The following is a 199718-nucleotide window of genomic DNA, read 5'->3' on the forward strand; positions in this document are numbered from 1 at the left end:
ACGACTGAAGGTTTCTTCAATGTAAGACTGGCTAAATGTTGCATCAATTTGACGCATATATTTAGCATAGGCACGTAAAATAGATACTTCACGACCATTTAATCCAGTTGAAAGTACCATACGGTTAAAGCCATCGTCTTCCAACTTTTTCTGCCATACAAGTGATAATGCAGTTTGGAAACGTTCTTGGCTATCAGCTAAGTTTTCAATTGCAGCGCCTTGGACTGTCATTAAGAAGTCAAGGATCCAGAAAGTACTACCGTCATTGGTTTTAACTTCGTAAGGACGTTCATTGATCACACGTAAACCAAAGTTTTCAAGCATTGGTAATACATCTGATAAATGAATTGGCTCATCTTTATGGAACAGTTTCAAACGTACTTTATTGTCATTCAACGCAGTTTCTTGCGGTTGATAGAACAACATTCCCAATTTATGTTCGTCGTCTAATGCCTCAAGGTGCTGAAGATCAACTACTGCAGAACTGGGTAATACATCATCTTTATAACTTTGAGGGAAGGCATTCGAGTAACGTTTAGTTAAACCTGTACCAGCTTGCTCACCTAGGGCATTGTTTAATGCCGAATGTAATTTATCATCCCATGAGCGAGCAGCTTCGATAAGATTGTGTTCAATAGCGGCCACATCTACATCCATATTATTGTTGTCGACTTTAATAATGTAATGCGTGCGAGCCAAAGTAGACTCAGAGAAATATGTTGTAAATTCAACATCTTCATTACTATTAAAGTGCTGGGCAAGAATTCTTTGCGTATCTTGACGGAACTTAGTGTTGTAGCGGTCTTTCGACACATACACTAAACACGATAAGAAACGGCCAAAACCATCTTTACGTACAAACAACTTCAACTTATCTCGGTCTTGCATCTGCAAAACGCCGTGAGCCATATGCGAAAGCTCTTCAACTTTTGCTTGAATTAGTTCATCACGAGGTAAATTTTCAAGGATGTTGAGTAACGCTTTATAATCGTGCGAACGTGGTGCTAGCGCAGAGCGGTCAAGTACTCGTTGTACCTTCTCGGCAAGCAATGGTATTTCACGTGGGCTACGGTTATACAGATTTGATGCATATAAACCGATGAAACGATCTTCACCAATCACATTGCCTTTCTTATCGAAACGCTTGATGCCGATATAATCAACATAAGCTGGGCGGTGAACGCGGCTTTTAGCAGAGCTTTTGGTCAGTACCAGTAAACTTGAATCTAATGCTTCTTTACGTGCACTGTCTGATAATGACGATAGCAATAACCCACGATCGCTTGATGCGTTTTTAGAGCGGCTCATTAGGCCTAGGCTAGTGTCTAAGTCTGGTACTAATTCGACGTCACCTTCAACACGTTTTAAGTCATAGTATCTATAACCTAACAGAGTGAAGTGATGGTTGTTCAAGTAAGTCAAATAGTTAACCGCTTCAGTTAACTCAGCTTTATCACCTGGAAAAGGTCGCTTAGGTAATTGCTGGATAGTGTCTGTTAATTTAGCAGACATTTTTTCCCAATCGACAACGGAAGCAACAACATCAGCAAGGACTGACTGAATTTCTTTTTCAATTGCTTTTATGTCAGCATCACTACTTTGCTTATCAATTTCAATCAAGAATACAGCGATATTGTCGCTATTTTTCGGTGCGTTATTAACAAAACTCACTTCTGTAACTGATTTATTATCACGCACAACCGCTAATGGTGTATGCAGCATCACGTGTGCTGTAATGCCCATTCTGTTTAATGCCATAGCCAAAGAGTCGACTAAGAACGGCATATCAGGTTGGATCACTTCAATCACACTGTGGCTTGATTGCCAACCGTGCTTTGATTGTGTCGGATTAAAAACTCGAATATGAGTGTCGCTAGGTGCTGTTTTGTTTAAAGCATTCCAAAGACTGACTACCGCTCCATATAAATCACTGTCATTTCGGACATTGAGGTCGTCACGTGACATATGGGTGTACAGGCATTGGGCAAACTGCTCAACTTGTTTTGCTTGTGAATTAGGGATTTTTGAATGAATCAAATTGACTACATTTTCTAGTAGTACAGAAGGCATTGCATCTTTAAAGGCCATGTTGCAGATTCCTTAAGCGTCTATGGCAGCGCTTTTATCATTTTATGGATGCTTCGGCTTGTTTGACTCAGTAATTTTGTTACTGAGATCTGCGGCAAAGTTTATTACTAAATTGCTGCTATATCGAGGAAAATTTTAGTGGTAGATCCTCTATATATCCAGTTTCAAGGGTGATATTTTGTTTAATATGCAATTTAACGCGCCGATTTAGATTAACTATGCAAAAAAAAATGGAGAGCTACGCTCTCCATTTAAACTAAACCATTGTTTTTAGCTAGCTTTACGCCAAAACAGTGCTGAAAGTGCTGGCAGAATAATAATCGCACCTAACATATTCACTAAAAACATAAATGTTAACAAAATTCCCATATCCATTTGGAATTTAAGTGCAGAAAAGAACCAAGTACTCACACCAATGGCTAAAGTTAACCCAGTAAATATTACTGCACTGCCACGCTCAACTAAAGCTTCAAAATAAGCTTGTTGAACAGCCATACCATTACTGAGCTTGTTAGACATTGTGGATAAAATATAAATACCATAGTCAACACCAATACCCACGCCCAAAGCAATAACCGGTAAAGTACTTACGGCAAGGCCAATATCAAGCATGGTCATTAAGGCTTGGGCTAATGTAGATACCACATACAAAGGGATAATTACCGCAATTGTGGCTTTCAGTGATTTAAAGCTAATTAAACACAGAATGAATACTGCACCATAGACATAAATCATCATAGGTAATTGCGCTTCACTGACCGCTTCGTTTGTCGCCGCCATTACCCCAACTGGACCAGATGCCAACTTAAACTGTAATTTATCGCTATTAAGTTCTGCTGCCACTTGCTTCACTTTATTAACAACAACCTCAATGGTTTCTGCTTTGTGATCTTTTAAGAAAAGATACACTGGCATCACTGAACAGTTACCATTTAATAAACCTGAGGTGGTGGGTACTTGACCCACGGCTTGCACCAAACTGGCCGTAGTACGAGGCAAGATTTGCCATTTAGGATTGCCTTCGTTAAAGCCAGCATTCACCGCTTTTGCAATTGAAGCTAAGCTAGCAGTTGATTCTACACCGGGTGTATTGCCCACCATCCATTCAAATTGGTCAATTTGACTGAGCATTGAATGGTAAGTACAGGCTTCGGGCTCAGCTTCAACAATGACTGTCATCACGTCGGTCGTAATAGAAAAATGATCAGTGATGAAAAAAGTATCAAGGTTATAGCGTGAATCTTGATGCAGCGCAGGCGCGCCACCTTTCAAATCACCAATCTTCATTTCTGTGGCTTTCATAAAGCCAACGACATATAAGACGGCTGTACAGGTTAGTACAATCACTGCATATTTAGGTGTGGCAAACTTAGATAAGCTACGCCAAATATTTTCTATTTTTTGCTTTTGAACAGGGTTTTGTTCAGCATTAGATAAATTAGTATAAGAAATCACTAAAGGAAGCAAAATAAGATTAGTCAGAATAATTACCCCGACCCCTAAAGATGCTGAAATGGCTAATTCACGAATAATCCCAATATCAATTGCAAGTAAGGTTAAAAAGCCAACGGTATCAGAAAGTAGCGCAACCCCACCAGGCACTAATAAACTGCGAAACGCTGAAGCGGCTGCCGCTTTTGTTGCTTGACCATCAATGACTCGACGACGTACCGCATTAATCATTTGCACGCCATGGCTTACGCCAATAGCAAACACCAAAAACGGCACTAAAATGGACATGGGATCAAGACCAAAGCCGACTACAGTTAATAAACCTAATTGCCAAATAACCGCCATTAGACTGCACATCAGTGGCAATACCGTCAGCATTATTGACTTGGAAAATAGGTAAACCATCACGGCAGTGATCACGATTGCAATCAGAAAGAACAGCAATACCCCTTTAGCACCATCAGCAACATCGCCAGCCATTTTAGCAAAGCCAATGATGTGGATTTTGATATTGTCGTTTTCAAACTGGCCACGAAGTTTTTGCTCAAGTTCATTAGCAAATTCGATAGTGTTTAATGCTTCACCGGTATCAGGATCAAAATCCATCAACTGTGCAGATAACATAGCCGCAGAGTAATCATTAGCAATTAAGCGCCCCACAATACCCGCTTTCTCAATATTATCGCGTACTACAGCTAAGCCATATTCATCTGTTCTAAAATCAGCTGGAATTACAGGGCCGCCAGCAAACCCATCTTCAACAACTTCGGTAAACCGAGTTGAAGGTGAATAAAGTGATTTAACCTGTGAACGCTCAACACCATCAATAAAAAACAGCTCATCGTGTACTTTTTTCAACGTATCAAAAAATACCGGATTGAAAATATTACCACTGGTATCTTCAACCGCGACCATAATGCCATTCGCGCCACCAAAATCTTTTTGATGCTTAGTGTAGGTTTGCATGTAAGTGTGATTTAGGGGGATATTTTTACTAAAAGCGGCATCCATTTTAAGCTGGCTGGCTTGGTATCCTAAAAATACCGTAATAAAAATAAATGAAATGATCACCCACATGCGATTGCGGAATAAGTGAGTTTCGAAACTATTGACCAGTTTTTCTAACATCTTGTCGGCCCTATTATTGTTGTTTTAATCTTAATAGTGTCTACTAAAAAAACAGTAGCTTTAACGATGAATGAATCATCTTTTGTGTTATCAAAGTAACTTTAATAACAGCTTTGTATTGTCTTGATAAGGTAGCGTAAAGTGATTTGGACTTGTCATGTATTAGCAACAACAACCAACACTTACCCCTGTACACGGTTACTTTGGCAACTGAAAAAGGCCTTTGGTACCCGCAAACCAAATCTCACCTTTATTATTTTTGGCTACAGAAACAATATTCTCACCTTGACGTCGAGCAACTAGCTCTGCTTTGTCTCCATCAATTTTCAAAATAATTCCAGCATTACCAACCAGATATAAATCATCGCCATCAACTAATGCCCCATTAATTGACGATTCAACCGGTAATTCAATTTGTTGCCAGTCATTTAATGCATTCGATGCCTTAAATACATGGCCACGCAATCCCATAACATATACATCCTCACCATGGGTAATCGCATTAAACATTGAACCATCGTAATCAAAATCTACGCGCTCAAATGTACGTCCCATATCATTAGAGACGGCAACTAATCCAAGTTCACCAACCAGAAGTAAACGATCAGCATCTAGATTAATAATTCGATTAAAATGAGGGAGTAATGCTGCACGTTCAGACAAATACAACTCTTCGTCTTCTTGCTTTAATTCATTGAGATACGCTACATCTTCTTCAAATAGTAATTCTTGATGAAACTCATCATGCCAGGTTTTACCGCCATCTTCCGTTCGATAAAATAAGCCGTAAGCGCCAATAGCAACACCCTGTTGTTCGGAGAAAAAACGGACATCCAAAAAGGGCTTTTCTAATACGGTTGACTCCATCTGTAAAGACCAAGTTAATCCGCCATCATTGGTGTGGATAATCGTTGCATCATGTCCGACGGCCCAACCTAATTTTTCATTCAAAAAAAACACATTAGTCAATTGAGTTACCACAGGGCTAGCAACTTGTTGCCATTGTTGGTCTAAGACTAATACATGGCCGCGTTGGCCAACTGCCACTAATTTATCACCCGCTTTAGCAATATCGACTAATAAAGACGATTGCGCTTGGGGTTGAATTTGTACAGTTAAAGGATCAAGTTGTGCGTTAACCGAAGCAGTATATAAACATGCACTTAATCCTATCGCGACAGCACTGCGAAGCATGCTAACCTTCATACAAACTTCCTTAGATTTAAGGGCGCTAAGCGCCCTTTATTTAACAGATTTGACTTAAACAAATGAATTAACGAATACCAGCACGACGCAATGCATCTGGGGTAAAGTTAGATTCAGATAAGTTTGCATCAAAGTTATACATACGACCTTCGTTGTCTAATCCCATGGCCAAATAACGGCGAGATTGAAGGTCGTGGAATACTTCTAACGTACTCCATAATGTTGGCACTTCATAATAGTTAATACTATGTGCTGTGCCCACACGATATAACTCATCACGGTTATCGTACATATCTGTTAAAGACACCTGCCAAGAATCTTCATCAATGTAGAATACACGAGTCTTATAAATATGACGCATGCCATCTTTTAATGTCGCTTTGACTTCCCAAACACGGTGTTTTTCCCAACGAGCAAATTCAGGATTGATGTGACCAGGTTTTAGGATTTGATCATATTTAAGTTCATTAGAGTGCAACTTGTAATCATTGTAAGGAATAAAGATTTCTTTCTTACCTACAAGTTCCCAGTTATATCGTACTGGAGAACCGTTGAACATGTCGAAATCATCGGTTGTTCTTAAACCATCAGACACTGTACCTGGTGTATCAAAAGCCACGTTTGGTGCTTTACGAACACGACGCTGACCTGTGTTATAAGTCCATGCTTGACGAGGTAAAGCCTCTTGATCCATGGTTTCTTTCACCAGTAGCGCAGTACCCGCTAAACGAGCAGGCTGTGTTACAACTTGCTTAAAGTAGAATAACGTGTTGGTTTCTTTTAACTTGTCCAAGGTAATTTCAGGACGAGTATACTCAAAACGAATTTCTTCAGCGTTTTCGACTAATGTGTATGAACCACTTGCTGTTGGCGCTGCTTGGCTGCGATAAGTTTCAACATCAACACCACGATAACGTAAAATGTGGTTCCAAATAACTTCTAAACCGTCTTTCGGTATCGGGAATGGCACACCAATTGTCGCGCCAGAAATACCATTACCTTGAGCAACAAGTTCAGCAGAAGTTGCATTAGCTTTAACAGCGTCGTAAACGTATTGAGGTACAGATGCGGTGCGGCGTGTTTCATAAACATTCATTTGATATGTATCAGGATACAATTCAAAGAGTTTATTTTGGCCAGGCGTTAAATACTCAGCGTATTGTGCTTTATTGGCATTAGTAATGCTGAATAAAATTTTGTCGTTTGGAAAAGGATTTAAGTGATGCATGCCTTTTTCATAACCGGCAACAGGCTTGGTAATACCACCGTCCCATGCAGGAATTGAACCATCGGCATTTGCCGCTTTTTCAGCACCCATGGGTGTTAAGCTTGTGCCTAATTTAGCAGCATCAGCTTCTGATACTTTCGCCATCGCAACAGGTGCGCCTAGCGCCATAACCACTGCTGCCGATAATATCGTCAGTTTTTTCATTATTATTATCCTTTTAAATCGAATACTTGACGTTAAACGAGACATAATCTCGATCTTCCATCGCGTTCGTTGTTCCCACGCCACCAAAGAAGCTGTTATAAGAGAAATCAACACCCCAACGGTTTTGGTAATCAAAATTCACACCTAATGCAACTGATTTCTTACCTTCAGTGAATAAGAACATCGGGTCTGGTGTAATACCGTCTACATCGTGAGAGAAAATAATTCGTGGTGCCATGTTCACACCCGCAAATACGTTATTGAAATCCGCTTTAGCAACTAAACGATATCCCCAGGCAAAATCGGTTGGGAATGGATTAGTTTCTGGACCATTATGTAGCGCCTGAATAATACCTGTCATTTCAGGGTTACCACCAGAGCGACCAGTACCAGGACCATTTAAGCGTAGTTCATCAAAACCAGGCATATCATGGATCCACACACCACCGACTTCCGCTAACATCGTTAGGTTATCAGTACCCAATGTTGGACCGAACAAATGGGTAAACGTCATTTGCGCTTGAGTGGTGTCTAATTGAATAAAGCCGTCAACCGTAGCGCCAGGTGCAGGATTATCCATTTGTGAAATGCCATCTAAATCTGGACGTAATCCAGCATTAGCTAATTGTTGTGGCATTGCGGCAAACAGTAATTCAACATCATCAATTTGAAGTGGCTCATCGACACGGTGTGCGATTTCACCCGCTACTGACGTATCACCCACTAAAGTGTTAAAACTAAAACCATATAATTGGATATCTTCAGGGTAAACAATTTGTGCTTTAGTAAAGGTTTCCATGCTTAGCAGTAATTCACGGTCAATTTGACCTTGGCTTGCTGCCAACTTAGCATAATCACCACCGATAGCTGCGGCAGTAAAGTTAGACGCTGTACCACTGATCAATGGACGACGACTATGGTAATTCATGTAGTACAAACCAAATTCAGTTTCATTTAGCTCAGGAGAATAAAAACCTAATTTGACACCATACTGACCGTCATCACTTGGTTTGGCTTCATCTTGAATTAAAGCAGCTTTGGTTGAATAAGCTGTCATTGCCGAAGCCATTGCCGGATTGAACCCCGTGGCAGCAGCATTTTTATAAAGTGCTTCATATTCAGAAATTAAGAAGTCTAAATTGATATCAGGATTTGAGTTGAAGCCTAACTGAGCATTTTGGTTGTAACCACCAAAGCCTGCAAAATCATTGCTCGCAAAGTTAGAACCTGGTGTAGGTACCCAAATTGGTTCCCATTGATACTGATAAAATGCTTCAACATTAAGGTTTTCAGTTAACCCTAAAGATGCCCAAACCATACCTTGCGGACGGAAAGCTTCTTTAAGCTCAGCACCTGGTGCATTAAGAATGTTTAAATCTACAGGGTTAATAATACCAATACCATGGGGAATTAAGGTACTTTCGCCCCATGAAACCACCTGATTACCCACGCGAACTGACAATGGGTTTTGGCCATCGTTTAAATCCCAGTTAGCGTAAACAAATGCATCTAATAAGCGGACATCTTTACACTGAACTTCAGACGCACGGTTATCTGCACACGGATCAAATTCTTGTCCGGTTAGTGGATCATTAAAATCATAGTTGCCATCGTTTAATTTACGGTCGTAAAAGTACATTCCACGAACGAATAAACCATAGTTTTCATATTTTAATGATAACTCATGAAGCCCTTTTACGATTTCAGAGGTGGTGTCACCTTGAGAGTAAAGTAAGTTACTTAAATCGTTGTTGCTTGAATAGGAACCAGGCTGCTCCCAAATTTCGGCTGAGGTGTATTTAGTGTTCGAAAACGCCGAATAACCAGACCAGTCAAACTGTGGTTGGTTAACCTTACCAATTTGGCCTTCCCAATCACGTTCACCGACGCGCCAGCTAGCACCAACGGTCCAGGTAGAGTCAAATGCGCCATCTACATCGCCCCAATTAAATGAGAAAGCGGATACATTTGGACTCATTCCTAAACACAAAGCCGACATCACCCCCAAAGTGATCGCCGACTTGTTAAATTTTTTCTTAACAATATTCATTTTAGCTCATCTCCGTAACCTGCTGGAATCGTTGTTATAGGAATTTAAACCAACATCTTGTTAGCCCACAGGCAACACCATTGTTACAGCATTTAACCTTGTTGAGCAAGGCCAAAACAGAGAAAATATACAATAAAATTAACGTGGTTAACGATATAGTTACAACTAAAATAGACGTGATATTTGAATTAACTAACAAGGAGAGGAAACAGACGCAAAGCAACTCATTAAAAACATTTTATTTCAGTGGTTTATTTGAAAACACGCCTCTAGACGTAGAACAAATATAATAAATCAAACGTTTGAAGTAATTACTCTAACCTGATTAATGATTTATATGCCCCCTTACTGTCTAACTCCAATTTGAACTGACCTTGAATCCCGTTTAAAGTTAAAAATGGTCTAAAGTACTTTGCATTTATTTGCAAATGGCGTCCGTTTACATCAGTTAACGCAACTGAATCACTATAACCCTGATAATATGAAGAAAACTTTCTATAGCTAATATAAATATTAAAATAAAACTCCATAATACCCTCTTCAAGCAAATCAATAAAATCCTATCCAAAGGGAGAGTTGCCAGTCCCTTTGGATGGGGTATTTACTCATTAATTAAGCGCTTTATTAACCTTCTCAAATAGATCTTTTGATAGATCTGGCAGGCTTTGCAAGCTAACAAGGGCCTGTTTCATCAAGTCTTGTCGAGTTTGGTCAAATTTTGCAAATTGGATTAATGGCGTAATCATCCGAGATGCCACTTGCGGATTAGATTTATTAAGCTTAACCAAAATCTGAGTTAAATACGCATACCCCGCGCCATCTTTACGGTGAAATTGGTATGTATTGCCTGCTGCAAATGCACCTATTAACGAGCGTACACGGTTGGGATTACTAAAGCTAAAGCTACTATGGTGAGTAAGATGTTTTATCGAATCTATAACATCATCAGTATTTGATAAAGCCTGTAATGTAAACCACTTATCCATTACCAAAGGCGTGGTATGCCAAGTCGCCTCAAAGTCAGCTAACAGAGTACTAAGACAATCAAACTGCCCTGTCATAGCGGCTTTTAGCGCTGCCAAGCTGTCGGTCATATTGGATGAGTGATTAAATTGCTCAACAACCAATGCTTCATATTCATCTGAAACACTCGAAAGCAACAATAAAGCGACGTTTTTAAATGCCCTAGCCGATGCGACATCAACAACAGATAATTCACGGTATCTTGCTAATAACTCGTCTTGTGTTGCCACTGCAATTTCTTCAATGACAAATTCGCGGGCAATTTGCAAGCCATCTAGATCAACCGATGAAACTTGTTCAATGAGCGCCGAGGCTGATGGAAAACTCAAAATTTCTGACACTAAAGCGGGATCTAAGTCTGCATCCAGAATGACGCCTCTAAATGCCTCAATGACTCGCGAGTCAACCGACATACCTTCTTTGGCAGAAAGCTGTGCAACGTTATCCCAAACAGACTGACTGAATAATTGCACCGATGCTTCCCAGCAAGCCACTTCACTGCTGGCAAATCGCATAATATGGACAAGCTGTTCAAAGGTAAAATCGTATTCAAGTTTCACTGGCGCAGAGAAATCCTGCAGCAATGATGCCACAGGTTTGGCTTCGAAACCGTCAAAAGTAAATTCTTGTGTCGCTTTATTTACATCTAAAACTTGATTAATTACCGAAACACCATTGGCATTTAATAACTCAATGCTAAATGGAATATGCAGAGTTTGTCCTTTAACACCTTGACTCTCCACTGATTGCTTCACCGTTAACGTATATTGACCTGACTCAGCGTTAAATTCATCTGCAACTGTGACGACAGGCGTTCCAGCTTGTGAATACCATCGACGAAATTGCTGTAAATCTTTACCACTAGCTTGTTCCATTGCATTTACAAAATCGTCACAGGTTACGGCTTGTCCATCGTGGCGTTCAAAGTAACACTTCATTCCCGCCTGGAAACCCGATTCACCCAATATGGTGTGCATCATTCTAATCACTTCGGCGCCCTTGTTATAAACGGTCACGGTATAGAAGTTATTCATCTCGATGACTGATTCAGGACGAATTGGATGAGACATCGGGCCAGAATCTTCAGCAAATTGTTGGTTTTTCATTACCTTAATCGCATGAATACGATTAACGGCACGAGAACCTAGATCAGAGCTAAATTCTTGATCACGGAAAACAGTGAGGCCTTCTTTTAAACTAAGCTGAAACCAATCTCGACAGGTAACACGATTTCCAGTCCAGTTATGGAAGTATTCATGGCCAACGACAGATTCGATGCCGTGATAGTCTTCATCAGTTGCACTGGCTTTATCGGCCAAAACATATTTGGTGTTGAATACATTTAAGCCTTTATTTTCCATTGCTCCCATATTGAAAAAATCAACGGCAACAATCATATAAATATCAAGATCGTATTCAAGCCCGAATCGTTCTTCATCCCATTTCATCGATTTTTTAAGCGAAGTCATAGCATGTTCTGCTTTATGTAAATTACCTTTATCGACAAATACCTGCAGTTTTACATTGCGACCTGACATGGTAATAAAATGATCTTCAAGCAAATCAAAATCACCCGCGACAATGGCGAATAGATAACTTGGTTTTGGAAAAGGGTCTTGCCAGCGAACAAAGTGACGTCCAGAACGCGGCATTTCGCCTTGTTCTATTAAATTTCCGTTACTTAATAAAAAAGGAAACTCAGCTTTATCTGCTTCAATTCTTACCGTGTAGGTTGCTAATACATCAGGTCGGTCTAAAAAGTATGTGATTCTTCTAAAACCTTCAGCTTCACATTGAGTACAATATGCACCATCAGACATATACAAGCCTTCTAAGCTAGTATTCGCCTCTGGGTTCAATGCGGTGATAATTTCTAATTCAAAATCAGATTCAGTAGTTGAAATGATTAGCTGGCTATCTGTCTGGCGGTAATCACACCCTTTACCATTTAACTTTACGGAAACTAAATTAAGCTGTTCTCCATCGAGGATCAGATCTAATTGATGTGAATGACAACGAGTTACCTTACTTAAAGCAACCACTTTAGTATTTTCACCATCTAAAATGACATTTAAATCAATGTGATTGATAGTAAATATTGGAGCTGTGTAATCTTTCAAATGTTTGGCTTGAGCTTCAGACATTATCATCCCTTACAAATTTTATTTTTTATAACAAAAAACGCGCTAATGCGCGTTTTTAATTGATTGTTTTTAACTATTGAGTAGGCGCTTTAGCTAACTTTTCTGCATCAACCATATCCAACATGATAAGTGCCGTCTCATCTAAGAATGGATCCGGGATTTTTGCATCCTTATCATCTTCAATATCATCTAATGTTTTAACCACCTCAAGACCATCGGCCACTCGGCGTTCATTCGTTCTATCCAGTGCACGTTTATCATCATCTTCACGAGACTTAATCCGTTCACTTTCCACTAGCGAAATGGTTTTATCATCATGGTGCTTTTTAAATTCAGCGATATCAGCATTAATATAACCAAACTCAACATCAGCACTAATACGTTGTTGATGTTTAGTTGTTAGCTGGTTGACTAACTCAGGAGCGATATTGCCTAAGGTGCTGTATTGCGCAACAGGAACCTTATCCCAAGGTAAGGCATTTTTCTCTTCAGATTCGCCATACTCTCCAGGCTCTAACGCACTTGGATACAGAATATCAGGTGTCACGCCTTTAAGTTGTGTGCTGCCACCATTGATTCGATAGAACTTAGCTATGGTATATTGAACATGTCCAATGGGTTTGTCGTACATATCATAGATACGACCTAAGCTCTTATGCTGCTGCACCGTTCCCTTACCAAAGGTAGGTTCGCCAACAATCAAAGCACGTTCGTAATCTTGTAGTGCCGCAGCAAAAATCTCAGAAGCTGAAGCACTGTAGCGGTCAACCATCACAGATAACGGACCATCATAAGCACTCTTACCGTCGTTATCTCTATTTTGGTTCACTCTACCATTGGCATCACGAATTTGAACAACAGGTCCCATGTCGATAAACAATCCGGTAAGTAATGTCGCTTCGGTCAACGCACCGCCACCATTACCACGCAAATCGATGATTACGCCTTCAACTTGTTGCTCTTTTAATTTGGTCAGTTCTTTGGCGACATCTTCAGATAGGTTCATGTAAAACCCAGGGATCTGAATAACGCCCACTTTTCGATTGGCAAATTCGCCTTCTTTAGGCTCAACCACTTTAGAGGTTGCGGCGCGGTCTTCTAGACGAATTTTATCTCGCACTATTGTGACATTAAATGGTTGAGCGTTAGCGCCACCTTTCTTAGGCAATATTTGTAGGACAACTTCACTGCCCTTAGGCCCTTTGATCAGTTCAACTACATCATCTAATCGCCAGCCAATCACATCGACAATTTCTTTATCTTTTTGGCCTACACCGACAATTTTATCTTCTGGAGATAGTTTTTCGCTTAACGCAGCCGGACCACCGGCAACCAAACTTTTTATGACTGTGTAGTCATCATCCATTTGTAATACCGCACCGATACCTTCAAGGCTGAGGTTCATCTCCATTTGGAAACGTTCTGCATTACGAGGCGATAAATAGCTAGTGTGGGGCTCAACCGTTCTGGCAAACGAGTTCATCACTGTCTGGAAAACATCTTCGCTATGGGTTTGACTTAAACGTTTGATTGCATTGTTATAACGTTTATTCAGGATATCGACAATCTCATCCCACTTCTTGCCCGTAAGCTTTAAATTTAGTGCATCATACTTTACACGTTGACGCCACAATTCATTCAGCTCAGCCTCATCTTTTGGCCATGCTGCGTCTTTACGATCAAATTCGTAGGCATCACCCTGCTGAGTAAAGTCAAACTCTTTATCTAGTAAGGTTAGTGCGTAGGCAAAGCGTTCGTAACGACGAGCCTGCAAGACATCAAACATTTTATAAGCAGGAGAAATATCTCCCGCTTTGACCATATCATCAAACTGATCTTTATATTGGTCAAAACCATTGATATCGGCTTGAGTTAGCACGTTACGACGATAATCAAGCTGCTCTAAAAAGCGAGCATAGATCTGCTCAGAAAAAGCATCATCTAAATCAAAGCGATGGTAATGCGCACGAGTAAATAAATTAGTTACACGCTTACTGGCGACTTGATGTTGTGGCTCTTGGGCTAGTTTGGGTAACTCGCTGATTTGAATCGTTGGTGAAATTGCCCATGCAGAGAATCCTGCTAATGCACAAGCAATTGAAGCGGCCAATGTGAGTTTTCGCATCAACAAGTTACTCCTTTAAAATTTATAATAGTATGTGATCTACACGTACTTTGATGCTCAAACCAGAATCTAACTGGACATGTACATCTTCTTTTTTGATGTCGGTAATCGTGCCAGCTACAGGCGATGCGCCTAATTTAACGTTCACACGTTGATTAGTGGTTAACTCTGCCAATTTTGCAGGAACGAGATTAACTACAGGTGCAGCTACCACAGCAGGCTTGTCTTTCTTGACCGCCGGACGAGGCTTAGCAGCCACTTTTTTAGCTGGTTTCTTAGCCGCTGCTTTTGGCGCTTGCGCTTGGCGCTTAGCTTTTGCTTTATCTTGGCTTTCTTTCAACGTGGATTGAGCATGATCAATATGCTCTTGTTCTAACTCACCACAATCGTTGCCATCTAAATCGACACGTTGTACACCAGCTTTGACGCCTTTAAGGTATCTCCAGCTGCTAGTGTAACGACGTAGAGCTACACGAAGTTGTGTTTTACTGACCTTAGAATCATCAGCTAACCGTTCAGCCAAGTCTTGAAATAAACCAATTTTTAATGGCTTTGTGTCGCCTTCCGCAATAAAGCATAAAGGAAAAGTTTCATATAAATACGCTAAAATTGCGTTGGTGTCGGTCAACTTGTCTGTTGATTCCATTTTTACTTCCACGTTAAATAAGGGGACTAAGTTGGCAAATAATTATTTCGCCGATAGTCGTTCATCTTTTGCTAAGTATTTCAGTATTACTGACACTTAACCTATAAATTAGCACTAACAACTGCATTGCTAAAGCCTTGGAAACAAAGCTTAACAAATTTGCAGCGGTTTAGACTAGTCTCTCTTTGGGACTATTGTAAAAATAGCACGCCATTGTGTCGGCTATTATAAAGCTCGTTGCGGCGATTGCGACAATCATTTGCCTCATATTGCTGGCATTTTAACCAAATAAGCAATTTTCAAACTGTTTTACTAGCAATTCAATCCCAACTTGATCATCTTCATCGAAACGATTTAGCAGTGGACTATCAATATCGAGCACGGCAATCACTTGCCCATTCTGTCTTACTGGAACAACAATTTCAGAGTTACTCGCAGCATCACAGGCAATATGACCGTCAAATTGATGCACGTCGGCTACTCTTTGAGTGATATTTAATACTGCTGCAGTGCCACAAACACCTTTGCCAAATTCAATTCGGGTACAAGCGACTTTACCTTGAAATGGCCCAAGAACGAGTTGGCCATTTTTGACAATATAAAATCCAGCCCAATTCAAATCCTGCAAATTATCATTAATCAATGCAGAGAAATTGGCCATAGCTGCAATTAAATCATCTTCATCGGCCAAAAGGGCTTCCGCTTGACGAATGAGTGTTTCGTAAAATGCTGCTTTCATTTTTAATCCTCGAACCTAAAACGATGTCATACTCTAATGTGCACAGACTACCAGTAGTTGCTGTTAATGAAAATTAATCTTGTTTAACAGTCTTCTTTTTAGGTTTTGGCTCAGCTGCTTTTGTTTTTACAACACCTTTAAGTAAATTCCCAAGCTCATCTTTGTTATTGGCAAGGTAAAATGCCAATTGTTCGCAAGTGTTCTCATCTAAATTGACATCAGAAGCTGACAGGAAAGGGACTAAACTGTCTACAACATCAAGCATTTTATCGTAGGCATCAGCTTCTTTCTTCGATGTAAATGTCATCTTCTCAACCCCTTCTCTTACCACGACAAACTGGGTAATCACTGCCATGAACGTATCTCCACTGTTTTTATATACAGTGCAAAGATTGACATAGATAAAGGGTTGAGCGCAATAGAAAATTGATTTGTTTCAACAATTGCTTCGATATTATTAATATAAGTTGGCATTATCGTATAATATAAACGACTTATTGATGACGGATAGCCTTAATAACAACCATAATGTCTGAACCCAAATCATTTAAAGCGGTAATACTTTGTCGCTCCTGTGACTTCGTCATTAGAAAGCGCGCTTTGCCTTCTAATGTAAGAGCCTTGTGTCCAAGGTGCGATACAGCCTTGTATGACACCCCCTATTGTTCCTTAAATGGTCTGCTTGCATTATGCATTACCGCTCTTATCGTGTTTTTTCCTGCTAACTTATTACCCGTACTCGAAATCAATTTCCTTGGAAGCGTTCGCACAACAACGGTTTACCAAACTGCTGTCGAAGTTTGGGGACAAGGATATTGGGTCGTGGGTTTGGCAGTGCTCGCTTCTGCGGTTATTGCTCCTGCATTACTGATTTTGTCAATTTTGATGCAAGTGTTAATCATCAAATTGAATTTACGCTCTCTATTTTGGCAAAGTGTCTATCGACGTTTACTTAAAAATCATGGGCTGTTATCACAAATGACCATGTTAGAAATCTATGTGATAAGTTTTCTTGTGTCAGCGTTTCAATTATCAGATTTTTCTGATGTCTATTTTGGCATGGGCACCTTAAGTTTTACCTTGCTTTTTCTCGCTATTCTTTTTTTACAACGCGAGTACAACCTTGAACATATGTGGAGCTATGTCCATGTCGAAAAATGATAATGGCTTGCCAGAGCTTATTCCTCAGTATGCGATTGCTGCTGATGAACAAGCTAATGAAACTCCTCAGGGGCTCAAAATGGGGCTTTGTCTTTGTGCAACCTGTAAAAAAGTTAATGCACTCACAGAGCAATACTGTAGCCGTTGCCACTCTCCATTAAGCGCACGAAATTATGCTAGTATCCAGCAAAGCTGGGCCTTACTGATTACTGCGACAATTTTATTAATATTGGCAAATATTTATCCCATCACCTTATTAACTAATCGTGGTGTGGTGACTAATGACACTATTTTTAGTGGTATTGCTCATTTGGTTAAATCAGGCATGTTTCCTATTGCCATTATTGTCTTCACCGCCAGTATCCTTGTCCCCTGGCTAAAGATATTGGGTTTGGGACTGTATTTAAGTGCGATTAGTTTTAATATCCCAATATCAAAACGCAAAATGATGGTGGGTTTTCACATTATTGAGTGGATTGGACGCTGGTCAATGTTAGATTTATTTGTCATCTCATTGACAGTGGCGTTGGTCAATATGGGGCAATTATTAGATGCAAAACCCGCACCGGCAGCAACGGCTTTCGCCTTAGTCATTTTACTTACACAACTCGCAGCAAAAGTGTTAGACACTCGCTTACTATGGGACCGTTTGGAAACGCATGATGACACAAATTGAATCACCAAAAGTTGTAAAGAAAAAACTTTTCTCGCCTATATGGTTATTACCGATTGTAGCTTTGATGCTAGGTGCTTGGCTGGGGATAAAAAGCATTAAGGAATCCGGTGTAGAAATCAATATCCATTTTCCAAGTGCTGCCGGCATTGATGTAGGTAAAACCTTAATTAAATACCAAGGGTTAACGGTCGGTAAAGTGACTGATGTCAGCCTCGATAAAGATTTAAGTGGGGTCAATGTTAAAGTCATTATGGACTATCGCGCAGATCCTTTCTTAAATGACAACACCCAATTTTGGCTGGTGAAACCCAAAGCCAGTATTACTGGTGTAGAAGGCTTGGAAACGCTTTTTTCTGGTAATTATATTGCCTTACAACCTGGTGACGGCAAGTCACGTTCTAATTTTGAAGCCCAAAGAGAAGCTCCCGCTATTACCCCTGGTAGTGAAGGCATGGTGATTGAATTACATGCCGAAAAATTAGGTTCAATAGATGTCGGCTCATCGATTTTCTACCGTCAAATTCCGGTAGGCAGTGTTGTAGGTTATCGATTATCAGGCAGTAATAACGTTATCATAAGTGCCTTTATACAAGAGCAATACGCCCATCTAGTGCATACAGATTCACATTTTTGGAATGCTTCAGGTTTAAAAATTGATGCATCGCTATCGGGTGTAAAAGTTAACACCGAAAGTTTGGCATCCATTCTTGCTGGCGGGATCAGTTTTAATACCGGCACAGAAGTTGAAGCCGCGGAAAACGGTGATATATTCACCCTGTATGCCGATGAAGAACAAGCAAATGGTGGGTTAATTTTTAATTTGCATCTCGATCAAGCTGAAGATATTAGTGTAAACGCGAGTTTAATTTACCGAGGAATAAACGTAGGCAAAGTTGAAAAAGTATCATTAACTGATTCAGGCGTATCATTACAGGCTTCACTCGAACACCAATATCATTCACTCCTGGCATCGGATAGTCGCTTTTGGATTTCTGGCGCAGAAGTCTCACTGTCTGAGATGAAGCACTTATCACGTTTAGTTACCGGTAATGTCATCAATATTCTACCTGGAACGGCTACCGAAAAATTACCAAGCAGTTTCTTATTAGAACAATCCCCGCCCGATTTATTAACTCAACAAAAACTGTTATTAACCGTATTATCTGACTCACACACAGGTATGTCTATCGGGGCTCAAGTAAGATATAAGCAGTTACCTATTGGTTCAGTAGTATCAAGCCGCTTAACAGATGACTTTTCTGCGGTGCAATATCAAGTCGAAATATTTCCAGAATTTAAATCACTTGTCACTCAAGGCAGTTATTTCATCAGCGAACAGGCCATTAAATTAGATGCATCACTAGACAGTATCAAGTTTGAAACCCGTGATGTAACAACGCTATTAGAAGGCGCGATATCATTGGTGCCGAGCAAGTCTAAAACTTTAGCCAAAACGGGTAGTCAGTTTAAAATTTATGACAGTATTGAAACAGCACAAAAACTCTTTGGCGAACAACAAAAAATTAAATTAACACTAACCAGTCAAGATGGTGCAGGCCTAAGTGAAGGTGCGCCGATTTACTACAAGAAAATGCAAATCGGTCTTATCGAGAAAATTGAGTGGCAAGCAAAGACAGATCTATTTTCACTCAATCTAGCCATCGATAAACCATTCAAACAATTGCTGCAAGCCAAAACCGTTTTTTGGCGCAATGATGCCATGTCAGTTAACGCCAGTTTATCAGGCGTAAAAATTGATGTTGCGCCACTTGCTGGTGCAATTAAAGGCAGCATATCGCTTGGTTTTATCGATGATGAAATTTTCAAATCCGTTAATATTACCAGCTTAACATCACAAGCGGGTATCACGATTAATGATCAGCTTTATGATAACCAGCATTTAGCATTAACTCAGGCAAAACCGATTACAATCACCTTGCCAGCTGCCGCTAAAATTGAAGCTAACTCAGCTATTCGCTTCCGTGGTCATAAAATAGGCGAAGTAAAACAGGTAAAACTTGCTAAGGATTTATCAAAGCAAATCGCAAGTGCCTATTTATACGGTGAATATGTTTTGCATTTTAGTAAGCAGAATGCGGAATACTTTGTGGTTGAAGCTCAAGTTTCATTAGCCGGAATTCGAGATGTAGATACCCTCATTACCGGCGCATATATTGGTGTCTTACCAGGTGACGCCGAATCTACGACTAACCAGTTTGAAGCAAAACTAGCTGCTCGCTGGGATGCTAATATCCCTAAAGATGCACTCACTTTCACCCTAATTGATAAACAATTAGGATCGATAAAAGTGGGTACTCCAATCTTTTTTAGAGGCATAGCCATTGGCCAAATTGATGGATACAACCTCTCAAAAACAGGCCAACAAGTATTAATGTTTGCTCATATTCGCACTGAATATACACATTTGGTCAATACCAGCAGCCAATTCTGGGACGCATCAGGAATTAAACTTGAAGTGGGTATTTTCTCTGGAGCACAGATTGAAACGGGCTCATTAGAAACCTTGTTATCTGGTGGTATATCTGTGATCACAAAAGACATCACTAGCAATATCAACACCATCACTCCATCAAGTGAATTTATGTTACAAAACCGTATGAAGCCTGAATGGGAAGAGTGGCAACCCGCTCAACAGTAATCGATAAATTGGTTTGTTATCAGATAAAAGCGAAGTAATTATTTTACTTCGCTTTTTAATTGAAATTTATTTACTATCAGTAGCGTAAAACTCGACATTGGATAGACCAGATCAGCCAACTTTGCTGATATACTCGTTAGAAAATTACAATAGGCACTTGATCTAATAGTGCTAATGCTGTGTGAGTGACTATGAAACTGCTTAAACCGCTTTTCGAAAATAATCGTCGTTGGGCGCAACGCATCAATCAAGAAGACCCAACATTCTTTGAAAAGCTCGCCAAACAGCAAAATCCCGAATATCTTTGGATTGGATGCTCAGATAGCCGTGTACCGTCAAATCAAATTATTGATTTAATGCCTGGTGAGGTTTTCGTTCACCGTAATATTGCCAATATGGTTATCCATACCGATTTAAACTGTTTATCTGTTTTGCAATATGCCATCGATGTTTTAAAAGTAAAACATATTATGGTTGTTGGACATTATGGTTGCGGTGGTGTCAAAGCGGCTATGCAAAATCAGCGCCTTGGGTTGATTGATAACTGGTTAGGCCATCTGCGCGACATTTACCGTATCCATCAAGCAGAATTAGTTAGCCTAGATGAGAAAAAAAGATTTGATCGTTTATGTGAATTAAACGTCATTGAGCAAGTTGCCAATGTTACCTCGTCAACTATAGTGCAAGAGGCGTGGGAAAGAGGCCAGAATGTCTCGGTACACGGCTGGATCTATGGCATTAATAATGGATTACTGACCGATTTAGATGTCACCGTTGATCGTGAAACCGCATTCATTATTCCTAAATAACAAACTAAAGTAATGAAAAAGCAATTAACCCTACTCTCTAATTAGGGGTTAAATGCTTTTGCCGTAAATTGCAAAATAGCATTATAAATCGACAATTGACCACTTACCTGTATAATCCGCGCCCTAAATACTCTTTCATATCAGTCTTATTCTCACAACGCTAAACCTAGTCGCTTGTCGATAAATATGCTGTACCACCTATTTGGAAACTTGCTTTGATTTCTACCGCAAATATTACTATGCAATTTGGTCCTGAACCATTGTTTGAAAACATTTCCGCTCAGTTTGGGCATGGCAACCGTTATGGTTTAATCGGTGCTAATGGATGTGGTAAATCTACCTTCATGAAAATCCTCAGTGGTGACCTTGCCCCAACCTCTGGCAATGTTTCAATTTCACCGGGTTTAAAAGTCGGTACACTCAGTCAAGACCAGTTTGCGTTTGAACAATATAGTGTTGTTGATGCTGTGATCATGGGCGATGTTAAACTTTGGAAAGTAAAGCAAGAACGCGACTTCATCTACAGCAAAGCTGAAATGACAGATGAAGACGGCATGCGTGTGGGCGATCTTGAAAGTGAGTTTGCCGAAATGGATGGATACACAGCAGAAAGCCGTGCAGGTGAGATTTTATTAGAAGCAGGCATTGAAGAGTCATTTCACTTTGGTTTAATGCAACAGGTTGCACCTGGTTGGAAATTACGTGTGCTACTCGCGCAAGCTTTATTTGCTAACCCAGATATATTATTACTGGATGAGCCGACCAACAACTTGGACATCCATACGATTAGCTGGCTAGCAACTGAGCTTAATAAACGTAAATGCACCATGATCATTATTTCGCATGACCGCCACTTCTTAAACTCGGTCTGTACTCATATGGCTGATATCGATTATGGTGAGCTGCGGATTTATCCAGGAAACTATGAATACTTTTTGGCGCAATCAAGTTTATTACGTGAACAACTTCTAGCGGGTAACGCTAAAAAAAGTGCCGAGATAGATGAACTACAAGACTTCGTTAATCGTTTTGGCGCAAATGCATCAAAAGCTAAGCAAGCCAGTTCACGCGCTAAGAAAATGGATAAAATTAAGCTAGATGAAGTGAAATCATCAAGCCGTATCACACCATCTATTCGTTTTACTGAAAGCAAAAAATTACATCGCCAAGCGCTTGTTTTAGAAGAATTGGGCCATGGCTTTGATGAAGTATTATTTGAACACGGTAACCTTATTTTAGAAGCGGGATCAAAGCTTGCTATTATCGGTGAAAACGGCGTAGGCAAAACTACCCTACTTCGTTGTTTAGTTAATGAAATCCCCCATAATCATGGTCGTATTAAGTGGTCAGAGAATGCCGCCATTGGTTATTGCCCGCAAGACAGTAGCGCGGATTTCGATAATGACATGAGCCTATTTGATTGGATGTCTTTATGGCGCACACCAAAGCATAACGATCTAATGGTACGCGGTATGCTTGGACGTTTGTTGTTTACTGAAGATGATGCTAACAAAAAAGTCCGTAACTGTTCTGGTGGTGAAAAAAACCGTCTATTATTTGGCAAGTTAATGATGATGGACATTAACGTGTTAGTTATGGATGAGCCGACAAACCATATGGATATGGAAGCAATTGAAGCCCTTAATCAAGCGTTAAAACTGTTTGAAGGCACGCTAATATTTGTAAGCCACGATAGAGAGTTTGTGTCGTCACTTGCCACCCGTATTATTGATGTCAAAGATAATAAATTGATCAACTTCCAAGGTACGTTTGACGAATACTTAGCCAGCCAAGCACAGCTTACAAATTAAGTCGTCATCTTTCACTGTTAGTAGCCAATTTTGACTTATGAGTCTAATCAATAGGCCTGATGAATGTATTGCATCAGGCCTTTTTATTAATATGCCTAGTAGCCCCATCAAACAGCAATCATTGTCCATTTCAAAGCTTATGAAACCATAAAATTAAAACTTTTACATGGCATTCGCTGTAACAGAAAAATCAAACTGCGCCGTTAATACCCTTGCAGCCTAAAACGCCACACTCAGCTTTTTTTTAAAGCTGCTGGGGGCTATATAGAAGCTTCAACATGTTACTTGAGATACGATCAAATGCCGATTACTATCACTTCGAATCACTTAATAATGAAATATGAGATAGTAAGATAATAACGAGGTTCTAGTAGGGTGATAATGAATGGCTAGCAGTGACTCATTCAAATTTTAGGCATAAAAAAGCCCCAACATTGTTGAGGCTTTTTTATCCATCACTCATTAACTTAACGTCAAATGAGTTTAATAATGGTACCCGAGGCCAGACTTGAACTGGCACGCTTATTCAGCGAGGGATTTTAAATCCCTTGTGTCTACCGATTCCACCACTCGGGCAAACTGTTGTTCAAACTGTAAATGACAATTCAAACTCAATTTGGAGCGACATATCGGGTTCGAACCGATGACCTATACCTTGGCAAGGTATCGCTCTACCAACTGAGCTAATGTCGCTGAATCTTTATCGCATTCTGAGCGCTTTACATAACTGCAAAGTTCCCCTGAGTGCGGGTTCGCATTCTACCTTTTCTAAATTAAGAGTCAATCAATAAAATTACAATTTTCTCAAATATCGGTTTAACTGCTGCATAAATGCTCATGAGGGTTTAAATCATGATTGATATACCTTTAAAACAATAAAAGCACCCTCAGGTGCTTTTATTGACTGGTCAAGTTAATGACTTATTTGGGTAATGATAGTGTCGTTAGACCAAGCATCTTTTGCATAACACCAACAACCTGGCAGCTATAACCAAACTCGTTGTCATACCAAACGTACAAAATAGCGCGTTTACCATCAGCAATAGTGGCTTGAGAATCAATAACACCGGCATAACGCGACCCTACTAAATCACTCGATACAATTTCAGTCGACTCTGTAAAGTCGATTTGATTTTGCAACTCAGATAATAAAGCGACGTCTTTCAAATACTCATTAAGCTCATCACGGTTTGTTTCAGCATTTAAATTTACGCTGATAATTGCCATTGACACATTTGGCGTTGGCACGCGTATAGCGTTACCCGTTAGCTTACCCGCAAGAACTGGTAGTGCTTTAGCAACAGCCTTAGCGGCACCTGTTTCAGTGATAACCATATTCAATGGCGCACTTCTACCACGACGGTCTGCACTATGGTAGTTATCGATTAAGTTTTGATCATTGGTATAAGAATGGATAGTTTCAACATGACCATTCTCGATACCATACTTATCATTAACCGCTTTCAGTACAGGGGTAATCGCATTAGTGGTACAACTGGCTGCTGAAACAATCATATCTTCAGCAAGAATGTCGTTTTCGTTAACGCCATATACCACATTCTTGATAGCGCCTTTAGCGGGTGCGGTTAGCAACACTTTCGATGCACCAGGGCTTTTTAAGTGCAAACCTAAACCGTCTTCATCTTTCCAAATCCCTGTATTATCGACGATTAAAGCATCTTTAATACCGTATTTGGTGTAATCCACTTGATCAGGTGAATTAGCATAAATCACTTGAATATAAGTCCCGTTGGCAATGATTGCGTTGTTTTCTTCATCAACTTCAACTGAACCATTAAATGGACCATGAACAGAGTCGCGACGTAATAAACTAGCACGTTTCTCTAAATCACCTTTCTTACCGCCGCGTAACACGATAGCACGCAAACATAATTTATTACTTTTGCCTGTTCTTTCTATTAACAAACGTGCAAGTAAACGTCCAATACGGCCAAAGCCATATAAAACCACATCACGGGCAGGCATATCATCGCCATGGTTGATACCTTGCGCTAATTGATTCGCCATGTATGCTTCAATTTGGCTTGCATCGGTATGTTCACGCCAGTAATTTACGGCTAATTTACCTATATCGACTTTACAATGCTTTACAGCAAGCTTGCTAAGTGCCTGAATAAATGGGAAGCTTTCACGTAATCGTAATTTATCACCCACATGACGACGAACCAAACGGTGCGACTTAATAATTTCAATAGTCGAAGCGTTTAATAATGGCTTACCGTATACCACAACTTCAACACCTTGGTTACGATATAACTTACCAAGTAAAGGTTGCATTGCCTCTGCCATTTCAAAACGTTCTTGCCAACTTTGTAGATGTTTATCTGCGCTCATGTAGGGTTCCTTTATCTCACTTTTCTTTAATATATTTTTAGAAAGGTTTGAGTAACAAAAAGAAAAGACCAATAATTAGTGTATTGTGGGGTATATCCCCACTAGGTCGGCGACATTGTAATGAAATTGGCAACATTTCGCCAGTAACAAATTTTCGCTAAATATGTAATTTTATTAGACAATTATCCAAAAGGAGCTAGTTTTGAAGCGAAATCTAGTAATAATTACATCATTTAGTTTTATAAGTGGTTTTTTAGGGCTTTTAGGCTGCGAAAATGACCGAAATAGTGATGTGATTTGTAAAAATAATCCTGAACTTTGTGCTGATTTACATCGAGATAGTTGGTGTAGATTTGAAAAAGGTGATCTTGTCCGCCATAGATTAGTCCTCAAAGAAGCTGATACACCGTCAGGCAAACAACTTTTCCAACAACTTATCTATCTTGAAAAATACAGTAACTGCATTGAACTCGCAGCAGGCGTACAACACATACTCAATCCAGAACGGACACAAGATAGGCAACGCGCTTATGCCGTAAGCACGCAAACATTAAGTGAACTTCAAGAATACACCAAAGACAATCCTGATATATATTTGGCATATTACCGATGGCTCCGCTTTAACGACAAACCCTCGCAAAATCTCGTGATAGAAGCTTATCAGCAAGGAAATGTCAGTGATCCGCAAATTTTAAATCAGCTGGTAAGCTATTATGTGAGAGTGTCCCCTGACGAAGCTAAACGTATTTATCTGGGATTATTTAGCACAACCAGTTTTGACAACTTCAACTCTGACTGGTTACTCGGTGTTGCAAGTGTCTTTCAGCAACAACAACATTTTGAAAACGTTTACTTATTTACTAAAGCTAATACCCTGTTAACGGAAAATCAGGTGAATGAAGAGCAACTTCTCAGTTTAATTGGTGGCAATCACGCTTTAGCCAAACAATTAGATCAACAAGCGCACACTTTTATAAACGATTTAAAAAGTGGTAATTTTGCCAATTCAGCCGGCGCAGCATTGCTTTTAACACCAGAGAATATCAAAGATTAACTTTCATTTTTTGACTATAAAAACGACAAAACAGACAAAATGGAAAAAAATTACGAACTTTTTGTGTCTAAAAGCGCTTTTGCTGTCGATTTAGCTTGACGAACCCCACCAATTTGGTAATTTTACTACCAGGCGATTTATGTGCCACCAAATTTATTTTTAACTGAGGGATATGAGATGACTATCCGTGTTGCTATTAACGGCTATGGCCGTATCGGTCGTAATGTATTACGTGCTTTATATGAAAGCGAGAAAAACTACCCAATCGAAATCGTTGCTTTAAACGATTTGGGTGATGCATCAATTAATGCACATTTAACTAAGTATGACTCTGTTCATGGTCGATTTAACGCAAAAGTAGATCACGATAATGAAGCCATCTATGTTAACGGTGATAAAATTTTAACTTTCCAAGAGCGTGATCCATCTAAGTTACCTTGGGCTGAGTTAAACGTTGATGTCGTTTTTGAATGTACTGGTATTTTCACATCAAAAGAATCTGTACAGCCGCATCTTAATGCTGGCGCTAAAAAAGTCATTATCTCTGCACCTGGTAAGAATGTTGATGCGACTGTGGTTTATGGCGTTAACAACGACGTATTAACGGCAGACATGACAGTGATTTCAAATGCATCATGTACAACTAATTGTTTAGCACCATTTGCTAAACCTTTAAACGATGAAATTGGTATTGAATCAGGTCTAATGACAACCATTCACGCTTATACCAACGACCAACGTTTATCTGACGTGTATCATACTGACTTACGCCGCGCTCGTGCTGCGGCAATGTCAATGATCCCAACTAAAACAGGTGCTGCTGCAGCCGTTGGTTTAGTGGTTCCTGAGTTACAAGGTAAATTCGACGGCTTAGCTGTTCGTGTACCAACGGTAAACGTTTCTTTAGTTGATTTAACTTTCTTAGCATCTCGTGACACCACTGTTGAAGAGATCAATGAAATTGTTACCCGCGCCTCTAAACAAGCGCCTATGTCAGAAGTACTGGCCATTAATGAAGAACCATTAGTGTCTATCGACTTTAACCACAATGCATTCTCTTCAAACTTCGATGCAACACAAACACGTGTTAATGGTCGTCTTGTAAAAGTAATGTCATGGTATGACAACGAATGGGGTTTCAGTAACCGCATGCTAGATAACGCTGTCGCGTTAATGAACGCTAAGTAATCATCTAGCCGATTACATCATCCTCTAAAGGCCTCGCATTACGCGGGGCTTTTTGTTTTCTCAATGTTGCAGTATAAAATTCAAATGAGTAAAACCATTGGTTCATCAAAATGCGGATATGATTAAGCTGATATTGGTATTAATATCTATCAAGGATTTTACAATCTATCCACTTGCTGGCCTCGCTAGGAGCGGCTGTTTTTGAAGCAAATTATTATTGATCATTTGTACAAAGCAGAGAGTTTGTGGTGTGTTTTTCTGCATAAAAAGTCGATGATGCAAAAATCGTAGCCCAAAGGGCTCGGCTAATATCGTTGTTAGCTTTGTTATTTGCATCTTTGTAAATAAATAGTCCTTAGATACTAGGCATACAACGATTAGCTTCGTCATATTTTACTGATTTAAAAATGAGGCCCTCTCATGATTTCAAAGTTACCTCGCTGGGTAGAATTTGGCTCATTCATTCTTGCATTAGTTGCTGGGTTAGTTAATGCCGTCGGCTTATTAGGATTTCAGCATCAATCAATTTCACACTTATCCGGTATTGCTACCATGCTAGGCACTAGCATATTCGATATCAATGTTGTTGATTTTATTCATTTAGGCCTTGTGCTAATTAGCTTTGTGCTAGGCTCTGCTATCTCTGGATACTGCTTGCGTGGTGGCTCGTTAATTTTAGGGCGAAACTATAGTGGATTATTACTACTTGAATCAATTTTTCTATTCGGTGCCATCTATTTCCTATCAGCTGATTCAGTGCAAGGCCACTATTTAGCCTCTGCGGCTTGTGGGCTACAAAATGCACTTGTAACCACATACAGCGGAGCTGTTGTTAGAACAACACATGTTACTGGGATATTCACTGATTTAGGCATAATGTTAGGCGCTAAATTGAGAGGCGAACCTTTCGATAAAAGAAAAGCACTGCTATTTATATTAATTATTACGGGGTTTATCTCTGGTGGCGTGTTAGGAGCCTGGTTATTTAATATCTTTGAGTTTAATGCCCTTTTTGTGCCAGCAAGCATCTGTATGTTGTTAGCTTTGAGCTATTCACTATTTCTAGCGAAAATGACAAGCTAACCACTTAAACGACATTAGACTTTGCATAAAAAAACCGACATGAAGTCGGTTTTTTGTTTGGTATATATTAACGTCTAAGCACTAGGCATTGCCCTTCACTTTCATGTTCAATTCTTTTGCAAAATCCAGCATGCGAGTTAGCGGAATTAACGCTTTTAAACGTAGCTCATCATCAACGAAAATTTCGTGATCAGCTTTATCTGTATCCGATAAAGAAGCTTCAATGGCTTGTAAACCGTTCATCGCCATCCAAGGGCAATGGGCACAACTTTTACAGGTTGCGCCATTTCCGCCGGTTGGGGCTTCGATTAAGGTTTTACCTGGTGCCGCTTGCTGCATTTTGTAGAAAATACCGCGATCGGTGGCAACGATGAAAGTTTGGTTATCCATCGTTTGCGCCGCTTTAATTAATTGGCTGGTTGAGCCAACCGCATCCGCCATCTCAACGACGCTTGCAGGTGATTCTGGATGTACTAAAACCGCCGCATCTGGGTATAACTTTTTCAACTCCAGTAATGCCTTAGATTTAAACTCATCATGCACAATACAATCGCCCTGCCACATCAGCATTTCGGCTCCTGTTTGCTTAGCGATGTACGAGCCTAAGTGACGATCCGGACCCCAAATGATTTTTTTACCCTCAGCATCCAGATGCTCAACAATTTCAAGGGCAATACTTGATGTCACAACCCAATCAGCACGAGCTTTAACCGCAGCAGAGGTATTGGCATACACCACAACTGTGTGATCGGGGTGGGCATCACAAAACTCACTGAACTGCTCAATAGGACAACCTATGTCTAGTGAACAAGTAGCTTCTAACGTCGGCATCAAAATGGTTTTCTCAGGGCTGAGAATTTTTGCCGTTTCGCCCATAAACTTTACCCCTGCCACAATTAAAGTTTTCGCAGGGTGATCACGACCAAAACGCGCCATTTCTAATGAGTCTGAAACACAGCCTCCCGTTTCTTCAGCTAAGACTTGAATTTCAGGATCAGTATAATAATGCGCGACTAGCACAGCATTGTGATCAATCAATAATTGTTTAATACGGGCCTTATAATCCTGCTTTTGCGCATCAGACAAAACAGCCGGTTTAGGCGGAAAAGGATAATCAATCGTTTTAATTTGGGGGGCCGACAAGCTCATAACGGTTCCAATGATGTGGATCTTGGGCGAATTATACGAAAACTCACTCAAAAACAAAAGGACGCATTCAGCGTCCTTTATAATTAAACATATTTACTGTGTTAACTAGCTTAACGCATCGCCATCATCATTTCTTGTGGTTGCTCTAAATAGTGTTTCCACAGATTACAGAAACGTGCAATGGTACCGCCGTCAATCACCCGATGGTCACCAGACCAACTCACTTGCATGATCTTACGCGCTTCAACTTCACCTTTGTGGTTAAATCGAGGTAAGGTTTGTAACTTACCTAACGCCACAATAGCCACTTCGGGTTTATTAATAATTGGCGTTGCGACAGTGCCACCTAATGCACCTATGTTTGAAATTGAAATTGTGCCTTCTTTCAAATCTGCTGGTGATACGCGGCCGCTTCTTGCATCTGAAGTCAAACGAGTGATTTCAGCTGCAACATCTAAAATCGATTTTAAATGCACATCTTTCACATTAGGAACTAATAAACCCACTTTTGAATCTACGGCCATGCCTATATTATGGCGTGACTTGTAGGTGATCTCAGTGCAGTCAGCATTCACTTGGCTATTGAGTATTGGAAACTCATTCAATGCCAGTGACATGGCCTTCATAAAGAAAGGCATCATGGTGAGTTTAACTTCATCTGTTGAATAACGCTGTTTCATGCTTTCACGTAAAGCAACCAGTTCTGTTAAATCAAACTCTTCGCAATAGGTAAAATGAGGAATAGTCGAAACAGACTCAACCATCATTCTTGCCATAACCGCTTTAACACCTTTTATCGGTTCAACGCGATCTACACCTATTGCAACAGGCGATGCCACATTTGTTGAAGTCACAGCAGTGCTTACGGCAGGTGCTGTTGCGGCAACCTTGACCGCTGCGCCTTTCAGGTGACGTTCTACATCTTCCTTGTAGACACGACCGTGTTTACCAGAACCTTGCACATCGGCAATGTTGATGTCTAACGTTCTAGCTAAACGGCGCACAGCTGGGCTTGCTAACGCTTTACCTTGAACGACAGGCTCAGTAGTAACGGCTGAGCTAGCCACCTGATTAACAACTTGTTGTGTAGATTGAGAAACAGGATTAGTTGCAATGACATCACTTTCTACTTCAATTGCAAACAATGGCGAATGAACTTTAGCCAGCTGGCCTTTGCGATAATAATGTTTGACGATTTTACCGGCTTTCATTGCAGGTATTTGAACTAACGCTTTATCTGTCATCACGTCGGCGATGGGTTGGTCTTCAACAACCATTTCGCCTTCGGCAACGAGCCAATCTACAAGCTCACATTCAACGATGCCTTCACCAATATCCGGTAAAAGAAAATCTTCAACCAGCATACCTGAAACAACCGCTGTCGGTGTCACTTCAGCAGCCACAGCATTCACGGCGGTATCACTGGTATCTGAAGCGGTATCATCAGCCACTTTAACCGCGTACAAAGGCGCATGAACGATTGCGATTTCGCCTTTGGCGTAATAAAGCTTAGTGATCACACCAGCATAAGGCGCAGGAATTTGCACTAATGCTTTATCTGTCATCACATCTGCAATAGGCTGATCTTCGACTACTGTGTCGCCTTCAGCAACTAACCAGTCTACCAACTCGCATTCAACAACGCCTTCGCCGATATCGGGTAAAATAAAATCTTTAATCATGACCACTCCTAAAATGCCATTGTTGCTTTGATGGCTTCAAATGTTTTCAGCTCATCTGGCATATATTCTTTTTCATGAATGAGTGGGTATGGTGTATCTAAACCACAAACTCGATTGATGGGTGACTCTAGATGCAAGAAACACTCTTGTTGAATCGTGGCTGCAATCTCCCCCGCAAAGCCACCTGTTAATGGCGCTTCATGGTTGATGACCAGACGACCCGTTTTCTTAACTGACTTAGCAACGGTATCTATATCCCAAGGAGATAGAGTACGTAAGTCAATTATTTCACAAGAAATGCCTTCTTTCTCAGCCATCACACAGGCTTTTTCAACAATTTCCATCTGTGCGCCCCAAGCAAGCACTGTAATATCAGTCCCATGCTTGACAACATCTGCTTTACCTAACTCAATTTGATAATCGCCTTCAGGCACTTCGCCCACAGACGCACGATATAATCGTTTAGGCTCAAAGAAAATAACCGGATTAGGATCACGGATTGCCGCCAATAATAATCCTTTTGCTTGTTCAGGATTACGTGGCACTACCACCTTTAAACCCGGTGTTTGGGTAAAATAAGCTTCTGGAGATTGCGAATGATAATGTCCACCAGCAATACCGCCGCCATAAGGGGTGCGGAACGTTAATCCGCCGACATTAAATTCATTACCACTACGGTAGCGAAATTTGGCAGCTTCATTGACGATTTGATCAAACGCAGGAAAGATATAATCTGCAAATTGAATTTCAGCAACGGGCGTCATCCCATGTGATGCTAAACCATTGGCAAATCCGGCAATACCTTGTTCAGTAAGCGGCGTATTAAAACAGCGGTCGCGACCAAACTGCTCTTGTAAGCCTGAAGTTGCACGGAAAACACCGCCAAAATGGCCAACATCTTCCCCAAAAACTACCATGCGTTCGTCCGCTTTCATGGCAATTGATAACGCCTCATTGATGGCGTGTAACATATTCATTTGAGCCACGGCTTATAATCTCCCTGCACTTTTCGGATAGGCTTTAGGATATTTGTTGATGTGTTCTTTTAAGTCTTTCAGCTGTTTTTTAAGTACGGCTGTTGGCTTGTCTAAAACATCTTCAATGATTTCATCCAATCGAGGTACAGGTAACTTTTCAGCTACTTTAACCGCGGCAAGTACTTCTTCACGATATTGTTCATGGGTTTTAACGTCATCAGCTTCGTTTAACCAACCTTTGTTGATTAACCATAATTTGAAACGTTTAACCGGATCATGTTGCTGCCATTTAGCTTCTTCATCTTTAGAGCGGTAACCGGAAGGATCATCAGACGATGAATGTGCACCTAAACGGTATGTCATTGCTTCAATCAACACAGGAGCATTATTCTCTAAAGCATAAGCTCTGGCTTGTTGCGTAGCGGCTAACACGGCCAGCATATCATTACCGTCAACACGAATAGTATGCATGCCATAACCCACTCCACGACTAGCAATACCGTTACCCGCATATTGCTCTTCAGTAGGGGTTGAAATGGCATAGCCATTATTACGACAAAAGAAAATAACCGGTGCTTTAAGTACAGAGGCCATATTTAGACCAGCATGAAAATCACCTTCAGAAGCTGCGCCCTCACCAAAATAACAAATGGTCACATTGCGCTCACCCTTGAGCTTTTGTCCATAAGCAACACCAGTAGCTTGAGGAATTTGCGTCGCTAAAGGAGATGAAATTGTATGGTAATTTAGTGCTTTGCTACCGTAATGAATAGGCATTTGGCGGCCTTTACCAAGATCTTTTTCATTACTGAACATCTGGTTCATAAACTGTTCAGTGGTAAAGCCTCGGTAACGTAAAGCTGCATGTTCACGATATTGCGCTAAAATCACATCACCTTTATCTAATGCTGCTGTACTACCAATAATCGCGGCTTCTTCACCGGTACAGGTCATATAAAAACTAATACGGCCCTGACGCTGTGCCCCTAACATCCGCTCATCTAATACTCGGGTAAATACGCAAGTGTCATAAATTTTTGCGGCTAGGTCTTGGTCAATAACCGGTAACACAGCATTTTCATATGTTGTGCCGTCTGCCTGTAAAACGCGCAGAATAGGAATGTGCAATGACGCCTTGTCAAGAAAGCTGACACGATGCACTGTTTCGTTGCTCAGTGTTGCGTTGCTCATAATGTGCTCTTGTTCTTGTGAAGTGCTACCTCAAGGGTAGCAGTCTAATTATAATTCGCCGACAAACATTACGTTAACGTAAACTTCCATACAATAGTTTACTGGACCGCGTTATCAAATCTTAGTCGACAAGCTTGTATATTTTGCTTTACGCCTATCAAAACTGTCTACTGTACATCTTCATTAGGTGCAGGAACCAAGCATAATACAGTGCGCTGTCCTACTGGAACTTTAGCATTAGGGAACACAATCGCTTCGACTTGATGCTCAACCTTAATCTCTTGACCAGCCTCAGTCGCTAATGATTCGCCTTGCTTGAATTGACTGAAATTAGGTGCATCATTGGCAAAGGTAAATGCAAAGTCTTCGGCATTTTTATTAATAGAGCGTGATACTTTATATAAATTCAATTGCGCAGGCTGATATTCCGCTACCGCCATTGCATCTTGGGTGATTAAACTCATGAGCATACGTTTTGTATCTTCAAAACGACTCATATCATTTTCACCAAATGGCATCACTTTGCCTAACTCAACCGTAAAGGCATCGGCTTTGAATTGTTCAGAAGAATAATAACTGAATGTAGTTGTCGGTTCATGGTGGAATAAAATGGTATCTACGCCACATGCGGCCAAAAACATCATTTGTTCGCCACTATAACTTCTACCGGGACGATAAGGATAAATTGCAAACTTTTCATGTTTGGATGCGCGGATAGCGGTATGCAAATCATAATGAATTCGCTGGGCACCTGCCTGACCTTGATTGAAAAAATCTGCCACATACAGTTCTAACGCTTTTGCTCTTACTCGTTCAGTATTGACTAAACCTTGTCCTTTAGAGTGAGCACCACTGAATAAACGGTTCATGTTTTCTTCAAGAAAGCGGGTTTTATTCAATATGGCAGGCGGATTACCAATCAGAAACAACACGCGGTGTTGGGTAATCATGGTTTCACTGAGCAACGATTTAATTAATTGGTTACAAATTTCGATTGGAGCTGTTTCATTGCCGTGAATAGCGCAGGAAAGAACTATGTCTTTTGGTGATAGCGCGGTTGAATTTAGTGGCGTGAAAACAATCACTCCAGTATCAAGTATGTCAACTTGAGTATGATTACCTAAATGAAAATGGTATTGCTGCGGCAGAGAAAGCGGGCTTTCTAGGGTGAAAGCTAAAAAATCTCGGGTTTCCATAAGCGGTGAAGTCAATTTAAGCTCCTTGCTGTTGTTATTATTTTGGTATTTGCTTGTTTTTCCTAGAGCGAATTCTACCACATGCGTGAGCAAATTAAATTGTTAGCCTAAAAACTCCTGTTTATCAAAAACAGTACTTGCATATAGTGACAAACCTTATCACAATTACAGCCATCTAGACTTCTAAAACCTAAAGGGGTGTGTCATGGCGTTAGCAACATTTGGTGCCGGTTGTTTCTGGGGTGTTGAATATTTTTTCCGCGAAATAAAAGGCGTAAGTAACGCGACATGCGGTTATATGGGTGGTAAAGATAGTGCGACAACCTATAAAGAAGTCAAAACGGGTACCACTGGTCATGCCGAAGTCGTACAGGTTGAGTATGATGAAAACGTTGTCAGCTATGATCAACTGTTAGATGTTTTTTGGAAAAATCATAATCCAACTCAACTTAATATGCAGGGGGGAGATATAGGCACACAATACCGTAGTACTATTTTCTTCCATGATAAGCAGCAAAAAGCACAAGCTGAGGCTTCTAAGCTTGCATTTGCTAGAAGCGGCCGCTGGGGTATGCGCCATATTGTCACTGAAATAGTGCCTTTACAGACTTTTCATATCGCTGAAGATTATCATCAAAATTATCTTGAAAAAAATAATCTACCCTCTTGCCATATTGCATATTAAATTTGTTGGTGTCAGATGAGTTTTCGCACTGACACCATTTATTGACACACTAGATTAGCCCAATCGACTATCAATCTAGCTTGTGCCCTTTACCCGCTTTGGTAAATTCCCTACAATCTTAGCCAATTGCATCATGCATCAAATCGGAGAATTAAAATGAGTGAAGCTCGTCATAGTAACCTATTAATTTTAGGTTCTGGCCCAGCTGGCTATACTGCAGCGGTATATGCTGCGCGTGCAAACCTAAAACCTGTGATGATTACGGGTATGCAGCAAGGTGGTCAATTAACTACCACAACTGAAGTTGAAAACTGGCCAGGCGATGCTGAAGACTTAACCGGTCCAGCTTTAATGGAACGTATGCAAAAGCATGCAGAGAAATTTGATACTGAAATTCTTTTTGATCACATCAATGAAGTCACTTTAACAGAGCGCCCTTTTCGTTTAAAAGGTGATAATGGTGAATACACATGTGATGCATTAATTATTGCAACGGGGGCATCAGCTAAGTATTTAGGTTTACCCTCAGAAGAAGCTTTTATGGGTCGTGGTGTTTCAGCCTGTGCTACTTGTGACGGTTTTTTCTATCGTAACCAAAAAGTTGCCGTGATCGGTGGTGGTAACACAGCCGTTGAAGAAGCGCTTTATTTAAGCAATATTGCTTCAGAAGTTCACCTAATTCACCGTCGTGACTCGTTCCGCTCTGAGAAAATCCTGATCAACCGTTTGATGGACAAAGTGGCCAATGGCAACATTATTCTTCATTTAGACCAAACGCTTGAAGAAGTCGTTGGTAACCAAATGGGCGTAACTGGTCTGAAAAAGAAAAGCACCAAAGATGGCTCAATTACTGATTTAGAAGTCGCTGGCGTGTTCGTTGCTATTGGTCATAGCCCAAATACAGGTATTTTTGAAGGCCAACTAGAAATGAACCACGGTTACTTAAAAGTAAATAGCGGATTACAAGGCAATGCGACTCAAACCAGTATTGAAGGTATTTATGCTTGTGGCGATGTAATGGATCAACATTATCGTCAAGCGATTACCTCTGCGGGTACCGGCTGTATGGCTGCGCTGGATGCTGAACGTTATCTTGATGCAAAAAAGTAAGTTAGACTAAATTTATATTAAAAAATGCCAATCAATTGATTGGCATTTTTTTACACTAGGTTGAAAACATCACTCATTTTCTATCCGCTTATTGATGTTAATAAACCCAGATGACAAAATTTGCATAATCAAAAAACTTTAGACTGTCTGAATATCAAACTTTAAGTTGGTAAAACACCACCTGCTGGTTGTCTGGTACATCAGGATGTGGTGCTTTTTTGATAAATTCCATGCCTAACTTGGTCATAATGTTAATTGAACCAATATTGTCTTCATCTGCAATGGCACTTATTGCACTCACTTCTGGGTGGGTAACAACAAAATCTGCAATCGCTTTCGCAGCCTCAGAGCCAATACCCAGCCCCCACGCAATCTGCTTAAAACGCCAACCTAATTCAATATCATCAAAATGAGGGGTATCGGTAAAAAAAAACATAGGTCTGACTAAGATCCAGCCAAGATATTGTCCCCATAAACACTCAGGTAACTCTTGTGCCGTTTTAGCATATACCTTCCATAAACCATATCCCTTCAGCGGATTATGGTAACGCTTTAATCGCGGCATGAAGTATTGCTCAATTTGTTCCATGGTGGTTTTATGACCGCCATTGATGTAACGCATCACAGCTTCATCCTGATCAAGCTCAAACAGTAAACCTTGTTCATCAAGGTTCATTTGTGTCAGCTCTAGCCGACTTGTTTCAATGATACGACGCTCGGTCATGGCAGTTAATCCTGGTAAATGATGAACTTTTACTTTTTTAAAACAGTATCAATAATGATGATGAGTGGCTTTGTAAATTTCTGACACACAAGTTTACACATTCAAATAACACCAAAACAACATATAGATTAATATAACCTTAAATTTTGCCATCGATGAAAAATTACATGGCAACAAAACATGGCTTACACAAAAGTAAACAAGAGGACGTGTCGTGGCGACGAGAAAACAAATCATATTACCCATCGTAGTGTTAGGGCTTGGTGTGGGGGCATTAGTCGGTATTTCTGCATTAAAGAAACCGCCTGAAGAAAAACCTGCTTTGGATACCACGCCATTAGTGTCGGTTGAAGCGATTCAATACCAACCTATGATGTTCAGTGTATCCTCTTATGGTGTTGTTCAGCCTAAATATAATACCGATCTTGTATCGCAAGTGAATGGTGAAATTACCTACTTATCTGATAGCTTTGTCAAAGGCGGTTTTGTTAAAGCTGGTGAAGTATTGGCAAAAATTGATGCAAGTGATTATGAATCAGATTTACTCGATGCCCAAGCCAGTATAGCTTCTGCCCAAGCATCACTGGTGCAAGAGCGTGCCAATGCCAAGGTCGCTGAAAAAGAATGGGCTCAAATCAGTAACGGAACCCCTACTGATTTAAGCTTACGTAAACCACAGCTAGCACAAGAGATTGCTAGACTCAAAAGTGCCGAGGCAGGACTGCACCGTGCAGAAAGAAACTTAGAAAGAACCATCATCCGTGCACCTTATGACTCATTAGTGTCAAGTAGAGAAGTCGGTTTAGGCTCTTATGTCAGCAAAGGCTCACCTATTGGCGGATTACTCAGTACTGATGTAGCAGAAGTGCGTTTACCTCTAGCCGATAAAGAAATTCAATATCTAGACGCCAAAGGCTTAAATGCAACAGTTGCATTAGTCGGAAGTTTTGCCGGCAACAAACAAGCATGGCAAGGTAAAATTGTTCGCAGCGAAGGCGTTGTTGATAGTAAAAGTCGCATGACCTATCTTGTCGCCGAAGTAATAGATCCCTACGGTTTGACATCAGATAAACGTGAATTGCGCTTTGGTACTTATGTCACCGCAAACATTAACGGAGCCAATGCTGGTGAAGTTGCCATAATACCCCGTCATCTTATTGTTAATGGCCAAGTGGCTATCATGGATGATGAGCAAAAATTGCGTTACAAAGACGTGACCATGTTACGCCAAGAAGGCGCTAAAGTAGTGATATCTGAAGGCCTTGAAAACGGTATGAATCTCATCACCTCAGCACTAGATTATCCGGTAGAAGGCATGAAACTTGCGCTTCCTGCGGATAAATTACTGCAAAAAGAGCCGCAAACTGACAGCGAACCGCAGACGGAACTGGCAATGGGATCTGAGGAATAATCATGGCAGATACAAACAAGGGATTGATCGCCTGGTTTGCACGTAATTCGGTTGCTGCAAACTTGTTGATGATCATCATTTTACTTGGCGGGCTGTTAACCGCTAACTCAATACGAAAGCAGTTTTTTCCAGCCGTCGAGATAAACTGGATAGAATTCAGTGCTGTATATTCAGGCACAGCACCGCAAGAAGTAGAAGAAGGCATTACGGTTAAAATTGAACAAGCACTTGAGCGTGTACAAGGGCTAAAACGGATTATTACCTACTCTAACCGCAATATGGCCAATGGTTATTTTCAGATTGAAGATGAATATGATCCGCAAGTGGTGTTAGAGGAAGTGAAATCTGAAATTGATTCTATTTCAACTTTCCCTGCGGGTATGGAACCACCCAAGGTAGAGCGCATTAAAATTCGACAAGAAGTCATGTATTTAAGTTTATATGGTGACTTGTCTCAGCGTCAGTTAAAAGACTTAGGTGAACGTATTCATGATGAAATGATGCAGCTCCCGGGTGTTAACATCACTGAATATTATGGTGGTTTAGCTTATGAAATTAGCGTCGAAGTCAGTAAAGATCGATTACGCGAATTTGGCTTAACCTTCAACGATGTCGCTGAAGCGGTTCGCGGGTATTCTCGCAACATGTCAGCTGGTCAGATCAAAGCTGAGAATGGTTACATTAACCTAAGGGTCGAAAACCAAGCCTATGTCGGTTATGAGTTTGAAGATTTGCCTTTATTAACCCTTGAAGACGGTACGACTGTGCTAGTAGGTGATATTGCCACCGTCAGCGACGGCTTTGAAGACGGTATTCAATACTCAAAATTTAATGGCAAAAATTCAGTAACCTTCTTTATCGGCGCTGCACGTAATCAAAGTATCACAGACGTGGCTAAGACAATTCGTGACTATGTAGATAAAAAGCAAAAAGTATTACCTCAAGGCGTGCAACTTGAACCTTGGGTTGATATGACCTATTACCTTGAAGGTCGTTTAGATTTAATGCTTGATAGCATGAAGTCGGGTGCCGTATTGGTATTTTTAATGCTTGCGCTGTTTCTTCGCGTTCGCTTAGCGTTTTGGGTAATGATGGGCTTACCAGTGTGTTTTCTCGGAACCTTACTGTTCATGCCCCTCTCCTTTATCGATGTCACCATCAACGTGATCAGTTTATTCGCCTTTATTTTGGTGTTAGGTATTGTGGTCGATGACGCCATTGTTATGGGGGAAAGCGCGCATACAGAATGCCAAGAGCACGGTCAAAATGTTGAAAGTGTTATCCGAGGTGTTCAACGAGTGGCCATGCCAGCCACATTTGGGGTATTAACCACCATTGCCGCTTTCTTACCCATCACCTTAGACGACGGCCCATCGAGTGCATTCGGCCAAGCAATCGGCTTTGTGGTTATTTTATGCCTACTGTTTTCACTGATCGAATCTAAACTGATCCTGCCATCACATTTAGCCCATATGAAACGTCCTAAAGTGGTACAGCCAGGTTCTAAAAACCCACTCGATTGGCTACGTAATGGCGTTAACTTTATTCAAGCTCGCGTTGAAAAAGGCTTAAGTTGGTTTATCGAAAATGTATACCGCCCAAGTTTAAAACTTGCGGTTAAATATCGCTATACCGTGATTATGATGTTTATTAGTTTTATTTTAATTTGCGCTGGATTATATGCCGGTGGCTTGGTGAGATTTATTGGCCAACCCAAAATTCCGCATGATTTTCCGCGGGTCAAAATTGAAATGAACGTTGATGCATCTGAAAAAGCCACTCTTGAGGCCGCATTGGCCATCGAGTCAACCTTATATAGTGTTGACAAAGAACTGATTGAAAAATACGGCCAAGGCATGATTGCCGAAATGCAAGTTGACCTTAGAGGCCGCACCAGCGCTGAGGTCATGACTAAACTAGTTGACCCAGAGTTACGTCCAATGAATACCTTTGAGGTGGCGGAATTATGGCGTCAAAAGATGCCGCAAATTCCAGGAGTTAAATCCTTCACTATTCAAGACAGTTTATTTGGTGGTGGCCTAGAAGATGGTGACATCAGTTTCCGTTTAGAAGGAAAAGATGAAACACAACTTGTCGCAGCGTCCTTAGCGTTAAAAGAAAAACTTAATTCACTCAAGGGCGTGAGTGATGTCAACGACAGCCGCCAATCGAGTGCTAAAGAGGTACAGTTCCAACTGAAGCCATTAGCACACAGTTTAGGCCTCACCTTAGCTAACATTGCTGGACAAGTTGGCAATAGTTTTTACGGTTTGGAAGCACAGCGGATTATCCGTAACGGCGAAGAAATTAAGGTCATGTTACGTTACCCAGAAGAGCAACGTAATTCGATAGCCTTAGTGCAAGAGGTGTTGATTAAAACCAGCCAAGGTGCTGAGCTACCTTTGTCTGAAGTGGCTGAGATATCTGTGGTGCAAGGCGTCAACAGTATTCGCCGCGAAAATGGTAATCGCACTATCAATGTTTGGGCAAACGTGGATGCTGATCAAGCTGAGCCATTTAAGCTTGCTAAAGATATCCGTGATAACTTTATCCCTGAACTTTTGGCTAAATACCCAAGGGTACATAGTGAAGTATCTGGTAGTATCCAAGAGCAGCTAGACAGTGCTGACACACAATTACGAGATTTTATCATCTCGTTATTAGTGATATACAGCTTGTTGGCTATTCCTTTGAGATCTTACTTACAGCCAATCATGATCATGTCGGTGATCCCTTTCGGTGTCATTGGTTCGGTTTTAGGTCATATTCTGTTGGGGATTGATTTAAGTGCATTATCTATGTTCGGTATCATTGCCGCCGCTGGTGTGGTGGTAAACGATAGCCTAGTGATGGTGGACTATGTCAATAAATCTCGCTTACAAGGTGTGGCAATAAAAGAGGCGGTGTTAAATGCTGGTTGCCGTCGTTTTAGAGCGATTATGTTGACATCGTTAACCACCTTTATTGGCTTGGTACCCATTATGGCGGAAACCAGCATGCAGGCTCAAATGGTTATTCCAATGGCCGTTTCTCTTGCTTTTGGTGTGTTGTTTGCAACCGTTGTGACCTTATGTTTGATCCCTTGTTTGTATATTGCCATTGAGGACAGCAAAGCCATGATGCGTAAAATGATAGCGATATACATGCCAGAAAAAGCACATCCTGCTACCTAATAGGTGAAGTAATCCAAGCATAAATTGGTGATAAAAATGCCAGCATTAGCTGGCATTTTTTATGTTTGAACTCAATGGTCGCCAGTTTTATAGTGCACTAAAGTAAGCTTTAATCGCTTTTAATCGCACCGTTGCCCCACCAATAATGTCCATGAAGCCTAAAATTGGATGCGGTTTTTCTGCTGATATCCAAGCAGAACCTGTCGCCCCGATTGGTACGTTGTAACCTTCAGGTTCAATAAACTCAATCACCACAGTACGACCATGCGAGCCCATGTTATTGCCCACATGTTGTCTAACATGCTGAGTACCGCTCATAGGGTTAATTAACGCTTCACCAGTACCTGATGTAATACTGTGAACCCTGCCCCTGAAAATTTCACCAGGATAAGCATCAACATAAAACTCAGCAAATTGTCCTTTTTTAATATAACGGTAAGCTTGATCTGCAATCCGCATTTCCAAGAATTTTTTACTGGTATCGTATAAATGCATGTTACCTAGACGCGTGCCTTCTGTAACATTAGTAATCGATAACTGGCCATCATATTGAGCACGAATTTCACGACGATTATCTTGCCACTTCGCAGAGTCAATTTGAGCATCATAGGACTGCATTTGTGCGTCATGGGATTGCATTTGTGCATCAAGTGCCAACAACTCAGCTTGCATAGCCGATATTTGCGCTGTGTTAGCATCAATATGCGACATAAGATTATCTTTATCTTGCTGACTTGAAAAATCATTCAACTTAGTCAAACGCTCTAAATTTCGCTTGTCGTTATCAACACTAAAGACTAAAGCATTTATCTTTTCATTACCGGCATTGCGTTGAGCAATAACCGCATTTTTTTGGCCGATTACTGCATCTTTCTGAGCTTGAAGCGCTTTAATTTGCTCGGTGCTGTCCACTGACACTAAGGTGTAAATGAGATCGCCCTTTTTGACCATCTGATTGTGTGTAACATAAATATTTTCAACTTCTTGGCCAATTAATGGGCTTAACACCGCATGGGGAGCTTTTACGGTAGAGCTATCGGTTAAATCCGCAGGTGACCAGAATCTATGTCCCGTGAATAATGCAAATGCGATAAACATTCCGACACCAATTGAGCGCACCGCATTTTTTAAATTCCATTCAATCACGCCTAGCTTGACTAATAACCAGATAACTAATACATAAGGCAGCATAATTTCTTTCATGACTGATTACCTTTTATTCCATCATTGATGATTTTTGAAATACGGTTTGATACCAGATCCCAGCGAGCAAACGCGATAATGATCGCCAAAACCCACCAGGTTTTATCGATGAACAAACCGCATAACGACAAGGCAAAAACAATTTGTGTATGTGCGCTAGACATAGCTTCTGCTTTATGGACAGCAACCTCATGTAATTGCCAAAACAGATATAAAACGTAAACCACTAATGCAAGGGTAATAACAAAAATAATACCCATAAAGAACTCAGAATCGAGAAGAGCAAGAATAGAGGGATATCCTCCTGAAAAATAAGACTCTGGGATCTCTTTTCCATGAACAGCCGCTAATAATGAAAATCCTTTGCTGATCAAAATTACTCCGCCCAAGGTGATTAATCCCTTTATGAATTTCATAAAGAGTTGGCCCTTGGTCGGTTTTACAACCGTGACTTGCTGCATAATATTCTCCACTATGCCTATTGATTACCAGTGGAATACTAAATGAAAATTGAAGTACAAATGGAATATGGGTTATTCCTGTTATAAGATGTGTCTTTAGATTAAGTGAATCATGCGTATTGAGTATCAACACGCTACGAGTGATTGAATAGCATCATAATTTTAATAACCTCTAGACTCACTTTTTACTACAGCTAAATGAGTTTCTAGCCTAAATAACTAAAATGGATGTGTATGGATCTCAATGCATTAAATGTATTTGTCACTTTATTTAAAACGGGTTCAACATTGCGAGCGGCTGCAAAGCTTAATCGTTCACAATCTTTTGTATCTAAAATACTGGCACAATTAAGAGAAGACTTAGGCGATCCATTATTTATCCGCACAGCCAATGGCTTACAACCTACTTCCTATGCCATCCAAATTGCCCCCAAATTACAAAATGCCATAGAACAAATTTCGGTAGCATTAGAGCCGGAATCTTTTAGTCCAGCTAAATTAGAATTTATCTCTATCCATATCTCTGAGCCCTTATTAGTTATGATAGCCAAGCCGCTAATCAATAAAATTCGGGCGGAAACCAATGCGATAGTGGAGCTTAGACAATGGCGCAAAGAAAGTAACAACCAGCTTATAGACGGTAACGTTGATATTGGCATACAAGCCTTAAAAGAACGCCCACAAGAGCTCTATCAGAAAAAAATTGCCTGTGGCGCGGCAAAGTTGATTGGCAATCAATCTGGTGAGTACGTCAAGTTGATGATCGACGATTACAACGAAAACCTGAATTTATTTCGAACTGTGATTGATGAAAAATTAAATGCCACAATTTTAGTGGATAATTATGCGGTACTCAGTCAACTCATGGATCAACATTTTACCTATAGTTTTCAATTACCCAATAAACAGCATACTGACAATAAAATTGGAGTCGACATTGCCATGATATGTCACTCAGCAAAACGCTATAACCCCAAAACCGTTTGGCTATCAGATATTTGTGAGTCGGTAATCAAGGATGCGATTAACCAATAACGCATAGTTTAATCATTGCATTATAAATTTTAGAGGTGAAGTCAATGAGTCAGCGTAGTATTGTTTCATTATTTAAACCCACCTCAGTAGCGGTGATCGGCGCTTCAGATAATCCAACGCGAGCTGGCCGAGCCATCATGCGAAACCTACTTTCAGGTGGTTTTTCTGGGCCAATTATGCCCGTCACCCCTAAATATACTGCGGTGATGGGCGTATTAGCTTATCCCAATATTGAAGCATTACCCGTCAAACCAGATTTAGCCATAATCTGTACCGCTGACCATCGAGTCCCCTCTATCATTGAGCGCTTAGCACAATTTGGCTGCAAAGCCGCAATCATCATGGCCAGTGGCATGGCCGATACCTTTGATGATAACGGAGTCAGTTTACTTGCCCTAACCCAACAACATGCAAAACGCTACGGCATGCGGATTTTAGGCCCAAACAGTTTAGGCATGATATTGCCGACAATCGGTTTAAATGCCAGTCTGGCTCATGCCAGCGCAAAAGCAGGTAAAGTGGCATTTGTCTCTCAATCTGCGGCCATTTGCACCACAGTTCTCGACTGGGCCAATAATAAAGATATTGGTTTCTCTTCGTTTATTTCACTTGGCGATGCATCAGATATCGATTTTGATGAACTACTAGACTACTTAGGTCGAGACAGTAAAACCTCAGCCATCATGTTGTATATTGATTCCATTAACGACAAGCGCCGATTTCTGTCAGCAGCAAGGGCGGCATCACGCAATAAGCCGATATTTGTGATCAAATCAGGCCGAAGTCATGAAGGTGCTAGAGCCGCCATGATCCACACAGGTGGAGTGCGAGGTAACGATGCCGTATTTGAAGCAGCATTTCGTCGTGCTGGTATGCTGCGGGTAAATGACCTGATTGAATTATTTGCCGCAGTAGAAAGCCTTGCCCATGCGAGTGCCTTGAAAGGTGAACGCTTGGCCATTATGAGTAATGGCGGCGGGCCTGCGGTATTAGCCGCCGATGAGTTAATTATCAAAGGCGGTAAACTGGCGCAATTGTCACCCGCTTTGTTGAATGATTTAAATCAGCATTTACCCAATACTTGGTCAAAACAAAACCCGATAGATATGGTGGGTGATGCCAATGCGCAGCGCTATGGTGACACGTTAAAACGCCTGATGGATGAAGATAATATTGATGCTATTTTAATCCTACACTCACCATCAATATTGCAACAAAGCGAGCAAATTGCCCAAAGTATTATTGATACATACTCCCAGCACCCTCGTAAAAACAGGCTCAATATTCTAACCAATTGGAGCGGTGAAGATTCCGCTTACATGGCGCGTAAAAAATTCAACCAGGCCAGTATTCCCACTTATCGAACTCCAGAAGGAGCCGTGCGTGCATTTATGCACATGGTTGAATATCGCCGTAATCAAAAGCTACTGCAAGAAGTGCCACAATCTATTCCGGATAACATTCCAACAGACAGTGCTACAGCAAGGCAATTACTGCAAGCCTACCAGAACGAAAATCAATTGGTTTTAGGCACTTATCAAGTTAGCAACATCTTAAAGGCTTATGGCTTAAACACCATTAATACCTGGTTTGTCACTGACGTTGCCGATGCCGTCACTGTAGCAGATAAAGCCGGTTATCCAGTGGCGTTAAAAGTACAATCTCCTGACTTACAATATAAATCCGATGTCCACGGCGTAATGCTTAACCTAACCAGCTCTGATGAGGTAAACCAAGCCGCACACTCAATTATTGATAGAGTGCATCAGGCTAATCCCAATGCACGCATTGAAGGCTTAGTGATCCAAAAAATGGCATTAACTGCTGGCACCCAAGAAATTCGTGTATCGGTGATCAACGATCCGGTATTTGGCCCCGCAATTTGTTTAGGTGAAAGTGGCACCCAATGGGACCCAACACAAGATGCATCGGTTGCTCTGCCCCCACTGAATATGACCTTGGCACGTTACATGGTTATTCAAGCACTAAAAACCAACAAACTGCGTGACCGTCATCTGCCGCTTGGGCTAAATATGAACGCCCTATGTGTGATGCTCACGCAAATTTCGCACCTGATTATTGATTGCCCTGAAATTGCCGAAATCGACTTCAATCCCGTGCTGGCTGCCGGTGAGAATATTACCCTACTTGATGTTGACGTACGCTTACATCCTTTGGGACATGACAGCAGTAATCGCCTAGCGATTTTGCCCTACCCTAAAGAATTGGAAGAAACCTTAATTCTTAAAAATGGCTTAGCAGTAATGTTAAGACCGATCCTGCCAGAAGATGAGCCCAAACACATGGACTTTGATAATGCATTATCCGAAGAAGACAGATACAAACGCTACTTTGGTGTGCGCTCAAAAATGACCCATGAAGAAATGGCAGTATTAACCCAGATTGATTACTCACGTGAAATGGCATTTATTGCCACCACAAAACTGGCGGATGGACAAGAGCTAACCTTAGGAGCCGTAAGGGCATCGACTGACCCTGATAATACCGAAGCCGAATTTGCCATGGCTGTGCGAACCGATTATCAAGGCATAGGTTTAGGTAAACGATTGCTAGAAAAACTTATCCATTATTATCGTGGCAACAACACCCCTGTTCTTACTGGCTTTACCATGTTTGAAAACCGTAACATGGCTAATCTAGCCAAGTCATTAGGATTTGAAGTCACATTTGATATGGAAGAACACTTGATAAAAATGCACATGGCGTTTGACCATAAAAATACCCCGACAGAGTAAACTGACAATTGAATATGCTTCAAAATAACGCACAATATTACGATCAATTATTTACTGAGTTATCCTTAAGTGAAACAAGGCTAGAATCAATTGAGTTTGAACAGTGCGATTTTAATGGGTGTGACTTCTTCGCAGCAACATTCAGTCACTGTAAGTTTATTAACTGTCGCTTCACCCAATGTAATTTAAGCTTACTGAAAAGTAACTATTCAGCGTTTGTCGAAGTGCACTTCGTTGATTGTAAAATGCTCGGTATTGATTGGACTCTGGCACATTGGCCCAAATATACCGTTAATCCTGAGCTGTCGTTCACCCGCTGTATATTGAACGATAGCTCATTTTTTGGTTTAACCTTACATGAACTGGCGTTAGCTGAGTGTAAAGTACAAGAAGTCGATTTTAGAAGTGGTGATTTTAGTCACTCATCAATGACCGAGTGTGATTTTCATAACAGTCTGTTTATGCGAACAAATCTGCAAAAAACTGATTTTAGTGGATCCATCAATTTCAACATCAATATCAATGAAAACAATCTCCATAAAGCCAAGTTTTCCCGCTACGAAGCACTCAGCTTATTAGAAAGTTTATCGATAGAACTTGTGGACTAACTTAAAAAGTGGGTCATATTTAATCTCAGTTCGATAATAAATTTATATCAAACAACACCCTACACCGCTAACTGGTTAAATTTACTTGCAATTGAAGCATGATACCAATAGGTAGAACCCAACTATAAATAAAATTCGGCTCCAATTTTTTCGCAAGAGCCCCCCCCCTAGTTAAAGCTAACCAACCACCAATTAATAAAGATAATGAAAAGCCTTGGAATAATGACGGGACAAATAATAACATCCCATAAACAAAATTCCCCAGACCAAATACTTTAACTCCAGTTGGCACTCGAACGCTCCTTGCTCACTAACGCTAAGCTAACGGGCAGTGACGTAGCAGCATAATCGCGAAGCGCCGCTGGGTTAATGTCCCAGTGACCGAAGGGAACGAGTTAAGCGCCTTGTATGTGACCTGCCGATACTACAAGTAATCTTCTTTTTGATATTTCCCATAACCGGCTTGTGTTAATTCCTTGAGTTCTTGAAAGAGTTTTGCATCTGTTGCTTTAAAGTTGAAGCATGATTTGCCTTGCATTCGCTTTTGAAGTTCTGGCGATATGCCTTCCAATAGTTCTGGGAACACATAGACAGGCATAAGATGAAAACTAACATAACTCTTATTGATTTTGACCGAACCAAAATACATTGGCTTTTTATTTTTCATGACATAGAGGGTATTTAAGTAAAAGTTATCGGCTTTGTCAGTGACCACGACCATGCCACTTGCATAGGGAAGCAGAATGTCTTTGAGGTAATGAAATATTTCTTCTGAGTTATCCACTTTTTAACACCTTCCAGACTAAAACATTACGAGGTCACATAACGCCCTGTTAAGCTGTAAAAAAGGTTGGCTATAATCGCGAAGCGATGGACAACTGTTAATTTTCCATTTAAATGACTTGTTATACATTTTCTATTTCCACGTTACTTTTCTTAATTCTTCAGCCATTAATTTCAGATCATTGTAATCACTAAGAGTTAAGTAATCTCTAAGATCTTTATATCTGTAACCTTGAATTCCTCCGTGAGATGCTTTTTTAAAATCAGTTTCATAAGTACTGTTTTCTGGAAGGAGATAGTATTTTAATCCAGAATGATCTTCGCCTAATTCAGACAATCCCTTTTGAAGACGTTCTTTTTGCTCATTTGTATGCCCTTTACTATGAGTATACAATGAGCCTGTATTAGAATCATAATCTGCAATTATTATCGTCTCGATTTCAGATATTGTTCTTACAGACTTGCTGTTATATAAGCCGAAGTATTTAAACTTCTGACTGTGCCAATTAGTTGGACAATAGTATATTTTGTGTTTTTTGTTCCAAGCATATGAAAAACCAGTAGGTGCGAATAATAATTTATATTCTTCATTAGAAATCAAATCACTTCCAATACAGTAACCACTAAAATCATCAAGAAGTAAGCGCAGTTCCATATCATGTGTATTTTCTTCGTAAATACCTGCTAAATTCTCAATCAAATCATTAAACAATAAATTAATAAATTGAATGTTTAAGTTCGGATATGATTTTTTTAGCTCTCTATTTATTTTAATAACTTCATCTTCATCGAATTTTAATGAACTTAAATGCCATAGTTGATTGTGGCTATTTTCATTAAATACTTCTCCATATTTAATTAACTTTCCGATCAATTCCTTGCTATTCAATTTAGTTTCAATGACTATCTTTGATGGTTTTACTTCAATATGACCATCAATTATTCCTTTTCCCATACCAACCTGTTGTGTGAAAATAGGTTGAGGATAATAATCCTGCCGAATGTTTCCTTCGTTTGAACGCTCAATTATTGATTTGTAATAACTAACATTTAGGTCATTCAACCTAGAGAGCATCAATAACACATTGTTCGTAACAGTATTTTCTTTTTGTGAGTATTTTTGAAATTGGCTTATTCTCATTTTCTTCTCATATTTACAATGAAACTCATAAATTACAACTTTATGTATAACGCCCACTTAAGCGGACAAAAATAGTTGGCTATAATGTGTAGCGAAGCGGAACGTAGCCAACTGTTTTTGTTCCGTTTGAAGTGCTTGTTATACGTTTTTTATGAGCGAAAATAGTTTATTAGTGCTTTCCAGTCAATTTCAATTCCTGCTTTTTTCATAACACCAAGTTTAACACCACCACCTAAAAAGCTATCTATGTCTTGTTTGTTCTCATCAACATATATATATGACAAACCATCAATAGGTTCTTTCTGATGAGTATTAGTTAAAGGCTTAGGTGTTGTAATTATTTGATCACTGATTAAAGTATCTTGATATCTAAGTAAAGCTTCATTAATGCGTAAACTTGATTTCAGCCGGTCAATTTCTGACTTTAGTTTTTCCAACTTAAGCTCTGCAATCGGATCATAATTATTTTCAGGTATATCATTAAAGTTTGAACGAGGTAATTTCATATAAAATGAAAGTGCCTCTGATATTTGTAATAAAGCTGTATTTTTATCTTTTGGAATAATTGAAAATATAACGTCGCCGTTATCCTTTTTAAAACTACTTTCTGCATCAATTCCTAGATCTCTCAAAAACTCAATAAAATACATTAAGTAAGTAGAACATGCTTGTTCAGTATTTTTGTCGAAAGAAAATTTTGCGACGACTTTATCAGCAAAACCTCCGATAAGAACTTTTTCTTCTGCTAGCTTTACGGACTCATCTAGGAAAGCAGCGAACCCTTCCTTATTGTTCCATAATTCACCGACTACATTAGAGTTTATTTCAAAATAAAGAGTGGCACATCCAAAATCATTTGAAATTGAAGAAGGGGAAATATCAATAGAGTATTTAGTATCATTTTTTAAGATTTGATACATTTCACTTCTTAATAGATAAGGATTTAAATGTCCTTTCCATTTTTCTGGATCAATCTCCCATGTATAGCCCAAATATGGCTTGTCAGTTGAGTTATTTAGAAGAACGGATAATATAAAAACGCCCAATTTGTCATATTCATTTCTTATATCTAGTTGTAATTCATTGGGAAAGCTACTAAAAGCTATGTTTTCAATATCACAGATACTAAGTTTTACTTCATCATTAACAGGAAAGCTATATTTACCATCTCCCCATACAGAACCAGTTTCACCTAATAAATATTGGTGTTCATTTACTTCTACAATCCATTTTTTCCAATCCGAATTATCTTTATTTAAATTTATCATGTATCCCTACTTGCTAAGCTAAATGCAAAACCTAGAAACGTATAACGCCCCATTAAGAGGCTTTTAATTGTTGGTTAAAATGTGAAGCGAAGCGGAACCTAACCAACTGTTAAAAGTCCTGCTTGAATGGCTTGTTATAAATACTATTCCCCAACTTGCTCGGAAACGCCCTTAAATACAATCGTTACACCTTTAAAATATGAATTAATCCATAAGCCTAAGATGCCAATTAACCACATAAAACAAGTAAAAATTAAACCCATAAACAAGCCAAGCGGCAATGAAACCAATAGCCCTTTAATACCTGTGTAATATTGATCATTAAAAGCGACTGTTTCAAAGCCAAATAGAGAAAATATGCCCATAAGAAAACAGAAAGCGATCAAACCGTAGCCGACACTTTGAAATAAAAGTTTAAACAGGGAGTTTTTAGAGATGTTTTTTGCCGAGATTTCCATTTACGCAAGTCCTTGAAGTATTTATAACAGCTTATTGAACGGCGCATCATTCAATGTCGGCCGTTTAAGTTATTGATTAATAACATCCTACATTTGCTATCTAATTGATGTAAAGCACTTTTAATTTCAATAATCGCAAAACAAAGCGTGCAAAATGTTTTTCAATATGATTTTTCTACTTGCTTTCTGATAAAACTCTAACAAAATAAACACCTTATAAACCCCTCACTTCAATAACACCTACTACTTATGGATGATTTTTGACCCGATAAATCGTCAATCAGCCGAAAACCATTATAACTGTATAAATATACAGTTATAAACAAAAGCAGGCAAACTTATGAAAAACACCGGTTATTTAGGCTCGATTAGAGAACGAAAAGAGTGCGTCATTACAACCGATACATGTCGCGGCTTTGGCTTCCTGCGCCGCTCTACCCTAAATTTATTGAGACATAGTGCACTGACATTTCAAGAAATGAAGCGCGTCAGGCAGCATTCTTATTGTTGTTAAAGATTTCGCACTAACATCCGCTATTTGTGTTTGTATGCTGCTATTTCTAAAACACGACGATTTGACAGCTAAATGACAGACGAAGTAGATGAATTTGTTGATTGATTTTTATTTGACTGCAAAGCAGTCTAATTAGTGAGGCTCGCCTATTGACTGGCGGAAGGCTCATATATGTTATACGTCAATTACGCTGAAAATAAAAAGTTGCACTATTAACAACTTTTACGTTATTCCCATCAATAGTTGCAGGTGTAAACAGCCACAGTTGAATAGCCTTTAGCGTTTCTTCTTGTAACTCTTTGGGGTAGGCATCAACTATTGTTGCACCCTCCACTTTACCTGATTTGTTTACGGTAAACTCTACCGTAGCAAAGCCATCAAGGTTATTTTTGTTTTTAGGCCATATTTTTAACTCTAAAACTTCATTGAACTTGGGAACGAAAACAATATTACCTTCATTTGGTATTGAATCAGTCGCATTTGCTAAAGAGGAAAAAGCAAAAATAAATGCAAATACAAACTTCATTGAATCCTCCATAACCTATAACGTTTTAGTCGATATGCACTGCGCTGTTTATAAGGCATAAATCGCTTGTTGGACTAGGCCGATGCCACATCCATATTAATCGGTAGATTTTATGCTATCGGAATTTGCTTTTTGGCGGTAGTGGTATTTTGTACAGTTTTACAGCTAGTTGCTTGTGCTGATTACAGATTTTAAGGTTTTTACTGTCATTCGACATCTATTTTCATGAGCGTATTTTCTGATGTGTTCGCTTGGGAATATGTGGCTAAGAAGAGGTATTGGCAATGAATCGAACACTTGACTGTGATGCCAAATCCGTTTCATTTAGGTTAATAACGCTAACCAAATGCTGAAACTCAATACCGATAAAATAGTAGATAACACCACGGTTGTGCCAAGCGTTGACTCATGCTGTTTAAGTTCAGTGGCAATTAAATAGGCATTCACGCCAAGGGGAGAGGCACTCAGTAATACCAGCATAGTTAAGGTTTGTGCAGGCAGTACCAATAGCCATTTCCCCGTAATAAACACACATGCAGGCAAGAGTATTATTTTCAAAAAACTGGCGCATAATGCTAATGGCCAATCTTGGCTAATTTTATAAAAACTTAAATTTGCACCCAAAACAAATAAGGCACAGGCAAGTGCTGGTTTGGCAAGTAATATTAATCCGCCTTCTAAGGCAGCAAATAAACTAAGGCCAACGGCATTGGCAATCATTCCCAAGCTGATACTTAGCACCACAGGGTTAAGCACCATATTGCGTGTAAAAGTACCCCATGAAAAACCCTGTTCCCCTGCCCGCGCGGCCAAAATAAACGTGATGGCAAATAATAAGGCACTGTGAAATGTGATGATCATAAACACTTGCCCTATCATTGCCTCACCAATTGCTGCCATGATAATAGGTAAGCCCACCAAAACGGTATTTGAATAACTTGAGCCTAAGGCAAATACCGCACTGGCATCTCGGCTTTTAAGGTGCGTTTGGGCAAATTGACGATTAAAACGATACCCCAGTGTATATACCGCTAACACGGGTAGATAAAACACCAGTAATGATTTTACATCAAAGCTTTGAGATAGCGGCGCGGCTAACATATTGATAAACAAAAATGCAGGAATACTGACATAAAAAGTGAATTTACTGATGCCGCTTATCTGCTCTTTATTAAAAAAGGTCAGTCGTGTGAGTAGATAACCCAAGGACACCATAAAAATGAGCGGGAAAATAATACTAAAAATGGCCATAATCACTCAACAATCAAACTAAATATCAATATCTTGCCAATAAAAAAGGCGCCTAAGCGCCTTTTCATCAGGAGGGTAAAATTACCAACCAGTACGAGTACGTAATGCTTTACCGATGTCAGCTAAAGAGCGAACAGTCGTTACGCCAGCCGCTTCTAAAGCAGCAAATTTATCAGCAGCAGTACCTTTACCACCTGCGATAATTGCGCCAGCATGGCCCATACGCTTACCTTCTGGTGCAGTCACACCAGCAATGTAAGATACAACAGGCTTAGTGACGTGTGCTTTGATATATTCAGCCGCTTCTTCTTCAGCATTACCACCAATTTCACCGATCATAACAATCGCTTCGGTTTGTGGATCGTTTTGGAACATTTCCAATACGTCGATGAAGTTAGTACCAGGAATTGGGTCACCACCAATACCTACACAAGTAGATTGGCCGAAACCTTCGTCAGTCGTTTGCTTAACCGCTTCGTACGTTAATGTACCGCTGCGAGAAACAATACCGACTTTACCAGGCTTGTGGATGTGACCAGGCATGATACCAATCTTACATTCGCCAGGAGTGATCACACCTGGACAGTTAGGACCGATCATACGTGTGCCAGTTTCTTCTAGCTTCACTTTCACTTGAAGCATATCAAGTGTTGGAATACCTTCAGTGATACAAACGATTAGCTCTAGACCAGCATCGATTGCTTCAAGAATAGCATCTTTACAAAATGGTGCAGGTACGTAGATAACAGTTGCCGTTGCACCTGTTGCCGCTACTGCATCTTTAACAGTGTTAAATACTGGCAAACCTAGGTGAGTTTGACCACCTTTTCCAGGAGAAACACCGCCAACCATTTGCGTGCCATAAGCAATCGCCTGCTCAGAGTGGAAAGTACCCTGACCACCAGTGAAACCTTGACAGATTACCTTGGTATCTTTGTTAATTAAAACAGACATTATTTGCCCTCCGCAGCTTTAACAACTTGCTCAGCCGCGTCAGTTAGACTTGTTGCCGCGATGATATCAAGACCAGACTTAGCCAATACTTCACGACCTAATTCGGCGTTAGTACCTTCAAGACGCACAACTACTGGCACTTTAACGCCAACTTCTTTCACTGCACCGATAATACCTTCAGCGATCATATCGCAACGTACGATACCACCGAAGATGTTAACCAATACTGCTTTAACATTGCTGTCAGAAAGAATGATCTTAAATGCTTCAGCAACACGTTCTTTAGTTGCTCCGCCGCCAACGTCTAAGAAGTTAGCTGGCTTGCCGCCGTGTAGGTTTACGATGTCCATAGTACCCATTGCTAGGCCTGCACCGTTAACCATACAACCTACGTTGCCATCTAATGCAACATAGTTTAATTCAAACTTTGCAGCGTGCGCTTCACGAGCGTCATCTTGAGATGGATCGTGCATCGCTTTGATTTTAGGCTGACGGAATAATGCGTTGCCATCAATACCAATTTTGCCATCTAAACAGTGAAGGTTGCCTTCAGTGGTGATAACAAGTGGGTTGATTTCTAATAACGCAAAATCATGGTCGTTGAACATGTTAGCTAGACCCATAAAGATCTTAGTGAACTGCTTCATTTGAGTTGGGTTTAAACCTAACTTGAAGCCAAGATCACGTGCTTGGTATGCTTGAGGACCTGTTAACGGGTCGATGATCGCTGTGTGAATAAGCTCTGGAGATTCTTCAGCCACTTTTTCAATTTCAACGCCACCTTCAGTCGATGCCATAAAGACAACGCGACGAGTGCTACGGTCAACAACTGCACCTAAGTACAATTCATTGGCGATATCAGTACAGCTTTCAACTAGGATTTTAGCAACTGGCTGACCTTTAGCATCAGTCTGATATGTCACTAAGTTTTTACCTAACCAGTTTTCAGCAAATGCTCTGATTTCGTCTTTATTGCCGGTAACTTTAACGCCACCTGCTTTACCACGGCCGCCTGCGTGTACTTGACACTTAACAACCCACATATTTCCGCCAATGTGGCCAGCCGCTTCAACTGCTTCTTGAGCAGTATCACATGCAAAGCCTTCAGAGACTGGTAAACCATATTCGGCAAATAAAGATTTTGCCTGATACTCATGCAAATTCATGATGATCTATCCATATACTTCTAATCAAATCCTACTGGCTCAATTTGAGCCAGCGACGAGGGTGTGTCTAGTTGACTCTTATAGGTCAAGCAATAGACGAGTTGGATCTTCTAAGAAGTCTTTAATAGCGACTAAGAAGCCAACTGACTCACGGCCATCAACAATACGATGGTCATAAGAGAGTGCTAGGTACATCATAGGCAGGATTTCAACCTGACCATTGACTGCCATTGGGCGATCTTTAATAGCATGCATGCCTAAGATTGCACTTTGTGGCAGGTTCAAAATTGGCGTTGACATAAGCGAACCGAAAACACCACCGTTAGTTACGGTGAAGTTGCCGCCTGTCATGTCTGCAACAGATAATTTTCCGTCACGGCCTTTGATGGCTAATTCACGCACTGCTTTTTCAATTTCAGCCAAGTTCATGGTATCAGTATCACGTAAAACTGGTGTAACCAGACCACGCGGTGTAGATACAGCGATGCTGATATCAAAATAGTTGTGGTAAACAATATCGTCGCCATCGATTGAAGCGTTAACTTCAGGGAAACGCTTAAGCGCTTCAGTGACCGCTTTGATGTAGAAAGACATAAAGCCTAAACGAATACCGTGGCGCTTTTCAAAGATATCTTGATATTGCTTACGGATATCCATGATTGGCTTCATGTTAACTTCGTTAAACGTAGTTAACATTGCAGTAGAGTTTTTCGCTTCTAATAAACGCGTCGCGATTGTTTTACGTAAACGGGTCATAGGTACGCGTTTTTCACTGCGGCCTTCTAAAGGCGCTACAGGTGCGACAGCAGGTTTAGCTGCTGGTGCTGATTTTGCAAATGCTTCAACGTCTTCTTTAGTGATACGTCCACCCACACCTGTGCCTTTAATTTTTGCAGCATCTAGATTATGCTCAGCAATTAAACGACGTACAGATGGGCTTAGTGCATCATTAGACTCGTCTGAAGCCGGTGCAGCGTCTGCCGCAGGAGCTTGAGCTTCCGCTTTAGTCACTTCTTGACCAGCAACAACACCTGCGATGAACTTAGCAATAACTTGCTCACCTAAAACGGTGTCGCCTTCTTGGAACAATAATTCAGAAATTGAACCATCTTCAGGCGCAACCACTTCTAGAACAACTTTGTCGGTCTCAATATCAACTAAGTTTTGATCACGAGATACCTGTTCGCCAGGTTGAACATGCCAAGTTGCAATAGTTGCATCAGCAACTGATTCTGGTAATACCGGTACCTTAATTTCGATACTCATGGAAAGCTTCCCTTTATATAAATTATCTTTACGACAGTTTTAATGCGCTATTCAATAATGATTCTTGCTGTTGTACATGCAACCCTGGATAACCACAAGCAGGTGCAGCTGACGCTTCACGACCCGCATAAGTTAATTGAGCGCCTGCTGGAATATTAGCCCAGAAGTGATGCTGACTACAGTACCACGCACCTTGGTTTTGAGGCTCTTCCTGACACCAAACAAAATCAGTAACATGTTGATATGTTTCTAATGCTGCACGCATTTCCACATCAGGGAACGGATACAACTGCTCAACACGAATGATTGCAATGTTAGTGATGTTTTCTTTACGGCGTCTTTCGAGTAACTCGAAGTATACCTTACCGCTACAGAACACCACGCGATCTACTTTGCTTGCATCTAAGGTATCAATCTCACCAATGATATTTTGGAAAGTCCCTTCGGCAAGCTCTTGCATGCTAGACACAGCTAATGGGTGACGTAACAATGATTTTGGTGACATCACTACCAATGGACGACGCATTGGGCGCACCACTTGGCGACGCAGCATATGATAAACCTGTGCAGGTGTTGATGGAACACACACTTGCATATTGTGGTTTGCACATAACTGTAAGAAACGCTCTAAACGGGCACTTGAATGCTCAGGACCTTGACCTTCATAGCCATGTGGTAACAACATAGTTAGACCACATAAACGGCCCCACTTTTGCTCACCAGATGATAAGAATTGGTCAATCACAACTTGGGCACAGTTAACGAAATCACCAAATTGGGCTTCCCAAATGGTTAATCCGCCTGGCTCAGCAGTCGCATAGCCGTATTCAAATGCTAATACTGAAGCTTCTGATAATACTGAGTCAGTAATATCTATCGGTGCTTGCTCTTCAGCAATATTACGCAACGGCATGTAGGTAGAGGCATCTTTTTGGTTATGCAATACCGCATGACGGTGGAAGAAAGTACCACGGCCAGAATCTTGACCTGTAATTCGCACGCGTTTTTTGTCTTCAAGAATTGAAGCATAGGCTAAGGTTTCAGCAAAACCCCAGTCGAGTAACTTCTCGCCTTTAGCCATTAATACACGGTCACCGTAAATCTTTTCAACACGTGATTGTAATTTATGGCTTTCTGGCACATCAACTAACTTATTGGCTAAGTTTTGTAGACGCTCCATTGACATTGCTGCGGCGTAATCTTCATCCCATTCGCGATTCAAATACGGTGTCCAGTCAACAGTATGTAGCGTCATCGGGCGCCACTCTTTCACCACACAATCACCCGCATCGAGTGCATCACGGTAATGGTTGATTAAGCCTGTTACTTCATCTGCTGGAATGCTGTTTTCAGCAATCAGCTTGTCAGCATATATTTTACGTGGCGTTGGGTGCTTTTTGATTTTGGCATACATGAGAGGCTGTGTTGCACTAGGCTCATCCGCTTCGTTATGGCCATGACGGCGATAACAAACTAAATCAATTACAACATCACGTTTAAACTCGTTACGGTAATCAACCGCTAATTGCGAAATAAACGCAACCGCTTCTGGATCATCTGAGTTTACATGGAATATAGGTGCCTGAACCATTTTAGCAATGTCAGTACAGTATTCAGTTGAACGCACATCAGCATGGTTTGAAGTAGTAAAACCAACTTGGTTATTCACTACGATGCGGATGCTGCCACCCACTTTGAAACCACGGGTTTGAGACATGTTAAATGTCTCTTGTACGATACCCTGACCTGTAATTGCCGAGTCACCATGAATAGTGATAGGCATGACTTGTAAGCCATCTTTACAGCCGCGACGGTCTTGACGCGCACGAACTGAACCAATCACCACTGGGTTAACAATTTCTAAGTGAGATGGGTTAAAGGCTAACGCTAAGTGAACATTGCCACCTGGCGTTTCAAAATCTGATGAGAAACCTTGATGATATTTAACATCACCTGAACCATGAGTATCAGCGTGTTTGCCAGCAAACTCATCGAATAACTCACTAGGACGTTTACCTAGTACGTTAATCAGCAAGTTTAAACGACCACGGTGAGCCATGCCCACAACGATTTCTTTAGTGCCGGCTTCTCCTGCGCGATAAATAATTTCACGCATCATAGGAACCAGTGCATCACCACCTTCTAACGAGAAACGTTTTGCACCTGGGAATTTAGCACCAAGATATTTTTCAATACCTTCTGCGGCATTCAGGCCTTCGAGAATACGTCTCTTAACTGCTGGGCTGTAGTTAGCTTTGCCTAAGGTTGGCTCTAGACGTTGTTGGATCCAACGTTTTTCGTCTGTGTCAGTGATGTGCATATATTCCGCACCGATAGAGCCACAGTAGCTGCTCTTAAGGGCTGAAATAATATCCGCAAGCTTCATGGTTTCACCGCCTAAGGCGAATGAACCGGTATTAAACTCACGCTGCATATCTTCTGCCGTTAAGCCATGATAAGCAGGATCTAATTCCTGAACTTCATCACGCTTCCACAATCCTAATGGATCGAGTTTAGCATTTTGGTGACCACGGAAACGGTGAGCATTAATTAATTGAAGAACTTTAACCTGTTTTGCATCTAACTCAGGGTCGCTTACGCGAGCAGCGCCTTTAGCACGACTTTCTAATGCTAAACTACGGAAATAGTCACGAACTTTAGAGTGGGCAGCCTCCGGTGCATCTTTAGAGACACCGTTAACAGGAGGGAGGTTATCAAAAACAAGCTGCCAATCAGCAGAAACTGATTGCGGATCTTCTTGATAGGCTTCATACATCTCTTCTACATAGGTCGCGTTCGATCCACTTAAGTGAGACGACTCGAGCCAGGCTTTCATGATGCCTTGGTGCATTGTTATTCCTTTCAAACTTGATACACGTGCTAGCCATAATGCATAACAGTGAATGTCATTGCTATGCTTAACTTTCTATCTCTGCCAAAGACTTGTACTAAATAACGAATCTCACAAACTCATGACAAAGGTAATCCATAAACACACAAAAGAGCCATCTCCTACTAAGCAGATGGCTCTCAAAAAGAGCTAATTAACCAGGTTAAAAGGCTCTTCTATGTTCATTAAACAGCTCGCTTCAGTAGCATTGACTTGATATGGCCAATGGCTTTAGTTGGGTTTAATCCTTTAGGACAAACATCAACACAGTTCATGATACCGTGACAACGGAACACACTGTAAGCATCGTCAAGCTCAGATAAACGCTCTTCAGTAGCGGTATCACGGCTGTCGATTAGGAAGCGATAAGCATGTAATAAACCACTTGGTCCGATAAACTTATCTGGGTTCCACCAGAAAGACGGACAAGCAGTAGAACAACATGCACACATGATACATTCATATAAACCATCTAAGTGCTCGCGCTCTTCAGGTGATTGTAAATGTTCACGTGCTGGTGTTTTTTCATCATTGATCAAGAAAGGTTTGATTTTCTCATACTGTTTATAGAATTGAGTTAAATCAACCACAAGATCACGTACTACTGGCATGCCAGGTAACGGACGAATTTCAAGCTTTTTACCCTTGAAGGTAGAAACAGGCGTAATACACGCTAAACCATTTTTACCGTTCATGTTGATACCGTCACTACCACACACACCTTCACGGCATGAACGACGGAACGCTAACGTTGGGTCTTGTTCTTTAAGCTTAATTAATGCATCTAACACCATCATATCCGTGCCATCTTGCACTTCAAGGGTGTAATCCTTCATGTATGGCTTAGTATCTACATCAGGATTATAACGATACACTGCAAATGTTAATTTCATCTTTGCAACTCCTGCTTAGTAAGTACGTTTCTTCGGAGGGAAGGCTTCACGTAACTTAGGCGCCATATTCACATCACGTTTGGTCATTGATGTATCAGCTGGGTCAAACAAACTGTGACATAACCAGTTGTCATCATCACGCTCTAAGAAGTCTTCACGAGAATGCGCACCACGACTTTCTGTACGGAAGTTAGCAGCATAAGCTGTTGCTAACGCAGTAGCCATAAGGTTATCTAGCTCTAAACATTCAATACGTTGAGTGTTGAACTCTCTTGAGTTATCAGAAAGTTTGGCATTATCTAAACGTTTTTGAATTGCTTGAAGCTGCTCTAAACCTTCAGCCATTGCATCACCAGTACGGAATACAGAGAAGTTTAGTTGCATACAAAGTTGTAAATCTTTACGAATTACCGCTGGATCTTCACCGTCTTTGTTACTTTCCCAGCGATTTAAACGCGCTAGTGAAGCATCAATGTTTGCGGTTGAAGCATCTTTAGGATCAGCAGTTGCATCAAGTGCTTTACCTAAATGTTGACCTGCTGCACGTCCAAATACGACTAAGTCTAATAGTGAGTTACCACCTAGACGGTTAGCACCGTGAACAGATACACAAGCGATTTCACCAACAGCGAATAAACCAACGACTTCAGACTCAGTGCCGTCTTTATCCATACGAATAACTTGGCCGCTCACTTTAGTCGGTAAGCCACCCATCATGTAGTGACAAGTCGGTAATACTGGAATTGGGCCATCAGCCGGATCAATGTGCGCAAACGTGCGTGATAATTCACAAACACCTGGTAAACGCGCTTCTAGAGTTTCTTTGCCTAGGTGATCCAGTTTTAGTAAACAGTGTGGACCTAGAGGACCATCAAGACCGCGGCCTTCACGAATTTCAGTCATCATTGAACGTGCTACCACGTCACGAGATGCTAAATCTTTCGCGTTAGGCGCATAACGTTCCATGAAACGCTCGCCATCTTTATTTAATAAGTATCCGCCTTCACCACGACAACCTTCAGTAACAAGAACACCTGCGCCAGCAATACCCGTTGGGTGGAACTGCCACATTTCCATGTCTTGTAATTGAACGCCAGCACGTGCTGCCATACCCACGCCATCACCCGTGTTGATATGTGCGTTAGTGGTTGAAGCGTAAATACGCCCTGCACCACCGGTAGCCAAAATCGTTGCTTTAGCTTTGAAATAAACGATTTCACCGGTTTCGATTTCGATTGCAGTACAACCAACAATCACGCCGTCATCGTTTTTAACTAGGTCTAATGCATACCACTCAGAAAACACTTGAGTTTTATGCTTAACGTTTTGTTGATATAAACAGTGTAGCAATGCGTGACCGGTACGGTCAGCTGCTGCTGCTGTACGTGCCGCTTGCTCGCCACCAAAGTTTCTTGATTGGCCACCAAATGGACGTTGATAAATTGTGCCGTTTTCAAAACGAGAAAATGGTAAACCCATGTGCTCGAGTTCGATAATGGCTTCAGGACCGGTTTGACACATAAATTCGATAGCGTCTTGGTCACCGATAAAATCAGAACCTTTAACCGTATCGTACATGTGCTGTTCCCAGTGATCTTCATGCGCGTTACCTAACGCAACAGTGATACCACCTTGCGCAGATACAGTATGAGAACGTGTTGGGAAAACCTTTGATAAAAGCGCACAGCTTTTACCTTCTTTAGAAATCTGTAATGCTGCTCGCATACCAGCGCCACCGGCACCAATAACGATTGCATCAAATTCGCGTACTGGAATACTCACTTATACACCCCACACTATTACGATGCCGGCCGCTAAATAACTGAATGCGGTCACAACAAAGGTAAACTGTAATACACCACGTAACGACGTGCATTTAACATAGTCAGTTAATACTTGCCACACACCAATCCATGCATGGACTAGCAAAGCAACTAAAGCTAACAAGGTAAATACTTTCATTGGCAATGTGCTAAATAAGCCGTGCCAAATTTCGAAAGTTAGTGGAGAACTACACGCGATAAATCCAACCAAGAAGATTGTATAACAAGCTAGGATCACCGCACTGGCGCGTAGTAAAATAAAGTCATGGACACCGCTGCGTCCAAAACTTGCTGCGTTAGTTACCATACCCAAATCCCCGCTATGATTGAAAAGGCTGCTGCTAAAGCAAATGTCACTTTAGCTGAAGCGATACCTGAAGCTAATTCTTCCCAACGACCTGTATCCATAATCAAGTGACGGATGCCACCTAATAAATGATAACCAAGTGCGGTTAGAATGCCCCAAAGGATGAACTTCATTACGAAACCATCAAACAAGGATTGTACGCTAGCGAAGCCTTCAGCAGAGGTTAAAGTAGAATTTAACAACCACAAAAGAATACCAATAGCGAATAGCATGATGACACCGGAAATGCGGTGTAGGATTGACGCGATAGCTGTCGCAGGGAAGCGTATCGTCTGCAGGTCTAGATGGACAGGTCTTTGCTTTTTCACGTTCTGCTCACTCAGCTCCATTGAGCATTATTTTTGTTATGTATTTCTTTTTTGCTTAAGACATCAACGCCAAAAAAGTGTTAACAACATGTTTAAGCAAAAAACAAACTACTATCAAACACCTAACTAATTGAGAAATCACTAATTTAGATTGTAAAATAATCATTTCGAAAGTGTGATGTCTGTCGCCCTTAAGGACGCAGGCAAGTATACTCGCGAGAATTGTCAAATACAAACATCACATTATGCAAATTATGTTTTTTTATGATTTTTTTATTCTAAAGCGCGCTGCACAAGGCTTTTAACAGGGTATATACCATGGTCTAACAAATTTAAACGCTTATTTAAATTGATCTACTATCCCGATCCACTGTAAAGTAATGTCCGCTTAACATGCCGCACTCATATAAAGAATGACGTAAGGAGAACGGGGTATGGCTGATAATATAGCCAAATTAGAGTTACCAGGTAACGATTCAATCGACTTACCAATTAAGAAAGGTACTGAAGGGTTTGATGTAATCGACATCAGTACATTGGGAAAAAAAGGCTATTTCACTTTTGATCCAGGCTTTCTAGCAACAGCATCTTGTGAGTCTGCAATCACATATATCGATGGTGACCAAGGTATTTTATTACACCGTGGCTATCCAATTGATCAACTTGCAACTGAATCAAGTTATTTAGACTTATGCTACTTGCTACTTTACGGAGAATTGCCGTCTAAAGCTGATTTCGACAAATTCGAAACCACAGTGAAAGAACACACTATGGTTCACGAGCAAATCGCATTCTTCTTCCGAGGTTTCCGTCGTGACGCTCACCCAATGGCTATGCTATGTGGTGTGACAGGTGCACTTTCTGCTTTCTATCAAGATTCTCTTGATGTGAACAATCCAAAGCATCGTGAAATTGCTGCTTACCGTTTGGTTTCTAAAATGCCAACAATTGCAGCCATGTGTTACAAGTACTCAATGGGTCAACCCTTTGTGTATCCACGTAACGAATTAAGCTATGCGGGTAACTTCTTATCTATGATGTTCGCAACACCATGCGAAGAGTATAAAGTTAACCCAGTAGTTGAACGTGCAATGGATCGTATCTTCGTTCTTCACGCAGATCATGAACAAAATGCTTCAACGTCAACAGTACGTTTAGCAGGTTCTTCTGGTGCTAACCCATTTGCGTGTATCGCAGCGGGTATCGCATCATTATGGGGCCCGGCTCACGGCGGCGCTAACGAAGCTTGTCTTGCCATGCTTGAAGAGATTGGTTCTGTGGATCGTATCCCTGAATTTATCGAGAAAGCGAAAGACAAGAATGACCCATTCCGTTTAATGGGCTTCGGACATCGCGTTTACAAAAACTTCGACCCTCGCGCGAAAGTTATGCGTGAAACGTGTCATGAAGTATTAAAAGAACTTAAAGTGGTTGATCCATTACTAGATGTAGCAATGGAACTTGAGCGTATTGCGCTTGAAGATGAATACTTTATCTCTAAGAAGCTTTACCCGAACGTTGACTTCTACTCTGGCCTAATCATGAAAGCCATTGGTATCCCTAATGATATGTTCACAGTGCTATTCGCATTGTCACGTACCGTTGGTTGGATTTCACACTGGAAAGAAATGTTAGATCAACCAGGCCACAAAATTAGCCGTCCTCGTCAGTTATATACTGGTGAATCAGCGCGTAATTTTGTTAGCTTAGATAAGCGTTAATCATTTATCGTTTATTGTGAGAAAGCGCCCTAGGGCGCTTTTTTTATGTCATCTCATATTGCTGCAACAAAATTTATCTATGCATTTTCAATGCACTAACAGAACAACATCAGTCTATTTCAAATAATTTGGCCATTCTTTGGATCTGTTTTAGCGGTACATGATGTTTATTTCGTTGTGAACATAACACTTGATGTGCACTCGATTTAGGATCGCCTACCAAGACAACTTTTACCCGATAGCCAAGCGCGACAGCAGCCGTTTTATAAGCCAGATATTCCCAATGGCAGACATTGGTATTATCGCAAATCACCACAGGCTCTGAGAGTGCTAACGCCTCAATAAATAAACTGAGATTAAGTTGATGGTTTTGTGACAACTTATTTACGTCAAATCGATATTCACCATCGATATAAAAAAGATTATCAGTTGAATAATAGCCATATTGCTTAATCTGCGTTGCCATGGGTAACGGCTGCGATTGTATGAACTGATCTACCCAGTAGGATTTTCCGCTACCGGGTAAACCACGCATAATAATGGCTAATTTATGATCATGTTGATATTGATTTACGCCACTCATGATGCAATTGGTTCGCTACCCAGAGTTTTACCATTAAGAATATCGTCAACCAGTTGCGGTACAATATCCCCCGCCCGACCAGTAAAGTGATATTGAAATTGGCTATGTCTGTCTGGCGCAACTAAATTGACCTCTACCGTTTGTGCTCCGTGGTGATTGGCGCTATCAACAAATCCCGCGGCAGGATAAACCGTGCCTGATGTGCCAATGGCAATAAATAAATCACAATGGTCAAGTGCGTCGTGAATACGGTCCATACCAAAAGGCATCTCGCCAAACCACACAATATGAGGTCTTAAGCGCATTGCAGGAATACAACAAGTACAGCAATTATCTGGCCCAAAGGGCTCACGAAGAACAAAGGTTTGCAACGACTTAGGGCAGCGTCCTTTAGATAATTCGCCATGCATATGCAGTAAACGTCTTGAGCCTGCTCTTTCATGCAGATCATCCACGTTTTGAGTGATAACTAATAGATTACCGTCAAATTCAGCTTCTAATTTTGCTAAGGCAATATGTGCCAGATTTTCACTGACTTCATCAGAATACAGCTGTTGCCAGCGATTATTATAAAAGCGTTCAACCAATTCGATATCTTTAGCATAACCCTCTGGTGTGGCAACATCTTCAATATGATGTTGCTCCCATAATCCATTTTGATCACGAAAAGTACGAATACCTGATTCTGCAGAAATGCCTGCGCCGGTTAACACGACAATATTCCGGTACATGGTGCTTCCTTTTTATTATTGGCTGGTACTGATTAGTCAAAAATCATAGCCGGATTCAAGTAATAAGCTACACTAGCAAAATCTAGGATTAAACCGCAATGGATAGCTGAGCTAATCCTATCATTTCACTCATTCTCACGCCTAAGGTGCTCTCTTAGTGGAAACCTTGGGCGTACCGCAAGCATTTTTGTTGCTAATAACTCAGTGTCGCAAGCGCCTGAATATATCGCAATAATCCCTTAGTATAAGTAAGTTTATTGTCACAATAATGCTGTATTTTATTGCCGCGAGGACAATTTTTATATTAATGACCAGATTAAACCACTTAGAGGTTTAAGTTTTCATATTCAACACATATAATGATTTCATTATCCACGGACGAACCGATTGGTTCTGCAATCAAGAGATTAGCAATGACAGATGGAAATCAAGCCCTTAAGAAAGCCGGTTTAAAAATTACCCTGCCGCGAGTAAAAATTCTTGAGCTAATGCAAAATCCTGAAAACCAGCACATTAGCGCTGAAGACTTATACAAGAAATTGTTAGAAGTGGGTGAAGAAATTGGCTTAGCCACTGTATACCGTGTTCTTAACCAATTTGATGATGCAGGTATTCTTAATCGTCATCATTTTGAATCGGGTAAAGCTGTTTTTGAAATGTCGACGCAAAAACATCATGATCATTTAGTTTGTTTAACTTGTGATAAAGTTATCGAGTTTTCTGATGAAGTGATTGAACGTCGTCAAGATGAAATCGCCATGCGTCATAATATCAAATTGACTCATCACAGCTTGTATCTATACGGTCATTGCACCAACGATACCTGTGATCACGCAGACGAATAAATCGTTTAAAAAACCAGCTGAGATGCTGGTTTTTTTATTGTGTGAACAAACTCAATTCAATTAAAACTCGCGCTGATAGACATGCACTTTATGGCCTAAATATTCACTTTGGTCAAACAGAGACATACCCACTTTTTTAGCCACGCCTTCAGACCCTTGATTACCATGTAAAATCAGCGCAATAAATAAATCAATATTAAACTTTGGTTGAAAAGTATCGACTGCAGCTTGTGCCGCTTCATAGCCAATGCCCTTACCCCAATATTCCGGGAAATATCGATATCCTAGCTCGACCTTATTAAACTCTGGTAAATATTTAGGGCCACAAAATCCAATGACTTTATTATCAGCTTTATGATGCACAGCCCAGCGACCAAAACCATGCTTTGCATAATCTGCGAGGATCACATTATGATAAATATCCGCAGCTTGAGACTCTTCAGTAAAAGGCTCCATAGGAATATAAGTCAGCATTTCGGGCAAACTGTTCATCAAAAACAGTGCAGGAATGTCTTCTTCGGTAAAAGGCCTAAGAATAAGCCTATTGGTTTCAGTAATTTTTTCAGTTGCAAATTGACTGTTATCAACCATGATTGTGTTTCCAATTAATCCATTATCGACAAAATCATGTTAACACAAAGTCAATATGTTCAAAGTTGAAATTAAGCTATTTTGTTGATTTTATTAAGAAGTCGCATCAATTCAGCCTGCTCGTCTGAGGTTAATAACGCTAAGTATTGATCATTAACCCACTCTGCTTCATGCACTAAATCGTGCTCTAATGCTTTACCATCATCGGTGAGAAAGATTTGAAATGCGCGACGATTATCAGCCTCTTGATGGCGGGTAATCAGCCCCTGAACTTGTAATTGGTCAAGCAAGCGGGTCATGGTGTAGTTGGCTACATCACAGCGTTTAGATAATTCTGTCTGACTTAAGCCCTCTTCCTGCCAGAGGGTAAACAGCACAGGCCAAAGTTTGATATCTAATTCGTAGCGTTTCAAGCGTGTGTCCAACGCTTGCTGCAAGGTCAGATTAAGGTGTGATACCAAATAATTTAAACTCTCAAAACGTTTCATTGATACCTCCTCATTACATCAATTAATATGTTACTGACTTGAGTCTAGATTACTAGGTTCAACATCATATTCAAGTCAGACAATATTAATAGCATACGCTAGAAACCGCTTATTTAGTCAAAAGATAAATACTCATTAATATAGCGATAATAACAAGCGCGGTTTAAGCTACCCACTAATCCTTTGTTAAAATTAACAAAAATACCTGTATCTTCCACTATAACAGCTGTTTTTGTGACCTGAATTTTTGTATCCAAGCTCGTCTTAAAACAAAACCCAGCATCATTTTCTTCAACATCAACCAATAACAAGGGCCATGAATCAACTGCGACTCTTACCTTTTCAACCGGTGTAATCAAAAAATATTCATCGTTGATTTTATGCAGAATGTGACTGAACATGCGGGCAAACTTTGTTGGTAATGGACTGTTTAGGTAAAGCCAGCTGCCGTCAGATAAAATACGAAACAACACCTGTTCACTGCACAATTTTACCCCTGATTGCTGGGTAAATTGTGCAATTGAATTTGTGGCGTTGATATCCTTATCTGTCATGTATTGTTTTAGCCTAATGATTATTCAACAACATCAACAGTGCTTCAATTGGATGTTTAGGACTAAATTTAGCAAAGCGCTTAACTTGGCTACGACATGAGTACCCCGATACTAAAATCTGTTCCTTTTCGGCTATTTTCTCGATACTTGATTGCCATGACATTTCAAATAAGGCTTTGGAACGGTCTAGATTTTCAAGTTCATGACCATATGTTCCAGCCATGCCACAGCAACCTAAATTCAAACTGGTCACTTTAGCCCCGAAATGGTTAAAAATGCTTTGCCATTCTTTGGCGGTATTGGGTTTGGCGGTGGATTCAGTGCAATGACTAAACCAAGTAAACTCAGCAGGCACATCCTTGATGATTTTTGGATAATGCTCAATGGCATCAACTAACCATTCATTTGCCAATTTCACTTCAAAATTACCGCGTTTTTGTCCTAAGGCTTCTTTATATTCATCCCGATAGCAAAGCACTAATGCTGGGTCTAACCCCACCATTGGCATGCCTAGCGAGTGCAGTTTATTTAAAAAATCGGCACTGTTTTGGGCTGTTTTAGCAAATTTAGTTAAGAAGCCTTTAATGTGGCTTGGCTTACCATTTGGCTTGAAAGGTAATAATACCGGTTTAAAGCCAAGCTTCTCAATTAATTGAATAAAGCGATACACAATATCGGCATCATAGAATGAATTGAAGGGATCTTGAACGACCAACACATATTGATTTCTATCCGCTTCGGCTATGGCATATAAATCATCTAATTCATAACCACGACTTGGATGACCATCTAAGCGTTGTTTCAATGTTGGCACTGAAAGCTTAGGCGAATCAACATAGCCAATTGTCTTTTTGATAATCCACTGACTCACAGGGTTTTGCGATGCAAAGTTAGTCACTTTTGGCATTGATGCCATCAATGGCAGTGAATCTTCAATTCCAGCCACTAAGTAATCTTTTGCAGGACGTAAGTAGCGTTTGTAATAAATATCAAAAAATTGCGCTCGAAACTTTGGTACGTCAACTTTTACAGGGCATTGACTTGAACAGGCTTTACAAGCCAAACAGCCTTTTAATGACGCCATGACCTCATGGGAATAATCATAGTCCCGTTTGGCATTAAGGGTATTTTGTGCCCTTTGTAACAAGCTGGAAGATTTAGATGCAGCTAATTCATTAATATCTACGCCCTCTGCTTCAAGTAACCTTAACCATTCACGCATTAAACCGGCGCGCCCTTTAGGTGACTGAATCCGATCGCCAGTCACTTTAAATGAGGGACACATTGGTGAATATGCACTGTAGTTAAAGCATAAACCGTTACCATTACAGTTCATGACATCAGGAAAAGCATCACGCACTTGAATTGGAATTTGACGATCAAAACTACCACGCTTGGCACTGTCGACGTTAAACATTAACGGTGCCGATTTTGGCGGCGCGACTAATTTCCCTGGATTTAAGCGATTATCGGGGTCAAACAAACCTTTAATTTGTTCAAGCACACCATAAAGTTCATCACCAAAAACCGCGGGGCCGTATTCACCTCGCACACCTTTACCGTGCTCGCCCCACATTAAACCACCATATTTTAGTGTTAATGCGGCAACCTCATCAGAAATGACTTTAAGCAATTTTTCATCTGCTTCGTCACACATATCTAGTGCTGGACGTACATGTAGCACACCAGCATCAACATGACCAAACATGCCATATTGTAATTGATGACCATCTAACAGCGCTCGAAACTCCATAATAAAGTCGGCTAAGTTTTCAGGTGGTACCGCGGTATCTTCTGCAAAAGCGATAGGTTTACGTCGACCTTTAGTCGCGCCCAATAGCCCAACCGCTTTTTTACGCATCGCATAAATTTGCTCAATACTGGGTTTATCGCTAGTAATTTGAAAACCGACTAAACCATATAGTTGATCATTTAATTGCTGGGTTAATACCGTTTCTAAGTTGGCTACTTTTGCTTTAACTTCAGTATCATCTCCGGCAAATTCCACCATGTTTAAGCCTTCTATGACCTTATTAGGTACATCTTGAATTAAATCAGCCACTGAATGCCAGATAATGTCTTGTTTGGCTAAATTAAGCACTTTTGAGTCGACGGTTTCTACAACGGTGGCTTTGGCTTCAACTAACGATGGTGCATGGCGTAAAGCTGACTCAAACGAATCATACTTAATGTTCACCATCATTCGGGTTTTAGGCAGTGGCGTAATGTTCAGTTTCGCCTCAGTGATCACGGCCAAAGTACCTTCAGACCCTGTCAGAATTCGTGATACATCGAACTGAGTTAAGTCGTCATTCCAAACATGCTTTAAATCGTATCCGGTTAAGAAACGATTTAATTTGGGGAAGCGGCTTTCAATTAATCCGCGCTTGTCTAGGCACACATCGGAAATAGCGGCAATAATAGTATCAGCTAGCGAGTTTTCGGTTGGAGAGGCATGTACGGCATCTTTATTTATTGGCCTTGAAGTTAATACACTGCCATCAATCAATACACTAGTAAGCCCTAAAACATGATCTGAGGTTTTGCCATAGACTAATGAGCCCGCCCCAGATGCATCAGTATTGATCATCCCGCCGACAGTCGCTCTATTTGATGTTGATAAATCTGGACTAAAGAAAAACCCGTGGGGCCGCAAAGCATCATTAAGTGCATCCTTAACCACACCCGCTTGTACTTTTACCCAGCCTTCTGTGGCGTTCACTTCGATAACTTTATTCATGTGACGTGACACATCGAGTATCAGACCGTGTGTTAAAGATTGGCCGTTAGTCCCCGTTCCACCACCGCGGGCGCTGAAGGTCACAGCTTTAAACTCAGGCTTTGAAGCTAAACGTAATACCAGTTCAACATCTTTTTGACTTGCTGGATAAATTACCGCCTGAGGTAAGAATTGATACACTGAGTTATCAGTGGCTTGGATAAGTCTGGCACTATAACGCTTGTCAATTTCACCATTAAAATCACTTTGTGCTAACGCCTCTAAATACGTTAAATAAATCGGTTCTAATGTTTGTTTGTGTGAGAGTAAAGGTAGCATGGCAGACTTATTATTAATTTTGAGTTACCGCCATTATAAACAAAAAAAAGCCGCTAAAAAGCGGCTTTTTTAACAAGTTGATAAAAAATACGAGTTATAAAATTAAGCTAAATGCTTAATCGCATTCAAATCCCGTATTTTAACAAGTTTAATTGATTAAGCATGTTCTTTGGCTAGGTATAACCAAGTATCAATTACCGTATCTGGATTCAGTGATACGGTATCAATACCTTGTTCAACTAACCATTGTGCAAAATCAGCATGGTCAGATGGGCCTTGGCCACAAATACCAACATACGCGCCCTTCGCTTTAGCAGCTTTAATAGCCATAGCTAATAGCGCTTTAACCGCTTCATTACGCTCGTCGAACAAGTGACTGATAATGCCTGAGTCACGATCTAAGCCCAAGGTTAGCTGAGTTAAATCGTTTGACCCAATTGAGAAACCGTCAAAGTACTCAAGGAACTGCTCTGCAAGAATGGCATTTGAAGGTAATTCACACATCATAATGACGCGTAAACCATCTTTACCACGCTCTAAACCTTGTTCTTTAAGCAACTCGATAACCTGTGATGCTTCGCCTAATGTACGTACGAATGGGATCATCACTTCCACGTTGGTTAAGCCCATTTGGTTACGAACTCGTTTAATCGCTTCACACTCTAACGCGAAACAATCGCGGAATGATTCAGAGATATAACGACTTGCACCACGGAAGCCCAACATTGGGTTTTCTTCTTCTGGCTCATAATGTTCACCGCCGACTAAGTTTGCGTACTCGTTAGACTTAAAGTCTGACATACGTACAATCACTTTTTTCGGGTAGAAAGCAGAAGCAATCGTTGCAATACCTTCAACTAAACGAGCAATATAAAATTCAACAGGTGATTCATATCCTGCAATCATCTCGTTAATTTCAGTTTGTAATGCAGCATCTTGTTGATTGAATTCAAGTAGCGCTTTAGGGTGAATACCAATCATACGGTTGATAATAAACTCTAAACGGGCAAGACCTACACCTTCATTTGGCAAACGAGCAAAATCAAATGCACGATCAGGGTTACCTACGTTCATCATGATTTTCATCGGTAAATCAGGTAATGAGTCAACACGGTTGGTGACAACCTCAAACTCTTGTTTACCCGAATAAATGATACCTGTATCGCCTTCGGCACATGATACGGTAACCACTTCGCCATTTTGAATTAAATCAGTTACATTGCCACAACCTACTACAGCAGGAACCCCAAGCTCACGGGCAATAATTGCCGCATGACAAGTACGTCCACCACGGTTAGTTACAATCGCGCTTGCACGTTTCATGATAGGTTCCCAATCAGGATCCGTCATGTCGGTCACGAGTACGTCGCCAGGTTGGATTTGATCCATGTCTTCAATTGACGCTAATACTTTGGCTACGCCGCTACCTATCTTGTGACCAATAGCACGACCTTCACATAACACTTCGCCTTTGGTTTTTAAGTGGTAACGTTCAATTAATTGAACATCTTCACGGCTGCGCACGGTTTCTGGACGCGCTTGCACAATATAAAGCTTACCGTCGTTGCCATCTTTTGCCCATTCGATGTCCATTGGACGACCATAGTGCTTTTCAATCACAACGGCTTGTTTAGCCAGTTCCATCACTTCAGCATCATCGATTGAGAATAAACGTCTTTGCTCAGCAGACACGTCTTCAATCTTAACTTGTTTACCGTGTGACGCATCGTCAGAGTAAACCATTTGAATTAACTTACTGCCGATGTTACGGCGCACAACGGCTTGGTGCCCTTGCGCTAAAATTGGCTTATGAACATAAAACTCGTCAGGGTTAACTGCACCCTGCACAACCATTTCACCTAAACCGAATGAAGACGTGATAAACACAACGTCGTTGTTACCTGATTCAGTGTCCATGGTGAACATGACGCCTGATGCAGCTTTATCTGAACGAACCATGCGCTGAACGCCGGCCGATAAAGCAACACCTTGGTGTTCATAACCTTGGTGAACACGATAAGAAATAGCACGGTCATTAAATAGCGAAGCAAATACATGCTTAATCGCTAGAATAACGGCGTCGTAGCCCTTAACGTTTAGGAAAGTTTCTTGCTGACCAGCAAATGAAGCGTCTGGCATATCTTCAGCAGTGGCAGATGAACGCACTGCAAATGAAGCATCTGAGGTTTCGCTGGCTAATTTTTCATAGGCATCACGAACTGCCGCTTCAAATTCTGGATGGAATGGGGTTTCAATAACCCACTGTCTGATCTGTGCACCGGCTTTCGCTAGCGCGGTTACATCGTCTACATCTAAGGTTTCTAGAAGGTCGTAAATTTTTTGATTTACGCCACTTTGCTCGAGGAATTCATTAAACGCATGAGAGGTAGTTGCAAAACCACCAGGTACTTGAACGCCTGCATTGGCAAGATTACTTATCATCTCTCCAAGGGATGCGTTTTTACCGCCAACCTTGTTTACATCACCCATGCCTAATTCTTGATACCAGAGTACGTATTGCTGCACAGTTTTATCTCCGCAAGTTTTTTATTTCAGTGGCCACTTCACATGAGGGCAAGGGCATTCTACACTCCCCAATAACACGCGTAAATCTATAATTTTATTTGTAATTTTATTACTACAAGAGGTCATAATGGCACCAAAAGTATTTTATATCTCAGATGGGACGGCGATCACAGCAGAGGTTTTTGGGCATGCTGTGCTTTCTCAATTTCCTATTCAATTTGAAGCACTTACCATTCCGTTTGTTGAAACGTTACAGCGTGCAGAAAAAGTAAAACAACAAATAAATGATTGTTTTATTACAACAGGTGAAAGACCACTGGTATTTCATTCCATCGTAAACCCAGATATTCGAAATGTGATTTATTCATCTGAAGGTATGGATTATGACTTTTTAAATACCTTTGTTGCGCCTTTAGAACAACATTTAGGCGTTGAAGCGAAACCGGTATTGCATCGAACCCATGGTAAAGCCAACCACAGTTATGAAGCACGAATAGATGCAATTAACTTCTCAATGGAGAACGATGATGGCCAAACCATGAAACATATGGACAAGGCGGATATCATTTTATTAGGGGTATCGCGTTGCGGAAAAACACCATCAAGTCTTTATTTATCAATGCAATTTGGTATTAAAGCGGCAAATTACCCCTTCACTGAAGATGATATGGATAACCTCAAATTGCCTGATGCGTTAAAGCGAAACAAATCGAAATTATTCGGTTTGACTATTGATCCAATGCGTTTACATGAAATTCGTCAAAGCCGTATGGAGAATAGCCGTTACTCTTCGCTGAGACAGTGCCGAATAGAAGTTAAAGAGGTTGAAATGCTTTATAAAAAAGAGCGGATCCCCTTCGTAAATACCACAAATCACTCGGTTGAAGAAATCGCCACCAAAATATTAGATGTTACAGGACTAGAACGTCACATGTTCTAAGGTCTGTTCTGATATTTAAACAATCCTATGTCCTGTTTTTGGCGTTTATTTTGTGCTTTATGAGTTATAAAAATAAACGCCGCCCTCAGCTTATTTATACCTAAATGATTTAATCAATTGGGTTCATCGATAATTTTCAAGTACAAGTTAGCCTTTGAAACTCGCAAAGACTGCATATTTGAGGTTATAATCGCGGGCATTATGATGCGACTAAGCACCTCACGATTTAGCGGTAAAATGAATGACCATTAAAACAGACGAACTACGTACATCCCTTTTATGTAAAGTAATTTCACCCGCACAACTTGCGTCTGAATATCCGCTTACTCAAGATGCTGCCGATTATCTCGTTCAGCAACGTAGAGAAGTAGAAGCCATTATATCTGGTGAAGATCAGCGTTTATTAGTCATTATTGGGCCTTGTTCAATACATGATACAAAAGCGGCATTAGATTACGCGCAGCGCTTATCCGTGTTACACCATGAACTAAAAGATGATTTATGCATTTTAATGCGCGTTTACTTTGAAAAGCCTCGTACAATCGTCGGCTGGAAAGGCTTGATATCCGATCCCGACTTAGACGGCAGCTTTAGCCCTAACAAAGGCTTACGCATGGCGCGTCAACTGTTACAGCAAATTACTGAATTGAAGTTACCGATTGCGACTGAGTTTTTAGACATGGTAAACGGTCAATATATCGCTGATTTGATCACCTGGGGCGCTATTGGTGCTCGTACCACCGAAAGCCAAATTCACCGTGAAATGGCTTCCGCGTTATCTTGTCCTGTTGGTTTTAAAAATGGCACCGATGGCAATATCAATATTGCTGTTGATGCTGTCCGTGCTGCACAGGTACCGCATATTTTTTATTCTCCAGATAAAGATGGTGCAATGGCAGTATACCGAACTCACGGTAATCCATACGGCCACATCATTTTACGTGGTGGTAAACAGCCTAATTATGAAGCCAGTGATATTGAAATTGTTCGCCAGCAGTTAGAAGCCGTTGGCGTTAGTCAGCGTATTGTGGTCGATTTTAGTCATGGCAACAGCCAGAAAAAGCATAAGAATCAGCTGAATGTGGCCGATAGCATTATGGCTCAACTTCGTGATGGTTCAACTGCGGTTGCCGGGATCATGGCAGAAAGCTTTATGATAGAGGGTAATCAACAAGTGGTTGAAGGTCAGCCTTTAACCTACGGTCAAAGTATTACCGATGCCTGTTTACATTGGGAAGATTCAGAAAAATTATTGCGAGAACTGGCTGAGGCGTCTCGTGATCGTAAAGCAAAACTTGCCAATAAATAAGTTGTAATGGTTTTAGCAGAAAAACCAGCATCTAATGCTGGTTTTTTATTTTTAATCGCTAAATAATCTATCAGACAATAAAAACACAAACTTAAACAAACATGCTTCAGCTTGCGATAAGATAATTGCTAGGCCAATCTCTAATAATTTTAGAGATTGAAATTAACTTAACCACCAATCATGCCGTGCTTTTGGGGTTCAATTTAGCAAAGTCTTTCTCTACTAATAAGAATGCCCTCACAAGGTTTGCATCAAATAAACGTCCTGATTGTTGGGTAATATACTCAACCGCCTTAATATGACCATTCATTTCTTTGTATTGCCGTGGGCTTGTCATGCCATCATAAACATCTACTAGGCGCATAATTCGCGCACTTAAAGGGATAAGAGCGCCAACCACATTTTGTGGATAACCAGAACCATCCCAATTTTCATGATGATACAAGGCAATATCCTTCGCCATAGACAACATTTTACAATCACTGTCACATCTAAGCATGTCTTTAATAATATTTGTCCCAACTACACAGTGGCGTTTAATAAGTTCAACGTCATCTAACGATAATTTTTTTTCACTAGACAATAATGCTTCTGGGACATCGCGCATTCCAACATCATGCAACATACTAGCAAGCATTAGATTATCAATATTAGTTATCACATCTTTTTCATGGGTTGCAGATTCAGAGACTTGTTCTGCTAATACCTTCACATACATTGCGACACGATGTATATGTTGCTGCACATCAGGGTTACTTCCTTCTAATGCAGTCGCTAATCCAACAATCAATGCATATCTTGAATTGAGGGTCCGAGTTAAGTTTTTAGCGGTTATCGATAATAAATAACCAAAAATCAACATAGCACCAATATTTGTCGCCATAAAAATTATGGCAATAACACACCAGATAAAAAATGAATATCCCTGAATATTTGGCCAGGACAGCCAATGGTAATAATAAAAAAGTCCAATGATGGCAAGAGTCAAAAAATTAATGATTTGGGCAATATACCCTGATTTAGTCCCCAGCAGCGCACAACTTAATAGAGGGTAAATGAATAACCAAAAATAGCCCGCACCAGCTGGGCCAAGCACAAATAAATAGGCCACACCAATAACATAAGTCATAGTGCTGCCGAGTATAAATCTGACTTTTAATGGTATAACGCTGGCAAAAGTGATTAACAAAAATAGGCTGTAAACAAGGGTGTCGAATACCACAAGATCCCAGTGGCCAATGTTAATACATAAGTAAACACTGCTGATATAAACCGGAAAACATAAGAGGGCTAAAACAGTGAACACCCGTTCAAAAATTGTTTTACGCCATTGAGTTAACTTAGATATAAAAACAAATTTAATTTGGTCTTGATCGTTAGATTTAATTATCACTGACATTTTCAATCCTTTGAAACCTGTACAGGACAAGCTTAGCTAGATATATTGAAATCGCAATTGAAAATTTTTTGATAAGCTAATAAACCTTCTGCCAATGGTTAATTTAAGGAGCATTAATGCAAAAATCCACTGCAACAATTCTAGGGCTAATGCTTGTAATCAGTTTTACCATTTTTGGATTACTCATTAAGCAAGCATTGTTAGAGGTAAAGACTTATGACCGCAATGTCACGGTTAAAGGGCTTGCTGAGGCTGAATTTCCTGCTGACATTGTTATTTGGCCAATTCAATTTACAGCAGCCGATAACGATCTTGAAAATTTATATAATCAAATCGATGAACAGGCACAACAAATTATTGCTTTTTTAGCATCACAAAATATTGCCGCTAATGAAGTCAGTTATGCTTCGCCAAAAATCAACGACAAATTAGCTCAACAATATGGTGGACAACAAGACTTTGAGTTTCGCTATACCGCGCTACAAACCATCACAGTTTATTCAAGTAGTATTGCATTGGTTCGTGATGCTATGCCTAAAATTACCGAACTTGGGAAAAAAGGCATAGTGTTTAGTCAAAATGATTACAACGCTCAGGTTGAATATATTTTCAGTCGGTTAAATGATGTAAAGCCACAGATGATAGAACAATCCACCACTAATGCTCGGATGGTTGCTGAGAAGTTTGCTGCGGACTCTAACAGCCGATTAGGTAAAATCAAGAATGCTTCTCAAGGTCAATTTTCTATTGGCGATAGAGATAAAAACAACCCACATATCAAACGTGTACGAGTCGTATCAACCATTGCTTATTATTTAGCAGATTAAGATTAATTAATATAAAAAAGGCTCTGCATATCAGAGCCTTTTAGTTAACCGTTTGAATATGTTAAGCCGTACGATACTGAGTTAAAATTTGGCTTAGCCCTTTAGAAGACACATTTAAATCTTTAGCAATCACCAATGCCTGATTCGCGTTGGCTAAAATGGTATTCGATTGACTTCTCACTTCATTCACTTGTGACACAATATCAGCTGATGCCACACTTTGTTCTTCAGCTGACGCGGCTATCTGACTGCTCATATCAAATACTGCATTGATTGAATCAGCCATATGAGTGATCTCTTCACCCACAGCCATAATACTGGTACTACCCTCATCGGCTTGTTTGACAATGTCATTGGTGATTTGCGTTAACTTAGTAGACCCTTTTTGTAAGCCTTCAATCATGGTTTGAATTTCAACGGTCGCGTTTTGTGTCCTACCCGCAAGCGTACGCACTTCATCCGCTACGACAGCAAAACCACGACCTTGCTCACCTGCGCGCGCGGCTTCAATTGCCGCATTTAACGCTAATAAGTTAGTTTGTTCGGAAATACCATTAATGGTAGTCACCACGGCATTAATTTGAGTCGCATCTTTTGATAACTGTTCAACGGATGCAAATGCTTCGGAGATCCTAGCCGTTAAATAGCTGATACGTTGCTCAGCATCTTTAATTTTCTTACGGCTTTCATTCACCTGATTAGCATTTTCTTTTGTATGACCGGAGGTCGTTGAAGCATGGTGAGACACATCCGAAATGGCTGCCGTCATTTGCTCCATTGAATGCGACACAGAATCCAAAAAATGATGTTGCTGTTTGATTAAGTCATCATTTGTACTGGCTTGTTGACTAAAAGTGGTTGCTGCCATGGCCAAGGTTTTGGCATTTTCGCCAATCGCGGTCACCATCTCGCTCATGTTATCAGCACAGCGGTCAATCTCTTTAGCAATCAAACTAAAATCATCAGTACCAAAAAAGTTGAGACGTTGAGTTAAGTTCCCGTCCGCTAAGCGTTTAATCGCCACATACATATCCCATAGTCCGCCTCCCAATGAGGTCGAGATCCAATAGCACAATTGGAACAATGGCAATAAACCTAACAAGGCATACCAAAATAGACTGCTATCCGATTGCGATTCCTCCCATTGTGTTACATTCTTGGTCAATGACAAATATTCATCACCCACTGGCGCAGTTACGGTAATCGCATCCCCCTGTCGAGAAGATGTTGAACGTGACACCAAAGATAATTGATTATCTCGAACAAACTGATCTAATTGATCGGATGATAATTGCTGGTTAGTTGCCGCATCGGCAAATGCCTGAACACTGGCGGTAACTTGAGCCATAGAGGCTGCTTGAATGATTTTTTGATTATGCTGTTGATTTAAAACAGCTATGGCGAGTGTAATTAGTGTAACTAATGAACAAACAACCCAAAACTTGCCGTTCAAACTGAGTTTGATCAGCATGGCATCGACTTTACGAAACTGAATTTGTTTCATAAGATTTCCCTAGTAATTATTATGCAAACAGATAAAGCTGAACCAAAGTATAGTGTAATATTATTTTTTACTTTAAGTAGCGCAGCAACTTATTTTAACACACCCTTATTACGCACATATAAACAGATAAAGCCTAGGTGCTGACCCATACCACCTAGGCTTTTATTATCGGCCAGATTGACATAAACGTGAGTCGGTTAGCTCACAGTTTTACACTAAAACTGACAGGGAAATCTGATTGGATCTCCCCTACACGGATAACACCTTATTTAACGGTAAATCACGATAACGATTTCCTGTAGCGGCAAAAATCGCATTGGTTAAACTTGGCGCAACAGGTGGAACTCCTGGCTCACCGACACCAGCTGGCTTGGCATTTGACTCAACTAATATCACTTCAATATCTGGGCATTGTGGCAATCTAAGCAAAGGATAATCATGGAAGTTTGACTGGGTAACCTTACCGTCTTTAAAGCTAATTTCACCCATCATGGCTAAACTTAACCCAAAAATTATCGCGCCTTCGGTTTGTGATTTCACCCTATCAGGGTTAACCACTAAACCAGCATCAATAGCGGCTATCGATTTCAGCACCTGTAATTTGTTATCAACCACTTCCACTAAAGTTGCCACAGCAACATAGCTTACAAAACTGCGATGAATAGCAAATCCCCAACCTTGATTTTTAGCCACTTGTGGCTGTTTGGCTAATGCGGCTTCCATGACATTAAGCAAGTGGTGATATCGAGCAACATCAACAGGATGGTCGGCTAATTCTTCACCATAATTGCCATAGCTAAAACCTTGGTTTGCAAATGTTTCTTTACGGGCTGTGCCGAGCATTTCACGCCACATTTGAATGCACGGTTTATTGGCTTTTACGGCTAACTCATCAACAAAACTGCCAATACCAAAAGCATGCTGAATATTACACACTGAGCGCATCCAACCGATGCGAGTACGGGCAACCGCTTTCACCGCTTCTAATCGAATTTGAGGTAATGCTAACGGTACATCTGTAAAGCCAAGATCCAACTCGCCTGCAGAGGGCATATCAACCCCTTCTGCAAAGGTTGAACTAATAGATGGGAACCCCGTTCGTGCGAGTAAAGCATCAACCTTGTTGTTGCCATCAAACTTAGCTTGGTAAAACTGTGCACTGATTGCGTGATAATAACCATGCTGAATTTCATCTTCACGAGTCCAGGATACTTTTACTGGTTTATTAAGGCGTTGTGACAAAATGGCCGCTTCAACGCTAAAGTCGGGTTTCGATTTACGCCCAAAACCGCCGCCTAATAGGGTGACATTCACTTTGACATTTTCTTCTTTAAGCCCTAAAGCCCCAGCAACATTTTGTTGAGTGCTTTGCGGCGTTTGAGTTGATGACCATAGCTCGCATCCTTCTGTAGTCACATGTGCAGTAGCAACAGGTGGCTCCATCATGGCATGGGTAAGATAAGGTACTGTGTAGACTGCATTTAAAGTGGATTCCTTAGGCCAATTTTTAACGCTATCACCTCGTTGGCGCATCACTTTACCCGGCTGTTTCACTTTATCCACTAATTCAGCCATATATTTGTCGGTGTCATGGCGATCATTCACTGAAGCCGTCCAGCTCACTTTTAGTGCTTTTCTCCCCTGCATTGCGCTCCAAGTATTGGTTGCAATAACGGCGACGCCACCCAGGGCTTGAAAAACGGGAGCGCCTTTGGGAACAGGCAATTGAATGACATCAATAACGCCAACAACTTTACGCGCGTCACTATCATCCAGGCTTGCCACATCACTGCCTAATACTGGAGGTCGGCTAATACTGGCGTACACCATGCCATCTAACTTGATGTCATACCCATAAATAGCTTTACCGTTTAGCATGTCTTGCATATCAACAATGGTTTTGGACTGACCAATATGGGTAAAATCACTATCAGACTTTAACCTGACCGACTCTATTGCTGGTACCGTTTGTTTACCCGCATCTAGGGCCAACTCGCCAAAGGTCAGATTTTTATTTGAGCTTTTGTGAAATACCTTACCTGATTTGGCATAGACCTCAGACACCGGCACTTGCCACTTATCTGCAGCAGTCTGTTCAAGCATGGTCCGAGCCACCGCACCCATTTGACGCATACGGGTGTAATGCTTTCGAATACTGCGACTACCATCGGTATTTTGGCTACCATAACGCTTGTCCGCTAGGCCTTGAATAACGACCACATTATTCCAATCGGCTTCTAATTCATCAGCCAAAATCTGTGGGATCCCAGTGCGGATCCCCTGACCCATTTCAGACCTATGGCAGGTTAAATACACCTTATTATCTTCACCTATCGCGATAAATAGATTCATCATGGCTTGCTTATCTTGCGCCAGTGCCATCGGACTCCACGCGAGCCCCGTTGCTCCTAAAGCTAACCCACCACCGGCTGCACCAAATAATTTTAAAACATCACGGCGACTAATATTTTCAACTGCTGTAAATGTTGTCATGTTAAGCCTCCGCATTTTCGGTAGCGGCAGCTTTAATCGCAGCCTTGATCCGTGGATAAGTGCCGCAGCGACAAATATTGCCAGCCATCGCCTCGTCAATTTGTCCATCTGTCGGTTTAGGTGTTTTTGCTAACAAGGCTGCTGCTGACATAATTTGCCCAGCTTGGCAGTAACCGCATTGCGGTACGTTATGCTCAGCCCATTTGGTTTTTAACTGCTCAGCTTCTACACCCTCAATGGTGGTAACCTGTTTACCGACAACTTGTTTTAAGCTGGTTAAACAGCCACGCATTGGTTCACCATCAACATGAATAGTACAAGCACCACAAAGACCGGAACCACAACCGAATTTCGTGCCACTTAATCCAATAATGTCACGTAATGCCCATAAAACGGGCATGTTGGGGTCAGCGTTAATGGTAAAGTTTTTACCATTAACTACTAATGTTTGGGCTGGAATTGTCATCTGTTACTCCTTGTTTGCCAACCACACGGTTAGATCGGCTTGGGTATCAATATCAATACTTGCTTGCGCTAAGTCGACACACACTAAGCTATTTGATTGAAGTCTTGTTTTTAATATTTTTTTAGCACCGACATCACCGGTTAACGCCAATAACGGCTTAAAGTCGTCCTTTAAAAATATAGCGGGCACACCAACATCTTGCTGATAAAATGCACCGGTTGTTTGCCCGCCATCGATAAATGCTTGCCATATTGCAAGATAATCATTTGATTTCAACGCCACTTGATCCGCTAACACTAACATTAGCGCATCTGCTTGCTGGTTTTGGGCAAAATGTACTGCACTATGTATTGAACTCGATAATCCCTGTTGCCATTGATGATTATGAATTACTTCAACTTGTTGAAATGAAGACATCAAAAGTGGATTTGACATAATTTGCTGATGATGTCCGCCTAACACTAGGGCTATGTGAGCTAAATTGACTGGTAAAGCATCATCTGTTTTACACTGCTGAACGATCATATTCTGCATTTGCTTTAACGCATCTAATGTTTGTCCAAGCATCAGTCGATTTTTATCGAGCATTGCCAACTGCTTTATTCCGTCAAAACGACGACTTTCACCGGCAGCTAAAATAACTACCACCGCCTTTTGGGGTTTATCTTCGATGGATGATATTGGGGAGAACTGTTGCATTATTTCAGCATCACTTTATCTAAGCTAATGTTCTGACTAGCATGCAAAATACCATGACATTGAGCCAAAATACTTAATCCCACGGAACTGGGTAATTCGCCGCCCAAGGCTAAACCTGCAGGAGCTGAGAAATAGCCTGTAAAATCTGTCAAGCACAATTGCGCAGCATGTAATACTCTATCTCGCCGATGAACTGGCCCAAGTAATGCAATATAACCAAGGTTAAATTTCACCAATTGATTAAGGGCTTTAGCATCTAGACTGACATTATGATTCATGACAAATGCGGCATCTAAGCTTTGATAAATGTCTCCATTAACGGCATCACAGGGCATTTTCATAATATTGGCACGTGGGAAATCATATTGGCGCGCATAAGCGGTGCGCTCATCAAAAATGGTTACTTTCCATCCTAAGGTTTGCGCAATTTGTGCTATAGGCTCTGCATCAAGGCCACCACCAAAAATACCTAAATGAATTGGAGGCGACATGGGAATGATTAAATGCCCTTCACATTGCGCAGAATCACTTTGCACTGCTGCTATTGTCTTTGTAAGAGACACTTTAACATCCTTTGATGGAGCCTGATTGAGGTTAAGACTTATAGCTTCGCGCTTTGATAACTCGATAGACGAAGGATTATAAACATCTGAGTGAGTATCTAAATCAGGGGGATCAATTTCACAGATGGCTAATGATATGGGGGCATTGTGTTTTGCTGCGACAAAAGTGGTTTTGCTGATTTGTTCCGCTTTATCCTTAACCAGCCATCGAGCTTTCACCTTTGCTGCTGAGGTGCCGTTATTGACAATATCAATTTCAAACTCACCCGACTTGCCACTATTGAGATCGTGATAAAGTTTCTGTAATCCAAGATAGTGATTGGCTGAAGTCAGCGGCAACATCATGATGTTGACTATGCCACCACAACCTAACTGGTAACTGGTATCTGACTCATCGGTAGCATCATACGTGAGTTGAATGACTTGCTGAGTTTGAATGGCTCGCTGGGCATGGCGACGTAAATCGGCTTCTAAACAACCACCGCTTAACATGCCCAAGGTTTTACCCAAAGGGTGGAAAAACATTATTGCACCAGGTTTTCGATAAGAAGACCCTTGTACATGAGTAAGTATCGCAACAACCCAATCATCTTGATAATCAGCTTGCCAGACATCTAATAAATCGACCAAATGTTGACGCATGAATAACCCAAGGCATTCTATTGTGTTTAAGTTAACCTAACAGAGTGCAACAAGGATGAGAAGTCTACAACATGGTTAATATTCAATAAGCCTAATCCTAAGGTTCTGATAAGCCGCGACTAACCTAATAGTTGATCAGCGACAAACGGGTTATGCTCACGCTCTTCAGCAAATGTCGACATTGGGCCATGTCCAGGAATAAAACTGACATGGTTGCCAAGAGGCCAAAGTTTCTGTGTAATTGAATTCACTAAATCTTGATGATTTGATTGTGGAAAATCGGTTCTGCCAATCGAACTTCTAAAAAGCACATCACCAACCCAAGCAATACCTGACACCTTAGAATAAAACACGATATGTCCTGGTGTATGTCCTGGGCAATGGATCACAGATAAAGATTGCTCCCCCACGTTAACCTCTTCACCGTCAGTTAAGTATTGATTGGGAGCAAATACTTCAACTGCAGGAAACCCAAAATTTTGGCTTTGCTTAGGTAAGCTGTCCAACCAAAATTTATCCGCAATATGAGGGCCAATTATGGGCACATTTAAATGCAATGCGAGTTTGTTTGCGCCACCAACATGATCAATATGGCCATGGGTTAATAATACTTTTTCAACTGTTAACCCGAGTTTATTCACCTCAGTTAACACACGCTCAATGTCGCCACCAGGATCGACAACAGCAGCCTTAAGAGTAGTTTCACACCAAATCACACTACAATTTTGCTGAAACGGGGTTACAGGTATGATTTGATACTTCATAAAGCACACTCCTAAATGCAAAAATACACATTTTATTATTCGCTAATTTTACCTTTGCTAACTTGATCTTGATACCAATTTACTTAAATTTAATCCCCCAGATTGATTGAGTTCTCCTAAACTGCCACTTACAATTAATCTAAAACCAATAACGAACAGCTCACATGAATATATCACAGACCTTAAGTGACATTATTGTTCACAAACACACCTTTTCTGTCCCGCTAGATTATCAACAAAGTCCCAGTGAGCAAATTTCCATATTTGCCCGTGAAATAGTCAGTGTAGAAAATCAGCATAAAGCATTACCTTATTTAGTATTTTTTCAAGGCGGTCCAGGCTTTGGTGCCGCCAGACCTATCAATAACAGCGGTTGGATAAAGCGAGCCCTACAAGAGTATCGGGTATTATTACTTGATCAACGTGGCACAGGTCTTTCAACGCCAATAAATGCTGTAGCACTAAGTTATATGAATGCTAGTCAGCAAGCTGAATATTTGAGCCATTTTCGGGCTGACAATATCATTCGTGATGCTGAACTTATCCGAACTAAATTATCAGCAAACGAGCCCTGGACAATTTTAGGCCAAAGCTTTGGTGGATTTTGTGTATTACATTATTTATCAGCCGCGCCGGAAGGTGTTAAAGAAGCCTATATTACTGGCGGCATTCCCTCTTTAACTCGCAGCGCAGATGAGGTGTATCAGGCAACATACCAAAGGGTATTGGCCAAAAACACTGACTTCTTTAAACGTTTTGCCGATGCAAGAACACTGGTTGACAACATAGCGCAGCATTTGTATGAGCATAAAGTGTATTTAGCCACTGGAGAGCAACTCACTGTTGAAATGTTCCAATTACTCGGCATCAATTTAGGCATGGAACAAGGTCCAGAAGCAGTTTACTATTTATTAGAGCAAGCCCTTATCGACACTCGTCATGGCATTGAAGTCAATCCATTATTCTTACATCAATTTAGCCAATTTTTAGATTACAACACTAACCCTATTTTTGCTCTACTGCATGAATCAATTTACTGCCAACAAAGTGCCTCTAAGTGGGCGGCCCATCGAGTGCGAGACAGCTACCCTGAATTTCACTATCAACCGAATAAACCCTTGTTATTTACCGGTGAGATGATTTATCCATGGATGTTTAATCAATTTGCAGGATTGCAACCATTAAACGCCGCTGCAGATCTTTTAGCTGCAAAAAAAGATTGGCCCGCACTGTATAATTTAGAACAATTGGCCAATAACAAAGTGCCACTTGCGGCAGCAATATACAGCGAAGATATGTTTGTTGAAATGCAATATAGCTTAGAAACGGCAAAACAAGTTGGTAACTTAAAGTACTGGTTAACTTCAGAATATGAACACAATGGTATTCGTATGGATGGCGAACATATTTTAGATAAATTAATCAAATTGAATCGAGGTCAATGCTTGCGTTGATGCTTAGCTAACACAAGAACCTAGATTCAAAATAAGAAACAGATGAAAAAGCAACAAAGTGAAGCGTTTAATTTCTAATTAATGGTCAGTTAAGTATCAGCTTGTAGCATGTACATGTTCTACACACTCTTTATACATTTTATGTGTTTACTTAATGATATTTGACCCATCATTTTAGCTTTAAACCTTTCCCGTATGCAGGTAAACCACTTTGGTTTACCTTTTTTTTTTGCTTTTGTAGTTATCACAAAACAACCTCCGAACCTGATTACAAGCGTAAGTTTTAAGCCAAACCGTTCTGTCGTTTTGGCAAAGGTTAAATGTGCGTTAGTAGAAAACTATCAATTTACTCACCACATCACCCAGTCATCTGACTTCAGTGTTTAGCAACCCTTGATTAACCAAATTGGAATGCAAAATTCTAGCTTTGCAATTTAGACAATCATATCTCTGCATACTTGGCTAGAAATGGGTACAAAGAATAAATCTAATTGTTGGGATGATGGTATCTGGATTTGAATTTTTAACACTGTGGATGATGATATTTTCAAACAACAATAGAAGTTGCTGTTAACAATAACATTAAGTACATGCTTGTTTTAATTCAAGACAGAATTAATATAAAAGATTAAAACCTATTGATAAAGCGAGGATTTAAAGCAAGGCGTTAAAACAAGAAATGGTACACCCGAGTGGACTCGAACCACCGACCCCTACCATGTCAAGGTAGTGCTCTAACCAGCTGAGCTACGGGTGTATTTTGGGATGCTTAAGGAAATAAAATTGGTACACCCGAGTGGACTCGAACCACCGACCCCTACCATGTCAAGGTAGTGCTCTAACCAACTGAGCTACGGGTGTACAGATAATGCTTTCCTAACAAAGCGGTCGCTATAGTAAGTGTGATAACCACGGCTTGCAAGTAAAAGTTAACTTGAAATGCTTAAATGGCGATTTGCTGTGCAACTTGTCAAATTAAAACTAAAAAGTCCAAGTCGTTGAAGCATAACGGCTTGGACTTTTTAAGATGATGCTTCTTGTTATACTTAAAAAAGGTTAAGTCTTACTTTTAAGTCGAAGAGTTTTTTAATACTGTTCAAGTAATTTTGCTAAATCATTTTTGAATATTTCACCTAACTTGGGATCATGTAATCCATATTCAACAAATGCTTTCATATAACCTAATTTATCACCACAATCGTGTGACTTACCTGTCATATTGAATGCTTCAACAGAATCAGAAGCTATCAACATATCAATGGCATCAGTTAACTGAATCTCATCACCTGCCCCTGGGGGAGTTTTAGCAAGTAAAGCCCATATTTTTTCTGATAATACGTAACGACCAATAACAGCCAGATTTGATGGAGCCTCTGATTGACTCGGTTTCTCAACCATGCGAGTTATCTTAGCTGATTGACCAGGAAGAATTTTCTCTCCATTACAATCTGCGATACCGTATTTATGGACATCCTTTTCAGGAACTGGCGCGACCATGATCTGACTTGCTTTAGTTTGTTTAAATCTTGCGATCATAGATGCTAAATTTTCAGTACGTTGATCCGCTGAATAGCTGTCTAAAATAACATCAGGTAACACCACTGCAAATGGTTCATCACCAATACAAGGTTTTGCGCACAATACAGCATGACCTAAGCCTTTTGCTTCACCTTGGCGCACATGCATGATAGTAACGTTTTTGGGGCAAATAGACTGTACTTCATGTAATAGCTGACGCTTAACACGTTTTTCAAGAGTCGATTCCAGTTCATAGGATTTATCGAAATGGTTTTCAATTGCGTTTTTACTGGCATGGGTAACCAACACGATTTCGGTTACGCCTGCACTAACACATTCATCAACAATATATTGAATTAATGGCTTATCAACTAAAGGTAACATCTCTTTAGGAATAGCCTTAGTTGCTGGCAACATCCGAGTGCCTAGTCCTGCTACGGGGATAACAACTTTCATTTACTCTCCTTAAGAGTTCTATAATATTTCTGGAAATACTAAAACAGAAACTAAGTTGATTTATTGTTGATGTCCAAGGTGAAAAATTTTGTATCACCTTGATATAAATATATTTCGAATATAGCACAATTTCAGATTTACGGCTTTTTGATGTTTGCTTTATCTTGAATATACTTATTCAACATAATGATTCACCATTATGGATTGAAACTTCAGGTTTCAGGTACTTTTTATATCTTATTGCATAATACTTGGTAAAAAAATTACAAAATTGCTTTATTCGCTATTGCAAACAAACTCATTAGCGGTTAAGTTTTAAAGCACAACAAGTTCACCAGCATTTAGCACAGAACTTAATATGAATTTTAAAAAACAGCTTTGAAGCTGTTTTAACCAAGAGAAACACAACATGAACATCCAACTAACTGCAATTCATCATCACCACCATATGCGGTAGCCTTCGGATGCTTACTGCCGAGGGTTTATTTCCCTTCCGGCGGTGAAACTATCACAAACCCCTGGAAGAAATTTCAGGGGTTTTTTGTTTTTCTTATTTTAACTTTTTATTTTAACTAATTGTTTTTATATTTTAATTTTACTTATAGGTGTTTACTAATGACTGAATCAAACCGTTTAAGAATTGCCATTCAAAAGTCTGGTCGTTTATCAAAAGAGTCGCAGCAACTGTTAAAAAGCTGTGGTGTTAAATTCACTGTTAACGAGCAACGCCTTATTGCCCACGCCGATAATATGCCAATCGATTTATTAAGAGTGCGTGATGATGATATCCCAGGTTTAGTGATGGATGGCGTTGTTGACTTAGGGATCATTGGTGAGAATGTTCTAGAAGAAGAACAGCTAGAGCGCCAGCTAGTGAATAAACCTGCTGATTGTATCAAATTACGTGAGCTTGATTTTGGTGCATGCCGGTTATCGTTAGCCGTCCCGAATGAGTTTAGCTACAACGATGCGCAATCGTTAGAAGGACTTCGCATTGCCACTTCTTACCCGAACATTTTGCGCCGATTCATGCAAGAAAAAGGCATAAACTACCGTGATTGTATGCTTAAAGGTTCGGTTGAGGTTGCCCCTCGCGCAGGCCTTGCTGACGGCATCTGTGATTTAGTGTCAACAGGTGCAACACTTGAAGCCAATGGCTTATATGAAACAGAAGTCATTTACCGCTCGATGGCTTGTATTATTCAATCAAACCAGCCACAAACTCCATCAAAACAAGCCCTAATTGATAAAATTTTGTCTCGTGTAAATGGCGTGATCCGTGCACGTGAAAGTAAATATATTTTATTACACGCGCCAACTGAAACACTTGATCAAATCGTTGCATTACTACCAGGCGCAGAAAATCCAACCGTGTTACCGCTTAATGATGATACTAACCGAGTGGCAATTCACGCGGTCAGCACAGAGGATTTATTTTGGGACACCATGGAGCAATTGACCGCTTTAGGTGCGACGTCAATATTGGTGATGCCAATTGAAAAAATGATGGGGTAATGTCGATGCCAATGACACAAACATCACAACCAGCCGCACCGATGCAAATACTTGACTGGGAAGGTTTAACGACTTCTCAGCAGGTTGCTGCATTGCAACGCTCACCTTTGATTGGCGACAACAGCGTTGAACAAAAAGTAAGAAGTATTATAGAACAAGTCGTATTAGACGGTGATGCCGCCATTACTAAGTTTAATCAACAGTTTGATGGCATATTAGTTGATGATTTAGCTTTGTCGGCGCAAGAAATTGACTTAGCTTGCGCTAGAGTCTCAAGCAAGGTGAAACAAGCTATTGCACAAGCAACGGCCAATATTGAGACCTTTCATAACGCGCAAGCTTTTAAGCCTGTCGATATTGAAACCCAGCCGGGCGTGAGATGCGAGTTACGTTCTGAAGCAATCGAAAAAGTCGGCTTATATATTCCTGGCGGCACTGCACCTTTAATATCCACCGTGATGATGCTGGCTTTACCGGCCAGAATTGCGGGCTGTGAAAAGCGTGTATTAGTCAGCCCACCACCAATCAACGATGCCATTATTTACGCCGCAAAAGTGTGTGGTATCACTGACATTTATCAGGTTGGCGGCGCACAAGCCATTGCGGCTTTGGCATTTGGCACCGAGTCGATTCCGAAAGTGGATAAAATATTTGGCCCTGGTAATCGTTACGTTACCGAAGCCAAGCGTTTGGTATCTCAAGATAGCCGCGTCAGTGTCACTATCGATATGCCTGCAGGGCCTTCTGAAGTATTGGTGATTGCCGATGCTAAAGCTAACCCCGCATTTATCGCAGCGGATTTACTGTCACAAGCCGAGCATGGTGTTGATTCACAAGTCATGTTAGTCACTGATTGCGCAAAGCAGGCGCAAGCGGTAAATCAGCAACTGTCTATTCAACTTGCTCAGTTACCAAGACAGGACATTGCTGCAGAGGCATTAAAGTGTAGCCGCACTCTGGTGGTAACAGATTTAGCTCAAGCTGTGCGGGTGTCAAACCAATATGGGCCTGAGCATTTAATTGTGCAAACTGACTCCCCCCGAGAGCTACTCAATACCATTCGTGCCGCTGGCTCGGTCTTTTTAGGCGCATATACGCCTGAATCTGTGGGTGACTATGCTAGCGGAACCAATCATGTATTACCTACCTACGGGTATAGCCGTGCGGTTTCCAGTTTGTCTTTAGCTGATTTTAGCCGCCGCTTTACGGTACAAGAACTTAGCGCCCAAGGGTTACAAAATCTTGGTCAGGCGGTAATGACCTTGGCAGAAAACGAACTATTGGATGCACATAAAAATGCGGTGGCTATTCGTTTAGCTAGCCTGGCATAGTAACGGTAATCACTATGAATACATTTGACGTAAAACAACTCGCAAGACCTGAGTTACTGCAATTAACCCCTTATCAAAGTGCAAGGCGTATTGGTGGCCGCGGTGACATTTGGATTAATGCTAATGAATCGCCGTTTAACAATAGTGATTTAGACAAGCTTAATCGTTACCCTGAATGTCAGCCTCCGGCATTAATCAATGCTTATGCCGCTTATGCTGGCGTGACAAGCAGTCAATTGATTGCTAGTCGTGGCGCAGACGAAGCTATCGAATTACTTATTCGCACGTTTTGTATCCCAGGTAAAGACAGCATCGCTATTTTTGGCCCGACCTACGGCATGTATGCTATCAGCGCTGCAACCTTTAACGTGGGAGTGACAGCGTTAAGTTTAACAGGCGATTATCAATTACCTGAAAGTTGGCCAACGCAAATAGGTAATGCCAAGTTGGTGTTTATTTGTAATCCTAATAACCCAACTGGAACCATAATCAGCAAAGCCGATATTGAACAAGCTATTATCAGTGCGCCGCAAGCAATCGTTGTCATTGATGAAGCTTATATTGAGTTTTGCCCAGAGTATTCTGTGGCAGACTTACTTGAAAAGTACCCTAACCTTGTGGTGTTACGCACCTTATCTAAGGCGTTTGCACTAGCGGGAGCTAGATGCGGCTTTATGCTAGCTAATGAAGCCATTATTGATTTAGTGATGCTGGTGATTGCGCCTTACCCTGTGCCCTTACCTGTTTCAGAATTAGCGACACAAGCACTGAGTTCAAATGGCATAACGTTAATGCAGCAACAAGTGGCCAGCCTTAATCAACAAGGTGAACGACTAACGCAAGTATTAACTCAAATTGGGGCAAATGTACTCAATGCGAACGGCAATTTCGTGTTAGCTCAGTTTAAAGATGTCAGTAAAATCGCCACATTATTAACTGACAATGGCATTGTTGCCAGAGCGTATAAAGACCCAAGATTAGCCAATGCGATACGGTTTAGCTTTGCTTCTATCACCCAAACAGACAAATTAGTTGAAGTGCTATTAAGCAGCAACTAAGTCACCTCTGCTCGGGATGTTAAATACTTATTAAACAGCGCTTTGTACCGTTAACTGGAAACAATTACATATTTAGAATCACGTTGATTCCTCTTAACCCGAGTTGAGATTAACTAATAATATTCCTACACATTTTAAGGTTGGCAGCATGAAACAGAAAATCCTCTTTATCGACCGAGATGGCACATTAGTCGAAGAGCCTGCAATTGATAAACAACTCGACAGCCTAGCCAAGCTAGTGTTTGAACCACAGGTAATCCCCGCGTTATTAAAACTGCAAAAAGCTGGTTTTAGACTGGTAATGGTGAGTAATCAAGATGGTTTAGGCACACCGTCATTCCCGAAAGATGACTTTGATGCTCCGCATAATATGATGATGCAAATTTTTGAAAGCCAAGGGGTAACCTTTGATGATGTTGTCATTTGCCCGCATTTTAATGATGAAAACTGTAGTTGTCGCAAACCGAAACTTGGCCTAGTTAAACGCTATTTAACTGAAGGTAGAGTGGATTTTACCGAGTCAGCAGTCATTGGCGACCGCATCACAGATGTAGAGCTTGCAAATGCTATGGGCATAAAAAGCTTTCAATATGATCGTCAAAATCTAGATTGGGACAGCATTTGTGAGGCGTTATTAAGTAAAGGCCGCCAAGCGACAGTTGTTCGCACCACTAAAGAAACTGACATTAAAGTCACCATTGATTTAGACAATCAATCTAAAGGGAAAATTGAAACAGGCATTGGATTTTTTGATCACATGCTTGACCAAATTCAAACCCACGGCAACTTTAAAATGGACGTACATGTTGATGGTGATCTTGAAATTGATGACCATCACAGCGTAGAAGACACCGCGTTAGCTATTGGCGATGCGATTCGCCAAGCTTTAGGCGACAAACGAGGCATTGCGCGTTTTGGTTTTAGTTTGCCAATGGATGAGGCTAATGGCGAATGCTTGATGGATATTTCTGGGCGTCCATTTATCAAATTCAATGCCGATTTTGAGCGTGAGATGGTTGGCGAAATGGCCACTGAAATGGTGCCGCACTTTTTCCGCTCATTTGCTGATGGACTACGCTGCACCTTGCACATTAGCTCGCAAGGTGACAACGACCATCATAAAGTTGAAGCCTTGTTTAAAGTATTAGGCCGTACACTGCGTCAAGCAGTGAAAGTAGAAGGCGACATTTTACCTTCCAGTAAAGGCGTGTTGTAAGGAGTTAACGTGACAGATTTAGCGGTTTCTTCAATGAACAACAATGATGATCTTACCGTGATTATCGATACAGGTTGTGCCAATTTAAACTCGGTGCGCTTTGCCTTTGAACGGTTGAATGCCAACATCAAGGTAACTGATGATTTTGATGTTATTCGTAGCGCCGCCAGAGTAGTACTGCCTGGCGTTGGCACAGCAGGTGCTGCAATGGCGGGGTTACAACAAAAGGGCTTAGTCGATTTAATATGCAGTTTAACCCAGCCAGTAATGGGTGTGTGTCTAGGCATGCAAATGCTGGCTTCTGTGTCTAATGAACATGGTGGACGCGATAGCAAAGCTATTAATTGTTTAGGATTAGTCCCCACTGACATTGGCGATTTAGACAGTAAAGGACTGCCTCTTCCGCATATGGGCTGGAACCAGATAAACGTGAGCGACCATCCTTTATTTGAAGGTATTGAAGACGGAAGTTACGTGTACTTTGTTCATGGCTACCGTGCCCCCATTAGCGAATATACCCTAGCCAGTTGCACCTATGGTGAAAACTTCAGTGCAGCTATCGGTAAAGGTAACTTTTTTGGGGTGCAGTTTCACCCAGAAAAAAGCGCTGCCGTAGGCGCAAAAATTTTACAAAACTTTTTAAATATGGGGAAAGCACAATGATCATTCCAGCAATTGATTTAATTGATGGTCAAGTGGTGCGTTTATACCAGGGCGATTATCAACAAAAAACCACATTCGATTTAAGCCCCCTCGCCCAACTGCAATCATACCAAGCTCAAGGCGCTAAGTTGCTTCATATTGTTGACTTAACAGGCGCTAAAGATCCTGCTAAACGTCAGATAACCTTAATTGGTGAGTTAGTGGCAGGATTAACCACAGATATACAAGTGGGTGGCGGCATTCGCAGCGAAGAACAAGTCAAAGAGCTATTAGCATTAGGCGTAAAACGGGTAGTCATTGGATCTTTAGCGGTAAAAGAGCCTGAACTGGTTAAAAGTTGGTTTGTTAAATATGGCAGTGATGCGATTTGTTTAGCATTGGATGTCAACATCAATGCCGCTGGCGAAAAAATAGTTGCCGTGTCGGGATGGCAGACTGGTGGAGGTAAATCGTTAGAGTCATTAGTGGCTGAATATCAAACGGTAGGATTGCAACATGCCTTAGTGACCGATATTAGTCGCGACGGCACCTTACAAGGTGCTAATACTGATTTATATCAGGAGCTAAGCACTGCCTACCCCAAAATTAGTTGGCAAGCATCCGGCGGTATTGCCAGCCTTGATGATGTGGCTGCGGTGCGTGATAGTAAAGCCAATGGCATTATTATTGGCAAAGCGTTACTGATTAACAACTTTTCCGTCAAGGAGGCTATCTCATGTTGGCCAAACGCATAGTACCTTGTCTTGATGTCCGTGAAGGTAAAGTAGTAAAAGGCGTTCAATTTCGCGACCACGAAATTGTCGGTGACATCGTCCCCTTGGCTGCGCGTTATGCGGCCGAAGGTGCTGATGAGTTAGTCTTTTATGACATTACCGCCAGTGCTCACGACAGAGTCATCGACAAGTCTTGGGTGAGTCGCGTAGCTGAACAAATTGACATTCCATTTTGCGTTGCCGGTGGAATTAAAACCATCGAACAAGCTCGTGAAAAGCTGGCTTTTGGTGCCGACAAGATATCAATCAATTCACCTGCACTGTCAGACCCTAGCCTTATTTCACGTTTACAGGACGAGTTTGGTCGCCAATGCATTGTGATTGGTATCGACTCCTTCTACGATGCCGTAACGAACAGCTATAAAGTAAAACAATTTACGGGTGATGAGGCTGCCACTAAGGATACCCAATGGTTTACCCAGGATTGGGTTGAAGAGGTCCAAAAACGCGGCTGTGGAGAAATAGTATTAAATGTGATGAATCAAGATGGTGTGCGTGGCGGTTATGATATCAAGCAATTAAGTATGGTTCGCGCGATATGTGATGTGCCTTTGATTGCATCCGGTGGTGCTGGCACCATGGCACACTTTAAAGAGGTATTTGAACTCGCTCACGTCGATGCGGCTTTAGCTGCCAGTGTTTTTCATAAAGGCATTATCGATATTGGTGAATTAAAACAGTATCTACACAGCCAAAACATTGCAATTCGACTGTAATCAGTATCAAACATAAGAGAGTCAAGATGACACAAATAACATTTGATAGTGCAAGCCTAGCCTGGGACAAACAAGACGGATTAATCCCCGCTGTGGTACAAAATCACTTAACTGGCAAAGTGCTCATGCTAGGTTATATGGATAAAGCCGCGCTTGAAAAAACCTTAACCAGTCAAAATGTCACGTTTTTCAGTCGTTCTAAACAACGTTTATGGACTAAAGGCGAAACCTCTGGCAATACGTTGCAGCTAATCGCGATTGATAAAGACTGTGATAATGACAGCTTGTTGGTGCAAGTGATCCCTAACGGCCCTACATGTCACACAGGCACAGAAAGTTGCTGGCCTGATGGCAATGCACATACTTTTATCGATAATCTCACCAAGGTGATTATTTCGCGTAAAGGACAAAGTGCAGATTCAAGCTATACGGCATCCTTGTTTGAGCGTGGTACTAAACGTATTGCTCAAAAAGTCGGTGAAGAAGGTTTGGAGACGGCCCTCGCCGCGGCAACCCACGATAAAGAAGAATTGGTTAACGAGGCTTCTGATCTTATGTATCACTTAATCGTGCTATTAGAAGATCAAGGTTTGTCGATGGCAGATATTAATCAAAACTTACTTGATAGACATACAAAAGCGATAAAGTAACCCCAATTCAAATATAGCAACATGAAAACAAAAACATTCCAGACGATAAGTACGGCTGGAATGTTTTTATGTAAATCTCGGTTCACCCTGCTATAAATTCAGTGAACAAATACGTTATCAAGTCGATGCTAAGGATTTGCGAACTGAGTCAAAGCACATTTTTTAATGACTTAACTCAGCTGCCAACTCAACTTATTAATTTTTATCGCTATGATTTATGGTCAAATTACCATCAAGATGAATATCTCTTTGAGGGTAAGCAATACAAATATCATTTTGATTGAATAAATCATAAATTCTAAAACGTATTTCACTGCGGCGACGGCGAATGTCGGTTTCAGATACCGCATTGACCCAAAACACCATATCAAAAATAAGTGCATTATCACCAAAATCTTCAAACAGAACGATAGGTTTAGGGTGTGGCAAAATATCATCACGTTCATCTAAGACCTGAAATAATAACTTCTGCACCAACAGTACATCTGAGCCATACGCCACACCGACACGCACAAAGGTACGAGCATTCTTATCAATTAGCGTCCAGTTAGTGACTGTGTTTTCCAGCAGCTGGCTGTTTGGCACTAGCATGTGTACTCCGTCATTTCGACGGATTAAGGTTGAACGAGTATTAATGCACTCAACTACACCTCTGGCATCGCCGACTTCTAAAAAGTCACCAATCCGGATCGGGCGCTCCCACATTAAAATCCAACCAGAAATAAAGTTGTTAATAATGTTCTGTGCGCCAAAACCGACACCTATGGCGATCGCACCAGATACAAATGCAAATGCGGTAAGGGGGATATTTAAAATATCCATACTGGTAATCGCCAAGATGGCAATCATCAATACCAAATACATGCGTGAGAATAAATGTACGGCATCTGCGCTAACATTACGCTTTTTAAGCGCCCGCACAATCACCTTACCTAATCGAGTAACAATCAACCACGTTAAGAATATATAAAGCGGTACTTGAATGATTTGTAATAAGGTTATTGGCCGATTGTCGTAGGTGTATACCACAAACGATAATGCGGAAAGTAAATCGTTAAATTCCATTAAGGTGTTCCCTTAGTTTTATTCTCATTTTACAAATATAAGTTTAGTAGAATTCGACCTCGCCGGGAGGACGGGTTTTTAATATCTTTAAAAACCACATGTATTGCTCAGGGTAAGCATTAATCACCTGCTCAACAATCTGATTAAGCACTATTGATTCATCTTCTTTTGTGACTATGGTGTCAGGATCGATAGGCGCTGAGATAGTGGCATTAAATACCCGGGCTTTTTTATCATAACCAATACGCACAGCCATTACTTTAGCATTACCCGCTTTAGCCAAACGACCCACTACCGGAAGCGTTGCTTTTTGAGTGCTAAAAAATGGCGCAAATACACTTTGATCTGGGCCTAAGTCTTCATCGGGCAAATAAAAGAAACTATTATCATTTTTCAATTCAGAAATTAGCGCTCTTATACCCGCTTCTCGCATATAAACTCGACCGCCCTGACTGCTTCGTAAACGGTTACTTAACCAATTAAACAAACTATTACGATGTGCTTTTGCCATAGTGACCATGGGGATCTCCATGTTCACCCTGAGGCCTGCATACTCTAGTGGCCAAACGTGTGGCATGATAAAAATAATCGGGTGACCGGCTTCTCTAGCAGCATTAACATGGTTCAAACCATGCAATTGTACCCGGCGCCGAATATGTGCATCAGAGCGGAATAATAACTCAGCTTGAGACAGCAAGGTTAACACAAACGCCTCGACATTTTGTTCAACTAAACGCGCTACTTCAGCATCCGTTAATGCTGGAAAACATTTTCTAATATTAATTGTTGCGATGTTGATGGGTTTAGTTGCAACTCGCATAACTAACTTAGCCAATAGCCTGGTTATAGGATCTCGGATGGCAGCAGGCAAAATGCCAAATAAAAATAATATAAAAATAGCCAGCCATGTCCCCCAAAGTCGCGGATGCAATAACGCTAGGGTAAAGCGAGTATCAAAATGTTTTTGTTGTCGAGCCAAAAGAAAAACCTCATCAAAAAATTGCGACCGGATCATAGCATGCAAAATTAGAACGGCAAATTTCAAAAAAAAAGCCACTCTACCTGAGTGGCTCTTTCATTTTTTTACATAAAGCAGATAAGCTTAATTCAGCTTGTGAATTTATTTCTTGCCAGCGTTAGCGGCTTCTACTCGTGCTTTTAACTTTTGTCCAGGACGGAAAGTCACAACACGGCGCGCAGAAATTGGAATATCTTCACCAGTTTTCGGGTTCCTTCCCGGTCTTTGATTCTTGTCCCTAAGGTCGAAGTTGCCAAAACCAGATAACTTGACCTGCTCACCATTTTCGAGTGCTTCACGAATTTCTTCAAAGAAAGACTCCACCATCTCTTTAGCCACACGCTTATTAATGCCAAGTGTTTCAAATAGATGTTCTGCCATTTCGGCTTTGGTAAGTGCCATACTTTAATCCCTCAACGATGCGTTGAACTCGGTCTTCAGAGCAGAAATTACAGCGTCCATGGTCGCGGTAATGTCTTTTTCTTCAAGCGTACGAGTAGTGTCTTGTAACGTAAGTGCGATTGCCAAGCTCTTTTTGCCGGGTTCTACACCTTTGCCTAGGTATACATCGAACAAGTTTAAGCCAACCAACTGATTTTCGCCAACTTTTCTTATCAAATTAATAACATCAATTGCAGATACATTATTATCTACAACTACGGCGATATCACGTCGATTAGCTGGAAACTTAGATACAGCTTGGGCTAGCGGCAAACTGGCATGTAATAAAGCGTCCAGTTCTAACTCAAAAACGATTGTTTTACCATTAAGTCCAAAAGGCTTCTCCAAGCTAGGATGGATAGCACCTATATGACCAATGACTCGATTATTTCTTAATATTTCAGCACATTGTCCTGGATGCAGCGCAGGATGTGTTGCTGCTTTAAAACTAAATTCAGAAGCGGCAACTGTCAAGCCGATTATTGCTTCTAAATCACCTTTTAAATCAAAGAAGTCGACAGTTTTCGATTCCATTGACCAATGTTCATCATTCTGAACCCCTGAGATCACCGCGCCAATCATAGCTTGTTGACGAACACCAGCATCGGCATTTGCATCAGGAATAAAACGTAAACCCGTTTCAAATAAGCGTACACGGCCTTGCTGACGACTCTGGTTATAACCCACTGCAGTCAATAAACCGGTAAACATAGACAAACGCATTGACGACATTTCCGTCGAAATTGGATTTGGCAAAATCATGGTTTCTTGTTCAGGGTGAACAAGGGCTTGCATTTTAGGATCAACAAAACTGTAAGTAATTGCTTCTTGGAACCCACGCGCCACTAACATGTTACGAACACGCTTAAGTGGAATGTTTGATTCTTTGTGATCAGACATATTTAATGCAGCTTGTGGCGCTGTATTTGGAATATTGTCATACCCGTAGATGCGAGCAACTTCTTCAATCAAATCTTCTTCGATTGCCATATCAAAACGGTAAGTTGCAGTTGTCACAGCCCAATCAGTGTTGCTTGCTGTTACGCTAAACCCCAAACACGTCAGAATTTCCACTACATCAGCATCAGGAATAACATGGCCTAATGTTTTATCTAATTTGCTACGACGTAATAAAATGTTAGCAGGTTGCGGTAAATGCTCGCTTGCAAGCGCTTCGATGACTTGACCCGCTTCGCCACCACAGATGTCTAATACAAGACGGGTAGCACGGTCCATTACCTTGTGTTGTAGCTGTGGATCTACACCACGCTCAAAACGATGTGAAGCGTCTGTGTGTAAGCCTAAGCGACGAGATTTACCCATGATAGCTAGCGGAGCGAAGAAAGCACATTCTAAAAGAATATCTTTGGTTGTGTCACTGACTCCGGTTGCTTCGCCACCAAACACACCCGCTAATGCAATGGCTTGTTTATCATCAGCAATCACTAAGGTATCGCTAGGTACGGTAATCTCATTGCCATCCAGTAAGGTCAGCTTTTCAACACCATCAGCTAAACGCACATTGATACCGCCATTAAGCGTATTCAAATCAAACGCGTGCATTGGCTGACCAAATTCAATCAACACAAAATTGGTGATGTCGACGATTGGATCAATTGAGCGAATACCGCTACGACGCAATTTCTCTTGCATCCATAATGGCGTTTCAGCTTTAACATTGATGTTTTTAACCACACGGCCTAAATAACGTGGACAGGCTGCTTTAGCATCAACATTTATGGCAATAGGCGCTTCAATCGTCGCTTCAACGGCTTGCCATGTTGGCTCAACAACCGCTTGACGATTCAATACACCCACTTCACGAGCAAGACCAGCCATACCCAAACAATCAGCACGGTTAGCCGTAAGATCGACATCAATCACGGCATCATCTAAATCTAAAAACTCACGTACACTTTGACCAATTGGAGCATCTAGTGGTAATTCAATTATGCCGTCACTTTCGATATCTATGCCAAGTTCAGAATATGAACACAGCATACCGAATGAAGGTTGACCACGTAATTTAGCTTTCTTAATTTTAAAGTCACCAGGCAGCACAGCGCCAACCATAGCAACAGCCACTTTTAGTCCTAAACGACAATTGGGCGCACCACACACAATATCAATCAGCTCGGCTTCACCGACATTGATTTTAGTTACACGTAATTTGTCTGCATCTGGATGCTGACCACACTCAACAACTTCACCCACTATCACGCCACTAAAATCAGCAGCAACTGGGTCGACACCGTCTACTTCAAGACCGGCCATAGTAATTTGGTGTGATAATTCGTCACGACTTACAGATGGGTTAACCCACTCACGAAGCCAAGATTCACTGAATTTCATCTAATATTGCTCCGTTATTTAAATTGCTTAAGGAAACGTAAATCGTTTTCAAAGAAGGCGCGTAAATCATTTACGCCGTAACGCAACATGGTCAAACGCTCAACGCCCATACCAAAAGCAAATCCGGAGTATTTCTCAGGATCAATCCCTACACTGCGAAGCACATTAGGATGAACCATACCGCAACCTAATACTTCTAACCACTTGCCATTTTTACCCATAACATCGACTTCAGCTGAAGGCTCTGTGAATGGGAAATAAGATGGACGGAAGCGAACTTGTAAATCTTCTTCGAAAAAGTTACGTAAGAAATCATGTAAAATGCCCTTTAATTCAGCAAAGTTTACATTTTCAGCAACCATGAGTCCTTCCACTTGATGGAACATAGGTGTGTGGGTCTGATCGTAGTCATTACGATAAACACGACCTGGAGAAATAATGCGCAATGGTGGTTGCTCATGCTCCATGGTACGAATTTGCACACCAGAAGTTTGAGTACGTAACATGACCTTTGGATTAAAGTAAAACGTATCATGATCAGCACGGGCTGGATGGTGTTCTGAAATATTTAGCGCATCAAAGTTATGGAAGTCATCTTCAATCTCTGGGCCGTCTTTGACTGTAAAGCCCAACTCACCAAAAAAGGTTTCGATACGTTCAATCGTTCGGGTTACAGGATGCAAACCACCATTATCAATAGTACGGCCAGGTAAAGTCACATCAATTTGCTCGGCAGCTAGTTTAGCTTCAAGTTCAGATGCCTTAAGACCCTCTATACGATCAGATAACTTCTGCTGTACAGCTTGCTTGGCTTGGTTGACGGCTTGTCCAAAGGCAGGTTTTTCTTCTGCACTTAATTGGCCCATCATTTTCATCATGTCAGTGATTTTACCTTTCTTACCAAGGTAATCGACACGGATATCATCCAATGCCTTTAGATCACTGGCCTGCTCTATCACCGCTAAGGCTTGTTCTACGATCTCTGTTAACTGCTGCATTTATTCATCCACTGCATCTGGGCATTACTAATGCGATTTTTACCATCATGTTTGAAGGTAAGACGTCAAAATACCCTTTAAGCTGGCTTAAGTGATATTTTTCGTTCAATTAAAATAAAAGAGACAAATTTTACGTTAGCAGCCAACAGATTACTAGACCTATTTAGACACTTATAAGCGGTTTTAGTCAGCTAACTCTAATATTGATTAACGATACTTTTGAAATGCAAAATATTTGCGGCTAATACTGGCAACCATATTTGGTGGAGCAAACGCAAAACTACGAGTACACTCAATCAATATCTACGTAAATACAATTTATTGGTTTATTAATTAAGCAAATGTGCTCAACCTTGATTTTTAAGCTAAAGTTAATCAAACCGATACCGATAGATTGATATCTTGTCTAGGCTAAATACCAAGCCCAATACTATAAGAGGCACGAATGAAAGAAGTAAAATTTAGATGGATAGACCAGTATCTTATCCATATGACTTTAAAAACAAAATTTAGTATTTTAGCTATAGTTCCTATGTTGATGATAATTGGATTAACCATATTTCTAAATCACCAACATGCAAATAACTTAATTTCTAACAATATTCAGAATCAACTGCAATTCATCACTCAGGCCAATCACTATTTAGATAATGCTTACGACCTAATCGATGAAAGCAAAAAAGATGATTTAAATAGTCAACTGTCTAACACTAGCCAATTATTGACTGTTGATAGCCTTGATAGTCAACTTCGTAATTTGGCTCAACAAGGTGGTGGAGTTGATATTCAAGGCAATAGAATTCGTATTGTAAGTGGTGTGAACAGCCATGACAGAGTGATTGTCAGTGAACTGACCCCAAACCAGCTAATTAAAGACGATAGTAATACCACTGCAGCCTATGCTGTTATGGTGGTTTTACTCATTGTACTTTTTGCTTTTGCTTATTATATTTCGACGTTTGTTGGTGGTGCCTTATACACCACAGTTATGGCATTGAAACGTGCGGCCAATGGCGATTTAACAGGCAGACTAAACTTTTTCGAAGTAAAAGATGAATTTAGTATCTTAGCAATCAGCATTGATGCATTAGTTGAGCGTCAGCACACATTAGTGAAGCAAATCACTCAAGCAACAGATCAAATTCGCACCGTTGTTTCAGGCTTCAGATCAACCGCTCAGGAAGGTCAATCGATGGCGGTTAACCAGCGCCAGCATTTAGATTCATTGGCCACAGCAATGGAAGAGATGACTGCAGCAGTAAAAGAAGTGGCTAGAAACGCTGAGCAATCATCAAGTGAAACAGAAGAAACCAATAGCCAGGTCTCTGCTGGCTCAAAAGACATTGAAACCACAGTGCATGCGATTGATGTTTTAGCGAATGAAATTGGTCAAGCTTCAAATGCTGTTGGTGTATTAAATGATAATGCCAGCAAAATTGATGCTGTAGTGACGACCATTAATGCTATTTCTGAGCAAACAAACCTATTAGCACTAAACGCAGCTATTGAGGCCGCGCGTGCTGGAGAGCAAGGCCGAGGCTTTGCTGTGGTTGCAGATGAGGTGCGTACATTAGCAGGCAGAACACAATCTGCTACAGTCGAAATCAAAACCATGATTGAAGCACTGCAATCTGGAACCCGTAATCTGACTCAATTAATGTCACGTACGGTTGAACAAGCATCTGAGGGTAAGAAACACGTATTACAAACGGGTGAGGACTTAGTGAATATTGCTCATCACAGTAATCGCGTCCTTGAAATGAGTGTGTTAATCGCAACTTCTGCTGACGAGCAATCGGCAGTAGCGAATGAAATCGCTACCAATTTAATGGAAATTCGTAATCAATCACACAATGTCGAAAAATCGGCAAATCAATCTGTATCCGGCTGCGATGAATTACATGCAACGGCAGAGCAACTTGATCAGTTATTAGTTGGATTAAAACTCTAATGACACCGATGTGTTAGTGACATCAAAGGCGCTTAGGCGCCTTTTTTATATATCAAATATGTCCTTTGCCGATTCTGATAATTATCCGCTCATTTAACACAAGTCATGCGGTTTTTTCCAGTCATTCAATAAAGTCATATTTACTCTAGACAAAGGGATTGAGGTTACCTTGCTTTCTGTACATTTGGGCTCAACAACACGCTATAAAGTCTGTTACAAGCAGATAAATCCGCCAAGCGAAACTGCTGATCATGCGGTTAATTCCTGTGTTGCCTGCTTTGATTTGCAAGACCTCTATTATTATTTCAACAATTGGTTTCGATATGAAATTCTGCGTGACTGGCTAGTCAAAAATAAATGGCATTGACGTCACAGCTTCATAAATAAAAGTATAGCTAACTGCCGCTCAGCATAATGAATGTATATCAAACTCCCCTTTGAACCTCTGATAGTATTTTATTGAAATATGAATAGTTTCATTAAGCTAACAATAGATAAAGCAACCGCTTTGTTTGCCAAAGTTGGACTAGCAGCGCACGAATATTGAGTACTTCCACTTACTTGATTCATTCATCGGCCTTATTTAAAGTTAAATAAGGCTCCGGTTTAACCAATAAAAAAGCCTTAATGTTTCCATTAAGGCTTGAACTCGTTTATTGAGTGATAATTATTTTTTCGAAACATCGACCATGTAATGGCCTTGTAACCAGTTACGGCCGATTAATAATTTATGACCCATTTTAGAGCGGTCTTTTAAATTCACATCGACTTGAAACTCTTGACCTGGCTCACCGACACTTAAGCGAACCATGTAACGAATTTCAGTACCTTGAGCATTTCGAATAAGTGATGTACCACGAATTTTAGTGCGGATATCAACTTTTTTACCTTTTTCATTCTCAGTGGTAAAAGTGATCATTTTACCGATATTATTTTCCATATCGGTTTTGTCTTCTTTTTCGATGCGCAAGTTCACTGCATGCAGTGAATTCTCAACGGCGCCAGTATCAATACGTGTGTTGTATATTAAATCGGCCTGCTTAATATTCAACTTGGCAATCGGACCTATTGTTTTCTTTTCAGATACATCGACTATGTAGTCTTTTTTAAGGAAATTACGCCCCACTAATAATTTAAAATCCATGTGGCTGCGGTCGCGTAAGTTAACGTGTACTTTTTTTAATGCATCTGGAAACCCAATTTCAAGATTAACCATGTATCGGGTTTCTGTTCCTTGGGAGTTTTTTACCGTTGAAGTACTGACAATTTCAGCCTTCATGCGTTTCTTTTCGCCTTTCTCATTTTCTGTTGTGAACTCAACAATTTTACCAATATTTTGCTTCATCTTCTTGGCTGCGCCACCAATGATGGTTAGATCAACAGCGTGTAAGGAAGAATTAACTGCCCCAGTATCCATACGAGCGTGATACATCAAACCAGACTTTTCGACTGTCATGATTTCAGTTTGCTTTAAAATCTGCTTATCTGCAGCATGAGCTACGGTCAAACTTAAACACAAAACAACAGATAAAATAATGCTTTTCAACATGTTTTTTCCTAAAAATGGATATTGAGGGTATGGATAGTTAACGCAATATATGATCAATTTCTTGATCAAATAAATTTTTGATTAAGCCTGAAAACTCAGCAATAAAAATGCTTTGTTCTGGCGTGGCCTTTTGATTTGCAACCTTAGCTAAAATTTCTTCTAAGTCATAAACTATTGCATCAATTTCACGGATCACCATGTTGCGCTGAGCAAATGATAATTGAGGGTTTTGACCACACACCATAATAATTTGAGCGGATAATTGCTCCTCAAATAATTCTAAAACAGTTTCAGACACTAAAGCATCGTTTTCAGGCGTTTCAAACAAACCTAAATGTTCAGTTAAATACTGAATTAAATGCATGTAACCATCTTTATCTGTAACCATTTGAGCTCCGGAGACTTTGTTGGTGATGTCTGTTTATAATTTTAGGTATTCATAAGATTATGAATACCTAAACCTCAATCACCCATAGTATAGGTTCTTATTACGGGCACTATTGCGATAAGGTTATCACAAATGACACCGGCACTGCTAAACTGATACTGGTTAATCCAGCAATATCACGTAACTTTTCAACACCTGTGGCAAGGTCAAAATCGCCCGCTTGTATCACCACGGGGGTTAAACTTGTCACAACCATTTTCTTTGCTGATAATTTAGCAACTAATACGTTAAACGTTTTAGTTTGTTTTTTACCATGCAGTGCAATTTCACCATCAACCTGTAACGTCATTACTTCACCGATCTGTAAATCAGCTAATAATTGGGGGTTAACTTTGGCACTAAGGGTTAACTTTGGAAATTGAGCCACTTCAAACAGTAACCCTTGCATCCTTTCATCTCGAATCAAAATGCCAGTGTCGACACTGACTAAATCAATTGCTAGTGAAAAATTACCTGCGTCTGTCAGCGTCCCTTCAACTTGCTTAAAACGATGAACTTCTGCAATATCACTTTTCTTAATTGAAATAAAACTCACTGTAGACTGGTTGTTATTTATCGACCAATCGCCAGCAAGCGCAATATTCGACAACATACCGAGAGCAAGAATCGATAACCATTTTTTCATCTTAAAATCCTTTTGTATGTAAGACACATTTGATTATAGATCAGCGACGTTTAACTAACCATTTATCTAATGATTGAGCAAAGGCATGTTTATCCGCTTGGGAAAAACTATTGGGTCCTTGAGTATGAACGCCACTGCTACGCATTTCTTCCATGAAATCACGCATGGTTAATGTTTGTTTAATATTTTCAGGTGTATAAACCGTACCACGGGGATTAATCGCCAACGCCCCTTTTTCTATTGCATCTGAAGCTAAAGGTATGTCAGCGGTTATGACCAAATCGCCTTCGCTAAGTTGATCAACGATATAATTATCGGCTTCATCGAAACCTGAGTTAACACGGATCATCTTAATAAATGGTGACAAAGGCACTTTTATCATTTGGTTGGCCACTAACACGATATTAATCGATTTCCGCTCTGCTGCGCGAAACAACATTTCTTTTACCGGATTAGGACAAGCATCTGCATCAACCCATATTTTCGCTTGCATTATAGCCTCTTATTAGGGTGCTAATCGATCAATTTGCCACTGTGAATCTGGCGATTTACTATAAAGAAATCTGTCATGTAAACGGTGCTCACCGCCCTGCCAAAATTCGATACTTTGAGGACGAATAAGATAGCCTCCCCAAAACTTAGGCAATGGCACATCACCTTGAGCAAATTTTGCTTTCATTTCTGCAAATTTACCCTCTAATGCCTGACGCGCAGAAATTTTACTCGACTGTTTTGATACCCAAGCAGCGATTTGGCTATCTTTGGGTCTACTCATAAAATACTTTGCCACTTCAATCATAGATAATGGCTCCGCTTCGCCTAACACTGACACTTGGCGATCCAATGGATGCCAAGGGAAATGTAAACTCACCTTGTTGTTGAATTCGATATGGCACGCTTTGCGACTTTCAAGATTGGTAAAAAAAACAAAACCTTTATCATCAAACTTTTTAAGTAACACGATACGTTGAAATGGTTGGCCATCTTTATCGACTGTCGCAACACACATTGCTGTCGGATCAGATAAATTGGCATCTTTAGCCTGTGTTAACCAAGTTTCAAATAAATCCATAGGATTACTGGGTAAATCGGCTCTACGTAATCCACCTTGGGTATATTCGCGGCGGATATCACTTAAATCGCTCATATATGTCCTTTAATTAACTGAGTATATTTTTAGTTAAACTGGCTCAATAAATACTTTATTTAATATGACTACCTATTTGACTCAGGTTTTGACAATTTTAAAATTAGGCCTTTTACCTTATGCCCAAAGGTGCAAAATTTCTAGACCGAGTATGACTCCAGCAGTACGTGACTATCGGCTGAATCTTATGATGAGACTACCGCATCCATACCAACAAGACTCATATCACGTCAACGGCCAATAACTCTCATCGATTTGTACTGATTAAACCGCCATATACTGGTGTCTCTGTATCTAGCACATCAACTGGGCCGACACTGTTGATGTTAAATATCATTTAAAACGGCATATTACCTAGCCGTTTACGAACTATAAAAACTCAGGACTCAGCACTTCAGGGCAAAGCTGCTGATAGTGGCTGAAATGTATATTATAACCTTGCTTCACTGGATATGAGCAATGGCCTAAACAGATATTTTCTGGCATGTTTGGCCCTGCTACAACTGAGTTGAATCCGATAATATCCCAGCTTCTCGGTTGTAAAATGGCCAATAACTTCGCGGCTATATTTGATGGTGAATGGTTTAAATCCACATTGGTTTCAAAGCTGACATAGGAGCTTTTTTCTTGTGGCGTAATATGAATGGTGTAATACAAATCATCTTTAATGCCATTGATAGAAAAGCCTAGTGGTGTAAATAGATGTGCGTCATATGTGAAACCCGCAAATAGCTCATCTAATTGTAAAAGTGCATATATTTTAGATATTGATTGTTGCTCGGTGCGTAAATAGTCAGCCACTACACCGCTAATATGGTACATCAACACTTCACAGGTATTATCTTGGGCACTGATTAGGCTCACATCACCACTGGTAAAAATATAATGATGGTGGTTATCTAAATGGCCTACCCGACAGGCTGTGCCTGATACTATTTGTTTTAAGGTAGTAATATCATCAATAAAGGTTGAAGATTGTAGGTGAGCCACATATTCATTTTTCCGTTGATAGGTTAAAAATAGAATATTGTCGGTACCTAGGCTATTAATGAAATCATTAACGCTATCAATTAATGTCGATAAACCACAGGTTAAAATAACAACCTTATGATCCCAAACAAATAAACTCGATTCACTCAGCAAGTATGCATCACACTGATCATTGCTGATCTGTGACAAAATATCGGCCTTAGCTAAGCTCACCATCTTTATCCAGAAGGATTGAGGCAAAGCACGGAGCGAAGCCATTGAAGGCTCAATCCAAATTTCCGCTTTTTTTTCAGAACCTTCAAAAAACATATAAATTCTAAGTGACTCACTAGATTAAAAATAAATAAAGGCTTAGTCATTATTCATAACTAAGCCTTACTATCAATGAATTAGTCAAATATTAATTCAATAATATTTAAAAATCTTCAAGGTATGTATAACCGTCTAGACCCGCTTGCAATTCTTCTAAGATGCTTGCTCTTTCGTCTTCAGCAATATGCTGTTCAACTAACTCTTCAAATGTGCGCATAAATGCATTGGCATCTAAGTTCACATACTTGAGCACATCAGCAACGGTATCACCTTGTAATACAGAATCAATATTGGTTAAACCATCTTCATCAATACGTACAACGGCCGAATTAGTATCACCAAATAGGTTATGCATATCACCAAGAATCTCTTGGTAAGCACCCACCATGAAGAAGCCGATTAAGTAAGGGCTTTCAGCGCTCCAGGCCGGAACCGGCAGGGTTGTTTCAATACCTTGTCCATCAACGTATTGGTCGACAATACCGTCAGAGTCACAGGTAATATCAAGCATCACGGCACGACGTTCTGGTGCTTTATCTAAACCTGACAAAGGCAATACAGGGAATACCTGATCAATACCCCAAGCATCTGGTAACGATTGGAATAGAGAGAAGTTAACAAAGAATTTGTCAGCTAACTTTTCATTTAATTCATCAATTACCGGACGGTGGTAACGGTTATTATTACTTAATAAGCCTTTGACTTCGTGGCAAACGCGTAAATGTGTTTGTTCAGCCCACGCTCTGTGAGCCAAAGTAAATTGACCAACAGCGAACAAAGAGTGCGCTTCAGCGATATCACTTTGGGTATCATGATAAATTTCAATCATCGCACGCTGATCTTGACCACCACTGATCTCTAACCAAGATTGCCACATGTTGTGCAATAATTGTGGATCATCTTCAGATGGCGCTTCAATCACTTCAGGCATGTACGCTTCAGTACCAATAACGTCAGTAATCAGCACTGCATGATGTGCAGTAAGGTGACGACCTGATTCAGAAATAATACGAGGCATAGGTTGCTCATATTCATTACATAAATCAGTTAAAACGTTAACGATGTTATTTGCGTACTCATTTAAACCGTAGTTCATTGAGTTGTTGCTTTGGCTTCTGGTGCCATCGTAATCAACGGCTAAACCACCACCAACATCGAAACACTCAATTTTTGCACCTAATTGACGTAATTCACAATAGAATCGCCCTGCTTCACCAACGCCTTGGCGAATATCACGAATGTTGGCAATTTGCGAACCTAAGTGGAAATGAAGCAACTGTAAAGAGTCAAGCATATTAGTGTCTTTTAATTCTTGTAACACTTTCAACACTTGGGCTGCTGATAAACCAAATTTCGATTTTTCACCACCACTGGCCTGCCATTTACCCTTGCCCTGAAACGCTAAACGAACACGTAAACCAAGACGAGGAGTCACACCTAACTCTTGTGCTTGTTCTAATACCATTTTAAGTTCAGACATCTTTTCAAGCACGATGTAAACTTTATGGCCTAATTTTTCACCAATTAGTGCTAAGCGAATATATTCTTTATCTTTGTAGCCATTACAAACAATCACAGAGCTGGCTTTTTGCGCCATGGCCAATACAGCCATTAACTCTGGCTTACTACCGGCTTCTAAACCTAATTGCGGCACTTCTTTAGAAGTTTGGCTAGCTAGAATTTCTTCCACAACTGTTTGTTGCTGGTTAACCTTAATAGGATAAACCAACAAGTAATCATTCTGATATTCGTACTTTTGAATTGCATCATTAAATGCTTCACACAAGCTTTCTACGCGGTGATGAAGGATTTGTGGAAAACGTACTAAAACAGGCAATGATACACCCGCATTAACCATATCTTTCGCTAATGCGTTCAGTGCGATTTTATGATCTGGTTGCGATGGATTAGGTGACACTGTCACTTCTCCATCTTCACGAATACCATAAAAACCCTGGCTCCAATGAGTTACGTTATAACCCGCACGAGCATCTTCAATAGACCAATCAGACATAATTTTTTTCCGTATTTACCTTGCTGCATTGCGTTTGAAAAATGCAATAAGGCTTGTGAATAAAATCAACATAATGCTGTCGCATTATGAGATGTATAGTAGATGAAAAATGGCAATTTTTTCTAACCAGATTAAGATTATTAAATCTAGTAGATTTTTCATCTATACGTACTTTATTTGCCACTCTCGCCGCTTAGTTTTTAACAATTATAGCGGGACATTGCAAATGGTTGTCTAAGTTTGCTTAAAGCACAAATGAATACTTATAAATCATTTGTGCATAAATACTTAGGTTGATTTTTTGAGGCCATAAAGACTCATTCGTCAGTGTGTTAAACCTTAAAAGTCGACCGTTAAAAAACGGCGCAATTAAACCGCGCATTGTGCTTCATTGCAAGTAGAATTCCCCCTCAGACATAGATAAAACCCTAATACGGCTAATTTAGGCAGTGTGTTCACTATTATTGTTAAATCACTCATTAATCTAAAAAGCGTGTATACTATGCAGCAGAAAATTATTGCCCCACTCCCAGTAATCGTTTGCATTTAAAGATGCAGCTAAAGATAGAGATACACATGATACAAATCGGTAAAAGCTATTCACTCGAAATCGTTAAAGAAGTCAGTTTTGGTATTTATGTGAATGCCCATGAACTGGGCCAAGTGTTAGTCCCGAAAAAATTTGTACCTAAGCAATATGAAGTAGGACAATCTATTGATGTATTTCTATATCTTGATTCAGATGACAAAGTGATTGCAACCACCCAAAAACCATTTGCTCAAATAGGTGAGTTCGCTTATTTAAAAGTTGCCGCTATCAGTGAATATGGAGCATTTTTGGATTGGGGTCTTGATAAAGATCTATTTTTACCATTTGGTGAACAACATAAAACCATTGAAGATGGCCGTTCATACCTTGTATATGTTCATGCTAATAGAGCAGATGAACGTATTGTTGCCTCTTCAAAGGTTGATAAATTTTTAGATAAAACCCCTGCAGATTATGAAGTCGGTGAACAGGTAAATTTAATTATTGGCGGCACCACAGATTTAGGCTACAAAGCGATTATCAATAATCAGCATTGGGGCGTGATTTATGAAAACGAAGTGTTTCAGCCATTACGTTTCGGCCAAAAATTAATTGGCTTTATTAAAACATTACGCAGTGATGGCAAAATTGATCTTGTGCTACAACAGGGATCCAAACAAGAACTCGATAAACAAGCCACATTGATCATGAATAAACTAGCAAAAGCTAACGGTTTCTTACCTTTACATGACAAAACAGATGCTGACATTATTTACGCCCAATTAGGCATGAGTAAAAAAGCCTTTAAGAAATCTATCGGCGGCTTGTTTAAAGGTGGTCAAATAAAAATCGAAAAAGACGGTATTCGACTCGTTTAGTTGCTCAAAAATCGCATATTGTTCACGACATAACCGATTACATTGATATCGTTGTTAAAACAAGCATGAGGATGATATAACATCCCCATGCTTTTTTATTTAAGGATCACCATCAATGGAATTAAATGCATTAGAAGCCAGAGTCATCGGCTGTTTGATGGAAAAAGAAATCACCACACCTGAACAATATCCACTATCGCTCAATTCTCTTACCTTAGCCTGTAATCAAAAAAGCAGTCGAGATCCAGTGATGTCACTCACTGAGTCTGAAGTTCAAATCATCATTGATGGCTTAGCTAAAAAAAGGCTGATAAGTGAGCAATCAGGCTTTGGCAGCAGAGTCATCAAATATAAACATCGTTTTTGTAACACTGAATTTAGTGATTTAAAACTTACCCCCGCTCAATATGCTCTGTGCTGTGTGTTATTACTTCGAGGCGCGCAAACGCCAGGTGAGCTAAAAACACGTACAAACCGCTTATTTGAATTTGCAGATGTGACTCAAGTAGAGGCTTTATTACTTGAGCTAGTTAAACAAGACAAAGCTTTTGTGGCTCAATTAGCCAGAGAAGCCGGCAAACGTGATTGTCGCTATATTGAATTATTTAGCACTTCGATTGAAGACCATCAAGCAAACTCAGTCAGCAACTTAGATGTTTCAGCGCAATCGCAACAATCATTTACTGCTAATCAAAAGATAGCCGAATTAGAGCAAAGAATAGAATCACTTGAGCAAAAGTTAGCTTCTCTTGAGGCGTTGATGTCTTAAGACGTTAACTCATTTTTGGCTTAATCAAGAAAGGAATGTTATGAACAGCCTAGCAGTGTCATCGCCATCTGGAATCACACATATTTGGCAGTTGGCTAAATTTGAACTCAGCAAACGATTTAGTAGCCGTAGCGGAATTATTGCGTTAATTGCTTTTATTTTAGTATGGAGTGTTATCTTAATATACCCCATTAAAGAAGCATCAAATATCATCATGGAGCCAAGCTTTAAAGAGTTTATTGCAGCAGTTTTTGGCCCAACGACATTAGATCAATTGTTTAATTGGCAAGTTTCCGAATTCGCTATGTTTTGGGTTGCCGCGCTGTACTTATTTCCCATGTTCAGTATTTTTATATCCGCAGACCAATTCAGCTCTGACAAGCAACGTGGCACCCTTAGGTTTGTCAGCTTACGAGTGAGCCGCAATAGTTTGTTTTTTGGAAGATTTTTAGGACAGATATTCATCCAAGGCTTTTTAATATTAATCACTTTAATTGCGACCACTTTGTTAGTGATGAGTAGAGATACTGGATTATTGATGCCAGCAATCAACACAGCATTAATCATTTTCGCAAACTTGCTGATTGTTGTACTGCCTTATATCGCAACAATGGCACTGCTATCACTTATAGCGAATAGTGCTCGTCAAGCCAGTATTTTCGCCATTATTCTTTGGGTTATCGTTTCCATTATTATTACTTTGGTCAACGTCAAATTCCCCGGATTTGAAATGCTCAGTTATCTACTTCCTGGATCACAATTATCTAATATGGTTAACACCCAAGGTTTAGCAGCCTTTACTTATGCTCCAATCCCATTAATACAAACAGCAGTAATATTAATTATTGGCCGCATAGTTATGCAAAGGAGCGCACTATGAGCTTAATTCGATGTAAGCAACTGAGTAAAAGTTATGGTGGCAAGCAGGTTTTGTCTGAAGTCGACTTCATTTTAGAAGCTGGCTCACCTATTGCTGTTGTAGGCCCAAACGGCGCAGGCAAAACAACCCTCTTTAGTATTTTATCTGGTTATATCAAACCAAGCAGTGGGACTGTAATGATAATGGGTGAACCCGTTGGCAGCCCTAAACTACATGGGGTTTTATCTGCCTTACCACAGGATGCACAGCTTGATCCTGATAGCAGCATACTCAGTCAGTTACGCTTATTTGCTGAACTTCAAGGGATAAAAGGTAAGGCTGCTAAAAACGAAGCGATGAGAGTTTTGGAGTTAGTTGACTTAACTAAGGCAGCAAAGGCCAAACCTAAAAGTTTAAGTCATGGTATGAGTAAGCGAGTATCAATAGCGCAAGCACTAATTGGCTCTCCAAAATTAGTATTATTAGATGAGCCCACTGCGGGTTTGGACCCTGCTAATGCAAGGCGGATTCGACAAATTGTCGATGAACTTTCCGAGCACACCACATTTGTGATTAGTTCTCACAACCTCGATGAGCTTGAAAAATTATGTGATCAGGTAATCTATCTTGAGGAAGGTAAACTAAAACAATCCCTTTCAATTCAATCAGCGAAGGAGATTGATTACCTTACCTTGGTAATGAAGAAAGTCGATATGGCCTCGGTGCATCAAGCGTTGCTTGGGTTAACTAATATCACTAAAGTCACTCAAAGCACAGAACATCAATTTATCATTGAATACCCGACTCAAGTAAACTTTTCATTAGAGCAGCAATTATTTAATTTACTTGCGCAGAACCAATGGCAATATAAATCATTATTGAAAGGTAGAACCCTAGAAGACACTCTATTTTCATCATAATGTTCCAGTGTTCACAGTATAATTAAGTACATAATTGTATTGATATACCACAAACGGCATTCGCTTTAATGAGTAACAGCTTAGGCTGTTGCTCATACATCCTCACTCCTTATACGAAGTCTTTAAATTGATTTGTTGATACGAATAAATCCAAATATTTAGGGTTGCAGATCTGGCTTCAAATAACCTATCTCAATAGATTAAAGCTGCTAACATGATAACACCGAAAATGGCATATTTAACCAGAGTTATTCAGATCCAGTTGCCTAAACTTCAACGCCAAAATACCATTACTTAGAAAGCACTCCATGGCTACTGAATTGGCAAGTAATGAATGCAATGGGAATCGACAGATAACATTCATTTATCCGTATGGATATCATCAGGTAATACATATTGATCAGCAAATCACGTTAAATAAATCAAAAGCTGACTAACTGGTTTTATAGTCTGTAATTGTAGCAATCTGCTTTCAATTAGAAGGGAATATCTAGAGGAACACAAAAAAAGCAAAAAAAAACTGCGGCATGTGCCACAGCTTTAAGTCCATTCACCGAAGTGAAATAATAGCTTAAACGATAGTTACGTTTTCAGCTTGAGGACCTTTTTGACCTTGAGTCACGGTGAAAGAAACTTTTTGACCTTCGTCTAAAGTTTTGAAACCGTCAGAGTTGATAGCACGGAAGTGAACGAATACGTCTGGACCAGACTCTTGCTCGATAAATCCGAAACCTTTGTCAGAGTTGAACCACTTAACAACACCAGTAACTTGAGACATGATATAAATCCTGTAAATATAAATTAAAGCCTAAACGGCGGTAAAGCTGGAAAATGCCGGTATTACTTATGTTCACAGGACGAAACTGATCGTATTGAAACACAAAAAATAAGCCCAACCTTCAAGCTATGTAGACTATAAACCATTCTCAGAATAAGTCAACAAACATCATGTCAAGGTTCACAATTATTTAATGTTTAAACTGGGTGTTTATCTAAATTCATCAACACCTTATTGGTGTAAATACTCGAATGTCATGTCACATATGACGTCTATGTATCTCAATTTTAAAATCTAATTCACAATTTAATCCTTCATCCGCCATTCTTTGCTTTTGCAATTGAGTCAACTTCCAAGCATATGGTGTCATATTTAGCAGATGTTCAATATCATTCTCATCTGTTAGTTCAAGGTTATATTCAAGACTATGTTGTTTGACATATTCAAAACCGTCTAGCATTAATGGCTCATGCGGATGTAAATGCGGCTGTGCGTATATAACCTGCTTAATTGCAAAATGATGCTTAGGGCCTGGTGATACAGTAATTAGTATGCCGCCTGGCTTTATCACCCGCTGCAACTCTTCCACTTTTGAAGGCGCGTAAATACGGATAGCCAAATCAAAACTGTTATCAGCAAGAGGCATTTCAAACACACTTGCCACACAAAAATGCATTTGAGGGTATTTTTTTGCAGCATATTTGACCGCAGTTTTAGAGATATCTAATCCCCATAACTGACAATCAGCCTGAGTCTGCTTAATTTGATTAATCAACCTGTCACTGTAATAACCTTCGCCACAACCAATATCTAAAATATTTCTTGCAAGCGGCTGATAAGATGCTGCTAATTGATTTACTTGATCACTTAATGCTTGATAATAACCTTTGTTCAGAAACTCTCGTCTTGCGCGCATCATCTCTTTATTGTCGCCGGGATCTTTTGATTTCTTTTTTTGAACCGGCAATAAATTAACATAGCCTTCCTTAGCTGTGTCAAATTGATGATTGTTAGCACAAAACCATGTTTTAGTTGGAGTTTGATTGAGATTAAGCTGACAAATTGGGCAAATATAGGACATCAACAATTCTTTATAAGTAGTTAGTTTTCATCATCTGAAAGCTGATTAACCAGTTCAGTGACATCTGAAGGCGCAAGTAAATTGTAGCATTCGAGTTTTTGTTGCAGTTTTTCAATATCTAGCGAGGCTTCATTAGAGGCTCTTGATAAACTAGGACGTTCTAATGATTGATGGTAAGTTCGCATTAGCCATTGGCGCTTATTTTGCAATAAAAGATCAAGTTTTAACAGCTCAGTTGATACTCCTGGGTGTATTTTTCCTGACTCCCCTCGCATATAGTCAGCAATATCACGCCTGACGTGTTCAACTTCACTTATATGGAGAGCTAATGCAGTAGATGATTCTCCATGCGATGCTTTCTGCCCTAAGATGGTTTTGGCTACGACTAACACTTGAGGTTCACATAATAACCGCAAATCTTGCTCCAGCGGTATCAATTCAAAAGGCATATTTTCGATAACAGTAAAATAGACATCACCATCAACTTGCAAAATAATGTCAAAGCCTTTTTTTAGCTGCTCAATGCAAATTCGTGGCGCAAATGCCATTCTGGAATATAACCGAACACCTTGCCCAACGTGTCTATTTACATCAAATCTTTCAGCAACATGCTGCGTCTTTTCAAATTCAATACTCACAAACGACTGCTGCCGCAAAATCAATGTAGCCTCAACGCCATCAACTTGGCTAATGATCATTTCAAATAACGGATTACTCAGTGAAGCAAGCACAAGTAAATCATCGATATTATCTAATAAACGCACTTTTACTATTGTTGGCTGGTTTATCTGAATAACCCTTGGATGACTACAAATGTGTTGGTGCATTTAAACTCCTTTTGAGTCGTTTTGTAAAATGAGCATTAATTTGTTGTGTACAGCAAAACCTTGCTAAAAACCTTGCTGATAGAAGCGATTGATCTTCAGATATAAATTTACAGCTAATTTGTAAAATTAGATTGTAAATGAAGGTATTGTCTATCAATAAGAATTCGCTGTCACTGTAGGCACCAATTTCAGATACTGTCCTAAGAGGTCAGCTGACCGGTTCTTTTATACTCAAAGATACCCATTTATTGGTGAAGGTGTCATTGATTGTTCAGTGAATAAGATGGTCTAATTCGAACTAAGTTTGGCCAATAAAAATCAACACCCTCGGCTTGCAGTCGTAAATATAATAATCATTTTTTGCTTAATTCGAGTAAACAATAACACATAGGTTTTGTGATTTTTACCTAAAAACATTAACAGCAAACTTTTATCCATTAACAAAGAGTAAGTTAGGCTTTAATTAAAATGAATTTAAAATACATCGAAAAGAGTTATTAGTTTATACAAGCTTATCGGCAAATGTCATATTATCTGCACATTAAACTAGCAATCATCAAATGATAAATCTCCAACGACTTATTCCTGCACAAAATAATGCTAAGATAATACTATCATTAACAGAGAAATTACATTATGGCAGATGCTATCCAACCCACGCTTTTCTGGCACGATTATGAAACATTCGGCGCCAATCCCGCTAAGGATCGTCCATGTCAGTTTGCCGGCATTAGAACCGATCTTGACCTTAACATTATTGGCGAGCCAGAAACTTTTTATTGCCAAATTGCTCCAGACTATCTGCCCTCCCCTGAAGCAATATTGATCACAGGTATTACGCCGCAATTAGCCAATAATAAAGGCATGCCTGAAGCAGAGTTTATGCAGCGAATAAATGCTTTATTCAGTCTGCCAAAGACCTGTGTTGTAGGATATAACTCATTACGTTTTGACGATGAAGTCAGCCGCTATGGCTTTTATCGTAACTTTATCGATCCCTATGCAAGAGAATGGCAGCAAGGAAACTCGCGTTGGGATTTAATTGATTTAGTACGTGCTTGCTATGCTTTTAGACCCGATGGGATTACATGGCCACTAAAAGAAGACGGATCTCCAAGCTTTAAACTAGAACAACTGACGGTCGCCAATGGCTTAAGTCATGAAAAAGCGCACGACGCGATGTCAGATGTGTATGCCACCATAGCCATGGCAAAGCTCATTAAACAACAGCAGCCTAAGTTGTATGACTATTATTTCAACCTAAGACGAAAACAGGCTGTAAGCGATCAAATTGATGTACTCAAAATGCAACCTTTAGTGCATGTGAGTTCAAAAATCAGTGCGTTAAATGGCTGTACAACATTAATCGCGCCGGTGGCTTATCACCCAAGCAACAAAAATGCCGTCATTTGTGTTAATTTGGCCATGGATATCTCACCATTACTCGCCTTAAGTGCAGCTGAGATTTCTGAGCGAATGTATACTTCTCGGGCAAATTTGGCACCAGACGAATTGCCTATTCCTATAAAACAAATCCATATTAATAAATGTCCGTTTATCGGTTCGGCAAAGTTACTCGACGATGAGGTTACTTCTCGATTGCAGATTGATAAAGATTTTGCAAGAGAGCAGTATAAACGCTTGAAAAACAGCCCTGATATTCGTGAGAAATTGAATGCTGTTTTCGAAATAGAATCTGATAGGCCTGAAATTACGGACCCAGATTTGATGCTATATAGTGGTGGATTCTTCAGTCATGCTGACAAGGCTAAAATTGATATCGTGCGTAATACTCAAGCTCAAAATTTAGCCGCGCTGGAATTACAATTCGATGATCCACGTATTAATAGTATGCTATTTCGCTATCGAGCTCGCAATTATCCACAAACATTAAGCCATCAAGAAAGCCTTCAATGGCGAGAGTTTTGTCAACAACGCCTAATGGATGCCGATTATGTGATGCGTCTCGAAAACTTGGTTGAAGAAACCAGCGACAATGAACATAAACAAAAGCTATTAAAAGCCCTATACCAATACTTACAATCACTCTAGTATATTGATATTAGCCAAACACTTAAGTTCAAATATGAAGAGTTTCATCTAAGGACAAGGGAAATGCAAAACAGATTTATAGACAGTATTAGCCAACTTTCAAAACCATTATCATCGGCATTAGTACCATTATTACATGATGATTTTTGCGGTCATATCGATGCAAATCAATTATCTGAACTTATGGATAAAACAAAACTGACTGAGCAGGAGTTATTGCTTGCTTTGTTGCCAGTAGCCGCTGCATTAGCCAGCCCTAGCCTTAGTCAGTTTTTTGTAGGAGCAATTGCTAAAGGTGGCAGTGGTGATATTTATATGGGGGCCAATCTTGAGTTACCAGGAGAAGCTTTATTTCATACCGTTCATGCCGAACAAAGCGCGATTAGCCATGCATGGTTAAGCGGTGAAACCCACATTGTCGATATCGTGGTCAATTTCAGTCCTTGTGGACATTGTCGTCAATTTATCAATGAGCTTGTTGATGGCAGTAAAATCAATATTCACTTACCAGGCCAAGCGACTGCGCCATTAAGTCATTATTTACCCTATGCATTTGGGCCGACAGACTTAAACGTAACGCGTCCATTGTTATCGAAAAGCATCATTGAATTCAATTTAGAATCTAGCGATCCGCTCATTATTGAAGCTTTAGATCAGGCGGGATTGAGTTATGCTCCTTACACAAACTGTCATGCGGCGGTTGTTCTTGAAACACATGATGGTGCGACATTTTGTGGCAGATATGCTGAAAATGCTGCCTTTAATCCATCAATGCAACCTATGCAAATGGCATTGTCGAATTTAATTAGACATAATCGTGATTATAGTGACATTAAGCGCGCAGTATTGATTGAGTCTTCAAAAGGACAAATTAGCCTTGTTGGTGCAGCTATGGATGCATTACACACCATTGCGGCGATAGAGTTAGAACATATTGTGGTTGACCCTACCTAAAACTTAATTCACTCGCTAGCTTTAAAATCAACAAGGACTGCATAGCAGTCCTTTTTAATTTTATTGTCCACTACATTAACATCACAACTAGCGGTTTTTCTCTAAACGAGCTAACAAACTTGATGTATCCCAACGATTGCCTTTCATCGCTTGAACGTCAGCATAAAATTGATCAACCAATGAGGTCACAGGTAAAGTTGAGCCATTTCGACGAGCTTCATCTAAAGCAATACCTAAATCTTTACGCATCCAATCAATTGCAAAACCAAAGTTGTATTCACCTTGCCACATGGTTTTATATCGATTTTCCATTTGCCAGCTTTGCGCGGCACCCTTGCTAATCACTTCGATAACTTTTAAACCATCAAGACCTGCACTTTTCGCAAAGTGTAACCCTTCAGCTAAACCTTGAACCACACCAGCGATACAGATTTGATTGACCATCTTAGTTAATTGACCTGAGCCTACTGGCCCAAGTAACTCTGCGCATCGACTATAAGCCGCAATAATTGGTTTTACAATTTCAAATGCTGCTTGCTCGCCGCCCATCATCACAGTAAGAACCCCATTAACAGCCCCAGCTTGACCACCAGAAATCGGTGCATCTAAAAAGGCGATGTTTTGGGCTGCTAAAACAGCGTTTACTTCACGCGCAACATCGGCGGACGCAGTGGTATGATCGACTAAAACACTGCCAGGATGCATTCCATGAATTGCGCCATTCTCACCTAATACCACTTGACGTAAATCATCATCATTACCCACGCATGTAAACACAATATCTTGGCCAATAGCGGCTTCTTTAGGTGTCAGCGCGGTTTTACCTTGATACTCCTCAGCCCACAAATCAGCCTTAGCTTGAGTACGATTATAAACTGTCACTTCATGGCCTTTACTGACTAAATGTCCCGCCATTGGAAAGCCCATTACCCCTAACCCCAAAAATGCTACCTTAGCCATAACTCCCCCATAAGTAATTTGATATTTTCGATTATTCTACAATAGGTTTTACGTGCGCTTCCATTTCTGCGCCTATGCGTTTACGCATGTCCATTAGGCGAAGTGCAGAATCACGCAGTCGAACATCATCCTCGGTTTGTGGTATCCATTCTGGCACGCCAGTCGGTTTACCTTCGTCATCTACCGCTACCATGATAACAATACAGTGAGTCGTTAAATGACGTTCTGAATATTTAGGATCACCCGCTTTCACATCAATTGCTACGTGCATAGACGAAGTGCCGGTGTAAATAATTTTACCCGTAACTTCAACAATACTCCCAACGTGGATGGGCTTAACAAAACGGATCCCGCCTGCATATACAGTAATACAATACTTACCACTCCAGCCAGCTGCAGAAGCGTAAGCGGCTAAATCGATCCACTTCATTACAGCCCCGCCGTGCACCTTACCACCAAAATTGACATCAGCAGGCTCAGCTAAAAACCTCAGAGTAAGTTGTCTGTCTACACCAGCCATAATGTTTATCCTCGAAAATATGTTAATTGCAGTTTACGCTAAACAAACAAGGCAGCGAAATGGAAAGTTACGCTAAATTGTTTTCAGCCTATAAAAAAGGGAAGATTGCTATCTTCCCTTTCATCACTGTCACTCAATAAAGCTTAGATTTTTTTGAACAGTAATGAACCATTCGTGCCACCAAAACCGAATGAATTACAAAGAGCATAATCAAAGGTATGCTTGCGTGAGGTGTGAGCCACAAAATCTAGATCACAACCTTCATCTGGGTTATCTAAATTGATGGTTGGAGGAATATGTTGAGCTTGAAGTGCTAGCAAAGTAATAATCGCTTCAACTGAACCAGCCGCCCCAAGTAAATGGCCTGTCATTGATTTAGTTGAGCTCACCAGTAAATCATAAGCATGTGCGCCAAATACTGATTTAACCGCGGCGGCTTCTGCTTTATCACCAGCAGGTGTTGATGTGCCATGAGCATTGATATAACCAACAGCTTCTTTGGCGATGCCAGCATCATTGATAGCATTTACCATAGCTGCCGCAGCGCCTGCGCCATCAGCAGGAGGCGAAGTCATATGAAAGGCATCACCACTCATACCAAAACCTACTAGCTCACCGTAAATTTTAGCACCACGCGCTATTGCATGTTCGTACTCTTCCATCACCAATACGCCAGCACCATCACCAATAACAAAGCCATCGCGATCTTTATCCCAAGGGCGACTTGCGGCTTGATAATCATCATTACGTGTCGATAAGGCTTTTGCAGAACCGAAACCTGCGATAGCTAAAGGACAAGTTACATCTTCAGCCCCACCGGCAATCATCACGTCAGCATCACCATAGGCAATTGTTCTGGCCGCAAAACCAATATTGTGCACACCGGTTGTACAAGCTGTAGTGACAGCAAAGTTAGGACCTGTCATGCCATACATGATCGACAAATGACCTGATATCATATTAATAATGGTACTTGGTACGAAAAACGGAGAAACCTTACGAGGGCCACCATTAAGTAATGCACTATGGTTTTGCTCGATTAATGGCATACCGCCCATGCCTGCCCCAACAGCAGTTCCAACACGCTCAGGTCGCTCCTGAGTCATATCTAATCCAGCATCTTTAATAGCTTGAATACCTGCTGCGACGCCATACTGGATAAATAAATCCATTTTGCGAGCATCTTTTTTAGTTAAATACTGCTCAATGTCGAAGTTTTTAACCGAACCACTGAAGCGAGTACCGTATTCAGTAGCGTCAAATTTTGTAATTGGGGCTATACCGCTTTGGCCAGCAAGTAATGCTTTCCAAGATGATTCGACATCATTACCAACTGGAGTAACTAATCCAAGACCAGTAATAACTACACGACGTTTAGACATGATTTTCACCTTTTAAATACACTATGCCAAATAGTCTAGCAACGGCGATTAACCGAAAGGGGAAAATTAAGACAGGTTAACCTACTAGAACAGGCGTTTTTATATGGATAATTAATAAAAGCTTAATTTAAATGACAAAACTAGAAACAAAAACAGGCGACAATAAATGCCGCCTGTCTCTGTGAATTCTGGATTACTGATTCTTAGAAACGTAATCGATCGCTGCTTGAACAGTAGTGATCTTTTCAGCTTCTTCATCAGGGATCTCGGTATCAAACTCTTCTTCTAGAGCCATAACCAATTCAACGGTGTCCAGAGAATCGGCACCTAAATCGTCTACGAAAGAAGCAGCTGGTTTAACGTCTTCTTCTTTAACGCCTAGTTGCTCAATGATGATTTTCTTTACACGTTCTTCGATGTTGCTCATTAGTTCTCTTTCCTATTCAAATTACGCACTTGCGTAAGATTGCGAGTATTTTATTCGATTTAGATAACATTGCAAGCTTAGATTTTGTGGTCTAACCACAAAGATAAAAATTTACACTGTTTCTAACGCTGACTCAAATGAAGGCAGTTTCCTGCCTATCGCTTTAAACCATGTACATTCCGCCATTCACATGCAATGTTTCGCCTGTGATATAAGCGGCTGAATCTGAGGCCAAAAACAATACTGCATTGGCAATTTCTTGCGCTTGCCCTAAACGTTCCATCGGAACTTGCGACATAATAGCTTGTTGTTGCTCTGGTGTCAGCTCATCAGTCATATCTGTTTGGATAAAACCTGGAGCAATAGCATTCACTGTTATTTGACGAGATGCAACCTCTCTAGCAAGAGATTTAGTAAAACCGATTAAACCTGCTTTAGCAGCAGAATAGTTCACTTGGCCTGCATTTCCCATCGTGCCTACAACTGAACCGATACTGATGATACGTCCAAAGCGCTTTTTCATCATAGATCGCATTACTGGCTTAGACAATTTAAATAACGAAGTAAGGTTAGTGTCAATAATATCTTGCCACTCATCATCTTTCATTCGCATCAATAAATTATCACGAGTGATACCTGCATTATTCACGAGAATATCAACATCGCCAGCTTTTTCTTTGATCTGGCTATATAAATTAGCAACAGATTCACTATCTGTGACATTCAGCACAAGTCCAAAACCTTTATCACCAAGGTAATCTTGGATAGCTGCTGCGCCTTTTTCACTGGTAGCCGTGCCAACAACTACTGCGCCAGCTTGTACTAAGGTTTCAGCAATGGCTCGACCAATACCACGGCTAGCACCTGTTACAAGGGCAACTTTACCCTCTAAATTAAAGCTAATGCTCATTTTTATTCCTTACTCAGTTAATGCTGCAAATGAAACTACATCATTGACAGCTTGGGCTGAAACGGCTTTATTTATACGCTTTGTTAAACCAGTTAATACTTTTCCTGGTCCCATCTCAACAAGTTGGTTAATTCCCTGCTCTGCCATGAAAGTGACGGTTTCGCTCCAGCGAACAGGACAATACAATTGACGCACTAGGGCATCTTTAATTGCTTGGCTGTCTGTTGGCATAGCGACATCGACGTTATTAATGACCTTGATTACAGGCGTTGAAAAACTGATATTCGCTAATGCCTGGGCTAATTTATCTGCCGCTGGTTTCATTAACGCACAATGTGAAGGTACGCTTACAGGTAAAGCCACAGCCATTTTTGCCCCTGCGGCTTTACACGCAGCCGCTGCACGCTCCACAGCGTGTTTCTCTCCAGCAATGACCACTTGTCCTGGGCTATTGTAGTTAACAGGGCTTACCACGGCACCTTCGGCTGACTCTTCACAGGCTTTAGCAATACCTTCATCGTCTAAGCCGATAATGGCATACATAGCACCTGTTCCTGCGGGTACAGCCTGCTGCATTAACTGGCCACGAAGCTCAACTAACTTAACCGCATCCTTAAAATCAATGACACCAGCACACACAAGTGCTGAATATTCACCTAGACTATGACCCGCTAATAAAGCTGGAGCGGGCTTACCGCTGGCTTGATATGCGCGCCAAATGGCGACACTGGCGGATAATAAAGCTGGCTGGGTTTTATCTGTTTCATTTAACGATTCAACTGGACCATCTTGAATAAGAGCCCATAAATCATAGCCAAGCACTTCAGAGGCTTCGGCGAACGTTTGTGAAACCACGGCATGTTCTTGTGCTAAATCGGCTAACATGCCAACGGCTTGAGAACCTTGTCCGGGAAATACAAAAGCCACATTTTCCATTATTAATTACCTGTTATTAAATAAAATGAATTAGAAACGCACTAGCGCACTGCCCCAAGCAAATCCTGCTCCAAAGGCTTCTAAAAGCAATAATTGACCACGCTGAATTCGGCCATCACGAACAGCCTCATCTAATGCAATTGGCACAGATGCCGCTGAAGTATTACCATGCCTGGCTAAAGTTAATACCACTTTATCTAAACTCATATCGAGTTTTTTAGCTGTCGCATTAATAATTCTAAAATTAGCTTGATGTGGGACTAGCCAATCAATTTCAGATTTATCAACGTTATTAATTCTAAGTGTTTCTGTGACTACGTTTGATAATTGAGTCACCGCCACCTTAAATACATCATTGCCTTTCATGGTCATATAACCTACAGCTTCTGAAGATTCATTGGCTCTAGGTGGGAATGAGCACTTTAACAAATCACCCTGACTACCGTCTGCATATATGTGGGTATTAATAATGCCTGGTGTTTCACTTACACCAATCACAACCGCACCAGCACCATCACCGAATAAAATCACTGTCGAACGGTCGTCAGGTTCACACATGCGCGATAAAACATCAGCACCAATAACCAATACTTTCTTTGCTGCGCCTGTTTTAACAAATTGATCAGCTACCGATAACGCATAAACAAAACCTGAGCATGCTGCCGCAATATCAAAAGCAGGAATTTGTTTAATACCTAACATCGCTTGAATTTCACACGCCGCGGCAGGAAAAGCATTGGGCGCGCTGGTTGTACCGCACACAATCATATCTAATTCAGAAGGTTCAATACCGGCCATTTCGATAGCTTTGAGCGCAGCTTGATAGCCCATGGTGGATACAGACTCATCTGTGGCGGCTATGCGACGTTCTGAAATACCAGTACGGTCCTTAATCCATTGGTCAGTTGTTTCGACCATTTTTTCTAAATCTTGATTGCTGCGCACTTGCACAGGCAGATAACTGCCTGTTCCGAGAATTTTTGTATGCATATAATGAGATCAGCTATTGATGTCTAAAAGAATCGACTCCAAACGATCATTGATCATTTCAGGAAGACGACGTTTCGCTTCTGTTGCTGCTAAATTAATGGCTTGTAGATAGGCAGCTTCATCAGCGTTTCCATGACTCTTTACTACTATTCCGCGCAATCCTATCAGACTTGCACCGTTATAGTGGTCGGGGTTCATCTTGCTGAGTACTGCTTGTATGCGTGGTGCTATGAGTTTGGACAGTAAACGGACAAATAGGCCACTATTTAGTCCGCGCTTTAATTGGTGAACTAAAAGCTTAGCTATGCCCTCTGAAGTCTTTAAGGTTATGTTTCCGACAAAGCCATCACAAACGATGACATCTAAATTACCGGTATAGATTTCATCACCTTCAACAAAACCGACATAATTGACTTGTTCTGTGTGCTGCAGTATCTGACCTGCCTGCTGCACTTGATCATTCCCTTTTATCTCTTCAATGCCAACATTTAGTAATGCTACTTTCGGGCGTGACTTTTTGTGGATGGCTTCGCATAACACCGAGCCCATTACCGCGAATTGGAACAAGGTTTCAGAATCGCAAGCTACGTTAGCACCAAGATCTAATAAATAAACTGGTTTACCGGTGACTGTGGGTAAACAGGTTACTAATGCAGGACGATCAATACCTGGTAAGGTTTTTAATAACACTTTAGCCATGGCCATCAACGCACCAGTATTACCGGCACTGATACATGCAGCAGCTTTTCCATCTCGAACTTGTTCTAACGCAACACGCATTGAACTATTTTTTCGCGTACGTAAAGCATGCACAGGCCTGTCGCCCATGGTAACCACTTCAGTGGTATGGATCAGCTCAATACGTTTTAGAATGGATGGTTCAGTTGATGAAAGCAAAGGTTCAATATCAGCTTGATTGCCGATAAGGATAATGTGAAGTGAGGAATTAGATTTCAGTGCCTGCAAGGCTGCAGGCACTGTGACGTGGGGGCCATGATCACCCCCCATCACATCTAACGCAAGCGTCAGATCCGTCATCAGGTTGTCAACAAATTACTTGTTGATAACCTTTTTACCGCGGTAGAAACCATCAGCAGTCACGTTGTGACGTAGATGTAATTCACCGCTAGTAGCGTCTACTGATAATTGAGCAGTGCTCAATGAATCATGTGAACGGCGCATTCCGCGCTTTGAACGAGATTTTTTATTCTGTTGTACAGCCATTTGACTTGTCTCCTACGATTACTTGCTCTTCAGTTTTTCTAACACTGCAAACGGATTTGGACGCTCCTCATGAGCGGGGTCGATCTCGCCTACAACTATGTCTTTTGATCCCGAACTGCAATCTGTATCTTCATGCATAGGGATAATCGGCATAGCGACTATCAATTCATCTTCAATCAATTGATGCAGACGTACTTCACCAATTTCATTACACTCAATTGGATCATACGCATCCGGGAGCTCATCGATTTCTGTTTCATTCTTACAAGGACTGAAACAAAAGTCGACCGTAACCTCAGTAGCATATTGTGTCATGCAACGTTGACATAGCAGAGTGAGCTCCGTCACAGCCTTCCCGCGAAGGTAGACTATCCCCTGTAAGTCGACACCACATTCCAACGACACAACTACGTCGGAACAGTCGCCGGCACATAACTCATTTAATCGCTTATTATTACTGCTAGGAACAATGCCTTCATAACGAAGACCGCTACTCGCAGCACGAAAAGGATCAATTGAAACCGGTATCTTTACTGTTTGCATAAGGCGCGCATATTATAGTTTGAAAACGCTGGAGTCAAAGAAAATTTCTGCAAAATGCAGTTAAACCAACCCGAGGGTGTGTCCAAGTTCTCAATTACTACCAACATTGAATTTGAATGATGGCAAATTTTACCGAACAGTCCTAATAGACACAAGCATTTGCAGTGCTTATTTAGCCCATTTAAGCGATTAATGTTAAACTTTACGCCACCAAACACTTGTTAGATAAGAATTCATGTCAAAATCCTTAGTACTTGCCTCTACATCTATCTATCGCCAACACTTACTAGCCAAATTAAATCGCCCTTTTATATCGGTCAATCCCAATATCGATGAATCCCCAATACAAGGCGAAACAGCAATACAACTTGTTGAACGTCTTGCCCAGCTAAAAGCATTAGCGGGTAGTGAGTTAATTCCAAAAAATATCGATAAACACAACCAATGTGTTGTTATTGGCTCTGATCAAGTTGCAGTGATTAACGGTAACATTGTTGGTAAACCACATACTGAAGCCAATGCCATACAGCAATTGCAGTTAGCCTCGGGACAGGCCATCACCTTCTACACAGGTCTTGCCGTTTATTGCCCAACAACAAAATCGATGCACAGCTGTGTCGAACCTTTTACGGTTCATTTTAGGCAGTTAACTGACAATCAAATTCATTACTATGTAAAAACCGAACAACCACTTTATTGCGCAGGTAGTTTTAAAAGTGAAGGCTTAGGTATTGCGTTATTTGACAAGCTTGAAGGTGATGACCCCAACACTTTGATAGGTCTGCCATTGATTAAGTTGATTAATCTATTGGCTTTGCATCAGGTTGAGGTTTTAGCGGAAGATGGAGCTGCTAGCTGACGATTGTATGCGCCATTATATACAAGCGCCATTTAAAGATGAAAAGCGAGTTTATTAACATTATCAACAATGGCTAATGGATTCGCTGTTTGTAACTGCTCAACCAGATTAGCACCATAGCTAACACCGATTGCTGCAATGCCCGCATTATTAGCCATATTTAAATCATGCACTGAATCACCAATCATCACCGCGCGATGTGCGGGAACATTAAACTCGGATAATAAAGAATGAATCATTAAAGGATCGGGTTTGCTATTTGTCTCATCAGCACAACGGCTAGCCGCAAAATAATGCCCCATACCACTTTCGACTAACACTCGGTCTAACCCTTGACGCCCTTTGCCTGTGGCTATTGCTAAAGTGTAGCCATTATTTGAAAGCTGCTGCAACAGAGACTCGCTGCCTTCAAATAAAGGACTTATCGACTTTGACGCTAAAAAATGCTGTCGATACCGTTCAACAATTTCATCGTGACGATGGGAAATATCACCGAATAACAGATGCAATATTTTGGGCAATGACAAACCAATCAAATCTCTGATCGCACGTTCAGTTGGAATGTTAATAGCCAAATCATGTGCCGCGGCCTGCATACAACTCACAATGGCACCAATGGAATCCATTAAAGTGCCATCCCAATCAAAAATGATTAAATCATATTTGTTTTGCAATGCCATAAGTTTACTCTTAAATTAGTGGCTCAATTTGCTGCTAAAATCATTACACTTTTTTAAGTCTATCGAGTGTTTTAACAAGCACATCATCAAGTGGCGCACTGACTTGCATCGTGGTGTTTGTTTCTGGATGAGTAAACTTCAACTCTGCCGCATGCAGAAACAAACGGTCTAAGCCAATTGCCCGCATACTGTCATCAAACTTCTGCTCGCTGTATTTTTCATCACAGGCAATAGCATGCCCTGCAAATTGACAATGAACCCGGATCTGATGAGTACGGCCTGTCACGGGACTCGCTTTCACTAAAGTCGCTCCGTCAAAACGCTGTATAATTTTATAACGGGTTTCAGACTCTTTACCTTCGGCGTTAACTCTGACAATTCGCTCACCTGATTTTAAGGTGATTTTTAATAACGGCGCTTTTATTACTTTATCTTTTGCCTGCCAATCGCCTCTCACTAATGCCATATAATCTTTTTGCATTGTTTTACTGCGTAACTGTTCATGCAGATGTTTTAATGCACTTCTTTTTTTAGCAACAAGAAGGACACCCGAGGTATCTTTATCTAGGCGATGAACTAACTCTAAAAACTTCTGTTGTGGTCGCAAAGAGCGTAACCCTTCAATCACACCATAATCAACACCACTCCCACCATGCACTGCAATACCTGCAGGCTTATTTAAAACAATAAGATGCTTGTCTTCGTGAATGATGCGGTCTTCTAACTGTGACACCCGTGATAAATTTGGAGAAGGTGCTGTGCGATGATCTTTTTCCGCCACTCTGACAGGTGGAATACGAACAACATCATCAATTTGCAGCTTATATTCTGGCTTAATGCGTTTTTTATTTACCCTTACCTCCCCTTTACGCACAATTCTATAAATCATGCTTTTAGGGACGCCTTTAAGTTTGGTTAATAAAAAATTATCAATGCGTTGTTCAACATTATCTTCGTCAATTGTAACGAGTTGAACTTGGGGGGTAGTTTCAGTATTCATGATGCGCCAATTTGTGAGAACGCGGCTATTGTAACTTATTTCAATAAAATTTGGCTATTAAAGCTGTAACTGATGGAAGCAATTTTAATAACAGTTCAAGTGAGATGAAAAATAACCACATTTTAAAAGATTACCGGCTTTTTATTGCTGAACTTAGCTAATGTTGCTATATTTGCGCATTGGATGAGGACAAACAGTGGATAAAGTGTTCACAACCTCATGCATTAATGAAACTCAGCGCAATTTACACATGAACTTTATCGGTAGCAAACCATTGATTTGCAAATTATAAACTTTTGAAAACGTCAAAAGTACGTGTTTATAATTAAACCGTAAGTTTCATCTTAAAAAAATGTAAAAACTGCCTGATTTCACCGCCAAATTCGAACAATATTTTAGCTTGTTATCAAACAACCGATTCGATTAGGCATTACCGGAAAAAGACTGATATTTATGGGGTTGGTTGCTCAGCAACGGATTCCTTGTTTTTGTAAACACTAGAAAATAAGCCATAAATTAGGCCGCGACACGCAGAGAATGCGTCTAACAGTCGTACTGCGCGCCTAAATTGCCTGTAACAAGCCGTGAGGCTGCTAAATTATTCGCAGGCCCGTAATGCAAATAATTGTTGTTTGATGACCTTTATAGAAGAATGATGTCATCATGAAACGTATGTTAATTAATGCAACTCAATCAGAAGAGTTGCGTGTTGCCCTTGTCGATGGACAACAATTGTATGATCTGGATATTGAAAGCCCAGGCCATGAACAGAAAAAATCAAATATTTACAAAGGTAAAATCACCCGCGTAGAACCCTCTTTAGAAGCTGCTTTTGTTGATTATGGCGCTGATCGCCATGGTTTCCTTCCTTTAAAAGAAATTGCCCGAGAGTACTTCCCTAAAGGTTACTCTTTCCAAGGTCGCCCAAATATCAAAGAAGTGGTATCTGAGGGCCAGGAAGTTATCGTTCAAATCGATAAAGAAGAGCGTGGCAACAAAGGCGCTGCATTAACCACTTTCATCAGCCTTGCTGGTTCTTACTTGGTATTAATGCCAAATAACCCTCGTGCTGGTGGTATTTCTCGTCGCATTGAAGGTGATGAGCGCACAGAATTAAAAGAAGCTATCTCTGAACTGGAAGTCCCACACGGAATGGGCTTAATTGTTCGTACCGCAGGTGTCGGTAAAGAAGCAACTGAGTTAAAGTGGGACTTAAAAGTTCTACAACATCATTGGGATGCAATTCAAGAAGCGGCTCAAAGTAAGCCTGCGCCTTTCTTAATTCATCAAGAAAGTAATGTAATTGTTCGTGCTATTCGTGATTATTTACGCCGTGATGTGGGTGAAATCCTAATCGATCACCCTCGTATATACGAAGATGCTAAGCTGCATATTGGCCTAGTTCGTCCTGATTTCGTTGAACGGGTAAAAATGTATCAATCTGAAGTGCCGCTTTTCACTCACTTCCAAATTGAGTCTCAAATTGAATCAGCTTTTCAACGTGAAGTACGTCTTCCTTCTGGTGGTTCAATCGTTATTGACCCAACTGAAGCATTAACTTCTATCGATATTAACTCAGCCCGTGCCACTAAAGGCGGCGATATTGAAGAAACGGCATTAAACACCAACCTTGAAGCCGCTGATGAAATTGCACGTCAATTACGTTTACGTGATTTAGGTGGTTTAGTCGTTATCGATTTCATCGATATGACTCCAGTGCGCCATCAACGTGAAGTTGAAAATCGCATGCGTGATGCGGTACATCATGACCGTGCTCGTGTTCAACTAGGTCGAATTTCACGCTTTGGTTTGATGGAAATGTCACGTCAACGTCTACGTCCGTCATTAGAAGAGTCAGCGGCGCACTTATGTCCTCGTTGTCATGGTCAAGGCACCATCCGTAGTACCGAATCTTTAGCACTGTCTATTTTGCGTTTAATGGAAGAAGAAGCCATTAAAGAGCATACCACTCAAATCGAAGCGATCGTGCCAGTTGATGTAGCAGCGTTTTTACTTAACGAAAAACGCAAAGCCATTCGCATCACTGAAGAGCGTCACGAAGTTGAAGTGTACATAATTCCTGATGCGCACATGCAAACGCCTGAATACCGTGTTATCCGTCGTAAAAACGATGATGAGATCACTGAATCGAGCTTTAAGCGAGTTGAAGCGCCTAAGTCTGAATTGTATGAGCCTCGTAAATTAGAACGCACAGCTGTGCCTGAGCCAGCATTAAAAGGTTTTGCTGCACCACAAAAAACCGTTGAAGCCCCACAAGCGGCAACAAGCACACCAGCAGCAAGCGCACCAGGATTATTTAGCCGTATAGTTTCTGCTATCAGCGCGTTTTTCAGCGATGATACTGCTGAAACAAAAGAAAAGCCGGTTGAGAAAAAAGCGCCACAGGATCGAAACAATGCACGTCGTAATAACCGTCGTAATGACAGTAGCGACAATCGCAATGAAGGTCGTAACGATAACCGTCGTAAGCGCACTGATAAAGATGCATCATCAACTGAGAACAAAAACCCACGCAGTCGTAATAAACGCAATCGTGATCAGGATGATGCTAAGCAAAATAACAAGACTGAACAGCAAGTAAAAGTGGCTAGTGACGATAAACGCAATGCGCCAGCAACTGCTGAGAAAACGCCAAAGCAGGAAGCTGCTCGTGAGCGTCGTCAACGTCGTAACATGCGCAGAAAAGTGCGTATCGAAAATGAACAAACCCAAGATGATGCAGCGTTAAATGTTGCTGAAAAAAATGATAATAAAGTTGCAAAACCAACCACACCGGCTAAAGACACTCGTAAAGAAGTCAAAGCTAAAGATGTTGAAAGTGCCGAGATAGTTGAAGCCAAAACAACGAGTAAAGATGTTGAAGCAAAAGAAGCTAAGCCAGCACGCAAGCGTCAACCACGCAAAGAAAAAGTGGCTGAAACTCAAACGACTGACACTGCCGAAGCAACTGATGAAAATAATGCTGTAGAAGCGGCGGACGAAGTTGCATCAACAAGTGTTGCATCAACAAGTGTTGCACCAACTACTGAAACCGTCACTCAGGTAGCATTAGAAGATAACGTCAGTACAACTGATGCAGCAACTGATGCAGCAACTGATCAAGATGAATCGGACGATGATAAGCGTGATGGTCAACGCCGTAGTCGCCGTAGTCCTCGTCACTTACGTGCTGCTGGACAACGTCGTCGCCGTGATGAAGATGGCTCGGCATCTGATGCTGCCCCCGTATTCACTCCAGTTGATGAGCTAGATAGACAGTTAACAGAAGAGTTAGCTCAATCCGCTCCAGAAGCTAAAACAGTAATTAACACTGCTACATCGACTGAAACCGAAGTGACATCAGCGCCTGTAGAAGAAGCGGTTCAACCACAAGTTGAAGTCGTTTCTGCTGAAGTTGAGGCTAAAACTGTTGCAGTAGAAGATAAAGTTGAGACTATTGCTGCACCTGTTGTTGAAGTTCAATCAGAGGCTAAAGTAGCGGTAGAAACGCCCGCTGCAGCAGTGACTGAAAACATTGAAACTGCTGCGGTTGTTGAAAACGTAGAAACTAAGCCTAAGAAAGTAGCTGCAGAAGTTGAAGCGCCAGTTTCAGCACCAGTGAAAGCAGTAGAAGTTATTGTTGAAGCCAAGGCTGAAGTTAAACCGGCTAAAACTGTCGTTAACGCACCAATGGCAAAACCTGCGGCAATTGCTCGTAAAGTTGTCGATAAAACAGCTGAAGCGAAAGTTGCAGCGCCAATTGAGCCAAAAGCTGTACCAGCAAAACCTGCCGGCAACAGTCGCTTTGGATCTATGGTAAGTTCAACAACAACGAAACCCACTGTGGAAGTTCGTCAGCAACAGGCTGTACCACAAGGTAAGAGCTATGCAGAGGCAGAAAAAGCGGTTGCGGTAAAATCAAGTTTTGCCAATAGTGCCAGTGCTGAGATGACTAAACCTCAATAATCAGCGCTTAAGCTAGAATCAAAAAGCCATGCTAATGCATGGCTTTTTTGTTTTTAATCGCTTTGAAACGACTCAAAATGCTATTGCTTTGTTATTAATTGCCACCCATATCAGATTTTGGGTTTAGAACTGGTATGATTTTTGTTAAGATCGCGGCCTTAATTATCATTAAAATAATCTTAATAGAGGCTAAATGTTCGATATTATTCGTCATAAAACTGCCAGTAGTAAGGCTGATGTTTTATCAGGCTTAACTGTTGCTCTCGCGCTGATCCCAGAAGCTGTTGCATTCGCATTCGTTGCACATGTTGAACCCATGGTCGGGTTGTATGCTGCATTTATCATGGGCTTAATTACAGCGCTTATTGGCGGGCGACCGGGGATGATTTCAGGTGCCACTGGGGCTATGGCGGTTGTCATGGTATCGCTTGTGGTTGAACATGGAGTGCAATATTTATTCGCCGCCGTGGTGCTTGCCGGTATCATTCAAATATCGGCGGGGGTATTTAAACTCGGAAAATTTATCCGTATTGTTCCCTACCCTGTAATGATTGGTTTCGTTAACGGTTTAGCCATTGTGATCTTTTTAGCCCAGTTAGGGCAGTTTAAAGTCAAAGATGCTGCAGGTAATATGGTTTGGATGGCCCAGGAGCCATTGATGATCATGATTGGCTTGATTCTGCTCACTATGGCCATTATTCATTTTTTACCTAAAATCACCACAGCTATCCCTTCCTCTTTGGTCGCAATTTTAACTGTAACAGCCATAGTTGTTGGGCTAGAGATGGATACTCGTAATGTATTGGATTTTTTAAAAACCATGAGTGGTAATGACGCAGCGACTATTGCAGGTTCTTTACCTAGCTTTTCAATTCCAAGCGTGCCATTTAACTTTGAAACCTTATACATTATTTTGCCATATGCCTGTATTTTAGCTGCTGTTGGCCTAATTGAATCATTACTGACATTAACTGTGATTGATGAAATGACCAATACCCGAGGACGTGGTAATAAAGAATGTGTTGGCCAAGGTGTTGGTAACATTACCAGTGGCTTCTTCGGAGCTATGGGTGGTTGTGCCATGATTGGTCAGTCAATGATCAACATTAACTCTGGTGGTCGTGGTCGTTTATCAGGCATTACCGCAGCGCTTGCACTATTAGCATTTATTCTATTTGGCTCAGCATTTATTGAAATCATCCCGCTTGCAGCATTAGTTGGCGTGATGTTCATTGTGGTACTAGGTACGTTTGAGTGGGCAAGTTTTAAAGTAATGCGCAAAGTGCCTAAACATGATGCTTTTGTAATTGTACTTGTGACCACAGTGACCGTGTTTACCGACTTAGCTTTTGCGGTATTCGTGGGGGTTATTGTGTCGGCGCTAGTATTTGCTTGGGAACATGCAAAACATATCAATGTTGATATCAGTGAAGATGAAAATGGCTGGAAGGTTTATCGCTTAAACGGTCCATTATTTTTTGGTTCCGTTGCCCATTTTCTCGAGCTGTTTGATGCACAAAACGATACTCAGGATGTGATTGTTGACTTCCAAAACTCTCGTGTTGCTGATCACTCGGCATTAGATGCAATTGATACCTTAGCAGAGCGTTATGTTAATGCAGGAAAACGATTACATCTTCGTCATTTGAGTCAAGATTGTGTGGCCTTATTGCATAAAGCCGGTGACTTAGTTGAAGTGAACTTAATTGAAGATCCACATTACAAAGTGGCTGACGACAAACTGGATTAAATCTGATAACAACGTATCCGATTTATGCTCATTTAGTTAACCATCAAAAGGGTGGCAGTATTGATACTGCCACCCTTTTTATAACTTCATATTGATGCTATTTATCGCTTTAACTTATCAGCAAACAAGGCTTTGAACTTGTCAAACTTGGGTTTTACTACCATCTGGCAATATGGCTGCTCACCATGCTTTGCAAAGTAATCATCGTGATAATTTTCCGCCGGATAAAAGGTCTCAAATGCGCAAACTTCCGTTACGATAGGATCTTTCCATACTTTTGCATCTTGCAAGGCTGAGATCATATTATTTGTTTTGTCTACTTGATCTGCCGTATGGGCAAAAACTACCGAGCGATACTGTGGACCTTTGTCATTACCTTGCTGATTTAGGGTAGTCGGATTGTGGCTTTTAAATAACACTTCTAAAAGTTCGTCAAACGTAATCAGAGCTGGATTAAATGTTATGTGTACCACCTCAGCATGGCCTGTACGACCAGAACAAACAGCATCATAATTTGCATGCTTTTGTTCCCCTCCGGCATAACCTGATTGCACTTTTTCAACCCCATTTAATGCTGAGAATATCGCTTCTACACACCAAAAACAGCCTGCACCAAACGTAGCTTGTGCTAACGGAGTGATTTCACGTTCATTTATCGTGTTTGATTCACTTGAGCTTGCTTCAAACACCATAGAAACAGAATTAACACAATGGCGTATATTATTTGGTGTGAGTCTTTCACCCTCAAAAACATGACCTAAATGGCCGCCACATTGATGACAGGTAATTTCAACTCTTTGACCATCTGCATCAAGGGTTCTATCGACCGCGCCTGCTATTTCATTATCAAATGCAGGCCAGCCACAGTGTGCATTGAATTTATGTTCGCTTTTATATAAGGGCGCTAGGCATTTCTTACAAAGATATAAACCTGTAGCGTCGTGATCAACATATTCACCAGAAAAAGGCCTTTCTGTGCCTTTTTGTTCAATAACAAACTTTTCAAATTCAGTTAATGTTTTCATCTTTTAATTTACTCTCGTCAACCCTATTCCAACTTAGGCTATTCTACGTTAGTTAAAATCAATTCGTTCACTTTAAAGACCGTTAAAACATCCAAAAAATTGCAGCATTTGCTAGCAAGGGTTAACATTGCAATGGGTCAAAACAAATATGAAACCAATAAGAAACTAAGATGAAACTAGAAACCATTGATTATCGTGCTGCTGACAGCGCACAACAATTTGTAACATCATTACACGAAACAGGTTTTGGTGTGTTATCAAACCATCCTATCGAACAAGCTTTAGTCGAAAAAATATACCAAGAATGGTATGCCTTTTTTAACAGCGACGAGAAACAAGCTTATCTCTTCAAGCCGGAAACTCAAGATGGTTTTTTCCCCGCGTCAATTTCAGAAACAGCAAAAGGCCATAGCGTAAAAGATATCAAAGAATATTTTCACGTTTATCCTTGGGGCCGTATTCCCGATTCACTTCGCGACAATATTTTAGCTTATTACCAGCAAGCTAATGCTTTTGCGGCCGAGTTACTTGGGTGGATAGAACAATACTCGCCTAAAGAAGTTGCTGATAAATATTCGATTCAATTATCTGAAATGATCAATAACAGCCAAAAAACATTACTGCGTATTCTTCATTATCCACCAATGAGCGGCAATGAAGAATTAGGCGCAATACGTGCTGCAGCGCACGAAGATATTAATCTTATCACTATTCTGCCCGCAGCTAATGAACCCGGCTTACAAGTGAAAAACAAATCTGGAGAATGGATGGATGTGCCAAGTGACTTTGGCAATATCATCATTAATATCGGCGATATGTTACAGGAAGCCTCTGGCGGTTACTTCCCATCGACTTCTCACCGAGTCATTAATCCTGAAGGTACAGATAAAACCAAATCACGTATTTCACTGCCTTTGTTCCTTCACCCAAACCCTGAAGTCGTGCTGTCGGAGCGTCATACCGCTGACAGTTACTTGATGGAACGCCTTCGTGAGTTAGGGGTTATTTAAACGTTTAAACCAATCAAAGCGCCTTAGGGCGCTTTTTTTATGCTTTTCATTAAGGTTCAAGGTACAATATTGCCATTGTTAACAGTAGTAAAAGGCAAGATCATGGCAATTCAGTGGTATCCAGGGCACATGCACAAGGCACGCAAAGAGATTGAAGAGGTCATGCCTCAAGTCGATTTGGTGATAGAAGTGCTAGATGCACGTATTCCGTACAGCAGTGAAAACCCCATGGTTGCGCAATTACGTGGTGATAAACCTTGTATTAAACTGTTGAACAAATCTGATTTAGCAGACCCTAAAGTCACCGAACAATGGATTGAGTATTTAGAACGCGAACAAGGTGTAAAGGCTTCGGCAATTACGACACTCCAGCCTGCAATGGTCAGAATGATCCCTGATTTATGCCGCAAGTTGGTTCCCCATCGCGATGTAATCGAAAAAGACATTCGCACTATGATTATGGGTATTCCCAATGTGGGTAAGTCAACTATCATTAATACCTTAGCTGGTCGCGTGATTGCCAAAACAGGTAATGAGCCAGCAGTGACTAAAACTCAGCAACGTATCAATTTGCGCAATGGTATTGTGTTATCAGATACGCCAGGTATTTTATGGCCCAAAGTAGACAACGAAGCGAGTAGCTATCGATTAGCGGTAACGGGTGCAATTAAAGATACGGCAATGGAATACGAGGATGTGGCTATGTTTGCCGCTGAGTATTTTTTGAAGGCCTACCCTGAAATGATCTGTGAGCGATATAAAATTGATAACTTACCCAACTCAGATTTTGAGTTACTTGAAGAAATTGGCCGTAAGCGTGGAGCACTAAGGCCTGGGGGACGCATTGATTTACATAAAGCCTCTGAACTGTTACTGCACGAATTCCGCTCTGGTAAGATTGGCCTACTGAGCTTAGAGACACCTGCAATGGCTGAAATCGAAAAGATTGAAGTTGAACGTATCATGGCTGAAAAAGAACAGGCAAGATTGAAAAAACTTGAATTAAGTAAGCTGAAACAGTCTGGTAAACGTCATCAAGGTTAATCTTTGATGCCTTATCTCTAATCCACTTGCTATGCATGCTGTAATCGATGCAATGCAAGTGAGATTTGACTATCAATGTCGATATACATTTTCTGTAATGTAGTTTTTAAACCATTATCATATGTTAGTCATGTTAATTCAGCTAACCAACAACTAGCCAGAAATAATGATTAAAAATAAGGATTTAAAATCAGCAGGTTGCACCCAACCTTCCCCTTGCATCTATTACAACTCGTCATTTCGATGACATTTTTCCGCTAACGCTGTCAGGCTGTTTTCAAGTAAATCTATGACGGCCTCAAAACCACGCTCACCACCATAATAGGGATCAGGGACTTCGTCGATACCTGTGTTGCCAAATGCTAAGATCATATTAAGCTTATGTTTATACTCAGCGGGGCAGCGGGCAATAAGATCTTGCATATTCGCATGATCTGCTGCCAAAATAAGGTCGAATTGGCTAAAGTCGGCATCGATTACCTGCCTTGCACGAATGCCAGCAAAACTGAGTCCACGAGCTTCACCCGCTTTAACACTGCGCGGATCAGGTTGATTACCTTGGTGATAAGCTATAGTACCCGCCGAATCAATATAAATATCTAATTTGTATTGTTGTGCTTTTTGCTTAAAAACTGCCTCAGCCGTAGGTGAGCGGCAAATGTTGCCCATACACACGAATAGTACTGATTTAATCTCTTTAATATCAATCATATAAATAAAACCCTAAAAAATAGGTTGAAATAGGTCAAATTTATTTAGTGGAGAAACAAGCTCTTACATTATTAATCTTTTTCTGTTTGGCGAATCCTTGCGGAATAATTATAAACTTTTATGTCTAAATCACCATGTTTTGCCTCTGTTGTTTCTAGTTAATAAAGACAGTTCTTAAATTAATAGGAAATACCAGATAGAAACGAATTTTGAACATATTCGCAAAACCGAACACCCACTAATGTTACTTAAGCGAATGGTCAGTATTGTTGAAACAGAACATTCGTATAAGGACATATCAAACTATGATAATTTAGTAGAACAGCAGTTTTTGATTTTTCAACTGAAAAAAAATGCTCAGAGAAGGATTTCATAATTTTGAGACTCAACTGGCAACTGATTTAGTTAATAAGTTCTTAAGTAGTGAATAATTACCCGACCAAAATCCTAGTTAGTTATAAGGACATCAACACTAGGAATTGTTATGAACAAACCTCAGGTTTTCAGAATCTATAAACGTCAATCAAAATCTCCATGGGATGATCACACGACTGTACTGCTGCTTGCAGAGCATAAACTTGAGATTGATGAGATTTAATTAAGCTTTAATAAATACATTTATTTACACCGAGATGTGCAAGGACAAATACTGGGGATCAGTATCAGCAAATCACTACTTGAAGATCATCCTGAGTTTGAAACACAATATCTAAAGATATTGATGCATACAACTAATAGTGTGTCATGCTATCAACCTAATTTGCATACCGAATAAACGCTGCGGGCAGGAACTATTGTTGAAAATAGTGTCCGTAAAATTTTCACGTAAAGGCCAATACACACTCAATATTAACTCGCAAACCTCATTTACAAATCCAGGGAGGAGACGTATTCCATAAATTAATCCAATCAGGAATTGAGCTTGCTGGCATAGGCCTTGCGATACCAAAACCTTGTGCAAAATGACATCCCATCTTGAGCAATTGCCGACCATGCTCTTGAGTTTCAACCCCCTCTGCTATCACCAAACGACCGAAGGCCTTCGATAATTCAATAACACTTTTGACAATCGCCTGGTCGTCCATGTCATCTAACATGTCGATGACAAAGGATTGATCAATTTTTATAATATCGGTCTTGAGCTTCCTCAAATAGCTTAAAGATGAAAATCCTGTACCAAAATCATCTAGCGAAAAACGTATTCCTAATTGCGTACATTGGCTAATAACCTCAGCGATGTGCTGAGTATCTTTAATAATACTGGATTCTAGAATTTCAAATTCAAGCTGATCCGATTGAAAACTTTTGTTAAGGAAAAATATTTCATTTAATTGATTAATAAAATCTTCATGCTGAAGTTGTAGTGGACTTACATTGACACTGATTGGTATGAATATGCCTAAGCGTTGCCATTCATTATGTTGCTTTATTGCTTGGTCAATGACCCATTTACCAAGCTCAATCCCTAGTGGTTCTTCTTCAATGTACGGTAAAAAACGAAATGGTGACAACAGACCTTCTGTCGGGTGTTGCCAGCGGATAAGAGCCTCTAAACCTATAATTTCATTAGTTTCCATATTAATTTTTGGTTGATAGAATAACAAAAATTCATTGTTATTAAATCCATTGCTTATATGTTCTAGCTCACGATATTGAAGTTTTATAGCGACATCATTTTCAAAGTCAAATTCATGAATACAATTCTTTCCCAGCTCTTTAGCCCTATACATTGCTTGATCAGCATGACGAATAAGTATGTCTGAGTAACTATTGTCCTGCGGAAAATATGTAACACCAATACTTACAGTTACAAAAAGACGCTTATTTTCAATATTAAATTCCTCTGCGATGGAATAAAGTATTCGCTGTAATATCTCTCTTGCTTGATGATGACTGTCTAAATCATCAAGAATCAAAACAAACTCATCTCCACCAAATCTTGCAAGTGTATCCCCATCACGTATTACAGTTTTAAACCTATTTGCAACAAGGCAAAGGAATTCATCACCTATATCATGGCCGTAAAGGTCATTGACCTCTTTAAAGCCATCCAAGTCTAAAAAGGCAATCGCTATTTGTTTGCAATTACGCTGCGCTTTGATAAGCGCTTGCTGCATTCGATCAGCTAACAAATTTCTGTTTGGCAAATATGTGAGTGGATCATAATTTGCGGCAAACTTTAACTTATCGTTTAACTCTTTTAAAACCTGATTACTTTTTTCAAGTTTGCGTTGATCATTTTTTGCGTCGGTAATATCTTGAAATATGCCACTTAACTTTACAGCAACGCCATCTACATACGTAACATGACAGGTCGTTCTAACATCAATTATTCGTCCTTTAATCGTATAAGTTTCAAGCTCTAAGTCATACTCTTCACCACGTTGAATAGCAGCATCAAGTGCTGCTAAGAATATTTTTTTTGAGTCGGGTAATAAATAACTTGCTCCTACATCAACGTTAGGAACAAATTCTTGCGGAGTTGTTTCATAAATTCGATAGGTCTCATCTGTCCAAATCAAGTTATTGTTATGTAAATTTAGTTGCCAACCACCTAGCTTGCCTATTTCTTGAGACTCTCTCAATAACTCGGTTGTGGTAGCAAGCAACTCTTCTTGTCTCTTACGAAAGGTAATGTCTTGATGCATACCAATCATTCGTGTCGGTTTACCATCAACATCCCATGTAATAGCTTTGCCTGTAGACAATACCCAAACATAATGACCATTTTTATGTTTCAAACGAACTTCTAACTCACAAAGTTCACTTTGGCCTGAGCAATGATAATCAAAATTTTTAATCGCCTTGGGTAAATCATCTGGGTGTAATACATCTAGCCAAGTTTGGTAATCAACAGGACTTAACTCCGATAATGTATACCCTATAATCTCAGCCCAACGTTCATTACAAACAAGACCATCATTTTCAACACGCCAATCCCAGACGCCAACATTAGTCGCATCCAAAACTAACTCATTAACCGCTTGGCTTATCGTATTTTTGTGCATGCCTTTATACTTTTTGGAAAAAAGTTATCGATTTAATCAGCTTCTGTAAATAAGAATTACTTTTTAAAATCATTCACAAAAGACTATTAATTAGTGCTGTTTTGATATTTCAATTTTAAAACAATCTTAACGAACAGAGACACTTTAATATAAGGTAGGTTTGATTAAGTATCAAAGAGAATCACTTAATTAGTGAGCTTAAAAAATAGAAGTTTAGAAATGCGAAGGATTCAAAGCGGCTCTTTCTATTAATTTGAGTACGTCTGGCTGATATCTACAAACAAATTTGATTCATAATCAATCTCAAATAACAGAACTTAGCGCTAATAAAGCCGCAGATAATGTTGACGAAGATTTTCGAAATTTTGTTGTTTTAAAATAATATGGTGCTGTGGCCATAAGAATTATTTCCTTTCACGCTAGAAGCAAATCCTGACATAAGCAGCATCCAGCTTTCAATAATTTATCTAAAAGCTTTTTGTAAAAAATAATCGACTTCTACGAGCTAAAAAGACCATCTAACCTCTATTATCCCCAAAAAACTGCTTATTCACACTTCAATAAAAACACTAATAAACTGAATTTAAACATTTTATTCAAAAAAACTAATGACTTTAAGAAAATCACCTCCAGAAAGGTTGTAAAAATGTAAAGAATAAGTGCGTATTTTGGGTAATTTATATTGCCGAGCCAATACTGGTATGATAGGTTAACTGCATGACACAAAAACAAGCGTTATAACCCGATCAATAGAAAGATTCGTTACACCAAAAACAGTTGAACATGACATTAAAACTATAAAACTCAAAGAGGGAAGCTATGAACACCAATCAAAGAAAATTTAGCCGTACTGCGTTGTCATTATGTATTGCAGCTTTATTCAGCCCAACAGTGTTAGCCGCTGATGCAAATACTGAAACTGAACAAGCACCCAAAAGTGTTGAACGTATCGCTGTCACTGGCTCAAACATTTTTAAAGGTAGTGCTAACGTTTCATCATCTGCACCTATCACCGAAGTAGGTAAAGAGATGATAGAGGGCGTTGCGGCAATCTCTATTGGGGATGTGTTAAACAATATACCTTCTGTCACCTCTGCGATTAATGGTTCAAGTGACAACGTATCTCTTGGTGGTGCAGGCAGTAACGTTGGAGTCTCCACTACATCACTTCGTAATTTGGGTTCTGCGCGTACTTTAGTTTTAGTTAATGGTCGTCGTTATGTCTCAGGTGTTTCTGCTAATACTGGATACGGTGTTGACTTAAACTCAATCCCGACAGCAATTATTGAACGTGTTGATGTATTAACAGGTGGTCAATCTGCAATTTACGGTTCAGATGCCATTGCAGGTGTGATTAACATTATCACCAAAAGAAATTTTGATGGTGCTGAAATCAATGCTTTCGCTGCGGATTCATCCGAAGGTGGTGCAGAGCGACAAAATATTGATTTTACCTACGGTAAAAACTTTGATTCAGGAAATGCTTGGGTTTCAGCTGGATATGCTAATCAAGAAGTGTTGAATTCTTCAGCAAGAGACTTCTCTCGATATGAAATGCGCTTTGTTGATACTAATGGTGATGGCATTAGAGATACGATCGCAAGACGAGATGGACCAGGGCACGTTGATGGTGCTTTACTTGGTTATGGCGATTTAAAAATTTTTGGAAATGGCGATCCATTTAACACCAATCAACCATTATTAGATAGTAATTACCAACCTACCAGTGATTCAGACTGGGATAATCAGCACTCAAATCGGACATTAGTTTTACCATATCAACGATTCAACATAGCTTCAGGGATCTCTTTCGACTTATCTGACAAATCATCATTAGAAGTTGAATTAAACTACGCACAAACACAAGCTAGCGTGAACTTAGAAGAAGCACCAATAGATGTTGTTAATAATGTATTCAGAAAAGGCAATGGCGGCACAACCGGAATAGATGTTGCCAATAGTCCATATTTTGTAGGCAGTAGTGCCGGCCAACAACTTCTAGCGGCGATGGGGTCTAATACATCTCTAGATGGCGTCACCACAAATAGACGTACCTTTGAATTTGGTAATCGTCTAACTGATAACCAGCGCGATACTTTTCGCGTAGCCAGTAACTATACTTACTTTTTAGATAATGGTATGGATTGGCAAACGGGCGTAACTTACGGCATAACCTCACAGACACAGCAAAACAGTGGTGATTTTAGTATCCCTAATATGCAGCAAGCATTGACTATTGAAGAAGATGGTAACGGCGGGTACCAATGTGCTGATGTAATTGCTAGAACGTATGGCTGTGTACCAGTAAACCCATTTGGAACAACTGATAGCTTAGCTGGTCAAGCGGGTATCACTGGTTTTTCAGAAGAAGCGCTTAAATACCTTGCTGTAAACACAGGACAAACAGGAAAGGTTGAACAATTTGTCGTTAACAGTGTTGTTTCTGGCGAATTAGATTTTACGTTAGGGCATGACAACTTAGGTTTCGCTGCAGGTGTTGAATACCGCAAAGAGTCTGCCGTTGAAAACCCAGATAGTTTCCGCCAATTAGGTATTACCCGTGAAGGCCCTGTCCAACCAATCGATGGCAGTTTTGATGTCGCTGAAGTATTTGGTGAGCTCTATGTCCCGGTTGCTGATTGGCTTAATCTTAGTTTGGCGGCTCGATTTGGTGATTATTCAACCATAGGCACAACCTCAACTTACCGTTTAGGTATTGATGCTCCTATCCATGATATGTTCCGTATCCGTGCAAGCCAGTCAAGCTCAGTTCGCGCTCCAAATATCAATGATATTTTCTCAACGGGCACTACCAGCGTCGCCAACCCAACAATCGATGTCTGTAATGGAACTTCAAATAGTGGCACCTCTAATACTGATATAAATTGTACTTCTATTTCGGCTATTTCTGATCGCATGGATACCGATGCAAACGGCCAATACATCTTAGTCGGTTCTGAGACAAATAATACCTTAGTGTCTCAAAGTGGCTCTCCTGATTTAAAAGCAGAAACTGCAGATTCATTAACACTCGGATTTGTGTTAACTCCGCTAGATAACTTATCCGTTTCAGTCGATTATTATGGTATCGAAATTGAAGATGGCATTACAACTATCACTCCAGATACTATGGTGAAACGTTGTTACGATGTTGATCCATCACAATTTGATCCAACCTGTGGAGGTCGAGTACTCAGAGATGTGCAAGATGGTCCGATCCTAAATATTTATTCAACTTCAATTAATGCCAATACTATTTCAACGAGCGGTGTTGATTTAGAAGTGGCATATTATCTCGACAACCTGACCGTAAACCTTATTGCTAACTATCTAGCTGAATATGAAATTGATACGCTTTCAGGCCCAATCGATAACTTAGGAACCACATTATTCCCGGAATATCGATATACAATAAATGCTTCATATGACATTACTGAAGACTTTAACTTGTTTGCACAAATGACATATCGTGCTGAAACAAAAGGAGTACTAGGTGAAACGACATTATCTGATGATCTAAACACCATGGATGCTGTTTACTATGCTGACGTGAGAGCAAGTTACCAAATTAATGACGCTGTAAATGTGTATATTGGTTCAAATAACTTATTCGATCAGCAACCGGATATTCAGGCAACCAGTGCTGCGGTAGGAACCAATACCACACCTCAAGCTTATGATGTTATTGGTCGCCAACTCTTTGCTGGTGTTAAGATGAAATTCTAATCACTAGCAACCTGCTCGTTAGTAGCCGAAACATGCTTGGCACGTCAATTTGAGTGCCTTAAAAACCTAATCAAAACTGATTAGGTTTTCTTTTTAATGACCACCTAGGAGAGTATCTTGAAACTGACTAAGTTGCTGCTTTTATTAATCTCATCGGTATTGTTAGCCTTTAATACCTCTGCTAATGATACCCATGCTACTGCTCACGTGGATTATATTCTTCAACATGATTCATCATTAGGAAAAATTTCACCTATATCATGGGTAAAGGTAGGCCAACTCCCAAATCCAGATAACTTTGTTACATCTATTGGTATTTCAGGCGCATATAGTGGTTTTATAGGTAATTATCTCATCGTGGCAGGTGGTGCAAACTTTCCTAATGGACATCCATTTTTTGAACAGGGAAAAAAACAATTTTATAGTGATATTTTTGTCTTCGATACCCAAAATGATAGCGTTAATTTAGTGGCTCACGGGCATTTGCCGATTAAAGCAGGACATGGGGCAACCTTGGTTGTAGATAACAGCCTGTACTTGATCGGAGGTAAAAACAATAATCAAGCATATGATTCAATTATAAAATTAACTTTAGATTTAAATAATAACCCCACCACAGACGTAGTCGATCATTTACCCTTTACATGGCATTCAGGAGCCGCGGCTTGGCAAAACGGCAACATCTATATCTTTGCCGGAGAGCAAGATGGAAAGGTGAATAACCAAGTCTGTCAGTATTCGCTAGCCAGTCAATCGTGCGTCAATAGCGAAATAATACCTGCCGTACCTGGTGCTAACCGTACGGATTTTCCAGCTATTCATCATCAAGGTAAATTTTACATTTTTGGCGGTTTAAATTTGTTAGCCGGTAAAGACAATTATGTGCTCACCGATGCCTATGCGTTTAATTTTGATAACCAATCTTGGACAACTCTGGCACCGATCACTTTTAACAAACAGCCTTTTTCGGTCACCGGTGGCGGTGCAGCTGTGATGAGTAATGATCAATTAGTGTTACTGGGAGGGGTCAATCGCACAATTTTTAATGAGGCAATCTTTCAATTAAGTACACAAAAAAATGACGCTTTAGCTGTATTTAAACAGCAATATTTCAGCCTAAGCGAGCAAGACATTAATTTTAGTCGTCAACAGATGATTTATCATATTAACCAAAATGAGTGGTCTGCACTAAGTGATAAAGTACCCTTTTCTGGCGGTGCGGGCCCACTAACAATCGCTCAGCAAGGAAATAAAATCTATTGGATTTCAGGAGAAATTAAACCGGTTATCAGAACCCCAAACATCTATCAAGGAACAATATTATCAAATCAGTAAATTAAAGTAGCCATAAGTTAACAAGTTATCAGAAATTACAAAAGGTAATTAAGGTGGGACTATCACTAACCCAGTGACGCAAAACCTCCTTGCTCTAAAATCAGCAGATCATGTTCTGAAGATCAAACCATAATAAGCGCAAAATCAAATATAACATTAATTATCAGAACTTGATTGCCCCCTAATTTTTAGCATCCACCATTATTCAATAGAGTTAAACAAAGCAAACCCCAATCACGCAGTTACCCTATCACACCAAAAATAGCTTGTGAATTATTTGTTAACATGCTCTTATTGTGTGGTATGACAGGTAAATACATTACAGCTTAACTGGATCAGAATAGTTTTAGTTAAGCTAGACAAACAATCGTAGCAATTCGCTATATGGAAGGTGTCAGGGTTGTCGATAACGTGGATCATTCTCTATTAGCAAGAGAGCAGTTAATTAACGTAAGTAAACAGCACCTTTTATTTGAATAACAACATTGTTGATATTCAAACAAAGCACATTAATTTTAATAAAATGGTGAAATTTATTATGCAAAAAATAAGTCAACTGCTTTTCATGTTTATGACTTCATGCACCTTGGCATTAAGCAGCGGATATGAAAATTATGCTGAAGCAAATACCCTAGTTGCAAGCTTCGACGCAAGTAATTCTAGCAGTCCAAGTGCACAAGGTTGGAACAACTTTACCAACGGACAAGCTACAGGTTCCATAGCACAAGACCTAGGCACGCCTAGCTGGAAAGCTAACGGAATTTCAGGCCGAGCTCAGTGGAACGTCATACCAACCGCAGCGATTAATAGTCAAGCGAATACCCATGGCTGGACAATGACATGGCGAAGTCGTATAGAGTCAGGGGCTTATATCACTGATTACTATTCAAATGGTGAGAAACGTTTTCTGCCCATATTAAGCATTAACGAGAGCGGTGATTTAGTAGTATCTCTTGCCGGTGCTGGTACATATACACTTATTACAGCTTCAGGCTCTGACTCATATCACGACTATGCGATTGAATTTAATGCTAACACACAGTTAGCAACCTTTAGCTTTGATGGTGTTGTTATTGAATCTGATTGGATTGGTGAAAGCAGCAATCAAAATATGATTGCGTGGGGTAATGGTTCATCAAATATTAATAGCGTGGCCTATTATAAAAATGTGGCATTTACTACCTTAGGTTTAAACTCTCCAGCCGAAGCTCAATTGGTTGCTCAATGGAATACAACTGAAGTAGTGTTTGATGGTTCTAGCCAATATTTAACAATTGATAACGATTTAGCTGCTGTGCAACACTTATCTCAAGGTAGTATTTTCACTCAATTTAAAGCAACTGACACGACTGCAACACTTTTTAGCGCATCAAGTTCTGTAGATGGTTCGAGTGAGTTTGCTGTACTCATCAATACTGATGGCACATTACGAGTCCATGCCCGAGAAAATGGCAGCTTCATTAATGATTCAAAAACAACGATCATATATAACAATAATCAAGAACATAAAGCCTTGATTATGGTCAACAATGAGGGGACTAAAATTTATGTAGATGGTCATTTAGCATACACAGGGAATGCAACTCATTTTTTGAGTGCAGTCACACAACTAGACAGTATGAATATAGGACGAAACTACGACAGCAGCGGTGGACAATGGTATTTCAAAGGCAGCATCTATAACACCCGCATTTATGACAACGTAATGACGGCAAAACAGGCTGAAGACTTAACAAGGCTATCGACGATTGTCGCTAGGTTTGATAACAAACAGCATACAGATCCTATAAATGCTGGCTGGATAAATGATAGTTCAGGATCTGCCAGCGGCAACTTAATCACAGAACAAGATCAACCAGTTTGGCAGGCTAACGGTACTGGCGGACGTGCCGAATGGGAAGTCCAACCGAGTGCTCAAATTAATCATGACGCTAATTCCCTAGGCTGGAAAATGACTACCATAAGCCGTGTGGTATCAGGAGGAGCGATCTCAGACTACTATGCCAATGGGACTAGACGTTTTTTAGCTTTATTAAGTATTAATGCAAACGGCGATTTAGTCGCAAACCTAGAGGGGGGTAGTAGTCATACCTTAGTTATGTCTACAGGTGCCGAGCAATACCATACCTATGAAATGATTTACGATGCGCAATCAGGCTTAGCCACATTCAGTTTTGATGGAATCGCAATTGAAACATGGGCTGGTAAGGCTAGCAGTCAAAATGTAATAGTATGGGGAAATGGCTCATCTGGGACTAATGGCATTGCCAATTATCGCCATGTTAGCTTTGAGACCTTCGGAAGTACACCGCCTATCTTTGAAAGTATTGTGTTTCAGGGCGGCCAAGAAGGTGTTGATGGTATGAGTAACTACCGCATCCCTTCCATACTGCAGTCTGCAAATAATACCTTACTCGCATTTATAGAAGGTCGTCCCAATGGTGCCGACCCTGGCCAAGCAGGACAAATTAATATTTCATTAAAACGTTCTATTGATATGGGCCGTACTTGGTTACCCGTACAAATTATTCATCAAAATCCCTTATATGACTATTCAGACCCTCGTCCATTTGTTGATAAAGCAACCAATACTGTATACGTATTTTATGTTCAATGGCCTGATTTATGCGCCCAAAATGGTAACTGCGTGGGTCCAAACGATGAGAACTACCTACTCTATCGTAAGAGTACAGACAATGGTTTAACATGGTCGGATGCAGTAGATGTTACATCTCAAGTCAAAGAGTCAACTTGGCGATCAATTAATCCAGGACCTGGGCAAGGTATTCAGTTGCAATGGCAAACCCAAGCGCAAGGAAACCACAACGACAGAATGATCTTTCCAGCCATTATCCGTGCAGGAAATAGTAATTTCTATGTGGCAACGGTATTCAGTGATGATGGTGGTATAAGTTGGCAAAAAGGACAATTTACACCCGTATCAGGCCCAACTGAAGCTGATATGGTGGAGCTTACTGATGGTACACTCTTGTTATCAGCTCGAAATGATGGCAGTGCTGCAGGAACTCGATATCACTTTTTAAGCAGCGACGCAGGTATTACATGGACCCAAACCAGCCACGACTTAGTGATATCAAAGGTTGATATTGGTTTAACTCGCTATTCCGCTGTTCGTTCTGGCGATACAGAAGACCGAATCATTGTGTCGGCACCCATAGGCACATCATCTGGCCCAAGCCGCAATAACTTAGGGATCTGGTCCAGTCTCGATGAAGGACAGACGTTTGGCACTCCCTACCAACTAGTATATGGCATAAGCGCCTACTCAGATATTGTAAGGCTTCATGATGGTTCAATCGGAATTATCTACGAAGCTACAGGGAGTACTTTATTGAAGTATATAAATTTCGAACTGGCTGTCACTCAGCCTAAATAGCGCTATTTTTAATCGAATAAAAAGACTTATTGGTAATCACACAACCAATAAGTCTTATATCGATGATGTAAAAAATGAAACCTATCGCATTAAATAGTCTTATTTTGTTCCCTAAGATCCTCAGCTAGCCTAAAGCTTTTATTTCCTCTGCAATTAATTGCTGCATTTGCAGCCAAAGTTCCTCAGCCCATTTACCATCATGAGGTAGCATCGAAAAATGATCGCAAGAAGGCAATATAATTTTCCTTACTTTAGCGTGGCTTTGTTCGCAAAAAAGCCTTGCCTGTGAAACGTTAACACAAGTGTCTAGCTCACCATGCACCAAAGTTAAAACCATTTGGGAGTGATATAAAATACTTGGATTACAAGCATAGTAGCGCTCAGGATGAGTATCTCGCTCTCCGCCCATCAGTCGATATATTTGTTCTGGTTGGTCAACATCATTCACCGATGCAAGATCTAGAATCCCCGCAATGGATAATGCTCTGTGTATTTTCAATGGCACATGTGAATAAAGTTCACTATCAACAGCAATGCTTTCTCTTGAAGCAACCCAAGTAGCCAAGTGGCCTCCAGCAGAATGGCCGATAATCAAAATTCTGCCTAAATCTAAGCTTTCACTATTTTGAATACAACCCAGATGATCAATGGCAGCTGCAACATCCTTAAAGATGGTTGGCCAAGGTGCATTTCTATTTTCACCTTTCGCGTTCATACGCCGATATTCTATATTCCATATCGCAACATCAAATGATTGTAAATAATCAACAATAGCGAAAGTGGCGTAAGTTTCAAGGCTATGATTATCTTTCCAGTAGCCACCATGAACAACGATAACCACTGGCCTATTCGATGAGTTGCAAGGAGTATAAAGATGTCCGAACTGCTGACTTTCGCTACCATAATAAATCTTTTTTTTCTGATGATATTTCATATGCGCATATAATTAATAGATTACCTTTTACAAAGGTATAACAGGTACACCACCAACTCAACATTTTTAGGGTTAAACATAGGCTAGCTAATATGGCTAAACATTAATCAATACTGATAATTTCGTATACTTTCTGTCACGCCTTGGTACAATAGCTCAATAGGTGATACATAACCAATCGCATACTAAAGGAATTCATTATGCCAATTACGATTAAACGTCCTGTTGAACGCAAAAAGCTATCAGAAACAGTTGAAGAAGAATTGGAACTGATGATACGTCAAGGTGAAATAGCCGAAGGTGATGCCCTGCCCTCAGAAAGAGATCTCATGGCTGCGTTTGGTGTAGGTAGACCTTCTATTCGTGATGCATTATCTGCGTTAGCGCGTAAAGGCTTAGTCAAAATAAGTAGTGGCGAAAGAACCCGCGTTACCAGGCCATCGCCAGAGGCTATCATTTCTGAATTGTCAGGGATGTCAAAAGACTTTTTGTCTCAACCAAATGGCTTGCAGTATTTTGATCAGTTAAGAAGTTTTTTTGAATCAAGCTTAGTGCGTCACGCAGCTGAATTTGCTACTCCTGAACAAATTCAAGAATTAGAAAGAGCGGTTGAGCTAAATGGCAAAGCAATAAATAATGAAAACCAATTTAAAAAGACAGATATTTATTTTCACAGAGTAATAGCATCAATCCCTGGTAATCCAATTTTTTTAGCCATTCATCAGGCTCTGGTTGATTGGGTAATTGATGCTCGCCCTGCAAAAACGAATATCCAAGAACTCAACGCTAGAAGCCACCAAGATCATTTAGAAATTTTGGCTTGTATTAAAAATCATGATGTTGAGGGCGCAGATAAAAAACTAACCCAGCATATCCAATATGTTTTCGACAAATATTACGCTGAAAAATAACATTACACAGAATTGAACACTACAGATAAGGAAGGCTATCGCCAGATAGTCTTTTTCCTAACAACAGCACATGAGCATTCACCTCAATATTCCCAAAATAAAATTTCTCTGACCGACTTAATATTTTCATAGCATTACTGCAATACAGGTGGTATAACAGGTATACAGCAAAACAACACTACTTGAGTACATATGTTTAACAAGATATTAAAGTCAGCATTTATTTTGACGTTGATGATGCCATTGCTAACCCATGCTCAAACAACAATCCAATGGCAGGAAGTATACGTTACGCCAGCTAACAAGATAAATATTGATTATGGTGCGTTCATCAGCCATCAAGGTACCGGCATACTTATATCGTCAGGCATTACAGATTTAACCGCTAAACAACATCCCCTAATAGCAGAAAAAATCACTGATAACAGCATTCAATCTGAGCGGTTTTACCTCATAGATGGCAGTAATGTTATCGCTACAAATTTGTCTGCGGAACAAGGTAATCGAGCTTTTGCCGCAGCAACTAATTTCCATGGTGCCACTCTTGTTACAGGTGGACTAGCAAAGTTAAAAGCAACAAATTTAGTTAATCTTATTATGTGGCACTCAGGGTCAAAAACACTTTATAGTTATCCACTGCCTCCCTTACCTAGTGCAGCAAAATCGCCATCCTCCGTCGTCATTGACAATGTACTTTATGTTTTGACGGGGACGGATTCTAATAACCAATTCTACTCGTTAGATCTCAATGGTCTCATTGACGCACAGGGGGCATTAACCGACAGTAAAAGTGATATCGACACCTATACCGTTAAAAATTCATGGAAAATGCTGCCTTCACTGCCTTTAGCAAACCCAAATATGCCATACCAAAATGGCATAAAATTAGCCGTGCAAAATGATGGTACAGGTGAAAAAATATTTGCTATTGGCGGTTATCAACTGCCAATTAACAAACTTGATCCGGCAGGCAATATAAATTCAAAAGAGACTGTTTTGGCATTAAACAGTCATTGGAAGTTTGATCCCAAAGAGAGCATTGAACAAAACCAATGGCAAAGTATTGGTACTATCACATCAGTGAATCAAAAACTTAATCAACGGATTAACAGTCTCCTTCCATTTGGCCAATCGCATATATTAGCATTTACAGATCAAGCTAATACCCTGTCATTTAATGCTATTACTAGCAGCTGGACACATTACTCAGCTGGTAATCCCGATGATATCCAAAAAGTCGAAAATACCAAAAACGCTCAACACATTAGCGAAAACATCACATCATATGACGGTGTCATCTACTCATTAAATCGTAGTGCTGATAACACTGGCTCGTTGCGCCTATGGCAAGCATTACTCAAACAACCGGAAAAGAATTTTGGTTGGGTCAATATGACAGTTTTAGTGACATATTTAATTTGCGTAGTATTGCTTGGGCTATTTTTTGTATTCAAAAACAGAAATACCGATGATTATTTTCGTGGTGGACAATCTATCCCATGGTGGGCTGCAGCCTGTTCGATATATGCCACCATGTTAAGTTCATTAACTTATGTCGCTCTGCCAGCTGTGGTTTACCAAAGTAACTGGGTGTTACTGATTGGTATTTGGATGATTGTGGCCGTTGCACCGCTTGCTATTTATGTAGCTATGCCATTTTTTCGCCAAATTGATGCCACTAGCGCTTACGAGTACTTATCAAAACGTTTCAATATGAGTGTAAGACTATTTGCCAGTGGCCTATTTACACTATTCCACCTTGGTCGAATGGGTATCGTCATGGCATTAACAGCATTATCTTTATCTGCTGTAACGCCACTATCTGCCAGCGATAGTGTATTGATTATGGGCGGCTTATGTTTGATTTATTGCACCATGGGTGGCATCGAGGCCGTTATTTGGACAGACACCTTACAGACCTTTGTACTCATTCTTGGAGCAATAGCCTGTTTTGTCATCATTGTAGCAGGTTTAGATGGTGGATTTGCTGAATTTATTAGCATTGGATTACGCGATGATAAATTTACTATGGTAAATGTTGATTTCAGCTTAGATAGCATTACTACACTATCAATTTGGGTGATTGTGATTGGGGGGATTGGTCAAAATTTATCAAGCTACACTGCAGATCAGGCTGTAGTGCAGAGATATATGGTGACCAAAAATCCAAGCGACGCAAGAAAATCTATCTGGGCAAATGCTATAATTGCAGCACCAAGCGCTTTGCTATTCTTCTGCATTGGTACTGCACTCTATGCCTTTTATCAAACACATCCTGAAAAGTTAGACCCTAGCATTCAAATCGATCAAATCTTTCCAACTTTTATTGCTACCGAACTGCCAATAGGCATCGCGGGTCTAATTGTCGCAGGAATTTTTGCTGCTGCGCAATCAACGGTATCTACCAGCATGAACTCGATCGCTACGACAGTAGTAACTGACTTTATTCGCCCATTTAACATAGTCAAAACCGAAAAAGGGTATATGAATGCTGCTCGCTGGCTCACCTTTATTATGGGTATCCTCGGAACCCTTGCTGGACTGATATTTATCGACCCTGAAATCCGCTCTTTGATGGAAGCGTATTTTAAAGTCATCGGTATGTTTATGGGTGCACTAGGTGGCCTGTTTGTATTAGGCGCTTTAACCAAAAAGGCCAACTCTTTTGGCGCTATATCAGGTATTTTGGCAGGTGTAACCACTATGGTATCGGCATGGCAACTTGGCTGGGCCGATGGTTACCTTTACGCCACTATCGGAATCATATCGTGTTTAGTGGTGGGGTATATAGCCAGCCTTTTAACGCAAACAGCCAAAAGCTCGAACAAAGATCTAACTGGGTTGACTTTATATACCATGCGCTCAGCCTAGAAAAAATCACCCCAAGTATCAATATAGTTCTTAGGAAACATGTATGACACCCGTAAATAAAGAAAAAGAAGAACAACTACTAGCATCATTAAAGCATTCATTAATTGTTTCTTGCCAACCGGTTGATCACGGACCTATGGATAAAGTCGAGCATATATTGGCCATGGCATTGGCTGCCGTGGATGGTGGTGCTAAAGGACTAAGAATAGAAGGCGTAAAAAATGTTAACGCAGTAGCTAAGGCAACGAACATACCAATTGTAGGCATTGTTAAAAGGGACTTAATCGATAGTCCAATACGTATAACTCCATTTATTGATGATGTAATAGACTTAGCTAAAGCTGGCGCGAGTATTATCGCGTTTGACGGTACACAAAGAACAAGACCGGTGGCTATGTTAGCGTTACTTGAAGCTATTCATAGCTCAGGCTGTATTGCGATGGCTGATTGCGCTGATTATGAAACAGGCTTAATGTTGGCACAACACGGCTGCACTTTTATTGGCAGTACTATGTCTGGTTATACCGATATGTGCCCCCCCCCCGATGCTCCTGATTATGACCTCGTCACTCGTTGGGTTAGCCAAGGAATACATGTGATTGCAGAAGGTCGTTATCACTCCCCAGAAAGAGCCGCTAAAGCAATTGAACTTGGGGCTTTCTCGGTCACAGTTGGCTCGGCAATCACCCGCGTAGAACATATCACCCAATGGTTCGCGGCGAGTATCGCAAATGTAGTGCTTTCAAAGGAAGTATCACTATGATCATTGCAATCGATATTGGTGGCACAAAAATATCTGCCGCACTGATGAATGATAATAAAATCATAGAATCAAGAAAGACCGATTCGATTATTCATCATGATCTTAATAATTTGGCCAACTATGTAATTCAGTTATGCCAGGGCTGGATTGACAAAGCACATTTAGTTGCTGTCGCTTGTACCGGCCAAGTAGGAACAAACCATGTGCACTTTTTATCTGCCAAGCAAACCTTACCCTTAAAGCAACAACTCAAAACCGGATTTAATTTACCTGTGGTGATGTTAAATGATGCTGCTGCGGCCGCATGGGCAGAATATTGTCTGGGACCCAAAAGACAAGACAATACCTTAGTTTATATTACAGTATCGACGGGAATTGGCGGTGGCATTATCCAAAATGGCCAGTTGATCACTGCAAATGATGGCTTTTGTGCACATATTGGCCATATGTCAGTAAGTCGACCAAGCCTCCCACAGATTCAATGTCACTGCGGTAGAATCAATTGCGTAGAAGCTATTTCCTCGGGCACAGCAATTGCAAAACAAGCCTCTCAAATATTGAACTATCAAGTAAACTGTAAAACAGTCTTCGAACAACACCTTTCTCACCCAGAAATAGCCACTCTGCTCGAACAGTCCACCGATGCATTAGTCGATTTAATTGCTAATATTAAAGCACTGACAGGTACAGCAGTAGTTGTCTTAGGAGGAAGCGTTGGTTCGGCATCACCTTTTAGAGAAAAAGTTATAGAAAAAATAACCAAATTACCCCAAATTTATCAGGTTAATTTAGTTTCACCAATAACTGGAGAGCACGCAGACCTTATCGGCGCAGCCTTGTTTGCTCAAACGATTAATGGTTTTACATAGAAGAAAATGAATATATTAACTGTATTGAATCAATCTCGAGCTTATCTATTGGAACAAGAATTAAAGCCTAAACTAACAGCAATTAAAAACTAACCAAGTCTGAGGGGTATTTATCTAGCAACTCACTTAAGGCTAACTAATATTGAATCAGTTAAATATTCATTAATCCGTGCAGATGTGGCATCAGTAAGTCCTAGCTTAAATACATCTACACCCTTATGCATTAAATACCTGTAAGCTAAGCAAAGCATTAAACCCATTTTTCAACAATTAGTCTCATATTTTCGACATAAAAAAACCACCAACAAATTGTTGATGGTTGGATATATGTAAATTAACAGCGACCTAACTATAACAGCACTAAAATATCAGCAATATTTTAGCGCTTTAGTTAATTTTCCTATATTCCTAAGCTCTCATGTCACACAATGAGTATGATCCTCTAACACTATAAAAATATTGATCAATTATTAATCAACGAATAAATCGTCACGGCTTACACTCAAGATGTGTTGCATAAATCCAGCCGCGGTCATTTTAGCAACCACATCTGTTTTCTCTTCGTTCGACAAAGCTCTAATTGGTAAACGAGGATCACCGACGTCAATACCATGTAACAACATTGCGGCTTTACCTGCAGCAACTCCCCCGTATTGTACAAGTGGGCGAATGAGTGCAATAACCTTATCCATCAAGGCCAACACTGTCTGTTGATCCCCATTATTAAACGCTGCAATAATATCTAAATAGAGCGGTGCTGCGTAATTATACGTACTTCCAACAGCGCCTATCGCACCAACTGCAAGACCTGCAGGCAGAAACTCATCCACCCCAAATGGAATATCAAATTTTCCATCACAAACTCGCTTACAACGTTGATACTCATATAGATCTACATGGTTAAACTTAATACCTGCTAGGTTGGGGATGACTTTGTCCGCTTTGATAAGGAACTGCTCCATGTCAAACATCACTCCTGACATACCCGAATGATAATAATAAAACGCCTTAGTTGGTGCTTCAGCTGCAATGGTGGCACAGTAATCGACAAGACAATCCACTGAACTTGGTTTAAAAAAACAAGGTGCAATTATCGAAGTAGCAAAAATATCTAGAGTTTCAGCATGTCGTGTTAACTCCAGCGTATCAACAATCGATAAAGCTCCTGTATGCACTGTAATACTCAGCTTTCCCTGCGCGGCTAAAACCCAACGTTCGGCTACTGCTTTTCTTTCTGCTACAGAACAATTAAGGCCTTCACCAGTGGTGCCACATATATAAACCCCTTTTACGCCCTGACGAATAAGCAGTTCAGCAATGCTATCGATGACAGGAAGATTGACTTCACCGTAACGATCAAATGGGGTATGAGGGGCTGAAATTAATCCAGTCAATTTTTGCATTCTATATCTCCATAATTTTAAAATATTTTTTTGCCGCCAATCCATGTGTGACTAACATACAAAGCTGAATTTTTAGCGCATTCAAGAACAATAAAATCAGCATTCGCGCCTATGGCAAGTTGGGGTGAATTGTTATTTATTCCAAGAAAATTTGCTGGGTATAAACTCGCCATTCTTAGCGCCTCCTCAAGTGAAACGCCCAGCATGGATTGAGCATTATTCACTGAGGTGATCATGTCTAAAGCAGAACCCGCTAACTGCCCTGTTTGACTCATCAACCTATCGTCTTCGAGTACTATGTAATGTTCATCAAATTCAAAAGCGGTTTGACTGCTGCCGATGGTTGACATAGCGTCGGTAACTAACATCATTTTTCCTGTAGGTTTTATCTTATTAGCCAGCATCGCCGTTGCAGGATGAACATGGTGACCATCAAGTATTAACCCACACCAACTGTGTTCATCAAGTAGTGCTTTGCCCACCATATTCGGCTCACGAGATGTCAGCGGGGACATCGCATTGAATAAATGCGTAAAACCTGACGCCCCTGCTGTCAATGCAGCTTGAGTCAACTCAAAACTGGCATTGGAGTGACCCAAACACACTTTTACATTGTGCTGAGTTAATTGCTGGATTTGATCAGTGGTCACATGTTCTGGAGCCAAAGTGACCACTTTTATTCCCAAATCCTCACGACAATAAATTGCCATCTCCTGTTCGCTTAAGGGTCTGATATATTGACTGCTATGTATGCCTTTTTTAGGTTCACTGATATGAGGCCCTTCAAAATGAACACCAATAACTCCCAGCAGATTCTGTTTTATTGCAAGCGCAACTGTATCAGCAGCAGCACTAAGCGTTGCTAAATCGCTGGTGATCAATGTCGGTAGCAATCCCGTTGTTCCATATTTACTATGTGCTTCCACCATTGCCCTAAGTGTCGATATACTCATCTCCTGGTTGAATAAATAGCCGCCACCGCCATTAACCTGTACGTCAATAAAACCCGGCGCCAGCAGCCCTGGCACTTTTATTACCTGTGCATTTTCAACGAAATCAAAGGCGATAATTTTGCCATTTTCAAAACTGATAGCTTGGCTATGAAAAATGTTCTTCCCATCAAATACTTGATCAGCTATTACGGTTGTTATCATGACGTCTCGACTTTACATTGCTACATTGCGTCAAAAAGTGTTTTGCAAACTAAGCAAGTTTTAATACAAATCCCCCCAAGATGAGATGCAAGCACCCCATCAACCTGTTATACCAATATACCTTTAGATTGATTTTTGTCAAAGTAAAAAATATGACCACAAGAACTAACTTAAACTTAAAGGCCTAAACAACTGAAATACATGTATTTTTAATTATTAACTTTGACAAAAATTTGTAAATTTTGTCGGTGGCATCGCCACATACGACTTAAACACTTGGTATTTTTCAACCTTCATCCGGCATTTTTACGTTATATCCACCTGTGCTATCTGACAAAAAATCAACATTTTAGATTGAATTAACGCACACTTGGTGGTGTAATAGGTATACCTAAAGGGAGTTATCCGATTATTAAGGCAGATATTTAATGGAATATATGATTGGCGCTTATGCCACAGCACCTTCTACCCACCTGTGGGATAAAGAATTAGAAACCATTTACTACCAAGAGCTCAAATCGCAGCACAAAATCATAGGATTAGAGCATCCCTTTGTTGGTCGACTGCACCCTTTTGACGATGAATGGTTTCTTAAGAATATCGATTGTAATTGGCAATTTATTTTCACTTCAATTCCCGGTGTGATGGGACAGCTTGCACGCGACCCACATTTTGGCATAGCCTCTACAAATGAGGCTGGCAGGCAATCTGCCCTGGCTTTTTACCAAAAAGCACAAAAAGCTATAGTAAAATTAAACAGTTACTTAAAAAAAGAGGCTGTTAGTCACGTAAAAATACATACTGCACCAAAGATAACCACACACACACAGTCATCAATTCAAGCTTTAATAACATCGCTTGAAACCATGCAATCTTGGAACTGGTATGGTGCAAAACTCGTCATCGAACATTGCGATGCTTATATCCCAGGACAAGAAGCTGAAAAAGGTTTTATGCGATTAGAAGATGAGATAAAGGCGGTTAAACAGGTTAACAGTAAGCTGAATAGTGATATAGGAATTAGTATAAACTGGGGGCGTTCAGCCATTGAAGCGCGTAACACTAATGGCCCTTTGCAGCATATTAAGCAAGCCTATCTAAATGGCGTATTAAAAGGAATTATTTTTTCCGGCACCTCAGATGTAGACGGCCCCTATGGGCAATGGAAAGATACCCATATGCCACCTGCGCAAGCCCTATTTCTTCCCTGCTATGCTGAAAACTCTCTATTAACGATGGAACAAATGAAAAAATCCATTCAACAGTGTGATTACCAGCAACTGGACTACATTGGTGCAAAAATCTCGTTAAGCCCAAATGAGGCAAGTGTTGCTCAACGAAGTGCTTATATTAAAAGCATAACAGCATTGCTCGATCACGTATTTGAAGTTCAATAACAGTCAAACAACCATAAACAAGACGATGGACAAAAGTTAACTCGTTAATGTACATAAATGAGTCAGTGATTTTGCTAAATTAGTATTTAATGGATTTCCTCGGGAATTCAAAACCTCTAGTTAAGTGGCCAAACCCACTATGCCACTACAATACTAAAGTACTGTGTGATCAACAATGACCAGCGCATAACAGATATATAATGATTTACGCGGAAGTGAGTGGCTAGAGTTGAAAATTGAATAAACGTGCAGAGTCAAAAACCATACTTTCGGTTTGGGAATTTTGTGGTACTTTTTGGGGCTTACCAAAAATAACAATAAACAATTGAAAATTATAGCTTTTATTTGCAAAGCAAATATCCCCCATATACACGAATAGTACTGATTTAATCTTCTTCATTAATAAAATCACCTAGCAAATTATGTTTCAATATCTATGGCGATGGTTCGTCATCTCTAACTCGCCAAAAGCTTGCAAATCTCGGCACTCCATTATTAGTAAGGCCAATATAATAAAAACTGATTAAGGCTCCCAGCTTTGGTGGATGTTGGCGTTGGTTATCGGTAAAACCTGTGCCGATTTCAAAAATTACACCATTGGCCATTTTGACTTTTAAAGCGCCCATAACCCCTTTATATTTACCTTTTCCTTCACTGTAACCAATGACTATTGCATCAGCATCACTTTTAAGCTTCAATTTCAGAATATTATCTGTTCTTCCTACTGTATATATTGCTAACTTTCGATGCAGCATCAAGCCTTCAGCGCCCTCAGAAACCACCCGGTTCAAGTGTTGATATAGTGCAGTTTCAGACGTTAAGCAGATTTGGGTTATCACATCTAAATAGGGAGACTGGGTAACGAGTTGTTGTAAAGCCGCATATCGTTGCTCAAACGGTAAAGATGATTGAGGTAAATCGAATAACATAAAACGTACCTTGCCCCACAGGTTATCGTCGGGAACTTTACGCCTTACTAGGCCTGAAATCACTTCAAACTGTCCACGAGCAATCCATAACTCCCCTTCAATTACCACTCTCGGGAAATCGGCTGTAAACCATGATGGTGCATTTATTAGCTTGCCATTTTTAGTCAGCAAACGCTGCCCATCCCAATAACCTCTTACACCATCGAGTTTTTCACTGACTAAATAGTCATTGATATTTAATTTCCCATCGACAGTTTTTGCTAATTGAATTGCTGGCTTTGAGGATGCTTCAGATGTTGAGGTGTGTGCAAAAGTAGCATCAGATATTCCCCCCAAAAGAAGCAATATAAACAAAAGGTTGAATAACCCCAAATTATGGCGTGTAAATCTAAAACCTAGTAATCGTTTTATTAATAAAATATTCATTAGCAGTCCTTTGCTTGATTACAGTGATTAACAAAATGTAATAGAGCTGAATCCCTAGTTAACAATTGTGGGTAACAGTGGCATAATTGCCAGCAATTTAGTGTAGTACATAATGTAGGCTTGAATGAAACCTGAAAATAATCATGGAATTAAACGAATAGTTAGAGCCACTGGGTTTTCGATGCAGGGTCTAAAATTAGCATTCAAGTCTGAAGCGGCATTTAGACAAGAGTTGGCTCTAGCCATGATAATGCTACCTGTAGCATTGTTAGTGGATGTCAGTACAATTGAGCGTTTAATGCTCATTTTGGGGCTATTTTTGGTACTAATTGTTGAATTACTCAACTCTGCTGTTGAAGCAGTTGTCGACCGATTTGGAGGAGAAATTCATCCATTAAGTGGCCAAGCAAAAGACATTGCATCTGCAGCCGTCTTCTTAAGTTTAGTTTTTTGTGCGATTAGCTGGATAGCTATTTTAGGGCCGTTATTTTTGTAACATCTTTTGCGAATGAAACAGAAACATTGTTTTAACTGTTTGTGTATCATTCGGGAAAAATTCAATAGGGTTAATTAGGATGAGAAGGCATAGCCCCTTTTAATATTAAAAGCGCCTTTTCAATCGCAAGGCTGCGTTCATTTCCACTCCAATATGCACCATATACATTACGCTCAATGCTGATAGCATCTTTCACTTCATATAATTGCTTAGACACTAAATAAGGCGCAACAAAGTTAGTTGGCAAAAATGCGCTACCGCCGTTATTCAACAAAAAATCTAGTGCTATTCTAGCAGAGCTTGTATGTAAAGCAGGAACGGGTAACATCGAAAAACTCTGCGCATGGGCAATGTTAAATGCCGTACCCCAATCCACCTTGATATAATTGAGTGTATCAATATTATTGAGGGACATGTTCGGTTGATGACAAACAAGGCACAAGCTCACATCCATTAACTTAATAATTTCAACTTCTTCTAATTTTGGAGGATCAAAACTAATTGCAATATCAACACTTCTTTCTAATAACTGACGAGTCATTGTTTGAGCGTTGATGACATCTGTTCGCAGTGAAACACCAGGAAGACCTTGGTGCAAAGGTTGAAAAAAATGTTGTAAATAGCTGTCCCAAATATTATGCCCTGCACATAACGATAATTGTGAAGAATGATTTTGATGCAAACTCACATCTTGCTTTGCTCTTTCCCATGCATTAAGCACAGCTTCTGCATGACCAAGCATTCTTTCTCCAGCTGGCGTGGGTTGAATATTATTACGTAAACGTTCAAATAACTCGACACCAAGTATGCTTTCTAACTGCTTCACCCTAAAACTCACCGCGCTTCGGGTAAGAAATAAATTCTCGGCGGCCTTACCAAAATGGCGCGTCCTTGAAACCTCAAGAAAGGTCTTTAATAAATCCGTATCCATAAAAATGTTTCACCGAAATGGTTAAAATATTTTGATTTAAAAAAATTCCAACCTGACCAATAATCCAATTGAAATCCTTGTTCACTCAATATTATAGGTAAATGCCATGTCACAGCAATCATATACCAATGTCGCTGCCAGTATTGACGCTATAGCCAATGGCAGTGCTAGCTTCACCAGCAACAAACGTTTTTACGATGATGCTAATTTCCCCAAAGGGTTTAAGCGTTGTGGAGACTTTACCAATAAAGAGGCTGAATTGCTTGAGCAATATGGGCAAGTATTGAAGAACTTAATGGATGGTTCTCAACTCCCTTGTACACCTGATGAAGATCAATTCGTGCAAGTCGCTCAAGGTCAGCTATTACCTTCAACACCTTTAGAGTTATTGTGGGCAAAATACACTAAATTGGCAAAAGGAAAACCGTTTTATGCCGTTGTCGGCACAATTCATGCGCCAGCCCAGTCTGCTAAAGTTGAAATTGATATTGATTTTGACGATATTTCAGATGATGCCGCAGATGATGAAGAAGTGACCGACAGTAGCGATTAATCGGTTATTGAAATAAGTAAAACCATCTTTATAAAAAGAGCTTTAGTGCTCTTTTTTTATTGCTAAAAAACCTTAGAGTCCGATAAAACATCTATGTTTTTGTTCTTGCCACAAATTGTTTTTTTAGATTAAAAATGAGCAACAAGTCACCATTTATTGATTAAATCATCAAAAACCTTGATTTAAAGCAATCTTATTACAACAAACCATTTACACTTTCTTACATAATGCTAATATGAATGCCATGTTTTAGTGGTGATTTTAGCATCACTCGCATTATCAATTGCTTCGTTACTGTTACATTTTGGGTGTTTTGCATTACTTTTGTGCGCTTTCGACTGAGTTCGAAACACTTGGCAAGTAAACGAGCATTATTGCCATAAACGCAATAACCATAAAAATAATAAATGCGGAGTTTTATTTATGTTTAAACCCCTGATTTCCTGTGCACTACTTATCTTTCCGTCTTTGCTATGGGCAAGTGCAGATAACCATTCTGAACAAGTCCTAGTCGAGTCAGCCAAGGCACCGGATCAATACACCTTTAATATTGGTGGTTTTTACGCTAACTCAGATTCGTACATGGTTGTTACCAATCCCAAAAATGGTGGTACATTCCCATTAGACTTTGAAGATGATTTAAACCTCAAAGAAAAACAATTCCTGCCCTTTTTTGAATTTACCTACTCATTTAATCAAAAACATAATATTTATCTTGATTGGAAGTCACTTCATCGTACAGCCCAATCACCCTCTATTGAAAAAGATTTCCAAGTGACTATTGATGATACTGTTTATGATGTAGAAGCTGGTATCAGTTTGCGCACAACACTTGACATGGATATTTTGCGCTTAGGTTATGGTTATGATTTTATCCAAGGAAGCAATTATATTATTGGTGCTTCAATTGGTTTGCACACCATGTTTGTTAAAACTGAATTTGAGGGTGATATCGGTATTTGTGTGCCAGATACTAATCTCGCGCAATACTGTGATGACATTATTACCACCCCTAGATTAGTCGATAACAGTGTTACTGCACCTTTACCCGATATTGGCTTATACGGCGTTTATGAGTTTTCACCCGGATGGATATTTAAAGCTCATGCCCAGTATTTCGCATTAAAATATAATAAAGTTAAAGGCTCACTCATTGATGTGCGCGCCACTGTTGAAGCTAAAATTACTGATGAATGGTCATTAACAGCTGGGTTTAACTACTACGAAGTCGACGTTGATTATGAACAAACCTTATCGGTATTAGACCAAGAAGTGAATATTGCAGACTACAATATTAATTACAGCTTCACGGGGCCGATGATATCAGTGCAGTACGCCTTCTAGTCCCATATTTTTCAAAAAAGCATCATAAGATGCTTTTTTTTTGCCGTTACAACTGGCTGTTTTACTGCTATATTTTTATTATGTTTTATACAAGCTATTAGAGAATTAATATGTCGACTACGCTTTTACAGCTTGCTGCTGCGAACTTAAAAAAAGCCGTTCCTTTAATGCTGAAATATCAAATTCCTACCACACCGACTAACTATGCCCTTTGGTATGCCTATGTCAGTGAGCAAAACCCACAATTAAATGCTGAACTTGATGCCACCATTAAGCAAAACCAAAGCTGCTCGCCTGTCACCAGTGAGTTATTATTCCGTAAACATGTTGCTGATCCTGTCGAGCTTGACGTTCGTGATATGCGGAAAAATCTTGATGCTATGGTATGTGATTTATCTCAATCACTTAAAGATACCAATTCAGATACAGCGACATTCCAAGCACAAATTGATAAAGACTTTACACGTTTAGCCGACCTTGAAAATCAAGGTTTTTCATTAGAACAGGTGATTGGTGTAGTCCGCAATATCGTTAAAGAGTCAGCTAATATTCGCTCCAGTACTGTGAGTTTTACTCAACAGTTACAAAAAGCACAATCAGAAATTGATTCTCTGAAAACCCGCCTAGCTGAGTCTGAAAAAGATGTCTTATATGATGCGCTCACCAATGTGCTTAATCGCCGAGCCTTTGATGAAGATATCAATGCACAAATAGACTTAGCGCCAGAGGGCTGTTGTCTAATTTTGATAGATATCGACCATTTCAAGAAATTTAATGATAATTTTGGCCACCAGCTAGGGGATTTAGTTCTAAAAACCGTTGCTAAACGCGTTCAAGAGGCCTGTCGTGATGGGATTAAGCTATATCGGTTTGGCGGTGAAGAATTTGCCATTATCGTGCCTAAAAGCCAATTAAGAGTTGCTCGTCAGCTTGCTGAAGCCATTCGAAGAGCACTTGAAAAACTCAGCGTTAAAGACAGACGCAGTGATAAAGTCATCGATTCTATCACCGCCTCTTTTGGGGTCGCTCAGTGGCAACCTAAACAAGATGCTGGTCAACTGATTGAAGTGACGGACAAACTGCTCTATGAAGCAAAACGTCTTGGTCGTAATCGTGTGATGCCAATTTCTGGTTAAGTTTTACCGTTAAATCAAACTATCACGCCCAACCAAAATCGATTTTGCTTCAACAATATAACGAAGGTCTGCCTCAGCAGATAATGCATCAAATGGATAGCAGGTGATTAATGTTAACCGGCTATCCTTCGTTGTTGCCATCTCCTCGACTTGCGATTCATGTACCACCCTTAAGTCTGTCACTTGGTATTGGCTTAAATGACCTTGGGTGTTTGTCAATTCAATAACATCCCCCAATTGCAAATATTTAAGTCTTAAAAAATGACTGTCTCTGTGTCCTGCAATAATGGTATTGCCTTGCTCGCCAGCCGTTGCACCTCCTAAAAACAAACCTGGCCCAAAAGCCAAAGTGCGCCCAGAAATACCCGCTAAGATATACAGATCATTTTCAGAGGACTTGAGCTTAGGACTTATAAAACGCATTTTAGCCACAGGGTGAGTATCAGCCCAAGACCATGGTTTATGGGGTTTGTTATCCGCTAATGTTTGTGTAAATGCCCGTTCTATTAAATATTGAGCAAAATGTGCTTTGGCCTGCATATAACCACCTTTAACCACCATCGTCGAAGCCAGCAATAATAAAATAACAAAAGCTAGCCATTGCAATATCTTGTCCCTTTCACCTTTTACGATAAATCTCTGAGCGAGATGTAAATTACGCATTTTCGGGCTCCGAAGACTGAATCATAAGTAACTGCCCGGGTAACAAACCTTTTAGCCACAATCCAAACAGCAAGGTTAATCCCAATAAACTTAGGCCTGCCAGTAGCCATAATTTGCTAGCCGTTGCGGTTTGAGGCAAAGTTCCCTGCTGAATTGAGTTAATCTGCCAACCCGCCGGCATTAACCGCCCCAACTGATACTCGCCTTTATCTGCATGATGAGGATTTACAGGCGTGACATCCACAGCTAATAAACTGGTGGCGCTACTGACTAAATGATATTGCAACGCCAATGCTTCAACTTGTTTTTCAACACGTTGGCGAACGGTCGAATGTTGGCTCATTTCTAACGCGGTTATTTTTGCATTAGCCCATACTAAATCAAGACCAATGGCTGCTTCAGCGGCATTAAAATCCAGTTGTGTTTGCCAATATTGACCATTAATTTGCCCTGATATAATCACAGGCTGTAGTTGTTCGACTGGCACTTTAAAACTTATCGTAACGGGAGATTGTTGATAAACATCTTCAATCTCAGTTGGCCAATAATCTGGGATACTGCCATCAAGATGATATAACTCAACATCGGTTAACACTGGCTGGCTTATTTTATTGATTAGCAGCGTCATTTGTTGTTCAACTTCAGCTGACTTCCCTATGTAAGTAAAAGTGCCTCTGCCGATACTTGCGGCCCTCTTCATAAAGTGTGAATTAGGTGCCGAACCAATGCCCACGGTAAACAATCGTGAGTCTTGTAATTGATGGGCGATTTGTTCGAATAATTGCGCTTCGTTTGTAACCGCGCCATCCGTTATAAAAATAACCTGCCTTACTTTCGGCGGTAGCTGATCAATATTGATTGTTGCTGCCAACGCTTTATCTAAGGCTGGAGCCATTTCGGTACCACCATCTGCATCTAAAGCCGCTAAGTATCGGCGGGCTTTGATTAGATTAGTGTCACTAGCAGCTTGTGCCTGGCCAAATATGGATTGCACACTCGAATTGAAATCAATGATGTTGAAACTATCCATAGGATTGAGTGTGGTTAACGCTAAGCTCAAAGCCTGCTTAGCTTGCATAATTGACTCTCCAGCCATTGAGCCAGAAGTATCTATCACAAAGATTAATTCCCTATTGATTTGATGCTGCGGTTTACGCTCAAGACTTGGCGGCAATAGCAATGCCATAGCATAGATATCTTCAGAGAATGCGGGGTTACTTTGGGTATTATTCTGATGGGTTTGCCCTGTTTGATAGAAGATTGCAGCAGCGACCTCATTCCCAACATCTGTTTGCCACTGCAGCACAAAATCGCGATCTAGTGGTACTTTCCCCTGCAATACAACATTGGTGAGTCGCCCATGATGAAATTGCTGAATATCATGATAAAGACTCGATAATTCTGTCAAACCAAAGCCACTGTCAATGTTAATATCAAACGACACTTGATGGCTTGGTGACTGTTGTTGAGCTTGATTAAGCAAAGGCGCGGCTAGCTGCTGCGTTTCAGAATACTCACTACGCTGAAAATCAGGTCGATACCTAGGCGCTACCACCAAAGGAAAGCGCAAACTGAACATACCATCCTGATAAGTCACTGTTTCTAAATAAGTGATTTCAACCACGACTTGCTGCTGTGGGCCAATATTTGCCAATTGAGTGGTGAAAATGTTACTGCGCTGCTGACTCACTAGGCTTGCTTGTTTTCCTTGCTGCTTAGCACGTTCAAACTCTTGTTTGGCCTGCTGTTTGGGTTTGATAACACCTTTAACTACCCGCTCGCCAATCAATAGATCCATGCCGTCCACAGCAGCATTAGCAGGTAAAGGAAATACATACTTGGCATGAATCCAGCTATCTTCAATATTGTTGAAAATTTGCTTGACCGTAACGCGATTGGTTAACCCCGACACTGTCATTTCAACCTGAGTGTCTAATGCCAGTATCTGCTTATTTTGACCATTAATGCGATAGCTCACTACGCCTTGAGTCACCTCTTCTGATACTTTGTTAGGATCTACATAAAAATTTTGTGAGGCTTGACTCACGTTTGTCACAATCAGTAACAACACACTAATTAACCCAAGCCCAAAAGGCCATTTAGCAAACATAACCGCTCCTTAAAGGCATGCTGGCATGCCTTTTTATCTATTCCATGAAAATAATGCGTTTTCGGATCTGTTAATTGGCAGCGAGTTGCTCAGTTTCAGCAATGAGTTTTAATGTCACTCGGCGATCAAAAAAGTCATTCTCAAAGTTTTGCTCTTCATGCATAGGTGCGCTTGCGCCATAGGCTTGACCTTGTAACCTTGTTTTATCTATTCCTTGGGCAACCAAATAATTAGTGACTTCCAATAAACGTTGTTCAGATAAGGCTTGGTTAAACGCATCATTTCCTCGACGGTCTGCGTACCCCATTAAATTGACATGCAAATCTGGCATGGATGTCATCATGTAAGCGACATTATCAAGCTGTTGCTGAAATAAGGGTGCGATTTGTGTTGAGCCCGTCTTAAACTGCACATTCATGCCAATGCTCAATTCCGTTAGGGTTTGGTCTTGATGGGCTTGAATACGGGCTAATTCGGTTTGCACCGCGAATAAAGTTTGTTGCTGTTTGTCCATATCAGCTAATTTGGCATTTTTTTCATCTAGAGCTAATTGCTGTTGGTCTAATAAAGATTTTTGAGCAGTAATTTCAGACTCATCGCCAACCGACTTACCGATAAATGTTCCTGTTATTGCACCAATAAATGCCCCAACCGGCCCACCAATCACAGCGCCAAGGATCACTCCAGAGCTAAGGCCGACTAACTCTTCCGTATGCTCGCGATCGTTTGTTGTTTCAGTAACCTGAGTCGAAGCGGCATAACTCAAATTGGTCATCACTAAAGATGAGATAATTGCTAGTGCGATAATGTGCTTTTTCATATTAATGTCCCTGTTCATTGATGTTAATAAATCGATGGTTATAAGTAGCTATCGATTCGATGACATCATTAAACAACAAATAAATGGCTTTTTAAGGGAGCAAATATGGCAATCTAAAGCTCAATTGTGGCAACAATATGGCAATTGCTTTGGCGCACTTTAACCCGCTATAAATTGCTGTATAGTCACAACAATAAACTGCCTACAGGAAATCATTAATTAATGAAACGTATTGCCATTGTGGAAGATGAAGCGGCTATTCGTGACAACTATAAAGAGGTATTGCAACAACAAGGTTATAGCGTTCAAGCCTATCCTAACCGTCCAACTGCGATGCTGGCCTTTAATGCTCGTCTACCCGACTTAGCTATTATCGATATTGGCCTTGAAGGTGAGATTGATGGCGGATTTACCTTGTGCCAATCCCTTAGGGCCATGTCGAGTAGCATACCAATCATTTTTCTAACCGCGCGAAGTAGCGACTTCGATACCGTGTGTGGCTTGCGTCTTGGTGCCGATGACTACCTATCTAAAGATGTGAGTTTTCCACATTTGTTGGCTCGTATAGCAGCGCTATTTCGTCGTTCAGAATTAATCGGTTCAAGCCCGATTGAAGATAACTTGATGGTACGCAATCATTTACAAATTGACGGTAACCGTATTCAAGTGACCTGGAAACAGCAACCCATTGAATTAACCGTAACCGAATTCTGGATGGTGCATGCCATGGCTAAACACCCTGGGCATGTGCGCAGCCGTCAGGATTTAATGCAAGAAGCTAAAATTTTTGTCGACGACAGCACCATCACGTCGCATGTAAAACGGATTAGAAAAAAGTTTATTGCCATCGACAGTGAGTTTGATTGCATCGATACCGTTTATGGCATGGGTTACCGCTGGGACAGTCTGTAAGGAAAGTGATTGTAAATGTATTTGCCGTTAGGGCTTAGAGCCAAAGTCATTGTCCTGTCATTATTTTTACTCTGCCTGCCGTGGCTTGGGTATGAATATGTGTGGGAAATGGAAAAATATTTACGTCATGGCCAAGAGAAAACCCTTGAAGGTACCACCCAGGCGTTAGCAACAGCCTTACATGAACGGCCTAAACTATTTGATAACCAAGCAAGCTTTTTAACCCAGGTGCAAAAAGGCCGAGATCTGTATGCCTATCCTTTATCAGGCCCTATCCGACTTGATGGCAAATTAGATGATTGGCAACTTTATCGTCATCGCATGTTGCAATATGGCAAGGAACATGTGGTTTACCAACAAAATGCGCAACAAGAGGTTAAGCTTAATTTTACCCACATGGTGGGTAAATATGCTGGCTATTTATATGGTTTTTTTGAGGTCAATGACGACAAGGTGATTTACCGAGGCAAAAACAGCTTAAGAGTGGACAGAAATGATCACTTAGTGATTGCAACTTTAGCGCCTAATAGCCAGTTCACCCGCTACGTGATTGCTAACACACAAGATGGTTGGTTAAGTGCATTTAAACTCCCTGATGATCCCACACAGTCTATGCCCGTCACCCCAGAGAATCGCATTCAAGGACAATGGCAAACAACTGCCAATGGTTACATCATTGAACTTAGGGTGCCATTAGAGATGATCGGCAGTAAGCTCGGTTTCGCCATACATAATGTTGATGATATCGAAATACGAAATCTGGCGAATATTGTCGGTACCTCGGCAACCAATTCAGTGGCGGAGTTAGGCACGGTTTTAGTTCCCTCGCCTGAGATAGAAAGCATTGTGAAGGGCATGGGCCACAATAGCTCCCGTATTTGGGTGGTTGATAACCATGGTAGAGTATTAGCCCGCTCTGGTGATATTCGCGCATCAAATAACACCTGGGACTCTGATTTAGATGATATCCAAACCGAAAGCACCTGGTCTCATTTTCATAAAAAATACTTATTGCCTTTATATTATAAAATTCTCACACGGCCACCTCAGGACTTTATTGACTCATTACAAGACTCGACCGAATTAAGTGGCAGCCATATTGAAAATGCTCTGGCAGGTAAACCGGCATCAACATGGCGATTAACCCCGGACAACAAAGCAGTGGTATTAGCAGCAGCAAGTCCTATTTGGATTGATGACAAAGTGATGGGCGTGGTTATCGCAGAAGAAACAACTCACGGTATTCGAAGCTTACGCAACCGCGCATTAGAAAAGCTGTTTAACGTTATCCTCACTATTATGAGCATGGGCACTTTAGCTTTATTTATTTTCGCTTCAAGTATATCAAGTCGTATTAGACGCTTACGTGATCAGGCAGAACTTGCCATTGATGGTCAAGGACGTGTAAGACAACAAATTACCCCTTCAAGAAACCGCGATGAAATTGGCGATTTGTCTCGAAGCTTTGCCAACATTGTTGGCAGATTAGGACAATACACGCACTACTTAGAAAACATGTCTTCTCGCCTATCACATGAATTACGCACGCCAGTTGCCGTGGTACGCAGTTCTTTAGAGCACCTAGGCAACCAACCTTTAGATGACTCGAGTAAGAAGTATGTTTATCGGGCACAAGCTGGTGTTAATCAACTGCACCTTATTTTGAATAATTTAACGGAAGCCACCAACCTTGAAGCAAGCTTAGGACATGCCGAGCGCAGTGTGTTTCCACTCAAAAAAGTCATCAACGGTTGTATGCAAGGCTACCAAATGACCTACCCGGATCAAATTTTTACTCTAGCCATTGAAGACAAAAACATTTTGTGTGATGGCGTGCCTGAATATATCGCGCAATTGATGGACAAGTTAATTAGCAATGCCATTGAATTTAGCTTGCCAAATAGTCCAATTCTTGTGAGTTTGCAGCAACATAATAAACAGGCCATCATCAAAGTCACCAATTGGGGGGCGACTTTGCCACAGGATATGAGCGAACAAATTTTTGAATCAATGGTGTCTATCAGACCACAAGCGCCGTCTAATAAACCTCACCTTGGCTTGGGGTTGTATATTGCTCGATTAATTACTGACTTTCATAACGGCAGCATTAAAGCCACTAATGTGTCGTATTTTACCGAAGATAAAGATACTCAAACTGAAGGTTTATCAGTAGCCCAGCATGGTGTTGAGCTGTGTTTAACTTTGCCTGTTATCGAAACCAGCTAATCAATGGATAACGGTAAAAACATTAAAACCTAACTTTTGCCCCTTTCATTTGGCCGTATAGATGGTAGGATGGCTAAAAAGTTTACTGGATGACTCAATTATGACAAAGCACGGCAAGCAAGCGACACAAATTGTCAGTTTAGGCAGAGACAAAAAATACACAAAGGGCATCATTAACCCACCGGTATTTAGAGCATCAACTGTGGTGTTTGACACTATGGATAACATGCGTTTTGCCATTAAAAACAAAACCAATGGTGAGCTGTTTTATGGTCGCCGTGGTACGCCAACTCATTTTTCATTTCAAGAAGCGATTGCAGAACTTGAAGGCGGCGCTGGTACAGCTTTATATCCCTCTGGTGCTGGAGCGATAAGTGCGGCTTTGCTGTCATTTTTACAGTCGGGAGACCATCTGTTGATGGTCGATACTGCCTATGAGCCGACCCGTGATTTATGTGACAAAATGCTTGCAGGTTTCGGCATTGAAACAACTTATTACGACCCTATGATAGGTGCAGGCATACAAGATCTTATTCGTCCAAATACTAAAGTGTTATTTCTGGAATCTCCTGGGTCGATTACCATGGAAGTTCAAGATGTACCTACGCTTTGTCGCGTAGCCCACGAAAGCAATATTATTGTGATGTTGGATAATACCTGGGCATCCCCTATTAACTCACGTCCCTTTGAAATGGGTGTTGATATTTCAATTCAAGCGGCAACCAAGTACATAGTTGGACATTCTGACGTTATGATGGGTACGGCAACCGCGAATGAAACTTACTGGCCTCAACTGCGTGAAAACAGCTACCTAATGGGTCAAACAACCTCTCCTGACGACGTATTCTTAGCCGCTAGAGGCTTGCGTACCTTAGGTGTGCGAATGGCACAGCACCATAAAAATGGTTTAGAAGTGGCTAAATGGTTAGCACAAAGACCTGAAGTCGATCATGTTCGCCATCCGGCATTTGACACTTGCCCGGGGCATGAGTTTTTTAAGCGCGATTTCACTTCTGCTAATGGCTTATTTTCATTTGTGTTAAAGCAAGGGGATTTACGCCGTGTCACGGCCTTTGTTGAAGGCATGCAACACTTCAAAATGGGTTTCTCTTGGGGTGGATTTGAAAGCTTAATCTTGGGCGTGTTTGGCATTGATAAAATCCGCAGCGCGACCCAATGGGACAGTTCAAAGCCGCTCATTAGGTTGCATATTGGCTTGGAAGATACCCAAGACTTAATTGCCGATCTTGAACGTGCATTTGAGCGATATCACCAGGTTTTAAAATAATTGAATCCAAACAACAAAAAAGGCTACCTTAATCGTAGCCTTTTTGATATTCCAACCCTGCGCTATTTGTTCGCTATTCAGTTCCAACAAAACTGCGTTTTATTAAAAAGTCTTTGTAAATAGCACTGCTATGACATTTCACTTTTCACAATGTTCAATGTTCAATGTTCAATGTTCAATGTTCAATGTTCAATCTTGTATTTAACGCATAATCAGATTTCAATACGACTAATTTTTAGCGTTAGGGTTTAAGGTATTCCAAGCTCCAGTACCATATAAAGGAACCGTTGAAAGTGCATGCTTATGACTGCCATTGGTTTCTTTGGTTGAATATGACAAATACAATAAGGTTTGATTCTCTTTGTCTAAAATACGTCTCACTTTTAAGCTTTTAAACAAAATACTTAACGATTCTTTAAACACAATTTCGCCACCTTTACTCATATCAATATCAGCAAGATCATTGGCGCTAATCGGCCCAGTTTGACGACAACTGATCCCCATATCTGATGGGTCTGAAAAATCTAAATCTGCTTTTATTCGGCTGATATGGCAAGTAACACCAGGAATTTTAGGGTCATGTTTGGCATCGATAATCACATCCTTAGTGGTAAACAAGCCTAAACTGACTTTGCCTACATCATCACTGCAACCCATTAACATACTGCTAAGTGTAACCATGGATACTAACGTTAGTTTTATGTTCATTGAGTTACCTTAAAATATTGTTGTGCCCAACGGGTTAGTCCCGCAGTTACAGATCCAAAATGGTCACCTACAACCACTTTTGCATCTGGATAAACTTTAGCAATTTGATTATAGATAGCCGGACTGCGTGCTGTCCCTCCGGTAATATACACAATATCAGGACTAATTAAACATTTGCCGTCAACATCAAGACTGGTCATTGCCTGTTGCATTAATTGGCTGACTTTGTCTAACGAAGGTGTAATAGCCTGCTCAAATTGCTCAACACTGACCTCGACCGAAAAATCATCTTCGATGAAAGTCAAAAATGCCTGATGTACAGGAGCTTGAGTTAAGGCTATTTTGGCTAATTCCGCCTGACGCACTAATTGAAAACTCATTTGGTTTTGTTGCAATATACGCAGCCGATTGAGCAGATGGGGTGATTGAGCCTCTTTCACCAACATTTCAATTAACTTTTTACTCGCTAACTGGTAAAAATCACGTTGGGCACTGATGTCATTGACTGCCACTGCATTCCAAAAAAGATTCGACGGCATAGGCTTACCATCCAGCATCTTACTGTCACTGCCAAAGCTTGGCATAAATCCTTGCATGGCTAAAGCGATATCTAAATCATTACCACCAATACGTTGGCCGCTATGCCCTAAACAATCTTTATCTCGTTGGTCTGCCGTCATTAGCTCTGGACCCATTTTGACTAATGAGCAATCTGTCGTACCACCGCCGACATCCACCACAAGCACATTGGCTGTATCACCTAAAGTAGATTCAAAGTCCATTCCGGCGGCTAATGGTTCAAACAAAAATCCGACTTCACTAAACCCTGCGCGTTTAGCGGCTAAGGTCAATATGGCTTCAGCTTGCTGATTACTTTGTTCTCCGCCAATGCCTTGAAAGTTAACCGGACGACCTATCATGGCATGGGTGGCCTTGGGCAGCCCCTTAGATATAAGCTGTTGGTCAAGCAATTGCTTAACGTGCATCATCATCAGGGTTACAATGTCTTCAAATAAGGCGACTTGTTCAGGACGCAACCCCGTTGCCCCTAAAAATGATTTGGGTGATCGGACATAAAAGCCTTCTTCGGGCATGTCTAAATAAGCTTCTATGGCGGATTGGCCAACAAACACGACTTGTTCATCTGCGAGTAAATCAAGCTCATGACGAATTTGTTTAGCTCGCATTAATTGCGAACTACGCGAATGAGAATATTCAGCTTTTAACTCATCGGATAAACCCGCATAAACAGCTTCAGCAATCAGTTCTCGGTCTATTGCATACAGTGTTGATGGTAGATAGTTAGAATCAACACTCAGAGGGAGTAGTGTAACTTGTTCATTTTCCCATATTCCCACAGAGCAGTTTGCACTACCGTAATCAAAACCAACAATCATGAAATCTACCGTTTAAAAAAATCAAACGATTAAATTACCACACCAGGGGATTAAAAAGATAATTTATGAGAATGAATCAAGGTCAAGTGATGTTTTTTACGACATAACTAGCTGCTAGGAAACAATGCTCGATACTGTTCTAAACATTTATCGTTGATGTAGACACCAACATTCACTTCCAATATCGAAGTCTTTGAAAACTGGAACTGTATACGATCTGACTCAGGTAATTGCTTTATAAAATCAGGGAATTGGTTTGAAAAAACCAAATCAATTCTATTGTATTGCAACATTTTAAACCCTTGTACTAACGATTCGACTTGCACAATTTCAATACCAGCATCAATAAACTGTTTGTGAAATGCCCCCTCGCGCTTGTAACGCATGATAGCAAGCTTCTTACCCTTGAGCTCTGAAAGATGTTGCCAGCTAAACACTGAAGATTCAGTTCGCCTAAATAGGCCCAAAATAACTTTTTGATCGCTTAATGCTAAAAAGGTACTCGGTATATATTCAGGTGGAGGAAAAAAACTTAAACACCATTTTCCAGACTGTACTTGAAGTTGTGCTCGAGCTGGAGGTAAAAATATTGGCGTCAGTTTCTGTATATCATGCCTAACCATTAACTCATCTAGCAGAACAAAGTTAATACCATGTTCAGGATCACCCATGGTGGTAAAGGGGGGATATTCAACCGCAATCACCTCAAAATCACCAATAGGTTGCACTGGGTTAACCTTGTCGTTAGTGAAGGTGTCTTGCCCGGCAGTAAACTCCGATATAAACATTAACGTCAGCAAAACAATAATACGATAGATCACATTAAACGACTCAAAGTTATTAACTCATAATACTATTTTAGTTCAATCGCTCATTAGGCGCGATTAAATTTATTTACCGAATTAAAAAAGCCATCAAAATGATGGCTTTTTACGAACTAAATATCGGTTAGATTATTTTTTGGCTTTCTTCTTTGGGGTTTTAGTCGATTCACTCACCCACTTTCCACCCACATACTTGGCAGACCAGCCCGTCGCTTTACCATCAACTTCTGTAGCAACGTATTGCTCTTTAGTTTTACGGCTAAATTTAACAGCAGTTTTATTACCGTCATCATCTTCAACGGGGGCATCGGCTAAAAATGCATACTTATCCCAAAGTAGATCACGATATTTAACTAACTCTTCCACTAAAGGAGCACGGGTTTCGCGCGATTTAGGGAAAGTACTGGCCGCTAAAAATATCCCTGCTGCACCGTCACGTAACACAAAGTGCGCATCTGACTTAGAGCACTTCAGTTCAGGTAAGAAGATAGGATCCTCTTTTGGCGGTGCTGCTTCACCGTTTTTAAGCAGTTTACGGGTATTTTTACATTCGCTATTGGTACAACCAAAATATTTACCAAAACGGCCGTTTTTCAACTCCATATCATTGCCACAACGATCACACTCGATGAGCGGGCCTTCATAACCTTTGATCTTAAATTGACCTTTTTCAATCTCATAGCCATCGCAGCTCGGGTTATTACCACAAACATGCAATTTACGCGATTCGTCAATGAGGTAGCTATCCATCGCCGTGCCACATTTACCACAACGATGTTTCGCTCGAAGTGCATCTGTTTCAGCATCTTCATTATCACTGATAGCTTCATCACCAGAGGTTAAATTAACTGTTGTTTTACAGCGTTCTTTAGGAGGCAATGCATAACCACTACAGCCTAAAAACACACCAGTAGAACCGGTACGAATACCCATTTTACGTTGGCATGTTGGACATTCGATATCGGTTAAAACAGGATCGTTAAGGCGCATTCCGCCTTCAGTTGGATCCAATTCAGCCATTAATAATTGCTTGGTAAAATCACCATAGAAACCATCAAGTACTTTTTTCCAATCCAGCTTGCCATGGGCAACATCATCCAATGTTTGTTCCATGCTGGCAGTAAAGTCATAGCTCATTAAATCTTTAAAGCTTTCAACTAAACGCTCGCTGACTATCTCACCCATTTTTTCGGCAAAGAAACGACGATTATCAACCCGTACATAACCTCGGTCTTGAATGGTTGAAATAATGGTCGCGTAAGTAGAAGGACGGCCAATACCACGTTTTTCTAACTCTTTGACTAATGAGGCTTCACCATAACGCGCAGGTGGCTTAGTAAAATGCTGTTTGGGCAGTAGTTGTTCAAGAGTTAAGCTATCACCAACCTCAACAACAGGTAATGTGCTGGTATCTTCGTTTTTCTTGCTCATTGGCGGCTGAACACGTGTCCAACCATCAAAGCGTAATGTGCGTCCGCTGGCTTTTAATTCGTAATCTCCAGCAACAACAGTTAATCGTGTTGCATCATATTGTGCTGGTGTCATCTGACACGCTACAAATTGACGCCAAATTAACTCGTAAAGGCGTTGAGCATCACGCTCCATATCCGTTAATGTTGCCGATTGAATAACAACATTTGATGGACGAATCGCTTCATGCGCCTCTTGCGCGCCTTCTTTACTGCCATAACGAATGGGATCAGCTGGTAAATACTTCTCGCCAAACTCTTTTCCAATCATCTCACGGACATTATCAAGCGCTTCTTGACTTAAGTTTGTTGAGTCAGTACGCATATAAGTAATATGCCCCGCTTCATACAAACGCTGCGCCATCATCATGGTTTTCTTAACACCAAAACCTAAACGCGTACTTGCTGCTTGTTGCAATGTAGAAGTGATATAAGGCGCTGAGGGCTTGCTTGATGTGGCTTTATCTTCACGATTTGCAACCTTGAATGACGCGCTCTTTAAGGCATCAACGGCAACTTTAGCTTGGGCTTCGTTAATCGGTTCAAAGGCTGCTGACTGAAATTTCATTACCTGCATTTTAAGCTGTTCAGCTTTGCTGGTATTTAAATCAGCATGTATGTCCCAAAACTCTTCAGGTACAAACGCTTTAATTTCGCTTTCACGTTCAACCACTAACCTAACAGCTACTGACTGCACACGACCTGCGGATAATCCCCTAGCCACTTTTTTCCAAAGCAGCGGTGAAACCATAAAACCAACAACACGGTCAAGGAAACGACGAGCTTGTTGCGCATTGACCATGTTGGTGTCTAGCGTTGCAGGTTTACTAAATGCATCTTGAATTGCGGTTTTAGTAATTTCATTAAAAACGACTCGTTGATACCGTGAAGCGTCACCACCAATAATTTCCTGTAAATGCCAGGCGATAGCTTCTCCTTCACGGTCCAAATCGGTTGCGAGATAGATTTGGTCAGCGGATTCTGCAAGGGTCTTTAATTCTTTGACCACTTTTTCTTTACCGGGTAGTACGGCATATTTCGCAGCCCAGCCATTTTCAGGGTCAATTCCCATACGGCCAACTAGCGCTTGTTTATCTCTTGCCTGCTTATATATAGCTTTAGCTTCAGGTGACATCTTACGTACTTCAGCAGCTGTTTTAGCAGGCGGAGTACCATCAGAAGTAGAGGAAGTCGGTAAATCACGGATGTGACCTACACTCGACTTAACGATGAATTCTTTACCAAGATATTTATTAATAGTCTTGGCTTTGGCCGGCGATTCGACAATAACTAACGATTTACCCATAGTTTGATTTGCGCCAAATAGTCTCAGAAAGTAACAAAATTGATTCCATATATAGAGTGTTAGGACAAGAGTTTCAAGTAAATCTGCTTTTTATGTGCATTTGTGAGTGATTTTTCTACCAAAATAAAAAAATGGAAAAAATAATATGCGATTTTTAAAACTAATTTCTCAATAAAACACTTTTGAAAGCTCATTGAGTGCATTTTTAGTCAAAAATGGCTATAAGCACAAAAAACCAACAGTTTGTTAACCAGCTTAGCTTGCGTATACTTGCGGTAATTTAGTCATTTCTTACATGCAAATTTAGCGTTATTTCCATGTCGAAATCGCAATAACTATAATCAACAAGGATTAGCCATGAAGCAATTTGAAGCAAACTTTGACGGGTTAGTAGGACCTACACACAATTATGCCGGTTTATCTTTTGGTAATGTGGCGTCTTATTCTAATGCAGCCCAAGCCTCTAACCCTAAGGCTGCTGCCAAACAGGGATTGCAAAAAGCCAAAGCCCTTGCCGATTTAGGTATGGTACAAGGCGTGCTTGCCCCTCAAGAGCGCCCAGACCTGTATACCTTACGCAGAATTGGATTTAGTGGAACAGACGCAGAAGTGTTACAAAAGGCAGCTAAACAGGCTCCTGCGTTACTCAACGCTTGCTGTAGTGCTTCAAGTATGTGGACTGCTAATGCGGCAACAGTTTCTCCTTCTGCTGACACCCGAGATGGTAAAGTGCATTTCACCCCAGCCAACCTTGTTGATAAATTGCACAGAAGTATTGAACCTCTGACTACGGGTAATATTTTAAAAGCCACATTTAATAATGATCGTCATTTCAAACATCACTTACATCTACCTGAGCATGCAAACTTTGGTGATGAGGGTGCTGCAAACCATACACGTTTATGCAGTGACTATGGTAAAGCCGGTGTGGAGTTATTTGTATATGGTCAAAGTGCAACCAATCCTAATGCACCCAAGCCTGTTAAATATCCTGCCCGTCAAACATTAGAAGCTTCTCAAGCGGTCGCTCGCTTACATCAATTGGAAGATGAAAGTTGTGTTTTTATGCAACAAAACCCTGATGTGATTGACCAAGGTGTGTTTCATAACGATGTGATTTCTGTCGGTAACCAAAATGTGCTGTTTTATCATGAACAAGCATTTTTAGACACCGAAGCAAAATTTGCAGAGATCAGCCGGAAAATGAACTCAGAAGTACACTTTATAAAAGTGTCGACGGAACAAGTGTCAATCGATGATGCCGTAAGAAGTTACTTATTCAATACTCAAATTATTACTTTACCCAACGGTGAAATGGCCATAGTGGCACCTACCGATTGTCAGGAAAATCCTGCAGTGTTTGCTTATTTAAACGAGCTAACTACATTAGGTACACCAATCAAACAAGTGAAATACTTTGATGTAAAACAAAGCATGCAAAATGGTGGCGGTCCTGCTTGCTTACGTCTGCGGGTAGCAATGAATGAGCAAGAAATTGCCGCCGTGAATCAGCACACTTTGATGAATGACGCACTTTTCAACAAGCTAAACTCTTGGGTTGAAAAACATTACCGTGACACTTTAACGGTAGCAGATTTAGCCGACCCACAATTGATTATTGAGTCCCGCACGGCATTAGATGAGCTAACTCAGATATTGAAACTGGGTAGTGTTTACCAATTTCAAAAGTAATTGATACTTAGTATTCGCTAAAATCAAATGCCGCCGTTAATTACTGCGGCATTTTTATGGGTATAGATTGCTAGATAGAAATTGAAAAGGGCGCATAATGCGCCCTTTTTATATCCCAGATTAACCAGAGGTGTCCTATAAAATAGTTACACCTATCGCTACAACTTCTGACACTGTTCCGCCAGGTGTTTCTACTTCAACTAAAAACACCCCAGAGTTTGGTTCATCTTCACCTTTAATGGTCACGCCAAAATCTCGACCACCATTATAGTTAGTGCTTGGCCATACATATTCACTGGCACTGACAACCGAACCCGCTGAGGTTTTAAACCTGACGATTGTTCCAGCAGGCATTTGCTGATTGTGTAAGTCTGAAATAGTAAAGAACACCGAAGCTGCGCCTTTACCTACAATAGTAATGTTGCCACCTAAATGCTGACCATCTCTATCATCGATTAAGATCTTGCTTGACTCTGTAGCATAGGCCGTACTGCCTGACATCACCATCACTAGGCTACGACGAACATATAATGATTTAGAATTATTGGCGCCATCAGCACAACCAGCATGCGCAGGTGATGAACATAACACACCATTATATAAACCATCTTTGACATCGAATATGCCATTTGAATTAAAGTCAATTAGCTCTTCTAATGTACCGCCATTCTGGCCACCAGCTTGTTGTGGGTTAAATAGTCTGTCTTCGTTATAGTCATTAAATGCATCATTTAAATCAAACGCTTGACCAGTTACATCAACACCACTGTTGAACTCGTTCAACTCGTTAGCATCAAATCGACCATTACCATTTAAGTCAGGGAAAGATTCTTCCCCAATTGCGGTAGCGGTAATCGTTGCACGACCACCGTATTTTTGACCATAGAAATTACCATACAAACCTAATGCAGCATCATAAGATAATGTCGACATTGGGTTACGTACCATAGCACCTGTACCATCAATCAGCACTGCACCTTCAGGACGAGGAAGTTGGCTGGTCCAATTTACTGAACAGGCGCCTTTTACAGTTTGACATGCATCTTCAATAGAACCACCCTCAGTAGTAAATGATACTGTCGTTCCATCAGGAACAGGGTTGTTGAAAGCATCGGCTAAACGCGCAGTCACGACGACTTTAGTTCCATCAATGTCCCAACCTTCGGCGTTAACAACTGCAGCAGATAAAGAGAAACTGTCTTGGTCAGGAATACCAGTAGACACAATTAATTGCTTAGATTGACTTGAAATAACCGGTGTTGCACCATTTTCAACAGTTGCCGTAACTCGTAAAGACGTTGCCACAGTACCGGTTGTTACTACTGTCTGCACGATGCCCTGATTATTGGTTGTTGCTATTGTAGGTGTTATTGCCACCCCGCCTACAACTGTATTGAGCTTAAACGACACTGATTGATTACTAACAGGGTTACCGTTTTTATCTAAAACTTTAAACTTCACCGTAGATGATTCAACACCACCAGTCCCCAAAATACTGATATTTTCAGGAATAGCTGATTCAAATGAAATACTACCAACATCAGCTTGTAACACATTAATCGTACCGACAGCTGATAAACTTATGCCGCCCGCATTTGCAGTCACATTGATTTGGTCTTCACCGACACAACCCTGAGCAAGATATGTTGATGTCGCCACCCCATTGCTTGATGAAACTGGAGAACTCAACTCTGCTTGAGCAGGATTTTTAGTGGCGCAAGTTGATGAAAAGTTAACATCTACAGGCTGATTGAAAGGTTGCCCTTGATCGTCCTGAATACGAACGGTAATTGTTGCAGTGCCACCAGCAGATAAATTAGCTGTACTGACTTCTGCTTGACCAGCGACAAAAGAAGTCCCTGAACCACTTCCCATCACGACATTGGTCGCGCCAACGACAACGATGGTTTTACCCACTTCATTAGTCGGTAATGTTGCTCTAACTTCTCCAGCACCTAAGGCGCTACCAGCATAAATGTCTACAACCGCTTTACCTGCCGAGTTAGTTACAGCCGTTTTAATTGGCAAGTCACCAATGTCTGACTCAAAAGTCACAATCGTAGGCTTTGTAATACCCGTGACTGTAGCCGTTAATTTACCAGGAGATAATGTGCTAATAGTTTGTACAGGCGTGCCTGCTGTATCCGTTAGCACTAAAGAAACTTGCGCTCCGCCCCCCGCTTCACCGCCGTCACCGACCATGGTGATATTTAATGATGCGGTTTCACCAGAAGTGATGGTTGCTGTTACCGTAGCGCCGGTGTTAACCGAAGCGGTATTTAACGTAACAGTGGCGACACCATCAGCATTGGTAGACACCTGACCCGTTCCAGGAGAAAACGTACCATAACTGTCATCATTTAACTCAAAACTGACCAGAGTACTTACCGGACTACCTGTAGAATCGACAACAGTGGCAGTAATCGTTGCAGGTTCAGCTACAGAAACTTGAGTGTTATCGATAGATAAAGCAACTGAAATAGTTACCGGAGGAGGTGTCACACCGCTACCGTCATCGGTAATGCTGCCACCGCCACCACAGGCGAAGAGTAAAAAAGAACAAATTAGTGCTAAATAGACTTTAATTGCTGACCTCATTGTCAGGCTCCCTGTTACATTAGAATAATACTTATGATTTATAATAGTTACCTATTAGACAATAATACACAAATATCTGATAACTATGCCACAACCTAGGTGCTTTAATCGGCACATTTAAACATAAACTTTAACTTTTATACCATTTCATAAGTTACCCTTTCCTGCTAGGCTTTAGCGAGTTAGCCCCCAAATACTTAGAAAAATAATTGGAAGGATCGATTGTGAGCAATAAAAAACAGCTCGGACTTACGAGTAAAATTTTAATTGGCATGGCTTCAGGTGTTTTACTTGGCTTGCTGCTACGAAACCTTTTACCTGATAGTTTATTTGTTAAAGATTACATCACTGAAGGATTTTTGCACGTTATCGGCGCAATATTTATTTCAAGTTTAAAGATGTTAGTGGTGCCATTAGTATTCATATCTTTAGTTTGTGGAACCTGCTCATTAAGCGACCCATCAAAACTGGGTCGATTAGGTGGGAAAACCATTTCATTTTACTTATTTACCACCGCAATTGCGTTAACGATTTCGATTGTGGCCGCCATATTGATTCATCCAGGCAACGCAAGCTTGGTTAGTTCGACAATGGAGTTCACCGCTAAGGAAGCGCCTAGCTTATCTGAAGTGATCATCAATATCGTTCCAGACAATCCAATTCAAGCGATGACCCAAGGTAACATGCTGCAAATCATCTTATTTGCAGTCATATTTGGTTTTGCAATATCACATATTGGTGAACGTGGGGAACGAGTCGCGCTATTCTTCAATGATTTAAACGAAATCATCATGCGTGTTGTCACCTTAGTAATGCAATTGGCGCCTTACGGTGTTTTCGCATTAATGGCAAAACTCAGCTTAACCTTAGGCATGGAAACCTTTGGCAGTGTGGTTAAATACTTTTTACTCGTTGTCGCAGTATTGTTAATTCAAGCGCTAATAGTTTATCCACTGCTGTTAAAACTGTTCTCAGGTTTGAACCCACTGATGTTTTTACGCAAAATGCGCGACGTACAATTATTTGCTTTTAGTACCGCAAGCTCTAATGCCACGTTACCGGTAACGATTGAAGCATCTGAGCATCGTATGGGGGTAGATAATAAAATTGCTTCCTTTACATTACCACTTGGCGCAACCATCAATATGGATGGCACGGCAATCATGCAAGGGGTGGCGACAGTATTTATTGCTCAAGTATTTGGAATTGAACTGAGTTTAACTGATTATGCAATGGTGGTTGTTACTGCTACCCTAGCCTCTATTGGTACTGCTGGGGTTCCTGGTGTTGGTTTGATTATGCTGGCCATGGTATTAAACCAAGTTGGTCTACCTGTAGAAGGTATTGCCTTAATCATTGGCGTAGACCGTTTACTTGATATGTTAAGAACCGCGGTCAACGTTACCGGTGATACGGTAGCAACTGTCATTATTGCAAAATCAGAAGGTGCTTTTAACGAGGATGTGTTCAACGACTCACAAGCGGGTAAAGCTGCTACCAGTTTTGAAGAACAAGTCTTAAACGCTAAAGCAAACTCAAAAAGCTAACATTGCTTGGTACTCTTTAAAGGCGCACTGGTTGCGCCTTTTTTATTTTTACTTTATAAATATTAAAACAATTATATTACAATCAGGAACATAAATGGACTTCACCCTATTAGCCAGCTTAGCTGTTATCCATTGCATCGCATTAATAAGTCCAGGGCCTGACTTCGCAATTATTGTCAGAATGGCGACTCAACAACAGCGGCAAACCGCTCTTGCTTGCGCTTTGGGCATTGCTCTTGCAATCTTAATTCACACACTATTATCGTTATTGGGGATCAGTATCATGATCCGCCAATCCGCCCTTGCCTATACCTTAGTGCAATGTGTTGGTGTAAGTTATTTAGCCTGGATGGGATTTCAAGCATTAAAGTCAGCCATCGGACGTTTTCAAGCAATAGCAGCCTCGACAGAGTCACAAGTTCAAGCTGTTGCATCTACCTCAACTGATGCTCAACAAAAATCGCTATTAAACGGTTTTAAAGTCGGTTTACTGACTAACTTACTTAACCCTAAAGCGTTAATTTTCTTTATTACCTTATTTACAGTGCTGATAACCCCCGAGGTGAACTTTGCAACAAAAACGGCAGCAACAGTGATGCTGTTCTTGTTATCCTTGATATGGTTTAGTTTATTAGCCATGGTATTATCCAAACCAATAATTCAGGTTAAATTTCTCAGTATCAGTCACATTATTGATGCACTTGTTGGCATTATTTTTATTGGGGTATCCTTTACCATTGCCATCAACTTAATCAGCAGTTTTTAACCCACTCATTCTTTTATCTATTGCGGTGATGTTTAGTAACAGGAGTTGAACATGCGGATTTTAGTGATCGAAGACGATGCTATTTTATCTCATCATTTAGATGTACAACTCACTGAGCTTGGTAATCAAGTGCAGGTAGCCGCCACTGCCAAAGAAGGCTTCTTTCAAGCAACTAACTACCCGATTGATATTGCGATAGTCGATTTAGGGCTACCAGATCAAGACGGAATAAGCCTCATTAAGTCATTACGAGAAGCCAAGGTGACGGCTCCGATACTTATTTTAACGGCAAGGATCAATTGGCAAGATAAAGTAGAAGGCCTGAACGCTGGCGCGGATGACTATTTAGTAAAACCCTTCCAAAAAGAAGAGTTAATTGCAAGACTTGACGCATTGGTCAGACGAAGTGCTGGGTTTGTTAAACCTATCATCAGCTGCGGCACATTATCTGTTGATTTAGCGAGCAAGTTAGTCAGCCTCAATCAAGTTAATTTAGACATTACAGCCTTTGAGTACAACATCTTGGAATACTTAATGCGTCACTGCAACGAGGTCGTTGCTAAGCAACGATTACTGGATGTGGTATACGGTGATAAAGAAGGCGACCCCAATACGATTGAAGTTATGATCAGTCGTTTACGTAAAAAATTAGCCCAGGGTGGTATTGAAGATGCCATTATGACCATCCGCGGCCAAGGATATAAATTCAACCTACCATGCAACTAATTTACAAGCCTCGAAAACGCCTGCTTACACGCATGTTTGTTACCTCACTGAGCATTATTACGCTAGTGGGTTTTGGCTTTGCATGGTTGGTAACGGTATTACATGCCCAAAATCGTTACGCCCAAATCACTGCAGAATATATCGCCGAGTTGCCCGTTATCGCGGCAGAATTTCGAGAAAACAACTTAATTCCCATCACTCAAGCTGAAGATAATGACAACATAGAAACCAGTTATATTATGGCGACTTGTGATAGTCATTTTAAAAGCCTATGGCGTTCCGAGCTGGCAAAAGATTTACAACTAGCAGATATTTGTGAAAAATATTTAGACATCCAGGATGATTATCAAGCTTATTATCTAGATTTTGAAGGTTTACCTTCTTATCTTGTGTTTAAGTTAAGTACCATCATTGACGATAAAGCTTTTCATTTGCTGATTTTGAAAGATGCTAAAAATATCACAACTGAACTCAAACGCTTCAATCGACTAACCTATTTTCGCCTCGCCATTGTGCTTGGTACAGCTGTTTTTTTATTAATCAGTGCCGCCTACTGGGGAATGTTGCCCCTAAAACAACTTAAACAAGAGCTAATTAAACTCAAACAAGGCAAACAGCAAAATTTATCCGATGACTACCCCGTAGAGTTACAAGAAATCACTCAGGCATTAAACCAATTAATTATTCAAAGCCAGCAGCGACAAAGCCGTTATCAAGATGCGATGAATGATCTCGCCCACAGTTTAAAAACTCGCTTAGCCGCAAGTATTGCATTAATTGATGACGCCTCACTGACTCAACAAGCCAAAGACCAACAAATACAGCAGCAAATTCAAGACATGGATCACCTTGTAAAGTATCAACTGAAACGCGCCATGATGGGCAGACAAGGACTATTAAAAGAACAAACTAAAATAAAACCAATCCTTCAACAACTTATTAAAATGTTGTCTAAATTGTATCTAAATAAAAATATTAACTTCATTTTACATTGCCCTGACGATTTGACTTTTCCGATAAGCAAAGGTGACTTAATGGAACTGTGTGGCAACTTAATCGAAAATGCAGCCAAGTTTTGCATCAGCACCATCGAAATTACAGCACAAGAACAAACCAACGGATTACTCAAGTTACAGGTTGACGATGACGGTTCTGGCGTAGATGAAGACTACCGTGAAAAAGTCACTCAAAGAGGTGTGCGCGCTGATACGCAGCACCCAGGACAAGGTATAGGGTTAGCCGTTTGCGCTGAACTCATTGACAGTTATGGTGGTTCATTTGAAATTCAAACCAGCCATTTGCAAGGGGCAGCTTTTATTATTCAGTTGCCCTATACCGGTTAACGGCATGCGATGAATTAGAAGCCTGTAATATATTACTTGCTTGGTGAAATCGCCGCATACAAGTGTTCTGCACGATTAAACATAATCCAAGATGTGGCAATAAACTTATCACCACTAACAGGTACATTACCACGATGGCTATGGGTAAAACCTGCAGGCGCTATGACCATAGTGCCCTTTTTGGGTCTTATTTTGCGTTGCTGATAATAAAACTCCGTTTCACCGCCTTGTTCCACATCATTCAAATAAAACATATACAGTACTACCCGATGTAACGCTTCATTGTGACCTTGTTGAGGAAACTGTTCTGAATGCCAATGTGGATATCCACCTTTACCTTGTTGATAATGTTGCACATTAATCGTGCCACTGCGAAATAAATAACGCACAATGGCATTCACTTTATCCGCACCTAATTTATCAAAATTCTCAGGTTGCAGTGCGACACCTTGGCCGTTTTCATCACTAACCGAAACAGAAACCGCCCCCATTAAAGCTAAGGCATACTTTTTAAAGTACTCCACACTGTTGGCTAATGTCAGTTGCAGTAATTCATTGCGAAGTTCTGCTAAATCAGCGTGTTGATCTAACATTAAATCTCGACTTAACTTCTTAGTAATATCTACACCACTGCCTGTTACGCCCTGAATCACACTTGGGTGATGTTTTACGGCCTCAATCAACTTGTCGCATAGTTCATCACTAATTGCATTTGGGTATACTTCAATAAAGTCCATATTTCACTGCTTAATTTCCAAAGTTAATGTTAATATGCTGCATGTAAGTGATGAATTTGTAAAGTCAGTCGAAGTTTTATACTAAGCTGAAGTTAACCCCAACTTTTGAATACATTTGACCTGAGCCTAATCACCCGCCTTTATGAAAAAGAATGTAAAAATTGCCGTCTCAGAACTCAAAGTAGGAGTTTATGTCAGTCTGCCAGTCTCATGGAAAGATCACCCTTTTCTGTTTAGTAAGTTCAAAATCACCTCACAAACACAAATTGAATTAATAAAATCATTAGGTGTTAAAGAAGTCCTTTACGATCCGCAGCGCAGCGATATTACACTAACCGAAAAAGAAGACAAAGAAGCCCCTGCCCCTGTTGATAACGCATCCTTAGATAACATCCGGCAAGAAATGCTCGATTACAAATCTGAGCGAATTGAGAAACAGCAACAACTGAAGCGCAACATAAAAAAGACTGAAAAACAATTTGAACGCTCGGTATCTATGATGCGTTCAATGGTCAGTAAAGTGTCAAGCCGGCCACTCAATGCCATTAATGATGCAAGGGATTTAATCAGTAACCTGACTAACATGCTATTGGATGAAGATAATCTTGCTCTGCACCTAATGAGTGATGCCAATGCCTCTGATGTTATTCATCACCACTCTTTAAACGTGTCAATGATGTGTATGTTAATGGCCAAAGAGTTAAATTGGAGCCGAGAAGAAATAGAACTCATTGGTATTGGTTGCTTATTTCACGACATTGGCAAACTAAAAATTCCATCGAGTATTTTGAATAAAGTGGTGCCACTTTCTACTCCAGAAGAAAACCTGGTTAAACAGCATCCTTTAATGAGCCTGAACTTTTTGAAATTGGCCGATACCTTCCCTGAAGAAGCAAAACCTATGATAGCTAACCACCATGAGTTTCTTGATGGTAGTGGCACGCCGCAGGGATTAAAAGCGGAACAGTTAGATAAGTTCTCTCAATTATTAGCCGTGGTTAATGAATATGACAACCTGTGCAATGGCAGTTTGCTTATAAAAGCCAAAACGCCCAGCGTGGCACTTGGACTACTTTATAAAAACTATCAAAAGAAGCTGAATTTAGAGTATGTTCAAAAGCTGATTAAATTGTTAGGTATTTACCCACCAGGCAGTGTCGTCGAACTATCTAACGGCCATTTTGGAATGGTCATGTCAGTTAACCTAAAAAATATACTCTATCCGGCCATTATTGCTTATGATCCCATAGTACCCGTGGCACAAGCACCCATTGTTGAATTAGAAAAAGAAGGCATGAGTATTGTTCGCAGCTTACCTGCCGCGGCATTACCTGAAAAAATTCACAAATACCTAAGCCCCAGAGATAACATCAGCTATGCCTTTGGCAAAGGTTAACCAACAAAAAACGGACACTGATGAGTGTCCGTTTTTTGTTTAATCTGTCGCAAACCGTTAACGCTAAAGCGTGAGAATCAACCTACAGCCAACCTTTTTGACGGAAGAATAAATACGTTCCCGCCGCACTAGCAAACATCAGTCCTACCGCCAACGGATATCCATATTGCCAAGAAAGCTCAGGCATAATAGCAAAGTTCATCCCGTAACTGCTGGCAATTAAGGTAGGGGGTAAAAATACCACTGCAGAAACCGAGAAAATTTTAATAATCTTATTCTGTTGCAGTCCACTGAACCCCATAGCCGCATCCAATAAAAACTTCAACTTATCAAAAATAAACTGACTATGGGGCATAAGAGATTCAATGTCCGATAACATTTCACGAATATCTTTTAGATTTTCATCAGACAAATGTTTACGGTAATAACGCTGTAAATGCCTTAACGAGCGCTGGGTATCAAGTAAACTCAAACGAATTTTACCGTTAGAATCTTCCTGCAAGGTAATTTGTTTAAATACGGCATCGAGATCTTCGTCGCTAAAGACCTGTTCACTTAAGTTATCGAGCACACTGTAAACATCTTCAATTAAGTCAGATAAGTAATCGACCTTAAGGGTAAATAACTCTAGCAATAGCCCTTCAGGTGTTTCAGTCTCTAGACGACCTAAACGCATGTAGTTACGTAATAAGCGAATTAGACCAATGTCTTCTTCACGCATTGTCAATAAAAAATGCTCACGCAAGTTGAACGATACGTTAACCGCACGCACATCAGAACCGGCTCTTTGTGGGAATAACGAGTTGATATGCAAGCCATCTTCGTTTTGGAAAAAACGCGCAGAGGCTTCAATCTCTTTGATATCTTCTTCGTCGGGCACTTCCTCTGCAGAAAAACGACGTAACCAATTGCGCTCTTCGTCATTAGGCTTATATAAATCTAGCCATAAAGTATTATCTGGCAAAATGTCTTGAACAGACAGCTCAGTAATACTGAGTTTGCGGTCTTGATAAGCGTAAGCTGTGATCATAGAAGTTCCCCATATACATGTGGTGCACACAAATGTATAACACAAAGGTGTTGGTAAAAACTGGCGCTAGTTTACTAATTTTAAATACAATGAAAAGTAAAAAGCGTGAATTAAATTGATTTATAACTAAATTTAACCCCAAAGCAGTACTTTGCCACTTTATCGATAATAAAAAAGCACCTTTAGTCGGTGCTTAATTTAAAAAAGATGTTTTTTTGTTCACTGCCTCATTCGCAAAACAAATCGTTAAAGCTTACTCACCTTTGAGACGGCGATCTAATTGATCTTTAAGGTTAGCTGGTACACCTTTGATTAAAATCGTGTCTGAAATCGGGTCATAAATCACTCGTTCACCTAAATGACCACCATCAAAACTGAGAGTCACTCCACCGCCAGTCCCAGAGAACTTCTTCAAACTACGAAGGCTGGCTTTATCAGCCGGAAACTCATCATCTAATTCATAGTTGCCACCACAGGCAAAATCATAAAACGAGTCCATACCTTGATCGGCTAAGGTGTCGCCTAAATCTTTAACTTCAATATCGGCACCCACTTCAGCACGTTCAGCACAATATTCAAATACTCTGTCACGGCATTGCTGTCTTTCATCTTTGGTTAACTCACTTCCTGCGACAAAATCTTCAACGGCATGAATCAGGGTTTTATTTTGCGCTTTGGTGTTAACCCCTTCAACACAGCCCATAAAGTCTAAAAAGAAGTCAGCAACTTTACGACCAGCTCTACCACGAATAAACGAAATGTATTTTTTCGAGGCTTTATCTGCTTGTAGTTCAGTTAAATCAATACGTGCCGCAAGCTGAATGTTATTCAAATCAAGGTGATTATTTTGCGATAGCTCCATATCATCCAACACTGTCATCGAAGACTTAGCACTTAACAAGGCAACAAAAAGATAATCACTTGCCATAGCTGAGTAGCAAGACATCAGCAAAAATCCACCTTGGGAGAAATCATATTTCGCTAGTTCGGCTTGCAACAATTGGCTGGCGGCAACGGTAAAGTCAACAAAACCTGATTGGCCATCACGATAAGCCTTCAACGCATTAGCAAAGGCATCGTTAGCATCACCATCTTCATTCGGCACGCCAAAATAGCCAAAACCTTTTCCCGCTTTGCCTGAATAAGTTTGATGTAACTCTTCAAGCATCGCCTCAACAGCCTGACTATTTAGTAAGGGTTGTGGACGTAATCTGCAGGCCATTTGCCCCTGACTGTCGAGTGAAATTTCATGAATAATGGCTTGTTCGATACTAATCGTCATAAATCCGCTAACCTTTAGTGGCCAAGATATTGTTATGGAAGCCGGCTATGATATAACGATTTTAGCCACGACGGTATAGAAAACATGAGGCGAGCTTGATTGAAATCCGTTATCATAGGCATTAATTGATAACTCATTCACTCTAGTAAAAATTATGGCCATTCAATCAAAATACAGTAACACCCAAGTAGAAGCCCTAATCACTGAAATGTTAGCGCTACTTAACAAGCATCAAGCCCCAACCGATCTAAGCTTAATGGTCTTAGGTAATTGTGTAACGCACCTTTTAGAGAAGAAAGTTCCAGCAGAGTCGCGCAAAGTGGTTGCCGAACAATTTGCTAAAGCGTTAACACAATCAATTAAGTAATTCATTGATTGTGAATTTTGTTTACCTTATTCCACTGTTGATAATTTAGGGATGATTTAACGCATGATCGAGCGCAGAAAACAGATGACGCGAGACAAAGTCTCGCGCCTGATTAATTGGGGGCATTGGTTTGCCTTCTTTAATGGTTTACTTGCCATGATCATCGGCTCCCGTTACATCAGTAGTGTAGGTCAACCAGACTCGCTAATTAGCTGGGGGTATCTCGCCCTCAGCACAATGAGTCACTTTACCTTTTTAGCCTTTATCGTATACGTGCTGTTTATCTTTCCAATCAGCTTACTTTTACCCTATTCAAAAATATTGCGCGGTTATGCGGCATTTATCGCATCAATGGGTTTGTATATTCTGTTATACGACACCATCATTTACGACGATTATGGGATCCACCTCAGCCCATTTGCATTTGACCTTGCATGGCAAGATTTAAACGCGTTATTACACAGTACTTCTTATATCATTACTCCGCTTGCAATCATCATTATCGAGCTCACCGCCGCCAACTTTATTTGGAAGCGAATAGATAAAATTCAAAAGAAACAATGGGGCAATAAAGTGGTGCTGTTTGTCGGTATTTGTTTTGTAAGCAGCCATTTGGTGCACATTTGGGCCGATGCAGCCAATGTGACCGACATAACCCGTTTTGATGATGCCTATCCGGTTTCTTATCCTGCAACCGCAAGAAGCTTTATGGAAAATCATGGCGTAGAAAGCCAAGCCATAATCAATAAAACTGCAGCGCACAAAACGTCAAACTTGAATTACCCAATAGTGCCATTAGAGTGTAAAGCAGAAAAAGCACAGCCAAATATTCTTGTGCTGACCATAGATGGCCTACGCGCCGACATGGTCGATAATGTCACCATGCCGTTTTTAAACCAATATAGTGATGAGTCACTTAAATTTACTCAACACCATAGCGGCGGCACTCAGTTCAGCAGCAGTATGTTTACCTTGATGTATGGTTTACAGGGCAACTATAGCGACAAGAAAGATTTTGATGTTATCGCCCCAGTCATAAATCAAGAACTCACCCGCCAAGGTTACCAGTTAGGGTTATTTACCGGCCGCACGGCCACTGAAATAGCTTCAATGGGCGCGATGTTCGATGGTTTTACACCAACGATTAGTGAAAGCCTTGATGGTACAGCCACTAACGATATCCAAAGTATTGCTGCATTTAACCAATGGCAAGAAACACAAACAACGCCCTGGTTCAGCATCCTTAATCTAAGCGCGCCACAGGATTATGATACCCCTGTCGGCTTTTTAGGTATTGAAACAGTTAAAGCCCCCAAAACCCTAAAGCCTGCGCAAAAAGTATTGTTTAATCAATATCGTCAGTCGTTAAAGTTTATAGATAACCAACTCAGTGAACTATTGCCTAACCTGCCTGAAAATACCATGGTATTGATTACCGGTACCCACGGACAAGTGTTTACCAGTGACATTGAAGATGCACGACGCGACCTATCACCAAACAATGTCAAGGTACCGCTGATTATCCATTGGTCACAAATGGCTAATGGTCAGATAAACTACCGCACAAGTCATTACGGTATCGCACCAACCATTTTAAGCAAAATACTAGGCTGTACGACAGCTAGTGAACAATACAGTTCAGGCCGAAGTCTGTTAGAACCCAATAGTGAATCTTGGATATACATAGGTAATAGCCGTGAGTTCGCCATTTACCAACAAGATGAGATCACAGTGCTCAGTCGCTACGGTAAATATCGCATCTACAATCTAAATTTTGATAAGCGTTTAGACAAAAAAATGAGCGCGCCAGAACTGATCCAAGTGATGCGAGAAGGCAGAAGGTTGTATCAAAACTAATTGCATACACGGGCGACTTAAGCTGAGTTTTATAATCAGTTGCATAGATAATAATCAGTCAATAATTGCTGATTAACGAAGTACTTGCGTCAAGCTCTGGCAATTGCTAAAGTGCTTTCTCGCTAAGTTTACCCCCATTAATTTAAAACTTCGCGTGTCACACATTCGGTATGTAGCGCAGCCCGGTAGCGCACTGTCATGGGGTGTCAGGGGTCGGAGGTTCGAATCCTCTCATACCGACCAAATTAAAGAAGCCAGCTAATAAGCTGGCTTTTTGCTTTTCTGACATAACAGAACGGGGCAAGCCCCTGTTACGCAAGGTAAAAAACACCTTGCTTGGCCATCGGGCTGCGCGACATACCGCTGAGAAAAGCTCACAATCCATTCAAAAATACCGCTTCACCACTGTCAATTTGCATGAACCAAAAGGAACAGTGTTTTGAGCGTTTACCTTCATGGAGCTAATACTATGTAAAGCCTGACGTGAGGATATTACATAGAACCCCTTTAAATCATCCTTGCTCGCTTAACTAGCACATCACTGTTTTTGACACCTTCAACTGTAGCTACATATTTCTTCGATTTGACTATTTCTAATTAAGAGCTAACTTGAATTTGCCCAAATTCTAGCTAGAGCATATCGATACCCAAACAACCTTAAGATGCTCGATTTCAGCAAGAATTTACACGCGTTTAGGCAAGGCATTGATTGCGGGTAATGGTTAT

Annotated in this window: 160 protein-coding genes and 5 tRNA genes (1 of these 165 cut by a window edge); 65 read left to right on the top strand and 100 right to left on the bottom strand. The window is 40.5% G+C overall.

Translation table 11 applies throughout. The features are described from left to right. The 11 genes from IEY03_RS03010 to IEY03_RS03060 all read right to left on the bottom strand — a co-directional run. Positions 1-2088 carry the beginning of an NAD-glutamate dehydrogenase gene (locus tag IEY03_RS03010; protein ID WP_188839841.1) on the bottom strand. It extends 2757 nt beyond the left edge of the window, so only the first 2088 of its 4845 coding nucleotides appear in the window; it begins with the start codon at positions 2086-2088; its stop codon lies beyond the left edge, outside the window. Positions 2089-2358: 270 nt separating this feature from the next. Continuing rightward, positions 2359-4668, bottom strand: a complete 2310-nt coding sequence (locus IEY03_RS03015; RefSeq protein WP_188839842.1) for an efflux RND transporter permease subunit — start codon at positions 4666-4668, stop codon at positions 2359-2361. A gap of 198 nt (positions 4669-4866) precedes the next feature. Beyond that, positions 4867-5874 carry a WD40/YVTN/BNR-like repeat-containing protein gene (locus IEY03_RS03020; protein WP_188839843.1) on the bottom strand — a complete coding sequence of 336 codons (1008 nt, stop codon included), beginning with the start codon at positions 5872-5874 and terminating at the stop codon, positions 4867-4869. A gap of 67 nt (positions 5875-5941) precedes the next feature. Further along, positions 5942-7306: a DUF1329 domain-containing protein gene (locus IEY03_RS03025; protein WP_188839844.1), complete on the bottom strand. Its 1365-nt coding sequence runs from the start codon at positions 7304-7306 to the stop codon at positions 5942-5944. Positions 7307-7319: 13 nt separating this feature from the next. Continuing rightward, positions 7320-9356 (bottom strand): DUF1302 domain-containing protein, encoded by a 2037-nt coding sequence (locus IEY03_RS03030; RefSeq protein ID WP_188839845.1) that lies wholly within the window; start codon positions 9354-9356, stop codon positions 7320-7322. 311 nt (positions 9357-9667) lie between these two features. Beyond that, positions 9668-9886, bottom strand: coding sequence for a DUF2835 family protein (locus IEY03_RS03035; protein ID WP_188839846.1), 219 nt, complete (start codon positions 9884-9886; stop codon positions 9668-9670). Between the two features lie 78 nt (positions 9887-9964). Then, a complete protein-coding gene (gene pepN / locus IEY03_RS03040) occupies positions 9965-12523 on the bottom strand; it encodes an aminopeptidase N (RefSeq protein ID WP_188839847.1) in 2559 nt (852 codons plus the stop codon). A gap of 73 nt (positions 12524-12596) precedes the next feature. After that, positions 12597-14648 carry a carboxy terminal-processing peptidase gene (gene prc / locus IEY03_RS03045; RefSeq protein WP_188839848.1) on the bottom strand — a complete coding sequence of 684 codons (2052 nt, stop codon included), beginning with the start codon at positions 14646-14648 and terminating at the stop codon, positions 12597-12599. Positions 14649-14670: 22 nt separating this feature from the next. Continuing rightward, a complete protein-coding gene (gene proQ, locus IEY03_RS03050; RefSeq protein ID WP_188839849.1) occupies positions 14671-15294 on the bottom strand; it encodes an RNA chaperone ProQ in 624 nt (207 codons plus the stop codon). A gap of 280 nt (positions 15295-15574) precedes the next feature. Beyond that, on the bottom strand, positions 15575-16033 hold the full coding sequence (gene msrC, locus IEY03_RS03055; RefSeq protein ID WP_188839850.1) for a free L-methionine (R)-S-oxide reductase MsrC: 459 nt from the start codon (positions 16031-16033) through the stop codon (positions 15575-15577). Positions 16034-16106: 73 nt separating this feature from the next. After that, on the bottom strand, positions 16107-16388 hold the full coding sequence (locus IEY03_RS03060) for a YebG family protein (protein ID WP_188839851.1): 282 nt from the start codon (positions 16386-16388) through the stop codon (positions 16107-16109). 290 nt (positions 16389-16678) lie between these two features. Here IEY03_RS03060 and IEY03_RS03065 point away from each other — a divergent pair, with 290 nt between their 5' ends. The 5 genes from IEY03_RS03065 (at position 16679) to IEY03_RS03085 (ending at position 23149) form a co-directional block, all read left to right on the top strand. After that, entirely contained in the window at positions 16679-17194 is a 516-nt protein-coding gene (locus tag IEY03_RS03065; RefSeq protein ID WP_346055398.1) for a paraquat-inducible protein A, read from the top strand. A gap of 79 nt (positions 17195-17273) precedes the next feature. Further along, positions 17274-17870 carry a paraquat-inducible protein A gene (locus tag IEY03_RS03070; protein ID WP_229778186.1) on the top strand — a complete coding sequence of 199 codons (597 nt, stop codon included), beginning with the start codon at positions 17274-17276 and terminating at the stop codon, positions 17868-17870. Beyond that, positions 17857-20529, top strand: coding sequence for a PqiB family protein (locus IEY03_RS03075; protein WP_188840032.1), 2673 nt, complete (start codon positions 17857-17859; stop codon positions 20527-20529). The genes IEY03_RS03070 and IEY03_RS03075 overlap by 14 nt, the downstream gene beginning before the upstream one ends. Positions 20530-20720: 191 nt before the next feature. Continuing rightward, positions 20721-21338, top strand: coding sequence for a carbonate dehydratase (gene can, locus IEY03_RS03080; RefSeq protein WP_188839854.1), 618 nt, complete (start codon positions 20721-20723; stop codon positions 21336-21338). Between the two features lie 215 nt (positions 21339-21553). Continuing rightward, positions 21554-23149, top strand: a complete 1596-nt coding sequence (locus tag IEY03_RS03085; RefSeq protein ID WP_188839855.1) for an ABC-F family ATPase — start codon at positions 21554-21556, stop codon at positions 23147-23149. A 490-nt stretch (positions 23150-23639) separates the two neighbouring features. Here the strand turns inward: IEY03_RS03085 and IEY03_RS03090 are convergent. The 3 genes from IEY03_RS03090 to IEY03_RS03100 form a co-directional block, all read right to left on the bottom strand. Continuing rightward, positions 23640-23725 (bottom strand) — tRNA-Leu (locus IEY03_RS03090). A 41-nt stretch (positions 23726-23766) separates the two neighbouring features. Continuing rightward, positions 23767-23842 (bottom strand) — tRNA-Gly (locus IEY03_RS03095). 228 nt (positions 23843-24070) lie between these two features. Beyond that, positions 24071-25504 carry a glyceraldehyde-3-phosphate dehydrogenase gene (locus IEY03_RS03100; protein WP_188839856.1) on the bottom strand — a complete coding sequence of 478 codons (1434 nt, stop codon included), beginning with the start codon at positions 25502-25504 and terminating at the stop codon, positions 24071-24073. A gap of 202 nt (positions 25505-25706) precedes the next feature. Here IEY03_RS03100 and IEY03_RS03105 point away from each other — a divergent pair, with 202 nt between their 5' ends. The 3 genes from IEY03_RS03105 to IEY03_RS03115 all read left to right on the top strand — a co-directional run bounded on the left by IEY03_RS03105 (position 25707) and on the right by IEY03_RS03115 (position 28829). Further along, complete coding sequence (locus tag IEY03_RS03105; RefSeq protein ID WP_188839857.1) at positions 25707-26558, top strand: DUF2989 domain-containing protein; 852 nt, start codon at positions 25707-25709, stop codon at positions 26556-26558. Between the two features lie 177 nt (positions 26559-26735). Further along, positions 26736-27746, top strand: a complete 1011-nt coding sequence (gene gap, locus IEY03_RS03110) for a type I glyceraldehyde-3-phosphate dehydrogenase (RefSeq protein ID WP_188839858.1) — start codon at positions 26736-26738, stop codon at positions 27744-27746. Between the two features lie 420 nt (positions 27747-28166). Beyond that, on the top strand, positions 28167-28829 hold the full coding sequence (locus tag IEY03_RS03115) for a YoaK family protein (RefSeq protein WP_188839859.1): 663 nt from the start codon (positions 28167-28169) through the stop codon (positions 28827-28829). 81 nt (positions 28830-28910) lie between these two features. Here IEY03_RS03115 and nadA read toward each other — a convergent pair whose 3' ends face one another. The 5 genes from nadA to astE form a co-directional block, all read right to left on the bottom strand. Continuing rightward, the gene (gene nadA / locus IEY03_RS03120; protein WP_188839860.1) at positions 28911-29978 is read right to left on the bottom strand and encodes a quinolinate synthase NadA; all 1068 of its coding nucleotides are present in this window, start codon (positions 29976-29978) and stop codon (positions 28911-28913) included. 110 nt (positions 29979-30088) lie between these two features. Beyond that, positions 30089-31660 carry a dihydrolipoyllysine-residue acetyltransferase gene (locus IEY03_RS03125; protein ID WP_188839861.1) on the bottom strand — a complete coding sequence of 524 codons (1572 nt, stop codon included), beginning with the start codon at positions 31658-31660 and terminating at the stop codon, positions 30089-30091. 8 nt (positions 31661-31668) lie between these two features. Then, positions 31669-32646 (bottom strand): alpha-ketoacid dehydrogenase subunit beta, encoded by a 978-nt coding sequence (locus IEY03_RS03130; protein ID WP_188839862.1) that lies wholly within the window; start codon positions 32644-32646, stop codon positions 31669-31671. A 3-nt stretch (positions 32647-32649) separates the two neighbouring features. Beyond that, positions 32650-33828, bottom strand: a complete 1179-nt coding sequence (locus IEY03_RS03135) for a thiamine pyrophosphate-dependent dehydrogenase E1 component subunit alpha (protein ID WP_188839863.1) — start codon at positions 33826-33828, stop codon at positions 32650-32652. Between the two features lie 167 nt (positions 33829-33995). After that, entirely contained in the window at positions 33996-35039 is a 1044-nt protein-coding gene (astE, locus tag IEY03_RS03140; RefSeq protein WP_188839864.1) for a succinylglutamate desuccinylase, read from the bottom strand. A 190-nt stretch (positions 35040-35229) separates the two neighbouring features. Between astE and msrA the strand changes: the two genes are divergently transcribed. Together msrA and trxB are read left to right on the top strand one after the other, a co-directional pair. Continuing rightward, positions 35230-35709: a peptide-methionine (S)-S-oxide reductase MsrA gene (msrA, locus tag IEY03_RS03145; RefSeq protein ID WP_188839865.1), complete on the top strand. Its 480-nt coding sequence runs from the start codon at positions 35230-35232 to the stop codon at positions 35707-35709. Between the two features lie 156 nt (positions 35710-35865). Then, on the top strand, positions 35866-36819 hold the full coding sequence (gene trxB, locus IEY03_RS03150) for a thioredoxin-disulfide reductase (protein WP_188839866.1): 954 nt from the start codon (positions 35866-35868) through the stop codon (positions 36817-36819). Positions 36820-36973: 154 nt separating this feature from the next. On the opposite strand, the gene IEY03_RS03155 is transcribed toward trxB, so the two are convergent. Next, positions 36974-37543, bottom strand: a complete 570-nt coding sequence (locus IEY03_RS03155; protein WP_188839867.1) for a GNAT family N-acetyltransferase — start codon at positions 37541-37543, stop codon at positions 36974-36976. 214 nt (positions 37544-37757) lie between these two features. Between IEY03_RS03155 and IEY03_RS03160 the strand changes: the two genes are divergently transcribed. Together IEY03_RS03160 and IEY03_RS03165 are read left to right on the top strand one after the other, a co-directional pair. After that, a complete protein-coding gene (locus tag IEY03_RS03160) occupies positions 37758-38954 on the top strand; it encodes an efflux RND transporter periplasmic adaptor subunit (RefSeq protein WP_188839868.1) in 1197 nt (398 codons plus the stop codon). 2 nt (positions 38955-38956) lie between these two features. Further along, a complete protein-coding gene (locus tag IEY03_RS03165) occupies positions 38957-42127 on the top strand; it encodes an efflux RND transporter permease subunit (RefSeq protein WP_188839869.1) in 3171 nt (1056 codons plus the stop codon). Positions 42128-42214: 87 nt separating this feature from the next. Here the strand turns inward: IEY03_RS03165 and IEY03_RS03170 are convergent, their stop codons facing one another. After that, a complete protein-coding gene (locus IEY03_RS03170) occupies positions 42215-43330 on the bottom strand; it encodes an HlyD family secretion protein (RefSeq protein ID WP_188839870.1) in 1116 nt (371 codons plus the stop codon). Beyond that, positions 43327-43746, bottom strand: coding sequence for a magnesium transporter (locus IEY03_RS03175; RefSeq protein ID WP_188839871.1), 420 nt, complete (start codon positions 43744-43746; stop codon positions 43327-43329). The genes IEY03_RS03170 and IEY03_RS03175 overlap by 4 nt, the downstream gene beginning before the upstream one ends. Positions 43747-44025: 279 nt before the next feature. Between IEY03_RS03175 and IEY03_RS03180 the strand changes: the two genes are divergently transcribed. The 3 genes from IEY03_RS03180 to IEY03_RS03190 are packed head-to-tail and all read left to right on the top strand — an operon-like array spanning position 44026 to position 48190. Continuing rightward, positions 44026-44826, top strand: coding sequence for a LysR family transcriptional regulator (locus tag IEY03_RS03180; protein WP_229778177.1), 801 nt, complete (start codon positions 44026-44028; stop codon positions 44824-44826). Positions 44827-44870: 44 nt separating this feature from the next. Continuing rightward, a complete protein-coding gene (locus tag IEY03_RS03185; protein WP_188839873.1) occupies positions 44871-47582 on the top strand; it encodes a bifunctional acetate--CoA ligase family protein/GNAT family N-acetyltransferase in 2712 nt (903 codons plus the stop codon). Positions 47583-47596: 14 nt separating this feature from the next. Next, the gene (locus IEY03_RS03190; protein ID WP_229778178.1) at positions 47597-48190 is read left to right on the top strand and encodes a pentapeptide repeat-containing protein; all 594 of its coding nucleotides are present in this window, start codon (positions 47597-47599) and stop codon (positions 48188-48190) included. Between the two features lie 67 nt (positions 48191-48257). Here IEY03_RS03190 and IEY03_RS03195 read toward each other — a convergent pair whose 3' ends face one another. The 15 genes from IEY03_RS03195 to sdhC form a co-directional block, all read right to left on the bottom strand. Continuing rightward, on the bottom strand, positions 48258-48482 hold the full coding sequence (locus tag IEY03_RS03195) for a hypothetical protein (RefSeq protein ID WP_188839875.1): 225 nt from the start codon (positions 48480-48482) through the stop codon (positions 48258-48260). Between the two features lie 132 nt (positions 48483-48614). Further along, positions 48615-48974, bottom strand: a complete 360-nt coding sequence (locus IEY03_RS03200) for a hypothetical protein (protein ID WP_188839876.1) — start codon at positions 48972-48974, stop codon at positions 48615-48617. A gap of 132 nt (positions 48975-49106) precedes the next feature. Continuing rightward, entirely contained in the window at positions 49107-50114 is a 1008-nt protein-coding gene (locus IEY03_RS03205) for a hypothetical protein (RefSeq protein WP_188839877.1), read from the bottom strand. Between the two features lie 149 nt (positions 50115-50263). Beyond that, complete coding sequence (locus IEY03_RS03210) at positions 50264-51382, bottom strand: hypothetical protein (RefSeq protein ID WP_188839878.1); 1119 nt, start codon at positions 51380-51382, stop codon at positions 50264-50266. 143 nt (positions 51383-51525) lie between these two features. Beyond that, positions 51526-51840: a hypothetical protein gene (locus IEY03_RS03215; protein WP_188839879.1), complete on the bottom strand. Its 315-nt coding sequence runs from the start codon at positions 51838-51840 to the stop codon at positions 51526-51528. A 695-nt stretch (positions 51841-52535) separates the two neighbouring features. Further along, on the bottom strand, positions 52536-52880 hold the full coding sequence (locus IEY03_RS03220) for an energy transducer TonB (protein ID WP_188839880.1): 345 nt from the start codon (positions 52878-52880) through the stop codon (positions 52536-52538). Between the two features lie 324 nt (positions 52881-53204). Continuing rightward, on the bottom strand, positions 53205-54131 hold the full coding sequence (locus IEY03_RS03225) for an AEC family transporter (protein ID WP_188839881.1): 927 nt from the start codon (positions 54129-54131) through the stop codon (positions 53205-53207). 81 nt (positions 54132-54212) lie between these two features. Further along, positions 54213-55085, bottom strand: coding sequence for a succinate--CoA ligase subunit alpha (gene sucD, locus IEY03_RS03230; RefSeq protein WP_188839882.1), 873 nt, complete (start codon positions 55083-55085; stop codon positions 54213-54215). Beyond that, positions 55085-56251 carry an ADP-forming succinate--CoA ligase subunit beta gene (sucC, locus tag IEY03_RS03235; RefSeq protein ID WP_188739245.1) on the bottom strand — a complete coding sequence of 389 codons (1167 nt, stop codon included), beginning with the start codon at positions 56249-56251 and terminating at the stop codon, positions 55085-55087. The genes sucD and sucC overlap by 1 nt, the downstream gene beginning before the upstream one ends. A gap of 78 nt (positions 56252-56329) precedes the next feature. Next, complete coding sequence (gene odhB / locus IEY03_RS03240) at positions 56330-57517, bottom strand: 2-oxoglutarate dehydrogenase complex dihydrolipoyllysine-residue succinyltransferase (RefSeq protein WP_188839883.1); 1188 nt, start codon at positions 57515-57517, stop codon at positions 56330-56332. A gap of 28 nt (positions 57518-57545) precedes the next feature. Continuing rightward, on the bottom strand, positions 57546-60368 hold the full coding sequence (sucA, locus tag IEY03_RS03245) for a 2-oxoglutarate dehydrogenase E1 component (protein ID WP_188839884.1): 2823 nt from the start codon (positions 60366-60368) through the stop codon (positions 57546-57548). Positions 60369-60592: 224 nt separating this feature from the next. Beyond that, positions 60593-61300 carry a succinate dehydrogenase iron-sulfur subunit gene (locus IEY03_RS03250; protein WP_188839885.1) on the bottom strand — a complete coding sequence of 236 codons (708 nt, stop codon included), beginning with the start codon at positions 61298-61300 and terminating at the stop codon, positions 60593-60595. A gap of 15 nt (positions 61301-61315) precedes the next feature. Continuing rightward, complete coding sequence (gene sdhA / locus IEY03_RS03255; protein WP_188839886.1) at positions 61316-63082, bottom strand: succinate dehydrogenase flavoprotein subunit; 1767 nt, start codon at positions 63080-63082, stop codon at positions 61316-61318. Further along, entirely contained in the window at positions 63083-63430 is a 348-nt protein-coding gene (gene sdhD, locus IEY03_RS03260) for a succinate dehydrogenase, hydrophobic membrane anchor protein (RefSeq protein WP_188839887.1), read from the bottom strand. It lies immediately after the preceding gene. After that, complete coding sequence (gene sdhC / locus IEY03_RS03265) at positions 63424-63819, bottom strand: succinate dehydrogenase cytochrome b556 subunit (RefSeq protein WP_188839888.1); 396 nt, start codon at positions 63817-63819, stop codon at positions 63424-63426. The genes sdhD and sdhC overlap by 7 nt, the downstream gene beginning before the upstream one ends. 413 nt (positions 63820-64232) lie before the next feature. Here sdhC and IEY03_RS03270 point away from each other — a divergent pair, with 413 nt between their 5' ends. Then, positions 64233-65519 (top strand): citrate synthase, encoded by a 1287-nt coding sequence (locus tag IEY03_RS03270; RefSeq protein ID WP_188839889.1) that lies wholly within the window; start codon positions 64233-64235, stop codon positions 65517-65519. A 109-nt stretch (positions 65520-65628) separates the two neighbouring features. Here the strand turns inward: IEY03_RS03270 and IEY03_RS03275 are convergent, their stop codons facing one another. Next, positions 65629-66102 carry an AAA family ATPase gene (locus tag IEY03_RS03275; RefSeq protein WP_188839890.1) on the bottom strand — a complete coding sequence of 158 codons (474 nt, stop codon included), beginning with the start codon at positions 66100-66102 and terminating at the stop codon, positions 65629-65631. Then, on the bottom strand, positions 66099-66833 hold the full coding sequence (gene cobB, locus IEY03_RS03280) for a Sir2 family NAD+-dependent deacetylase (RefSeq protein WP_188839891.1): 735 nt from the start codon (positions 66831-66833) through the stop codon (positions 66099-66101). Before cobB ends, IEY03_RS03275 begins: the two co-directional genes overlap by 4 nt. A gap of 413 nt (positions 66834-67246) precedes the next feature. On the opposite strand from cobB, the gene fur reads away from it, so the two are divergent. Then, positions 67247-67678, top strand: coding sequence for a ferric iron uptake transcriptional regulator (fur, locus tag IEY03_RS03285; RefSeq protein WP_188839892.1), 432 nt, complete (start codon positions 67247-67249; stop codon positions 67676-67678). A gap of 60 nt (positions 67679-67738) precedes the next feature. Here the strand turns inward: fur and IEY03_RS03290 are convergent, their stop codons facing one another. The 5 genes from IEY03_RS03290 to ppsA all read right to left on the bottom strand — a co-directional run bounded on the left by IEY03_RS03290 (position 67739) and on the right by ppsA (position 74895). Then, a complete protein-coding gene (locus IEY03_RS03290) occupies positions 67739-68269 on the bottom strand; it encodes a GNAT family N-acetyltransferase (protein ID WP_188839893.1) in 531 nt (176 codons plus the stop codon). Between the two features lie 71 nt (positions 68270-68340). Further along, the gene (locus IEY03_RS03295) at positions 68341-68757 is read right to left on the bottom strand and encodes a MarR family winged helix-turn-helix transcriptional regulator (protein WP_188839894.1); all 417 of its coding nucleotides are present in this window, start codon (positions 68755-68757) and stop codon (positions 68341-68343) included. 113 nt (positions 68758-68870) lie between these two features. Then, positions 68871-69311, bottom strand: a complete 441-nt coding sequence (locus IEY03_RS03300; protein WP_188839895.1) for a DUF1285 domain-containing protein — start codon at positions 69309-69311, stop codon at positions 68871-68873. A 13-nt stretch (positions 69312-69324) separates the two neighbouring features. Next, complete coding sequence (ydiJ, locus tag IEY03_RS03305; RefSeq protein WP_188839896.1) at positions 69325-72369, bottom strand: D-2-hydroxyglutarate dehydrogenase YdiJ; 3045 nt, start codon at positions 72367-72369, stop codon at positions 69325-69327. Between the two features lie 156 nt (positions 72370-72525). Further along, on the bottom strand, positions 72526-74895 hold the full coding sequence (gene ppsA, locus IEY03_RS03310; protein ID WP_188839897.1) for a phosphoenolpyruvate synthase: 2370 nt from the start codon (positions 74893-74895) through the stop codon (positions 72526-72528). A 127-nt stretch (positions 74896-75022) separates the two neighbouring features. On the opposite strand from ppsA, the gene ppsR reads away from it, so the two are divergent. Further along, positions 75023-75835, top strand: a complete 813-nt coding sequence (gene ppsR / locus IEY03_RS03315; RefSeq protein ID WP_188839898.1) for a posphoenolpyruvate synthetase regulatory kinase/phosphorylase PpsR — start codon at positions 75023-75025, stop codon at positions 75833-75835. A gap of 241 nt (positions 75836-76076) precedes the next feature. Beyond that, the gene (locus IEY03_RS03320; RefSeq protein ID WP_188839899.1) at positions 76077-77144 is read left to right on the top strand and encodes a 3-deoxy-7-phosphoheptulonate synthase; all 1068 of its coding nucleotides are present in this window, start codon (positions 76077-76079) and stop codon (positions 77142-77144) included. Positions 77145-77322: 178 nt separating this feature from the next. Here IEY03_RS03320 and IEY03_RS03325 read toward each other — a convergent pair whose 3' ends face one another. Further along, positions 77323-78543: an HD-GYP domain-containing protein gene (locus IEY03_RS03325; RefSeq protein WP_188839900.1), complete on the bottom strand. Its 1221-nt coding sequence runs from the start codon at positions 78541-78543 to the stop codon at positions 77323-77325. Between the two features lie 116 nt (positions 78544-78659). On the opposite strand from IEY03_RS03325, the gene IEY03_RS03330 reads away from it, so the two are divergent. Next, positions 78660-79370: an SIMPL domain-containing protein gene (locus IEY03_RS03330; RefSeq protein ID WP_188839901.1), complete on the top strand. Its 711-nt coding sequence runs from the start codon at positions 78660-78662 to the stop codon at positions 79368-79370. Positions 79371-79431: 61 nt separating this feature from the next. Here the strand turns inward: IEY03_RS03330 and IEY03_RS03335 are convergent, their stop codons facing one another. From IEY03_RS03335 to IEY03_RS03365, 6 genes are all read right to left on the bottom strand, one after another. Then, positions 79432-80874: a methyl-accepting chemotaxis protein gene (locus tag IEY03_RS03335; RefSeq protein WP_188839902.1), complete on the bottom strand. Its 1443-nt coding sequence runs from the start codon at positions 80872-80874 to the stop codon at positions 79432-79434. A gap of 249 nt (positions 80875-81123) precedes the next feature. Further along, positions 81124-83367, bottom strand: a complete 2244-nt coding sequence (locus IEY03_RS03340; RefSeq protein ID WP_188839903.1) for a xanthine dehydrogenase family protein molybdopterin-binding subunit — start codon at positions 83365-83367, stop codon at positions 81124-81126. 1 nt (position 83368) lies between these two features. Further along, complete coding sequence (locus IEY03_RS03345; RefSeq protein ID WP_188839904.1) at positions 83369-83833, bottom strand: (2Fe-2S)-binding protein; 465 nt, start codon at positions 83831-83833, stop codon at positions 83369-83371. Positions 83834-83836: 3 nt separating this feature from the next. Continuing rightward, positions 83837-84532, bottom strand: a complete 696-nt coding sequence (locus tag IEY03_RS03350; RefSeq protein ID WP_188839905.1) for a nucleotidyltransferase family protein — start codon at positions 84530-84532, stop codon at positions 83837-83839. Further along, positions 84532-85737 carry an XdhC family protein gene (locus IEY03_RS17060; RefSeq protein ID WP_229778179.1) on the bottom strand — a complete coding sequence of 402 codons (1206 nt, stop codon included), beginning with the start codon at positions 85735-85737 and terminating at the stop codon, positions 84532-84534. The genes IEY03_RS03350 and IEY03_RS17060 overlap by 1 nt, the downstream gene beginning before the upstream one ends. A gap of 119 nt (positions 85738-85856) precedes the next feature. Then, positions 85857-86501 (bottom strand): MBL fold metallo-hydrolase, encoded by a 645-nt coding sequence (locus tag IEY03_RS03365; protein WP_188839906.1) that lies wholly within the window; start codon positions 86499-86501, stop codon positions 85857-85859. Positions 86502-86665: 164 nt separating this feature from the next. Between IEY03_RS03365 and IEY03_RS03370 the strand changes: the two genes are divergently transcribed. Further along, the gene (locus IEY03_RS03370; protein ID WP_188839907.1) at positions 86666-87955 is read left to right on the top strand and encodes an alpha/beta fold hydrolase; all 1290 of its coding nucleotides are present in this window, start codon (positions 86666-86668) and stop codon (positions 87953-87955) included. A 680-nt stretch (positions 87956-88635) separates the two neighbouring features. Here the strand turns inward: IEY03_RS03370 and IEY03_RS03375 are convergent. From IEY03_RS03375 to galU, 3 genes are all read right to left on the bottom strand, one after another. Continuing rightward, a tRNA-Val gene (locus IEY03_RS03375) sits at positions 88636-88712 on the bottom strand. Between the two features lie 27 nt (positions 88713-88739). Next, positions 88740-88816, bottom strand: a tRNA-Val gene (locus IEY03_RS03380). Between the two features lie 225 nt (positions 88817-89041). Beyond that, positions 89042-89929, bottom strand: coding sequence for a UTP--glucose-1-phosphate uridylyltransferase GalU (galU, locus tag IEY03_RS03385; RefSeq protein WP_188839908.1), 888 nt, complete (start codon positions 89927-89929; stop codon positions 89042-89044). Positions 89930-90544: 615 nt separating this feature from the next. On the opposite strand from galU, the gene hisG reads away from it, so the two are divergent. The 8 genes from hisG (at position 90545) to hisIE (ending at position 97851) form a co-directional block, all read left to right on the top strand. Continuing rightward, on the top strand, positions 90545-91444 hold the full coding sequence (gene hisG / locus IEY03_RS03390) for an ATP phosphoribosyltransferase (RefSeq protein WP_188839909.1): 900 nt from the start codon (positions 90545-90547) through the stop codon (positions 91442-91444). Between the two features lie 41 nt (positions 91445-91485). After that, positions 91486-92775 (top strand): histidinol dehydrogenase, encoded by a 1290-nt coding sequence (hisD, locus tag IEY03_RS03395; RefSeq protein ID WP_188840034.1) that lies wholly within the window; start codon positions 91486-91488, stop codon positions 92773-92775. Positions 92776-92789: 14 nt separating this feature from the next. Then, on the top strand, positions 92790-93833 hold the full coding sequence (hisC, locus tag IEY03_RS03400) for a histidinol-phosphate transaminase (RefSeq protein WP_188839910.1): 1044 nt from the start codon (positions 92790-92792) through the stop codon (positions 93831-93833). 148 nt (positions 93834-93981) lie between these two features. Then, positions 93982-95049 (top strand): bifunctional histidinol-phosphatase/imidazoleglycerol-phosphate dehydratase HisB, encoded by a 1068-nt coding sequence (gene hisB, locus IEY03_RS03405; RefSeq protein WP_188839911.1) that lies wholly within the window; start codon positions 93982-93984, stop codon positions 95047-95049. Positions 95050-95082: 33 nt separating this feature from the next. After that, positions 95083-95712 (top strand): imidazole glycerol phosphate synthase subunit HisH, encoded by a 630-nt coding sequence (gene hisH / locus IEY03_RS03410; RefSeq protein WP_188840035.1) that lies wholly within the window; start codon positions 95083-95085, stop codon positions 95710-95712. Further along, a complete protein-coding gene (gene hisA / locus IEY03_RS03415; protein WP_188839912.1) occupies positions 95709-96446 on the top strand; it encodes a 1-(5-phosphoribosyl)-5-[(5-phosphoribosylamino)methylideneamino]imidazole-4-carboxamide isomerase in 738 nt (245 codons plus the stop codon). Before hisH ends, hisA begins: the two co-directional genes overlap by 4 nt. Further along, positions 96428-97201 carry an imidazole glycerol phosphate synthase subunit HisF gene (gene hisF, locus IEY03_RS03420; protein ID WP_188839913.1) on the top strand — a complete coding sequence of 258 codons (774 nt, stop codon included), beginning with the start codon at positions 96428-96430 and terminating at the stop codon, positions 97199-97201. Before hisA ends, hisF begins: the two co-directional genes overlap by 19 nt. 26 nt (positions 97202-97227) lie before the next feature. Continuing rightward, positions 97228-97851 carry a bifunctional phosphoribosyl-AMP cyclohydrolase/phosphoribosyl-ATP diphosphatase HisIE gene (hisIE, locus tag IEY03_RS03425; RefSeq protein ID WP_188839914.1) on the top strand — a complete coding sequence of 208 codons (624 nt, stop codon included), beginning with the start codon at positions 97228-97230 and terminating at the stop codon, positions 97849-97851. 195 nt (positions 97852-98046) lie between these two features. Here the strand turns inward: hisIE and IEY03_RS03430 are convergent, their stop codons facing one another. The 5 genes from IEY03_RS03430 to pheS form a co-directional block, all read right to left on the bottom strand. Continuing rightward, positions 98047-98916: a mechanosensitive ion channel family protein gene (locus IEY03_RS03430; RefSeq protein ID WP_188839915.1), complete on the bottom strand. Its 870-nt coding sequence runs from the start codon at positions 98914-98916 to the stop codon at positions 98047-98049. A gap of 43 nt (positions 98917-98959) precedes the next feature. After that, on the bottom strand, positions 98960-99895 hold the full coding sequence (gene lpxM, locus IEY03_RS03435; RefSeq protein ID WP_188839916.1) for a lauroyl-Kdo(2)-lipid IV(A) myristoyltransferase: 936 nt from the start codon (positions 99893-99895) through the stop codon (positions 98960-98962). 141 nt (positions 99896-100036) lie between these two features. Beyond that, on the bottom strand, positions 100037-100336 hold the full coding sequence (ihfA, locus tag IEY03_RS03440) for an integration host factor subunit alpha (protein WP_188839917.1): 300 nt from the start codon (positions 100334-100336) through the stop codon (positions 100037-100039). A 3-nt stretch (positions 100337-100339) separates the two neighbouring features. Beyond that, positions 100340-102727, bottom strand: coding sequence for a phenylalanine--tRNA ligase subunit beta (gene pheT / locus IEY03_RS03445; protein ID WP_188839918.1), 2388 nt, complete (start codon positions 102725-102727; stop codon positions 100340-100342). A gap of 14 nt (positions 102728-102741) precedes the next feature. Next, the gene (gene pheS, locus IEY03_RS03450; RefSeq protein ID WP_188839919.1) at positions 102742-103725 is read right to left on the bottom strand and encodes a phenylalanine--tRNA ligase subunit alpha; all 984 of its coding nucleotides are present in this window, start codon (positions 103723-103725) and stop codon (positions 102742-102744) included. Between the two features lie 445 nt (positions 103726-104170). Here pheS and IEY03_RS03455 point away from each other — a divergent pair, with 445 nt between their 5' ends. Next, a complete protein-coding gene (locus IEY03_RS03455; RefSeq protein WP_188839920.1) occupies positions 104171-105676 on the top strand; it encodes a methyl-accepting chemotaxis protein in 1506 nt (501 codons plus the stop codon). A 667-nt stretch (positions 105677-106343) separates the two neighbouring features. Here IEY03_RS03455 and IEY03_RS03460 read toward each other — a convergent pair. From IEY03_RS03460 to speA, 7 genes are all read right to left on the bottom strand, one after another. Continuing rightward, entirely contained in the window at positions 106344-107225 is an 882-nt protein-coding gene (locus IEY03_RS03460; protein ID WP_188839921.1) for a putative ATP-dependent zinc protease, read from the bottom strand. A 37-nt stretch (positions 107226-107262) separates the two neighbouring features. After that, positions 107263-107613 carry a DUF3802 family protein gene (locus IEY03_RS03465; protein ID WP_188839922.1) on the bottom strand — a complete coding sequence of 117 codons (351 nt, stop codon included), beginning with the start codon at positions 107611-107613 and terminating at the stop codon, positions 107263-107265. 109 nt (positions 107614-107722) lie between these two features. Then, positions 107723-108298, bottom strand: a complete 576-nt coding sequence (locus tag IEY03_RS03470; RefSeq protein ID WP_188839923.1) for a YceI family protein — start codon at positions 108296-108298, stop codon at positions 107723-107725. A gap of 40 nt (positions 108299-108338) precedes the next feature. Beyond that, complete coding sequence (locus IEY03_RS03475; RefSeq protein ID WP_283103308.1) at positions 108339-108791, bottom strand: YaiI/YqxD family protein; 453 nt, start codon at positions 108789-108791, stop codon at positions 108339-108341. 12 nt (positions 108792-108803) lie between these two features. Further along, complete coding sequence (pdxH, locus tag IEY03_RS03480) at positions 108804-109445, bottom strand: pyridoxamine 5'-phosphate oxidase (RefSeq protein ID WP_188839924.1); 642 nt, start codon at positions 109443-109445, stop codon at positions 108804-108806. A gap of 369 nt (positions 109446-109814) precedes the next feature. Further along, a complete protein-coding gene (locus tag IEY03_RS03485; RefSeq protein WP_188839925.1) occupies positions 109815-110744 on the bottom strand; it encodes an adenosylmethionine decarboxylase in 930 nt (309 codons plus the stop codon). Positions 110745-110850: 106 nt separating this feature from the next. Beyond that, positions 110851-112761 carry a biosynthetic arginine decarboxylase gene (gene speA / locus IEY03_RS03490; RefSeq protein ID WP_188839926.1) on the bottom strand — a complete coding sequence of 637 codons (1911 nt, stop codon included), beginning with the start codon at positions 112759-112761 and terminating at the stop codon, positions 110851-110853. Between the two features lie 576 nt (positions 112762-113337). Here speA and IEY03_RS03495 point away from each other — a divergent pair. The 4 genes from IEY03_RS03495 (at position 113338) to IEY03_RS03510 (ending at position 116716) form a co-directional block, all read left to right on the top strand. Then, entirely contained in the window at positions 113338-114168 is an 831-nt protein-coding gene (locus tag IEY03_RS03495; RefSeq protein ID WP_188839927.1) for a CvfB family protein, read from the top strand. 115 nt (positions 114169-114283) lie between these two features. Next, entirely contained in the window at positions 114284-114937 is a 654-nt protein-coding gene (locus IEY03_RS03500; protein ID WP_188839928.1) for a YceH family protein, read from the top strand. A gap of 40 nt (positions 114938-114977) precedes the next feature. Beyond that, positions 114978-115817 (top strand): ABC transporter permease, encoded by an 840-nt coding sequence (locus tag IEY03_RS03505; protein WP_188839929.1) that lies wholly within the window; start codon positions 114978-114980, stop codon positions 115815-115817. Beyond that, positions 115814-116716, top strand: coding sequence for an ABC transporter ATP-binding protein (locus tag IEY03_RS03510; RefSeq protein ID WP_188839930.1), 903 nt, complete (start codon positions 115814-115816; stop codon positions 116714-116716). Before IEY03_RS03505 ends, IEY03_RS03510 begins: the two co-directional genes overlap by 4 nt. Before the next feature lie 571 nt (positions 116717-117287). Here IEY03_RS03510 and IEY03_RS03515 read toward each other — a convergent pair. The 3 genes from IEY03_RS03515 to IEY03_RS03525 all read right to left on the bottom strand — a co-directional run bounded on the left by IEY03_RS03515 (position 117288) and on the right by IEY03_RS03525 (position 119402). After that, positions 117288-117494, bottom strand: coding sequence for a cold-shock protein (locus IEY03_RS03515; protein ID WP_188839931.1), 207 nt, complete (start codon positions 117492-117494; stop codon positions 117288-117290). Positions 117495-117753: 259 nt separating this feature from the next. After that, positions 117754-118575 carry a 23S rRNA (guanine(745)-N(1))-methyltransferase gene (gene rlmA / locus IEY03_RS03520; RefSeq protein WP_188839932.1) on the bottom strand — a complete coding sequence of 274 codons (822 nt, stop codon included), beginning with the start codon at positions 118573-118575 and terminating at the stop codon, positions 117754-117756. Between the two features lie 20 nt (positions 118576-118595). Continuing rightward, positions 118596-119402, bottom strand: a complete 807-nt coding sequence (locus IEY03_RS03525; protein ID WP_188839933.1) for a hypothetical protein — start codon at positions 119400-119402, stop codon at positions 118596-118598. A gap of 636 nt (positions 119403-120038) precedes the next feature. Here IEY03_RS03525 and sbcB point away from each other — a divergent pair. Both sbcB and cdd read left to right on the top strand, forming a co-directional pair. Then, positions 120039-121454: an exodeoxyribonuclease I gene (gene sbcB, locus IEY03_RS03530; RefSeq protein ID WP_188839934.1), complete on the top strand. Its 1416-nt coding sequence runs from the start codon at positions 120039-120041 to the stop codon at positions 121452-121454. A gap of 63 nt (positions 121455-121517) precedes the next feature. Then, positions 121518-122408 (top strand): cytidine deaminase, encoded by an 891-nt coding sequence (cdd, locus tag IEY03_RS03535; RefSeq protein WP_188839935.1) that lies wholly within the window; start codon positions 121518-121520, stop codon positions 122406-122408. Positions 122409-122495: 87 nt separating this feature from the next. On the opposite strand, the gene IEY03_RS03540 is transcribed toward cdd, so the two are convergent. From IEY03_RS03540 to yceD, 10 genes are all read right to left on the bottom strand, one after another. Then, entirely contained in the window at positions 122496-123368 is an 873-nt protein-coding gene (locus IEY03_RS03540; protein ID WP_188839936.1) for an NAD(P)-dependent oxidoreductase, read from the bottom strand. Between the two features lie 31 nt (positions 123369-123399). Then, on the bottom strand, positions 123400-123888 hold the full coding sequence (locus IEY03_RS03545; protein WP_188839937.1) for an acyl-CoA thioesterase: 489 nt from the start codon (positions 123886-123888) through the stop codon (positions 123400-123402). A 143-nt stretch (positions 123889-124031) separates the two neighbouring features. Further along, a complete protein-coding gene (gene fabF, locus IEY03_RS03550) occupies positions 124032-125270 on the bottom strand; it encodes a beta-ketoacyl-ACP synthase II (RefSeq protein WP_188839938.1) in 1239 nt (412 codons plus the stop codon). Between the two features lie 193 nt (positions 125271-125463). Further along, positions 125464-125697, bottom strand: a complete 234-nt coding sequence (acpP, locus tag IEY03_RS03555) for an acyl carrier protein (RefSeq protein ID WP_011865403.1) — start codon at positions 125695-125697, stop codon at positions 125464-125466. Positions 125698-125860: 163 nt separating this feature from the next. After that, positions 125861-126607 carry a 3-oxoacyl-ACP reductase FabG gene (gene fabG / locus IEY03_RS03560; RefSeq protein ID WP_188839939.1) on the bottom strand — a complete coding sequence of 249 codons (747 nt, stop codon included), beginning with the start codon at positions 126605-126607 and terminating at the stop codon, positions 125861-125863. Positions 126608-126616: 9 nt separating this feature from the next. Beyond that, positions 126617-127543: an ACP S-malonyltransferase gene (gene fabD, locus IEY03_RS03565; RefSeq protein WP_188839940.1), complete on the bottom strand. Its 927-nt coding sequence runs from the start codon at positions 127541-127543 to the stop codon at positions 126617-126619. Positions 127544-127573: 30 nt separating this feature from the next. Beyond that, complete coding sequence (locus tag IEY03_RS03570) at positions 127574-128533, bottom strand: beta-ketoacyl-ACP synthase III (protein ID WP_188839941.1); 960 nt, start codon at positions 128531-128533, stop codon at positions 127574-127576. 9 nt (positions 128534-128542) lie between these two features. Next, complete coding sequence (plsX, locus tag IEY03_RS03575; RefSeq protein WP_188839942.1) at positions 128543-129571, bottom strand: phosphate acyltransferase PlsX; 1029 nt, start codon at positions 129569-129571, stop codon at positions 128543-128545. Positions 129572-129586: 15 nt separating this feature from the next. Next, entirely contained in the window at positions 129587-129757 is a 171-nt protein-coding gene (gene rpmF, locus IEY03_RS03580; RefSeq protein ID WP_011636967.1) for a 50S ribosomal protein L32, read from the bottom strand. A gap of 18 nt (positions 129758-129775) precedes the next feature. Then, the gene (gene yceD, locus IEY03_RS03585) at positions 129776-130300 is read right to left on the bottom strand and encodes a 23S rRNA accumulation protein YceD (RefSeq protein ID WP_188839943.1); all 525 of its coding nucleotides are present in this window, start codon (positions 130298-130300) and stop codon (positions 129776-129778) included. 235 nt (positions 130301-130535) lie between these two features. On the opposite strand from yceD, the gene IEY03_RS03590 reads away from it, so the two are divergent. Beyond that, positions 130536-131159 (top strand): Maf family protein, encoded by a 624-nt coding sequence (locus IEY03_RS03590; protein WP_188839944.1) that lies wholly within the window; start codon positions 130536-130538, stop codon positions 131157-131159. 32 nt (positions 131160-131191) lie between these two features. On the opposite strand, the gene IEY03_RS03595 is transcribed toward IEY03_RS03590, so the two are convergent. Continuing rightward, on the bottom strand, positions 131192-131839 hold the full coding sequence (locus IEY03_RS03595; protein ID WP_188839945.1) for an HAD-IA family hydrolase: 648 nt from the start codon (positions 131837-131839) through the stop codon (positions 131192-131194). Positions 131840-131882: 43 nt separating this feature from the next. Continuing rightward, positions 131883-132839, bottom strand: a complete 957-nt coding sequence (rluC, locus tag IEY03_RS03600; RefSeq protein ID WP_188839946.1) for a 23S rRNA pseudouridine(955/2504/2580) synthase RluC — start codon at positions 132837-132839, stop codon at positions 131883-131885. Between the two features lie 663 nt (positions 132840-133502). Between rluC and rne the strand changes: the two genes are divergently transcribed. Together rne and IEY03_RS03610 are read left to right on the top strand one after the other, a co-directional pair. Further along, positions 133503-136805, top strand: coding sequence for a ribonuclease E (gene rne, locus IEY03_RS03605; RefSeq protein ID WP_188839947.1), 3303 nt, complete (start codon positions 133503-133505; stop codon positions 136803-136805). Positions 136806-136998: 193 nt separating this feature from the next. After that, entirely contained in the window at positions 136999-138555 is a 1557-nt protein-coding gene (locus tag IEY03_RS03610; RefSeq protein WP_188839948.1) for a SulP family inorganic anion transporter, read from the top strand. 101 nt (positions 138556-138656) lie between these two features. Here the strand turns inward: IEY03_RS03610 and IEY03_RS03615 are convergent, their stop codons facing one another. Beyond that, positions 138657-139580, bottom strand: a complete 924-nt coding sequence (locus IEY03_RS03615; RefSeq protein WP_188839949.1) for a bifunctional methionine sulfoxide reductase B/A protein — start codon at positions 139578-139580, stop codon at positions 138657-138659. Positions 139581-139750: 170 nt separating this feature from the next. Between IEY03_RS03615 and IEY03_RS03620 the strand changes: the two genes are divergently transcribed. After that, entirely contained in the window at positions 139751-140590 is an 840-nt protein-coding gene (locus IEY03_RS03620; protein ID WP_188839950.1) for an isopenicillin N synthase family dioxygenase, read from the top strand. Positions 140591-140692: 102 nt separating this feature from the next. Then, the gene (gene ylqF, locus IEY03_RS03625; protein ID WP_188839951.1) at positions 140693-141634 is read left to right on the top strand and encodes a ribosome biogenesis GTPase YlqF; all 942 of its coding nucleotides are present in this window, start codon (positions 140693-140695) and stop codon (positions 141632-141634) included. A 225-nt stretch (positions 141635-141859) separates the two neighbouring features. Here ylqF and IEY03_RS03630 read toward each other — a convergent pair whose 3' ends face one another. Together IEY03_RS03630 and IEY03_RS03635 are read right to left on the bottom strand one after the other, a co-directional pair. Next, the gene (locus IEY03_RS03630; RefSeq protein ID WP_188839952.1) at positions 141860-142345 is read right to left on the bottom strand and encodes a low molecular weight protein-tyrosine-phosphatase; all 486 of its coding nucleotides are present in this window, start codon (positions 142343-142345) and stop codon (positions 141860-141862) included. An 863-nt stretch (positions 142346-143208) separates the two neighbouring features. Beyond that, positions 143209-145353, bottom strand: coding sequence for a bifunctional diguanylate cyclase/phosphodiesterase (locus IEY03_RS03635; RefSeq protein ID WP_188839953.1), 2145 nt, complete (start codon positions 145351-145353; stop codon positions 143209-143211). Positions 145354-146172: 819 nt separating this feature from the next. On the opposite strand from IEY03_RS03635, the gene IEY03_RS03640 reads away from it, so the two are divergent. From IEY03_RS03640 to IEY03_RS03650, 3 genes are all read left to right on the top strand, one after another. After that, complete coding sequence (locus IEY03_RS03640) at positions 146173-149079, top strand: TonB-dependent receptor domain-containing protein (RefSeq protein WP_188839954.1); 2907 nt, start codon at positions 146173-146175, stop codon at positions 149077-149079. A gap of 159 nt (positions 149080-149238) precedes the next feature. Further along, a complete protein-coding gene (locus IEY03_RS03645) occupies positions 149239-150414 on the top strand; it encodes a cyclically-permuted mutarotase family protein (RefSeq protein ID WP_188839955.1) in 1176 nt (391 codons plus the stop codon). A 538-nt stretch (positions 150415-150952) separates the two neighbouring features. Next, positions 150953-153811, top strand: coding sequence for an exo-alpha-sialidase (locus IEY03_RS03650; protein WP_188839956.1), 2859 nt, complete (start codon positions 150953-150955; stop codon positions 153809-153811). Positions 153812-153935: 124 nt separating this feature from the next. Here the strand turns inward: IEY03_RS03650 and IEY03_RS03655 are convergent, their stop codons facing one another. Then, positions 153936-154745, bottom strand: a complete 810-nt coding sequence (locus IEY03_RS03655; protein WP_188839957.1) for an alpha/beta hydrolase — start codon at positions 154743-154745, stop codon at positions 153936-153938. Positions 154746-154945: 200 nt separating this feature from the next. Between IEY03_RS03655 and IEY03_RS03660 the strand changes: the two genes are divergently transcribed. From IEY03_RS03660 to IEY03_RS03675, 4 genes are all read left to right on the top strand, one after another. Continuing rightward, positions 154946-155656, top strand: a complete 711-nt coding sequence (locus IEY03_RS03660; RefSeq protein ID WP_188839958.1) for a transcriptional regulator NanR — start codon at positions 154946-154948, stop codon at positions 155654-155656. A gap of 192 nt (positions 155657-155848) precedes the next feature. Then, positions 155849-158527 carry a sodium:solute symporter gene (locus IEY03_RS03665; protein WP_188839959.1) on the top strand — a complete coding sequence of 893 codons (2679 nt, stop codon included), beginning with the start codon at positions 155849-155851 and terminating at the stop codon, positions 158525-158527. Between the two features lie 43 nt (positions 158528-158570). Beyond that, complete coding sequence (locus IEY03_RS03670) at positions 158571-159290, top strand: N-acetylmannosamine-6-phosphate 2-epimerase (RefSeq protein WP_188839960.1); 720 nt, start codon at positions 158571-158573, stop codon at positions 159288-159290. Then, a complete protein-coding gene (locus tag IEY03_RS03675) occupies positions 159287-160159 on the top strand; it encodes an ROK family protein (protein WP_188839961.1) in 873 nt (290 codons plus the stop codon). Before IEY03_RS03670 ends, IEY03_RS03675 begins: the two co-directional genes overlap by 4 nt. A gap of 470 nt (positions 160160-160629) precedes the next feature. On the opposite strand, the gene IEY03_RS03680 is transcribed toward IEY03_RS03675, so the two are convergent. Both IEY03_RS03680 and nagA read right to left on the bottom strand, forming a co-directional pair. Continuing rightward, on the bottom strand, positions 160630-161562 hold the full coding sequence (locus IEY03_RS03680) for a dihydrodipicolinate synthase family protein (protein WP_188839962.1): 933 nt from the start codon (positions 161560-161562) through the stop codon (positions 160630-160632). Positions 161563-161579: 17 nt separating this feature from the next. Then, positions 161580-162716 (bottom strand): N-acetylglucosamine-6-phosphate deacetylase, encoded by a 1137-nt coding sequence (gene nagA, locus IEY03_RS03685; RefSeq protein ID WP_188839963.1) that lies wholly within the window; start codon positions 162714-162716, stop codon positions 161580-161582. 428 nt (positions 162717-163144) lie between these two features. Between nagA and IEY03_RS03690 the strand changes: the two genes are divergently transcribed. Then, positions 163145-164113 carry a DUF4862 family protein gene (locus IEY03_RS03690; protein ID WP_188839964.1) on the top strand — a complete coding sequence of 323 codons (969 nt, stop codon included), beginning with the start codon at positions 163145-163147 and terminating at the stop codon, positions 164111-164113. 434 nt (positions 164114-164547) lie between these two features. On the opposite strand, the gene IEY03_RS03695 is transcribed toward IEY03_RS03690, so the two are convergent. Further along, positions 164548-165468 (bottom strand): DNA ligase, encoded by a 921-nt coding sequence (locus IEY03_RS03695; protein WP_188839965.1) that lies wholly within the window; start codon positions 165466-165468, stop codon positions 164548-164550. Positions 165469-165592: 124 nt separating this feature from the next. Between IEY03_RS03695 and IEY03_RS03700 the strand changes: the two genes are divergently transcribed. After that, positions 165593-165964, top strand: coding sequence for a diacylglycerol kinase (locus tag IEY03_RS03700; protein ID WP_188839966.1), 372 nt, complete (start codon positions 165593-165595; stop codon positions 165962-165964). A 70-nt stretch (positions 165965-166034) separates the two neighbouring features. Here IEY03_RS03700 and IEY03_RS03705 read toward each other — a convergent pair whose 3' ends face one another. Continuing rightward, positions 166035-166895 carry a LysR family transcriptional regulator gene (locus tag IEY03_RS03705; RefSeq protein ID WP_188839967.1) on the bottom strand — a complete coding sequence of 287 codons (861 nt, stop codon included), beginning with the start codon at positions 166893-166895 and terminating at the stop codon, positions 166035-166037. A gap of 106 nt (positions 166896-167001) precedes the next feature. On the opposite strand from IEY03_RS03705, the gene IEY03_RS03710 reads away from it, so the two are divergent. The 3 genes from IEY03_RS03710 (at position 167002) to IEY03_RS03720 (ending at position 169928) form a co-directional block, all read left to right on the top strand. Beyond that, positions 167002-167448, top strand: coding sequence for a MaoP family protein (locus tag IEY03_RS03710; RefSeq protein ID WP_188839968.1), 447 nt, complete (start codon positions 167002-167004; stop codon positions 167446-167448). Between the two features lie 423 nt (positions 167449-167871). Beyond that, entirely contained in the window at positions 167872-168792 is a 921-nt protein-coding gene (locus IEY03_RS03715; RefSeq protein ID WP_188839969.1) for a hypothetical protein, read from the top strand. 110 nt (positions 168793-168902) lie between these two features. Further along, entirely contained in the window at positions 168903-169928 is a 1026-nt protein-coding gene (locus IEY03_RS03720) for a GGDEF domain-containing protein (protein WP_188839970.1), read from the top strand. Positions 169929-169937: 9 nt separating this feature from the next. Here the strand turns inward: IEY03_RS03720 and IEY03_RS03725 are convergent, their stop codons facing one another. The 3 genes from IEY03_RS03725 to pdsO all read right to left on the bottom strand — a co-directional run bounded on the left by IEY03_RS03725 (position 169938) and on the right by pdsO (position 173521). Then, positions 169938-170591 carry a class GN sortase gene (locus tag IEY03_RS03725; protein WP_188839971.1) on the bottom strand — a complete coding sequence of 218 codons (654 nt, stop codon included), beginning with the start codon at positions 170589-170591 and terminating at the stop codon, positions 169938-169940. Then, the gene (locus IEY03_RS03730; RefSeq protein ID WP_188839972.1) at positions 170584-172701 is read right to left on the bottom strand and encodes a marine proteobacterial sortase target protein; all 2118 of its coding nucleotides are present in this window, start codon (positions 172699-172701) and stop codon (positions 170584-170586) included. The genes IEY03_RS03725 and IEY03_RS03730 overlap by 8 nt, the downstream gene beginning before the upstream one ends. Positions 172702-172771: 70 nt before the next feature. After that, entirely contained in the window at positions 172772-173521 is a 750-nt protein-coding gene (pdsO, locus tag IEY03_RS03735; RefSeq protein WP_188839973.1) for a sortase-associated OmpA-like protein PdsO, read from the bottom strand. Between the two features lie 222 nt (positions 173522-173743). Between pdsO and pdsR the strand changes: the two genes are divergently transcribed. From pdsR to IEY03_RS03750, 3 genes are all read left to right on the top strand, one after another. Next, positions 173744-174433 (top strand): proteobacterial dedicated sortase system response regulator, encoded by a 690-nt coding sequence (gene pdsR / locus IEY03_RS03740; RefSeq protein WP_188839974.1) that lies wholly within the window; start codon positions 173744-173746, stop codon positions 174431-174433. A 15-nt stretch (positions 174434-174448) separates the two neighbouring features. Further along, positions 174449-176659 carry a proteobacterial dedicated sortase system histidine kinase gene (gene pdsS / locus IEY03_RS03745; protein WP_188839975.1) on the top strand — a complete coding sequence of 737 codons (2211 nt, stop codon included), beginning with the start codon at positions 174449-174451 and terminating at the stop codon, positions 176657-176659. A gap of 100 nt (positions 176660-176759) precedes the next feature. After that, positions 176760-177947: a cystathionine beta-lyase gene (locus IEY03_RS03750; protein ID WP_188839976.1), complete on the top strand. Its 1188-nt coding sequence runs from the start codon at positions 176760-176762 to the stop codon at positions 177945-177947. A 228-nt stretch (positions 177948-178175) separates the two neighbouring features. Here the strand turns inward: IEY03_RS03750 and IEY03_RS03755 are convergent, their stop codons facing one another. The 4 genes from IEY03_RS03755 to topA all read right to left on the bottom strand — a co-directional run bounded on the left by IEY03_RS03755 (position 178176) and on the right by topA (position 183651). Continuing rightward, positions 178176-178655 (bottom strand): CreA family protein, encoded by a 480-nt coding sequence (locus IEY03_RS03755; RefSeq protein WP_188839977.1) that lies wholly within the window; start codon positions 178653-178655, stop codon positions 178176-178178. Beyond that, entirely contained in the window at positions 178652-180052 is a 1401-nt protein-coding gene (gene yegD / locus IEY03_RS03760) for a molecular chaperone (RefSeq protein WP_188839978.1), read from the bottom strand. The genes IEY03_RS03755 and yegD overlap by 4 nt, the downstream gene beginning before the upstream one ends. Positions 180053-180159: 107 nt before the next feature. Next, entirely contained in the window at positions 180160-180873 is a 714-nt protein-coding gene (locus IEY03_RS03765; RefSeq protein WP_188839979.1) for a transporter substrate-binding domain-containing protein, read from the bottom strand. Between the two features lie 132 nt (positions 180874-181005). After that, positions 181006-183651 carry a type I DNA topoisomerase gene (gene topA / locus IEY03_RS03770; protein ID WP_188839980.1) on the bottom strand — a complete coding sequence of 882 codons (2646 nt, stop codon included), beginning with the start codon at positions 183649-183651 and terminating at the stop codon, positions 181006-181008. A gap of 357 nt (positions 183652-184008) precedes the next feature. Between topA and astB the strand changes: the two genes are divergently transcribed. Beyond that, entirely contained in the window at positions 184009-185343 is a 1335-nt protein-coding gene (gene astB / locus IEY03_RS03775; protein WP_188839981.1) for an N-succinylarginine dihydrolase, read from the top strand. Between the two features lie 135 nt (positions 185344-185478). Here the strand turns inward: astB and IEY03_RS03780 are convergent, their stop codons facing one another. Then, complete coding sequence (locus IEY03_RS03780) at positions 185479-187941, bottom strand: Ig-like domain-containing protein (protein WP_188839982.1); 2463 nt, start codon at positions 187939-187941, stop codon at positions 185479-185481. Between the two features lie 224 nt (positions 187942-188165). On the opposite strand from IEY03_RS03780, the gene IEY03_RS03785 reads away from it, so the two are divergent. From IEY03_RS03785 to IEY03_RS03800, 4 genes are all read left to right on the top strand, one after another. Next, positions 188166-189488 (top strand): dicarboxylate/amino acid:cation symporter, encoded by a 1323-nt coding sequence (locus IEY03_RS03785; protein ID WP_188839983.1) that lies wholly within the window; start codon positions 188166-188168, stop codon positions 189486-189488. Between the two features lie 94 nt (positions 189489-189582). Next, positions 189583-190254: a LysE family transporter gene (locus IEY03_RS03790; RefSeq protein WP_188839984.1), complete on the top strand. Its 672-nt coding sequence runs from the start codon at positions 189583-189585 to the stop codon at positions 190252-190254. Positions 190255-190305: 51 nt separating this feature from the next. Further along, complete coding sequence (locus IEY03_RS03795; RefSeq protein WP_188839985.1) at positions 190306-190980, top strand: response regulator; 675 nt, start codon at positions 190306-190308, stop codon at positions 190978-190980. Beyond that, positions 190971-192323, top strand: coding sequence for an ATP-binding protein (locus tag IEY03_RS03800; RefSeq protein ID WP_188839986.1), 1353 nt, complete (start codon positions 190971-190973; stop codon positions 192321-192323). Before IEY03_RS03795 ends, IEY03_RS03800 begins: the two co-directional genes overlap by 10 nt. Before the next feature lie 32 nt (positions 192324-192355). Here IEY03_RS03800 and IEY03_RS03805 read toward each other — a convergent pair whose 3' ends face one another. Further along, positions 192356-193060 (bottom strand): 2OG-Fe(II) oxygenase, encoded by a 705-nt coding sequence (locus tag IEY03_RS03805; RefSeq protein ID WP_188839987.1) that lies wholly within the window; start codon positions 193058-193060, stop codon positions 192356-192358. A 142-nt stretch (positions 193061-193202) separates the two neighbouring features. Here IEY03_RS03805 and IEY03_RS03810 point away from each other — a divergent pair, with 142 nt between their 5' ends. Then, positions 193203-194456, top strand: a complete 1254-nt coding sequence (locus IEY03_RS03810) for a cyclic di-GMP phosphodiesterase (RefSeq protein WP_188839988.1) — start codon at positions 193203-193205, stop codon at positions 194454-194456. Positions 194457-194538: 82 nt separating this feature from the next. Here the strand turns inward: IEY03_RS03810 and corA are convergent, their stop codons facing one another. Then, positions 194539-195486, bottom strand: a complete 948-nt coding sequence (gene corA, locus IEY03_RS03815) for a magnesium/cobalt transporter CorA (protein WP_188839989.1) — start codon at positions 195484-195486, stop codon at positions 194539-194541. A 253-nt stretch (positions 195487-195739) separates the two neighbouring features. After that, positions 195740-196768 (bottom strand): nucleoid-associated protein YejK, encoded by a 1029-nt coding sequence (yejK, locus tag IEY03_RS03820; RefSeq protein WP_188839990.1) that lies wholly within the window; start codon positions 196766-196768, stop codon positions 195740-195742. Between the two features lie 154 nt (positions 196769-196922). Between yejK and IEY03_RS03825 the strand changes: the two genes are divergently transcribed. The 3 genes from IEY03_RS03825 to IEY03_RS03835 all read left to right on the top strand — a co-directional run bounded on the left by IEY03_RS03825 (position 196923) and on the right by IEY03_RS03835 (position 199235). Next, positions 196923-197135, top strand: a complete 213-nt coding sequence (locus IEY03_RS03825) for a YejL family protein (RefSeq protein ID WP_188839991.1) — start codon at positions 196923-196925, stop codon at positions 197133-197135. 63 nt (positions 197136-197198) lie between these two features. After that, positions 197199-198992, top strand: a complete 1794-nt coding sequence (locus tag IEY03_RS03830; protein ID WP_188839992.1) for a DUF3413 domain-containing protein — start codon at positions 197199-197201, stop codon at positions 198990-198992. A gap of 166 nt (positions 198993-199158) precedes the next feature. Then, positions 199159-199235: transfer RNA gene (locus IEY03_RS03835), tRNA-Pro, on the top strand. The last annotated feature ends 483 nt before the right edge of the window (positions 199236-199718 follow it).

The organism is Shewanella aestuarii (assembly GCF_014647215.1).
GTDB classification, from domain to species: Bacteria; Pseudomonadota; Gammaproteobacteria; order Enterobacterales; family Shewanellaceae; genus Shewanella; species Shewanella aestuarii.

Excerpts from the sequence above, each read along its gene's own strand:
- IEY03_RS03500 (WP_188839928.1), top strand. The coding sequence starts at position 114,284 with ATGGAATTAAATGCATTAGAAGCCAGAGTCATCGGCTGTTTGATGGAA.
- ydiJ (WP_188839896.1), bottom strand. The coding sequence starts at position 72,369 with ATGCTACCTTTACTCTCACACAAACAAACATTAGAACCGATTTATTTA.
- IEY03_RS03680 (WP_188839962.1), bottom strand. The coding sequence starts at position 161,562 with ATGCAAAAATTGACTGGATTAATTTCAGCCCCTCATACCCCATTTGAT.
- IEY03_RS03125 (WP_188839861.1), bottom strand. The coding sequence starts at position 31,660 with ATGATTAAAGATTTTATTTTACCCGATATCGGCGAAGGCGTTGTTGAA.
- IEY03_RS03205 (WP_188839877.1), bottom strand. The coding sequence starts at position 50,114 with ATGAGAATAAGCCAATTTCAAAAATACTCACAAAAAGAAAATACTGTT.
- IEY03_RS03250 (WP_188839885.1), bottom strand. The coding sequence starts at position 61,300 with ATGAAATTAACATTTGCAGTGTATCGTTATAATCCTGATGTAGATACT.
- IEY03_RS03805 (WP_188839987.1), bottom strand. The coding sequence starts at position 193,060 with ATGGACTTTATTGAAGTATACCCAAATGCAATTAGTGATGAACTATGC.
- IEY03_RS03100 (WP_188839856.1), bottom strand. The coding sequence starts at position 25,504 with ATGAGCGCAGATAAACATCTACAAAGTTGGCAAGAACGTTTTGAAATG.
- IEY03_RS03330 (WP_188839901.1), top strand. The coding sequence starts at position 78,660 with ATGCAAAAATCCACTGCAACAATTCTAGGGCTAATGCTTGTAATCAGT.
- IEY03_RS03700 (WP_188839966.1), top strand. The coding sequence starts at position 165,593 with ATGAAACCTGAAAATAATCATGGAATTAAACGAATAGTTAGAGCCACT.
- IEY03_RS03025 (WP_188839844.1), bottom strand. The coding sequence starts at position 7,306 with ATGAAAAAACTGACGATATTATCGGCAGCAGTGGTTATGGCGCTAGGC.
- IEY03_RS03175 (WP_188839871.1), bottom strand. The coding sequence starts at position 43,746 with ATGAAATTCATAAAGGGATTAATCACCTTGGGCGGAGTAATTTTGATC.
- IEY03_RS03165 (WP_188839869.1), top strand. The coding sequence starts at position 38,957 with ATGGCAGATACAAACAAGGGATTGATCGCCTGGTTTGCACGTAATTCG.
- pheT (WP_188839918.1), bottom strand. The coding sequence starts at position 102,727 with ATGAAATTCAGTGAATCTTGGCTTCGTGAGTGGGTTAACCCATCTGTA.
- msrA (WP_188839865.1), top strand. The coding sequence starts at position 35,230 with ATGGCGTTAGCAACATTTGGTGCCGGTTGTTTCTGGGGTGTTGAATAT.
- ppsR (WP_188839898.1), top strand. The coding sequence starts at position 75,023 with ATGGCACCAAAAGTATTTTATATCTCAGATGGGACGGCGATCACAGCA.
- hisB (WP_188839911.1), top strand. The coding sequence starts at position 93,982 with ATGAAACAGAAAATCCTCTTTATCGACCGAGATGGCACATTAGTCGAA.
- IEY03_RS03825 (WP_188839991.1), top strand. The coding sequence starts at position 196,923 with ATGGCCATTCAATCAAAATACAGTAACACCCAAGTAGAAGCCCTAATC.
- pepN (WP_188839847.1), bottom strand. The coding sequence starts at position 12,523 with ATGTCTGAAGCTCAAGCCAAACATTTGAAAGATTACACAGCTCCAATA.
- IEY03_RS03695 (WP_188839965.1), bottom strand. The coding sequence starts at position 165,468 with ATGAATATTTTATTAATAAAACGATTACTAGGTTTTAGATTTACACGC.
- IEY03_RS03340 (WP_188839903.1), bottom strand. The coding sequence starts at position 83,367 with ATGACAACATTTACAGCAGTTGAAAATATTAGTCGCCGTGATGTTTTA.
- IEY03_RS03730 (WP_188839972.1), bottom strand. The coding sequence starts at position 172,701 with ATGTTTGCTAAATGGCCTTTTGGGCTTGGGTTAATTAGTGTGTTGTTA.
- sucA (WP_188839884.1), bottom strand. The coding sequence starts at position 60,368 with ATGCACCAAGGCATCATGAAAGCCTGGCTCGAGTCGTCTCACTTAAGT.
- hisA (WP_188839912.1), top strand. The coding sequence starts at position 95,709 with ATGATCATTCCAGCAATTGATTTAATTGATGGTCAAGTGGTGCGTTTA.
- IEY03_RS03635 (WP_188839953.1), bottom strand. The coding sequence starts at position 145,353 with ATGCACAAAAATACGATAAGCCAAGCGGTTAATGAGTTAGTTTTGGAT.
- IEY03_RS03750 (WP_188839976.1), top strand. The coding sequence starts at position 176,760 with ATGACAAAGCACGGCAAGCAAGCGACACAAATTGTCAGTTTAGGCAGA.
- IEY03_RS03790 (WP_188839984.1), top strand. The coding sequence starts at position 189,583 with ATGGACTTCACCCTATTAGCCAGCTTAGCTGTTATCCATTGCATCGCA.
- IEY03_RS03290 (WP_188839893.1), bottom strand. The coding sequence starts at position 68,269 with ATGGTTGATAACAGTCAATTTGCAACTGAAAAAATTACTGAAACCAAT.
- IEY03_RS03180 (WP_229778177.1), top strand. The coding sequence starts at position 44,026 with ATGGATCTCAATGCATTAAATGTATTTGTCACTTTATTTAAAACGGGT.
- IEY03_RS03225 (WP_188839881.1), bottom strand. The coding sequence starts at position 54,131 with ATGGCCATTTTTAGTATTATTTTCCCGCTCATTTTTATGGTGTCCTTG.
- plsX (WP_188839942.1), bottom strand. The coding sequence starts at position 129,571 with ATGACGGATCTGACGCTTGCGTTAGATGTGATGGGGGGTGATCATGGC.
- IEY03_RS03320 (WP_188839899.1), top strand. The coding sequence starts at position 76,077 with ATGACCATTAAAACAGACGAACTACGTACATCCCTTTTATGTAAAGTA.
- IEY03_RS17060 (WP_229778179.1), bottom strand. The coding sequence starts at position 85,737 with ATGCGTCAACATTTGGTCGATTTATTAGATGTCTGGCAAGCTGATTAT.
- IEY03_RS03525 (WP_188839933.1), bottom strand. The coding sequence starts at position 119,402 with ATGCACCAACACATTTGTAGTCATCCAAGGGTTATTCAGATAAACCAG.
- cobB (WP_188839891.1), bottom strand. The coding sequence starts at position 66,833 with ATGTACCGGAATATTGTCGTGTTAACCGGCGCAGGCATTTCTGCAGAA.
- IEY03_RS03755 (WP_188839977.1), bottom strand. The coding sequence starts at position 178,655 with ATGAACATAAAACTAACGTTAGTATCCATGGTTACACTTAGCAGTATG.
- yceD (WP_188839943.1), bottom strand. The coding sequence starts at position 130,300 with ATGCAAACAGTAAAGATACCGGTTTCAATTGATCCTTTTCGTGCTGCG.
- IEY03_RS03830 (WP_188839992.1), top strand. The coding sequence starts at position 197,199 with ATGATCGAGCGCAGAAAACAGATGACGCGAGACAAAGTCTCGCGCCTG.
- hisF (WP_188839913.1), top strand. The coding sequence starts at position 96,428 with ATGTTGGCCAAACGCATAGTACCTTGTCTTGATGTCCGTGAAGGTAAA.
- IEY03_RS03780 (WP_188839982.1), bottom strand. The coding sequence starts at position 187,941 with ATGAGGTCAGCAATTAAAGTCTATTTAGCACTAATTTGTTCTTTTTTA.
- IEY03_RS03515 (WP_188839931.1), bottom strand. The coding sequence starts at position 117,494 with ATGTCTCAAGTTACTGGTGTTGTTAAGTGGTTCAACTCTGACAAAGGT.
- gap (WP_188839858.1), top strand. The coding sequence starts at position 26,736 with ATGACTATCCGTGTTGCTATTAACGGCTATGGCCGTATCGGTCGTAAT.
- corA (WP_188839989.1), bottom strand. The coding sequence starts at position 195,486 with ATGATCACAGCTTACGCTTATCAAGACCGCAAACTCAGTATTACTGAG.
- IEY03_RS03655 (WP_188839957.1), bottom strand. The coding sequence starts at position 154,745 with ATGAAATATCATCAGAAAAAAAAGATTTATTATGGTAGCGAAAGTCAG.
- IEY03_RS03800 (WP_188839986.1), top strand. The coding sequence starts at position 190,971 with ATGCAACTAATTTACAAGCCTCGAAAACGCCTGCTTACACGCATGTTT.
- IEY03_RS03135 (WP_188839863.1), bottom strand. The coding sequence starts at position 33,828 with ATGAGCAACGCAACACTGAGCAACGAAACAGTGCATCGTGTCAGCTTT.
- yegD (WP_188839978.1), bottom strand. The coding sequence starts at position 180,052 with ATGATTGTTGGTTTTGATTACGGTAGTGCAAACTGCTCTGTGGGAATA.
- IEY03_RS03715 (WP_188839969.1), top strand. The coding sequence starts at position 167,872 with ATGTTTAAACCCCTGATTTCCTGTGCACTACTTATCTTTCCGTCTTTG.
- IEY03_RS03070 (WP_229778186.1), top strand. The coding sequence starts at position 17,274 with ATGGGGCTTTGTCTTTGTGCAACCTGTAAAAAAGTTAATGCACTCACA.
- IEY03_RS03650 (WP_188839956.1), top strand. The coding sequence starts at position 150,953 with ATGCAAAAAATAAGTCAACTGCTTTTCATGTTTATGACTTCATGCACC.
- IEY03_RS03155 (WP_188839867.1), bottom strand. The coding sequence starts at position 37,543 with ATGACCGAGCGTCGTATCATTGAAACAAGTCGGCTAGAGCTGACACAA.
- IEY03_RS03185 (WP_188839873.1), top strand. The coding sequence starts at position 44,871 with ATGAGTCAGCGTAGTATTGTTTCATTATTTAAACCCACCTCAGTAGCG.
- IEY03_RS03335 (WP_188839902.1), bottom strand. The coding sequence starts at position 80,874 with ATGAAACAAATTCAGTTTCGTAAAGTCGATGCCATGCTGATCAAACTC.
- IEY03_RS03590 (WP_188839944.1), top strand. The coding sequence starts at position 130,536 with ATGTCAAAATCCTTAGTACTTGCCTCTACATCTATCTATCGCCAACAC.
- IEY03_RS03455 (WP_188839920.1), top strand. The coding sequence starts at position 104,171 with ATGAAAGAAGTAAAATTTAGATGGATAGACCAGTATCTTATCCATATG.
- can (WP_188839854.1), top strand. The coding sequence starts at position 20,721 with ATGAAACTGCTTAAACCGCTTTTCGAAAATAATCGTCGTTGGGCGCAA.
- IEY03_RS03610 (WP_188839948.1), top strand. The coding sequence starts at position 136,999 with ATGTTCGATATTATTCGTCATAAAACTGCCAGTAGTAAGGCTGATGTT.
- rluC (WP_188839946.1), bottom strand. The coding sequence starts at position 132,839 with ATGAATACTGAAACTACCCCCCAAGTTCAACTCGTTACAATTGACGAA.
- IEY03_RS03510 (WP_188839930.1), top strand. The coding sequence starts at position 115,814 with ATGAGCTTAATTCGATGTAAGCAACTGAGTAAAAGTTATGGTGGCAAG.
- IEY03_RS03710 (WP_188839968.1), top strand. The coding sequence starts at position 167,002 with ATGTCACAGCAATCATATACCAATGTCGCTGCCAGTATTGACGCTATA.
- IEY03_RS03295 (WP_188839894.1), bottom strand. The coding sequence starts at position 68,757 with ATGAAACGTTTTGAGAGTTTAAATTATTTGGTATCACACCTTAATCTG.
- prc (WP_188839848.1), bottom strand. The coding sequence starts at position 14,648 with ATGCGAAAACTCACATTGGCCGCTTCAATTGCTTGTGCATTAGCAGGA.
- topA (WP_188839980.1), bottom strand. The coding sequence starts at position 183,651 with ATGGGTAAATCGTTAGTTATTGTCGAATCGCCGGCCAAAGCCAAGACT.
- IEY03_RS03690 (WP_188839964.1), top strand. The coding sequence starts at position 163,145 with ATGGAATATATGATTGGCGCTTATGCCACAGCACCTTCTACCCACCTG.
- nadA (WP_188839860.1), bottom strand. The coding sequence starts at position 29,978 with ATGAGCTTGTCGGCCCCCCAAATTAAAACGATTGATTATCCTTTTCCG.
- IEY03_RS03630 (WP_188839952.1), bottom strand. The coding sequence starts at position 142,345 with ATGATTGATATTAAAGAGATTAAATCAGTACTATTCGTGTGTATGGGC.
- rlmA (WP_188839932.1), bottom strand. The coding sequence starts at position 118,575 with ATGTCCTATATTTGCCCAATTTGTCAGCTTAATCTCAATCAAACTCCA.
- IEY03_RS03620 (WP_188839950.1), top strand. The coding sequence starts at position 139,751 with ATGAAACTAGAAACCATTGATTATCGTGCTGCTGACAGCGCACAACAA.
- trxB (WP_188839866.1), top strand. The coding sequence starts at position 35,866 with ATGAGTGAAGCTCGTCATAGTAACCTATTAATTTTAGGTTCTGGCCCA.
- IEY03_RS03540 (WP_188839936.1), bottom strand. The coding sequence starts at position 123,368 with ATGGCTAAGGTAGCATTTTTGGGGTTAGGGGTAATGGGCTTTCCAATG.
- IEY03_RS03350 (WP_188839905.1), bottom strand. The coding sequence starts at position 84,532 with ATGCAACAGTTCTCCCCAATATCATCCATCGAAGATAAACCCCAAAAG.
- pdsS (WP_188839975.1), top strand. The coding sequence starts at position 174,449 with ATGTATTTGCCGTTAGGGCTTAGAGCCAAAGTCATTGTCCTGTCATTA.
- hisIE (WP_188839914.1), top strand. The coding sequence starts at position 97,228 with ATGACACAAATAACATTTGATAGTGCAAGCCTAGCCTGGGACAAACAA.
- ylqF (WP_188839951.1), top strand. The coding sequence starts at position 140,693 with ATGGCAATTCAGTGGTATCCAGGGCACATGCACAAGGCACGCAAAGAG.
- speA (WP_188839926.1), bottom strand. The coding sequence starts at position 112,761 with ATGTCTGATTGGTCTATTGAAGATGCTCGTGCGGGTTATAACGTAACT.
- IEY03_RS03015 (WP_188839842.1), bottom strand. The coding sequence starts at position 4,668 with ATGTTAGAAAAACTGGTCAATAGTTTCGAAACTCACTTATTCCGCAAT.
- IEY03_RS03705 (WP_188839967.1), bottom strand. The coding sequence starts at position 166,895 with ATGGATACGGATTTATTAAAGACCTTTCTTGAGGTTTCAAGGACGCGC.
- sbcB (WP_188839934.1), top strand. The coding sequence starts at position 120,039 with ATGGCAGATGCTATCCAACCCACGCTTTTCTGGCACGATTATGAAACA.
- hisD (WP_188840034.1), top strand. The coding sequence starts at position 91,486 with ATGCAAATACTTGACTGGGAAGGTTTAACGACTTCTCAGCAGGTTGCT.
- IEY03_RS03060 (WP_188839851.1), bottom strand. The coding sequence starts at position 16,388 with ATGGCAGTGATTACCCAGTTTGTCGTGGTAAGAGAAGGGGTTGAGAAG.
- IEY03_RS03030 (WP_188839845.1), bottom strand. The coding sequence starts at position 9,356 with ATGAATATTGTTAAGAAAAAATTTAACAAGTCGGCGATCACTTTGGGG.
- IEY03_RS03365 (WP_188839906.1), bottom strand. The coding sequence starts at position 86,501 with ATGAAGTATCAAATCATACCTGTAACCCCGTTTCAGCAAAATTGTAGT.
- acpP (WP_011865403.1), bottom strand. The coding sequence starts at position 125,697 with ATGAGCAACATCGAAGAACGTGTAAAGAAAATCATCATTGAGCAACTA.
- proQ (WP_188839849.1), bottom strand. The coding sequence starts at position 15,294 with ATGGAATCAACAGACAAGTTGACCGACACCAACGCAATTTTAGCGTAT.
- IEY03_RS03075 (WP_188840032.1), top strand. The coding sequence starts at position 17,857 with ATGACACAAATTGAATCACCAAAAGTTGTAAAGAAAAAACTTTTCTCG.
- IEY03_RS03495 (WP_188839927.1), top strand. The coding sequence starts at position 113,338 with ATGATACAAATCGGTAAAAGCTATTCACTCGAAATCGTTAAAGAAGTC.
- IEY03_RS03670 (WP_188839960.1), top strand. The coding sequence starts at position 158,571 with ATGACACCCGTAAATAAAGAAAAAGAAGAACAACTACTAGCATCATTA.
- IEY03_RS03170 (WP_188839870.1), bottom strand. The coding sequence starts at position 43,330 with ATGAAAGAAATTATGCTGCCTTATGTATTAGTTATCTGGTTATTAGTC.
- IEY03_RS03325 (WP_188839900.1), bottom strand. The coding sequence starts at position 78,543 with ATGTCAGTGATAATTAAATCTAACGATCAAGACCAAATTAAATTTGTT.
- IEY03_RS03430 (WP_188839915.1), bottom strand. The coding sequence starts at position 98,916 with ATGGAATTTAACGATTTACTTTCCGCATTATCGTTTGTGGTATACACC.
- IEY03_RS03190 (WP_229778178.1), top strand. The coding sequence starts at position 47,597 with ATGCTTCAAAATAACGCACAATATTACGATCAATTATTTACTGAGTTA.
- sdhC (WP_188839888.1), bottom strand. The coding sequence starts at position 63,819 with ATGGAGCTGAGTGAGCAGAACGTGAAAAAGCAAAGACCTGTCCATCTA.
- sdhD (WP_188839887.1), bottom strand. The coding sequence starts at position 63,430 with ATGGTAACTAACGCAGCAAGTTTTGGACGCAGCGGTGTCCATGACTTT.
- IEY03_RS03220 (WP_188839880.1), bottom strand. The coding sequence starts at position 52,880 with ATGAAGTTTGTATTTGCATTTATTTTTGCTTTTTCCTCTTTAGCAAAT.
- IEY03_RS03660 (WP_188839958.1), top strand. The coding sequence starts at position 154,946 with ATGCCAATTACGATTAAACGTCCTGTTGAACGCAAAAAGCTATCAGAA.
- IEY03_RS03570 (WP_188839941.1), bottom strand. The coding sequence starts at position 128,533 with ATGCATACAAAAATTCTCGGAACAGGCAGTTATCTGCCTGTGCAAGTG.
- IEY03_RS03460 (WP_188839921.1), bottom strand. The coding sequence starts at position 107,225 with ATGTTGAAAAGCATTATTTTATCTGTTGTTTTGTGTTTAAGTTTGACC.
- rne (WP_188839947.1), top strand. The coding sequence starts at position 133,503 with ATGAAACGTATGTTAATTAATGCAACTCAATCAGAAGAGTTGCGTGTT.
- IEY03_RS03300 (WP_188839895.1), bottom strand. The coding sequence starts at position 69,311 with ATGACAGATAAGGATATCAACGCCACAAATTCAATTGCACAATTTACC.
- pdsO (WP_188839973.1), bottom strand. The coding sequence starts at position 173,521 with ATGAAAAAGCACATTATCGCACTAGCAATTATCTCATCTTTAGTGATG.
- IEY03_RS03810 (WP_188839988.1), top strand. The coding sequence starts at position 193,203 with ATGAAAAAGAATGTAAAAATTGCCGTCTCAGAACTCAAAGTAGGAGTT.
- rpmF (WP_011636967.1), bottom strand. The coding sequence starts at position 129,757 with ATGGCTGTACAACAGAATAAAAAATCTCGTTCAAAGCGCGGAATGCGC.
- fabG (WP_188839939.1), bottom strand. The coding sequence starts at position 126,607 with ATGAGCATTAGCTTTAATTTAGAGGGTAAAGTTGCCCTTGTAACAGGT.
- fabD (WP_188839940.1), bottom strand. The coding sequence starts at position 127,543 with ATGGAAAATGTGGCTTTTGTATTTCCCGGACAAGGTTCTCAAGCCGTT.
- IEY03_RS03795 (WP_188839985.1), top strand. The coding sequence starts at position 190,306 with ATGCGGATTTTAGTGATCGAAGACGATGCTATTTTATCTCATCATTTA.
- IEY03_RS03675 (WP_188839961.1), top strand. The coding sequence starts at position 159,287 with ATGATCATTGCAATCGATATTGGTGGCACAAAAATATCTGCCGCACTG.
- pdxH (WP_188839924.1), bottom strand. The coding sequence starts at position 109,445 with ATGAGCGATTTAAGTGATATCCGCCGCGAATATACCCAAGGTGGATTA.
- sucC (WP_188739245.1), bottom strand. The coding sequence starts at position 56,251 with ATGAATTTGCATGAGTATCAGGCAAAATCTTTATTTGCCGAATATGGT.
- hisG (WP_188839909.1), top strand. The coding sequence starts at position 90,545 with ATGACTGAATCAAACCGTTTAAGAATTGCCATTCAAAAGTCTGGTCGT.
- IEY03_RS03115 (WP_188839859.1), top strand. The coding sequence starts at position 28,167 with ATGATTTCAAAGTTACCTCGCTGGGTAGAATTTGGCTCATTCATTCTT.
- galU (WP_188839908.1), bottom strand. The coding sequence starts at position 89,929 with ATGAAAGTTGTTATCCCCGTAGCAGGACTAGGCACTCGGATGTTGCCA.
- IEY03_RS03485 (WP_188839925.1), bottom strand. The coding sequence starts at position 110,744 with ATGTTTTTTGAAGGTTCTGAAAAAAAAGCGGAAATTTGGATTGAGCCT.
- IEY03_RS03595 (WP_188839945.1), bottom strand. The coding sequence starts at position 131,839 with ATGGCATTGCAAAACAAATATGATTTAATCATTTTTGATTGGGATGGC.
- IEY03_RS03210 (WP_188839878.1), bottom strand. The coding sequence starts at position 51,382 with ATGATAAATTTAAATAAAGATAATTCGGATTGGAAAAAATGGATTGTA.
- nagA (WP_188839963.1), bottom strand. The coding sequence starts at position 162,716 with ATGATAACAACCGTAATAGCTGATCAAGTATTTGATGGGAAGAACATT.
- fabF (WP_188839938.1), bottom strand. The coding sequence starts at position 125,270 with ATGTCTAAACGTCGTGTAGTTATTACTGGTCTTGGATTAGTTACTCCA.
- hisH (WP_188840035.1), top strand. The coding sequence starts at position 95,083 with ATGAACAACAATGATGATCTTACCGTGATTATCGATACAGGTTGTGCC.
- IEY03_RS03720 (WP_188839970.1), top strand. The coding sequence starts at position 168,903 with ATGTCGACTACGCTTTTACAGCTTGCTGCTGCGAACTTAAAAAAAGCC.
- cdd (WP_188839935.1), top strand. The coding sequence starts at position 121,518 with ATGCAAAACAGATTTATAGACAGTATTAGCCAACTTTCAAAACCATTA.
- sucD (WP_188839882.1), bottom strand. The coding sequence starts at position 55,085 with ATGTCTGTTTTAATTAACAAAGATACCAAGGTAATCTGTCAAGGTTTC.
- ihfA (WP_188839917.1), bottom strand. The coding sequence starts at position 100,336 with ATGGCACTTACCAAAGCCGAAATGGCAGAACATCTATTTGAAACACTT.
- pdsR (WP_188839974.1), top strand. The coding sequence starts at position 173,744 with ATGAAACGTATTGCCATTGTGGAAGATGAAGCGGCTATTCGTGACAAC.
- IEY03_RS03615 (WP_188839949.1), bottom strand. The coding sequence starts at position 139,580 with ATGAAAACATTAACTGAATTTGAAAAGTTTGTTATTGAACAAAAAGGC.
- IEY03_RS03035 (WP_188839846.1), bottom strand. The coding sequence starts at position 9,886 with ATGGAGTTTTATTTTAATATTTATATTAGCTATAGAAAGTTTTCTTCA.
- msrC (WP_188839850.1), bottom strand. The coding sequence starts at position 16,033 with ATGAAAGCAGCATTTTACGAAACACTCATTCGTCAAGCGGAAGCCCTT.
- IEY03_RS03370 (WP_188839907.1), top strand. The coding sequence starts at position 86,666 with ATGAATATATCACAGACCTTAAGTGACATTATTGTTCACAAACACACC.
- IEY03_RS03275 (WP_188839890.1), bottom strand. The coding sequence starts at position 66,102 with ATGAGTGGCGTAAATCAATATCAACATGATCATAAATTAGCCATTATT.
- IEY03_RS03665 (WP_188839959.1), top strand. The coding sequence starts at position 155,849 with ATGTTTAACAAGATATTAAAGTCAGCATTTATTTTGACGTTGATGATG.
- astB (WP_188839981.1), top strand. The coding sequence starts at position 184,009 with ATGAAGCAATTTGAAGCAAACTTTGACGGGTTAGTAGGACCTACACAC.
- IEY03_RS03465 (WP_188839922.1), bottom strand. The coding sequence starts at position 107,613 with ATGGTTACAGATAAAGATGGTTACATGCATTTAATTCAGTATTTAACT.
- IEY03_RS03640 (WP_188839954.1), top strand. The coding sequence starts at position 146,173 with ATGAACACCAATCAAAGAAAATTTAGCCGTACTGCGTTGTCATTATGT.
- IEY03_RS03470 (WP_188839923.1), bottom strand. The coding sequence starts at position 108,298 with ATGAAAAAATGGTTATCGATTCTTGCTCTCGGTATGTTGTCGAATATT.
- yejK (WP_188839990.1), bottom strand. The coding sequence starts at position 196,768 with ATGACGATTAGTATCGAACAAGCCATTATTCATGAAATTTCACTCGAC.
- IEY03_RS03345 (WP_188839904.1), bottom strand. The coding sequence starts at position 83,833 with ATGACAATTCCAGCCCAAACATTAGTAGTTAATGGTAAAAACTTTACC.
- IEY03_RS03215 (WP_188839879.1), bottom strand. The coding sequence starts at position 51,840 with ATGGAAATCTCGGCAAAAAACATCTCTAAAAACTCCCTGTTTAAACTT.
- IEY03_RS03475 (WP_283103308.1), bottom strand. The coding sequence starts at position 108,791 with ATGCAAGCGAAAATATGGGTTGATGCAGATGCTTGTCCTAATCCGGTA.
- IEY03_RS03505 (WP_188839929.1), top strand. The coding sequence starts at position 114,978 with ATGAACAGCCTAGCAGTGTCATCGCCATCTGGAATCACACATATTTGG.
- IEY03_RS03725 (WP_188839971.1), bottom strand. The coding sequence starts at position 170,591 with ATGCGTAATTTACATCTCGCTCAGAGATTTATCGTAAAAGGTGAAAGG.
- pheS (WP_188839919.1), bottom strand. The coding sequence starts at position 103,725 with ATGCAGCAGTTAACAGAGATCGTAGAACAAGCCTTAGCGGTGATAGAG.
- IEY03_RS03270 (WP_188839889.1), top strand. The coding sequence starts at position 64,233 with ATGGCTGATAATATAGCCAAATTAGAGTTACCAGGTAACGATTCAATC.
- hisC (WP_188839910.1), top strand. The coding sequence starts at position 92,790 with ATGAATACATTTGACGTAAAACAACTCGCAAGACCTGAGTTACTGCAA.
- odhB (WP_188839883.1), bottom strand. The coding sequence starts at position 57,517 with ATGAGTATCGAAATTAAGGTACCGGTATTACCAGAATCAGTTGCTGAT.
- fur (WP_188839892.1), top strand. The coding sequence starts at position 67,247 with ATGACAGATGGAAATCAAGCCCTTAAGAAAGCCGGTTTAAAAATTACC.
- IEY03_RS03545 (WP_188839937.1), bottom strand. The coding sequence starts at position 123,888 with ATGGCTGGTGTAGACAGACAACTTACTCTGAGGTTTTTAGCTGAGCCT.
- IEY03_RS03020 (WP_188839843.1), bottom strand. The coding sequence starts at position 5,874 with ATGAAGGTTAGCATGCTTCGCAGTGCTGTCGCGATAGGATTAAGTGCA.